The 230,686-nt window shown below is 55.3% G+C and carries 200 protein-coding genes, 7 pseudogenes and 1 riboswitch (2 of these 208 running past the window's edge); of the genes and pseudogenes, 110 read left to right on the forward strand and 97 right to left on the reverse strand.

The annotated features are described in order from the left end of the window. From ACPOL_RS02305 to mobF, 6 genes are all read left to right on the forward strand, one after another. Window positions 1-123, forward strand: partial view of a single-stranded DNA-binding protein gene (locus ACPOL_RS02305; RefSeq protein ID WP_114210564.1) — the end only. The gene continues 252 nt to the left of window position 1, outside the view; the window shows 123 of its 375 coding nt (coding positions 253-375); the start codon falls outside the window, past its left edge; the stop codon is at window positions 121-123. A 104-nt stretch (window positions 124-227) separates the two neighbouring features. Next, window positions 228-1,172, forward strand: a complete 945-nt coding sequence (locus tag ACPOL_RS02310; protein WP_114205627.1) for a DNA-primase RepB domain-containing protein — start codon at window positions 228-230, stop codon at window positions 1,170-1,172. Between the two features lie 24 nt (window positions 1,173-1,196). Further along, window positions 1,197-1,523 (forward strand): hypothetical protein, encoded by a 327-nt coding sequence (locus tag ACPOL_RS02315; RefSeq protein WP_114205628.1) that lies wholly within the window; start codon window positions 1,197-1,199, stop codon window positions 1,521-1,523. 197 nt (window positions 1,524-1,720) lie between these two features. Continuing rightward, the gene (locus ACPOL_RS02320; protein ID WP_058188595.1) at window positions 1,721-2,113 is read left to right on the forward strand and encodes a hypothetical protein; all 393 of its coding nucleotides are present in this window, start codon (window positions 1,721-1,723) and stop codon (window positions 2,111-2,113) included. Continuing rightward, window positions 2,110-4,158, forward strand: a complete 2,049-nt coding sequence (locus tag ACPOL_RS02325) for a type IV secretion system DNA-binding domain-containing protein (protein ID WP_114205629.1) — start codon at window positions 2,110-2,112, stop codon at window positions 4,156-4,158. Before ACPOL_RS02320 ends, ACPOL_RS02325 begins: the two co-directional genes overlap by 4 nt. A 6-nt stretch (window positions 4,159-4,164) precedes the next feature. Beyond that, window positions 4,165-7,719: a MobF family relaxase gene (gene mobF / locus ACPOL_RS02330; RefSeq protein ID WP_114205630.1), complete on the forward strand. Its 3,555-nt coding sequence runs from the start codon at window positions 4,165-4,167 to the stop codon at window positions 7,717-7,719. A 193-nt stretch (window positions 7,720-7,912) separates the two neighbouring features. On the opposite strand, the gene ltrA (ACPOL_RS02335) is transcribed toward mobF, so the two are convergent. Next, a complete protein-coding gene (gene ltrA / locus ACPOL_RS02335; RefSeq protein ID WP_236656923.1) occupies window positions 7,913-9,472 on the reverse strand; it encodes a group II intron reverse transcriptase/maturase in 1,560 nt (519 codons plus the stop codon). 671 nt (window positions 9,473-10,143) lie between these two features. Between ltrA (ACPOL_RS02335) and ACPOL_RS02340 the strand changes: the two genes are divergently transcribed. The 10 genes from ACPOL_RS02340 to ACPOL_RS02380 all read left to right on the forward strand — a co-directional run bounded on the left by ACPOL_RS02340 (window position 10,144) and on the right by ACPOL_RS02380 (window position 17,762). Further along, on the forward strand, window positions 10,144-12,024 hold the full coding sequence (locus tag ACPOL_RS02340) for an AAA family ATPase (RefSeq protein WP_161557143.1): 1,881 nt from the start codon (window positions 10,144-10,146) through the stop codon (window positions 12,022-12,024). Continuing rightward, complete coding sequence (locus ACPOL_RS02345) at window positions 12,014-13,129, forward strand: ATP-binding protein (protein WP_114205632.1); 1,116 nt, start codon at window positions 12,014-12,016, stop codon at window positions 13,127-13,129. The genes ACPOL_RS02340 and ACPOL_RS02345 overlap by 11 nt, the downstream gene beginning before the upstream one ends. After that, window positions 13,126-13,998 carry a response regulator gene (locus tag ACPOL_RS02350; protein ID WP_114205633.1) on the forward strand — a complete coding sequence of 291 codons (873 nt, stop codon included), beginning with the start codon at window positions 13,126-13,128 and terminating at the stop codon, window positions 13,996-13,998. The genes ACPOL_RS02345 and ACPOL_RS02350 overlap by 4 nt, the downstream gene beginning before the upstream one ends. Before the next feature lie 124 nt (window positions 13,999-14,122). Next, the gene (locus tag ACPOL_RS02355; protein ID WP_114205634.1) at window positions 14,123-14,338 is read left to right on the forward strand and encodes a hypothetical protein; all 216 of its coding nucleotides are present in this window, start codon (window positions 14,123-14,125) and stop codon (window positions 14,336-14,338) included. Window positions 14,339-14,378: 40 nt separating this feature from the next. Beyond that, a complete protein-coding gene (locus ACPOL_RS02360) occupies window positions 14,379-14,672 on the forward strand; it encodes a DUF3892 domain-containing protein (protein ID WP_114205635.1) in 294 nt (97 codons plus the stop codon). A gap of 65 nt (window positions 14,673-14,737) precedes the next feature. After that, window positions 14,738-15,166 (forward strand): hypothetical protein, encoded by a 429-nt coding sequence (locus tag ACPOL_RS02365; protein ID WP_114205636.1) that lies wholly within the window; start codon window positions 14,738-14,740, stop codon window positions 15,164-15,166. Next, entirely contained in the window at window positions 15,166-15,687 is a 522-nt protein-coding gene (locus tag ACPOL_RS02370; protein WP_114205637.1) for a hypothetical protein, read from the forward strand. The genes ACPOL_RS02365 and ACPOL_RS02370 overlap by 1 nt, the downstream gene beginning before the upstream one ends. Window positions 15,688-15,689: 2 nt before the next feature. Beyond that, window positions 15,690-16,217, forward strand: a complete 528-nt coding sequence (locus ACPOL_RS02375; RefSeq protein ID WP_161557144.1) for a Mov34/MPN/PAD-1 family protein — start codon at window positions 15,690-15,692, stop codon at window positions 16,215-16,217. After that, window positions 16,214-16,900 carry a hypothetical protein gene (locus ACPOL_RS33385; protein ID WP_161557145.1) on the forward strand — a complete coding sequence of 229 codons (687 nt, stop codon included), beginning with the start codon at window positions 16,214-16,216 and terminating at the stop codon, window positions 16,898-16,900. The genes ACPOL_RS02375 and ACPOL_RS33385 overlap by 4 nt, the downstream gene beginning before the upstream one ends. 4 nt (window positions 16,901-16,904) lie before the next feature. Then, a complete protein-coding gene (locus ACPOL_RS02380; RefSeq protein WP_161557146.1) occupies window positions 16,905-17,762 on the forward strand; it encodes a ThiF family adenylyltransferase in 858 nt (285 codons plus the stop codon). Window positions 17,763-17,982: 220 nt separating this feature from the next. Here ACPOL_RS02380 and ACPOL_RS02385 read toward each other — a convergent pair whose 3' ends face one another. Both ACPOL_RS02385 and ACPOL_RS02390 read right to left on the reverse strand, forming a co-directional pair. Further along, on the reverse strand, window positions 17,983-18,885 hold the full coding sequence (locus ACPOL_RS02385; protein ID WP_114205640.1) for an SDR family NAD(P)-dependent oxidoreductase: 903 nt from the start codon (window positions 18,883-18,885) through the stop codon (window positions 17,983-17,985). A gap of 61 nt (window positions 18,886-18,946) precedes the next feature. Beyond that, window positions 18,947-19,675 carry an SDR family oxidoreductase gene (locus ACPOL_RS02390; RefSeq protein WP_114205641.1) on the reverse strand — a complete coding sequence of 243 codons (729 nt, stop codon included), beginning with the start codon at window positions 19,673-19,675 and terminating at the stop codon, window positions 18,947-18,949. A gap of 102 nt (window positions 19,676-19,777) precedes the next feature. Between ACPOL_RS02390 and ACPOL_RS02395 the strand changes: the two genes are divergently transcribed. Next, window positions 19,778-20,692 carry a LysR family transcriptional regulator gene (locus ACPOL_RS02395; protein WP_114205642.1) on the forward strand — a complete coding sequence of 305 codons (915 nt, stop codon included), beginning with the start codon at window positions 19,778-19,780 and terminating at the stop codon, window positions 20,690-20,692. Window positions 20,693-21,104: 412 nt separating this feature from the next. Further along, a complete protein-coding gene (locus tag ACPOL_RS02400) occupies window positions 21,105-22,715 on the forward strand; it encodes a sensor domain-containing phosphodiesterase (protein WP_161557147.1) in 1,611 nt (536 codons plus the stop codon). Window positions 22,716-22,816: 101 nt separating this feature from the next. Here ACPOL_RS02400 and ACPOL_RS02405 read toward each other — a convergent pair whose 3' ends face one another. Further along, window positions 22,817-23,635, reverse strand: coding sequence for a TMEM175 family protein (locus ACPOL_RS02405; protein WP_114205644.1), 819 nt, complete (start codon window positions 23,633-23,635; stop codon window positions 22,817-22,819). Between the two features lie 235 nt (window positions 23,636-23,870). On the opposite strand from ACPOL_RS02405, the gene ACPOL_RS02410 reads away from it, so the two are divergent. Next, window positions 23,871-24,452: an ester cyclase gene (locus ACPOL_RS02410; RefSeq protein ID WP_236657180.1), complete on the forward strand. Its 582-nt coding sequence runs from the start codon at window positions 23,871-23,873 to the stop codon at window positions 24,450-24,452. A 386-nt stretch (window positions 24,453-24,838) separates the two neighbouring features. Here ACPOL_RS02410 and alkB read toward each other — a convergent pair whose 3' ends face one another. Genes alkB through ada form a run of 3 tightly spaced genes read right to left on the reverse strand, consistent with a single transcriptional unit; the run spans window position 24,839 to window position 27,349 of the window. Continuing rightward, on the reverse strand, window positions 24,839-25,492 hold the full coding sequence (alkB, locus tag ACPOL_RS02420; RefSeq protein ID WP_114205647.1) for a DNA oxidative demethylase AlkB: 654 nt from the start codon (window positions 25,490-25,492) through the stop codon (window positions 24,839-24,841). Between the two features lie 7 nt (window positions 25,493-25,499). Further along, a complete protein-coding gene (locus tag ACPOL_RS02425; RefSeq protein WP_114205648.1) occupies window positions 25,500-26,273 on the reverse strand; it encodes a 2OG-Fe(II) oxygenase in 774 nt (257 codons plus the stop codon). After that, window positions 26,270-27,349 carry a bifunctional DNA-binding transcriptional regulator/O6-methylguanine-DNA methyltransferase Ada gene (gene ada / locus ACPOL_RS02430; RefSeq protein WP_114205649.1) on the reverse strand — a complete coding sequence of 360 codons (1,080 nt, stop codon included), beginning with the start codon at window positions 27,347-27,349 and terminating at the stop codon, window positions 26,270-26,272. The genes ACPOL_RS02425 and ada overlap by 4 nt, the downstream gene beginning before the upstream one ends. Before the next feature lie 106 nt (window positions 27,350-27,455). On the opposite strand from ada, the gene ACPOL_RS02435 reads away from it, so the two are divergent. Continuing rightward, a complete protein-coding gene (locus tag ACPOL_RS02435; RefSeq protein WP_114205650.1) occupies window positions 27,456-28,130 on the forward strand; it encodes a DNA-3-methyladenine glycosylase family protein in 675 nt (224 codons plus the stop codon). Here the strand turns inward: ACPOL_RS02435 and ACPOL_RS02440 are convergent. Further along, window positions 28,117-28,626 carry a methylated-DNA--[protein]-cysteine S-methyltransferase gene (locus tag ACPOL_RS02440; protein ID WP_114205651.1) on the reverse strand — a complete coding sequence of 170 codons (510 nt, stop codon included), beginning with the start codon at window positions 28,624-28,626 and terminating at the stop codon, window positions 28,117-28,119. The genes ACPOL_RS02435 and ACPOL_RS02440 overlap by 14 nt on opposite strands. Then, the gene (locus tag ACPOL_RS02445) at window positions 28,613-29,131 is read right to left on the reverse strand and encodes a DNA mismatch endonuclease Vsr (RefSeq protein ID WP_114210565.1); all 519 of its coding nucleotides are present in this window, start codon (window positions 29,129-29,131) and stop codon (window positions 28,613-28,615) included. The genes ACPOL_RS02440 and ACPOL_RS02445 overlap by 14 nt, the downstream gene beginning before the upstream one ends. A gap of 229 nt (window positions 29,132-29,360) precedes the next feature. Between ACPOL_RS02445 and ACPOL_RS02450 the strand changes: the two genes are divergently transcribed. Together ACPOL_RS02450 and ACPOL_RS02455 are read left to right on the forward strand one after the other, a co-directional pair. Further along, window positions 29,361-29,810, forward strand: a complete 450-nt coding sequence (locus ACPOL_RS02450) for an ester cyclase (RefSeq protein WP_114205652.1) — start codon at window positions 29,361-29,363, stop codon at window positions 29,808-29,810. A 622-nt stretch (window positions 29,811-30,432) separates the two neighbouring features. Then, complete coding sequence (locus ACPOL_RS02455) at window positions 30,433-31,296, forward strand: hypothetical protein (protein ID WP_150132874.1); 864 nt, start codon at window positions 30,433-30,435, stop codon at window positions 31,294-31,296. 116 nt (window positions 31,297-31,412) lie between these two features. Here ACPOL_RS02455 and ACPOL_RS02460 read toward each other — a convergent pair whose 3' ends face one another. Further along, entirely contained in the window at window positions 31,413-33,155 is a 1,743-nt protein-coding gene (locus tag ACPOL_RS02460; RefSeq protein ID WP_114205653.1) for a hypothetical protein, read from the reverse strand. 174 nt (window positions 33,156-33,329) lie between these two features. On the opposite strand from ACPOL_RS02460, the gene ACPOL_RS02465 reads away from it, so the two are divergent. Next, entirely contained in the window at window positions 33,330-33,599 is a 270-nt protein-coding gene (locus ACPOL_RS02465) for a hypothetical protein (RefSeq protein ID WP_150132875.1), read from the forward strand. A 285-nt stretch (window positions 33,600-33,884) separates the two neighbouring features. Here ACPOL_RS02465 and ACPOL_RS02470 read toward each other — a convergent pair whose 3' ends face one another. Further along, window positions 33,885-35,630: a S8/S53 family peptidase gene (locus ACPOL_RS02470; protein WP_114205655.1), complete on the reverse strand. Its 1,746-nt coding sequence runs from the start codon at window positions 35,628-35,630 to the stop codon at window positions 33,885-33,887. Window positions 35,631-35,632: 2 nt separating this feature from the next. Continuing rightward, entirely contained in the window at window positions 35,633-36,256 is a 624-nt protein-coding gene (locus ACPOL_RS02475) for a hypothetical protein (RefSeq protein WP_058188610.1), read from the reverse strand. 275 nt (window positions 36,257-36,531) lie between these two features. Here ACPOL_RS02475 and ACPOL_RS02480 point away from each other — a divergent pair, with 275 nt between their 5' ends. The 4 genes from ACPOL_RS02480 (at window position 36,532) to ACPOL_RS02495 (ending at window position 40,928) form a co-directional block, all read left to right on the forward strand. Further along, window positions 36,532-37,485 (forward strand): hypothetical protein, encoded by a 954-nt coding sequence (locus ACPOL_RS02480; protein ID WP_058188611.1) that lies wholly within the window; start codon window positions 36,532-36,534, stop codon window positions 37,483-37,485. A 24-nt stretch (window positions 37,486-37,509) separates the two neighbouring features. Next, window positions 37,510-37,959 carry an AlbA family DNA-binding domain-containing protein gene (locus tag ACPOL_RS02485; RefSeq protein WP_114205656.1) on the forward strand — a complete coding sequence of 150 codons (450 nt, stop codon included), beginning with the start codon at window positions 37,510-37,512 and terminating at the stop codon, window positions 37,957-37,959. A 116-nt stretch (window positions 37,960-38,075) separates the two neighbouring features. Beyond that, on the forward strand, window positions 38,076-38,678 hold the full coding sequence (locus tag ACPOL_RS02490; RefSeq protein ID WP_150132877.1) for a hypothetical protein: 603 nt from the start codon (window positions 38,076-38,078) through the stop codon (window positions 38,676-38,678). A gap of 138 nt (window positions 38,679-38,816) precedes the next feature. Further along, a complete protein-coding gene (locus ACPOL_RS02495) occupies window positions 38,817-40,928 on the forward strand; it encodes an RNA-directed DNA polymerase (protein WP_114205658.1) in 2,112 nt (703 codons plus the stop codon). A 526-nt stretch (window positions 40,929-41,454) separates the two neighbouring features. Here ACPOL_RS02495 and ACPOL_RS02500 read toward each other — a convergent pair. The 3 genes from ACPOL_RS02500 to ACPOL_RS02515 form a co-directional block, all read right to left on the reverse strand. Then, entirely contained in the window at window positions 41,455-42,528 is a 1,074-nt protein-coding gene (locus tag ACPOL_RS02500) for a hypothetical protein (protein ID WP_114210566.1), read from the reverse strand. A gap of 996 nt (window positions 42,529-43,524) precedes the next feature. Beyond that, window positions 43,525-45,261, reverse strand: coding sequence for a DUF885 domain-containing protein (locus ACPOL_RS02510; RefSeq protein WP_114205660.1), 1,737 nt, complete (start codon window positions 45,259-45,261; stop codon window positions 43,525-43,527). A gap of 250 nt (window positions 45,262-45,511) precedes the next feature. After that, window positions 45,512-46,321: an SDR family NAD(P)-dependent oxidoreductase gene (locus ACPOL_RS02515; protein WP_114205661.1), complete on the reverse strand. Its 810-nt coding sequence runs from the start codon at window positions 46,319-46,321 to the stop codon at window positions 45,512-45,514. A 130-nt stretch (window positions 46,322-46,451) separates the two neighbouring features. On the opposite strand from ACPOL_RS02515, the gene ACPOL_RS02520 reads away from it, so the two are divergent. The 4 genes from ACPOL_RS02520 (at window position 46,452) to ACPOL_RS02535 (ending at window position 50,850) form a co-directional block, all read left to right on the forward strand. Then, window positions 46,452-47,105, forward strand: a complete 654-nt coding sequence (locus tag ACPOL_RS02520; RefSeq protein WP_114205662.1) for a TetR/AcrR family transcriptional regulator — start codon at window positions 46,452-46,454, stop codon at window positions 47,103-47,105. A gap of 352 nt (window positions 47,106-47,457) precedes the next feature. Then, the gene (locus ACPOL_RS02525; protein ID WP_114205663.1) at window positions 47,458-48,216 is read left to right on the forward strand and encodes an SDR family NAD(P)-dependent oxidoreductase; all 759 of its coding nucleotides are present in this window, start codon (window positions 47,458-47,460) and stop codon (window positions 48,214-48,216) included. Continuing rightward, window positions 48,213-49,397: a TCR/Tet family MFS transporter gene (locus ACPOL_RS02530; RefSeq protein WP_114205664.1), complete on the forward strand. Its 1,185-nt coding sequence runs from the start codon at window positions 48,213-48,215 to the stop codon at window positions 49,395-49,397. The genes ACPOL_RS02525 and ACPOL_RS02530 overlap by 4 nt, the downstream gene beginning before the upstream one ends. 481 nt (window positions 49,398-49,878) lie before the next feature. After that, entirely contained in the window at window positions 49,879-50,850 is a 972-nt protein-coding gene (locus ACPOL_RS02535; RefSeq protein ID WP_236657181.1) for an ArdC family protein, read from the forward strand. A 351-nt stretch (window positions 50,851-51,201) separates the two neighbouring features. Here ACPOL_RS02535 and ACPOL_RS02540 read toward each other — a convergent pair whose 3' ends face one another. Beyond that, window positions 51,202-51,390 carry a COG4705 family protein gene (locus tag ACPOL_RS02540; protein ID WP_114205665.1) on the reverse strand — a complete coding sequence of 63 codons (189 nt, stop codon included), beginning with the start codon at window positions 51,388-51,390 and terminating at the stop codon, window positions 51,202-51,204. 164 nt (window positions 51,391-51,554) lie between these two features. Here ACPOL_RS02540 and ACPOL_RS02545 point away from each other — a divergent pair, with 164 nt between their 5' ends. Further along, window positions 51,555-51,983: a GNAT family acetyltransferase gene (locus tag ACPOL_RS02545; protein WP_114205666.1), complete on the forward strand. Its 429-nt coding sequence runs from the start codon at window positions 51,555-51,557 to the stop codon at window positions 51,981-51,983. An 853-nt stretch (window positions 51,984-52,836) separates the two neighbouring features. Here the strand turns inward: ACPOL_RS02545 and ACPOL_RS02550 are convergent. Both ACPOL_RS02550 and ACPOL_RS02555 read right to left on the reverse strand, forming a co-directional pair. Continuing rightward, complete coding sequence (locus ACPOL_RS02550) at window positions 52,837-54,471, reverse strand: GMC family oxidoreductase (RefSeq protein ID WP_114205667.1); 1,635 nt, start codon at window positions 54,469-54,471, stop codon at window positions 52,837-52,839. Window positions 54,472-54,562: 91 nt separating this feature from the next. Continuing rightward, window positions 54,563-55,987 carry an aldehyde dehydrogenase family protein gene (locus ACPOL_RS02555; protein WP_114205668.1) on the reverse strand — a complete coding sequence of 475 codons (1,425 nt, stop codon included), beginning with the start codon at window positions 55,985-55,987 and terminating at the stop codon, window positions 54,563-54,565. Between the two features lie 760 nt (window positions 55,988-56,747). Here ACPOL_RS02555 and ACPOL_RS02560 point away from each other — a divergent pair. Both ACPOL_RS02560 and ACPOL_RS02565 read left to right on the forward strand, forming a co-directional pair. Then, the gene (locus tag ACPOL_RS02560) at window positions 56,748-57,653 is read left to right on the forward strand and encodes a LysR substrate-binding domain-containing protein (protein ID WP_114205669.1); all 906 of its coding nucleotides are present in this window, start codon (window positions 56,748-56,750) and stop codon (window positions 57,651-57,653) included. 656 nt (window positions 57,654-58,309) lie between these two features. After that, window positions 58,310-59,383, forward strand: coding sequence for an NAD(P)H-dependent flavin oxidoreductase (locus ACPOL_RS02565; protein WP_114205670.1), 1,074 nt, complete (start codon window positions 58,310-58,312; stop codon window positions 59,381-59,383). 620 nt (window positions 59,384-60,003) lie between these two features. On the opposite strand, the gene ACPOL_RS02575 is transcribed toward ACPOL_RS02565, so the two are convergent. Beyond that, window positions 60,004-61,191 (reverse strand): MFS transporter, encoded by a 1,188-nt coding sequence (locus tag ACPOL_RS02575; RefSeq protein WP_114205672.1) that lies wholly within the window; start codon window positions 61,189-61,191, stop codon window positions 60,004-60,006. A gap of 766 nt (window positions 61,192-61,957) precedes the next feature. Here ACPOL_RS02575 and ACPOL_RS02585 point away from each other — a divergent pair. The 8 genes and pseudogenes from ACPOL_RS02585 to ACPOL_RS02615 all read left to right on the forward strand — a co-directional run bounded on the left by ACPOL_RS02585 (window position 61,958) and on the right by ACPOL_RS02615 (window position 68,744). Next, window positions 61,958-62,530 carry a carboxymuconolactone decarboxylase family protein gene (locus ACPOL_RS02585; protein WP_114205674.1) on the forward strand — a complete coding sequence of 191 codons (573 nt, stop codon included), beginning with the start codon at window positions 61,958-61,960 and terminating at the stop codon, window positions 62,528-62,530. A gap of 38 nt (window positions 62,531-62,568) precedes the next feature. Further along, window positions 62,569-63,150 (forward strand): carboxymuconolactone decarboxylase family protein, encoded by a 582-nt coding sequence (locus ACPOL_RS02590; RefSeq protein ID WP_114205675.1) that lies wholly within the window; start codon window positions 62,569-62,571, stop codon window positions 63,148-63,150. A gap of 119 nt (window positions 63,151-63,269) precedes the next feature. After that, window positions 63,270-64,058: an alpha/beta fold hydrolase gene (locus tag ACPOL_RS02595; protein WP_161557148.1), complete on the forward strand. Its 789-nt coding sequence runs from the start codon at window positions 63,270-63,272 to the stop codon at window positions 64,056-64,058. Window positions 64,059-64,169: 111 nt separating this feature from the next. After that, window positions 64,170-65,162 (forward strand): hypothetical protein, encoded by a 993-nt coding sequence (locus ACPOL_RS02600; RefSeq protein WP_114205677.1) that lies wholly within the window; start codon window positions 64,170-64,172, stop codon window positions 65,160-65,162. A 140-nt stretch (window positions 65,163-65,302) separates the two neighbouring features. Further along, a pseudogene (locus tag ACPOL_RS02605) lies at window positions 65,303-65,881 on the forward strand (NmrA family NAD(P)-binding protein); the annotation flags it as partial. Between the two features lie 8 nt (window positions 65,882-65,889). Beyond that, entirely contained in the window at window positions 65,890-66,132 is a 243-nt protein-coding gene (locus tag ACPOL_RS33925) for a Rossmann-fold NAD(P)-binding domain-containing protein (protein ID WP_201759063.1), read from the forward strand. A 277-nt stretch (window positions 66,133-66,409) separates the two neighbouring features. Then, window positions 66,410-67,816, forward strand: a complete 1,407-nt coding sequence (locus ACPOL_RS02610; RefSeq protein WP_161557149.1) for a S10 family serine carboxypeptidase-like protein — start codon at window positions 66,410-66,412, stop codon at window positions 67,814-67,816. An 88-nt stretch (window positions 67,817-67,904) separates the two neighbouring features. Beyond that, a complete protein-coding gene (locus ACPOL_RS02615) occupies window positions 67,905-68,744 on the forward strand; it encodes a pepsin/retropepsin-like aspartic protease family protein (RefSeq protein WP_161557150.1) in 840 nt (279 codons plus the stop codon). A 66-nt stretch (window positions 68,745-68,810) separates the two neighbouring features. Here the strand turns inward: ACPOL_RS02615 and ACPOL_RS02620 are convergent, their stop codons facing one another. The 5 genes from ACPOL_RS02620 to ACPOL_RS02645 all read right to left on the reverse strand — a co-directional run bounded on the left by ACPOL_RS02620 (window position 68,811) and on the right by ACPOL_RS02645 (window position 75,489). Next, window positions 68,811-69,785 (reverse strand): YncE family protein, encoded by a 975-nt coding sequence (locus tag ACPOL_RS02620; RefSeq protein ID WP_114205680.1) that lies wholly within the window; start codon window positions 69,783-69,785, stop codon window positions 68,811-68,813. A 334-nt stretch (window positions 69,786-70,119) separates the two neighbouring features. After that, complete coding sequence (locus ACPOL_RS02625) at window positions 70,120-70,560, reverse strand: DsrE family protein (RefSeq protein WP_236657182.1); 441 nt, start codon at window positions 70,558-70,560, stop codon at window positions 70,120-70,122. 144 nt (window positions 70,561-70,704) lie between these two features. Next, window positions 70,705-71,466, reverse strand: a complete 762-nt coding sequence (locus ACPOL_RS02630) for a hypothetical protein (RefSeq protein WP_150132878.1) — start codon at window positions 71,464-71,466, stop codon at window positions 70,705-70,707. Between the two features lie 502 nt (window positions 71,467-71,968). Next, window positions 71,969-72,802 (reverse strand): class I SAM-dependent methyltransferase, encoded by an 834-nt coding sequence (locus tag ACPOL_RS02635; RefSeq protein WP_114205683.1) that lies wholly within the window; start codon window positions 72,800-72,802, stop codon window positions 71,969-71,971. 1,259 nt (window positions 72,803-74,061) lie between these two features. Continuing rightward, complete coding sequence (locus ACPOL_RS02645; RefSeq protein WP_236657183.1) at window positions 74,062-75,489, reverse strand: DUF418 domain-containing protein; 1,428 nt, start codon at window positions 75,487-75,489, stop codon at window positions 74,062-74,064. Between the two features lie 522 nt (window positions 75,490-76,011). Here ACPOL_RS02645 and ACPOL_RS02650 point away from each other — a divergent pair. After that, window positions 76,012-76,908, forward strand: coding sequence for a LysR family transcriptional regulator (locus tag ACPOL_RS02650; protein WP_114205686.1), 897 nt, complete (start codon window positions 76,012-76,014; stop codon window positions 76,906-76,908). A 294-nt stretch (window positions 76,909-77,202) separates the two neighbouring features. Beyond that, a complete protein-coding gene (locus ACPOL_RS02655; RefSeq protein ID WP_150132879.1) occupies window positions 77,203-78,285 on the forward strand; it encodes a hypothetical protein in 1,083 nt (360 codons plus the stop codon). Window positions 78,286-79,023: 738 nt separating this feature from the next. On the opposite strand, the gene ACPOL_RS02665 is transcribed toward ACPOL_RS02655, so the two are convergent. From ACPOL_RS02665 to ACPOL_RS02675, 3 genes are all read right to left on the reverse strand, one after another. Further along, window positions 79,024-79,512, reverse strand: a complete 489-nt coding sequence (locus ACPOL_RS02665) for a nuclear transport factor 2 family protein (RefSeq protein ID WP_114205689.1) — start codon at window positions 79,510-79,512, stop codon at window positions 79,024-79,026. Between the two features lie 421 nt (window positions 79,513-79,933). Beyond that, a complete protein-coding gene (locus tag ACPOL_RS02670) occupies window positions 79,934-80,410 on the reverse strand; it encodes an SDR family NAD(P)-dependent oxidoreductase (protein ID WP_114205690.1) in 477 nt (158 codons plus the stop codon). A 73-nt stretch (window positions 80,411-80,483) separates the two neighbouring features. After that, entirely contained in the window at window positions 80,484-81,194 is a 711-nt protein-coding gene (locus tag ACPOL_RS02675; protein ID WP_114205691.1) for an SDR family oxidoreductase, read from the reverse strand. 427 nt (window positions 81,195-81,621) lie between these two features. Here ACPOL_RS02675 and ACPOL_RS35955 point away from each other — a divergent pair, with 427 nt between their 5' ends. Further along, on the forward strand, window positions 81,622-81,990 hold the full coding sequence (locus ACPOL_RS35955) for a winged helix-turn-helix transcriptional regulator (RefSeq protein WP_114205692.1): 369 nt from the start codon (window positions 81,622-81,624) through the stop codon (window positions 81,988-81,990). Window positions 81,991-82,035: 45 nt separating this feature from the next. Here ACPOL_RS35955 and ACPOL_RS02685 read toward each other — a convergent pair whose 3' ends face one another. The 7 genes from ACPOL_RS02685 to ACPOL_RS02720 form a co-directional block, all read right to left on the reverse strand. After that, complete coding sequence (locus tag ACPOL_RS02685) at window positions 82,036-82,803, reverse strand: tetratricopeptide repeat protein (RefSeq protein WP_114205693.1); 768 nt, start codon at window positions 82,801-82,803, stop codon at window positions 82,036-82,038. A gap of 17 nt (window positions 82,804-82,820) precedes the next feature. Further along, complete coding sequence (locus tag ACPOL_RS02690; protein WP_114205694.1) at window positions 82,821-83,609, reverse strand: glycosyltransferase family 39 protein; 789 nt, start codon at window positions 83,607-83,609, stop codon at window positions 82,821-82,823. A 724-nt stretch (window positions 83,610-84,333) separates the two neighbouring features. Further along, window positions 84,334-84,438: an SDR family oxidoreductase gene (locus tag ACPOL_RS35960; protein WP_201759065.1), complete on the reverse strand. Its 105-nt coding sequence runs from the start codon at window positions 84,436-84,438 to the stop codon at window positions 84,334-84,336. A 486-nt stretch (window positions 84,439-84,924) separates the two neighbouring features. Beyond that, window positions 84,925-85,770 (reverse strand): AraC family transcriptional regulator, encoded by an 846-nt coding sequence (locus ACPOL_RS35965; RefSeq protein ID WP_114205695.1) that lies wholly within the window; start codon window positions 85,768-85,770, stop codon window positions 84,925-84,927. 342 nt (window positions 85,771-86,112) lie between these two features. Further along, complete coding sequence (locus ACPOL_RS02705; RefSeq protein WP_150132880.1) at window positions 86,113-88,128, reverse strand: immunoglobulin domain-containing protein; 2,016 nt, start codon at window positions 88,126-88,128, stop codon at window positions 86,113-86,115. A 41-nt stretch (window positions 88,129-88,169) separates the two neighbouring features. Next, entirely contained in the window at window positions 88,170-88,490 is a 321-nt protein-coding gene (locus ACPOL_RS02710) for a putative quinol monooxygenase (RefSeq protein WP_114205697.1), read from the reverse strand. 714 nt (window positions 88,491-89,204) lie between these two features. After that, entirely contained in the window at window positions 89,205-90,551 is a 1,347-nt protein-coding gene (locus tag ACPOL_RS02720) for a GDSL-type esterase/lipase family protein (protein ID WP_114205699.1), read from the reverse strand. 508 nt (window positions 90,552-91,059) lie between these two features. Here ACPOL_RS02720 and ACPOL_RS02725 point away from each other — a divergent pair. Both ACPOL_RS02725 and bla read left to right on the forward strand, forming a co-directional pair. Continuing rightward, the gene (locus ACPOL_RS02725; protein ID WP_150132881.1) at window positions 91,060-91,539 is read left to right on the forward strand and encodes a hypothetical protein; all 480 of its coding nucleotides are present in this window, start codon (window positions 91,060-91,062) and stop codon (window positions 91,537-91,539) included. 150 nt (window positions 91,540-91,689) lie between these two features. Then, window positions 91,690-92,508, forward strand: a complete 819-nt coding sequence (gene bla, locus ACPOL_RS02730; RefSeq protein WP_114205701.1) for a class A beta-lactamase — start codon at window positions 91,690-91,692, stop codon at window positions 92,506-92,508. 348 nt (window positions 92,509-92,856) lie between these two features. Here the strand turns inward: bla and ACPOL_RS35970 are convergent, their stop codons facing one another. Together ACPOL_RS35970 and ACPOL_RS02740 are read right to left on the reverse strand one after the other, a co-directional pair. Further along, window positions 92,857-93,681 (reverse strand): CPBP family intramembrane glutamic endopeptidase, encoded by an 825-nt coding sequence (locus ACPOL_RS35970; RefSeq protein ID WP_114205702.1) that lies wholly within the window; start codon window positions 93,679-93,681, stop codon window positions 92,857-92,859. Between the two features lie 228 nt (window positions 93,682-93,909). Then, window positions 93,910-94,773 carry an alpha/beta fold hydrolase gene (locus ACPOL_RS02740; protein ID WP_161557154.1) on the reverse strand — a complete coding sequence of 288 codons (864 nt, stop codon included), beginning with the start codon at window positions 94,771-94,773 and terminating at the stop codon, window positions 93,910-93,912. Window positions 94,774-95,349: 576 nt separating this feature from the next. Between ACPOL_RS02740 and ACPOL_RS02745 the strand changes: the two genes are divergently transcribed. The 4 genes from ACPOL_RS02745 to ACPOL_RS02760 all read left to right on the forward strand — a co-directional run bounded on the left by ACPOL_RS02745 (window position 95,350) and on the right by ACPOL_RS02760 (window position 101,185). After that, a complete protein-coding gene (locus ACPOL_RS02745; protein WP_161557155.1) occupies window positions 95,350-95,871 on the forward strand; it encodes a cupin domain-containing protein in 522 nt (173 codons plus the stop codon). 280 nt (window positions 95,872-96,151) lie between these two features. After that, window positions 96,152-96,288: riboswitch (cobalamin riboswitch) on the forward strand. Between the two features lie 142 nt (window positions 96,289-96,430). Next, complete coding sequence (gene metE / locus ACPOL_RS02750) at window positions 96,431-98,692, forward strand: 5-methyltetrahydropteroyltriglutamate--homocysteine S-methyltransferase (protein ID WP_114205705.1); 2,262 nt, start codon at window positions 96,431-96,433, stop codon at window positions 98,690-98,692. Window positions 98,693-99,016: 324 nt separating this feature from the next. Continuing rightward, a complete protein-coding gene (locus tag ACPOL_RS02755) occupies window positions 99,017-100,102 on the forward strand; it encodes an aldo/keto reductase (RefSeq protein ID WP_114205706.1) in 1,086 nt (361 codons plus the stop codon). Window positions 100,103-100,417: 315 nt separating this feature from the next. Further along, entirely contained in the window at window positions 100,418-101,185 is a 768-nt protein-coding gene (locus tag ACPOL_RS02760) for an SDR family NAD(P)-dependent oxidoreductase (protein ID WP_114205707.1), read from the forward strand. 439 nt (window positions 101,186-101,624) lie between these two features. Here the strand turns inward: ACPOL_RS02760 and ACPOL_RS02765 are convergent, their stop codons facing one another. Further along, window positions 101,625-102,722 carry a pepsin/retropepsin-like aspartic protease family protein gene (locus tag ACPOL_RS02765; protein WP_236657184.1) on the reverse strand — a complete coding sequence of 366 codons (1,098 nt, stop codon included), beginning with the start codon at window positions 102,720-102,722 and terminating at the stop codon, window positions 101,625-101,627. A 262-nt stretch (window positions 102,723-102,984) separates the two neighbouring features. After that, window positions 102,985-104,145, reverse strand: a complete 1,161-nt coding sequence (locus tag ACPOL_RS02770) for an epoxide hydrolase family protein (protein ID WP_114210567.1) — start codon at window positions 104,143-104,145, stop codon at window positions 102,985-102,987. A gap of 581 nt (window positions 104,146-104,726) precedes the next feature. Between ACPOL_RS02770 and ACPOL_RS02775 the strand changes: the two genes are divergently transcribed. From ACPOL_RS02775 to ACPOL_RS02810, 8 genes are all read left to right on the forward strand, one after another. Further along, window positions 104,727-106,499 carry a M20/M25/M40 family metallo-hydrolase gene (locus tag ACPOL_RS02775; RefSeq protein WP_236657185.1) on the forward strand — a complete coding sequence of 591 codons (1,773 nt, stop codon included), beginning with the start codon at window positions 104,727-104,729 and terminating at the stop codon, window positions 106,497-106,499. A 108-nt stretch (window positions 106,500-106,607) separates the two neighbouring features. After that, entirely contained in the window at window positions 106,608-107,804 is a 1,197-nt protein-coding gene (locus tag ACPOL_RS02780) for a serine hydrolase domain-containing protein (protein ID WP_114205709.1), read from the forward strand. Between the two features lie 158 nt (window positions 107,805-107,962). Next, window positions 107,963-108,799: a DUF6624 domain-containing protein gene (locus ACPOL_RS02785; protein ID WP_114205710.1), complete on the forward strand. Its 837-nt coding sequence runs from the start codon at window positions 107,963-107,965 to the stop codon at window positions 108,797-108,799. A 38-nt stretch (window positions 108,800-108,837) separates the two neighbouring features. Next, on the forward strand, window positions 108,838-109,380 hold the full coding sequence (locus ACPOL_RS02790; protein ID WP_114205711.1) for a Ku family protein: 543 nt from the start codon (window positions 108,838-108,840) through the stop codon (window positions 109,378-109,380). 330 nt (window positions 109,381-109,710) lie between these two features. After that, window positions 109,711-111,381 carry a M20/M25/M40 family metallo-hydrolase gene (locus ACPOL_RS02795; protein WP_236657186.1) on the forward strand — a complete coding sequence of 557 codons (1,671 nt, stop codon included), beginning with the start codon at window positions 109,711-109,713 and terminating at the stop codon, window positions 111,379-111,381. A 307-nt stretch (window positions 111,382-111,688) separates the two neighbouring features. Beyond that, window positions 111,689-112,594: an alpha/beta fold hydrolase gene (locus ACPOL_RS02800; protein ID WP_114205712.1), complete on the forward strand. Its 906-nt coding sequence runs from the start codon at window positions 111,689-111,691 to the stop codon at window positions 112,592-112,594. A 460-nt stretch (window positions 112,595-113,054) separates the two neighbouring features. Then, a complete protein-coding gene (locus tag ACPOL_RS02805; protein WP_114205713.1) occupies window positions 113,055-113,816 on the forward strand; it encodes an SDR family oxidoreductase in 762 nt (253 codons plus the stop codon). Between the two features lie 83 nt (window positions 113,817-113,899). After that, window positions 113,900-114,982, forward strand: a complete 1,083-nt coding sequence (locus ACPOL_RS02810) for an ABC transporter substrate-binding protein (protein WP_161557157.1) — start codon at window positions 113,900-113,902, stop codon at window positions 114,980-114,982. A gap of 14 nt (window positions 114,983-114,996) precedes the next feature. Here ACPOL_RS02810 and ACPOL_RS02815 read toward each other — a convergent pair whose 3' ends face one another. The 4 genes from ACPOL_RS02815 to ACPOL_RS02830 all read right to left on the reverse strand — a co-directional run bounded on the left by ACPOL_RS02815 (window position 114,997) and on the right by ACPOL_RS02830 (window position 118,861). After that, entirely contained in the window at window positions 114,997-115,758 is a 762-nt protein-coding gene (locus tag ACPOL_RS02815; RefSeq protein ID WP_114205715.1) for an SDR family NAD(P)-dependent oxidoreductase, read from the reverse strand. 48 nt (window positions 115,759-115,806) lie between these two features. Beyond that, on the reverse strand, window positions 115,807-116,454 hold the full coding sequence (locus ACPOL_RS02820; RefSeq protein WP_114205716.1) for an O-methyltransferase: 648 nt from the start codon (window positions 116,452-116,454) through the stop codon (window positions 115,807-115,809). A gap of 9 nt (window positions 116,455-116,463) precedes the next feature. After that, window positions 116,464-117,825 carry a hemolysin family protein gene (locus ACPOL_RS02825; protein ID WP_161557158.1) on the reverse strand — a complete coding sequence of 454 codons (1,362 nt, stop codon included), beginning with the start codon at window positions 117,823-117,825 and terminating at the stop codon, window positions 116,464-116,466. A gap of 139 nt (window positions 117,826-117,964) precedes the next feature. Next, on the reverse strand, window positions 117,965-118,861 hold the full coding sequence (locus ACPOL_RS02830) for an SDR family oxidoreductase (protein ID WP_114205718.1): 897 nt from the start codon (window positions 118,859-118,861) through the stop codon (window positions 117,965-117,967). Between the two features lie 960 nt (window positions 118,862-119,821). Here ACPOL_RS02830 and ACPOL_RS02835 point away from each other — a divergent pair. Next, a complete protein-coding gene (locus tag ACPOL_RS02835) occupies window positions 119,822-120,544 on the forward strand; it encodes a hypothetical protein (RefSeq protein ID WP_114205719.1) in 723 nt (240 codons plus the stop codon). 817 nt (window positions 120,545-121,361) lie between these two features. On the opposite strand, the gene ACPOL_RS02840 is transcribed toward ACPOL_RS02835, so the two are convergent. Then, entirely contained in the window at window positions 121,362-122,426 is a 1,065-nt protein-coding gene (locus tag ACPOL_RS02840) for a cellulase family glycosylhydrolase (protein ID WP_114205720.1), read from the reverse strand. A 205-nt stretch (window positions 122,427-122,631) separates the two neighbouring features. After that, entirely contained in the window at window positions 122,632-123,744 is a 1,113-nt protein-coding gene (locus tag ACPOL_RS02845) for a hypothetical protein (protein WP_114205721.1), read from the reverse strand. A gap of 1,062 nt (window positions 123,745-124,806) precedes the next feature. On the opposite strand from ACPOL_RS02845, the gene ACPOL_RS02850 reads away from it, so the two are divergent. The 5 genes from ACPOL_RS02850 to ACPOL_RS02870 all read left to right on the forward strand — a co-directional run bounded on the left by ACPOL_RS02850 (window position 124,807) and on the right by ACPOL_RS02870 (window position 129,820). Further along, window positions 124,807-126,003 (forward strand): sialidase family protein, encoded by a 1,197-nt coding sequence (locus tag ACPOL_RS02850; protein ID WP_236657187.1) that lies wholly within the window; start codon window positions 124,807-124,809, stop codon window positions 126,001-126,003. Window positions 126,004-126,474: 471 nt separating this feature from the next. Then, a complete protein-coding gene (locus ACPOL_RS02855) occupies window positions 126,475-127,377 on the forward strand; it encodes a helix-turn-helix domain-containing protein (protein WP_161557159.1) in 903 nt (300 codons plus the stop codon). A 308-nt stretch (window positions 127,378-127,685) separates the two neighbouring features. After that, a complete protein-coding gene (locus ACPOL_RS33395; RefSeq protein ID WP_161557160.1) occupies window positions 127,686-127,988 on the forward strand; it encodes a hypothetical protein in 303 nt (100 codons plus the stop codon). Continuing rightward, complete coding sequence (locus tag ACPOL_RS02865; RefSeq protein WP_161557161.1) at window positions 127,931-128,812, forward strand: DUF418 domain-containing protein; 882 nt, start codon at window positions 127,931-127,933, stop codon at window positions 128,810-128,812. Before ACPOL_RS33395 ends, ACPOL_RS02865 begins: the two co-directional genes overlap by 58 nt. A 42-nt stretch (window positions 128,813-128,854) precedes the next feature. Continuing rightward, on the forward strand, window positions 128,855-129,820 hold the full coding sequence (locus ACPOL_RS02870) for a LysR family transcriptional regulator (protein WP_161557162.1): 966 nt from the start codon (window positions 128,855-128,857) through the stop codon (window positions 129,818-129,820). Between the two features lie 627 nt (window positions 129,821-130,447). On the opposite strand, the gene ACPOL_RS02875 is transcribed toward ACPOL_RS02870, so the two are convergent. The 6 genes from ACPOL_RS02875 to ACPOL_RS02900 all read right to left on the reverse strand — a co-directional run bounded on the left by ACPOL_RS02875 (window position 130,448) and on the right by ACPOL_RS02900 (window position 136,682). Continuing rightward, window positions 130,448-131,551 carry an ATP-binding protein gene (locus ACPOL_RS02875; protein WP_201759067.1) on the reverse strand — a complete coding sequence of 368 codons (1,104 nt, stop codon included), beginning with the start codon at window positions 131,549-131,551 and terminating at the stop codon, window positions 130,448-130,450. 438 nt (window positions 131,552-131,989) lie between these two features. Further along, on the reverse strand, window positions 131,990-133,492 hold the full coding sequence (locus ACPOL_RS02880; protein WP_349700473.1) for an ATP-dependent DNA helicase: 1,503 nt from the start codon (window positions 133,490-133,492) through the stop codon (window positions 131,990-131,992). A gap of 257 nt (window positions 133,493-133,749) precedes the next feature. Continuing rightward, window positions 133,750-134,379, reverse strand: a complete 630-nt coding sequence (locus ACPOL_RS02885) for an RES family NAD+ phosphorylase (RefSeq protein ID WP_114205727.1) — start codon at window positions 134,377-134,379, stop codon at window positions 133,750-133,752. A gap of 11 nt (window positions 134,380-134,390) precedes the next feature. Beyond that, complete coding sequence (locus tag ACPOL_RS02890) at window positions 134,391-134,765, reverse strand: DUF2384 domain-containing protein (protein ID WP_114205728.1); 375 nt, start codon at window positions 134,763-134,765, stop codon at window positions 134,391-134,393. 337 nt (window positions 134,766-135,102) lie between these two features. Next, window positions 135,103-136,359 (reverse strand): tyrosine-type recombinase/integrase, encoded by a 1,257-nt coding sequence (locus ACPOL_RS02895; RefSeq protein WP_161557163.1) that lies wholly within the window; start codon window positions 136,357-136,359, stop codon window positions 135,103-135,105. 89 nt (window positions 136,360-136,448) lie between these two features. Further along, complete coding sequence (locus tag ACPOL_RS02900) at window positions 136,449-136,682, reverse strand: helix-turn-helix domain-containing protein (RefSeq protein ID WP_201759068.1); 234 nt, start codon at window positions 136,680-136,682, stop codon at window positions 136,449-136,451. 272 nt (window positions 136,683-136,954) lie between these two features. On the opposite strand from ACPOL_RS02900, the gene ACPOL_RS02905 reads away from it, so the two are divergent. Both ACPOL_RS02905 and ACPOL_RS02910 read left to right on the forward strand, forming a co-directional pair. Continuing rightward, window positions 136,955-137,593, forward strand: a complete 639-nt coding sequence (locus tag ACPOL_RS02905; RefSeq protein WP_114205730.1) for a LysR family transcriptional regulator — start codon at window positions 136,955-136,957, stop codon at window positions 137,591-137,593. 29 nt (window positions 137,594-137,622) lie between these two features. Next, window positions 137,623-137,922: a hypothetical protein gene (locus ACPOL_RS02910; RefSeq protein WP_114205731.1), complete on the forward strand. Its 300-nt coding sequence runs from the start codon at window positions 137,623-137,625 to the stop codon at window positions 137,920-137,922. Between the two features lie 9 nt (window positions 137,923-137,931). Here ACPOL_RS02910 and ACPOL_RS35975 read toward each other — a convergent pair whose 3' ends face one another. Further along, window positions 137,932-138,147, reverse strand: a complete 216-nt coding sequence (locus ACPOL_RS35975) for a helix-turn-helix domain-containing protein (RefSeq protein WP_114205732.1) — start codon at window positions 138,145-138,147, stop codon at window positions 137,932-137,934. Window positions 138,148-138,279: 132 nt separating this feature from the next. On the opposite strand from ACPOL_RS35975, the gene ACPOL_RS02920 reads away from it, so the two are divergent. Then, a complete protein-coding gene (locus tag ACPOL_RS02920; protein WP_114205733.1) occupies window positions 138,280-138,495 on the forward strand; it encodes a hypothetical protein in 216 nt (71 codons plus the stop codon). Window positions 138,496-138,633: 138 nt separating this feature from the next. Here the strand turns inward: ACPOL_RS02920 and ACPOL_RS02925 are convergent, their stop codons facing one another. Beyond that, window positions 138,634-139,062, reverse strand: a complete 429-nt coding sequence (locus ACPOL_RS02925; RefSeq protein ID WP_114205734.1) for a tautomerase family protein — start codon at window positions 139,060-139,062, stop codon at window positions 138,634-138,636. Window positions 139,063-139,483: 421 nt separating this feature from the next. Between ACPOL_RS02925 and ACPOL_RS02930 the strand changes: the two genes are divergently transcribed. Continuing rightward, entirely contained in the window at window positions 139,484-140,416 is a 933-nt protein-coding gene (locus ACPOL_RS02930) for a hypothetical protein (protein ID WP_114205735.1), read from the forward strand. 55 nt (window positions 140,417-140,471) lie between these two features. Here the strand turns inward: ACPOL_RS02930 and ACPOL_RS02935 are convergent, their stop codons facing one another. Beyond that, entirely contained in the window at window positions 140,472-141,080 is a 609-nt protein-coding gene (locus tag ACPOL_RS02935; RefSeq protein ID WP_161557165.1) for an AraC family transcriptional regulator, read from the reverse strand. Window positions 141,081-141,439: 359 nt separating this feature from the next. Here ACPOL_RS02935 and ACPOL_RS02940 point away from each other — a divergent pair, with 359 nt between their 5' ends. Next, entirely contained in the window at window positions 141,440-143,491 is a 2,052-nt protein-coding gene (locus ACPOL_RS02940; RefSeq protein ID WP_114205737.1) for a M13 family metallopeptidase, read from the forward strand. A gap of 144 nt (window positions 143,492-143,635) precedes the next feature. On the opposite strand, the gene ACPOL_RS02945 is transcribed toward ACPOL_RS02940, so the two are convergent. The 6 genes and pseudogenes from ACPOL_RS02945 to ACPOL_RS02965 all read right to left on the reverse strand — a co-directional run bounded on the left by ACPOL_RS02945 (window position 143,636) and on the right by ACPOL_RS02965 (window position 147,290). Further along, the gene (locus ACPOL_RS02945; protein WP_114205738.1) at window positions 143,636-144,037 is read right to left on the reverse strand and encodes a nuclear transport factor 2 family protein; all 402 of its coding nucleotides are present in this window, start codon (window positions 144,035-144,037) and stop codon (window positions 143,636-143,638) included. 47 nt (window positions 144,038-144,084) lie between these two features. Next, complete coding sequence (locus ACPOL_RS02950) at window positions 144,085-145,206, reverse strand: DUF5700 domain-containing putative Zn-dependent protease (protein WP_114205739.1); 1,122 nt, start codon at window positions 145,204-145,206, stop codon at window positions 144,085-144,087. A gap of 34 nt (window positions 145,207-145,240) precedes the next feature. Continuing rightward, window positions 145,241-145,639, reverse strand: coding sequence for a DUF427 domain-containing protein (locus ACPOL_RS02955; RefSeq protein WP_114205740.1), 399 nt, complete (start codon window positions 145,637-145,639; stop codon window positions 145,241-145,243). 21 nt (window positions 145,640-145,660) lie between these two features. Further along, window positions 145,661-146,284 (reverse strand): annotated as a pseudogene (locus tag ACPOL_RS02960) (SDR family NAD(P)-dependent oxidoreductase); the annotation flags it as partial. Further along, window positions 146,284-146,427: an SDR family NAD(P)-dependent oxidoreductase gene (locus tag ACPOL_RS35980; RefSeq protein ID WP_236657188.1), complete on the reverse strand. Its 144-nt coding sequence runs from the start codon at window positions 146,425-146,427 to the stop codon at window positions 146,284-146,286. The gene ACPOL_RS35980 and the pseudogene ACPOL_RS02960, both read right to left, overlap by 1 nt. A gap of 122 nt (window positions 146,428-146,549) precedes the next feature. After that, window positions 146,550-147,290 (reverse strand): SDR family NAD(P)-dependent oxidoreductase, encoded by a 741-nt coding sequence (locus ACPOL_RS02965; RefSeq protein WP_114205741.1) that lies wholly within the window; start codon window positions 147,288-147,290, stop codon window positions 146,550-146,552. A 257-nt stretch (window positions 147,291-147,547) separates the two neighbouring features. On the opposite strand from ACPOL_RS02965, the gene ACPOL_RS02970 reads away from it, so the two are divergent. After that, window positions 147,548-148,510 (forward strand): LysR family transcriptional regulator, encoded by a 963-nt coding sequence (locus tag ACPOL_RS02970; RefSeq protein WP_161557166.1) that lies wholly within the window; start codon window positions 147,548-147,550, stop codon window positions 148,508-148,510. On the opposite strand, the gene ACPOL_RS02975 is transcribed toward ACPOL_RS02970, so the two are convergent. Then, window positions 148,502-151,570: a sensor histidine kinase gene (locus ACPOL_RS02975; RefSeq protein ID WP_161557167.1), complete on the reverse strand. Its 3,069-nt coding sequence runs from the start codon at window positions 151,568-151,570 to the stop codon at window positions 148,502-148,504. The two genes, ACPOL_RS02970 and ACPOL_RS02975, sit on opposite strands and share 9 nt — an antisense overlap. A 244-nt stretch (window positions 151,571-151,814) precedes the next feature. On the opposite strand from ACPOL_RS02975, the gene ACPOL_RS02980 reads away from it, so the two are divergent. The 8 genes from ACPOL_RS02980 (at window position 151,815) to ACPOL_RS03015 (ending at window position 160,049) form a co-directional block, all read left to right on the forward strand. Continuing rightward, window positions 151,815-152,441, forward strand: coding sequence for a response regulator (locus ACPOL_RS02980; protein WP_114205744.1), 627 nt, complete (start codon window positions 151,815-151,817; stop codon window positions 152,439-152,441). A 195-nt stretch (window positions 152,442-152,636) separates the two neighbouring features. Then, on the forward strand, window positions 152,637-153,260 hold the full coding sequence (locus tag ACPOL_RS02985; RefSeq protein WP_161557168.1) for a response regulator: 624 nt from the start codon (window positions 152,637-152,639) through the stop codon (window positions 153,258-153,260). Window positions 153,261-153,832: 572 nt separating this feature from the next. Beyond that, window positions 153,833-154,711, forward strand: coding sequence for an SDR family oxidoreductase (locus tag ACPOL_RS02990; protein WP_114205746.1), 879 nt, complete (start codon window positions 153,833-153,835; stop codon window positions 154,709-154,711). A gap of 32 nt (window positions 154,712-154,743) precedes the next feature. Beyond that, window positions 154,744-155,829: an NAD(P)-dependent alcohol dehydrogenase gene (locus tag ACPOL_RS02995; RefSeq protein WP_114205747.1), complete on the forward strand. Its 1,086-nt coding sequence runs from the start codon at window positions 154,744-154,746 to the stop codon at window positions 155,827-155,829. A gap of 62 nt (window positions 155,830-155,891) precedes the next feature. After that, a complete protein-coding gene (locus ACPOL_RS03000; RefSeq protein ID WP_114205748.1) occupies window positions 155,892-157,028 on the forward strand; it encodes an alkene reductase in 1,137 nt (378 codons plus the stop codon). A gap of 144 nt (window positions 157,029-157,172) precedes the next feature. After that, window positions 157,173-158,141: a zinc-dependent alcohol dehydrogenase family protein gene (locus ACPOL_RS03005; RefSeq protein WP_236657189.1), complete on the forward strand. Its 969-nt coding sequence runs from the start codon at window positions 157,173-157,175 to the stop codon at window positions 158,139-158,141. A gap of 55 nt (window positions 158,142-158,196) precedes the next feature. Then, window positions 158,197-159,342: an alkene reductase gene (locus ACPOL_RS03010; protein WP_114205750.1), complete on the forward strand. Its 1,146-nt coding sequence runs from the start codon at window positions 158,197-158,199 to the stop codon at window positions 159,340-159,342. 146 nt (window positions 159,343-159,488) lie between these two features. After that, window positions 159,489-160,049: a TetR/AcrR family transcriptional regulator gene (locus tag ACPOL_RS03015; RefSeq protein ID WP_114205751.1), complete on the forward strand. Its 561-nt coding sequence runs from the start codon at window positions 159,489-159,491 to the stop codon at window positions 160,047-160,049. Window positions 160,050-160,121: 72 nt separating this feature from the next. On the opposite strand, the gene ACPOL_RS03020 is transcribed toward ACPOL_RS03015, so the two are convergent. Genes ACPOL_RS03020 through ACPOL_RS35675 form a run of 3 tightly spaced genes read right to left on the reverse strand, consistent with a single transcriptional unit; the run spans window position 160,122 to window position 161,052 of the window. Beyond that, complete coding sequence (locus ACPOL_RS03020) at window positions 160,122-160,763, reverse strand: LysR substrate-binding domain-containing protein (protein ID WP_236657190.1); 642 nt, start codon at window positions 160,761-160,763, stop codon at window positions 160,122-160,124. Beyond that, window positions 160,748-160,969 (reverse strand): LysR family transcriptional regulator, encoded by a 222-nt coding sequence (locus ACPOL_RS34475; RefSeq protein WP_338026742.1) that lies wholly within the window; start codon window positions 160,967-160,969, stop codon window positions 160,748-160,750. Before ACPOL_RS34475 ends, ACPOL_RS03020 begins: the two co-directional genes overlap by 16 nt. After that, window positions 160,945-161,052: a LysR family transcriptional regulator gene (locus tag ACPOL_RS35675; protein WP_338026743.1), complete on the reverse strand. Its 108-nt coding sequence runs from the start codon at window positions 161,050-161,052 to the stop codon at window positions 160,945-160,947. The genes ACPOL_RS34475 and ACPOL_RS35675 overlap by 25 nt, the downstream gene beginning before the upstream one ends. 214 nt (window positions 161,053-161,266) lie before the next feature. Here ACPOL_RS35675 and ACPOL_RS03025 point away from each other — a divergent pair, with 214 nt between their 5' ends. Continuing rightward, window positions 161,267-164,215 carry a sensor histidine kinase gene (locus ACPOL_RS03025; RefSeq protein ID WP_114205752.1) on the forward strand — a complete coding sequence of 983 codons (2,949 nt, stop codon included), beginning with the start codon at window positions 161,267-161,269 and terminating at the stop codon, window positions 164,213-164,215. Between the two features lie 47 nt (window positions 164,216-164,262). On the opposite strand, the gene ACPOL_RS03030 is transcribed toward ACPOL_RS03025, so the two are convergent. The 7 genes and pseudogenes from ACPOL_RS03030 to ACPOL_RS03055 all read right to left on the reverse strand — a co-directional run bounded on the left by ACPOL_RS03030 (window position 164,263) and on the right by ACPOL_RS03055 (window position 170,225). Then, window positions 164,263-164,556, reverse strand: a complete 294-nt coding sequence (locus tag ACPOL_RS03030; RefSeq protein ID WP_114210570.1) for a DUF1330 domain-containing protein — start codon at window positions 164,554-164,556, stop codon at window positions 164,263-164,265. A 322-nt stretch (window positions 164,557-164,878) separates the two neighbouring features. Beyond that, a complete protein-coding gene (locus tag ACPOL_RS03035) occupies window positions 164,879-165,532 on the reverse strand; it encodes a hypothetical protein (protein WP_150132884.1) in 654 nt (217 codons plus the stop codon). Between the two features lie 289 nt (window positions 165,533-165,821). Next, window positions 165,822-167,843 carry a tyrosine-type recombinase/integrase gene (locus ACPOL_RS03040; protein ID WP_161557169.1) on the reverse strand — a complete coding sequence of 674 codons (2,022 nt, stop codon included), beginning with the start codon at window positions 167,841-167,843 and terminating at the stop codon, window positions 165,822-165,824. After that, window positions 167,807-168,307: a hypothetical protein gene (locus ACPOL_RS33085; protein ID WP_150132885.1), complete on the reverse strand. Its 501-nt coding sequence runs from the start codon at window positions 168,305-168,307 to the stop codon at window positions 167,807-167,809. Before ACPOL_RS33085 ends, ACPOL_RS03040 begins: the two co-directional genes overlap by 37 nt. Beyond that, window positions 168,304-169,290, reverse strand: coding sequence for a tyrosine-type recombinase/integrase (locus ACPOL_RS03045; RefSeq protein WP_201759071.1), 987 nt, complete (start codon window positions 169,288-169,290; stop codon window positions 168,304-168,306). The genes ACPOL_RS33085 and ACPOL_RS03045 overlap by 4 nt, the downstream gene beginning before the upstream one ends. A gap of 52 nt (window positions 169,291-169,342) precedes the next feature. Continuing rightward, window positions 169,343-169,858 (reverse strand): annotated as a pseudogene (locus ACPOL_RS03050) (ParB/RepB/Spo0J family partition protein); the annotation flags it as partial. Between the two features lie 10 nt (window positions 169,859-169,868). Further along, window positions 169,869-170,225 carry a hypothetical protein gene (locus tag ACPOL_RS03055; RefSeq protein WP_114205755.1) on the reverse strand — a complete coding sequence of 119 codons (357 nt, stop codon included), beginning with the start codon at window positions 170,223-170,225 and terminating at the stop codon, window positions 169,869-169,871. Window positions 170,226-170,835: 610 nt separating this feature from the next. On the opposite strand from ACPOL_RS03055, the gene ACPOL_RS03060 reads away from it, so the two are divergent. Next, window positions 170,836-171,795 carry a quinone oxidoreductase family protein gene (locus ACPOL_RS03060; protein WP_114210572.1) on the forward strand — a complete coding sequence of 320 codons (960 nt, stop codon included), beginning with the start codon at window positions 170,836-170,838 and terminating at the stop codon, window positions 171,793-171,795. Window positions 171,796-172,072: 277 nt separating this feature from the next. Here the strand turns inward: ACPOL_RS03060 and ACPOL_RS03065 are convergent, their stop codons facing one another. Continuing rightward, entirely contained in the window at window positions 172,073-173,470 is a 1,398-nt protein-coding gene (locus ACPOL_RS03065) for an alpha/beta hydrolase family protein (protein WP_114205756.1), read from the reverse strand. Between the two features lie 170 nt (window positions 173,471-173,640). On the opposite strand from ACPOL_RS03065, the gene ACPOL_RS03070 reads away from it, so the two are divergent. Then, window positions 173,641-174,837: a serine hydrolase domain-containing protein gene (locus tag ACPOL_RS03070; RefSeq protein ID WP_161557170.1), complete on the forward strand. Its 1,197-nt coding sequence runs from the start codon at window positions 173,641-173,643 to the stop codon at window positions 174,835-174,837. 155 nt (window positions 174,838-174,992) lie between these two features. Here ACPOL_RS03070 and ACPOL_RS03075 read toward each other — a convergent pair whose 3' ends face one another. Both ACPOL_RS03075 and ltrA (ACPOL_RS03080) read right to left on the reverse strand, forming a co-directional pair. Continuing rightward, window positions 174,993-175,553 carry a hypothetical protein gene (locus ACPOL_RS03075; RefSeq protein WP_150132886.1) on the reverse strand — a complete coding sequence of 187 codons (561 nt, stop codon included), beginning with the start codon at window positions 175,551-175,553 and terminating at the stop codon, window positions 174,993-174,995. Window positions 175,554-175,905: 352 nt separating this feature from the next. Beyond that, window positions 175,906-177,207 (reverse strand): group II intron reverse transcriptase/maturase, encoded by a 1,302-nt coding sequence (ltrA, locus tag ACPOL_RS03080; RefSeq protein ID WP_236657192.1) that lies wholly within the window; start codon window positions 177,205-177,207, stop codon window positions 175,906-175,908. 1,210 nt (window positions 177,208-178,417) lie between these two features. On the opposite strand from ltrA (ACPOL_RS03080), the gene ACPOL_RS03085 reads away from it, so the two are divergent. Beyond that, window positions 178,418-179,425 (forward strand): ParB N-terminal domain-containing protein, encoded by a 1,008-nt coding sequence (locus tag ACPOL_RS03085; RefSeq protein ID WP_114205759.1) that lies wholly within the window; start codon window positions 178,418-178,420, stop codon window positions 179,423-179,425. 1 nt (window position 179,426) lies between these two features. Next, window positions 179,427-179,819 carry a hypothetical protein gene (locus tag ACPOL_RS03090; RefSeq protein WP_114205760.1) on the forward strand — a complete coding sequence of 131 codons (393 nt, stop codon included), beginning with the start codon at window positions 179,427-179,429 and terminating at the stop codon, window positions 179,817-179,819. A 40-nt stretch (window positions 179,820-179,859) separates the two neighbouring features. On the opposite strand, the gene ACPOL_RS03095 is transcribed toward ACPOL_RS03090, so the two are convergent. The 6 genes from ACPOL_RS03095 to ACPOL_RS03125 form a co-directional block, all read right to left on the reverse strand. Further along, window positions 179,860-180,543: a hypothetical protein gene (locus tag ACPOL_RS03095; protein WP_150132887.1), complete on the reverse strand. Its 684-nt coding sequence runs from the start codon at window positions 180,541-180,543 to the stop codon at window positions 179,860-179,862. Continuing rightward, the gene (locus ACPOL_RS03100) at window positions 180,521-181,282 is read right to left on the reverse strand and encodes an AbiJ-related protein (protein ID WP_114205762.1); all 762 of its coding nucleotides are present in this window, start codon (window positions 181,280-181,282) and stop codon (window positions 180,521-180,523) included. The genes ACPOL_RS03095 and ACPOL_RS03100 overlap by 23 nt, the downstream gene beginning before the upstream one ends. Before the next feature lie 69 nt (window positions 181,283-181,351). Further along, window positions 181,352-181,864, reverse strand: coding sequence for a hypothetical protein (locus ACPOL_RS03105; RefSeq protein WP_150132888.1), 513 nt, complete (start codon window positions 181,862-181,864; stop codon window positions 181,352-181,354). Between the two features lie 48 nt (window positions 181,865-181,912). Then, the gene (locus ACPOL_RS03110; RefSeq protein ID WP_114205764.1) at window positions 181,913-182,290 is read right to left on the reverse strand and encodes a hypothetical protein; all 378 of its coding nucleotides are present in this window, start codon (window positions 182,288-182,290) and stop codon (window positions 181,913-181,915) included. A gap of 699 nt (window positions 182,291-182,989) precedes the next feature. Continuing rightward, the gene (locus ACPOL_RS03115) at window positions 182,990-184,051 is read right to left on the reverse strand and encodes an IS110 family RNA-guided transposase (RefSeq protein ID WP_114205765.1); all 1,062 of its coding nucleotides are present in this window, start codon (window positions 184,049-184,051) and stop codon (window positions 182,990-182,992) included. A 309-nt stretch (window positions 184,052-184,360) separates the two neighbouring features. Then, the gene (locus tag ACPOL_RS03125) at window positions 184,361-185,587 is read right to left on the reverse strand and encodes an IS481 family transposase (protein WP_236657193.1); all 1,227 of its coding nucleotides are present in this window, start codon (window positions 185,585-185,587) and stop codon (window positions 184,361-184,363) included. Window positions 185,588-185,844: 257 nt separating this feature from the next. On the opposite strand from ACPOL_RS03125, the gene ACPOL_RS03130 reads away from it, so the two are divergent. From ACPOL_RS03130 to ACPOL_RS34480, 4 genes are all read left to right on the forward strand, one after another. After that, a complete protein-coding gene (locus tag ACPOL_RS03130; protein WP_114205767.1) occupies window positions 185,845-186,762 on the forward strand; it encodes an ArdC-like ssDNA-binding domain-containing protein in 918 nt (305 codons plus the stop codon). Further along, entirely contained in the window at window positions 186,762-187,175 is a 414-nt protein-coding gene (locus ACPOL_RS03135) for a DUF6908 domain-containing protein (RefSeq protein WP_114205768.1), read from the forward strand. The genes ACPOL_RS03130 and ACPOL_RS03135 overlap by 1 nt, the downstream gene beginning before the upstream one ends. Before the next feature lie 82 nt (window positions 187,176-187,257). Beyond that, the gene (locus ACPOL_RS03140; protein WP_236657194.1) at window positions 187,258-188,610 is read left to right on the forward strand and encodes a ParB/RepB/Spo0J family partition protein; all 1,353 of its coding nucleotides are present in this window, start codon (window positions 187,258-187,260) and stop codon (window positions 188,608-188,610) included. A gap of 44 nt (window positions 188,611-188,654) precedes the next feature. Continuing rightward, a complete protein-coding gene (locus tag ACPOL_RS34480; protein WP_236657195.1) occupies window positions 188,655-188,843 on the forward strand; it encodes a hypothetical protein in 189 nt (62 codons plus the stop codon). A 261-nt stretch (window positions 188,844-189,104) separates the two neighbouring features. On the opposite strand, the pseudogene ACPOL_RS03145 reads toward ACPOL_RS34480, so the two are convergent. Both ACPOL_RS03145 and ACPOL_RS03150 read right to left on the reverse strand, forming a co-directional pair. Then, window positions 189,105-189,506 (reverse strand): annotated as a pseudogene (locus ACPOL_RS03145) (DUF885 family protein); the annotation flags it as partial. A gap of 460 nt (window positions 189,507-189,966) precedes the next feature. Next, window positions 189,967-190,314, reverse strand: a complete 348-nt coding sequence (locus ACPOL_RS03150; RefSeq protein WP_114205770.1) for a winged helix-turn-helix transcriptional regulator — start codon at window positions 190,312-190,314, stop codon at window positions 189,967-189,969. Between the two features lie 162 nt (window positions 190,315-190,476). On the opposite strand from ACPOL_RS03150, the gene ACPOL_RS03155 reads away from it, so the two are divergent. Continuing rightward, window positions 190,477-190,980, forward strand: coding sequence for a nuclear transport factor 2 family protein (locus ACPOL_RS03155; protein ID WP_114205771.1), 504 nt, complete (start codon window positions 190,477-190,479; stop codon window positions 190,978-190,980). 202 nt (window positions 190,981-191,182) lie between these two features. Then, complete coding sequence (locus ACPOL_RS35985; protein WP_161557171.1) at window positions 191,183-191,539, forward strand: winged helix-turn-helix transcriptional regulator; 357 nt, start codon at window positions 191,183-191,185, stop codon at window positions 191,537-191,539. Window positions 191,540-191,987: 448 nt separating this feature from the next. Here ACPOL_RS35985 and ACPOL_RS03165 read toward each other — a convergent pair whose 3' ends face one another. From ACPOL_RS03165 to ACPOL_RS03220, 12 genes are all read right to left on the reverse strand, one after another. Then, on the reverse strand, window positions 191,988-192,854 hold the full coding sequence (locus ACPOL_RS03165) for a 2-dehydropantoate 2-reductase (RefSeq protein ID WP_114210574.1): 867 nt from the start codon (window positions 192,852-192,854) through the stop codon (window positions 191,988-191,990). A gap of 100 nt (window positions 192,855-192,954) precedes the next feature. Then, window positions 192,955-194,283: an MFS transporter gene (locus tag ACPOL_RS03170; RefSeq protein WP_114205773.1), complete on the reverse strand. Its 1,329-nt coding sequence runs from the start codon at window positions 194,281-194,283 to the stop codon at window positions 192,955-192,957. A gap of 248 nt (window positions 194,284-194,531) precedes the next feature. After that, window positions 194,532-195,419 carry an NAD(P)-dependent oxidoreductase gene (locus ACPOL_RS03175; RefSeq protein ID WP_114205774.1) on the reverse strand — a complete coding sequence of 296 codons (888 nt, stop codon included), beginning with the start codon at window positions 195,417-195,419 and terminating at the stop codon, window positions 194,532-194,534. Window positions 195,420-195,824: 405 nt separating this feature from the next. Then, window positions 195,825-196,703 carry an alpha/beta hydrolase gene (locus ACPOL_RS03180; protein WP_236657196.1) on the reverse strand — a complete coding sequence of 293 codons (879 nt, stop codon included), beginning with the start codon at window positions 196,701-196,703 and terminating at the stop codon, window positions 195,825-195,827. A 197-nt stretch (window positions 196,704-196,900) separates the two neighbouring features. Beyond that, window positions 196,901-197,302: a nuclear transport factor 2 family protein gene (locus ACPOL_RS03185; RefSeq protein WP_114205776.1), complete on the reverse strand. Its 402-nt coding sequence runs from the start codon at window positions 197,300-197,302 to the stop codon at window positions 196,901-196,903. A 90-nt stretch (window positions 197,303-197,392) separates the two neighbouring features. Continuing rightward, complete coding sequence (locus ACPOL_RS03190) at window positions 197,393-198,661, reverse strand: phthiocerol/phthiodiolone dimycocerosyl transferase family protein (RefSeq protein ID WP_161557172.1); 1,269 nt, start codon at window positions 198,659-198,661, stop codon at window positions 197,393-197,395. 52 nt (window positions 198,662-198,713) lie between these two features. Beyond that, window positions 198,714-199,463, reverse strand: coding sequence for a glucose 1-dehydrogenase (locus tag ACPOL_RS03195; protein ID WP_114205778.1), 750 nt, complete (start codon window positions 199,461-199,463; stop codon window positions 198,714-198,716). Window positions 199,464-199,629: 166 nt separating this feature from the next. Next, on the reverse strand, window positions 199,630-199,977 hold the full coding sequence (locus ACPOL_RS33400) for a helix-turn-helix domain-containing protein (protein WP_161557173.1): 348 nt from the start codon (window positions 199,975-199,977) through the stop codon (window positions 199,630-199,632). 456 nt (window positions 199,978-200,433) lie between these two features. Then, the gene (locus ACPOL_RS03205; protein WP_114205780.1) at window positions 200,434-203,445 is read right to left on the reverse strand and encodes a ligand-binding sensor domain-containing protein; all 3,012 of its coding nucleotides are present in this window, start codon (window positions 203,443-203,445) and stop codon (window positions 200,434-200,436) included. Between the two features lie 8 nt (window positions 203,446-203,453). Beyond that, window positions 203,454-204,104, reverse strand: a complete 651-nt coding sequence (locus tag ACPOL_RS03210) for a response regulator (RefSeq protein ID WP_338026744.1) — start codon at window positions 204,102-204,104, stop codon at window positions 203,454-203,456. A gap of 17 nt (window positions 204,105-204,121) precedes the next feature. After that, window positions 204,122-205,171 (reverse strand): lactate/malate family dehydrogenase, encoded by a 1,050-nt coding sequence (locus ACPOL_RS03215; protein WP_114205781.1) that lies wholly within the window; start codon window positions 205,169-205,171, stop codon window positions 204,122-204,124. A 141-nt stretch (window positions 205,172-205,312) separates the two neighbouring features. Next, the gene (locus ACPOL_RS03220) at window positions 205,313-206,224 is read right to left on the reverse strand and encodes an SDR family NAD(P)-dependent oxidoreductase (RefSeq protein ID WP_161557174.1); all 912 of its coding nucleotides are present in this window, start codon (window positions 206,222-206,224) and stop codon (window positions 205,313-205,315) included. Between the two features lie 501 nt (window positions 206,225-206,725). Here ACPOL_RS03220 and ACPOL_RS03225 point away from each other — a divergent pair. The 20 genes and pseudogenes from ACPOL_RS03225 to ACPOL_RS34485 form a co-directional block, all read left to right on the forward strand. Continuing rightward, the gene (locus ACPOL_RS03225) at window positions 206,726-207,040 is read left to right on the forward strand and encodes an antibiotic biosynthesis monooxygenase family protein (RefSeq protein WP_161557175.1); all 315 of its coding nucleotides are present in this window, start codon (window positions 206,726-206,728) and stop codon (window positions 207,038-207,040) included. Window positions 207,041-207,055: 15 nt separating this feature from the next. Then, on the forward strand, window positions 207,056-207,913 hold the full coding sequence (locus ACPOL_RS03230; RefSeq protein WP_114205784.1) for a sugar phosphate isomerase/epimerase family protein: 858 nt from the start codon (window positions 207,056-207,058) through the stop codon (window positions 207,911-207,913). Window positions 207,914-208,208: 295 nt separating this feature from the next. Beyond that, complete coding sequence (locus ACPOL_RS03240) at window positions 208,209-208,736, forward strand: cupin domain-containing protein (RefSeq protein WP_114205786.1); 528 nt, start codon at window positions 208,209-208,211, stop codon at window positions 208,734-208,736. Between the two features lie 3 nt (window positions 208,737-208,739). Next, on the forward strand, window positions 208,740-209,300 hold the full coding sequence (locus tag ACPOL_RS03245; RefSeq protein ID WP_114205787.1) for a cupin domain-containing protein: 561 nt from the start codon (window positions 208,740-208,742) through the stop codon (window positions 209,298-209,300). Window positions 209,301-209,329: 29 nt separating this feature from the next. Continuing rightward, on the forward strand, window positions 209,330-209,722 hold the full coding sequence (locus ACPOL_RS03250; protein ID WP_114205788.1) for a nuclear transport factor 2 family protein: 393 nt from the start codon (window positions 209,330-209,332) through the stop codon (window positions 209,720-209,722). Window positions 209,723-209,761: 39 nt separating this feature from the next. Next, window positions 209,762-210,811: an alkene reductase gene (locus ACPOL_RS03255; protein WP_114205789.1), complete on the forward strand. Its 1,050-nt coding sequence runs from the start codon at window positions 209,762-209,764 to the stop codon at window positions 210,809-210,811. A 120-nt stretch (window positions 210,812-210,931) separates the two neighbouring features. Beyond that, a complete protein-coding gene (locus ACPOL_RS03260; protein ID WP_236657502.1) occupies window positions 210,932-211,435 on the forward strand; it encodes a nuclear transport factor 2 family protein in 504 nt (167 codons plus the stop codon). 303 nt (window positions 211,436-211,738) lie between these two features. Next, the gene (locus ACPOL_RS03265) at window positions 211,739-212,305 is read left to right on the forward strand and encodes a cupin domain-containing protein (protein ID WP_114205791.1); all 567 of its coding nucleotides are present in this window, start codon (window positions 211,739-211,741) and stop codon (window positions 212,303-212,305) included. A gap of 86 nt (window positions 212,306-212,391) precedes the next feature. After that, the gene (locus tag ACPOL_RS03270; protein ID WP_114205792.1) at window positions 212,392-212,838 is read left to right on the forward strand and encodes a cupin domain-containing protein; all 447 of its coding nucleotides are present in this window, start codon (window positions 212,392-212,394) and stop codon (window positions 212,836-212,838) included. Window positions 212,839-212,882: 44 nt separating this feature from the next. Further along, window positions 212,883-213,965 carry an alpha/beta fold hydrolase gene (locus tag ACPOL_RS03275; protein WP_114205793.1) on the forward strand — a complete coding sequence of 361 codons (1,083 nt, stop codon included), beginning with the start codon at window positions 212,883-212,885 and terminating at the stop codon, window positions 213,963-213,965. Further along, a pseudogene (locus ACPOL_RS35990) lies at window positions 213,962-214,516 on the forward strand (DUF2490 domain-containing protein). The gene ACPOL_RS03275 and the pseudogene ACPOL_RS35990 overlap by 4 nt, the downstream one beginning before the upstream one ends. 24 nt (window positions 214,517-214,540) lie before the next feature. Then, entirely contained in the window at window positions 214,541-214,735 is a 195-nt protein-coding gene (locus ACPOL_RS03280; protein WP_114205794.1) for a hypothetical protein, read from the forward strand. A gap of 302 nt (window positions 214,736-215,037) precedes the next feature. Further along, the gene (locus ACPOL_RS03285) at window positions 215,038-216,414 is read left to right on the forward strand and encodes a DUF418 domain-containing protein (protein ID WP_236657197.1); all 1,377 of its coding nucleotides are present in this window, start codon (window positions 215,038-215,040) and stop codon (window positions 216,412-216,414) included. Between the two features lie 592 nt (window positions 216,415-217,006). Further along, the gene (locus tag ACPOL_RS03295; protein ID WP_161557177.1) at window positions 217,007-218,290 is read left to right on the forward strand and encodes a CoA transferase; all 1,284 of its coding nucleotides are present in this window, start codon (window positions 217,007-217,009) and stop codon (window positions 218,288-218,290) included. A gap of 625 nt (window positions 218,291-218,915) precedes the next feature. Beyond that, entirely contained in the window at window positions 218,916-219,665 is a 750-nt protein-coding gene (locus ACPOL_RS03305) for a YoaK family protein (RefSeq protein WP_150132890.1), read from the forward strand. A 156-nt stretch (window positions 219,666-219,821) separates the two neighbouring features. Further along, window positions 219,822-221,294 carry a class II fumarate hydratase gene (gene fumC, locus ACPOL_RS03310; protein WP_114205800.1) on the forward strand — a complete coding sequence of 491 codons (1,473 nt, stop codon included), beginning with the start codon at window positions 219,822-219,824 and terminating at the stop codon, window positions 221,292-221,294. A 42-nt stretch (window positions 221,295-221,336) separates the two neighbouring features. After that, window positions 221,337-222,656 carry a carbohydrate porin gene (locus ACPOL_RS03315; protein ID WP_114205801.1) on the forward strand — a complete coding sequence of 440 codons (1,320 nt, stop codon included), beginning with the start codon at window positions 221,337-221,339 and terminating at the stop codon, window positions 222,654-222,656. Window positions 222,657-222,675: 19 nt separating this feature from the next. Beyond that, entirely contained in the window at window positions 222,676-224,334 is a 1,659-nt protein-coding gene (locus ACPOL_RS03320) for an NAD-dependent malic enzyme (RefSeq protein WP_414633330.1), read from the forward strand. A gap of 42 nt (window positions 224,335-224,376) precedes the next feature. After that, window positions 224,377-224,520 (forward strand): annotated as a pseudogene (locus ACPOL_RS03325) (IS3-like element ISCARN116 family transposase); the annotation flags it as partial. A gap of 162 nt (window positions 224,521-224,682) precedes the next feature. Further along, window positions 224,683-224,949, forward strand: a pseudogene (locus ACPOL_RS34485) (integrase core domain-containing protein); the annotation flags it as partial. A 276-nt stretch (window positions 224,950-225,225) separates the two neighbouring features. Here the strand turns inward: ACPOL_RS34485 and ACPOL_RS03335 are convergent. The 4 genes from ACPOL_RS03335 to ACPOL_RS03350 form a co-directional block, all read right to left on the reverse strand. Beyond that, window positions 225,226-227,316: a S53 family peptidase gene (locus ACPOL_RS03335; RefSeq protein ID WP_161557178.1), complete on the reverse strand. Its 2,091-nt coding sequence runs from the start codon at window positions 227,314-227,316 to the stop codon at window positions 225,226-225,228. A 622-nt stretch (window positions 227,317-227,938) separates the two neighbouring features. Beyond that, the gene (locus ACPOL_RS03340; RefSeq protein WP_114205806.1) at window positions 227,939-229,060 is read right to left on the reverse strand and encodes a hypothetical protein; all 1,122 of its coding nucleotides are present in this window, start codon (window positions 229,058-229,060) and stop codon (window positions 227,939-227,941) included. Between the two features lie 8 nt (window positions 229,061-229,068). Continuing rightward, window positions 229,069-229,206 (reverse strand): hypothetical protein, encoded by a 138-nt coding sequence (locus ACPOL_RS34490; RefSeq protein ID WP_236657198.1) that lies wholly within the window; start codon window positions 229,204-229,206, stop codon window positions 229,069-229,071. A 600-nt stretch (window positions 229,207-229,806) separates the two neighbouring features. After that, window positions 229,807-230,686, reverse strand: partial view of an NAD(P)/FAD-dependent oxidoreductase gene (locus ACPOL_RS03350; protein WP_236657199.1) — the 3' portion only. The gene runs 473 nt beyond the window's last position; only the last 880 of its 1,353 coding nucleotides appear in the window; its start codon lies beyond the right edge, outside the window; it ends in the stop codon at window positions 229,807-229,809.

Raw genomic sequence — 230,686 nt, forward strand, 5'->3', positions numbered from 1 at the left:
AAGAAGACGAACTCGGAGCAGACCATCTGGGAGATCCGGGTGAACTCGATTCTCAAGCTGGACCGTGCCGCCAAAGCGGCGGCGGAAGACGAGGATGAATCCACCGAGGAAGAGGCCGCATAGGCCCTTCCTCCTTTCCGAAGAGTCCGGCATGCAGCCGGGCTTCTTCGGCTGCTAAAGGCCCGTGGCATCGCGCATGCAGTGCAGGTCGGATTGGAGGTATCGAGATGAATGGAACAGCCCAGGACTTTCTTACCCGTTGCTTCGCTCTGGGCGACACGATCGCTCTCTTGCTTCGCAACGAGAGGATAGCAAAGACACAGCAACGCATAGTCCCTCTGGAACGTGCGCTCGCACCCCGTTACCGTGGCTGGCTCGCTCATGAAAACCACTATGGAACGAATATCTATGTCGCTGCCAATCCGCTGCTCTCCGGCAGCCGGAAACGCACCAAGGATTGCATCGCTTCCATTCGCCACCTGTACATCGATATCGACGTGAATGGAGAGACCCGGCTCGCCGCGCTCCGCGCTTCCGAGCTTGTGCCGGAGCCGAATGTGATCGTCTCCACATCGGTAGGTAAGTACCAAGTGTTGTGGCGCGTGGAGGACTTCGACTTCTACACGCAGGAGATGACACTCAAGCTCCTCGCGATGGCCTTCCACGGCGACATCTCCTGCACGGACTGTAATCGGGTTCTTCGTATACCGGGATTTAAGAATTGCAAGTACGATCCCGCGCAGCTCGCCACCGTCGAGTACCTCTCCGATGCGACCTACCAGCCGGATGACTTTCATCTGTATGTCCTGCGCGAAGCCTGCATGATCCCACCTATCCCTCAACAGCCGATACGCCGCGATATGCAGACCAACTCCGAGCATGATTGGGCTTGGGTTTCGCGTGAGCTTGCCCACGGCAAAGATGCCGTGAAGCTCACGCAGGAGCTGGCTTCGCGCCGTTCCGACAAGCCCAATCCCACCTACTACGCCCAGCGCACAGTTGATATGGCTTCGGCCCGTCTCTGGCTGATGGAAGGCACATCCATTGCGGACTTAATCGCCATGCTTGAGAGCCGCAGACAGCCTGAGATTCCCGCTGCACTTTGCTCCGCTCGTGCGCGGGAGATTGCGGCCACGGCGCAACGCATGATTGCACGCAACAAGGTCGCCTGAATTCATCACTAAAGGAGAACAGCAATGCCACTACTCGAAGTCATCCAAACCCGTCAGGTCAGCGCCTCTATCCGGCTCACTGACTCAACCGCTACGCAGGTCGATCAGTACGCCGCCTTCATCCACGCATCAGCGGATGATGTCGTGGAACAGGCGCTTGCTTATGTGTTCCTGAAAGATCGCGACTTCCAGGACTTTCTGAAGACGCCACAAGCGAAGCAGGCTTCTTCGACGCTTCGCATCCGCAGAGCGCCAGCTAATGATGCAGCGGAGCCGCCCGCAAAGAAGCCGGTATCCGCTGCGTCATCGCCAGCACAACCAGCAGCATTCGTGGCGGGATCGAAGGCATGATCCCGCTGCTAATGCAGTGGCAGAGCCACTACGGTGCTGCGCACCGGAAGAAGATTGACACTCCATCCCTTCCAGGGTGTCGCGAAATGAGCAATAGGGAGCCTATAGGCGACCTCTCTGCAAACAAGCAAGTTACATAAATCTGGTTGCTTATAGGAGACCGCAAGGCTCCTATAAGCAACTTCGGAGTAGACGGCATGGAAGCGGAAACCCAAGGTTCCCATCTCAATTTAGAGACGCGGATTCGCCGGTCCAAAGGCAGGACCGGTCGGACGATCAGTGCCACAGCCAAGGTCACGCGCGACGAGCAGAACGAGATGGAAGCGGCGGCTATGCAAAGAGGTCAGAGCCTCAGCGAGTGGTGCCGTGAGGTGCTTCTAGCAGCGGCCAGAGGCGAGACCATCACGCCGATCTTTACTGAGATCGTGGCTATCCGTCAGCTCCTCAACTCAACTTTGCGGAATGTGGCTTGCGGCGAGGTGATGACACCGCAGGCGTTCCAGACCGAGTTGCAAGGCATTCGTTCCAGCAAGCACAAGGCCGCAGTTGAAGTCATGCAACAGTACGCCAGAACGGAGGTAGCACAATGAATAGCAATCAGCAGTGGGGTCGCAAAGAGACCATTGTTTGGCCGCCGCACGATCCCGTCTATACCTTCAGCGCGTTGGCGTTGGGTGTTTTCGCAACGCTGTTTTTCGTGTGGCAGTTTCTCCGCTTCACGGAGACGCCGTTGCGCCGGACATATACCCCGACCTATATACAGTCGCTCATCGGTGCGACGTTCAAGCAGCATGGCAAGTATCGACTGCTGTATGTCGGGGGCGGCAAAGCCGCTCCCCGACTGGCCCTGCCAGCCGACTTCGTTCCCGGCGAAACCAAGCTGCCCACCGGTGCTGTCTTTCCTGCTGAATTGTCCAAGGCGACACGGCAGCAGGGTTACACGGTTTTCTATCGAGGGCCGGAGAAGGACTACAACGACGCCGCGCTGAGCCGGTGGCTTCGCAGCGTGTATTTTGACGGGCAAGGGTTGCTCGATATCTACGCAACCTCGTTAGGAGAAGGGCTTCTTGTCCTGGTGATCGCTCTCGTGTTCGCCGGACGCGCGGACGTGAAACGGTTCCGCGAGTTGAAGTACGGACGCCACCTGAAGGGGCCGGTAATGGTTTCCCCGTCCAAGTTCAACAAGGCACTGAAGGCCGATGGCTTGGCCATTGAGACTTCTAAAAGGCCGTGGTATCTCCGCAAGCCTATACAGCTCCGCATCCCCAAAAGCGCGGAAGCGAAGCACATTCAGATCATGGGCGACACCGGGACCGGCAAGTCCACACTGATAAAACAGCTCCTCCAGCAGGTCGCCGACCGGGGTGAAATTGCCATCGTCTATGACCCGGCAGGCGAGTTCACGGAGAGCTTTTACAGGGAGAGCAGGAAGGACCTGATTCTGAATCCGCTGGACTCACGGGCGCCTTATTGGACGCCATCGAGCGAACTGCGGAACCCCGCCGAGGCGCGGACTATCGCGGCTTCCATGTACCAGCCGCGCGAGGACAAGCGGGGCGAGTTCTTTACGGATACGCCGCAGAAGATCTTCGCCCATCTCCTGAAGTACAAGCCTTCACCCGAAGAATTGGTTGCGTGGATGTCGGACGAGGATGAGATCGATCGACGTTTGGAAGGCACCGAGCTTGCGAACTTCGCACTGAAGGATGCGCCCCAGCAGCGGAGTGGTGTACTTGGCTCGCTCGGCCTTGTGGCCGACAGCTTGCGTCTTCTGCCTACCCGCGAAGAAGCCCAGGGTCTGGAGTGGTGCGCGACGGAATGGGCCGAAAAGCGTGAGGGCTGGATCTTCCTCACATCCACGGAAGCCGAGCAGGAGGCGCTTCGTCCGTTGCATTCGCTCTGGATTGATCTGCTTGTGTTGCGTCTTCTGACCAAGCCGAAGCCGGGGCAGAAAAAGGTATGGCTGGTGATCGACGAGCTGGCCAGCCTCCAGCGTCTTCCGCAGTTCCATACGGCGCTGACCAAGGGCCGCAAGAGCGATAACCCTATCGTCTTTGGCTACCAGGGCAAGGCACAGCTTGAAACCATCTACGGTCATCTTGCCGAGGTGATGCTTTCGCAACCGACTACTAAATTCATCCTCCGTACCGCCGAGCCGAACGCGGCCAAGTGGGCAGCGGAAATGATCGGCGAGGTCGAAATCGAGCGTGTGCGGGAGACGGTTGCGGACGGCAAGCGCCAGGGTAAGAGTTTCACCCTCGACAGGCAGATCGAGCCGCTGGTGATGAAGTCCGAGGTCGAAGGTCTACCCGACCTGCACACCTTTGTGAAGATCAACAACTACGTCTCACGCTTTTCATTCCCGCCCATGAGCCTCCCCAAGGTGGCAGAGGCACTAATCCCGCGCGTGATTCCTCCCCACAAGATGTGGTTCAACCCTCTCGCGCCGGTACCCGTGGCCGGTCCACCTGCCACGCCATCGACCACCGAGGCTGCCAGCGACCGCGAAAATGCCGGATCAAGCAAAGGTGCTCCGATCAAAGAAGCCGAGGTACTCGTTCCGAAACTGGAGCTTCCCAAGGCCGTGGTTCCGTCGGCGCAAGCCCGAACTTCCTCCATCTCGCACAACCTGTAGGCTGCCATGCTCACCATCTCGAAAGCCATTAGCTCCACCCAGGCGCAGACGTATCACAAGCTGGAGTACACCAGTGATGCGCAGAGCTATTACAAACAGGACGAGACGGTAAAAGGAGAGTGGCAGGGCAAATTTGCCGCTTCCCTTGGCCTGTCTGGAGAGGTGGCACCGTTGGAGTTCTCCCGTCTGACCGAGGGTATACACCCGCAGACCGAGGCGCAGATGGTGCGGCACCGGGAAGGGCAGGAATACACAAACGCGGATGGTTCGGTGACCAAACCCGTCGAGCACCGGGCCGGATGGGATGCCACTTTTTCCGCTCCCAAGTCTGTTTCACTCATTGCCCTCGTTGGCGGTGACGAGCGCGTGACAGAGGCACACCGAGCTGCCGTGACGACCGCCCTTGATGAGTTGGAGAAGTACACGCATGCGCGGATCGGCGGCAACAATCCCGCCGAGGTGACCGGGAAGTTCGTCGCTGCAAAGTTCGAACATGACACGGCGAGGCCTGTGAACGGCTACGCCGCGCCGCAGCTCCATACCCACGCCATCATCTTTAATGTCACGGAACGCGAAGATGGTTCCACCCGTGCCATCCAGGAACGGACATTCTTCGAGTCGCAAAACTATGCGACCGCCGTGTACCAATCGGTGCTGACGCATCAGCTACGCAAGCTGGGCTATGAGATCGAGCCGGGACAGAGCGGCGCACCCGAAATTCTGGGCTTCACACAGGCATACCTTGACGCCTCCAGCCCTCGTTCTCGGCAGATCAAAGAACAGATGGAGCGGACGGGTTTCCAGGGACCAGAGGCGGCGCAGATCGCCGCCCACGCGACCCGTGACCGGAAGCAAACCCTCACGGCGTCCGAAGTGTTGGCGGCGCACAAGGAGATGGCCAAAGACTTCGGTGACCAGCCGGAACGGGTGATCGCCGCTGCGCGCGAACGCGCCTTGATCCAGGCCCAGGAAATTAGCGTGCAGCCGGATTCCCGTGGGGCAGTTGCCTTCGCAAAGGAGAAAGTCTTCGAGCGCGAGGCTGTGGCCGATGAGCGGGTTATTATGCGCGAGGCCCTACGTCGTGGGATGGGTGAGGTCAGCTTTTCCGATGTGCAGAGTGAGTTCCAGCGGAGACAGGCGGAAGGCGAGTTCCGTTCCGTCCAAGGTCAAAAGTATGCTTCCGGTCGCAGCTTCACGACACCGGAGACGATTGCGGACGAGCGCGCAAACGTGCAGCATGTCCTTAACGGACAGGGCGCATCGGCTCCAATGCTGTCCACAGCCGCCGCAGAGCGGCAGGCCACGTCCCGCGAGTTTCTGAACGAGGCGCAGCAAACGGCCATCCGCGAGGTGCTGACCAGTACCGACCGCGTACACGGATTCCAGGGATTAGCCGGAACCGGGAAGACGAGCACGCTGGCCGCCATCCGTGAGGGTGCGGAGCAGGGCGGCTATAAGGTCGAAGGCTTCGCCCCGACCTCGAAAGCCGCAGGCCAGCTTCGCGAAGCAGGGATCGAGGCCAACACGCTTCAGAGCTTCCTTGCCCGGCAGAAGGACCCCGATTCCAGCAGACATCTCTATATGCTGGACGAATCCAGTCTCGCCAGCACCAAACAGATGCGGGCCTTTCTCGAAAAGATACACCCGCAGGATCGTGTTCTGGTCATCGGTGATACCCGCCAGCATCAGGGCGTCGATGCGGGCCGCCCCTTCCAGCAGATGCAGGAGGCGGGGATGCAAACCTCCAAGCTGGATACGATCATGCGGCAGAAAGACCCGGAGCTGCTACGTGCTGTCCAGTACCTCGCCACAAGCGAAACGGAGAAAGGTATAGCTCTGCTTTCCGAACAGGGCCGAGTCACCGAGCTTGCCAATGCGTCGGAGCGCATCGCCGCCATCGCCCAGGATTACGCCGCCAGGCCGGAGAACACACTTATCGTTTCGCCGGACAACCGTAGTCGCCAGCAGATCAATGAGGCCGTGCGCCGGGAGCTGCTGAAAGCTGGCACGCTGGCCGAGGACGGTCGGCAGTTCCTCACGCTATCCCATCGTTCCGATATGACCGGCCCCGACCGCACCTGGGCGGCGATGTACCGCCCCGGCGATGTCGTTCAGTACGAACGCGGCAGCAAAGCCGAGGGGATCGAGCGCGGCAGCTTCGGCGTGGTGCGATCGAGCGATGCGGCTACGAATCGTTTGACCGTGGAGTTCTCCCATGGCTCCAGTGTCGAGTACGACCCCAAGCGGGTCTATGGCGTGAACGTCTATCGCGAGACCAGCCGGGAATTCGCCACCGGCGACCGGCTCCAGTTCTCGGCTATTTATAAGGATCTGGGGATTTCGAACCGCGACATGGGAACTATTACTAGAATGGAGCCGGACCGACTCACCGTACTCATGGATGGGAAGGAACAGCGTTCTGTCAGCTTCAATCCCACTGAGTTTCGGCAGTTTGACCACGGCTACGCTGTCACATCCCACAGCTCTCAGGGACTAACCGCAGATCGCGTGATCGCCAATATCGATACCGAGTCCAGCCGCAGCCTCATCAACAACCGGCTCGCCTATGTCGCCATCTCTCGCGCCTCCGAAGACGCGAGGATTTATACGAACGACGCTGCAACGTTGGGCCAGCGGCTCGCTACCGATGTGACCAAGACTACGGCTCTGGACTTTACAGCCAAGCCCGAGCCGCCCGCAGCGCAGGAGGTTTCGAAGTCGCAGACCCTTGCGGTGCATGAGTACAGCAATCCGGATTCACGGCTCGCAGCCGTCGCTAGCGAGTACGCCAGCCGCCCGCAACATTCCGTCATCGTCGCGCCCGATCGCCGAGAGCGCGCCGAGCTGACACAGCTAATTCGGGCCGACCTCTACGCGCAAGGCAAACTCGGCCGCGACGCCCAGGCTGTAACAGTTCTCATCGAGAAAGAGACTGGGAGCAAGATGCGTGTTGAAAGCTACCAGCTCGGTGACAAAATCCAGTACAAGACCGGCAGCCCCGGCCTCGACGGTATCCCTCATGACAGCCAGGGCACGGTTGTTTCCACGACCTCGCGCGGCAATCTCCTCTCTGTTCGCTTCGACGCGACCCGCGAAGAAGTTACCTACGATCCCGCGCAGCTCCGAACTCAAACGCGCGAGAGCAGAGTCTTCCAGGAAGAGACTCGCGCAATCTCCCAGGGTGAGCGCGTACGCTTCGGCACCTACGATAAGGAGATGGGCGTGCGCTCCGGTGACCTCGGGACTGTCACCCGCATCGGCGAGGGCCACGCCATGACCGTGAAGATGGATTCCGGCAAGATCGCCGAAGTTCCTCCTGAGAAGGCACAGCACATCGACTACGGTTACGTCGTCGATTCTTTGAAGAACGTTCACGCAGAACGTGTGATCGCAACTGGCGATGGACTCACCCAACAGGCGTTCCAGGCAGCGTCCGCCAAAGCGGATCTCGCTCTATACACCAGCCCGCCGCAGCAAGAATTCGCTTCTTCCAAGGAAATCGCAGTAACAGAATTCGCCCAGCCCACCAAGCAGCAGAATGATTTCGGAATCGGCTTCTAGTCTAAGGATTTCTTTCCAAAGAGGGGCCCTTCCACCGGATGCACGCTCGGGGAAATTCTGCGGGTCCTGGTTGCATTCGAAAAGTAACAGGACTTCCTGATCCCAACCTCCTCAATGAGGTCGCGGTAGGGACGATCATTACTGATCGCCCCCCGCACAGATCCGCACGAGCGCTCCTTAGCGCATGCGGCTCCTATCTCGGATGAGTGGCGGCGAAGCGGTCAAGGGGCCAAGGATGCATCACGCGAGGTGTAGGAAGCCATTGTGCGGCCAGTTTGAGACGACGCGCCCAGGCGTACCGGTGTCTCTGACTACGGCGCTTCAGCGCTTGCCCCCAGTAGCGGAGCACGCGTTCCCGGAAAAGCCCGAGGCTATCGAGATTTCCGGGCACAGCGTAGTAGTGGAAGTACCCCTGTACAACTGACCTGAGCCACGCGCCGGTCTCAGGCACGGGATCATGCATGCGCATCCTGAGTTGCTGCTTGATCTCTTGCAGCTTCTTTCGCATGCGCTTGCGGATCGTCATGCGCCGCACGGCATAAGACCCGTTCCCATTCTTCCCGCTGATATGCGTGAAGCCAAGGAAGTCGAAGGTCTCCGGCTTGCCTTCTCCTCTTCGTTTCCGGTTCTGTTCGGCATACCGCCCGAATTCGATCCGGCGCGTCTTTTCCGGGTGCAGCTCCAGTCTGAACTTCCCCAGCCGTTCTTCCAAGCTCTTGCGGAAACGGTCTGCGTCCGTACCCCACTGGAAGCCGAGGACGATGTCGTCCGCATAGCGGAGAACGATCACCTCGCCTCGCGCACACTTCTTGCGCCAGACGTCCACCCAGAGATCGAACACATAGTGGAGATAGATGTTGGCAAGGAGCGGTGAGATCACCGACCCCTGCGGAGTACCTGTCTCCGTGTCCGACCATTTCCCGTCCTCCATCACCCCGGCCTTGAGCCATTTCTGGATCAGGCGCAGGATGCGTCGGTCGGCGACGCGATGCTCGACGAACTTGATCATCCACGCTTTGTCGAGGTTATCGAAGAAGCCCTGGATGTCGGCATCAAGTACGTAGTTCACCTTCCTCTTCACGAGCGCATAAAACAACGCATCCAGCGCCTTATGCTGGCTGCGTCCCGGACGAAAACCGTACGAGAAGCCGAGGAAGTCCTCCTCATAAATCTGGTTGAGGATGGTGACCACTGCGTGCTGGACGATCTTGTCCTCCACTGCCGCGATCCCGAGCGGACGTTTCCGTCCGTCGCCTTTCTCGATGTAAACCCTTCTCGATGGAAGCGCCCGATACGCGCCGCGATGCACCCGGCTGTGCAGATCGGCAAGCCGACCCTCCAGCCCAGCTTCATACTCCTGCCACGTCATCCCATCCACGCCGGGTGCAGCCTTGCGCTTCAGAGAACCGAAGCTGTCCCTTAGCAGATCGACTGTGACGTGGTGAAGCAGAGTGGTGAACTTCCTCTCCTTGTGTTCCCTTGCTGCTTTCCGCACACCCGCCAGCCCCTGTGACACGCGTGCCCCGCTCTGTGTCGGGCGCGTGCTGGACTGATGGATGTTCTCCTTGATCAGCGGCCTTCCCTCCTCACTCTCCGCCATCGACTGCTCGATTTTGTTCGAATGATTCATAGGTAATACGCCGCTGTCCGACTCCTCGGGGACGTTCATGCGGGCCTTACGGCCTGAGCCTTTACCCGCCGTCCTGCTACTGTTGCCAGCAGGAGCCTCCGAGGTCTCCCGGTTCTCGTGCATGAAGCTTCCAGGCGTGTCTGGGGTCTACGACTACGCAGGATCGGTCAGGAACTCGCGATATCGCTCCCTCCCGTGTTGCCTTCCGCCAATGCAAAAGCGTCAGCGTCCTGATTGCATCTTTTCGAAGCTCAATACCCAGCCCACCTGTACCCCTGTTTACGCTTCGCCGAGCACCTCGCGGTGCGCAACGCAAAACTCGGGGCCGAGCGGTTCGCTACTCCTTTCTCGTAGGACTCTTGCATTCCCTGCTTCATGCCGGTTTATCCCGGCGCACCGCATTGGCGATTTGTCACCAACTGGCATCCGGAGGTGCGCACACAAACTGCTTAGGACTGAGGCCCGATGACTCCGGGCCAAGCTTGGCAACCGAAGTTCTGCCGCACAAACGTGGCACCTCTATTCGGCCACGAGACTGATCTCGATGGCTTATACCGCGAAGGCGGGTGAACGGGCACTGGTCCGTTCGCTCCATGCCACGATGGTTGAACCAGATCCAGACTAAGGCCGTTACACATGACCTTTGTCCGTTTGAATGATGGACCGTTCCGAACGGGTAATGGCCCCCTTGCCCCACTTCGTCCGGGCGGTGACGGATCAGGGACAGTATGTATCAGCGATACCAATTGAACTGGCATGGCAGGAGTACAATTTCCTCGCTGATCAATTCTTCTATGACCAAAGCTCCTCATCATGTAATCCGTCGCCTCACCGTGACTGGCGGTTTCTTAGGCGGCGCGCAGCTCGAATTTGCGGACGGCTTGAACTGTCTCATCGGGGGTCGTGGTGCCGGCAAGACGACTGCTCTCGAATTCGTGCGTTTTGGCCTTGGACTCATGCCAGACCCCAAGGCCAGCGCGCTACGGCACCGTGGCATCGATACGCTGGTCAAGTCCAACCTCGGTGGCGGACGCCTCGATGTTGAGCTCTGCACCAAGAAGGATATGCGGTACACGGCAACCCGTGGTGCTCATGAAGCCGTACAGGTTTTGAATGAAGCTGGCACTCCCGTTGCCATCTCCCTGGACCGCGATCAGATCTTTTCTGCGGACGTCTTCAGTCAGAATGAGATTGAAGAGATTGCGTCCAGTCCGAAGGCCCAGTTAGAGCTACTCGACAGGTTTCAAGAGCAGGAGACGAAGGCGATCGATCGTGAGTTGGAACAACTCCAGCGCGACTTGATGCAGTCGACTGCGGACCTGCGCCAAGTAGATCAGGAAGCGGCAGAGGCCCATGCCAAAGCGTCGGAACTGGTGATGTTGAGGGAGAAGCTTAAGGGCCTAGTCGAAGTTGACGGGCCAGATGCGGCCCGCATCAACGCAGCCCACAGCACGAAAGGCCAGCGAACCCGTGAAGAGAAGATTCCAGGAGTTCTGAGGCTGGCAATTGAGAAGCTGTTGCGCGAGATGGTCACGGCCCAGGGATCGTTTCGCGCCGGTGTCGAAGCCCAGCTCGATGCGCCGTTGCTCACGAGTGCGAATGGTGCGCTCCTGAGCGCGATCCAGGCTGAGCTTGGCACATTCATTACAGAAGTGGCGAAAGACATCGAATCAGTTCAAACAAAGGCTCAGGGCCTTCAGGCGCGCATCCAGGTGCACGCGGCTACGCTAGCAGAGCGACATGCATTACAGGAAGCGGAGTACCGGAATATCGTCGCAGCCTCCGCTGAGCAGGGAGAACGTGCTGCAGAGCGACAGGACGTTCAAACCTCACTCAACAATGCTGAGTCTGCAGAAAAAGATGAACAAGGCAAGCAGAAGCAGCGGGCAGAGCTATTGAAGACTCGCAGCACGTTGCGGAAGCGTGCGTCCGAGTTGCGCGATCAGCGCTTCGCGCTGCGCAAAAAGATCGCGGAACGGCTGTCAGCCGAATTCCCAAGCATCCGCGTTGCGGTCGAGCAATCCGCAGACCTCGAAGGCTATCAGCAGTTCGTTGAGGAGACTCTGAAAGGTTCAGGAGTTAGACAGGGTATGGTCGCAGAGCGCCTGTGTGCGGTTTTTCTGCCCGAAGAACTGGCTGCTGTAGCTGCGAAAGATGATTTGGCCCTGTTCATGCGACAGACGAACTTCGAGGAAGACCGTTCTAGGAAGATCCTCTACGCGCTACGAAACGATGGCGCGTACTACGACATCGAGACCGTCGCCTTAGAAGATCAGCCCTCCATCGAACTCCTCGATGGAGCGACCTTCAAAGACTCGACACACCTGTCCACCGGCCAGAGGTGCACGACGATCCTACCCATTCTGCTAACCCAGAGCGAACGACCACTCCTGATCGATCAGCCTGAAGACAACCTCGATAATGCCTTTGTGTTCCAGACGGTTGTACGAGCCCTGAAGGCGATCAAGGGTGCCCGCCAGGTCATCTTCGTGACCCACAATCCAAACATACCCGTTCTCGGGGAGGCGGAGCGGGTCTTCGTTTTTTCGTCCGATGGGCAGCACTCGGTTCTCGAGCGCGTTGGTACTGTGGATGAGTGCCGCGTTCAGATCGAGAACATCCTCGAAGGCGGCCGTGAAGCCTTTCTCTTGAGAAAAGAACGTTATGGCCACTGAAGACGCGGACCTGCTTGCCGCGCTTGAATCACCAGACTGGACGGTAGCGTTAGAGGCGGTTGCACGCGCGGAGTCCGAGCTACGCAATTCCATCGTCGGCGATCCTTTGGCCGAGCTGGTCATCGGCATCCTGTCACGTCTCGCGAGCCATCCGAAATGGGAGGTGCGCAGAGCAGTTGCGAATGCTGCGACCCATGCGCCACACGCCACCTTCGAAGAGGCGCTGACAAAGCTCGCACGGGATGACAACCAAAGGGTGCGACAGGCGGCAGAACATGCCGCACTGCGCCGTCGTGACTCTCGCAACGCCAGCTCATTGGGAAAGCAGCACGAAGAGCGCATCAACGCGACACTCGATACCATTCAGTCTCGCTTCGGGATGGCCGGCAGAGAGGCCGTCAAACGCGCGGCGGAGCAGATGGCAAATACCCATGCTCGCGAACTGTACCACGAAGTGATCCGACTGTTGACGCCTCTGGCCGCATCGGCGGAACGGCTCCGTGATGCCTTGTTGGAGCAACCGAACCTTCCTGTGGCGCTTGCAGAGGAGGCAGATGGGATCGGAAGACGGGTCCATCGGATACGCACAACCCTAGATGCGATGCGTGTGTATAACCAACAACCGACACTTACGTTTCAATCGGAAAGTCTCAAGGAGATCGTTCAAGAGGCAGCCAATGTCGCGCAAGAGAGCGACAGAAACGAGTCGCGCGGTGTGTCCATTGCGATCCACATTCCATCGTCTGCTGTCGTCGAGGTATCGCGAACGCGTCTCGTGCAGGCACTGACGAACATCCTAGTCAATGCAGCAGAAGCCTATCCGGACGACGCCGCTGCACGGCCGATCGAGGTCACTGCCAGCGCTGAGGAGCGATTGATTCGCATGACCATCCGCGACTCAGGATGCGGCATGTCCGAGGAAAACCAACGCGACGCACTTACCCTGTTTTCTACCAGCAAAGCGACCGGCACCGGGTTTGGCTTACCGCTTGCCGTCAAGATCGTAGAATCCGAGCACGGCGGACGGCTACGCCTTGAGAGCGCGAAGGGACTTGGCACCAGCGTTAACATCTGGCTTCCGACATACCGCGAGGTACGGCGATGACCGCTCGTCACCGTGTCCTGGTCGTTGAAGATGATGTAGAGTTCTCACTCGACCTGCAGCAGATTCTCAAATCCTTGAAGTGCGAGAGCGTTCCGGTCACGAACGCCGAAGATGCCATCCGTGAGCTCAAGGCCAAACCGTTCTGCCTGGTGTTGCTTGACCTCCAGATCAAGAGCGAGCCGAATTCCAACAAAGCACATCTAGAGCATGGCAAGTCTCTTTTGAGAGATATCCGTCAGATGTACTCCGAGCACAATGGTGTGCGTTTCTGGCTACCGGTGCTCGTGGTCAGTGGATACGCTCGGGAACGGGATATCGTGCTGGAGGTGATGCGAGACAATGCCAGCAATATCATTGAGAAACCTGACACGAAGACCATCTCGGAGGCCATACGAAAGGCTTTTGCGGAGAGCGGCCGTGACGCACACGATCAGTGCGAAAACCATCGTAGCGGTTTGCGGGATAATTTCAGCGAAAAGGTCGTTGTTACTATCCCAGGAGATCGCGATAAGCAGCGCATCATTGTTCGTTTGGGTTCGCAGCCGGTGAAGCTGACTGTCAGTTCGCTACGCATCCTGCTCCACTTGATCCTTGGCTATCTTCAAAACAGACAGGTGCACAAGAACGAACTGGGCGCCAACAATGAGCAGGGTTTCAAGGGGATCTCAATCCTGCGAAATGAGCTGAAACAGGTGCTGGGCGAGATTGACATCGTCAAAAACCACTACCATGGCATCTATGCTCTTATTACTTCGGTAGAGATCGGCGAGATCACCTTCGACAAGCTCTTTGAACTCGGCGATCACCAGATATCCAGCCTAGTAGTGAAACTTCAGCAGGTATCCGCTCCCCCAGCCGAAAAAGTCTGAAGGAAACTCTTCCAAGCTTCTGCCACAACGCCGCCGTCGTTGAAACGCCGCTCCAGGTCTTAGCTTGACCTTAGTCGAGGGCGAGCCAGGTTAGCTCACACTTCCCCTCGCTAAAGGAGCGGAGATGAGCGACCACTGTAAGACTGGACTGGACGACCGTTGCCGGGATGCTGACGGCGAGATTCGCAGGAAGCGTGGAGACACCCTTGTCGGCACGCTCCGCGATGATTATGGGCCGAACTTCGCCCAGGGCGCCCGGTCGGATATGCGTCTCGACACTTTGCTGAACCGCACCGGCTCAGCCTCGTTGAGTGAATACCTGAAAAACCACAAGAAGTAGGGCCCTTACCTGCGCCAGGAGCCTGAGGAGGGCTGCCACCATGTCAATCCGGATTACCTGCATCAAGAAGTCGAATGGGCACCACGAGGATCCGCATCACGCAATCTCCGACCTCGGCTGGATCAATGAACAGACTAACGAGGCAAAGCGGTCGACCCGGTTGGAAATGTACGACTGGATCAAAAATCACGACGGCGTAGCATCCGTCCTCGATGCTCGCGGCAATAAGGCTCGCGTTGGTGTCCGCGAGCACGCGAACGGTACCAAATACGTTCAAACCTACGCCGACCGTGTGTGGACGGATAACCTGCTCGCTTTGCCTGAATGCCGATAGGACAAGGCGCAAGATTCATTCGGCTCAACACAGTTCATCGCTCACGGTGAGAAAGGAAATGGAACATGGAATTCGAAGGAAATCACACTGGCCCCCATTCGCTGGACGAAGCCGTCGAGCATTTGAAAGAAGCGGAGGTTCATCTGGAAATGGCGCGCGCGGAGGAGGCCAAGGCCGAACGTGACGTCAAGGAGGCAATTCACGAGATCGAGGAGGCGTCGCGGCACGACGAGGTCGAAGTGCATGTGGTCCAGGTGAATGAGTTGGAGAAGGCGACCTTCAAGGAGAAGGTCAAGACGACGCTTCAACAAGTGTGGGACATGTCCTATAAGGAACTGAGGCTTGAGCGCAAGCCGAAGGACGTCTTTCAGACGGCCGGGGCTCAGCCTCAGCCGTTGACCGGGCACCTGCAGCTCACGCTGGAGCAGGCACGAGAGCAGAAGGTCATTGGAAACTTCCACTTTGGGATCGCGTCTGAGACTGGCGGGGCTTGATGGCGCAGATCGTGCCACCCCTACCAGTTGTGGACGTTGCGCGGGGGATCGCCTCACTCGATGCGGACATCCCCCGCGTCCTCGCCTTTTTAGGCAAATCGACGATCGAAGAGCTGGGCTGGCGAAGGCCCAACAAGAGCTCGCTCATTATCCCTTTACAGGGGACATTCAACGGCGTCACCGAGCAGTATCTGCTCCGTCTTGGCTTTTCTGCCTACCGGGGGTGGCCACCCAGCGCTCAGTTTGTGAACCCCGAAACACTGGCCTACACCCATCCCATGGATCAACATCATCTGCCGATGCTCTCCAGTCCGGAATGCCATGTCCACCCGAGCTATGGCTCTGCGAATGGGAAAACGCTGCAACTTATCTGCTGTTCAGCAACGCAAGAGTTCTATGATGCCGCGCACCCAGTCGAATCCGACCTGATGTGGCGGGAGCAGAACACCTTCTACACCACGATCGCGGCGATTCAGAAGGCAATGGTCATGCACTATGGAGGGCGGTTCGCGAAGGTATGAACATGGAAGACGAATTGGAGCGTAGCGTCCCGCCGTTTCCCTACGAACCTGGAACCGCGCGACTGTTTTTGCCTCTAAAGGCGCTCGAGGCAACGCATCAGCTTCTCCAATCGGCTGGCCACCGAGAAAGCGGCGCGATGTGGTACGGCCCCAAAGACGCTGACGGCAACGGGACTGTTCGCTATGTTGGCGCGCCTCGACAGCAGATGCGCCGGAGAAACTATCACGTCAGCGCGGAGGCGTTGGCTGAGGTTGTTTATCGGCTGCCTGAGGACTACAAGCCTCTCGCCCAGGTACACAGTCATCCGGCAGAGTGGGTGGAACACTCCTCCTATGACGACACCATGGTGAGCAGCCAACGCATCCTTTCGCTGGTCTTCCCTTTCTACGGTCGAGAGATGAGCGAGTTTCCGCATGGCATTGGTGTGCACGAATGGCAGAACGGCTACTGGCACTGCCTTGATCTGGATTGTGCAACGCGGCGGATTTCACTGGTGGATGGTGAGGTTCGTGTGGAGGACATGCGGTGAGGATCGATCCTGAAATCGGCAGCAGGCACCTGTTGGGCACAGATGGGTTGGCGGAACAGCCGAACGCTGTGCAGCAGTTCATCCGAATCATTCTTTCCGAGGACTGGGCGCACTCTGCCGCAGGGCAGATCATCGCGGAGTGCCTCGTCAACTTATTGGTGCGGCAGGTGGGTCTCGTCGAACAGCTTGAGGTCGTTGCAGCATCGGACGTGCCCCTGCTCATCCGTCCCATCCTCAAAGGCGACTGGCAAACGCTTTCGGATTACCTAGCGGCTGTGGGCGAGTGGGCGGTTGGAATGGAGGTACACGTCGGGCCTGATCCTTCGCCTCGCGCAGCAGATCAAACAATCGTCATCGGCAGCGTAGCGACGCTGAACTCGAAAAAAGCGATCGCGTGCGTCGCGGATGGCTGGAGGGCGTGGTGCGGCGAACTGCAACACGTTCCCCACACTGGCCCTTCCCGTTCCCGCAACCCCATTGGACCTCTCTTCGCCGCAGCGTTGGTCGCGAGAGATCTTCAAGAGAACCTGGGGTCTTCGCCGCGGACGCCTCCTCGACAACCACGCATACTCTCTTTGGACAAATTCCATGAGTTCGGTGTGGGACGAGTTGGACGCCGCGCCATCATTGGACGGCCTCCGCTTACCGCCATTTGTTCTCGTCGGTGCTGGCGCAGTAGGTAACTCGTTGGCCTACGTACTGATGTGTCTCGAACATCCAGATGCATACCCGGTACTTGTGGACGACGACGTCTATGACACATCGAATTTGAATCGCTGCTGCCTTGCCAGCCATCGGGATTTAGAACAGGAAAAGACTGCTGTTCTCGCGTCCCGGTTGGCAGGCGCTGGTATCGCGAGCTTTCCGTTCAGCGGCGACCTGAAGCAGTTCGTGAATGACGCTCGAATTGGCCTACGCGCTGATGTGGCCGAGGAGTTCGGAGATGGACTCTATCGCATGGTCATCTCCTGTGTTGATCGGGGGGACGGCAGACAGGATATTCAGGGCCTACGCCCTCACTGGCTCGTGGGAGGCAGCACGCTTGATTTGCAGGCGAAGACCAATGTCTATGCCGGCGACGTCGATGCAGCATGCCTTGGGTGTCATAACCCTCGTGAAGTCAAAGGCGAGGCAATGCGTGTACTCGAGCGCCAGCTTCGCGCGATGAGCCAGCAGGAGCGCTTCAGCTTTCTCACAGAACACGGGCTCGACGCCACAAGCATTGAGGAGTACATCCAGGGCTCGCACTGTGGGCATCTTGGAAGGGCAGCTTTGTTGGATTTCGTGTGTACCCCGCCGCCACAATTTTCGGTAGGTTTCGTATCCTTGGGCTCCGGAGTTCTTTTGGCCGCAAGTATTTTCCGGCAACTGCTCTCGGGTATGGCGCTTCCTCAAAGAAGCGGGATGACAACCTTCAACTTTCTCAACGGGAATCTGGGAGAAAGCGCGTTGGCGCGCGACCCTCAGTGCCAGATCTGTTCAAACCTCACTGTGTCACCCGATCCCAGCCTTCAGACGGACACCGGGCTCACGCAGGTGGGTTGAAACTCAAGTTGTGTCGTTAGACGTATGGCAGCCATGGACGTGTATGACGAGAAGAGCGTTTCACAGGACTAGTGTCCAATGTCGGCTCAACCCCTTACTCCGTGAGTGCATCGGCTGTTCTCGTCAAATGAGTTGTGGAGGGGTCGATTGGCACTTCAGGCGAGACGACATATCGGTACGGAGAGAGTCTCGAGCGAGCCCCTCTCCACCGGACTCAAAATCAGAGCGAAAAGACAACAGGAGTCAGCAAATCCGATAGACCGATGTTGCGGTACATTTCGGCGCGAACACGATCCGCCACTCCATTGACGATCTCTGCACCGTCCTGCGCGGGATCGATGTGCACGCGGAACGGGCGTTTACCGAAGGGCATGTCCACCACGTTGACGATAGCTTTGGCGACATCGGCCGCATCGGCATCTGGGGGCGCCGTAGCAGCGAACCCCTTCATGATGTCTTCTCCAAGGTGCGCGTACGGGCCGTTGTCGTACTCGGCCTGACGTGCCTTGTCTGCCGGTGCGCCGGCATGCGCAAAGTGATTTGTTCCGGAGGTGAAGGCACCGGGGACGATGATGGACGTCTCGATGCCCCAGCGATTCAGTTCCGCCGCATAGCTGACAGCAACCGCATCCATAGCTGCCTTCGCCGCGAAATATGGTGATAGATACGGCGGGGTGCCACCGCGTGTGCTGGTGCTCCCGACCCAAAGGACTAAACCTTTTTTCTGTTTGCGTAGTTGTGGCAGCGCGGCGCGGTTGACCCGTTGTGTGCTGAGGACATTGGTGTCATATACCTGCAGGAGCTGTTCGGGAGTGAAAGCTTCAGCCGCCCCGAAGACCATGTGCCCCGCGTTATGGATGACAACGTCGAGACGGCCGTCTTTCTCAACAATGGCTTTAATCGCTTGGTCGGCCGATTCCTGAGAGGCCACATCCAATTCAATCGCGCGCAGGTCTACGTTGTTTTCTGCAGCAAACTGTTTCGCAGCCTCCACCTGTGCGGCGTTGCGTCCTGTAGTCTCGCGCATGCTGGCGTAAACGGTGTGTCCGGCGATGGCAAGAGCGCGTGCTGCGAGAGCGCCAAAGCCGCTCGAAGCTCCTGTGATGACGATGATGTTCTTCATGTCGATTCTCCTGTTCTTCGGGTTATATGAATGGAAAGGCTGACTGGGGACGATGCGCTTCTTATGCGAAGCCACCGTTTGCGCGAAGCACCTGCGCGTTGACCCATCCGCCATCGGGGCCGGCAAGGAAGGAGACGACGCCTGCGATATCGTCCGGCTGGCCGAGGCGTTCGAGTGGCGCCATGCTGCTTATCTGCTTGATCTGTTCTTCCGTCTTGCCATCCAGGAAAAGTTCCGTACCCACAGGGCCAGGTGCAATGGCGTTGACCGTAATCTTGTGTCCGCGAAGCTCGTTGGCGAGGACGTGGACGAGGCCTTCAACGCCTGCCTTGGAGGCGATGTAGGGGCCGTAGGAAGGGAAATTCTTGGCGAGCACGCTGCTTGAGAAGGCGATGATGCGGCCCCCTTCGGCTACGTGCTGGGCTGCTTGCGAGAAGACGAGGAAGGTTCCGCGAAGGTTGGTGGCGATGACTTTGTCGAACGTTTCTACGTCACCTTTGGCGATGGGCGAGAGTGGCATGATGCCCGCGTTGTTGACGACAACATCGATCTGGCCGAAGGCCTGGAGTGTCCTCTCGAAGAGTTGCTTGACGTCTTCGGGATTAGCAACGTCAGCCTGGACAGCGAGGGCACGTCCGCCCGAGCTGGTGATCTCATTGACGACCTCTTCTGCCTTGGCCGCATTGCCTGCGTAGTTGACCACGACGCCAAATCCATCGGCTGCCAGGCGAAGGGCAATGGTGCGTCCGATGCCGCGGGATGCGCCGGTTACGATAGCTGTCTTTCTCACAATGCTTCTCCTTTGACGGCTTCTTCCAACCTGAAGTCCGCCGCTAAAAAGAGATTGAACTCGCCATGCTTATACGTCCAATGCATAGTACTAATATTAATTATGCGTGTAACGCAGCTACGTCAGGCCGACCTGAATCTCCTTGTTGTCTTCTCTGTGCTTGCCGAGGAGCGGAATGTATCGCGCGCAGCCAAGCGACTGCTATTGAGCCAACCAGCCGTGAGCCGCGCCCTGCAACGGATGCGGGAGACGTTTCACGATGACTTGCTGGTGCGGACGGCAAAAGGTTATGAACCGACACCGCAAGGAGAACGCGTTCTCCGAGAACTTGAGATCATGTTGCCGAAGTTGGATCGGCTCATCTCGGGTTCGACATTCGACCCGGTGACAGAACATTGTTCCTTCCGGATTGCGGCAACGGACAATGCGACCTCGATCATCGCTCCCGTTCTCTGTCGCGGGGTTCTCCCGATGGCGCGACAGGTTCGCTTCACGTTCGCAAGTTGGAGAGGGGATGCCTTCGAGGACCTGACTCACGGTCGGCTCGATCTTGCCTTGATCGGGGATGAAGGCCATGTGCCATCGCCGCTGCTGACTGAAGTCATTTACGAGGAAGAACTTGTCTGCATTGTTGCGGCTGATGCTCCCTACCAGCGTCAACTTACTCTGAAGCAATATCTCGCGGCCGAGCATATTGGTGTGGATGTCTCGGAGGGCACACAACATATACCGGAGAAACGCTTGGCAGCATATGGTCACCGTCGTCGGACCGTGATTACCCTACCGTATTTCGGCGCGGCTACACGCTGTGTCCCAGGAACACCGCTGATTCTTACCGCACCCCGGCGATTCGCGAAAGCCGAAGCCGAAAATCGCAAAATCAAAGTTTTGAAGGCGCCCGCCGAACTAACAGGTTTCAAGTATCTGATGATCTGGCATCCCAGAGTGAATACCGATGCCGCACACGCGTGGCTCCGTGGCGAGATCAGGAAAATCGGTAAAGTCATCAGCTCGTGATCCGCTGGCCGAACATCGGAGTGCGCTACGAACTCGTTCGCAAGCTTTACCGAACCGGCCCAGAAGTGACCCTCCCCACAATCCTAAGGTTGCGGAATGCTTTAGATCCCGCATGGCGACTGCTGAAAGCTTGTTTGTAGTCTCGATTTGAACCAGTTGGTGCTCTGGTGCCCGTCCGCGAAGGATGCGCTCGCAGCATTAAGCTCCGCAACCATCTCCTGTCGGGACGAAGTGCACTCGAATCTTAGAAGTCGAAGAAGCTCATGCTGGAGGGTGCGAGTGACTTATCAGCGTCGATCTGCTTACAGCCGCGCGGTTGACTATACTTTGTCACCACCCAAGCGCGCTCGCCAAGAGCCGCGGGCAGGCAGATACTTTAACCCGCCGGCGTCAAGGAGGTTCTCCAATGAACATGAGTGGCGATCAGATTCGGGAAGGCTTGCGCAACGATGAGTTCATTCCGTTTTTTCAGCCGGTAGTCACGCTTCATACGGGCGAAGTTGCAGGAGTGGAGGTTCTTGCCCGATGGCAGCATGGAAGTCTTGGCATTGTGCCTCCCGGCGCATTTATTGCCATAGCAGAGCAGGAAGGCTTGATTGGTGAGTTGACGGCCATGTTGGTGTGGAAAGCCTTCACCGCCGCCCGGATGTTGCCCGATCCACAGTGGCTGGCCATCAATATCTCGCCGCACCTACTGCGTGACCTAACGCTTCCAAAACGCATTCGCGAAGCAGCCGAAGCAGCTGCTTTCCCTCTAAACCGGCTAGTGATCGAGATTACGGAAAGCGCCCTGGTGGAAAACCTTGAGCATGCGCAAACGATCTCGAGGGAGCTTAGGGCGCAGGGATGCCGCTTGGCGCTCGATGATTTCGGTACGGGCTATTCCAGCCTGCTTCATCTTCAGTCCCTGCCCTTTGATGAATTAAAGGTCGACCGCAGCTTCGTGGGCTCGATGACGGAACGGCGTGAGAGCCGAAAGATCGTCTCGGCAGTCGTCGGTCTGGGTCAGAGCTTGGGTCTGGAGACCATTGCTGAGGGAGTCGAGACCCAGGAACAGGCGGAGATGCTGCTGGCGCTTGGGTGCGAGATGGGACAGGGCTGGCTTTTCGGCAGACCCGTTCCCGCGGAACAGCTAAGCGACGTGACGATTGCGCGGCCGGCTGTTAAGTTGCGCCTCACCTCTAGCTTCTGGCGAGATATCTCCTATAACTCGCCGCCTGGCCAGCGGCTCTCCCACTTGCAGGCACTCTATGACGGTGCTCCGGTGGGCCTTGCCTTTTTGAGCCCGGACCTGCGGTACATAAGCATCAACCAACAACTTGCGGAGATGAATAATGTCCCGGTTCAAAAGCACCTGGGCCGCTTTGTCAGCGAGATCATTCCGGGCGTGTATCCGCAGCTTGAACCGCACCTGCGTCGTGCGCTGGCAGGAGAATCCGTCACCGCTGTGGAATTGACGCAGCCGGCGACCGAGAGTCGAGATGATGAGGCATTCTTGGTCTCGTATCTACCTGCGTTCGACGAAGCGGGCGAGGTGGTGGGCGTCTCTGTGACGGTGGTGGATATCACCGCCCGAAAGCGAACTGAAGCGGCACTGCGTGAAAGCGAAGATCACTATCGCCACATGGTGGAGTTGAATCCGCAGATCCCCTGGGTGCTCGACGATAAAGGAATGGCTACCATGATCGGTCCGCGATGGCGGCAGATTACGGGTATGAGCGAAGAGGATTACCGCGGACGAGGATTTATCAACGCACTTCACCCCGCCGACCAGAAGCGCGTGGTGGAAACAATCGAGCATTCACTCCGCACCGGGGAACCGATCGATGTGAGGTGCCGCGTCCGGACCTCAAGCGGAGAGTGGCGCTGGATCCATTCGCGCGGAGCTCCAAGGCGAGACGGGGCAGGAAGGATCATCCGATGGTACGGCAGTGCGGACGACATCGACGCCCAGAAGCAGCTTGAGGAAGAACTGCGGAGGCGAGTAGGCGAAGTGAACCTTCCATCCTCCGAAATCGCTTGAGCGTGGGTAATCCGTGTGACTCGAAGGCCGATGACCCAGAACAGCGGAAACGTTTTTCTCGTTATCTGGACGAACACTCATGAGAGGCCGACTCGTTTTCCTTATCTGGTTGTCCAGCGTATACCTTGGCTGGTGCAGGCATAGTACGCCACCATAAAAATGAAAATCGCCACTGCCGCTACTGGGTGCACGAACCAGCCGAGCACGCCAGCCAAGATGTAGAATAGGATGCCTATGGCCGGACGTATGAGCTGAGTTGCGAACAAGTCCGGCGGTACGCCGGGCTTTACGAGCTTCGAGTGGTAATGCAGATATGAAAATGCCGGTAACCACGCTGCCGACATGAGGCCAGCGATCAGCGCATAGAGAACTACGGCGGCCTTTTGATCCATGACATTGCCACCTACAAAAGCGCTTGCCAATACGCCCGTTGGAAACGGAATCAGTGCCGCTGTGCCAAGGATACCGAGGTTGATCCAATTCATAGCCAGATCTACCTTGCAAAGACGTTCGAAGAGATAGTGATGATTGCACCAAATGACTCCCACGTTGAGGAAAGCCACGGCGTAAGCAAGATAGGATGGCCATTCCTTTAGCAGCTCTCCCGCCAATCTCCCCGGTGAGACGCTCGGACGGTGGATCTCAATGACGAGCAGGGTGATGATGATGGCAAAAGCACCGTCGCTGAGTGCTTCCAGGCGCGCAGGGCCAGCAAAATTCGATTCTTCGTCTTTGGATACTTCAGCCTCACTTTCAAGAGCTGCAGAATTCGAGGACTGAAGATCGGGAGGAGAGTAGGCGACCTTCCTCCGAAGAAACGCTCGAAGCTGTCGTTGCACGGGTTGAGCGTCAGCCACCCTTACAGTCTTGTGATCAAGATCAGGAGTAGATGCGGCAGCGAGTCTAGTTGTCATGTTCATTCTGTCCTCATCGCGCGAAAGAATCGGCTCTGTGACAGACCGTATCGATGTCCACTCGGATGAGAACTCTGATTCTTGCTCTTGAATTCGGTTCTACACCCATCCGTGAATCGAGCCATGGAACAGTGTTCTCCAAGCCGTCTTGACCCTCAGGTGGCGCACAATTTGAAAGCAAGATTCGGAGTGCCGAGTCCATTTCAGCGGGTTACCTTTCGAACTGAGAAAGGACGCAAGGATGACACGAACATTGGACCGCAGAGGCGCTTTAAAGATGGGATTACTTACCGCTATGGGGTTCGGAGCCCTCTCTCGACATGCCGAGGCAAGTACAGACCTGCAATCGAAAAACAAGGTGGTCGTCGAGAGGTGGTTGACGGAGTTTTGGGGAAAGACCTACAACCCTGACGTCGTCGATGAGCTTGCTGCTCCCGAAATGGTCTTGCGGTATTCGTTGCATAGACCTCGGCGCGGTCGCGAAGACATCAAGATGTTCATGCGCGGTTTTCGCCAAGCATTCCCAGACCTGAACTTCTGGGGAACGGCACCTCTGTTAGCCGATGGAGACCGTGTGATTGGGCAATGGGAGGGTGGTGGCACGCATACAGGCCTGGCCTTCAGTGATTTCCTGGCGGGCTTCTTGCCGACAGCGTCCGGCAAGAAGATACATTTCACAGGCATCACCATCCTGCGACTTGATAGCGGCAGGATCGTCGAAGAAGTCGGACTCGACGATGGGGTAACCGCACTCCGACAACTCGGTCTCCTATCGAATGCTCAAGCAGAAGACGATGATGACATTTGTGCCCAATATTGCTAAGAGAGATTCGAAATGGTTCACGGTCCAGCGGTTGCGTGTGATCTCGTAACGGAGATCACGTAGCCGTTATATCCAGCTCCGACTATTGGAGTCTCATGACCTCATGTGGGCCAAGCCAATAGATCTCCCCAGACTTCAGATAGAGAATCTGCGAGTTTACGACGGCGAGGTCTTCAAGAATGCCGTACCCCGCCCGCACAAGTTCCGCGCACATGTCGAGCACGATGGATCGATCCGATGGAATAGGCGAGATCGATGACTCATGCCTGCTGGGAGTGTTCATAGCTTTCATGGAAGACGTCACTGCATTGTGCTTGTTGATACGACAGGGCGTGCGTAGGTCTCGTCCGGGTTTTCGATAGACAAGATCGACTGAAGATGCGGCCTCAGCTGGCATTTCGAAACGTGAGGTTGTAGCGAACTCGGCCGATTCGAGGATGTTCACCATCTTTCAACGGCGCAATGCCGTGATAGCGCAACCTTGCTGAACCTCCCCAGACAAGTACATCGCCATGTATGACCTGAATGCGTTGTGTTTTGTCCCCGCGCTCCAGCCCACCAAAGAGGAAGGTTGCGGGCAATCCCAGCGAGACAGAGACGATAGGCTGTGTGAAATCACGCTCGTTCTTGTCCTGATGCAACGACAATCTCGCACCGGGTTCATACCGATTGATCAGGCATGTATCCGGGATGAAGTTCGAGAAGCCCGCCTCTTCTGCGGCACTTATCGCTAGGTGCCGAAATGCCGTGGGCATAGCGGGCCACGGCCGATTCGCCTCGGGGTCGATCACGTCATATCGATAGCCGGTCCGGTCCGTGACCCATCCGAGCGATCCACAGTTGGACATGGCAACCGACATGCGGAATCCACTAGGTGTCACCATATTGCGAAGTGGCGACCGTTCGATGACATCCTTGAGTGAAGAAAGTAACTCCTCCTCAGCATCAAGCGCAAAGCCAGCAAGAACTGCTGTTCCGGTACCGAGAATATCTCTCGATGGCGGTGCCGCTGTCTCCATCTCAAAAAGCGATGTGTTCATAACTCCCCTAGTTGGCATCGTGAAAGATGATGCCCACGGTATGACGCTCTCCTGAGCGCAAGCGGCTGACGCCGTGACGAAGGTTGACGCGATAGGTGCCTCGCGTGCCCTGTACGGGCCGGTGGTGAACCGCGAACGCCACGGCGTCACCCTGGCGAAGCGGAACGACTTCCGGTCGCGATTGCATACGAGGGCGTTGCTCCGTGAGCACGAATTCACCTCCGGTGAAATCTCGCTGAGGCTCGGAGAGCAGGATCGCCACCTGAATCGGAAAGACATGTTCCCCATAGAGGTCCTGGTGAAGGCAGTTGTAGTCCCCGGGGCCGTACTGCAAGAGCAGCGGGGTGGGTCGCAGTTGCTCTGCGTCGTGGCATCGCTGGATGAAATCGGCGTGGCTTTCTGGATAGCGCACCTCGATTCCCATTGCCTCGTTCCAGCGATTCGCGACTGGAGCGAGTTGAGGATAGAGCGCCGTGCGGAGAGCATGAATGATAGGTACGAGCGGGTAGCTGAAGTATTTGTACTCGCCCCGTCCGAAGCCATGCCGTCCCATGACGACGCGGCTGCGAAAGATCGACTCCTCTGGATAAAGAGACGCAATCGCCTTGCACTCGTCTGCGGAGAGGACGCTCGGCAGCAGAACGCTTCCTTGCTCGTCAAGGTCTTCCCTAATCCGATCCCAATCGAGCGTGTTGACGCGTGTGACTGCTCCTTCGACCGGAATCGAGCCTGCGCTGGTGTCCCCGGCTACTTGAACTTCATCTGCGAATAGAGTGTTCATGCCTGTGCCTCTCGATCTAACAGTGCTCGTTTGCGCTCCACGCCCCAGCGATACCCGGAGAGCGTTCCATCATTTCTGACGACACGGTGGCATGGGATTGCCACGGCTAATGTATTTGCGCCGCAGGCCTGGGCGACCGCCCGTACGGCCTTCGGCATACCGATGGACTTCGCAATCTCCGCATAGCTGGCGGTCGTACCGACAGGGATTTGCTGCAATGCCTTCCAAACCCTTTGCTGAAAGGCCGTGCCGCGAATATCCAAAGGCAGGTCAAGTCCGACGCCCGGCCTTTCGATGAGGCCAATTGCCTTGGCGACCAGATCCTCGTAGCCGCTCTCGTCGCCGACGAGCTCTGCCTTGGGAAATTGGTCTTGCAGATCGCGTACCAGCAGGAGCGGATCATCGCCCATGAGAACAGCACAGACGCCGCGCTCACTCTTGGCCACCAGGATAGAGCCGAGGGAGCACTCCGCGATCGCGAAGTGAATCACGGTCTTTGCACCGCCGTCGCGGAAGCTGGTTGGCGTCATCCCGAGAACTTCGTTTGCACTCTCGTAGAAACGGCTGCTGGAGTTGAACCCAGCATCGTAGATTGCGTCCGTTACCGATTGATTCTTGCCAAGTGTCTTGCGGATGCGCTTCGTTCTGTGAGCAGCGCCGTAGCCGCTCGGCGTGAGTCCGGTGATCGCCTTGAACGTGCGATGTAGATGAAAGACACTCATCCCTGCATACTTGGCTAGTTTTTCAAGAGAAGGAGTCTCCTCGGAGCGCTCGATGAGTCGGCATACCTTCTCGATCTTGGCTGTGTTGGCCTCAGTCAGCGAGAGGCCAGCAGGCTTGCATCGTTTACAGGCTCGGAAGCCTGCTTTCTCCGCTGCCTCGGTCGTCGTATAGAAGCATACGTTTTCTGGACGGGCGAGGCGAGCAGCACACGAGGGACGGCAATACACTCCCGTGGTCTTCACCGAATAGAAGAACTTCCCATCCGATTCCTTGTCCCTCGCTACGAGCAGCAGCCAACGAGGATCGTTGGTTGTCTCTGTGGCAAGTTTCTCGATTTCCATCTGCCTGTTCATTGCAACTCCTTCAAATCTTACTTCTCGACCTTAGCGAGATGCCCAAGCGACTACACTCCGAATCTTGCTTTCAAATTCAAAGGCTAGGATCACGATTGGAGACTTCGTGACCAAGCCCCTTACACCCAATGAATGGAAGCTATCGACAGAGCAACGACCATTCCATGCGGCGACTCGTCATCTCGCTTCAATCGACGCGGACTGGACACTGCTCGTCAAACAGGTCGGACCGTGTACGCACCTACCTAAGCCGGCTCGGGAACCGTACGAAGCCTTGATACGCGCCATCGCATATCAGCAACTGCATGCCAAAGCGGGCGATGCCATCCTCACAAAATTCATGGCCCTGTTCGGAGGGTCTAACTTTCCATCCCCAAACCAGATTCTGGCGGCGGATCTCGACTCGCTTCGGACCTGCGGATTCTCAGGGAGGAAGATCGAGACGATTCGCGAGATTGCGTCGGGCTCCCTGAGTGGCTTGGTGCCGGACCGGAAAGACGCGGACAGGATGTCCGACGAGGACCTCATCTCAAGGCTAGTAACTCTCAAAGGAATTGGTCGGTGGACCGTTGAATTGTTCCTGATTTACACCCTGGAGCGGATGGATATCTTCCCCGCAGATGACTTTGGAGTGAGAGAGGGACATCGACGTTTGAAGTCGCTACCGAAGGCACTTTCGGCGAAAGAAATCGCGAGAGAAGCACAGCGATGGAGCCCCTATCGAACCATTGCCGCGTGGTACCTCTGGCACGTACCACGCGACAATTCTACGAAAGGCTGAGTTGCCTCTGGGATATTACGTTGGCTGCTTCTAATTCCAGCAGCCTACGTTTCTGTTCGAGGCCGCCAGCATAGCCCGTAAGACTTCCGTTGCTGCCGACAACGCGGTGGCACGGAATGATAACGCTGATCGGATTCCTTCCGTTCGCAAGCCCCACGGCACGGATGGCGAGGCGGTTGCCCAGCAAGTCTGCAAGCTCTCCATAAGAGCGTGTCTCTCCATACGGGATTGTTTGCAGTAGGTTCCACACTGATTGCTGGAAGGTCGTTCCGTATAGCGCGATGGACAAGTCGAAGTGAATGCGCTTGCGTTCGAAATACTCACTGAGTTGCGAACGGACAATGTCGAAGCCCGACGTTACCCTAGATCCGAGCGACTCTGCTCTTGGTCCCCTGAGGTGATCCGGCATGTATAGGCCGCTCAGAACTCCGTTCGTATTCACCAGCGTCAGAGTGCCCAATGGCGACTCCATCAGGAAATGCTCAATCATTGACATTGTGTCTTCCTTTCGGCGACGGGCTTACCCGCGCGAACGTTGTTGCAACGACCTTTGCGATCTGCGTTGCCACACTCAGCGGTTCTTCGTGTGACCAGAATCTCAGAACAGTCCAACCTTCCTGACGGAGTCGTTCTGTCGTGTCCTCATCCCGGCTCTTGTTGCCTCGGATCTTCGTTGCCCAGTAGCTCGCGTTTGTCCTGGGCGGTGCATGATGTTCTGGACATCCATGCCAGAAGCATCCATCAACGAAAACCGCGATCCTCGCATTTCGAAAGACCAAATCGGCAGTCCTCCTGAGGTCTCGTAGCGGCCGCGCCGAAACGCGATAGCGCATCCCCAGCGCATGTACGGCTGACCTCACAGCGATCTCAGGCTTTGTGTCCCTGGACTTGTTTCCCTGCATCACTCGACGTACAGCTGGCGTACTGGCCCACGAGCCCATAGGCACTTGGGCTGGGACGATGGCACCGTCGAGCGTCCTTAATGCGTTCCTCTTTAACATCGCCTCCTCCTGTTGCTTCTGTTGCAAGCGTTCTCAGAAGGTAGCAATTTCAATCTTTCATCTCACTCCGTTCCTTGCTCTCAAACTGCAATCTGCTCGGTTGAAACTCAGCCTCGGATTCCGAAGCAAGATACGGAGTGGCTCTTTCCTGACATCGGAATAACTTTCGAGATGCAGAGGCAAACGCCATGCTTGCCTTCGCCAACATCACTGCATATGGAGAAAATTTATGTCGAGAGAACAAGAGAACAAAGCCATCGTAGGTCGTTGGTTTACCAGCTTCTGGGGATCCACATGCGATCTCAGCATCGTTGACGAACTCGCCGCACCGGACATGCTCTTGCAGTATTCGTTGCACGAGCCCCGTCGCGGACACGCGGACATCAAGGCGTTCATGACTGATTTCCGCGTCGCGTTCCCAGACCTCAGCTTCGGCGGAGCGGCGGATCTCATCGCCGAAGGGGACTATGTCGTGGGTCGTTGGCTAGGTGGCGGCACGCACAGTGGTCCTGCATTCTCCGACTTCCTGGCAGGATCGTTGCCGGCAGCGACGGGTCGCAAGATGCATTTCACCGGAACGACGGTGCTCCGTCTGGAGAACGGCAAGATCGCCAAAGAGATTGGACTCGACGACGGTGTCACCGCTCTCACTCAGCTTGGCCTAATTCGCGCTGTCTAACAAATAGTGGTGGCCGTTGCCTAGACGGGCGCCGCTTGCACCATCGGGGGCGATCCATCGCGCTTCATTAGAAGCTCGCAAACCACGATCTTTTTCGATCATGTCAGTTATTGCGAAATCACCAATGCGCTCACCGACACGGTTAGTACCGATATGTCGGCATATCGGAAGTAAAGCGTCCGAGCCAGTCGTTCTCAAATGACGAGAACAGGCCAATGCACGTTTCCAGCCCCATCTGCCTCAACGAGTGACTCGACGATTTATCACACATTCGAAATAGGCACGGCAGCGTTAGGAGATTGCACCGACCTCTGTCGTGACAGCTACGCTAACTGGTTGTATCTAAATGATTTCATGGGCGTTGATGGCTAACGACAGCACCCTTGAGCACTCAAAAACACTGGGAAAACAGCAGTTTCAGAATTTCAGCACCCTCGCCAGCACCCTCATTCCGTTGCGCCTCAGAGATGCCTCACCTCTGCCCCTGGAGGGCAAAGGTCTGCAAGTCCACGACCTAGTGCCGCCCGAGCGCGATCTGGATCATAGAATGTTTGAACAGACTCCCGAGCCGCCTACCCGCGGCGCATTCAGAGGGGGATGCCATGGACGGTGACAAGACATCATGACCGTGTGTATCGGGGCGCTTTCCTTAACAGGCCCATCTATCGTTCTCGCGGCAGACACTCGGGTCACCCACGGGACATCACCCGTTGATCCCAATGATCAGGCGGGCAAACAGTACCCTCTGCCACCATACAACTGCGCCACAGCGATTGCTGGATCAGTCTCCGAATGCCATGAGTTCGTGGGTCGGCTCGTGCAACAGATGGAGCTGCTAGCAAAGACAGACAGGGATCCATACCGCGAAGAAGTGATGGAAGCGATCAACGAAGCTCGCTTCCAGGTCTTCCGACCAAAGATCGACTGGGAACTCCGGAGGAGCCTGGGAATCACGCTCAAAGAGTTCCATGATCGATTCCTTCCTCCCGCCGACTTCGACATCATGGCGGAAAAGTTTGGGATGCAGGCGATTCGCGGCACTCCTCTAAATATTTCTTGCATCGTCGGTGGATTTACCGCAGAAAACACGATGTTCTTTTGCGCAAAGGGGATTGAACACATCCAGTCCGAATCGAGTCCGGGTGTGCATGCGATTGGCAGTGGGTCGATCCTCGGAATGAGTCAGCTGAACAAACGTGGACAGAACCTGGCTTTCGGCCTCGCGCGGACCGTATTCCATATCCATGAGGCAATGCTCGAGGCGCAGAAAGAGAAGACCGTAGGCCCTCCAACGAATTACCTTGTGGTGATGAAATCGCAACCGATGATGTACGTGCCAAAGGAAAGCCCCTTACTGGCACGCTGGGTCGATTTCTATCACGACCGGGAGACGGGCGGGCTGGATAGTGAAGAATCGAACTTCGCCATACAGCGAGAGATGTTGCCTGCGCAGATGCCTCCATACGACAAAGAATTCCCAGGATGACAGGTCGCAAACCGCCGTCTCGAAGCGCCAGTTTCTTTGACCCGCCAACCGAGAGCGAAGTTCTCAGGAGTCTGCCTGGGTATTCGGAGCGGGTCTATGGCGCTTATCGCTACCTCTCAGAACGACCGACGGGGGCAGATCGTTGACGCGCGAACCTCTTGCTCCCTGACTGTGGCATCTCGATTCACATTCAGGAATTCGGCAAGCATGTCTCGTAACTCATCGTTCATCGCCCGTAGAAGCGTGGGTGGACGATCCGGCCCCTTCGACCGAAGTGCGCGATTTGGTTTCAAAAAGAAGGGCGTCAGAAGGAGCGGGTCCATCATGTAACGCTCCGCTAAGATCTCCGCAAGTCTCGTGTCGCAGAGATAAGGTGATAGCTTCTCAATCGTGTCTACCGACATTGAAAACAGCCTCGAACAATAGACAGGAGAAATCTCCGAGAAGAGATTCAGTTCGCGCTTGGCCTTGGTGAACTGTCCATCGAGGTAAGAGTTTATGAAGAAGCCGTCTCCGATGTCGTCGCGTGTGAGGAGGACGGGCATGACGGTTCGTATGTCGCTAAGATCGACGCCTTGGATCAACGGTCTTTGCGATTGCCGGAGGGCCTTGGTGATCGATCGCGCCACCTGATAAACGCCCTGGGGCTTTATATATTTCTTTCCGAGTTCCGCTCGGAGGGCAGACGGGTCGCCGCCGTACTTCGCCGACCCGAGCATGACCCCGCCTTTACATTCGATGAACAAAGCCGTCGTGCCGCAAATAATGATGAAATCGCAGACTTCTTCGTTGTCCTCTACGTACCGAGGAGAGGCATAAAAGCGGTTCAGCTTCTGGTCGACGGAGTTTGAAAAAAGCCAGGAAATGTAGTCTTCAAATATCTTTCCCCAAAAGCTTGAGAAGTTCTGGCGCTCTCGATTCGGTAACGACTTGTAAATGGTCCAGAAGACCGATGACTCAAACTTCTCCATGCAAAATAAGGTGTCGAGCGGGATAAGGACCTGCTCGGTTCTGAGAAAAGGGAATTCCTTCAGCGCGGTGAAATCGCTGAGCATCCCCGGCCTGCTCGTTAAACGTGTTCGGAGTTCCTCGGGGGTACTGCTCAAAAGTCGAAGGAATGCGTCTCGGTGTGCAGGTGACAATCTTGATTGCTCGTAAAAATCAACGTGAACGCCATAATGCGGAGATCTCATAGTGAGATCGGCCGCGCTTTGCATGATCCTCGGCAGCACTCCGATCATCAGGGCTTCGAAAAGCTTGAGCGGTAAACCCGAAGCTTTTTCAAAGAAGGCTCCTACATCGAAGTACGCCGGCTGAGTGACGCGAGCCGGAGCGAGGTAATTGACGATCTTATGCATTCGAGGGACGGATGCGAAGTCGAATCTCAGCTCGTTTGCCTCAGTGATCGGAATGAAGTCACAGATCATCTGTTCCAGCCACGCCTCGCTCCACGGCTCCAGGCTCGATGCCCGCGACGGGTTAGAGTCGTGTTCGTTGGACATGAGAGCCAATGTCCCGATTCTGTGCGATATCTCTCGCGTCATGACCATGTCGGGAACATCGGGACAGCATCGAGCGGCTTCGCGCAGGATAAAAAGACATTGGTGACGATGGAAGACCGTCAGGCCACTCTCTTCGAGCCGTTTGACGGTTGCGGAATCGAATAACTCCCGAATGATGCCGACCTGAGCCCTCTGATCTCGGGGAAGACCGCGTCTTGAACACAAGACATTTATAGCGGCGAAGGTGCGAAGAACTAGGCCAAGATCCAGTGAACGCAGCGCCGCTTCGAATTGTTCAAAGGTGGACGGCGTTCCAAAGACGTCCTGGTAGCGTAAATACGTCTCCACACGGGTCATAGGTCTCGTTCTCTACCGAATTAGATCAGATTCGAGGATGTAATCGCGCAGCAGTTGATTCAGTAGCGCCCTGTTTGCAAAGGCGGTCAGCAGCCCATCGAACTTACGTTGAACGTCGAGTGTGGTCGCGCGCAGATCGCATATGCGATCTGCCTGGCTGCGTAGAATAAATGAATGGTAGAACCTACAGAAATCACGATGTGGCAGGTATTGGAGAACGGAAAGTCTATAGGGTCGATGTCTTCACTCAGTGATGCGGCTGCGCTCTATCTCGAAAATGTCAATAGCCGCTTGCTTCATGAGATCAAGTGTGAAGGCAAAGGCACTTGGGGTTTTGTTCGGGCAATTCCGGAGGACGAAGCCAGGAAGATTGACGAGTATGCCAAAGAGCGGAAGCGCAAGCGCGACATCCGACTCGACGCGGTCCGCCAATCACCACGGTGATCGTGCATTCGACCAAATCGATCCGATCTCCCTCTCACCCGCTCTTGCCGCGCGAGTTTGCTTTCCGCGACTGAAAGCGACGTTTTTAGCGATTCAGGCCCCGGCGTTGTTGGGTCCGACCTTGCGCTCGACTACCTCGTAAATCTCTCCCACCAACTGAATATGACGCGGCCGTTTGAGTGGCGTACTGTGCCCTTCATGCCTATTCGGCGGGATATAGGAGCCTGGAGAAAGCATAGTGAGCCCGCATCGCGGTGGTCTCGGACGGGACGAACGATTGACTGCCTAAGCGATTACCTTGTGATACCCGCTTCTTCGGTTCCAAGTGAGCGCGCTGCGCGTGAGGTTGTAGGTCTCACAGATGAGGTCGGTAGCGTCTGAACAATTTTGGAGCTTCAGAGGGTCGGCTATGGTTTGGAGAAAATCCCCGCAGGCCCGAGGGCTAGCGAAGCTTGTACCGGCTTCGGCACCCCGGAAAGCCAGATGCGACATCAGAGGAGCAGGATCGACTTGGCTATTGCCGTATTCAGCGGAAGGGCCACGCGACGAATTGATCCACATGTTCCCGTTCGGATCATTTCCAGCGATGCTCACAACGTTGTTGGCGGTGGCGGGAACTCGGACAGTTCCATCGGCGTCACCTTGGATAAAAGCCGTTTCCGGGTCTTGCTCACATAAGACGATCCACGCATTGACGGTAGCGTCCGCGGTACTTTCCAGCGCGAACTCGACCTCTAAAGTCGGCAACTGCGTAGTCAAGCGGCTCAACGAGAATGCGACACAACTAAGGTCGTTGCGGCACTTCGAATGAAAAAGTGCCTGCGCCGTAAACATTGACGGGAAACCCAGGTGACCAGAACTCAAAGTCTGATGGGTCTTGCCCGAGCGGAGCCGCGTTGCCCCTACTTGGCGTCTCCCTCCCGTATTCCTTCGTTCAAAAAGATCGACCTCGATTACGAGGTTGGAATTTGCCGGTTCGTACCACCAGAACTCCACGAGCAGGTCAACGCACCGAGGGCCAGTGCGAAGTTTGAGGTATTCGCGCGATCCTCCCACCAGTTCTCGCTTTGCCGCGAGTCCAGTCCCGCCATCGTTTCCGGCCGAAACGACAACAAAGCGCTCTCCACGGCGTGCAAGTTTTGTTGAGATGTACTCCTCCAATGGCGAATCGCCATTGTGAGGACCGACATGCGTGCCTAGCGAAATGTTGATGGCAGCTGGCTTGTTGTCGGCGTTTAGTTGGGGCTCCAACGCCTTCACCGCATCTAGCAATTCCACAGTAGTTGCCTGGTCGAAGCAGCTTGTCCCGGATGTGATCGCCTGAGCGGGCGGGCGGACGAGTGCGCAACTGACGGTGGTATCAGATAGGAGTGGCCCGATTCGTTCGAGGAGGGTTACTAGAACCTTCTTGGCATGATCCGAAAGCTCAATGTTGCCCGTAACGGCGTGGCGCAGATTTCCGCTGTAGTCATTCGGATCGTGCTGTGTGCTCTCGCCCAAGTCGATGATCGCAGCCCCGCAGCGCGCCGAAGAAGCATCGGTCGCTTGCTTCAACAAGTCGTCGATGTCCGTATCTAATGTTCCTGTGCCCGTTCCAGCGTGGAGCGGTGTGCCCAGATCCAGGTAAATCTTCTCGGGCGGAATATTTGCAAAGTCTCCAAGACTATTGAGCAAAACAGGAATGGGAACGCGGCCCCAAAAGAATAGGGAGTTTTCGGTACTGTCGAATGTGATGTACTCCGTCAACCTTCCCAGTTCCGCGTTGGGAGCTGCCTGCCCGACGATCGGAAGCCGGAGATGATCGAAAAGCAGTCTTCCGAAGTCCGCCATGGAATTCAGTCTTTTATAAAACAGACGAAGCCATTCCAGGTCTCCTTCAAACGTCCATGGCCGAGAGAGCCGGTAATAGACCTCGAAGGGTTGATGCAGGAATGAGGCTCCTCCATATTTGTGAGCCTCGCTGATTTCGGAATGAAGAGCGCCTTGCAGAAGGCTTTGGTACATCGTCGCTGCTAGGCTCGGGCTGATCACGATTACCCTCCGGTTTCGGACTTCACACCGACTACGAAATTGATTGATTTAAACATCAGCTTGCCAGAGACAGGTTCGTCGAAGATGAAGCCCAAGTCCCGCAATTTTGCCAAGCTCAACACGAACCAATCTTCGTCGCCTATCGCCTCCTTCGCTTCGCTGAGGCGCCCTTTGCTCATGCCCAGGTGCCAAGCGTATTCGTGCGACTTCGGATCATTCAGGAAGTCCTTCACCTTTGCTTCCAAGGCGTTTGGCTTAATGCCTGCGGGTATGTGCTCGGAAAGCACAACCGCGGTGACGTACTGGATCGCGCTCATCCTTTGAACGAGAGACTCGAATACGGACATTAGAGCCGCACCAGCCTCAGCGCCACACTCCACCCAAGACCAAATTTCGAAGGGACTATGGAACGCCTTGCCGAACGAAACCACAGCCTTTGCCGTTTCGAGGGCAGCCTTCATGGCATGTCCAAGGTGAAACCGGAAGTTTACGCCTTCGAACAGCGCCTGTGGCGTGGTGTTGCTCACCGAAATGGTCTGATCTTGTGCCTCACGCCAAAGGGACGCCAGCCGTTCTTTTTGATCAGAGTTGATCGAGATGTCGTCGCCCATGTCGCCGGTTTGCATTGCGAATTCCTCAACGAATAAATTGGATTTAACGGATGGACGGGGGAAAACCACGCGCCAATTCTAAGATCCGTATTTTTCGCTATTTCGGCAGAAGAGATGCCTCCGCCGAACCTCGATACAGGTCGGCGTTCCTCCATAGGAGTCGCCAGACGTCGTCATTCCGATTAATGAGGGCGTTGACCAACACTAGCGGCCGTAAGAACAACTGGCGTCAGCGCCTGCTAAGCTGATCCCTGTCAGCATTCAGAACCAGGAGAGGTGAGGCTTCGCGAGTGTCGAGCGTCCGAAAAGCCTATCTACCCCTGTGGCTCCATCTTCAGCTGCCTGACATGAGGTTCCGAAACGGTGTCTCGATCCGATCGCTTTCGGAAGCTGAGAAACCGGATGTAGGCAGTTGGGGTCAGTTCATGAGCCCCAATGAGATAGCGAGAGTTTCTCAGTTCAGCCGATGGATGTGTTTGGACTTCGAGGTCGAGCACCCTCACCAAGGCGGCGGTACACCGATCGAGGCGAAGGCGAGCAGGACGCTGGCGAATACGATGCTGGCGCTGCAAGTAGTGGCACCTGTAGGCTGCTACATATTCGACATCTTCATCCAGTCCGGCGATACGTCGCTCAACCTCTACCAGATTGATCACAACCAGGTCCTGACATCGGCGGGCTGCGCCCGAATGAGCGGCGCAGGCGCGCTCAGCCCTGGGGAAATAGAGAAGGTCGTGGACGGTGTCCTTGCGCTTATAGAGACCGAACAGCCGCGCTTGAATACCCCGCTCGGGCTCCTCCTAAACGGTATGTCAGGCGGAGACATATACGTGAAAACATTGCTGTGGGTGGCCGCGATGGACTCTATCTTGATGGCGGAAAAAGCGAAGGTCTTCAAGCAACGGCTCTGCAAGATTCTCGGCCCAGAGACTGAAGTGTTCCCTGGGCTGGAAGCTCAAGGAGTACCTCCCTACAGCGTGGACGATTTAGCATCCGACATCTACATCCTTCGAAATCAGATCGCTCACGGCGGGGTCATTCTTTCAAGATTTCTTGAGCTGCCACCGGTCAGTTCCGCGCGCAATATTAATGCTTCCTGTCCCGGTCTATTGACTTACGCGAATGTTCTACATGAAGCATCCATCATGCTGCTATGTCGCCTGCTACGACACATCATCCTGCAGGACATGCTCCCAGTCTTCACCGATCTGAAACAATGGGAGCGCCTTCTGAAGGTCAAATAGGATGTCGGTAGAGAAGACAGGCCCATGATCCCGAAACCACTGAATACCGTCACCGAAGAAGACCTGGTCTCCCTGGTCACTAATGGCGTCGCCGAGGGGCGCACAATCGACTACAAGCGCGATCTGCCAGGCAACAGCGATGGCGATAAAAAGGAGCTTCTGGCCGACGTCTCCTCGTTCGCGAACACTGGCGGCGGCGACCTGGTGTTCGGTATGGACGAGGCCGGCGGCCTGCCGACACTGATCACGGGAACAGGCGCCGCGGACCTGGATCTCGAGGTGCGACGCCTCGACAGCATCATCGCTGCGGGCCTGAGCCCCAGAATCCGCCACTCCATAAGGTCGGTGACGACAGCGGCGGGGCCGAGCGTCTTGATCATCAGGGTTGAGCGCAGCTGGGCCGGCCCGCACCGGTCATCTATGGCAGCCATGACAAGTTCTATGGCCGGAACTCCGGCGGCAAATATCCGCTAGATGTTAACGAATTGCGCGCCGCTTTCACGCTTTCAAACACTGCTACCGAGAAGATACCCGCCTTCCGAACGGACCGAATCATAGCGCTAACGAACGCGGAGACGCCGATCCCGTTCATGGGTTCGCCGAAGGTCATCATCCATTTCATTCCATTGGAGGCGTTCGCGGGCGGCCCCACCTATGATGTGCGGCCGATCTATGACAACCCTCAACTGATTGCCCCCATGGGAACCACAGTGTGGGGCCATCGCCTCAACCTGGATGGCGTCGTCGCTTTCGGAAACCGACAGCCATGCGAGACCTATACGCAGCTATTTAGAAATGGTGTTCTGGAGGTCGTCCAGGGCAGGATATTGGCAAGCCAACATGAAGGGCGTCTCGTGATCCCGAGCGTGGCGTTCGAGGAATACATTGTGCGGTATCTACCGCAATGTTTCCGGCTATTGGAGACCATCGGAGCAGGGCTGCCCATCGTTGTAGCGATGACGCTGACCAACACGAAGGATCTCTGGATGGGTGTCGACACGTTCCTCCGAGACGAGGCTGGCTATCCGATCGACGCCGAAACAATCATCCTTCCCGAAACAATCGTGGAAACCTTTGCGACGCCTGCGCAACTAATCCTGAAGCCGATGTTCGATCTGATCTGGAACGCATGCGGCTTCCCAGCATCACAGAACTTCGATGCGGACGGTAACTGGGTCACGCGTCGGCGGTGACGGGCCGATCACAATTTCGATTCTTCGACTGCCCAGTTGAGCGGAGGAAGTCGGCACCTTAGCAGAATTTGGGTTGCTGTTCCATGAAGAAGCTTCGAGTGACGTAGAATCGTTTCGCTGCGCCGCAGGCAATCTTCTATGAATAAAGCCTCACTGATTTCCATCCGAAATCTCGATCTCGCCTGGGCGCGCATAACCACGGCGACGAATATGCAGCACAAGCGGATGTTCCGGCACCTGTACCAGGCTTACGAGCCGGGTCGGAAGCCGAACCTTGGGTTGTTACATGAGAAGTTGCATGGCGCATGGAAACCGACGAGTCCCATTCGGCTCTATATGCCGAAGGCTTCAAAGCTTCTCCGCCCGCTTTCCCTCCTCTCCCTGGACGACCAGATCGTCCTTCAAGCGATTGCCAATGAGGTCGCCGAGCAGATGGCAGCGCGGCGTGCCGCTGTCGAACGAAATGTCGTCTTCAGCAACTGCCTGAACCCTGATCCGAGGTCGATCTTCTTCCTTCAGGACTGGCGCCGCACCTATGGCGGGTTCTCGACGCGCCTCGGTCGTCACCTCATGGCCGGGAACCACTGGATCGCACATTTTGACTTGGCTGCGTTCTATGAGACTATCTCTCACCGTGCGCTGCAAAGCATCGTGGCTCCATCTGGTGGGAGCAGCGAAGTTTGGAAACTCATCCGGGACTGGCTGTGCGTTTGGACCTCTGGCGCCGGCGGCATCCCCGTGGACCATGGCATCCCGCAAGGGCCAGTGGCTTCGGACTTCCTCGCGGAGGTATTTCTTCTTCCACTCGACGAAGCGATGGTGAAGGCTGGAATCCCGTATATCCGCTACGTCGACGACATCCGCGTTCTAGCTCGCACCGAGGAGCAAGTTCGCAAGGCCGCAATCATTCTCGAGATGGAGTGCCGGCGCTGGAGCCTTATACCGCAGAGTTCGAAGTTTAGTGTGATGTACGCGGCGACGCTTGCAGACGCGCTAGGCACGCTTCCCAGCATCGCCGAATCAACGGGCAAGACGGACGACGAGGCCGAGCTTGACGATGATTCGGCGGTCGCAGTGTTCAACGACGCGGTTGGGGGCCGGCCGCTGCGAGTGAAGGACAAGAGCCGTCTTCGTTTCGTCCTCTACCGAGCGGGTGCATCACGGAAAATACTCGCCACGACCTTGAAACTTCTTCCTTCGCACCCAGAGCATATCGATGCCTTCGCGGCGTATTTCCAGAACTATTCCAGGTCGCGGCCGATCATGACCAAGGTTCAAGCGATGCTGACCCAAGGAGTTCTGTACGACTATGTCGAAGGCGAACTCTGGCTCTTGGCTGCTCGCTTGGGGAAGCCCAGCGATCTTACAGCGTTGCTGCCGATCGCCCGTCGGCGCGCCAGAACCGGACACCTCTCGTTTCCCATCCAGCGTGCACTTCTTGCTTTCTTCCTGACGTGCAGGAATGCTGGCGTCGTTCCCGCGACCCGCGTCCTCAACAAGCTCCGTACCAGTACCGCATATGTTCAGTCGCTCGTTATACCGCACCTCGCGGATGACGACTACGAGCGCGGCGGTGTGGTCGCTGACCTTATTGAACAGCACGCACCGGCTGCGGGGATGGTGCTGGCTGAAGAGTTAGTGCAGCGCGATATTTCTACGCAGAATTTGAGGTTACGAGTTAATCGGATCCCACCCGAGACCAAGAACGTCTTCAAGGGACTGGGTTTGATCGGCGCCACTCGCAATACGAGATTTGACCAGATTGGCGACGTGATCCGCACAAGATTCGGGCTGCGCTATTGGCGAGGCTGGAAGCCACTTCTCGATGCGAATTTTCAGCACGCGCTCAACCTGCTCCTGAACGCCGACAGCAAGTTCTATTCGGATAGGTCCGGCTGGCTCGCATCCCAGAACTCGTTCAACGATGCCGTCTTTCGCGCCTTCCAGAAGTATCTGGCGGACAACAACCTGGCTGGTGCCATGCCGTTGGTGGATGGGAGCGGGCAAAAACTCAGGACGTTCGGTCAGCTCCTGGACGCTAACGCCGCCTTCGCGCGCGAGTTTATCGCGATCGCGACGGCGCTCAGAGCTGCAAACGATCGCCGTAATCGTATTCCTGACAGCCATCCATTCGAAACCAAGGGTGGCAAGCAGACGAAGCACCTTCAATCGCGGGAGCGGGACGCATTGAAGGCACAGTTGGCAACTGCGTACAACGGCATCATGGATTTTCTCGATGCGCAGCCATAATGCGGCCCGAGGTTCGGTAGACCTCTGATTACGGCGTGACTTTGTGGATGCCGCTGTTGCAGCGTCCTCTGTCCGGCCGTTTCTCCAACTCATAATTGTTCTTGCTGTACTGCAATGGTTTCTGGAGAAGAGAGGCATACAGGTCTCCTTCATTCAACTGGGATAGGGCTGGGACGCGCTCCTATTAGTTGCACTGATCGTAATCTTCACGTTCTGCTTGGTTTCCCTATCTGGCATGGAGGATAGAGGGATCAAGGAAGCCCCGCTGGTCGTGATTGCCTTCTACTTCGGCTCCGCGAAAAAGAAGTGATCCACAATTCAGCACCCTTCTGCACCCATAGCGATTGAACTGCGAGTGCCTTGATCATTCGTTTCTGTGGGTTGCGAAATGGCCTGTTACAGACCTCTGCCGAACCCCGGCAGAGGTCGTAGACAGGCACTTCCTGCTCCGATTTCGATTGACGAGAACAGGCCAAGTCGCTCCTTGAGCAGTTTGAAGCAAACCCTAGGAATAGATCGTTATTGTTCACGTGACTCGGACTGCTTGGCCCATCCTTCCAAAGGCCTTTCTGGCCTCTTCGACGGCCTCGGGCTCCTCGTACATGAAGATTCGCCATTCCTCTTCATGTCTGGCAAAGACCAGTCCGCACTGGGCCATCATCTCGCAGATCAGATCGTAGATAGGCGCAAACACTTCGATGGAGTCCCAAGCAAATTCCCGTAGCCAGAGTTCATGCAGGATACGTTCAAGCCGGGTCATTAGGTCTTTGACGGACGGTTTCTTTCGGAAGATCTCCTCGAGGTGCGGCGTGCGATCCTTTAGACTCCGTTCTATTCCGTGGACGTGGCCGAGCAGGTAACCGGCGCAGATAAAAACATCACCGAAGATTTGCTGAAGTTCGCGAAACACATCGCCGGCGCCGCGCCCTTCGCGATGTGCCTTGATCTGTTCCAATGCCGCTGCAAAGCTGTCTTCGATCGCCCGGCAGAGAATCCCTTCAAACTCCTCTACCGCTTCCGGGCGAAACATCGCCGAGGACCGGCACGCAGCATATTCGCTCCAGACATCCATCGCCTTTAAGAAGGTCTGGCGCGAACGGTTGCCGCACTCCAGCGGCTTTCCATAGCTGTCGGGAAACATCCGGTAGAGATGGCTCTCGTGTTCCACATGCGCGGCTTCGTGGGCGATGCAGCCCAGCGCCAACCGCTGCATCTCCGGCTCCGGAGAGAGTGTCGATAACGCGAGACCGCGGCGCAACACGATATGGAAACGCAGGTCTCCCTCGCGGCGGACCGCAGCCGTCCGTGCCATCTCCATGACCTCCGGCTGTGGGTTCATCTCTAACGGAACCTGCCCTTGGGGAAGGTCTTGCAGGGCACACGCAGCCGCACGGCAGTCCGAGGTGACCGTCACGCCGTCCAACGCCTGCAACTCAATCCCGGAAAACGTGACGACGTAGAGTATTTCTTCGATGGCGACGGCCAGCGCGTCTTGTACTTCGGGTTCTTCAAAGCAGGAGAGATCAAGGCTGCATCGCTCCGGCAGCGGTAGACGTCCTCCACCTTTGGGCGCGAAGTTCAGTTCGCGAATAGCGCTCATCGCGGATACCCCGTCGCTCTCGCACATGGAATTGTCATGCGCACAAAGCCGTGCCTCCATCGCTTTTCTAAGGGCAACACAAATCCCGGGCCCTTGGAGACCGGCACGAAGCATTTCGGGGAAATATTATGCGGAACCAGCATAACTCCTCAATCAAAGGGGAGGGGAAAACGTCTGCGGTGCGCCCCCGCAAACAGCCCTATAACCCGATGTCGGGGAGTTCGAAAGCCGATAGACAGGCTCCTGCGGCCTTTAGCTTTAGGGGCCTGGACATACGCCACAGGCTCCCCGACGCCAAAAGGTCTAGGGAGTTGCTCAGAGCGCCCGGCGGCGCTCACTTGTCTATCGGGGTTTCGACACCCCAGAACGGTGCGTACCCGTTCCACCTCCATCATCGGTCATCTCCAATGCCTATGGCAATCGCCATCCAAGGGAGGGGTCTCCTCCCGCGCTGCGACTGCTCCGCATTCTTCGCTTCCCACCACAGCAGCCTGTTCCTGCCGCAAGGCGACCCTGACAATCAGGTGCGCTGCGCGCACGAATAGAAAACCAAACCTCGCTGAGGGCCGAATGTACCGGGATATGCGTTACCTTGTGGGCCTGAGACATCCGTTACAAGCCCCTTGCGGTGACGATGGATTGACTTGAAGGGCATGAAAAGACATACGTCCAGTCGTCGAGGCCGTGGGGATGTGGGGATGTGGGAATTCCGAAGGGATTCCAAAGGGGGTGGGAAGCCAGCTTCATGGCTTTCCATGCTTCCCACACGCTGTCACTTGCATGGGCTGTTTTTGTCAGATGACGTGGGAGCACTGGCTACACATCGAGCCGCAGCCGCAACGAACGCCTACTGTGATCGGTCGATGAGTGCCTTGGCGATTTCTCGCCAGCTGGACACGATAGCGGCTCACTTAGGATTGAAATATAGACGAAGACCTTATCGACGTAAGCAAGAAACATTGCTCGACGACTGGACCTCTGGCCCGCTTAGTCCAATCATTTCTGAGATAGTTCGTCGGCGATCCAGGCGGCCAGGTGAGAACGTAGTTCACCAAGAGGAACAACTCCCTCGTCCAGCACCGCACGGTTGAAGCGACGCAGGTCAAACCGAGCGCCTAGCCGCGCTTGCGCCTCGGCCCGCAGTGCTTTGATTTCCAGTCCGCCCGTGTCGTAGGAGGTAAGCTGTCCGGGCATCACGGCAATGCGGTCGATATAGTCGTTGGCCGCATCCGCCGAGAAGTGGCCGGAGGAAACCATGTAGTCCACCGCCTGCTGCCGCGTCCAATGGAGCGCGTGAAGGCCTGGATCGACGACCATGCCGCGCGCCGGCCACAGCCGGCGCATCACGGCAGCGTCCTCCGTATCGTAGATCTTGGCCTCTTCGCCCATAGTCTCCGCATACCGCGCCCACCCCTCTGCGTACGCGTCGTTATCGATCAGCTTAGACAACCGCGTTGCTGGTTGCAGTTGCCGTGCAAGGGCCTGCTGTAGATAGTGTCCGGGCACTGTTTCGTGAATCGTGACGATCTCCGCATCGGAGCGCGTTTCGGTACTCCAGTCACCCAGCTTAATCAGGAAGACAGCTGGTTTGCCGGGATCCGGCTGTCGTTGGAAACGAGACCCAACACCTGCATCCTCCTCAAAGGGTGATAGCGGCTGAATGACAACATCCTGCTCGGGCATCCCCGTAATGAGTTGCTCAGCCGTCACCTCCTTCGCCTGTTGAAGGAACTGCTGCGAGAAGTTAAGAAGGTCGTCCTTCGATCGGAAGTGTTCCACGGGGTTGCTTTTGATCTTTGCCACGATCTTCGGCAGGTCTGTACTGCCGTACTTCGCTTCTCCGATCTTTGCAATCTCCGCGACGTTCTCGCGCACCGTCTTCTCGCCAAGGTCGTAGATCTCCTCCGGTGTTCGCTCCAGCGTGGTACTTGAGCGAAGAAATGCTTGGTAGCAAGCAGCACCGTTAGGTAGATCGGAGATCGCGACGCCCTCCCTCGCCTTCGGCAGGTATTCCGTTTGAAGGAAGTCGCGGTACGACTTCAAGGCAGGATTGATCCGGTTTGCAACGATCTGGCGGAATGCGTTCTGAAAGGCAGCATTTCCACTTCGTTTCGCAGGCGAGTAGAAAACTGACTGCCGCGGGTCTACAACCACCAGAGTATTCATTTGCTGGATCACTCTGCGCACGACAGACTGCGGCACAGAGTAGTGGAGCGAGAGCCCAACTCGGAGATTGGCAATCTCCACATCCAGGTATTGGGGCATGCTCCGCCAACGTCGCAGGGCCTGCTTACGCTCCTCGGCTGAATCCACGGGCTGCCTTTCAGCTACCTCCGCAAACTCAGACTGCCAGCCATCAAAGTGGTTCACATTCCAAAGCTCCGTTTTGCATACTCGAAGCTGGAGATCGGATTCCAACCGCTCACGCAGATTTACATAGGTAGCGCGGTCTGATTGAGCCAAGCTTGCGACTGGTAAAGCGAGAAGCGCTGTGAGATCCTCGCGTTCCTCCTGGTCATGCACTGAAAGCGCCTGGGGGCTTCGGTCCGCAAAGTGGCTGTGGTCACGGGTGGGAAAGCCATAGGAATAGGCTAAGGTTGGATCGTACTGAAGTTGCTGATCTACAAAACGATCGGCAAGTTGGTTCAGCTTCGCAGCCGCCGTCTGTGAGTTACCACTCATGGGTATGAACAGCACGGCGAGCACGGCAGCTTTGACGGTCCAAGAGTCCATTGCATGAGCATACCAAGGCGTAAATCTCACTCCGTCCGGTGAAGGGGCACGGAAGGATTGCTCGGGCGAGGTCGCCGTAAGTCTATAGTCTTCTGCAGAGAGTTTGTTTGGTGAGCACAGGCCAATGCGCTCATCCTCATTCGTTCAATAAGTGATTCGGCGATTTATTGCCAGCCAAGACAAAAGATTTATGGAGCAGGATGTTCTGAGGACGACCGTACGTCCTCGGAAACCGCTCGGCGCGCGAAATTTAGCTGCGAGACGTGTAACGGGGCGCGGGCTGTGGCTGCTGCGATGCCGCGAGGAGTGTCTCAGACGCATCGACATACTTCTGCAGTAGGGTCTCGTCGTGCACGGAAGGTGCCGTGATGAATTCTCCATCATCCAACCCTTTCAAAGCGGCATCCACGCACGCTTCTGTATCCATGAGCGCGCCTTCACCAAGACTAGACATGGGGACACCCACGACGTCCCAGATCTCAGAAACCGTACCAGCGGGTGCGACGTACTGCAAGCGGATCTTCGTCTCGGCAAGCTGCAGCTTCAGGCCTTGCGTGAAATTCTGCACGTAGGCTTTGGTACCTCCATACGCCGGAACCCAGGCAAAGCCGGCGAAGCCGACCACTGACCCAATGTTGATGATGGTTCCCGTATTCCGGTGAATAAAATTAGCTAGGACCGCCTTCGTAAGAACGGTGAGTGCCGTCACGTTGAGTGCGATGAGATTGGTGATGGTTTCGACTGAGACCTGGGCAACGGGTTCGACACTGGAGGTGCCTGCGTTGTTCACGAGCATCGTGATCGCGGTATCGGCGCTGATACGCTCGGATGCTTTGGCCAATCCATCAGGGCCGGCGAGATCGACTGCAAGCACGTGAACCTGCACGGGGTAACGGGATTGCAATTCAGTGGCGATCGCCTCTAATCGGTCCTCTCGCCGCGCGACGAGAAGAAGATCGTAGCCGCGTGCGGCGAGGCGCTGCGCATACACCTTGCCAAGGCCTGATGATGCGCCCGTGACTACTGCTGTGCCGAGAGAACTTGGATTTGCCTGATTCAATTGAATGCTCCTGAAACATGGGTGCGGCGGAGCGCAGCCCGATCGGGTGCATTTTCCTACCGTACGGTAAAGGATGAACCCGGAGCCGCTTGGATTCACGAATTAAACCAAACGGTAGAAAATATCTCCGATGCCCTCTTTGCGGCGTCTAATTCTAACCATGGACCGCGAATCAAGACCGCAAAAGAAGACCGGGCCGGGGCGCCCGCGCAGCTTCGACCGCGAGATAGCCCTGCGTGCCGCCATGCTTCTTTTCTGGGAACAGGGCTTCGACGGAACGTCGTATACGGACCTCACAAGAGCCACCGGCATGAGCAAGCCAACGATCTATGCAACATTTGGGGACAAGATTGAGCTCTTCCGGAAAGCCATGACCTTCTATGCAGAGCAAGCGACGACGGTGTATCAGGAGGCTCTAGAACAGCCCACCGCGCGTGAAGCGGTCGAGGCATGTCTACGACTCGCGCGGGGACTGCACTACAAGACAGGGGAGCCCTTCGTCTGCTTCCTCGTGCAGGGAGCCCTCACAGGGAGTGCCGATACAAAGGAACTTCGCGCTGAGTTAGGCGCGCTACAGCGGCAGGCTACACAGCTTTTGCAGAAGCGTCTGGAACAAGGAAAGCGAAAGGGTGAACTCCCGTCAGGAGCAAACACCAAGGTCATGGCGGAGTACTTCACGTCGATTGTTACGGGGCTTTCTGTCCAAGCTTCTAATGGTGCATCTACTCGCGACCTGCATCAAGTTATCGAAATGGCAATGGCGACATGGCCAAGTAAGGCTTAAGAGATCAGACCGGCAGGTTTCGACCGGTGACTACAGGCCAATGCACATTTCCAGCGCGGCCTTTCTCAACGAGTGACTCGGGGATTTGACATCTATCCAAAACCTCATGTTTTGAAACGAGCGTGGTCGTTTGTCCTGTCACCCAGCCGTCGTGTCAGTGCTACACTAGTTGTGTCGGAAAAGGCAGACTTGGTTTGGTAAGCCCAAGTCCTTCTGGAAACGGAAGCTCTGATCATCTGCTTCGTGCAAATGATCCCCACGACGAACAAAGGACGCAAAACGTCCACTTTGTTCGTCCGTGTGGTTCTGCAACCGACGAACCGCTCAGGTCGAACACCCCGAGGAGCGGTTCATGCAAAACAATACTTCCATTTCATCTTCATCCACAGCAATGATCACCGGAGCGAGCCGTTGTGTAGGCCTGGGCTTCGCAGTCGCTCGCCAACTAGCCGAGCAGGATTTCCACGTCATACTGGCGGCGAGAGAACAGAATCAGGCGGAAGTGCTCGCCGACGAACTCAGAGCAGAGGGCCTGCAAGCAAGCGCGCTGCGTCTTGACCTGGCAGACTCGGCCAGCATCGCCGATGCCGCCGAACGCCTCGCCGGCATGATCGACCATCTCGACGTGCTGATAAACAATGCAAGCGCCATGCCGGATTTCGGTTCCCGCTCGGCACTCGAAATGGATTTCGATGCACTTCGCTCCATATTTGAAGTGACTTTGTTTGGTTGCTGTGCGCTTACTCAGGCGCTTCTACCGCTTCTGAAGCGCGCCTCTGCAGCCCGTATCGTCAACGTATCGAGCGCAGCTGCTAGGCACATTGCGGACCCACAGCCGGGGCCGCTATTCTCGCCAGCGTATTCCCTTGCCAAGTACACGCTGAATGCATGGACGGCCACAACCGCCGCGGCACTGTCCGATACGCGCATCCTGGTCAACGCAGTGGATCCCGGCTCCGTGGCCACTCATCCTGAACGGGGCGAGGACGAAAACGACCGATCTCCGGCAGAGGCCGCAAAAGGCGTCGTCTGGGCTGCCACACTCACTTCGGATGGTCCGACAGGTGGACTCTTCTACGACGGCGAACCCGTGGCCGGTGCTTCCCGATGAAGAAGCCGCTTGGTGTGATCTTTGCGGCTGTAGCCCTCGACGCGGTCGGAATAGGTCTCATCTTCCCGATCCTTCCACGCCTGATCGAAGACGTGACCCACACGCGCGATGTCGTCTCTTACATCGGGCTTCTGACGGCACTCTACGCCGCGATGCAATTCGTGTTCGCCCCTGTCGTAGGCGCACTCAGCGACCGTTTAGGCCGTCGGCCGGTATTACTCGCTTCCCTTGCCGGAGCTGCTATCGACTACCTCTTGATGGCCTACGCGCCTTCGCTTTGGCTGCTAGTTGTGGGACGCGCTATCTCTGGGCTTACAGGCGCGAATATGTCGGTTGCGACCGCCTACATCACTGACATCTCACCGGAGGACACGCGAGCGAAACGCTTCGGCGTGTTCAATGCCATGTCCGGTATCGGCTTCATACTCGGTCCCGTCCTGGGCGGCGTCCTCGGGGACCATTGGGTGAGGCTCCCTTTCGTCGTTGCTGCGGGGCTGAACGGAGCAAATTTCTTACTCGCGCTTTTTATCCTTCCGGAGTCGCATGTCCCGAGCGGTGAAAGGCTTCGGCTTGCATCACTGAATCCATTGGAGCCGCTGCGATGGGCTTTATCAATGAAGACTCTCTTGCCTGTCATTGCAAGCTTCTTCCTGTTGAGTGGAGCTGGCGAAGTATACGGAACGTGCTGGGCTTTGTGGGGCAATGATGTGTTCCGATGGAACGGCTACTGGATAGGCTTATCCCTTGGTGCATTCGGCATCTGTCAGACCATAGGCCAGGCCTTCCTGCCCGGCCCCGCCACTCGGTACCTTGGCGAGCGGCGAACTCTTCTTGGCGGCATTGCCGGAGCCTGCCTTGCACTTGTGGCGATGGCCTTCATGCGGCGGACCTGGATGGTATTTGCTGTCCTGCCGGTCATTGCTCTTGCTGGGGTCGGAACTCCCGCACTGCAATCACTCTCGACTCGCTTGGTCACCCAGAAGTTACAGGGGCAATTTCAAGGTGTCCTGGCTGCGGCGATGAGCATGGCGTCCATCGTCGGCCCACTCCTGTTCTCGACGTTCTACATGGTTGTCAGAGGTCGCTGGCCGGGAGCCATCTGGCTATTTGCAGCGATAGTGAATATAAGCGCAGTTCCGGTCGTACTCAGGCTCCGATTCCGGTCCACCAGCCTGGCATAGATCCCGAGTACACATTCATTCGACGTGATGGGTGAAAGACGCTTGGCTTTCGGACGAAAGGGTAGGCGCGGCGCAGGTCCGCTACTGACATTTCTCCCCTCTAATAACTCGGCAGAAACTGCAGGCGTTGATCCATGATCTGAGGCTCTTTCCAGTGCATACGACATGGTCGTATGTGCCCAAATGCCTAAAATTTGTAGCCGTCGCGCTCCGCTGTAAACCATGTCTTCGGTCTTGCGTGTAAACCATGTCCCCGGTACCTCCTGAGGGCGCCGCCCTGGCGCAGCGCAAGGGGTTTCCCAACAGTCTTCCTCGCTGCGCTTGTGCAGACCTTCGCTTCGCTCGTCCTCCGCTCTGCTCCGGATGGGAGATACCCCTCCCCTTGCGCTTTGCCGCCCCGCCTTCGCCAGGAGGCGTTCGGCATGTAGGTACATGCCACGCATGGCATGAAAAGCAAAAGCAACCGCAAAGGAGACACACCATGAGCAGCGTAGCCACCACCATCGACAGCAAGAAGCCCACCACCAAACAGGAACTCATCACCGCCAATATCAAGCTCTTGATTGAGCAACTAGAGACAGGACATTCCGAAGCCCTCACCAACTACCTCAGCGCCATGAGCCGCTTCCATAAGTACAGCTTTGGGAACGTGCTGGAGATCGCGCGGCAGATGCCCACCGCAACCCGCGTTGCAGGGTTCTGGACCTGGAAGAACCTCGGCCGTTTCGTTAATGCAGGTGCTAAGGGCATTCGCATTCTTGCTCCCATTGTTGGCGTTCGTCGCAGGAAGGACGAGGAAGCAGAAAAGGACATCACCAAGCAGAACACCCGCACTCTGCTTGGTTTCAGAAATACCTACGTCTTCGATATCTCGCAGACCAACGGCGTAGACCTGCCTGAGTTGCGCGAAGTTTCGGGCGACCCCGGCGAGAGCATTGACCGTCTCGCAGCCTTCCTCAGAGCGCAGGGCATCCAGATCGACTACAACCCGAAGATTGCCCCCGCCTTGGGGATGAGCTACGGCGGACGCATCGCTATTCTGCCCGGTCAGTCCAAGGCGGAAGAGTTTTCAACGCTCGTGCATGAAGCAGCCCATGAAATGCTGCACAAGGCGGAGCGACGCACGGCAACCACCAAGACGATACGAGAGCTGGAGGCTGAGTCCGTGGCCTTCGTTGTGGGTAATGCGGTTGGGTTGGTCAACGACAGCGCTTCCGCCGACTACATCCAGCTCTATCAGGGAAACGCTTCGTTGTTGGCCGAGAGCTTGGAAGTTATCCAGCAGACGGCCAGCGTGATTCTGTCAGCACTTGAGCCGACGATGGAAGCGAGATTGTCAGACCTCAATGACACCGAAATGCCTTATGGTGCTCTGGAAGAGGAGGATGGCGGCAAGAAGACCATCCTCCCCAGATTGCAAAAGGCCGGAGGTTGGAGAGACCACCGCGAATGACCTCTTCTGACGCCATGTAACCTTTCGGTCCGATCCGACTTGCTCGTGAATTAAGCGATTCGGTTCGCGACCGATGATCCAACATAGTTCGCGCTCGCCTCGGGACTCATCGACGAGATCTGCTAGCCTTATACGAAAGCCTCCGACATGCCCAGCCCGGTGAGCGCCGCTCAAATTCGAACAATGCAAGCATGGTTCTGGGCAGTCGTTATGATGCTGCGCGCTGCCGCGACTAACCTGGCGGATCTTGCCACATCAGGACGCTAACGAAGAGAGGCACCTTATGGACGTGCTCCAAGAAAGTCTCAAGTCAGAGACCGTTGCCTAGACCTTGGCCGTCTCGGAAAGAAGTCACTGGCCTGCCGTTGTTCCGGCCGCCCGTATGGCGACAATCGCGGACCAGTAGGCGAATTTGGATGTCCATCGAGTCCTTCTTCCCATGGCGAGCACAACCGCGAAGAGTGCGCCTAGTACGAGCGTGGCGCAACCGGTTCCAAGGTGAAGCTCTTCCGCCGACCAATCTCCGATGGTGGTGCCCAATCATTTTCTGGAAGCCAAACCAGCAGTCAATCATCAAGTAATAATTAGATAAGTGTCGTTCGTGAAAGGGTCACGATCTCCGCTTGTTTCCCAATGCCTAATCCACTCATCTTACGACCGGATCACCGAAAACTTAGGCTTGACTGACAGGAGAGCTAGATTCGATGCCGATAAGAACAGCCAAAGCAACAGACGAAGCCGCCGTAGTCCGTTTGTGGAGCTCGTGTGAATTGGTGGTCAGCTACAACGATCCTGGACTGGATTTTATGAACGCAGTTTCCTCTTCGTGCTCTGACGTATTGGTTTACGAGAGTGAAGACGATGAGATCTCAGGGGCGGTGATGGTCGGCTATGACGGACACCGTGGGTGGCTTTACTATGTCGCTATCGCGCCCCACATTCGAGGGAATGGTATCGGACGAAAGATGGTGGAAGCTGCAGAACATTGGCTGCGTGCTAGAGACGTGTCTAAAGCACAGCTCCTCGTACGGGATACGAATCCAAATGCCGTTAGTTTCTACGAGCACCTGGGATTTGAGTCGGCTCCGCGTGTGGTCATGGGCAAGTGGCTGAATAAGCTGAATCCGTCTTAGTCAATGGGCTGCTTGCTCCCACTCGAGAAACTATCATCTTATTCGAGATGGATTAGCAGGAATTCGCCGCTGTTCAGAGCCAGGCCACTGATCGTGTCCATTCACGGCGATACCTGACGCGGCAAGGGGAACCAGATCGTGTCTGGCCCCCTTGAAGATCCGAAGATTGGACAAGGTAAAGGAACCGTCAACGCCCTTCAACGCCACTGAAGCAGCGTAGGACGCTGAGGCAGATCAAACGTCACACATAACGTTGCGTCGTTACTGACACCTGAGCCCAATGATGTCTGAAACGACTACGGAATACGCAGTCAAGTCGTTGTATGTACAGAGAGCGTAGGACGCGTTCCCCTGGAATGCCTCGACCGGGAAGGTGTCAGGTTGACCATCAATAACCGTAGGTTCGCAGGCCCTGTCAAGATCGCAGCCGGTTAGGTCTTGTGCCCACAGCGGGTTGGGGCCTCTGTAGAGCATCCGATCAGCACGAGATGCGAAGCGGAACACCAAAAGGAATACCCCGAACGTATTTTCGTCATCTCGTTCGGCCGAAGTGTTCTATACGCAAAAAGCTCTGGAACGACTGTCAGTTTTTTCGGGGACCGTTGTGAAACCGCGGCGCACCGAATGATTCAAAAGCCCGTTCGATCCAGGACCACGGCAGGCCGTTAAGAGCTCTTTCGCTTTCTCCGCTACTATTGAACAGACAACAGTCGCTGAGGCTGCTCGTTGCTCCGATCTCGGCTTCGATTGCTGTATGCGATCCTCGTCGGGTGGTTCATCCTTCCGTTGGACCCCGCGAGGCCCAATGAAATTGGCCTCGATGATCACAGAAGACGACGTGTGGCTCTCCACCTTATAGTTGGTAAGCTTTTTTAATCATCTCTCCGGCGCGTTCCCCGATGACGACACAAGGCGCCATCGTGTTGCCCGTAGTGACCCGCGGGAGAATAGAGCCATCTGCGATCCTCAGGTTGTCGATCCCGTAAACTTGAAGTTGTGCGTTGACGACCGATTGGGCATCTCGGCCCATCTTTGCAGTGCAAGTCTGATGCCGATAGTTGGTGCAGTCATTACGGATAAAATCCTTCAGGTCATCTTCTCCAAGATCATCTGGCATTGCTTCTCTTGTTACGAAGGGTTTGAGAGCATCGGTCATGCCTATCTCTCTGCAAATCGCCATGATTGCCAAAGCCGCTTTCATGTCCTCTGCGTTGGATAGAAAGTTGGCCTCGATGCGCAGCGGATCGAGCGGATTTGCTCCTGTTAAGTGAACCTCTCCGCGGCTCTTTGGATGTAGCAGGATGCTGGAGAGTGTCCAGGAGTTTGGAGACGGATGAAACCTCTCCTGATTCTCTGGACTGGTGAAAGGAACGAGCAGGGGGAAGATCGCAAAGTCAGGCGTTGCCATGCCGGACTCGCTTTTCCCGAACACGACCGCCTCCCCCAGAAAAGTGGCGCCTGATAGCAGTGGTTCCGGGAGTTGAAAGACCCGTCCAAATGAGGGATGATCCTGGAGGTTTCTGCCCACACCTGGAAGATGCTCCACTATAGGAATGCCAAACTTCCCGAGTTCGTCGCTGTCACCAATGCCTGACTGCATCAGCAGTTTCGGTGTATTGAGGGCGCCTAGAGAGAGCACGACCTCTGAAGCGGCCATAATACGGCGAGTCTTGCCCTCGTAAGCGAACTCTACCCCCGTGGCCTTCTTGCCTGCAAAGAGAATGCTCGTGACGAGTGCCCCGGTAAGCACAGTTAGGTTTGGGCGGTCCATTACGGGGTATACGTAAGAGCGGAAGACAGACTGCCGTCGACCCTCCCGAATAATAAGGTCGGTGCTTGAGCATCCTTCAGCAGCTTCCATCATGCTGCCATTCGGGCTGTCGAAACGTGGTATGCCTACCGCCTGTCCCGCTTCGAGCACCGCCGCATTCAATGGGTGCAGGGTTGATGTGTTGCGAACATACATGGGCCCGGCTAAGCCACGGCGCGCGATGTCCGGCGCCCCTTCATAAGTTTCAATTCTTCGATAAATATCAAGAACCGATTCGTAGCTCCAGGCTGGATCTCCCGATTCTTCAGCAAAGAAGTCCCAATCATTCTTATGGCCGCGCGCCCAGACCATAACATTGATGCTGGAACCACCACCCAGTGTCTTCCCCATCGTAAGCGGAACGCGGCGGCCATTGACATATGAACTTGGCTCAGCTTGATACCCCCAATCCCGCTCGCTTCCAAGATTTGTTACCCACTGTTGGGGATCCATCACCTGGGGAATATCATCCGTGCCTCCAGCTTCGAGCAGGAGAACGCGTACATGTGGGTTTTCAGCCAGCCGTCTGACGACTACGGAACCAGAAGAGCCGGATCCGCAGATGATAAAGTCGTACCACGTCTGCAGCGCAGCAGCGAGTCGACTCTGATTGGCTCGGACGCGTTGAGCAAAAGCAAACGATGATTCTTCCGAGGCTATCGGCAAAGTATCTGGCATAGAAATTCCTTGACCTTGATATGCTGACTGGTTGGGGCAACGCGCTGGGAAAGGGGGAAAGCTCAAGATATTGATCGACGGCTTGGAGAGGTCAACCTTGCGGCGCTTCGTTGATAACGGTCACTTGGGTGAGTTCAGTCAGGCCTAATTGGCCCCATTCCACACCTATACCCGACTGCTTCGCGCCGCCAAAAGGGATATGTGGACCAAAGTTTACGTGCTGGTTGATCCAAACAGTGCCTGTTTGCATCTGCGATGCAAGTTTCCGCGCGCGACTCACATCCTTGGTCCAGATTGAGCCACATAGTCCATAATCGGACCGATTGGCTCGGACTAATCCGTCCTCGGCGCTTTTGATACGAACCACAGGAAGGATGGGCGAGAACTGTTCCTGATCGACTAACTCGCTTCCGTCTTCGATGTCACGGACCACTGTTGGCGCAACGAAATAGCCGGCACCGGCGCTAAATGTTCCTCCCGCGACAACCCTGCCATCGCGATGAGCGACATTCAGAAAGTGACGGGCCTTTTCAAACTGAGCGGTATTCTGAAGGGGGCCCATCTGTGTCCCCTCATCCAGCCCATTGCCAACAACGGCCTTGCGAGCAAGCTCCGCAAGACACTCACAAAGTTCATCGTAGATCTCACCTTCGGCATAGACGCGTTTGATCAACATGCATCCCTGGCCGGCGTTATAAAAGGCTGCGTTATAGATCTTCTGAGAAGCGTTAGGTACATCGACGTCCTTCAAAACGATTGCCGCATCATTTCCACCAAGCTCCAGGATGAGACGCTTCAACCGTGCCGCGCCATTCGCCATCACTTTGCGACCCGTCGCAGTGGACCCTGTGAAGGACACTACTGCTACGTCAGGGTGAGAGGTTAAAAACTCTCCGAGATCATTCGCATCCACAATGACGTTCACGACTCCAGCTGGAAAGATATGGAGCGCCAGTTCTCCCAGCATCAGTGCGCAGATGGGCGTCGTCGGGGCCGGTTTAAGTACGAATGTGTTTCCAGTCATGAGCGCGGCGGCCAGCTTGGCCGTTGGAGTCACTAGGGGAAAATTCCAGGGGCAAATTCCAACAACAACACCTAAGGCCTTCCGATAAACCTTGATGCTGCCTTCTCTGTCTTCCTTGATCGTTTCAATTGGAATGGTCAATCCTGCGAAATGCCGAATATACGCCTCGGTGTAGGCAACCTCGCCAATGGCTTCTTGCTTTGGCTTGCCCTGTTCGCGGACCATCACTTCTGCAAGTTCGTCCGCACGAGCCCGAAACGCATCCGCAAAAGCCAGAAGAAACTCTTTCCGTTTCTCCCAGCCCAGTGCCTCCCAGCCCGGCTGCGCTCTCTTGGCCGCCTGAATTGCGGCTTCAGCTTGGCCCTGCGAGGCTGCTCCAACATCGGCGATCGTCTCGCCTGTCGCAGGATCGCGCACTGGCATCGAGCGCTCTCCTTCCAACAGTTTGCCGTCTATCAGCATGCGAGTGGCGAAAGATGTTTTCTGGGACATAGTTTCCTCTTTGCTAAATAAATGTTTTCTTCCGCGTCTTTATACGGGGCTACGAAGCCTTCCTCAGGGGCGGCTGTCGGTTCGCATATGGAATCGGCACCCATTCGAAGTCCGTTCCGGCTCAACCAAAGTGCCCGACGTCCGAGAATGGAAGATGAGGCACAGCGAAAAGGCAACGGCGGTCCGCCAATATCGAGAGTGCCTGTTATCTCTCCGCTGCCGCCGTAGCCGGATCGACGTCATAGTGATGATCGTCTCTGGATCCGGGGCTTGTGCGGACGCCACATGGATGATCTCCCTGATGAAGACGACATTTTGCTCGAGGCTCTTTGACCTGTAGAAGACGCTTCCTGGTGTATGGCCCGGATGCCCTATTCTGCGGCTTAGACATGAATCCATCCTTTTCGAAAAGCTAAGGCATATCGCCCGCGGAGGTGCTAATAGTCCCGTCGCAACTAATCGACTCCTCGACTTCCTGAGTCCACGAGTCGTGGCGGTCGCGCTATACGCCATCCATCTAGCATTTCGATGCAAGAGAGATAGAGCTGATCCATACCTTCAATGTTCAGTTAGGTTCAGAAAGGGTATAGGTTGCATCTTGCTCTGCGCGCCTTGGACCGACTAAGAGCCTGATGCTCACCGGAAAGATCAGGGCCCTCGCCGCCGTCTGAGTGGTATAGCGAGATAAGGCCGCAGGCCGGCCCGCGGTTCTCCGCCGATCTGTCGGCGGCCACCGAACCGACGGCGTAAACTAGAAGTGATGGAAATCGCCAACATAGAGTTGCGGCACCTGCGGTATTTCGTCGCCGTCGCGGAACAAGAAAGCGTTAGTCGAGCGGCGAAGCGGCTGCATGTCTCGCAGCCTCCGCTGAGCCGCCAAATACGTGATCTTGAGGCCGAGTTGGGCGTAGCTCTCTTCGTAAGAGATTCAAGACGTCTGATCCTGACTGGACCAGGAGAGGTGTTCTTAAGCGAAGCTCGAGCCGTCTTGCAGCGATTTGATGATGCCTTGGTCCTCACAAGAGAGTTCGCCAAGCGTGACGGAATTCGGATCCGAGTGGGTCACTCGTCCGCTGCCTCGGTCGAGGCCCTACCGAGGATCCTGCGAGCATTCCAAAACTTGCATCCTGAAGCAAAGATCGAGCTTCGTACGATGACGACGAGTCAGATGATTAAGTTGACCAACCGCGGGGAACTCGACATCTGTCTGACCATAGGTGAAATTAATCCCGGTCTGAAGGACTTTGCTGTAGAGGAGATCGGTAGTTACGGAATGCTAGCCGGAGTTCCGCGCCAGCACCCATTAGCGCGGCTAGACAAAATTCCTTTGGGCGATTTAGCTCACGAACCGATCATTTCGGTCACGCTCTCCGACTTCCAGTGGTACAACGGCTATGTCTCTCGGCTGCTTACTCCGTACAACAACTCGTTCAAAGTGGCAGAGGAACACGACCGTGCCGAAGGCGTTATAGCATCCGTAGAAGCCGGACGGGGCGTCGCGCTCTTCTATGACGTTTTGGCCCGGACAATTGGGGAACGATTAGTCCTCCGGGAAGTGACGCCAACTCCGCCTCGCGCTCCCCTCGTGCTTTTCTTTCGGGATGATAGACGCACACCTCTCACTGCGAGTTTCGTCAAGGCGGCTCATGTCCTAAGAGCCATCTGAATCTATGCGAGACCGGTTAGGCATCGATATTGCTAGCTAGGTTCTTACTTCTTGATCACGTTATCCGTCACTGGTGGCGGCTGCAGAAGCTCCGGCCGCTGCAGCGATCGTCTCGGCTTGTTGCTCTTAGAATGAGACGCCGCTCCAGTCAGAAAAGCTTCCAAGAATCGGATTCCTCGGTAACCGAAATCTCGGAAACGACTCACATCTAGCTTACTGGCGCTAAATCAAAGCTGCGTTTAGCAGATCCTTGTCAATGCGGGACCTTTCACATGATCATCGTGATTCATGAGTTGCAGTGAGCTATCAGTTTGACCTCGTTCAAAGGCTAGACATCCCGGCACTAGCCCCTTAGGAACTCTTGAGAGCGTCGAAAGCTGGAGATGATGCATGGGCCGCAGCAGATTAGCAGCTCATCTGGAGTAACCTGCTATTCCCGAAAGGGGAAGTACTCAGCCCGAACCCTCTCTACAAACGAACGTTCGTGATGATCCTTCCGCCCTTCTTATCAATGAGCGTTTGCTAGGTCCGAATCGATTCTGAAGTGTTTACGGTTTCCTATAATCCGACTTCCAGCAAACAGCGCCAGCCGGGCGGAATGATCGGTGATCGATGAAACGTTTGTGAGGACTATTCCCGGCTGAGACAATACTTTTATGATCGAACGTACCCTTGATCGTGCGTGCAAATTCGCAGCCTCGCTCGATGCTGCAATACCAATCCTAATGGCACCGATGGCTGGTGCTTCGCCGGTATCTTTGGCAGCGGCAGTTTCCAACGCGGGTGGAATGGGGGCTTGCGGAGCGCTTTTGCTGTCTCCGGCATCGATAGCCTCCTGGGCTGAGGAGTTTCGAAGCGAGAGCGACGGGCCGTTTCAGATGAACCTCTGGGTGTCCGATCCGGCCCCGATCCGTGACGCAGCATCGGAACACCGTCAGCGCACCTTCCTCAGCACCTGGGGACCGGCTGTCCCTGCCGAATCAGCCGATGCCCAACTCGAGGATCCTCAGGCACAATTGCAGGCCCTTCTTCAGGCCAGGCCAAGGGTAATCTCTTCCATCATGGGCCTCTTCCCGCCCGCTTTTATATCAGAGATGAAGGCTCACGGTATTCTCTGGTTTGCGACCGCGACGACGGTCTCCGAGGCTCGCGCAGCCGCGGCCGCTGGAGCGGACGCGATTGTGGCTCAGGGGGCGGAAGCGGGCGGCCATCGTGGAACGTTTCATGCAGCCGAAGCTGAGGCTGAAAGTGTCGGACTGTTCGCTCTCCTGCCCCAGATTTGCGACGCTGTGTCTCTCCCAGTGATCGCTACCGGCGGCATAGCGGATGGCAGGGCCATTGCAGCAGCTCTTGTCTTGGGTGCAAGCGCGGTCCAGATCGGCACAGGCTTTCTGCGCTGTCCTGAAGCGAAGATCCATCAGGCGTACAGCGACCGACTGGCGAGAACGGAAGCGCATCACACCCGCCTGACAAGGGCATTTTCAGGCCGTACGGGCAGAGCTATTCGAAACCGCTATGTCGAAGCGGCTGCAGCCGACGATGCTCCGGTCCCCGCGCCTTATCCCGTCCAGCGTGCGCTCACGCGCGGAATGCGAGATGAGGCATTCTTCACGAACGACCCCGAACGCATGCAGATGTGGGCCGGTCAGGCCGCGCGATACGCGAAGGCTGAACCCGCGACGACGTTCGTACGCACGTTGTGGAACGATGCTATGGATCGCTTCCGCTAAGCTTCGTGAGATTGATATCTGCGTGTTCATGATCCTCCTTGTTAGACGCCACCACGATCTCGCTACAAAGCCTGAGCAATCCAGCGGCGGGCGATATCTTTACTCGGGTTCTTGCCACTTACCGCCCACTAAGCTACCTATCCAAATGTCGCGGTCGGAACGAATCCTTGGTCGTGTCGCTGCGAGTCGGGACGCAGCTAGTTGCGAGTGCTTCTGGCGGAATACAATCTCGATTGGTCTTACCGGGGTGCCATATGGCGTAATATGCCAGTATCATGCGTATTTCGGCGCGTTTCTCTCGCGACACCCGGAGTTGGCCAGCCAGGTGCCCAGCAACAAGGTTCAGTTGTCCCGTTTACGCGTTTGGCACTTCTTCAATGGGCGCCTTTGGACCGAGATGATACTTATGGAACTGGTCAATGTGATCGGTGAGTAGGCGCTTCAGGCTCCGCCCACCATTCAATTGATGTTCGAGCCCCTGACTAGACCGCCCTTCTCCACAATCAAAGTAGTGAAATTCCAGAGACACCTGGCCCCTCGATTGTGACTTAATCGTCCAGACTCAAAGCTACCCAATCTCCGGCGTAATGAAGATTACCATTCTCCATACAGCGATCTCATTAGCAAACGACCCCTGGTCGTTTGAGTCTGGGCGAGAGGATAAGCATCAGTGGCACAACCGCCAGCGCCGTGATAGCCGGCGCGACTTCCGCGCTGATCAAGCCAACCGCATCGCCCACACGACCGTAAAGCACTGGCGCTAAGGCACTCGATCCGAGAATGCCTGTGTAGAAAAGGGCAAAAGCTCGCTCAATCTTATGCGGTTCCACTAGCTCTGGAACCGTGCCGTAGAGTACGGATGACGTGCCATTGAGCATGACGCCGAGCAGGGGTAAAAGGATCAGGCTCGATCCGAGAGGCAAAACCAGCAGCGCCAAGATAGCTGCGGCTGTACCGACCTCGGTGGCGAGCACCGTTGCCAACAGTCCGAGACGCACGCCGAGCCAACCACAGACAGCCTTGCCAAAAGCTCCGCCGATGAAAACGAATGACAAGGCGAGCCCGACGGTCGTCAGGGGTGCACCCTTCGTTTTGAGAAGAAAAGGCAGGAACAATAAAAAGCCCATGCGGGCGGCGGTATCTAAGATACCTATGACAAAAAGCAGTTTGAAGCCACCCCTTCCAGGAGTCTCTAGATTAGGTGCTGCGACGATCTCCAATTCGGTTGGAGGGGCCGGAACTGGCGGCATCAGCCAAAGGATAGATGCGGCAACAAGCAGGCCTAGGCCGGCGGCCACCCATAATGTCGAGCGCCAGTGCATCACGGTCAGCAACAGAGAGAGGAGTGGCGGAAGCGTCGCTTTTCCCAGATCACCCGCGAAATTGTACGTGCCGAGTGGACCTCGCGCTTTAACGCCATAAGCGCGAGAAACTGCGGCCGAAGCAAGCGGATGCTGCGTGCTACCGCCAGCACCGGCCAGCGCGAGTGATGCACACAATCCCACGAGACCGCCCGAGAAACCGACCAGAGCATAGCCTGTAGCACAGAGAATTGTCCCGAGCGCTAAGACAGTCCGCGCGTTAAGGCGCTTAGCAAGATGGGCGGAGGGGATTTGGAAAGCCGCTAGGATGCCTACATAGAGTGCGCGCAGAACCGCAAGCGCGACATAATTTAGCGAGAACTCCGCCTGCCACACCGGTAGGAGGACGTAGATCATATCCGTGTAACCGTCGTGCAGTGCGTGGACAAGACTGGTGAGCGCAAGTGTGCGCCGCGGCCCCTGTGTCTCAGTGACGCTAGAAACCATGCCGCGTTCCTCTCGATCAGGATTGATCAAATCAGTAGTGGTCACCGCGTTGTGTGCGCGGCCAAGAAAATTATCAGATGGCTCTGCAGAGGCTATCTAGAACAATCTTGCGGTCGCTTAAGTAAGCTCGACCGCCGTGCATCTCTGTGTCATCCGGCAGCGCATACCTGAAACCCCTGCACTCAGGGACTTCGGCGGACGCCTTTTGAAGTCTTCCTGATACTCAACTGGGTCATCCAGTAAACCTTCCTGAAGTGCCTTCAAGAATGGCTTTGGTTGGACAAGCTCAGAGAGAGTGAAGTATCGGCGAGTGACCAACTTTCCGAAATCGGCCTTCTTGCTCGCATAAGACGAGCGTTGAATCGGTTTACACACAACGAGGAGGTAAGAACGAGTTGCTGTTTCGTCATTGCAGATGTCGGCAGGGTCTACCGCATGACGATACTTATTCTTTGCGACCATTTGAAGTGACTTCACCCATCGCTGAGTACAGCTCCCGTGCAACGGTGTAGAAGCGTCATTCTTTCTAGTGCCACAGTGTTGGGTAAGTGTCGGATCGGACGTCTCCGCGACCATCGATACCTTGTGGGTATACCCGTCCACTAAAACAGTATGCGTTCGTATTCTTTACGGTGCATCAGAAGTATGCGTGACAGATAGTTCGGTCCGCCCCGCATAGATATGGGCTGCAACCGACTTCGGAAGTCCTACGGCTGACCGAATCTGTCCGGGAACTCTTCAATCAACAGAAAGGATAGACAACGATATGGCCGACCCAACGTTTGGAAGATATTCCGAAATTCCGCTCGACAGCATGACCCCGGAACAGCGTACAGGCTATGACTCGATCATCAAGGATCGCGGGATATGCCCAGGCCCATACAAAATTTGGGTAGAGAGTCCGGCCCTCATGAAATTGATGATTCCCATGGGGGTTTACTACAGGAGCGGATCGGGGCTTAGCGAAGCGGAACGAGAGATTGCTGTTCTTGTGCTCTTGGGAAAATGGGGCGCTGCGTTCCCACTTAGTGAGCACGAATGGATTGCTGAGGGCACCAGCGGGTACTCGAAGGCCGGGATTCCAGCCGAACAGGTCGAGCGCGTTATTTCTGGTTTACCGGTGTCTTTCGAAGACAACCGACAACAGGTCGTCTATGAGATAGCTTCAACTTTGGTGAATTCCCGTTACGTTCCAAAAGGGCTGTATGATCGCGCGCTCAAGGAACTCGGAACGAACGCCATATCAGACCTCGCCGTCATCATGGGCTACTTCACGATGGTCGCGTTTACGCTCATGTTCCACGACGTTCCTTCGTTTGCAGAGGGACTGAAACGTTGACCGCCGTGCGACCTAGCTCAGTAAATAAAGAGGAATCTATGAGTGATACGCAAACACACGGAAACTCGACCATAAGGCATCCATTGCCTTTACCGAATGACTCCGCTATCCAACCTCTCCTAACCGGGGCGGCAGCCGGACTTCCACCGATTAATGTATTTCGCGCACTTGCGAACGCACCCTCGCTTGCTCCAGCCTACATGCAGTACTTCGGACATCTGTTCAAGCCTTTGGAGCTCAATGCCCGGATTGAACGACTAGTTGTGCTTCTGACAGGCAAGCTTTCCGGTTGCGAGTACATCTGGCGGCAGAATGTCGTTGTAGCGAAGAGTCTAGAAATTTCCGACGAGAAGATCACTGAACTCCACGAAGGCAATTTGCAGGCGGCATGTTTTAACGCAGATGAAGTGGCTGCGTTCAAATTCGCAACCGAGACCATTGAATTAATTGAGGTCAAGGATTCGACGTACTCAGAAGCAGAAAAGCACTTTTCACCCAGGGCCCTTACCGAGATGCTCTACGTGATCGGCTCTTACATGTTCCTCGCTAGGCTCATTCGTACCGGTGGCATTCCTCTCGACGAGCAAGCGGCAAAAGTTCCGGACGGCTTCTTCCACTAGTTGGAAGTTCTTCCAGGAGTGCACGCTGACTGATGGGCACCCGTACGGCATTCTACATAGACGAAAAGGCCAACGAATTATGCGGGCTTTCTGCAACAAAGAAACGGAGGAAGGTGATAGTGGCCGAGACAAGACACACTTACCGCATTTCCGGCAAGGACGTCGCCCTAGAAGTTTATGCAGATGGCGCTGGTCCTGCGCTCGTCGTCCTCCCATCCTATGGACGCGGCGCAGCGGAGGACTTCGATTTCTTTGCCAACACGTTGAGTGCGGCCGGGTTCAAAGTTCTGCGCCCACAACCGCGCGGCATCGCTGGATCGAAAGGAAAGATGGAGGGCCTTTCACTGCATGACCAAGCAGATGATGTTGCTCTCGTCATCCGCGAACTCAGCGATGGAAAGGCAGTAGTGCTTGGCCACGCCTTCGGTCACGGGGTGGCAAAGACGGTTGCTGCAGACTACCCCTCACTTGTGACGGGAGTCATCGTTGCCGCAGCACAGTGCAGTTCAGTATCGCCAGAGATTGAGCGGACACCGCATCAAGCTTGCGATCTCAAGGCGCCTGTGGAAGAGCGATTGGCCGCGCTCAGGAAAGGTTTTTTCGCCCCCAACCATGATGCCACTATCTGGCTGAATGGCTGGTACCCGGAAACCATGCAGATGCAGGTGAGCAGTGTCGGTCGGACGGCCGCGGATGAGTTTTCTCGCGCCGGAAACGCCCCACTGCTCGAAATTATTCCTGATTCAGACCCGTTCAAACCTCGTCCGTATTGGGGAGAGCTACGCCAGCAGCTGGGCGATCGAGTTACGACCGAGATCATTGCCGACGCCAGCCACGCGCTTTTTCCTGAGCAACCTCAACGTGTAGCCGCCATGACCATTGAGTGGTACCGGCGTTTGATTTCCTAACGCAGCATTGTGGTGAATCCTATTCAAACGCGATGAACCGCGGCCCGCAGCTATTGATCAACTTCGAGTCACAGTAAACAGCCCTACATGGCGCAAAAAGGAGACCAACAAATGTCCCACAATAAAGCTCCGCAAGCGACACTTACCACTGTTGCGGAATTCCCCAAACAATACTTTCTCGAGAATTTAGTTGTCCGGGCGGATAACTCTGTATTAGTCCAAGTAGCCAACAAGAAGGAGCTATGGTACGTTCCCCCCGCTGACGGATATGAAACAGTCAAACCAGTCCGTATTCATACCTATCAGGAGAATGCGTGTGGGATCGTTGAGATGGAGCCAGACGTTTTTGTAGTGCTAAGCGGAAACGTGTACACCACTCATGAGTCGTTCTTGCATCGGTTGGATCTTCGTAATTGGAAGGCGGGAACAGCCATCAGTCCGGAGACCATTTGCCAGTTCCCGGAGCGCGCTCGTGGCGTCAATGGAGCCTGTCTCCTTGCTCCGGGCGTGTTACTCGTCGCGGATTGCTTCGCAGGTCTGATATGGCGTGTCGACTTTCCTGCTGACGGAAAGACCCCCTCGTTTCGGGTTTGGTTGGAAGATCCGAGCATGGGCTACTTTCCAGGAAAGATGAAACCAGAGCAGCCGGGTGTCAACGGTGTTCGTTATGCAGCGAAGACAAATTTTCTCTACTACACTGCAACTGCCAAAAAGCTCTTTATGCGGGTCAAAGTCGATCCAAGCACGCTGGAGGCTGTCGGATCACCGGAGGTTGTTGTGGCCGGCAGAATGGGGGACGACTTCCTGATCGACGAAGATGCGGAGGTAATTTACCTGACAACGCACCGCCAAAACACGATCGATATCGTCTCGATGGATCCAGGCTTTAACAGTGGCTTCACCCAGAGTATTGCAGGCGACCCTTACAATGAAGAACTTATCGGACCATCCGCAGGAGCGTGGAGGAGAGGGCCGAGTGACCTGGGAAGAGTATCTTACTTCACGACCGACGGTGGGACTGCTTCTCCCCCTCCAGATGGTCCTAGGCCAGCAAAGCTGCTACGTGTAGAGTTGAAACCTTTGACTAATGGGTTTCCCCATTGATGGCCGATGGTCATACAAAGCAACAGCGACTCGATCTACCAGTGCTCTGATCAAAGGACGAAACCCACCAACGCTGTGAACTGATAGTTGTGAGGAGATGGAGGAACTACGTATGATTCTGATAACAGGGCGCAACGGGCAACAACGGTTTCGAGATTATCAAAGCTCTTTGCCACCAAGGAACTGCTGTTCGTGCAATGGTGCGCAAGAAGCCTGATAAGCCCGCATTTCCTAACAGTGTTGAGATTGCAATTGCTGACTTTGACGACGCCCCAAGTCTGAGGCGAGCACTCGAAGGTATTGACCGAGTCTTTCTCGTCACACCATCCTCAGAGAGAGTTGAAGAGCAGCAGCTGCGCTTTCTCGATCTAGCCGGCAGAGCCAATGTAAAACACATCGTGTATTTGTCGCAGTTACACGCCAAGGAAGACTCTCCAGTGCGATTCCTTCGCTATCACGCAGCCGTCGAGTCCGCCTTGAAACAGTCAGGCATCGCATTCACCAACCTACGTCCCAATCTGTACATGCAAGGCCTGCTGCTCTTCAGACAGATGATTGCCACGCAAAATCAGATTGCTGCTCCGATTGGAGATGCACGTGTGAGCATCGTTGATGTGCGCGATATCGCTGCCGTCGCAGTCTCCGCGCTCACAGAAGACGGACACGACGGAAAACCTACGACATCACCGGCCCCGAGGCACTCACCCACGCAGAGATAGCGAGCCATTTGTCGGATTCTATCGGACGGCAGATCCGCTTCGTCGATATCTCAGAGGCTGACATGCTTAACGCACTGCTTAGCTTTCACATGCCATCATGGCAGGCTGAAGGGCTCGTCGAAGATTATGCGCATTATCGTCGTGGCGAGGCTGCATCAATCTCGCAAGACGTAAAGGCAGTGACTGGTCAACTGCCGCGCAACATTCAAACGTTTGCACGCGAATACAAAAGCATTTTTACGAATCAGTGAGTCGATTCAGGATCTTTCTTTATGAGGGTGATGACCTCAAAAAGGTGGCCGTTCCATTGATACAAAACAATTACCTTCAACTGAAGAGAAGCAAGAAGCTTCGGAGACTAACGTCATCAATTTCATCGGTGTTCCCTTCGTGCGGCAGAGGAGCATGGCATTTCGCGCATGTGGCAAAATGGGTTCAAGTTTATTTCGCTTGTTATGCCTATCGATTCTCTTCATCTCGGTGCTCGCGCATGCTCAGGTTGACACGCTTCGGACGGTTTCTCGTCATATGACCCTTTCGAACGGCAAGACACTCGCCTATACCGTACAGATGGGACGCGTCCCAATCCGGGCGGGCGGTTCGGATGAGGTGCTGGCAAACATGTTCTTCGTCGCCTACTGTGTCTCTTCGACTGAGCCGCGGCCAATCACCTTCCTTTGGAACGGTGGACCTGGGTCTCCTTCCTCTACGCTGCATCTGGAGTCGATTGGACCCAAACTGATCGCCGCGAACGGCAAAACTGTCGACTTCAGAGATACGGCTTTGGCATCGACTGACCTGGTGTTTGTCGATGCTGTGGGAACAGGTTTCAGTCGGGTCACGCGGTCCGAGTTTTCGGACCAGTTTTACCAGATGCGCGGCGATGTGAGTGCCTTCACAGATTTTGTGCGCGCCTGGAGGCTGCTTTTCGGCGTGGAGGAATACCCAATCTATCTTGCGGGCGAGAGTTGGGGTGCTTTCCGAGCTGCGGCAGTCGCACTGCGGTTAGAAAAGCAAGGAATCCAGGTAGCAGGTATCATCGCCATCTCAGGCCGTCCAGCGCTTCCCAATGCAAGACTTGACATAGTCTTGCGCGCACTACGTACCGTTCAGCAAGCTTTGGCCGCCCAATATCACGGTAAATCCTCAACGGATCTTCCAAAAGATCCTGTCGCGTTGCAGCAGCTGGTCCATGAATGGGTGATGTCGACATATGTACCAGCGCTTGAGCATATTGATGACCTGGATCATGCGCAACGTGATGCTATCGCGAATCGACTCTCCGAGTTCACAGGCATACCTGAGCGTGAGATCAACCGATCCAATCTGATGATCTATCCACATCAGTTTCTTACGGAACTTCTCCATGACCAACGCAAGGTACTTGATACCTATGACATGAGACAAACAACCGACATGTCTCCCAGAGAAAACATTCAAGTGGAGGAGCGCTATCTTCGGCATGATCTCGGCTATATCACCGATCTGGCGTACATCGATGTGGATCATGTGCTCAACGGCTTTTCACCAGATGATGGCGGGATTCAAGGTCCGAATGCAATGTGGGACTACAAAAAGGGCTTTTTCAGCACCTACGTAAGTGGCGATCAACTCGAAAGAGAGGACGATGAGAACCTCGCCAACGGCGAATCCCCTCGTGGGCAGGAAACCCCCGACACCGCTGAGGCAATGGCCCTCGACTCTCATTTGAGATTGCTCATTGCAGACGGCCTCTACGATTCTCGATCAACTTGCGCGATCAGCTCGGAGATCGTAGCGAGACAAGGACCGAGTCTTCAGTCTCGTATCATCACTCGGTGCTACAAAGGGGGGCACATGTTCTACCTCGATCCGGAAGTGCGTCGGCAGTTCAGCGAAGATCTTCAGCAGTTCACCTCGGATGCAACTTTACCGAGATTGCCTCTGACACGATAGGCGGTTTAACCTCAAGTCCATCGTAAGAACACGAGATTTTCCAGCCCCTCTGTGGAACCCGTACCGCATGCGTTACGTATCTCGGACAATGAGACTTCTCCTTACAATCATCTCCTCTCTACTGCTCTTCGCCTCGCCTAACCTTCATGCACAGCATTCATCGTCAGAGATACCGTTACAACCGCTGAGCGGAGGATTTCTAACCGTCCGTGCTTCGATCGCCGGTCACGAAGGAACCTTTCTTTTCGACAGCGGAAGTGGTGTCAGCAACATCACCCCGCAGTTTGCCAGCAAGATCGGGTGCAAACCTTGGGGCTTGATTTCCGGTGCCCAGATGACCGGCCAGCGCCTCGATATGCAGCGCTGCGACAACTTAGTGGTGCGCCTAGGCGCCTTTCAATCAGAGCCGGGTACCGTCGGTGTCTTCGATCTAGCCAAAGTTCTACCACCTTCTATGAGTGGTATCGATGGTACGATCGCACTTGACGTGCTTGCATCTTGTACGGTCCGCTTCTCGTACGTCCATCACACCCTTCAGATCCTCGATCCGGGCTCCGTAGCAAAGAGTATTGAGCTGAGTCGCTCCATGCCAATCCATATGGTCCGTGATGCGGAAGGAATGGCCCTAACAGTCAATCTGCCCGTACATACCACCGATGGCATCGCTTGGTTTGAGCTTGACTCAGGCAACACAAGCCCATGGGTGCTCGTCGGGAGACATCTCGCCTCCAATTTCGAGCTCGATCCTACCGTTAAGACTCCTCAGCGCATCAGTTTGAGTCTTACCAACGGGTCTTCTTTTGTTGGTTCGGCGCGTCTTATGGACCTCATTCTCGATGGCAATCTCGGTACGAGCTTCCTTATGCAGTACGACGTCACCGTTGACCTAGTACATGCCCGGGCTTGGGTTCATCCCATCGCCCAATAGACTGTCGGTTCCTTGCGAAGCCGATAGACCGATCCGACGTCTCCGGCCCCGCAGTCACACCTCAACTCAATGAGTCGTCGCAATACCATTGGCATCCTCGGTATCCGTGATAACTGTGAAGCTAAAGTTGGAAAGGTTCAAGCGGACAAGTCCGCCGGGGCGTTCCGGCGCCCCCGGTGGAAGCATAGAAGTGGGGACTTTGACGTTTGAAATCCAGGCATACGCCCCGTCGAAGATCGCTTGGAGGGGGCTTCCCGTTGCCAAACGCTGACAGACCCTCCCTGTTCTCGCATCCAATACGAGTAGCACTCCGTCGAGCACCGCCGGCACGAAGAACGTATTGCCCTCGGGGCTAGAAGCGGGATAGAACGTTTGTCCCACAGGGAGACCTATGAAAGTACGTGTGACACTGAGATCTTGAGGGTCCAATAACAATATCTGGCCTTGGGATCCAACGAGAAGATGTGAATGATCGCTGGTCCAGGCCAATCCTCTCACATGTGGGACAGTTGCTCGCGAGAGTACCCGACCATCATTTGGGTCTAACCGAATGACGCTATCGACAGTAGTGAAAGCATAGCAGTCTGCACCATCCGCGCTGAAGATGAAGTTGTGAACTCCGTGGGGCAGGGGAAATGTACGAATGACGTGTCCTGTGCTCAGGTCAAAGACTGTCATCTCTTCTATACCTTCTTCCGTGTTTGTGAAGAGCTCGGTCGCATGCTGCGGTCGTATCTTGAGACCGTGAGGCGCCGTGGCTCCCGAAGGAAGTATGAAACGAGTACGCTCTCTCTTCTGCTCCACATCGAGAACAGAAATCGTCGTTCCTGGCGTTCCCACTTTGTGATTCGCTTCGAGTAGCCCGAAATTTGAGACGTAGGCTGTCTTTCCGTCGAGGGACGTCTCGATCTCATGCGGCTTCTCGCCAACCTGCACAATTGCACGTTCGCTTGGATTGTCCTTGGAAAAGATCAGAACTCGATTCAAACTCTCCTGCACGACCAGCACTTGACCGTGCGAAGAGCTTCCACGTTTATTCATATGAAAAGACTCCGCCTGAATAACAGCAGGGAGGGTACATAGGTACGTTATCGTCCAAACAAGGAATGTCCATCGAGAAGCGTTCCAGCGCATGAGTATCGAAAGCAATTGCACATCCCGTCGTTTATTTCGAGCAAAGTACGGACTACCAATTCATTCTTGGCTGTTTGCTGAGCATGCGGGGAGGTCATGCACTTGCGCGATGCTCATTCATTGCATTGCTGCTTACCATCGCACGCACACCCAATGTCTCCTCAGCGAACTGATTCTGAGGAAGATGGGCCTTCACAGGACCTCACATCGTTTGTTTGAAGAGGCGGCTGAATGATCTGAATTACTCCTCTATCCTTATGTATCCCTGCGTTTCAAGATTCATCAACGTTACTGTGGCTGAAAAGTTCAGCTGCACTTCGTGTTGGATTGTTTTCAGATCGATATGATGCTGAAGAGCAGATTGACCGCAAACAACGAGTTGTACTCCTGCAGCCGTGAGCTCTTTTATTAGAGTGATGTTCGGGTTAGCGTGTCCTGCGTGGCTCTTGCGGTAGGTTTCGTCGTTCATGACCAGGTCCACAGTGGGTCCATGGAAAATGGCTACGAAGTGACGATGGGCAGGCTCAACGCCGAAGTGCGCGAAGGTATTCACGAGCGCCGCGATCGTGGTCAACCCTGGATTTGCATCATCAACTTTGTCAGCTGTAGAGTTCAGGTCAAAGATGACCTTGTAGTCGAGCGCAGGAGTGGGTGTCTCGTGAGCTCCCGGAATATCGATCATCCTTCCGACCTCCGGTATAGGACTTGGCTGCTGCCCAAGAACTTGGAGGTGAATCGCTCCGAAGGATGCCAGAACGGCAACAAAAAGGAAACGTGAGAATGCTGTGTAGATCAAGTGTCCTCCTAGTTTCGGGTCGTGCTAGGTCTAGGACTGACTTGCACAGCCCGGTTGGGACGAGAGAAGCTGATCCACTTCGGTAAAACGCTCCCGCACCTTGGGAAACGTCAGAGGATGCCACTGCCTGATGGTCTTTCCCCCGGGGTCTTGCAGCTCGATCGTCAGATCGCCGCCGCCTTGCGTATAAATTTCGTGCCACGCTACTAGTTCCGCCAAATCTTCTTGTCGAGAGGCCGTGGCGTATAAACTCACGAATGGTGTTTGCGCTAGAGCGTCATACAGGCTTGTAGCCTTCGCCATCGGAAGGTGATCGGCGCCGCGGAAGTAAGTGGTAGGTGTAATAACTGCAAGCGACGGAGCCAGAGTTGAGTAATCCGTCCAGATGCTTTGAACAAATGGTCCGCCCGGAGTGGTCGTGATACCGCAACTAATATCTACGACATGCGTCGATTCATGCAATAAGACGTAGGTAAGCGCATTTGTACCTGTTCCCGCAACCGTGATGGTCATTCCTGAGGCGTCTTGCTTATAAACACGTCGCTCCTTGTTTGTCAGAAATGTTGTAAGTGATTCATCAATTACACTTGCTCGCAGCGTTATGTCAGATAGGCCTGTCTTCTTACTTGGAGATGTAAGGCCCGTGCCTTCTCCCGGGATGCCGTCAACGAAAGCCAGATTATGCAGGTGTCGCTCCAGAACACGCTTGTTGAGCGCCGGCAACGCGGCTAACGCGGCCTCGACCGCCTTACGCTCCTCCGACGTAAGAGTGTGTGGCTTAACGTCTTGCATCCCCGCCTTCTTGAAGGTCTCGACAACAGCTTGATCCGGTTTGCCGACTCGGTCCAGTAAAGCCCTAGCTGTGTCGTCCTCTTTCGGCTGTGAATCCCTTTGCTTCGGTACCTGCGCAACCGGGAGAAATTGCGGAAGTGCAGCAATGACTGCACACCGCGTCGCTATTGGAGCGACCAGAGAATAACAAACAGTTGCGAGTACTAGTGCGCCTCGGATTACCAATCTTGTCTGCCCCCAACCTTCTATGGATCTCGAGCCCTCATCATATCGAGCCACGCCATACCTTTCACGTAATCAAGCAGACCCAAAAGGTCTGCGCGCGCGGCACACGGAATGAATCTTGAACAAGGAGTACAGTTTCATAGGAGAAGTGATTGCCCGATCTCACGCAACGACTCTGCCGATTTCAATGGTCCCGGATCTCTGTCCTATTCGCTGCTGGCCGCTGGTACGGCGATTGCGTAAAGGGAGAATGTGATGGCACCAGAAACTTCGCGCGTCACGTTCTAAGCCATGCCCCGACTTGAAGAGGTCCCACCAACTCGCTGTGATTCACCACTGCTTCCTCTTCCATTCGTTGAGCGAGGGTCTCAATCTGAAGGTCATGAGCCGTGCCAAGGCCCAACGTCTCGATGACGGGGAGCAATGTTTTCACAGTTTCTGTTGCCCAGCCATAGATGTATGAGCCTGCTTCTCCGCCGACCGGAACATCCGCTTTGATGGTAGGCCGGGAGAAGCCCGCGTCCGCGAACGTCTTAGCGAGAAACAGGCCGAAGTCTGGGTTGATTCCCGACCTACGGATTACCTCTCCGATCAACTTGACGGTATCTCCAAATAGCGACGTCGCGGGATAACTGCTGGCGGGTGTTCCAAATGACAACTCGTGGAAGCAGAGGATGCCACCCCGCCTTAAGAAAGCAGCCGCGTGGCTGAGAACTCTCGAAGGGTCGGGTTGATAAAGCAATACGTACCTACCGATGATGGCGTCGAACTGCGATTTAGGGCGGAAGTTCAGTATTTCGGAGTGAAGGAAGGTTACCGGGGCACTGTGTCCCTGAGCTTGCACTCTCTCTTTTGCCTTCTGCAAAACAACTGGGTCGCGATCAATGCCTGTGACTGAACCTGATGGTCCTACGATCTCTGCCGCCAGGAGCGTCACATCCCCCATACCCGATCCGAGATCAAGCACGTTCATGCCTTTTTCAAGCCCGGCCGCCAAGAGATAGTTTTCGGTCCACGTTCCCACAATGCTCGCCTGAAGTTTGAGGCGCTGTTGTTCGTGGTCGGAGTTACCCAGGACGTATTTGGGGAATGTACCTTCAGGTCGTGGCATCAGCACCTCGGTGGATCTGTTACATGCTCAAGCCTGCGTCCAAACCGTCTCGCAGTAGGCAGTTAGCAAAATAGGGAAGAAGCATTTCATGAAGGTGAGAGTCAGTTGCTCCTCATTTGGCAGGTATCTTGATGGGTCACAAAGGATAGAATGCACCCGACAGCGGGTGCGTCCTATTTTTGAACCATTCCCGCGACGGCACAAAAGATCGGAGATCATGCCTGCGCCCGTCAAGTTGAATATCCAAGCCTTTTAGCGACTCGACAACCTAAGAAAGGGCGTGTAATTACGAATGCGTTCCTCACATAACAAGAGATGCATCAGAACTTGCTGAAGCGCAGCACCTGCTACACCTCTTCAGTATGAAGACATACCGACACGGTATGGGCCGTCTAATCGCAGGAAGATTGGTCGCCAGACACAGTGGGTTCATAGCTCGGGGCGCCCAGACTTTTCGACCGTCGCGAAGTCCTGGATGCCGATCATCTATGAGGGCATGTCCCTTCATGCGGGACTGATCTTTATCGATGTTCCAGCAGGCCTTCCCAAGGAACGACAGAGCTGGCGTTCGGGGTCATTCTTGCCGTCCTCGAAGAACATGGAGATCTGGCAAATCAGGTGTTACAGGTGACGCTCTTTTCCAATGGAACGGTGAAACTCAGCCACTATGCTATGCCCAAGCAACGTCAGCATGATGGTTAAGCGCGCTTCTTCGTTGATAGCGTAGAGCGCAACCTACTCTCCACGTAAAGCCGGATCATGGCACGAAATTCGTCTAAGGCGCCAGGCGGCAGATCCCGGTGTGTAGACGCTGCCTTGATGTTAAGCAAGATCACGAGTGCTATATCGACAGCGGTCTGTTTAGGCAGATTCGGACTGTGGATCATCAGGGTTTTGGCGATGTGGCGCAGCGACGAGATTGTTGCACCCGGAAATCGATACTGGCCGATGGGCCCCATCCACGTGTCGCCGTCGCTGACTCAGGCAAGCTTGCGCCGCCGGCCGCTCTCAGATAGGGCGGCAGCCTGATCCATCAAGCTTAATCCTCAAGCAACGCTTCCTGCCACTCTGTAGATAGAATTTTCGTGCCAGACACGAGCAATTCGAGAGCCTTGCAAAAGGAGACTTTGGAGATGGCGCACACATACTGAAAAAACTCCGACAAATCGGATAGCAACGCGCTCCCGGAATCTTATGAAGGCAAGCTGGAGAGGACACCACAGTAAGGAAAAAGCCGAAGTGTCCTTGAGTCACAGGCCTCATGCCCGGAGGTCGCGCAAGAGAAATGGTTGTTGCTTCCAATAGGTCAGCGAGCGCCAGAGCCATTCCAGCGGTCCAAAGGCGAAGCTGCGCAGCCACAGCGTGCTGATTACAAGGTTCAGAGTCCACACTGCACCAACAATCAGGAAACAGTTGTAGAACTCGAGTTGACCGTAGAGTTTCCACGGCCCCCACGAGAAGATAAACTTGCAGATCAGGCTGGTCAGAATATAGTTGCTGAACGCGGTGCGGCCCACCGCAGCGAGTGGCTTGATGGCCCACGGCAGCGACCCGCTTCGCATTAGAAGCAAGATTACAGATGTGTTTGCAAGTACAGCGCACGGTACGACGAGCGGAGCGGGAGTCGACATCCACACAGCAACCACAAGGGGACCAAGGCCGTCACGGAGCGTGTGCCAGAGCCCTGTTAGCACGAATGCAAATGTGACCGCGTATCCGCCGAGCGCCAGCAGTAGATATTCCTTTGCCGGCCGCCGATTGGTCAGAAAGCCCGCCTTGTATAGTCCCATGCCCAGAATCATGGCGCCCACGGTGTCGATGAACGCGAACGTGGCCAGGATGAATTGCTGAAACCCAAGCCAGTCGTCGAGGTTGTGTCTCAAACCACCGAGATATCCGAGCCGCTCAAGTCGCGTTACTTCGTTTGCTTTTGCCAATGCAGCTTCGCGGCGCTTCTCGCCAGTAGCGACCAGCACGCGCTTTTGTTCCGTCGTTGGATTCACCGCAGCCTTGGCGATGATCAAATCTGCATTACTCCGTAACTGTACCTCCACTCTTCTGACGCGAGTGAAGAGACCACAACCGATCCAAAGGATTAGCCCCACCGCGATCAGCTTGCGCGCGGAGAGCCGTCGCAGAGGATAGAGGAACATTAGACCATCAACGGAATATTCAAACAAAATATCGCCAGACCAGATCAGCATGCCATGGAAAAGACCAAAGACAAGAAGCCAGAGATTGCGCCTGTAAAAGATTGCTGCAGAACGCTTCCTACCGCCGCGCATCTCGATGCGTTCGGTCAAGAGAACCGCACCTGCACCGAAAAGCATAGCAAAGAGACCGCGCATCTTGCTTTGGACAAAAAGCCAATTGAACGTCACAATCCCCCAGTCTATAAACGCTTGCCAGCCACTCAAGCCGGGTCTAACCAGATCAGGCGGAAAGCCAGTGATTGTTTCATACCCAGCAAAGTCCTGAATGTTCAGTAGTAGGATTCCCAGCAGGGCAAAGCCGCGGAGCACATCGACCGTTTGCAGGCGTTCTCCTCGCTGCACGGGAGTATCGGCAGACCCGCCAAGTTTCTCCGCAGTCTCAGCAGACAGACCTCGCCAGTGCTGGGACCGACTGCTCCACTTCTCATACGGAGGCTCTTGCACGTCTGTTTCGTGATTCCGCACGTGTGCCACAACCTCTCGGTCTCAGGTTACTTAACATTGCTCTTGAGAGCAGCGTCGTGTTTGAGAAAGATAGTGTAAAGCTGAGATTCATCTCATGAGACAAGCTGCACCCACCTTATAAGTCGCTCCTCATACCCGCAAGGCACACACGGTTCTCATACTCTGAGGATAAGGGCTAGTTGTCAGATAGAGTCACCCACAGTCGCTACAAGCTGTCCATATGGCTCTGAACGGTTCGTCAGACCGGGAGGATGAATTGGGGACATCATAGTCTGGTTTGAGAAGAGAACCAACGATGGGATTGATCCTTCAATCCCATTCTTCCCGCTTGTAGCAAGATCGTTCTAGATCCTAATCGAAACGTCGTCCGATACTTGTTCTAGCCAAACGGCGATGGCCGACAAGCGAGCCGTTTAGCAATAACTATCGGGAGCGTTGTTATGACAGTGGCGTCAATCGCAAATGTTGCAGCCCGCCAGCGTCACAGGAAACTGCTCGGTGCGTATGGCAATTGTGTAGGGGTGGTTCGAGATGGATTTTGAATTGAGGCACTTGCGTTATTTCGTGGCAGTGGCGGAAATGGAGAATATAAGCCGGGCATCGAAGCGACTGCATATCTCGCAACCACCATTGAGTCGCCAGATCCGATACCTTGAGGATGCAGTCGGAATTCCGCTATTCGATCGCGGTCCCAAGATGCTAAGACTCACGAAAGCAGGAGGAGTATTCCTCCATGAGGCACGTGGCATCCTCGAGCGCGTCGAAGATGCGTCAGCGCTCGCGAAACGAGCCGGGCAACAAGACGACGCTCGGATCCGCATCGGGCATTCTGCAGCAGCTTCCATCGTTGCTCTCCCCAACATCCTCCGAGAGGCACACAGGTTGCACAGCAATGCCAAGATCGAGTTACGTACTATGACGACCGAGCGGATGATCCGAAGCCTTCGTCGGGGAGAACTCGATTTGTGTCTCTCCGTGTGCGATACGGTACAGCACCTCAATGAGTTCACAGTCACGCCGATTGATACCTATGGTCTCGTTGCCGCTGTCTCGAAGCATCATCCCTTTGTCGACCTCGCAAAGGTGTCCATGGAGGCGTTGGTTCAACAGCCCATCATCTCCCTGACTCAGACAAGGCACCCGTGGTTCAACGCTTACATAAAAGATGTCCTGTCAGTTCATGGCTCTTCATACGATGTTGTCGAGGAGCACGATAGCGACGACGGTGTGCTTGCCGCCGTCGAAGCCGGCAGGGGCGTAGCTCTTCTTTATGACGTAATGGCTCATGTAGTGGGAAGGAGACTCGTGCTAAGGCGGCTTGCGCCCACGCCGCGCCGGGCGCCGTTGGTTCTTTTTCATCGGCCCGGACAGAAAGGCTCGTTTGTACGAGATATCGCGCATGCAGCCCGGGCAATTGGGGTCGCATAATTGCTTGCCGCATCTGGCACATCCGGAAACAATTTTGGAGACGCTATCTGCGACCTAACGATCTTTGTAGGGGAGGTCGCTAACGTTCTGCCAAGTAAGAATTTGATCTTGAGAGATAAAGAGATTCGCAAAGATATGCCAAACCTAACCCAACCGCAAGAACGGAGTACTCACCTGCCGCGCTCCCGAGCGTTTGCTTCTTTCCTTCGCTTCGTTTGTTCGTGCCAACTCCTTTTTGTTCTTGCGCTCTTCGCTCCGCGGAAATGCCTCGCCGATACGACGATCCGTATTCCCATGAAAGCCGATCATTGGCTTTCTGATGGCAATGCCACATTCACGGCGGACGATAATGCTCCCGACGGCGTACTTGAAATCAGCAAGGGCCCCGTCGATGTAAAAGACTTGATTTTTGATAACGGCACTATCGAATTTGATATGTACATGCCAGATCACGGAATTCTCGGAATGAGACTTCGCGCACAAAATCGAGAAAACGCCGAGGCTCTCTACTTCCGCCCACAAAAGGATTGCAACGCTTCTTCGGATTGCATGCAGTATATGCCGCTTGAGCATGGAGCGTTCGAATGGGACTTATTCCCGGAATACCAGACTTCCGCACCGATTCGGACTCTAAGTTGGAATCACTTCAGAGTCGTGGTGCTGGGGAGGACGATGCTTGTCTATGTAGATCGCTCCAGCCAGCCGACACTCCGCGTGGATCACATGGAAGGCGGTGCGCTGTCGGGTGGACTCACTTTCGGAGGTCCGGCAAAGTATGCGAATCTTGTGATCACGCCCGGGAAACCATCTTCGGCCCGGGCCCAAGTCACGCCGGAACGGAGAGACGGTTTTCTCCGTCACTGGCAGATTTCAATGGCGTCCGTTCTCCCCTCCATTCATGACGCAAAGTTGGATGCTCCGATGGGAGTACAGCCGCCTTATGCGTCGATGCCCTCAGACGGTAAGGATTGGAAAACCGTAACGGCTGAGACGAAAGGCCTGGTCAACTTTTCGCATGAGGTTGGATCGGCAAGAGACGGTTCGGTGATCTCTTTGGCGTGGGCAAAAGCAACGCTTGACTCCGACAAACCACAATGGAAAACGGTCCAGATCGGCTGGGTACGCGAAATCTGGGTTTACGTGAACGGCACCCTTGTATTCGCTGGCAGGAACATTGATGGTCTTCCGGCGGCGAAGACCGCAGACGAACGAATCTCCTTGATGAACGGAACATTTCGCTTACCCCTCAAAAGGGGGAAGAATGAAATATCAATTGCGCTAGACGATAATCTCCCAGGCAACACGCAACACTATGGATGGGGGATGGAGTTGAAGCTAACAGATACAAGCGGACTGTCACTGCATCCCAAACCCTAGATGATCATTCATGCGCCGGCGGTCTACCTTGTAAGTGAGTGAGGTCGGAGAGACCCAGTTCCGAGGCTCTCGATGATGTGAATCCAGCGCCATAGATGAGCAGACGTGCACTATAGCGAGAGCCCGGCTGGGCCAGCCGCGGAAAAATAGGACAGATTCTCGTTATATACCCGGTATTAAGCCAATGCCGAAGGGGTTCGTTCTCTCAAAAGGCTCTTCGTGACCGAAAACTGCTGAGGTAATGCCGGCGACAGACCCCTCGGTAATAGCCCTTTGTGTTCCCGGCCATCCATCGTGGAGTTTCTAAGACCATAGTAGTGTCGAACATCTTAATGTCGCCGGGCTGCTGTGTCCGCCATTTGACGCAAATAGTATGACTCAAGTGCCAGCTTCTTACGAAGCTGAGTTCAGTCCTATTACGCTGCCGGGACGAAGAACTTAGAAGTAGAGCAATTCATCCACGCGATTTCTTGAAGTCTCTTCATTTTCTTGATCCTCTTCGGGTCGCACGAACAAGTGAATCTGTTGCAGCAGTCGAGGTCTCCGCAGCGAACGACAAGATGACTGCACAGGCTTCGAAGGAAGCCGGGACAGGAGCGAATGTACTTCTGAATGGCGCAGGCGGTTTGCAGGGGGACCAGAGGGTAGAGCAATCGATCAACCGAAGTCTTCGTTGGTTCAGCTTGCATCCGTCAAGCCTAGGCGTGTGAGCCATAATGTTTGGTGCTGGTAATTCAATTAATTGGAAGGGGGTGGATTTGCTGGAACGCGAGTACTATGCATAAACCCGATCTTCCAGATGCCGGCCGTGCGCTGAAGAAAGGCGGACTCAAGCCACATGACGGCTATAGTTCCCGACTGATCGGTGATGCTTCCTTGGTTTACATACGCGATCCAAGCCGTGTTACCGATCACGTGTACATCGGGTTCCGTAACATTCCACTCATACTTTTGTCCCTGAGCATGTGCTGACTTAATCAGACTCATGATCTTGTCTCCATCGAGTCGCTTCCCCGCATCGTAGAGGTAAAAACCAGGCGCAACCACCGCATGGAACTTGGTCAAATCATCCTCGGCAGCAGCTTGGTAAACGGCACTCACAGCACTGACAATCTGGGCCTGGTCTGCACTAAGACGCCTCTGCTGTGCGTCTGCGACATAAACATCAACGGAAAGCATGACTGACAACGCTGCCGCAGTGAGCGCGAAGCGGATTGGCCACTTCATAAAGGACCCTCCCAACAGTATTGATCAAGCGCGACGGCGAGACTTGCAATAACCACTGAAAGCCATTGCATATCTCAATAAAATCGAGGCAAGTGAACCGCGATCAGATGCGCCCTCTCTGAAACAACCATAACTCTCGCAAGCATACCCAACGAATATCTACTGAGACTGAAAAGGTTCAGGGGCCCGCCTGGCCTCCGGGCAGTTTCGGATCACCCACTCCGAGCTGCGAACGAGAAACGACGACGAAATGCTTGTTCGAGGAGGGCCCCGATCCAATGGATTGTTTCAGATGTAGATCCGTAGACCGCTACTCGATCGTGATCTGCAGGGGCGCGGGACGCTGCTTTCTCATTGATCGCGGTTCCGCTGTGACTCCCCGGTTCCACCAGAATTGAGTCGATGCCAAATTCGGAAGCTTCTAGCGAAGCACATCGGCTACTGCTTCCAAGGCAAACTTGCTCGCATGATATGGTGCGAGCCCTGGGGCGACGACTCTTCCACAAGCAGAGCTCACGTGAATCAGCAGACCATTTCGCTGACGTCGCATGGCTGGCAACACGGCGCGATTGACCCGCAACACCCCAAGCTGATTGACCTTAAATACCTGCTGGAATTGCTCGACAGTAAAGGCTTCGGTGATGCCTACCGTAGCAATGCCGGCATCGTTGACGACCACGTCTACACGCCCGGTTCGATCCAGTGCTTGTTGCATTGCATGATTCACGGGGGCCTCCCCGTGACATCCATGTCCTAACACATCCACATCCATATTCCAGCCAATGCATTCCGAAAGCGCTCGTAAATCGTCGGCCACGGACCGCTTTCGGACCGCGCACTCGCGCATAGTCGCAATCTCGCGATAGCCACGCTGCGCTAGCCCTCCGCCGCGGCTCATCTAAATCCTGTGCTGCGTCCGGTAATTTGCACAACTTTGTCGACCAATGTTTTTCTCTTGCTCATCTCGCACTTCAGACCAGCAATCCTCCTCCATCCACGGATAGGGTCTGGCCTGTGGCGTAGTTGTTGAGCATCAAGTAAAGATAGGCCTGGGCGGCTTCCTGTGGAGTCGCGGCGCGGGGAATGGGCAAGCTCGCCACCGCTGATTGCAACGCTGCTTCCGGGAGTCGCTTTAGTTGCTCTGTAAGGACGTACCCCGGATTCACAGCATTAACCCGCACGGGGTTGAGGTCCATAGCGAGGCCCGCGGTCAGGTGTTCTACCGCTCCGCCGACCGCGGCCATAATCGGCGCACCCTTCCTTGGCCGGTGACCAATCATGCCACTTGTTAGCGTGATCGAACCGTTCCGGGCGATCGTTTGGCAACAATGCTTCACCGCGCTAAGGGCACCCCAGAAACGTACTGACAGAAGTTCCTGCGCCTGTTTCAGGTCAAGGTCATGGACGGAAACGAACATTGGTCCGCCCCAGTCACCTGCTGTAATTGCAAGATGATCGAACTCAGCTACCTGCTTGAAGAAATCTCTAACGCTGCTTTCATCTCGAAGATCGACAGCGTAGCCCGTCGCATCCCGCAAACGCGAAGAAGCAGTTCGGACCTTCTCTTCATTGCTAGAACCAACAACAACAGATGCACCCTGATTGTGAGCGAGCTCTGCAATGGCAAAACCGATGCCGGTCGCACCACCCATCACAACAACCCGTTTTCCGTTAAGTGACATTCCTGTCCCATTTCACGTATGGTCTCGGTGTTGAACTTGGACCTAGGGTCGAACAAAACGATTGCTGTGGCACATGTGGGGGTGCTCCAGTGCCGGGCAGTCTGCTTGAGACCAAAACCGGAGCGGCACGGCAATACATTTGCGCGGTTTGAATATAGTTTAGATTCATAGCCCTTCGTTGCCGACGGCGGCCAAGCTCCTGGTGCAAACAGACTATGTCCTCACGCCATACCCGGCGCGCATCAGGTTAGACCCAAAAGGTCTCGACGATGGCCTTACAAAATGTATCTAAAGAAACGAGTGTTCTCATGAACGAGAGACTTGTTCACCAGCCTAGTACGGTCGCGGACAATTCGAGCAGAGTGCGGTGGCATCGGCTTCATAGCGCAATCAGCCGTATCGTGTATTGAGGTTAGGGGGAGGCATCATGGCAGTTGCTCTCGCTACAGACGCGGAGACGATTGTTAGGGTACTCGCAATTCTGCACCGGAAGTGGACAGTCCATATTCTCTGTAGAGTCATCGCAGATCCGGTGCGACTTGGCCAACTAAGGCGCGCAATCCCCACTGCTTCGAAGAAGGGACTCACCGCAAGTCTCCGTTTGCTGGAGGAGGCTGACATCATTAGTCGTCGAGATCTAAGTGATTCGCGCTTGCATGTGGAATACGAATTGAATGAAGCGATACGAAAACCGCTAACGGAGCTGTTGAACTGCCTTGTAGGTGCATCCGTTGTTCTAGCTTGCTCCGACGATCGGCGGCCGATTCAAAGGGGGCCTACATCTGGTGGTTTTTGATCTCGCTTGGGTTCGGTAGGCTCTGGTTTAGTCGGCCAGAACGACCTATCCCCCGCTTCTCGTCAAACGCAACTTGTTCAGGTAGAGCAACGTGTTCGGATCGTTGGGATTGAGCTGCAACACCTTTTTATAGAAGACGAGTGCGTCTTGGTCCTGTCCCAGCTCCTGGAACATCACACCCAAATTAAAGTAGGGGGTGGCATCATTGGGGTCAATTGCAATAGCTCGCTTATACATAGCGATCGCTTCCTCGAAGCGTCTTTCCTCGATGTAAAGACTTTCCAAATCAACGTAGGCCTGTGCATTCTTTGGAGCAAGCACGATCACGCGCCTGTATGCTTTCTCCGCTTCTGCCTGGCGACCTACCTGGTACAGCGCCACTCCATAGTTCAGATTCGTCAATGCACTGTTGGGAGTAGCCTCAAGCGAATGACCATAGAGCGCGAGTGGGCTCTGCCAGTCTTTTACTCTCGCCATCAATCTCCATGCTCCCCAGCCAATCCAAATGATAAGGCACGTAAAAACAATCTGTCGTGCAGCGGGGCGCAGGATAGCGACTGTCCCTGTGAGGCCAACTGCAAAGCCAATCGAGGCGAAATAAACGTATCGTTCCGCCATGCCTTGGTAGATATAGATAAATCCGTAATAGGGTAAAAGCGTAACGAAAACCACGGCAACCCCTGCGGTGAGCGCGGGAATCCGCTGCCGCAAATGGATCGCGCCGGTAATCAGAAAGATCAGAACCGCCCATGCGATGATAGCTCCGCTCGTCAAAGCTGTTCCAGGAACACTCGTGGAGCGTTCGATACTCATGTGTATGGGCAATACGATCAATTGGAAATACCGCCAAAATACTTCAGCAACATTCCAAAAGTGATGCGGACCTTTACCAGCACGGGTACCCACTGCCCAACACAGGCAAAATATGATATAGCCGCCAACAGCCCAGCCCCTGCAAGCGAGACCCAGCGATGCCACGGTCGTTTCTCGTCCAGCAGAACATATCCCCAAGCAACGAGCACCACTAGCAGAAGGCCCTCTTCATGAGAGCAATCCGCCAATAAAGCTGCAATCGTAAAAGCCAGCAGCCATCCCCATCCGCCAGATCGCACAAACCTGAGTCCCAGCACAAGAGCAGAGAGAAGAAACACCATGCACAGCGGATAGGGCTGGCCGCTCACCCAGGCCACCGCTTCACTGTTAATGGGCAGTCCAAGCCAAATCAAACTCGCCACTGCAGCAAAAAGCGAGCGCATCCCCAGTCGGCGCAGCAGCACAAAAAGCAGCACACCGTTTATCCCATGAAGCAAGATACCAGTAAGGTGGAACCCTCCCGGCTGGTCCCCAAACACGTGTCTTTCAATGGCCAGCAGGATCCATACCATTGGGCGATACGTTGCTTCTCCCTTAATCGACAGTCCCATACCGAGCGGTAACGGGGTCAGCAGACGCTTCAGCCAAACCTCATGCCATGACTGAAGAATGGAGTTGTTCGCGATCAGGCTTATGTCGTCGTCCTGGAACGGTGCATTTATAACGCCTGAGTAAAGAAAGCCCACCCACACTGATGCGGCAATACAAAAGGTTACAAGCGGTTGTTTCGTCACCCACTTATGCATGAATCTACCTCACTCCTTTCACGAGTTCCTTAAGCTTGCCTTTCTCTTCTTCTCTTTTTGTGGAACTGCGAAGAACACCCAGCGCATAATGGGGCAGTGGGTACCCCCGATGCATTCTCTGCGGGCTCTCGACTGGTACACAAAATGGAGGTCGCTCTAAGCGCTTGTGGGTGAAATAATTCAGATTCGTAGAACGATATGCAGATATTGATCGTTCCAGTCACTGGCCAGCTCCAGCAGTCCGCGCTCGCTATGCACAGACAAGAGCGAGGACGCGTAGTTTGGGCAAACGTTGTTTGAGTCGGAGGCCGCGTTTGGTAGCTCGACCGGAGCGGGCGCGCTGGTCTACTCTCGGGAACCGACTTGCGAGGAATTTCGGAAGTGACCTCTCCACCCTGTGCCGATACGGAGCCGTTTGCTTCATTCAAGACCTTGCCAACAACCACTTGCTCACGCGCCTTTACTAAGCCGAAGTATCTGCATGCCCGCGACGCTCTTTCTTGACAACAAAATGTTTCTCCTTGAAAGATCTTCCAGCACAGTCTGGTCTTTTAGACTCACACTCCGACACGGCGTAGTTGACCTTGTAAGTTTCGGGTTATACCCGTGAGGTATGGTGGCAGTGGGTATCGTGTACTGAAACGCTCACTGCCGCAGCGGCAATCGGATGTTTTCTCCGTAAACTATAGGAGAAACGAAAGCTGCTCACTCCGGCGGTCAGCTGTCACCCAGTGACATCAAGGAATGCGCCGTTAATGAAGGAGGCTTCGGCGCTTGCCAGCCACAGGATTGCGCGTGCAACTTCTTCTGGCTGCCCGCCTTTGCCCATCGAAAGCGCTTTTCAGAATAAAAGGCAGGAACAACAAGGAGTTCATGCGGGTGGTGGTGTCCAGAAGGCCGATGGCGAAATCAGGGCGAACCCGACGCTTTGAGTTTGCCGGTCAGTTGCAGCGCTGCTCTCAACTCCGCTTGAGGCGCGGGGACCAGGCGCATCTGCCAATAGATATCGCGACGAGTAAACCCGGGTGGCAGCTATCTATAGGTTCGATCGCCCCTGTAGCACTGTGAGCAACAATGAGTGAGCCATGCTGCCAAGAGCGAGTGCGCGCCGGGAGCCAGATGTTCGTCGTAGGGACAGATTATGCCGCGTTTCACTTGAGCGTTGTAGGGCCTGTCTTGCTATTTTCCTCCGCATGCATAATTCTCAGACGGAGTTACAAAGGCGATCTAGAATGGCCTCGCGATCACGCTAGCAGAACTCTTCGGCAATGCGCTCACGAATATCGCGGCGGCGGGTTGCGTGCAAACGATCAGTCTAGGACCTAGGAACTACACCCGTCGCGATTCTATGCTGATACTGGCCGGGAGTCATTCCGTAAACCCTTCTGAACTGTCTTCCAAAATGGCTTTGGTCGGAAAATCTCAGATGCAAAGAGGTATCGGCAAGCGACCACCCTTCCGAAATCAACTTTCTTGATTGGATGAGACGAGCACGAGTGTGAAATGCCAGAGGCGATAAACCGATGTGCCTCGTAAACGCATGGACGAAGTAGTACGGACTTACACCTGCCAGAGAGGATAGAGCATCGAGGGATGGGACTTTCGCAAGTGAGTGTGAAAGATAGGACTGCATCCGCGACACGAACGCTGGGGGTGCAGGACTCACCAGTGCGTTTCTCGCACCGCTCTCGCCTAGGATGGTCTCCAGTCGAGGGAGAACATCAACCTGCGGTTCGCAGTTCACGCCAGACTTGAGTGACTCAAAAAAAGTAATGAATTGACCCAGGACTTTCGCGGTGGACCAGGAGATCGGTGCGGCAGGACGATCCACACTCAAAGAAACAGCCGGCAGTGTTGCGATCTTGAAACTGGTCTTACCTCTATAAAGACATTGAGCTCTGTGCACAAGCCGTGGTGGCACGAGCACCAATCGGCCGGGCCTTGCCACGATAGAGCTTGATTTGAACTGATAATGACGCTCACCCTTCGTGACTGCAACCAACTGCCAACCTTCATGAAAATGCCAATCAGTGGCGAACGTCTCCACATTCTCGCCATCATACAGTTCAGTGCCAGAAATTGCTTCACTCCACGATAGCCTCAACGGTTCACGGTCGGTCTTTAGCTCCGCCATGGCAAGATGGCTCCTCATGACAACCATTCTAGATCAAGGAACCGCGGTGTGATCCAACCAGACCTCGAGGACAGGCCGGAGTCATGGAGATCCACTGACCACAGGTTACGGAGATAGCCGCACGAGCTTATTTAGCTCGGCGTTTCCGGCTATAGTTGCGGTTCATAGATCAGCTTTACGCTTCCACACTGCATATAGGTGTACCGCTTGCACAGTGTTCGTCGGAACAATTGCCCCATAGTCCCCATCAGCGCGCGGAGGGCAGCTTGCGCAAAGGCCTTCGAACATAGCAAGGCGGACCCATAGTCACGGTCCACTTCGACTTCAGGTGCGAATAGGACAGTCCCGGTTGGCGTTAGTCAACCTTCCTCATTGAAGGCTGACCAACAGGAACTCGTTAGCTCCAATGGGGAGGTCGTAGATGGTATTAGCATCTACAGTGACGTTGGGATCGTGGAGGGGGGAAAGGTTGCTTCCGCTGCCACGTAGGATATTTAGATTTGCGTTCGTGAAAGAGCCACCGAGACTTTCTAAAGCGATCGAAGCCTTATAAGACGTTGATGTGGAGGAAACGTTCCAGATGGCTAAGTAGGCTTTAGGGGTTGGCGCTTTTTGTACGAGCGCGAAAGCTTGCAGATCGCTTGTAGTAGACGTGAGTGGTCGCAGCGGGGCCGGGGCAGTCTGAAGCCAAGCCATCACTTGAGGCAGCAATGGTGTGACCATTTGTGTGCTCTGTAGTCCGGTAGTCTCCACCGCATAGCCGTGCAGCATGTCGGCAAAAGGCATCAGGTCAACTTCGGCTTGAAGGAAGCTGATCACACCAGCGGCGGTTCCGTATTTATTACCCGTCAGAGAGATCCCGTAGCGATCAATGATGACCTTCACGCCGAGATAGCCGGGATCCTGCTGGAAGAGTTGATATGCGCCATAGAGGGCCTGATCCACCGTGGAAGAAGGTGCGTAATCTTGGATCGTAAAGTAGTCGAGTGGCATCTGAGCGGAGATGATCTCCGCTGCAGTAGGGGAATAGAACTTACTATTGCCTGAGTTCAATTGAATACCTCCACTCAGGATGTGGTTGGTGTGCAGATGCCGTGCAATCGGTGTCCAATAGTTGATGTACCGCTGGATGTTATTGGAAATCGCTGCATCCACTTGCGCCGCTGGGACATCTGCACAACCGGATCCCTTATCGAAGGACGTCGAATATCCGAGCGTGTGCGAAGGTTCTTGCGTGCCAATCCAAATCGTTCCGGGCGCAGACGAATCGAGATCGTCGATCCAGCTTTCCACGGCGTCCTGTACCATCTGCATCGACGCTCCCGGCTCAGGGAGCGGATAGTAGTTCCCAACGGCTCCACATGTGATCTCGTATCCCGGGTCCAGATTGTTTACAGGAAGCACAGAAGGCGTGCCGCTGAATTGCAGCGCACTCGATGTGGCCTCGGATGGGAGGACCGTTCTGAGCATCTGCAGGGTTTGCGAGAGAGGAGCGTTGCCTGTGGCACTTGGCGTAAGCGTTTGCGCTTGATAATCGAACAGGCCTGCGTCCGTTGACTGATTCATCTGGTCGAGCGTGGCGTTGAGGAGGTTTACTCTCGAAGATTGAACGTCTGAAGCGACATTGCTGACGATTGCCGCTGGTGCGTTGCTAAGATCGACGCTCTCGACGACCCCGCGCCGGTACGTCACTTGATGGGCGACGGTGGCATCGTCTTCGCTGCAGTCTACATGGATGGCAGGAGCGACCGCGCCCACGGTCAGGGTGGCGGGAATGGTGGTTGCGACCTGACCAGCGCCATTCGTTACCGTCACTGTATAGCGATCGAGATTGTTCTCCGCCGTAGCTGCCCCAGTCGTATAAGACGGAGCCGTGGCGCCCGGGATAACATTGCCATTCCAGTTCCACTGGTACTTGAGGGGGATGGTGCCTGCTGCGGCGACGGTGAAGGTAGCCAAGGAGCCTGGGACGACTGTGCGACTAAGAGGAGCTTCTGTAATGATCGGCGCCCTCGGAATGATCGTGAGCAACGCAGCTCGACTTGCCACCTGAGATCCGTTGCTGTCGGATACAACGACGCTGTACGCAACACCAGTGTTGTAAGTGAAGATGGTCTTCGGGATCGAGAACATGGGTGCATTAGCGCCTTCTATCGGATTGCCGGCCTGTCTCCACTGATAGCTCAACGGTCCGATGCCCGTGGCTACGACTGAAAAGGAGGCGGGCAGACCGTCGTCAACCTGGAGGTTAAGCGGTTGCGCCACAATAGCCGAATTTGTGGATAGACCTCCCGGCAACGCTAGCGGGATGGCATTGCCACACCCAATTGCAAACCACGCGAGCATACTTAGAGCCGGGGTGACGCTCCAACGTAACTGCCTCATATCTCTCCTGTCCATCCCCCGTAGTCGACACGGAGGGTTGTCTAGCAAGGCGGCCGCACCTTCGCAAGAAAATGTAATCCAGAGCTGAACTCTCCATCAGCTAGGTCACTAAACGCGGCCATCGCCCGTTGCACCAATTCCGTGGCATGATGAGCATCCAATGCCTCGTCCGAAATCCAAATCGAATGAACCGCAAACATCCCAGGACGGTTCGTGATCTCATAGGTTTCATACGCGATGTTACCGGGCTCATAGCGTGAAGCTGTAACTAAAGAGAGCAAAAGATCCCTCGTCTCTATTTCCTTTTCTCGCTTCGCCTGAACCAGGTAAAGCAGGGTCGTTGCTTCCTTCGATTTGTTCATGATGCCTCACATCAATGCAGATGGTTTCTGAACTTCTGTTCGTACTTGTAGGATTCGCAGATCGTGGTTCCGGTGCCCGTGGCTGCTTACTTTATGAGCATGGATAGGTGCCGACAAGGTATGGTCTCTTAGCTCGATTCGATCTTTCCGCTACAGTCGCAATAAACTCTGCACGAGCAGTACTGATTACTGGATTGATCTTCGTGCATCGTCCACCAGCAACCCTCGTCCAACAGAAACGACCGCAAGGCCCGTTACGACTAGCCTGTGGATGCCAACCTGAATTGGGTGCGCACCGGTGTAGAACATGCAGAGACTGTTGTGCTAATTCGCAGTAGGCACGATCTCACCTATTGGGACCGACAGAACGCCTTTCACTTCAGACTTCGGGGAGCTCTGGTTGGAGAGAGTGGGGGAACAAGAGTACTCGCAAGCCCGAAGGTTCAAACTGTCGGAATGATTACAACCAACGAACAAATATTGTTGACGTTGACGGGTCGACATCCTCGGCGGCTTCTGCTTGAGACCGTCACAACCATCTTGGCGGAAGAAGCACGTCAGTAAACTGCACCCCTAGTCCGGGCCGAGTAAAGATAGTCAGCCAGCGCGCGGACGGAATTGAATCATCCGGATGATGCGTTAAAGCTCGCTCAATCGAATGACTTCTCCTTCGTCGCCTTCCCCACCACCGAAAACTGCAAGCTTCACCAGATTCTAGAACTGAGAAAGTGGGATTGCTCTGACCATCTCACCATAGCCAATGGCGTTCGGGTGAATATCATCCCCTGAGTCGAGCATTGGGATCATGTAGCTCAGATTTGTCTTATCGGCCAACACCGAATTGAAATCGATGACGCCATCCGACTGAGGTGGTTGAACGGTGGTGCCGTTCACAACGCTGGGCACTGTCGAAGTCTGCCAAGTATTGAGCAGGAAACGTTGCGCGTCTTCGCCCGAGCCTTGGGCAAAGCGTGTTCCAAATCCATTTGGACTCTGCGTTCCGCAGAATGTGGATGGAGCCGTGACGCCCTCATAGATCTTCAGCCCGGCGGCATGAGCCATGACGATCACGCTCTGCTTGCCCAGAATCAGTGCGTCTGCGGGGACGCAGTCATTCCGCAGATCATTGGCTCCTAGATAGTCGATGACGGTGGACACACCGGGGAGACTAACCACATCGCGCGTGAAACGGTTCAATCCCGCGATTGGGGAGATGCCAAGGACCGTGGTTCCGTATATGCCGACATTAGCAACGGCTATATCATCATGCCCCGCCGCGTGTAGGGCGTCTGCAAGTTGTTCCGGATAGGTCTTGTGCTTATCTAAACCGGATTGATAGCCGTCGGTAGTCGAGCTTCCGAAGGCTGGGATTGTCTCCTTATAGTTGCCGTATACGTCAACCCGGTTGAGAAGATAAGTATTCAGCGTCGTCTGCGTGAAGGACACTCCGGCGAGATCCTGAGTCTTGTCCCCTGCCACATCCACAGTTTGATAATTGGTGACCACGTTGACACCCTGCGCGTGGGACGTGAGGTTCGCCCAAGAGCCCCTTACGTATTCCGTCACGCTGAGCAGCTGACCGTAGGAGTAGCCTAGTGCGACGTTATCCGAGAGGGTACTACCGCCGGGGGGGATCGTGATCGAGGGGGCACCGTTGAAGGTCACGGGAGTGTCATCAGAGACACTCGCCCCAGTCGTCTGAATGCCAACATGCACAGCCCCAAGTGTCACTTCTGAAGCACCGAAATAGTTGGAGAAACTAAGCCGCATGACTCCACGTCCGCCGACCGACGGTTTAACAATCTCGCGGAACGTCCGTTCAGAACCCGAACCGCCCGCTGAAGTGCTAGGAGCATCCGCCCAGGACGCCACCCAAACGGAATCTGGAACAGGCGCAGGTGGTGTGACCGGTCCCGTCGCAGCAGAGGTAGCGCCCCCGCAGCCGGCTAAAACCGCGAGCAGAGATGTAGTGAGGACAGCGGCATAGCAAAGGCTTCTTCCATATTTTGATAAGAGATGTTTTTCGATTGAATACTTCGGGAGGCGTGATGAAAACGTCATGATGCCTTTTCCGTATTACGGTTGTTAGATCACCAAGGTATTGTGGATGCTCCCAGGGTGCCTAGCTTTCCCTGTCGCGATGGATTCTCGCTTCTCCTCGACGGCGCTAAAGGCGCTTCGTTAGGCACGATTCGTCCCTGTCTTGCTCATTCTTCTCTATTGTGACTTCAATTCCGCAAAACTGTGCAGACTTTCTTGGTTGCCGTTCATGCGCCTGAGGTATAGCGCTGCCTTATATGCTGCGCATTGAATGATTCCTTCACCTATGTTGCGGGTTGGGCACGGAAGGTACAGCTATGCTTGCGTAAATAACGCCGCTTTGCTCACGCGTTGAGCTGAAGCTCAGAATGCTGGTTGATTATCCAGGAGCATCAGCAATATATGAGGCCGTGCGCGCCGGAAATATCTCACGGGCCAATGCGTTCGAGTTTCGCCGGAAAGCCAATACTTGTTGGCGCTACAGAGCACGACATACCAATTGATGCGGGTCAGGCCGCAGGAGTTTGCATTGACCGACCCACTAGTTGCGATCTCATTGAGAACGATAGGTCTTGCGGCCATCGCCTTCCTGGTTCCCGTCATACTTTCTTTCAGGTTCGCGCCTGGAGCGACTTCGGCCGAGTATATGGGGCTGGGCTATCACCTAATGATGTACGCTCTCGTCGCGAAACTGCCAGCGGCGGAGTGGGCAAAAGCCGCGGGTTATGGATGGTTAACGCTCGATATCATGGCGGGAGTTCTTGTGATCAACCGTGTTCCGCGCACGATTGCTGATCCTGTTCGCCTAGCGGGCCACGTCTTTGCCGGGCTTTGGTTCATCACGGTTTCCTTGGACGGATCGGCACCCTTGAGAATTCTCGGGGCGCTCGCTGGAATCTTGCTCTTCGGCTATACCTTAGCTTCGCCTTACCTGTCGCCCGTGTGGCTCGCGCCTGCGTCGATCCTCATTCTTACGTGGCTATCCGTTCTTGCGTGGCGAAACGGATAACAACGTATGAAAGGAAGTCTCATGCAATTGACGCGTCGATTCAGTCGGTAGGAGGCAACACTAGGCCGATAGTTTTTCCGACAGAGTAAACCTTAGATCGCGAATCCATTGTGCCTATTAGCAGCGCTTACACGAGGAGAAGAGAAATTTATGGTGTCAAGGCCAGATCGTCGCATGTTCATCGCAGGCTCATTAGCCGCTTTCGCCAGCTGTGGAGTCAAGCCGCTCCGAGCTGAACCCAAGACGAATGGGACACCAGACGACCTATCTGGCGAGTTGTCTAGGATCGAACGTACGTCAGGGGGGCGTCTCGGCGTCTGCTTCATGGACGGACAGAGCGGTTTAGCTTTCGGCCATCGCATCAACGATCTGTTCCCGATGTGCAGCACGTTTAAGGTGTTGGCGGTTGCTGCAGCTCTGGCTCAAGTGGATTCCAAGCGACTCGATCTCCGGCAAACGCTGTCCATAAATCCAGAGGATCTTCTGAAATACGCTCCCGTGACCTCCCAGCACCTTGGCTTGCCAGGAATGACCCTCGGCGATTTGTGCGAAGCCGCTCTCACCTTGAGCGACAACACAGCTGCCAACCTGATCCTCCGTAGCATTGGAGGGCCGGTCCAAGTCACTCGCTTCGCTCGATTACTAGACGATTCGATTACGAGGTTGGATCGTGCCGAACCAACTCTGAATGAAGCGACACCGGGGGATCGACGCGATACAACCACTCCACTGGCTATGGCAAAGGATCTCAGAAAGCTCTTCTGCGGTTCAGTGCTTTCTGGCGCCTCCCGTTCGCTGCTGAAGGAGTGGATGATTGCTTGTAAGACAGGGGACAAGAAGATCCGAAGCGGTTTTTCGAAATCCTTCGTTATTGCGGACAAGACAGGATCGGGAGATCACAACACATCAAACGATGTCGCAGTCATTTGGCCAGCGTCAAACCAGTCCCCGCTCATTCTAACGGTCTAACTCACCCAGGTGATGTCTGATTCAGCCGACACACAGGCTGAACTTATCCACAGCGTGTCTCGCCTGTGTTTCCAGCAACTTTCCGCGTTGCGCACACTGGTGCCTTGAATGTTGCTTCAAATCGCGACCTGCAATCCGGGATGCTTGCAACAGCATTTACAGATGCGACCACCAGCCCCATCGCGAACCAGCCTATGCCGACTGTCGAGCACTGTTCAACTGACAGCTCTATGATGCTAGCTTGCGGGTTTTTCTCGTTCAGAGTTGTTCTGAATGAAGTAGCCGACCCTCAAGAGCTGCGCGGGAAAGGTCTTCGTGCGAGGATGGCAAATCCGGTAATCACCAAAGCTATCGCCAGACCGCCCCAAATTCTGATGTTATGTACTTAGCCCAACCTGTTGGAGCTGTCAGCGGATCAAAAAAGCCCTGAATGAAGGTGTTGTGAGAAGCATGAAGCAGCACGCTTGGCCAGATACTGCCCGACTGTACCCGCAAGTAACCCGAAACAAAAGCCATGGCAATGACCATCACAGTGAAACACGCTAGCGCATACCGGACGTCAGTACCCGCGTTATAGTCCGCCCACAGCAAACCGGGATAGTGCCAAAGGGCCCAAACAGTGCCGGAAATTAAACAAGCCCCCCTGAAGCCCATCCGGTCGAGCAGCAGCGGAAGCATCAGACCGCGCCACCCGAGCTCCTCTCCAAGTGCCCAAGTCATAGTGCTCACTACATTGATCGTAAACATCAGAGGGAGGGCCACACCCATAGTTCCCGATATTGGCCACCTCGCCAAGCCGTATTGCCCAGCCACCGCTAGGCAAAATGCTCTCGGCGCAAACGACCCGGTAACCGTGGCCCAAGTCAATAAGTAAACAGGTGCGGCGTAGATCAACGGCAGCAAGTAACCCATGTAGGTGTACTGCCAAGCGGGCCATTGCCACCCCAATCTCCGTAGCGGGATTTGACGTAGTAGACAAGTCGCCAGAGCTGCGCCGCCTGGGCACCACATAAGGAAGCGGCTAAGGGGCGCGGTTTCGTGATGGATCTGCAGAACGAGGGCATAGGCTGCAGAGCTGAAAAGAGACAGAAGTGCGAAGAATAGCAACAGAGTAAAGATTGAGTCGCTTCCTCCGTCCATCCCGTCTTGTAATCGCCTTTTGAAGAGAATCATCTGTCCGACCTATAGTGTATGCAATCCATCAACCGCCGCGATCCTGTCAAGGCAATTGCTATGCTATTCATCCTTTTAGCCGCAAGGCACAGTAAGTTTGGACAAACACAGACTAGATACAAGACTGATGCGGGCGCTACTGCGCGTCGATGGCCAAGAATTAGCGGGGAGAGCGCCGGTGTCCAGACGGACTGTTAAAGGCTAGGCGACAATCCGAGGTGTTCACATTCAACGGCACGGAGCAGATGTTGTGGTGCCATGCAACGAGGATTTCTTCTCGTAAGCGGTCAGTGCGACGCGAATCTGGTCGGAGGTGAAATTTGGACAACTCAACTGGAGGAAATGATCACTATTGACGGCTTTGATCCGATAGCTTTCAGCTGAGAGCTTCAAGAGGTTGTTCTGAAGCATGTCCCAAGTGCTGATCGCGTCTGCTGTTTGGAGAATGGGGCTCTTGTCTTCCGACAAGACCAGGACCGGTACCTTCACCGGTGCGTCGGTAACTTCTCGTTCATCAGCAGGGAGCGCGGCGGCTTCTTCTCTCTGTTCCCTATCCTGCGAGGCGATGCATTGATCTGCTTGGTAGAGCGCAGAGATTGAAGAGAGGGATGATGGAAAGCCGGAGCACTGATGCATCAATCGATCGTAACCTGACACCTCTGCGGCCCAGCCAATTAACGGAAATTCAGTCAATTGGCTGATTGTGGCTTGGCCGAGGCCAAGCGCATCAGCGGCTCTACCTTGGTAGGTAGCCGGTGTTGTGGCATCGAGGAAGATGAGCGCGGCGACTTGATCAGGGTACAGTTGCGCGTATTCCTTAATGTAAAGACCGCCTAGCGAATGCGCTAGCAGTACGACCGGGCCTTTTTCGTGAGCGGTCTTTAGTAGTTCGTGTAATTGGCTGGCGATAGCCTCTGAATCCCGAGGGCCGGGCCGAGGCTCACTCCACCCAGTTCCCGCTCGATCGTAAGAGCAGAATCGATAACTGCTAGACAACGAGTTCTGAAGAAGTGTCCATGTGAGCGAATCCTCGCCACTCCCAGCCTCGGCAACAATCGTAGGCCGCCCCGTTCCAGAACAGTTTAAATGCATTGATTTTCCATCCACCAGGTAGAACCTCCCAGGTGGGGGATTGAGTGCCAATAAGCGCTTCTGAACGATGAGGTTCCAGCTCGCTCCGGCCATGAACAGCGCTACTAGGAGTATCGTACAAGCACCAAGTGCGCCTAGGGACTGGCTGGCCCATCTTCGAGGATACTTGGATGTCACGATTCTCATACGCCTGTATTTTAAGGAGATCTTAGATTCCTTGTGGGTATCAAATGATACTTAGTAGGTAGGGCTTTGGCTGCCGCCACCGGGCGCCGGACTGCGGACGGGCGTTGAAGAGTTACCGTCTCTCGGATCAAGATGATGTGGCGCATATGAGAGTCCTTCTATGCTCCCGGAGCATAGAAGGATTGCTGCAAAGTATAGGTCAATTCTGGACCACTTGCGTCAAAACATGAGGTTGAAGATGCGAACAACTCGCGCCGGCGTTCTCCAGTTCTAGCGATACGACAACATAAAACAGCAGAGAAGACCGAAGTTGGCGTGAGCGTCTTTAGCTATAAGTCCCTGCCACTCTAGCCTCGAAAAGGCTTACGTCGCATTGAAGGAGTCCTGAAATTGCTACAACCGACCACCCCTACTGAAGAAGTCATCAATCATAACGTTGTGAAAACGGAAGCAAAGCAAGGTCCGATCCTTAAGATCGGCGAATGGCAACTGAATTGGAAAGCCCAGGGCGCGAACACAGGCTATTCATTCTCTATCTATGAGACGACACTTGGAGCCGGCAACGGGCTGCCGTTACATAAGCATCCATACCCGGAGTTCTTTTATCTACTTGAGGGGAGCCTTGCATTTTGCCGCTGGAATAATGCTGGGGCTGCCGAGTGGATTCAGTGTGAGACGGGCGATAGCATCCTGGCACCCCCAAATGCACCGCACACGTTTTTTAACAAAAGTGCTCTACCTGCGCGGTTTCTGAGTGTTTCTACCTATCATCATGAACGCATGCTCAAAGATGCGATCAACCCTGGTGGTGATCTGAACTACCTTCCTTCGCAACTTTCGACTGCAGATTTCGAGCAGCTCTTCAAGTCAATGGAGAAGGACCAGGTCTACGTCGTCGCAGACCACGCCTAAAAGGATGGTCAGCAGAGAAGGACGACTGCCATTGTTGCGCTGAGGACAGTAGAGCCAATAATAAGCCTGAGCTGATGAGAGATCGCTCTCAACAACTGAGGAAGCCGGGATTCCGCTCGGCTTCCTCTCGCACCTTCCACTCAAAGCCATGGACGCAAGTCGTCACTTCTTGGTGGCCTTACGTGCGGTCTAGAAGCGGCTCCAGTCTTATTTCACCGTCGCGGTTGAACGTACAGTACGACCATCAAACACCTTTATAGAGATTGACAGATTTCCGATAGACTACTTGTTGAGCAGGTCAGATCACTCTTGGGTGGTTTGTGAATGGGGAAGCCGGTGTAAATCCGGCGCTGTCCCGCAACGGTGACGGAGTGTTCACTCCGAAGTCCGACTACCAGCCTGCCGCCACCACCATGGAAGCGTTTGTCGCTGACCATGGGTGCGTTTGAGCCTGCCGCTCTCGTGGACTAGAACGGTAGACACTGCAACAACGCGTGCCAGCAGGCATGTCGTTGCGGCCTGCGCATGGGTGGTTTTCCAGCTCTAAGGAGAACCGCGTATGACTAGCAATACCCCTCTAAGAACTTCTTCTCTCGGATTCCCGCGCATGGGCGGCAAGCGCGAACTGAAGTTCGCCCTTGAGTCTTTCTGGAAAGGCAAGACGACGGAAGCTGAACTTCTTGCTATGGGGAAGAAGCTTCGCCAAGATCATTGGCTCCTCCAGAAGGAAGCGGGCATCAGCGTTATCCCTTCCAATGATTTTTCCTTCTACGACCAGGTGCTCGACACCCTGGTAATGATTGGCGGCACGCCGGAACGCTTTGGTGCCCCGCCCAATTCGCTTGTGCAGTATTTCGCTATGGCGCGCAACAGTGAAGAGCAGACCGCGATGGAGATGACAAAGTGGTTTGATACGAATTACCACTATCTCGTCCCTGAGTGGACCTCTGGCCTAACCTTCCGGGCGAACACGAGCAAGCTGCTGAGTGAAGTTCGCGAAGCCCGCGCTCTTGGCATTGAAACGCGCCCGGTGCTGATTGGTCCCGTAACGCTTCTGCTGCTTGGCAAGGCGGCGCCAGGTGTAGACATCACGCTGCTTCTTCCAAAGCTGACTGAGGTCTACAGGCAGATCATCGCAGAACTTCACGCAGAGGGTGTGACCGACATCCAGATGGATGAGCCGATGCTCGTGACCGATCTCGGCCCATCTGAAAATCAGGCCTTCCGCAGCGTTTACAACCAGCTCAATGAACTTCCAGTGAAGCTCATGCTCACATCCTTTTTCGGTGGCCTGGGTGACAACCTCTCGCTCGCCGTCGACCTTTGCACAGCAGGGCTGCACATCGATGCCGTCCGCGCACCGGAAGAAGTCTCGGCTGTGATTGACTCTCTCGGCACCGACCAGACTCTTAGTCTTGGGGTAGTGAGTGGGCGCAATATCTGGCTGACGAACTTCGCTTCAACTCAACCCTTGATCCGCCTGGCGGTAGAGGCGTTGGGCCCCGGCCGCGTCATTGTTTCGACGTCATGCTCGCTGCTGCATACGCCACACGATCTGCAAACGGAGAAGAAGCTTGATCCACGCATCAAGAGCTGGCTCCGCTTCTCGGGCGAAAAACTTTTTGAGCTTGTCGCGCTTGCCTCAAGCGATGAGGAAGCTACGAAAGCAAATGCTGCTGCCGTAGCCGACCGCGAAGTTGCGGAGAGCAGCAGGAACACCGCCGTTCGCAAGCGCTTGGCAGCGCTCGCCGCGGGAGACTTCACTCGTGTAAGGCCATATGGACAACGAGCTGAACTGCAGAACGCAAGGCTGAAGCTTCCACTGCTGCCGACGACGACCATCGGTTCCTTCCCACAAACGACCGACATCCGACAGCAACGCGCGGCGTTCAAACACGGCCACATCGGCCGCCAGCAGTATGAGGATTTCCTGCGCAAAGCGACGGAACATTGCATCCGCGAGCAGGAGCGCATCGGCCTAGATGTGCTAGTGCACGGTGAGTTTGAGCGCAACGACATGGTCGAATACTTCGCGGAGTACCTCGATGGCTTTGCGTTTACAGAGAACGGTTGGGTGCAGAGTTACGGTTCAAGGTGCGTGAAACCACCCGTGATCTATGGTGACGTCTCGCGTCCGAAGCCGATCACTGTGGAGTGGTCGAGCTACGCGCAATCTCTCACGAAGCGGCCGATGAAGGGGATGTTGACCGGGCCGATCACGATCCTGCAATGGTCGTTCGTTCGTGACGACATTCCTCGTAAAGATACTGCGTGGCAGATCGCGATTGCGCTTCGTGACGAGGTTGGTGATCTTGAAGTTGCGGGCCTCCCGATTATTCAGGTGGATGAACCTGCGTTGCGCGAGGGTCTTCCACTACGCCGTTCTGAATGGGCACTCTACCTGGAGTGGGCCGTCGAGGCGTTCAAGCTGACCACCAGTGGGGTTACGGACGCCATGCAAATCCATACGCATATGTGCTATTGCGAGTTCGAGGACATCTTGCCATCTATCGCTGCGTTGGACGCGGACGTGATCTCGATGGAATCCGCTCGTTCCCGCATGGAACTGCTCCAGGCCTTTCGCGCGCACAGCTATCCCAACGGGATTGGCCCGGGAGTCTTCGACATCCACACTCCACGCGTGCCTTCTTCTGAGCAAATGCGCGAACTGTTAGGTCTCGCCTTAGAGGTGCTGAGACCTGAACAGATCTGGGTCAATCCGGATTGCGGTTTGAAGACGCGAGACTGGACCGAGACCACAGCGGCACTGGAACACATGTGCAGCGCAGCAGCCGAGGCACGATCTGCATTTAACGTATGAGAACCTGTGGCGCGACAGACAGACCTGTCGTGCAACAACAAACATGGCCCCCGTTGGGGTCAGCGACGGTGAGTCGCATTGTCGTCAGCAATCCTCTTATGCTGCTAACGGCGTTTGTCCTCACCTATGCGTTTGCGAGATGCGGATACCCTGCCGACTATGCATCTGTCTGTTCGCAACAGTGGAAAGTCATATCTCAAGAACCACCGAAACTTAAACGGATCAACATACTGTGCAGGTATAAGGAAAGCCTTCAAAGGTATGACGCCATTCATAACTGCCTGTCATCTACTGAAATAGAAGCGACACAGAGAGGAGTTTGTTATGCCTTTGAATCATTACCTGACCCTTGGCCGCTCGGGTTTACGTGTGAGCCCCTTCTGCTTGGGTGCCATGACCTTTGGTAACGATCTGGGCTGGGGTTCCGACGTGGTCGAGTCAGAAGCCGTGTTAACGCGCTACCTGGAGGCGGGTGGTAACTTCATCGACACAGCGAACAGCTACACCCGCGGCCACTCCGAGAAAATCATTGGTGATTACTTCGCAGAGAAGAAGGGTAAACGCGACCGCGTGGTCCTCGCGACCAAGTTCTTCTTCAACCTCTTCGCCGGAGATCCGAACGGCGGTGGCGCTGGCCGTAAGGGGATCGTCGCGCAATGCGAAGAATCTCTCCGCCGTCTGCAGACCGACTACATCGATCTGTACTACCTGCACAACTGGGACAGATCTACTCCCGTAGAGGAGACCATGCGTGCCCTTGACGACCTCGTTACATCTGGCAAGGTCCGCTATCTGGGCTTCTCGGACGCTCCAGCATGGAAAGTCGCGCAAGCACAGACCATCGGGCATTTTCGTGGCTGGGCGCCGCTCATCGGCCTGCAGGTTGAGTACTCCCTTATGGAGCGTACGGTGGAAGGTGAACTGGTGCCAATGGCGGAAGAACTCGGACTCGGAATTCTGCCCTGGAGTCCGCTGAAGATGGGCGCGCTGTCCGGAAAATACACGCGGGCAAACGGGCAAAAAATGCAGGGGTATCGTGGAACGTTTGTGGGCGAACTTAACGAAAAGCAGCTCGACATCATCGATGTTGCCCAAAAGGTTGCCGCGGAACTGGGTAGCGATGTACCCACAGTCGCATTAGCATGGGTGCAAAACCAGGCCGGCGCAGCGTCCACGGTACTTGGCGCGAGAACGGTCGATCATCTGGCTGCGAATCTGAAGGCACTGGATTTGCAACTGACACCCGAACACATCGTCGCGCTCAATGCAGTGTCCAAGCCCTCACTTAACTTCCCGGCGGACTTTAATGCGAACCTGTCTCCACACTTTGCCCATGCCGGTGCAACGGTGAATGGCGTGCCGAGCAGGTTGGTGGGCAACGTTCCGCGGAGCGATGCCGAACGCTGGTAGCCAAAAACCAGACAGGTGGGTCTCCTACCTAACCGCCCCTGAAGGACATTGGCTTCACGGTCCTCTGACCGGCAGGTTACCGCTTTGCTGGCTTTGCAATCTCGCCAACTTCGGAGAAGACATGAGGGTTATATCGAAACGAATTTCACTATTGGTCTTGTCTTCGACAATCCTCTTCACAGCCGCTAACGCTAACCCTTGGAGCCCGAATGGCAGTCGGTAGACACGACAACAGGTGGACGTCATCTACGAGTTGTGGGGCGTTAGAAGTAGTCCCACATGTGTAATGAACAGCTAATTGGAGGAGTTAACGTTATGTCAAAGCAGTTTGAAAATAAGGTCGCGCTCGTCACTGGGTCATCACGTGGTATTGGAGCCGCCATCGCAATTCGTCTAGCAGCCGACGGTGCGCACGTGGTCGTCAACTACGCTGCAAGTCCTGCTCGCGCGGAACAAGTCGTTGCCGAGATCACCAGGGCCGGTGGTCATGCCGAGGCCGTCCACGCTGATTTAAGTACCTTAGAAGGGACCAAAACTCTGGTTGAGTCCGTGAGCACGGTCTTTGGCGGCAAGTTCGGCGGCTGTGTCGACATTCTCGTCAACAATGCTGGAACTGCCGAGTACGGACCTTTCCTGGAGTCTTCGGAAGATTCCTACGACAAGCACTACGATCTCAACGTGCGCTCTATGATCTCACTCACCAAAGCCCTTGCTCCGCGCATGATCGAAGCGAAATGGGGGCGCATTATCAACATCGGCTCGCGTCTGGGCGAGGGAGCGCCTGTCGCTGGTTTAGCAATCTACGTTTCCACGAAGTTCGCCGTGCATGGTTTCACCCGCGCACTCTCGCGGGAGCTCGGAGCGACAGGTGTCACGGTCAACAGTGTCCAGCCGGGGGCTATCGATACGGAAATGAGCCCCGATGATGGCGGCCCCGCAGCCCAGATGATGAAGAAGTTGATGAGCGTCGGCCGCTTCGGTCGGCCGGAGGAGATCGCCTCGGCGGTAGCCTTCATTGCCAGTCCAGACTCAGCTTTCATTAACGGCGAGAACCTTACTGTGGATGGAGGTTGGAACGCATAATGCACCGTGCGGCACGCTTCGGCGTGCCGCATAGTGCACGTTCGCTATCCTGCAAACGTTCAGTTCTCGACGCATGATGCAAGTTAACGAAAGAGGAAGACGTCTTTCTCTTTCCAGCATCGCAGACTATCGCGGAAGGTTGGCGCAACGGAGTCTCTAAAGCACTTTGAGGGCCGGGTGAGCGCCGCGCGCAGATGGACGTACGAAGAGCACCGCAACAAGGGCGGCCATCAGCAAGAGAATCTTTCAGGCTGCGCAGCCTCTTGCAAGAGAAATAGGCGATCACCGCTTTAGCTCCGAGGTCTACGTCATCGCAGGGTTGCCAGTGTGATCGGTCGAGCAGTAACCGATGGAAGATGAGAAACTACGTGGAGCATCGTCCCATACCTTACTGGTGTCGTTATCAACTCACAAAGAACTACGTTTTCTCGCTTGGCGCCTAGAAATATCGCGCTGTCGTCAACTGGATTACCTTTCCATCGGCCAACAGGATGCGAAAACTGGTGTTAAGCGGGGCGTTCGTCCAGTTCGACGATAAAGCAATGTTTTCTCCAGAGGCCGCACTCCTAACAGAGGTGATTACATCGCCAGCCTTCAAATGAGCGGCTCCGCCAGGCGAACCTGGAGCGACGTAGACTACTTCCACACCTCGAGCATTTTGTCTCAAAGACAATCCAGTATGATTCGCGCTGAATGGCGTTACAACATCAACCGACGACACAAGGATCAGACGGTTGTGCGGAAAATCGACAATCAAGTGGAAACGCGACCATACCGGCAGGCCTATGTTGCCATCAATATCGTTTAATCCGCCAGTGGCTGAATCCCGGAGAATCGCGGGCAGATTTTCGAAAGTTGCCGACCCGATCTTTAAGCTCCTAAGCATGGTGATTTTTTGCGATGACGCTCCCGTCCATCCACCCGAGAAGGCCGAAGAAAGCTGCCGTCCTGCGAGGAAGGCTGGTCGATCCCAAAAGCGCGGATGCAGATAGACTGCCCCGCCGTTCCCTAAATCGAACAACATGTGTGCGGCGCGACCTTCAACAGTAGCACTCACCGCGCGTACGTCACCAGCTGCGTAAAGAGGGAGCACCTGCGCGTGCGCAGGGAGCTTAAATCCGTCGGGATTCAGGATTTCTAAGCGGTTGTGCCGAAAATCGATATCTACTATGGCTTTTTGAAAGATCTCACCACCTAGGGCAATGTCCTGAGAATGCCCAATACGTTTATCAGTCTCGGACTCGTCCACAATGACTACTTGTTGCGCATATACGTTTAATCGCCCCACCGTAATTCGAACATCATGTGAAACGCGAGACGTGCCAATCCCTCCAACTCCTATCCCCGTGGATGTGTCTTCTGGGAGGACGCCCAGACCGGCCGCCGCCGACTCATTCACGACCACTAAGGATGCGCCGCTGTCGAGGAGAGCCGTGACATGATGCCCATTCACGATGGCTGAAAAGTATAAGTGTTTGCCTTGATAAACCTCGAAAGGTATCCACCCGCTGCTTTCCGACCCTTCCATATATTGCATCGTCGCTGGCTCCGTCTTGTCCGATGCGAATGCTTCAGAAGCGTTAAGGCCCAGGGTAACGAGTATCAATAATTCCGCGGCTCGGATCATCCGGTGAAGGCGTCGCCTCTCTTTCGCCATTCGTCGTGACATCCTGAAAAGACGAACTCCAGTATGTCGACACCTCAAGCAACTCAGGCTAATATGCGTTCTGAGATTACGGTGATCTGCTGTGGAGCAGCCTTCGCCAGGTAACATTTCAGTCGCCTCCTCGCTCATGTTCCTAGTTGCCGCGTGCATGACGGAATGCGCTTCTGAGTTCGTCGATAAGAAGATCCGGCTGTTCCCAGCCTGGATAGTGTCCACCGCGACTCATCTCGTTCCATGAGATGAGGTTATGAAAACGACGCTCAGCCCACCGACGGGAGATCGGGTACGGTTCTGCGGGAAAAAGCGTGCAAGCGGTGGGTACGGTCACCGACTGAGCGTTCTGCTCCTCCACGCTCCTCGGTACCCATCGCCTCGCTTCCCAGTACCAGCGAGCTGTTGAGGCCCCGGTGCGGGTGAACCAGTACAGGGCGATGTTATCAAGCTGCTGCGCAAGGCTGACTCCACCGCCGGCTTCGGGTCGGCTGTCGGCGAACGCGTTCAGCTTTTCTCCGAGCCATGCGGCAAGTCCGGCGGGTGAGTCAAGCAGAGAGTAGCCGAGGGTCTGCGGACGAGTGCTCTGGATCATCGCGAAACCATAGCCGTCCGTGTGGAACTGGGAACGCTTTTCGACCATCCGCCTCTCCGCATCGTCGGCCGAGGCGTCGTCTTCCGGCAAGGGCGACGCGAACGGCATCGTTAGGTGCAGGCCGAAGACCCGGTCTGGAACTAGACGACTCAGTTCCATGCTAATGAAGGCGCCCCAATCACCGCCGTGCGCGCCGAAACGGTCGTAGCCCAATTCAGACATCAGTTCGGCCCAAGCTCGCGCCGTGCGGCCGGGATTCCAACCGCGCTCATGTGGACGGTCGCTGAAGCCGAAACCGGGTAGCGCAGGGACAACCACGTGAAAGGCGTCCTCTGCCGAACCTCCATGCGCGACTGGATCAGTGAGCGGTCCCAAGAGTCTCTCAAATTCGAGTACGGAACCTGGCCAACCATGCGTGAGTAGCACCGGGATTGCGGCGGGCTCGGGTGAGCGGAGGTGCCAGAACGCGATGTTCAAGCCGTCGAGTCGCGTGCGGTAATGGGGAATCGCGTTCCACCGCTTCTCCAGTCCACGCCAATCGTGTTGTTGCCAACCATCCAGAAGGACTTTCAAGCGGTCCAGTTCAATGCCCTGCGTGGCGTCGAGCACTGTCTCGGGCTCAGGAAGACGGGTGAGCTTAAGCCGCGAACGCAGGTCCGTCAGATCGCACTCTTGAATGCTTATAGGAAAAGGAATGATCTCGGCCATGGCACCAAGAATACGGCGGATAGCTATACCTTGGCGGTATAAGGAGCGATCCAAGAGGTCAGATTCGGCTTGTTCAAGACTGACCTCAAACCGTCGAACTTGTGGCGACATTGAACAAGGTCAAAGTGCACCTCACGATCGAGAGGGTTCTGCTTCCTGTTGCACGGCAGATCACGCTTAGACGGTGGTATGGAATTCGATATTCAACGATCCTGAGGGGTACTCGGACGATATCAAGACACAAAGGCCCGACCGCGATTAGTCTCAACCAGCAGGGTAAATTACGACGGATCACCATACCTTGCAGGAATGAAGAGAAACTAAAAGGATTCACTCCGCTTCATCATCGAGATGAATCTAACCGTTGGACCTTGGTTATCGAAGCCGCATGCCGAGCCACATTGCAACATTTCCTCAACTCTCTTGGCAGACTACTTTTTCACTTGCTCCCGAACGCCAATCGCCGACTGGACAACGATCTGACGAGTTACCAAGACCTACAGAGTCGGAGAGGGCGCAATTGGATAGCAATTGGCTGATTATTCCTGGGAATGCTGCGATATCAGCAAGGAGTCGAATCGATGAATCGGTTGCGAGAGCTCTTTCACAATAATGCGTTTCGGTTGATTCTCGCGCTGCTTATGCATGGTGTCATGTATCCACAGAGTAAAATCGCCGCGGCATCCGCTGCACGCGTGTCGAAGGAAGCTACACAGCCGGGCGGCTACTACAGACCGCAGCCAACTTTAGAGGCACTTGACCTCTATATGTACGAACGTATTCGAACAGAAGGCATGACGCATGGTAAAGCGATGGCCTTCGCTAGTGCGCTTGCGGACGGAATTGGGCCGCGCCTGACCGGCTCGCCCAACATGAAGAAGGCGAACGATTGGACACGGGACACGCTAGCGAAGATCGGGTTGGAGAACGCGCACCTGGAAGACTGGGGCGAGTTCGGCATGGGCTGGTATCAGATCAACGCATGGGGACGCATTGTAACGCCCGACCCGGAGCCCATCTGGATGCAGGCGGCTGTTTGGTCCGCTGCAACTAAGGGACCCGTGACCGGCGAAATCCTTTACCTTCCGCTCCGCGACAACACTGAACTTGACGCCGCAAAGGGGACATTCAAAGGGAAGATCGTTCTGCTTGGCGAGGCACCTTCACTTACTGAACTCGACCAGCCACTTTCCTTCCGCTACAAGGATGAAGAACTAAGGGTTTTGGAGGGTCCAGGCACCCCGCGTCGGCTCACCGGCCCTCCGCCTGTTGACGCGGCATCGAGAATCGAGCGACGGCGCGTAGCTGTACTTCGACAACGTGCCGTCGAGATGATGCGAGACGAAGGCGCTGTGGCAGTCCTGCTGCCTTCGCATGAGGAAGGCAGGAACGTCCGCACGGGTCTACTTCTCGACGACAACGGCGTTGAGCTCTCGCGTGAGGCTCAACTTCGTCGAAATGCCGTGCCAATTCCCTATGCAGTCGTGATGACCGAGCATTACAACCGTCTGGCTCGGCTTGCGCAGGCGCATGTTCCCTTGAGGGTAGAACTCAACATTCAGACGGCCTTCACGGGGGACCACGAGCATGGCTTCAACACGATCGCGGAAATCCCCGGAGCCGACCCCAAACTCAAAAACGAAGTCGTCATGGTCGGCGGACACCTTGATAGCTGGCCGGCAGGTACCGGAGCGACGGATAACGGTGCGGGTGCCGTGATCGCAATGGAGGCAGTTCGCATCCTCAGAGCTTTGAACGTCAAACCTAAGCGCACCATCCGAATCGCTCTATGGAGCGGTGAAGAACAGGGCGAATTCGGATCTAAGGGATATGTCGCCGAACACTTCGGCGGATTTGCTCCGTCATCTCCGCCAGGCGCATCTGGCTCTTTGATTACGAAAAAAGAGTGGGATCAATTAGATGCCTACTACAATTTCGATGAAGGCGGCGGCAAGATTCGTGGTATCTACACGCAGGGTAACTATCAAGTCGAAGGCATCTTCTCGCAGTGGATCGCCCCGCTAGCCGATTTAGGGGTAACTTCTGTTACCAACCGCAACGACCCGGGATCCGACCACGAAAGCTTCGACGACATTGGACTGCCAGGCTTCAACTTTCTCCAAGACGAAATGGACTACGAGACCCGCACCCACCACTCCAACCTGGACACCGTCGACCACTTACGTGCGGCTGATCTCGAGCAGGCGGCGGTTGTCGAAGCCATCTTCCTTTGGAACACCAGTGAGCGTGAAGCGATCATGCCGCGCAAGCCCTTTCCGCATCCCGAAGATGATCAGAGGATGAAGGCGCCGATCCCAGGTCTATTTCCAAATGCGACGCCTGGAGGCCACTAACCCCGCCGCAACCTGATTTCCTCATCTTTCAACTCCGCCTCAATTACTTGGCGCTTCCGCTAGACAAAGAGCCACAGACAGCACCACCATCCAATTGGAGAGATTGCTATGGCAGAGCATTCAAAATGCAAGACAGCCCTTCTATGTCGGCTCGTTTTGGGTGCAATCACCATGTTGGTGGTCGGGCGTAGTGAAGCCAAGACACCACAGATGGTTACTGATACCGCAGGTAGCAGCGAAGAGCGGAACACGAACGTTGACCAAATGGTGCAGCCATTCTTCCAGAATGGTTGCCACGTCGGTTTGTCGATTGCCATAGTGCGCGGGAAAGATTCGAGGTTCTATAGCTTTGGGTCCACCTCGCGCGAGAAGCACATCATGCCCGGGCCTGACAATATCTATGAAATTGCTTCTGTGACCAAGACATTCACGGGCGCCCTGGCAGCGGAAGCGCTGCAGCAAAGTCGCATGCAACTGGACGCTGACTTTAGACAATATCTTCCCCAGCAATATCCGAACCTTGCTTGGCAAGGTAAGCCGATTACACTAAGAAATCTTGCCGGGCACACATCCGGTCTTCCGCGCGATCTACCTAATACCGATGATCTTTTTGCGCATCGAAACCCCGAGACCCTGCCGTACAAGCTGATTGCACGCGACTCACATTACGGCCGCGATCGTTATCTTCGCGAGCTTCACAGCATAAAACTTCATAATGAGCCGGGAACGAGTGAAAACTACTCTAACTTGGGCTTCAAGGTGATTGGGTGGGGACTCGAAAGCGCCTATGGGGCGCCTTTCGAGCAGTTGATGCAACAGATGATCCTAACCCCATTGAGGATGAAGTCGACCTCGTTTGCATTAAGCGCGCATGACAGTAAACGGTTGGTGATCGGCTACAGCCCGGCCGGACATCGGATGCCTTATCATCTGCGGAATGCCGGCGCGGCGTATGGTTTATACTCCACTCCCCGGGACATGGCGGCATATGTCAAATGGCAGCTAGATGAGAAAGATCCTGTAATCGCGCTTGCTCATGCACCGATTCAGGGGGATGCGATCAACGGCAAAGCGCTCGTCTGGAACCTAGATACCGTGAATGGCTCTCGCGAGTTGTCGCACGGTGGGGGAACGTTTGGTATGTCTAGCCAGGTGGTGTTGTTTCCGGACAGCCAGCAAGGATATGTGTTACTTGCGAATGATGCTTGCAAGGGTACTGAGGACGCCCTAAGAAACCTGGCGATCTCCTTATACCAGGCGTCTCGAGTAAATAAGAGGCCTGATGCAGGCATGTCCACGCATTAGTTCTGAGCAGACCTGTCGGAGGTGGTCCCTTTAGAACAATTTCGACGAGCCGGCATTTTTGGGGAGTCCTGTATCTAGCCTCAACAATGTCGAATGACTCTTCGCAGCATGACGGAACACTCGAAGCAGGTGATCGTACTCGAGGGAAGGATATATAGATGGCCAACATCATCTCGAACGGAACTGTGGCCTTTTTGCTCTTTGCGGCAATGGTGCTCCTCTCAGCCAACGCAATCGGGTTGCCCAGTGCCGAGCAGGTAACATCGACAGCTCAGCCTCTGCCGAGGACGGATCAGAGTGAGAAGCTCTCCCATGAGATCATTCAGCTGTTTAACGATGACCAGGCGCTTATCGCTGAGATGAGTAAAGCCTTACAGGACCCTGCATTCAGGCAAGCTCGCGAGCCGTTCGTGAAACGTGCCGAACTGGAGGATCACAATCCAAATTTCTACGATGCGGCTGTCTATGAATATTGGGCCCAGACACCGGGCGCGCCTGAGTCGGTTCAACGCTACGCCGCAATCCGAAGGGCTACGGATGCGCACATCGAGTCGATCGTCACTGCCCATGGCTGGCCGCAGAGAGATACCGTAGGAGACGACGCTGCAGCGGATTTTTTCTTTCTGTTTGGACATGCTGACGACGACAACGCCTGGAGATTAGCTCAACTCGATACCCTTACCAGAGTGTTCCGAGAGGACCATGTCAATCCTCGACTGTACGCTCATCTTTGCGATCGACTTGCGAATGTCGCAGGTAAACCTCAGAAATATGGCACCGTGATGGGACCGGGCCCAAGCCCGGGTACCGCAAAGCTTTACTGGCCACTGATTGACGATGTGGCTGCCGCGGACAAGAGGCGACTTCAAATCGGGCTGCCTTCTATTGAAAATGACCTGGAGCGCTTTCGCAAGGGTGCCGACATCGGTCCTTATATGACGCCCCTGACACAAGGTGAAAATTGGAGTATGGCGGACGTTTACAAGAAACCGTAGGAGAGGATAAAGGTGGCGAGACGGTCTAGGCGAGATTTTTGGGCGCTTTGATAGGTAATTACAACATGACTTGCATTCAGACTTATCGATATGTAAGTGCCGGCGTAGCGACCTTGTCATCTGAAGCCTTGACGGCCAGAGATCAAAGGCCCACGATTCAGGAAATGGGAATCGATTTGCCGCGAGCCTCTAGCTTTGGCTGTTTCCAGGCCCTACAAGCCAATTATCTAGCGCGGACGATAGTCGAAAGTTGGCTTTACACCCTCCGCTATTGGAACAAGCTGCGCGTTCAGCGTGACTATTTTTGCGAAATTGAGGATGCGGAAATCAGCGAGCGTTCGCCTGAATTAGCTGCAGCACTCATCGCTGAGCGGTCAATCTCCTTCGAAGTCGGCAAGTTTCGAGACGGCATTAGGTCACCGTTATCGCCTTTGAACGCCTGGCGTAGTCATCTGCCGTCACCGAAGAAAGTCCACGGCAATACAGATGATCGTCGATTGCGAAAACTTTTTCTATCTGTCTCAACTAAGGTGTCCAAAGTTGAGGCTGCGGCCTCGGGAGTGCATGGCACCTTCGGTTGAAATCGGCAATCAAGGGCAGAGGACTAGCCGGATCACGCACTATTCACTCTTCTAGAACCGAAATAAGCCTTCACGGCATACTCAACGCGTATGCACCTTGACTGAAAAGGTCTGGCTATCAAGACGACCGTTCGCTCATTCTGGAAGAGAATAATATTGCGGCGACTGAGGACTGGCATTTATCAACTACTCAACCATATCGATCAACCAATTGGTCGTGATGCTGTTCGCGTCAAGGAACTGGACGGCATTCATTTAAACCTGCGCAGTCCCAGTCGGATATCAATCTGCTCTTCAAAAGCCTATCTCGGGAGTGAAAACGCCACAATTATGTCTCTTGTTCTCAAGAACACTCGTTACCTTTTAGCCACGAGCCTCCTTGCCCTATCGAGTTCGGTTTTGGTCGCACAGCAAAATGAAACCGAAAAACCCGACAACAGCGTATTGGCAATGATTCAACATTTTTCAGAAGATGCACCGGGAGCTTGGTCGGCGCAGCAATTGATTACGATGGGGAGTATCCGTGATGCTGCTCTTAAGGATCCTTACGCGTATGACGAGCTTGCCCATCTAACGAATAACATTGGACCTCGTTTAGTCGGCTCTCCCCAAGCTCAAGGGTCTGTCGATTGGGTGGTAGGAGAATTGCGCGCGCTTGGGGCGAAAGTCTCCCTCGAAAAGACGATGGTTCCCCATTGGGTACGAGGCGAAGAAAGCGCTTCACTTACGTCATGGCCCGGTGGGATTCCAGGCACTCAACAGAGGCTCGTAGTAACCGCGCTTGGAGGCAGCCCTCCTACGCCGAAAGAAGGCCTCTTAGGTGAGGTCGTAGTCCTAAGTAGTTTTGCTGAGCTTCGCGCTCTCCGTCCGGACTCGTTGAAAGGCAAGATCCTTGTCTTCGATCATCCCTTCGACAAAGAGCTTGCGGCGGCGGGACAAGGAATCGCTGCCTACGAGCAGAGTGTTCTGTACCGAGCCCTAGGTCCAGCCGCGGGCGGGGCTGCGGGTGCTACCGCAGTCTTGGTTCGCTCAGCAGGCAGTGCAGATTTCAGGTTGCCACACACCGGCCTGACCCTGTATGCGAAGAATGTGGTTCACGTCCCATCGGCAGCCCTAGCTGCTGAGGATGCTGACCTGATTGCAGCTCTGGCAAAACAAGGACCATTGACACTGCACTTGACGCTGACGCCTCAAGTATTTGCGGATGCACAGAGCTATAACGTTATTGCCGATTGGCCGGGAACCGAACAGCCGGATCAGATAGTGATGGTCTCGGGTCATTTGGACTCTTGGGACCTGGGCACCGGAGCTATCGACGACGGAACGGGAATAGTCATGGCAATGCAGACGATTCAACTGATGGCAAAACTTGGAATTCATCCACGCCGAACAGTGCGTTTCGTTGCTTGGATGGGAGAGGAATCGGGCATACAAGGAGCACTGACTTATGCTCACGATCATGAATCGGAGATCAAATCGCACGTGGCAGTCCTTGAAGAGGATTTCGGAGCAGATCATCCGATCGGTTTGACGTTCAGTGGTGCAGTCGCGCTGCGCCAGTATTTAGCGCCCGTCGCAAAGGTCCTAGAGCCCATAGGCGCAAGCTTGATCACCCCGGGTGACGAGATTGGAGAGGATGTCGCACCGCTTATGAGCAAGGGTGTACCGGGATTCACGGCAGCCCGGGATCCACGTTTCTATTTCAAATATCACCACACGGCTGCGGACACTCTAGATAAGGTCAACCCTAGGAGCCTTGCTGAAAGCGCAGCTCTGATGGCTGTAACAGCTTATGCTCTAGCGGATGCAGCAACCCGGCGCCGCGATAATGCTCACAAGAGTTCGTCCGATGGCAAGACTCTGTTGTCTCATTCGAGACTGATCCACAGGACCTCATCGCTGTTTAGGATCATCGTGTCTCTTTGCACGGTACTACCTAACGGGCAAGGAGAACAAGATCGCGTCCGGGCCCCTCGAGGATGCACAGATTGGACGAGGTGAAGGAACAGTCAAGGCCGTTCAAGACCACTGACCCAGTGTGCAAGGCTGAGCTAGATGAAACGTTTCAGACTGCTACGTAAGCGTGCGGAGCCGTTCCGTCCTGAACAAGCGCCAAAACCTGCAAGTCACTCGTAGTGGATGCGTGGAAGAAGTGGCGACGAGCCTTCTGGAAGCCGCCCAAGAACGCCGGCCGTTGCAGATAATTCATCGGGATTGCGTTCGATACGCAGGAATGTAGTCGGTTTTTGCGAATCTTAGGTCGTATGGGCTCACCACTGAAACAGCCGTCACACCGCAGGAGAGTGTTATGACGCATCCTCATCGACTCACCTTAACAACTGCATCCCTTGAAATTGCCTACGAGGAGAGTGGTCCGGCCACGGGTGTCCCCGTCGTGCTGCTTCACGGATTTCCCTATGATGTGCGACAGTATGATGCTGTCCGCGACAAGCTAGCGTCCTCAGGGCATCGGGTTCTCGTACCGTACCTACGTGGTTTCGGGCCCACGCGATATCGTAATGAGCGCATATTCCGAAGCGGTCAACAGGCCGCGCTTGGCAAGGACGTTATTGATTTCCTGGACGGGCTTCGCATAGGGCAAGCCGTTCTTGTAGGTTATGACTGGGGTGGTCGAGCAGCCTGTGTCGCTGCCGCGCTTTGGCCCGAAAGGACTCTAGGCATAGTCTGTTGTAGCGGTTACACCATTCAGGACATCGCCAAAAACGCGTATAGGCCCGCGTCTCCCGCGGAGGTTTATAGGCGCTGGTATGCACTGTACTTCAACACTGACTTGGGTCCGGCGGGGCTTGCGCAAAATCGCAACGAGTTCTGTAAGTTACTTTGGCAACTCTGGTCGCCAACCTGGCACTTCAGCGAAGCTGAGTATCAGACGACGGCGCTGTCTTTTGATAACCCTGACTTTGTAGTGACTGCCATTCATCAGTATCGTCATCGCTATGGAAATGCGCCAGATGATCCGAACTATCAGGAACTGGAAGCTAGGCTGGCCAAACAGCCTCCGATAGCCGTGCCGACTTTCGTCCTGAGTGGTGGCATGGATGGAGTTGAGCCGCCGCCACCCAATGATCCCCACAGAGACCGTTTTACAGGAATTTACCATCGGCGCATTTTGCCCGAGGTAGGCCACTGCGTTCCTGCCGAGGCTCCAGAGGAGGTTGTGGCGGGTGTAGCGGCTCTATTGGCCCGGGGGTGACATGTCTATCTTCCGATTTGCCCATGTTTGATTGCAGAGGCGTCATGGAACACACTCGCTGCAAGCCTGATCGGTCGTCCGTGCAGGATAGAGCGGTCAGTTTCCCGCGGGGTCTGCACGCGCTGTGCGGGCGGTTGAGCGCAAGATCGTTCTATACTCCGCCTTCGTGGCACGGAATACTTAGATGTTCGCAGCTTGCGGTCAGCGAAGCTGACTATTACACGACGGCAGTGCGACCGCTTACTTCGAACCCTCATGCGAAAGCCTGGGTGATGGCGGCCGCGCCTGCCTGTTGCCTCCCGGACATTCTGAGCTATCCTCAGCCTGCCCGCTGCCGACACACTGAGGGCACAACGGTCGAGCACGAGAGACAAGTGGTGAGAATGATTGTCCTGCAATCGTAAACGCAGGACGGAAGACCCAGTCAAGCGCGGGAAGCGCATCAATGGAGGTTGGCTAAATGGATCCAGTCTTGCAGGCACCACTGATCCTGATAACGGGTGGTAGTCGTGGCATTGGTGCAGCCACCGCTCGGCTTGCGGCCGCACAGGGTTACGACGTAGCAATAAGCTTCATCTCCGATGAATCGTCTGCCCTCGCAGTCGCGGCAGATGTTGAAGCTGTTGGGCGCCAGGCTTTACCCGTGCGCGCGGATAGCGCAGATCCTGCGCAGGTCGCTCGGTTATTCGCCGCAATCGACCGAAAGTTTGGCCGGATAGACGTTCTGGTGAACAACGCCGCGATCATTGCGCAGCATTCACGGGTTGCGGATCTCGAGTTCCAGCGAATGCAGCATATCTTCGCCGTCAATGCTATCGGTCCTATCCTCTGTGCCCAGCAGGCGGAGAAGCGGATGTCTTTTCGTCACAACGGACGGGGTGGCGCCGTCATCAACATTTCATCGGCCTCTGCCCGGCTCGGCAGTCCAAACGAATATGTCGACTACGCTGCGTCGAAGGGCGCCATTGAGACATTCACTACGGGCTTTGCTAAGGAAGTCGCTCGGGATGGTATGCGCGTGAACTGCGTCCGCCCTGGACACATCTACACGGACATGCATGCCAGCGGCGGAGAACCGGACCGGGTGGATCGCACGAAGGACTCAGTCCCCATGGGAAGGGGCGGTCAACCTGAGGAGGTTGCGCGAGCGATTCTATGGCTCGCGAGCTCCGAGGCTTCCTACATCACTGGCGCGTTCCTGGATGTCACCGGCGGCAGGTGAACAGCAAGAGTGCGGCGTCGATGTTTTCTTTCGACCTGCGTAGAGGTCTTTCCCACGGCACCAAGGTTATAGAAGGAGGCGAAATGTACTTCAGAAGAACAATTTGGGTCATGGTTGCCGCGGCTTCATTTGCGCCTAGCATCGGATTTGCTCAACGAAGCGATAGTTCTGGAACCGGCCCCGTGACAGCAGGAAAGGCGCCAACGTCTGACACGCAACATGGGCTCGTCCTGGTGATTGGCGCGTCGACGGGGCTCGGCCTCTCGTATCTGCCGCTGACGATCATGGAAAAAAACAAGCTGCTGGAGAAGCATGCTGCCGCGCTCGGATTCAACGCCACTCTGCAGGTTAAACACTATCCCACCGCTGCGCCCATGTACGACGACCTCTTGTCCGGCAAGATCGGCTTTGCAGGGGGTGGCGTAACCCAGTTGCTGACGAGCTGGGATAAGACGCACGCGGATCCAATTCTCGAGGTCAAAGGCATCGCCACACTGAACGCAATGCCGCTCTATCTTGTCACCTCGAACACCAAAGTAAAAACGGTCGCCGACTTCACTTCAAAGGACAAGATTGCGGTGGTTGCTGTGCGTACGTCGATCGAAGCTGTCATGCTTTCAATGGCGGCGGAGAAAGCGTTTGGGAGCGGGCAGACCAACAAGCTCGACCCACTGACCGTGGCTATGGGGCATCCGGAAGCGATGAAAGACCTCCTCAACGGGGAATCGAACATCGATGCTCACATCGCCTCATCGCCGTACATGTATGAGGAGTTGGCAAAGCCCGGAATTCACAAGGTCCTCGATAGCTACGAGGTGCTCGGTGGGCCCCATACGCACAATCTCGTATGGACAACCACCAAGTTTCACGACACAAACCCGAAGCTGGTCGAAGCTTTTGTCGCCGCGCTTCAAGAGGCTCTAGATCTGATCAAGTCTGATCCAGCCAGGGCGGCCGCCATCGACCTGAAAACCGGTAATGACAAGAGTCTGTCGGCCGCCCAGATCGAAGAAATCATCCGCAAGCCGGAAAATCATTGGACGGAGATTCCCCTAAGAATCAGGGACTTCGCGACGTTCATGTACCGAACTGGCCTCATTTCGACGATGCCCCTCGACTCGCACGAGCTCTTCTTCAACGACGTCAAGAATCTGCCCGGCAACTGAGGGACGACGTCAGTTCAGGCGCCACTGCGAGTCCTTCCGCCGTCCACGTGGAGAATCTGACCGGTGATGAAATCGGCATCCTCTGAGACGAGGAACGCGAGGGCATTGGCGACATCCTTCGGTGTGCACGCGCGTTTGATGGTCTGCTGCGACACGATACGTTGCATCATGTCTTCGGCTGAAGGTCCGCCAGCCGGCGTGCGTGCAACGAATCCTTCGGTTTTTACGACAGTAGGCGCAATCGCATTGACGGTAATACCGAGGTCGCCTAGTTCATTCGCAAGCGCTCGGGTGAGTGCGTGAATGCTGCCTTTACTGGTCATGTAGGCAATGTCGCGTGTCTGGGGATGCAGCGTTACTGATGAGCCCGTGCTAACGATTCGGCCCCAACCAGCTTCCGCCATGGCAGGCACGAAGGCCTGTGCGAACAATACAAGAGGTTCGACATTAACCGCCTGGACACGCTGCCACAGTTCGGAAGTCACAGTCTTGAGTTCACTGACAGGAAGGATTGCAGCATTGTTGACGAAAATGTCACAACGTCCTAAGCGAGCCAAAACCTGCTTGGCGGCAGCAGCAATCTGTTCAGGCGCGCCTACATCGCACGTGATCGCGAGGTGCTCTCCGCCTTTCGCAAGGGTCGCAATCATCGCCGACGTATCTTCCACATCAAGGGCAACGACATTCGCTCCATCCGCAGCGAGCCGCTCACAGTAGGCCCTGCCAATACCACGACCCCCTCCAGTGACTACCGCCGTTTTCCCAATTAACTGCATAGTGATCTACCTTTCCTTGTCATTGTCGTTATCCCCAGAAAGCTTCCCTCATGCCGTTAGCATCGAGATTTCAAGGTCTTCGTTCATTGGTATCGACACGTACCGTGCGTCAGATCGGAGATACCTTACGTATTCAGGGCAGTAGTCAGCGTCGTCCGCAAGCACAAGTGTTCCCGGGCGGAAATGACGTTCTACGAGTCGGAGAATGTCTGTGTACAGCGCCTTGGCTCCATCCAGCAAAACCAGGTCGAAGGCTCCGGGTAGATCGCTCGCCAAAGTCTCAAGCGCATCACCCTCACGCACTTCTACCAAATCAGCCAGACCTGCTTCGGCCAGATGTTGCCGCGCGCGTTCAACCTTGGAAGGCTCGAACTCAGTCGTAATGATCTGCCCTCCACCGTTGTCACGCAGGGCAGCGGCCAGATAGATCGTCGAAACACCGAATGAGGTACCGAACTCGAGGACGTTCGTCGCGCGGGTTGCTCGGGTGAGCATGTAAAGGAGCTCTCCCGTCTCTCTCGAGACTGGCAAAGGCATGTTCTTCATCATGCCGTAGAACTTGCGGTATCCGCTTTTGCTAGTGACGAGAGATGAGTCCGCCGGCTGCTCTGGAGTGCGGCGCTGTTCGCTCGCATTCGCTTCTGCAAAGAGACGATCAAGGAGTTTGACAATATGTGGAGACCTAGTGGTGTTCATTGGAGGTGCTCAATTCCTTTCTGAGACAGTCACCGCAATCGATTGCGGTGACTGTTGCTTCGCCGGTAAGACTTCTACTTGCCTCGGCAGGAGTCGCAAGGTGTGAATCCTGCCGCGCCCTACGCTGATGACATCAACGCGAAGAGTGGATATTTCAACGGTCTCTCCTTGGGCGGGCAACCGGTGTAATTGATCGATAACGAGACCGGCAACGGTTTTGTAGCTCTGCTGCTTTGGCTTGGGTAGCAGCGAGGCCTCGACGAGGTCGTCAATGGGATAACCACCGGGGATGAGGTAGCTCCCATCGCTTTCCTGCCGGAGCGGTCTCTCTTCCTCCTCGGTCACTTCCTTCTCGTCCGTGGTGACGTCGCCGGCAATCGCCTCTAGAACATCCGCCAACGTCACAAGGCCGAGCGGTGACCCGAACTCATCCACCACAAGGAGCATATGGGTAGCGGTACTTTTCAATCTTTCGAAGACACGAAGCGCACTCATATTTTCCGCAACATACGAGAGTGGCGATGCCATTCCAACTAGATCCACAGCCCCGCCTTCAGTAAGTGCAGCCAGCACGTCCGCACGTGAAACGACCCCAATCACCTGGTCGAGGCCATCGCTCTCTGTCACCAGCAGTCGTGACTCAGTAGCTCTAATTGCGGATGCCCGAAGAATGGCCATAGGCAAGCCAGCCTGAAGAAATTGAATGTCAGGTCGACCTGTCATGACCGTCTTTACGGAACGGCGGTCCAGGTCCAGCACCTTTTCCATCATGGAACGTTCGAAGGACATCAGCACGCCAGAACTGAGTCCGCTTGCGAGCGTGCTGCGAATCTCCTCCTCCGTAACGCAGCTTTCGCTTTGTGTCTTCACTCCGAGCAGACGCAACACCAAGCTGTTTGAACGCTCCAAGAGGGTAAAGAACGGTCTAGCGATAACGATCATGAGTCGCAATGGTCTTGCAACTAAAGCTGCCGAGTTTTCGGGTGCACCCAACGCGATGCTCTTCGGCGCTAAATCGCCGAACACCAGGATGAGATACGAGACGACGGAAAAGGCGGCGATACTGCCGACCCCTGCCGCAACAGGCTCTCCTGCTCGCCAGTGCTGTAACGCCGAACGGACGTACCCCTCCAACCATGTAACGACGAAAGCCCCCATCAGCAAATCCGTAAATAAATCGCCGGCCCGTATGGCGGCGAGGAACAGGCCTGGGCGTTTTTTGAGCTGAAGTGCTGTTGTTGCGCCTTCTGATGGAAGATTGCTCTCCAGCTTTGCAACGCGGGACGCAACAAGCGCCATCTCAGCAAGGTTGAAGAAGGCCGTCAAGGCCAGCAATATCAGAAAGAGCAAGATCATGAATGCATGGTGCATCCCGAGATCTCCAATCTCCGCCGACGGTGATGAAGGTTTTTCCTTCATCACCGCATTACGGAACAAGGTTGTCGGCTACTGAAGAACGCGCGAGACCATGACGTCGTTGGTCACGCACTCGCGCTCCAGTTCGCCAAGCTTACAGGTTGTACATTTTGCAGAGATCCGCGATCAGGCCAGCTCCGGCCGGCTGCCAAGCAAGTTGCTTCTGCGTGGTTTTGCTGGAGACGACGTTGGCGCGGCCTACGAACGGCGCAAACCAGGAGAAGTGCGCGTTCGCTTCCTCCGGAGTCAAAGAGTTCACCGGAAGATTGAGACCCTTACCGATCGTCTCCGCAATCTCGCGGAATGCGACACCTTCTTCTGCGACCGCATGATAAACGCCGCCGGCCTCCCCCTTCTCCAACGCGAGTCGGTAGAGCAGCGCCGTATCGGAGAGATGCACTGCAGACCAGCGGTTACCGCCATCACCGACGTATGCCGAGCTGCCCTTCTTCCGAGCGATGTCGATCGCAAAGGAGACAAGACCCTGCTTGCGCGTATCGTGCACCTGAGAGTTACGCACGACGCGTACTGACACACCCAGCTTCGCGACGGCGGCAGCCGCTTCTTCGGAAGCTGCGCGTGCTACTACGGATGAGTCCAGGGCCGGGCTTTGTTCTGTTGCTACCTCACCCGGAGCCACCTTGGCTACCGAAGTTCCCGATGTGACTACGAACGGCCTGTTCGAGCCCACCAGAACCGCTCCGAGCGCCTCGATGACCTTGCGGTCAGCCTCGCAATTCTGCTTGTATTTGGAAAAGTCGTGATCGAATGCTGTGTGAATGACGGCATCTGCAGTCTCAGCACCTTTTCGCAAGGCATCGAGATCGTTTACATCCCCTAAGAGAGTTTCAGCTCCCGCAGCTCGGAGAGACTGACTGCCTTCTTCGGATCGCGTAAGGCCACGAACCTGATAACCGTTGTTGATGAGTTCGGAAACAATTGCCGTACCGATGAAACCGGTGGCTCCCGTCAGAAATACTGTCTTTGCCATATGCGCACCTATTCGCAGCCGGTCGAGCCGGCGTGCAGTTTGAATTGGTGCGTTGGCTAACGGGAACGCTTACGGCAGCGAGCAAGGACGCTCTCTACAAGATTCATGTTCTCGTGTGGCTTCAGATGTGTCAACCTTCCGGAGACCTACACAATGAGCTTCTGGTACTTTCGTCCACGATCCCGTTTTGCAAATTCTGCGTTTGCTTTTGTTTAGCAGATTGTCCATGAAGGACGGCGTGGTTCGAACCCTAGGATTAACGCCGGTGCTTGCAAGCAGATCGTCAGCCTTGAGTGACGATGTGACCAAGCCCGCAGGTCTCTTCCAACCGCGTCTAAGTGCTGATACAACGAGAGCGCGCTGCAGTCCTGTGGCTTCAATTGCCTTCGCAGCCGGGCGAGTGAAATCTACATAGGCAGCGTCCACAATCGTTGCCTTGGGATCGGGCGGCACACTCGGCGCTAGCTGCTTTAACACCATCTTTTTTCCATACGCGGCAGGTATGAGGCAATGCCCTCAAAGTCTGCTCCTTTGCCTGCTTCGAGCCCATTGCACGCATCTATTCGCTTGAGATGGATCGTCGTTTTTCAGCATTTCAGGGTGACGCCGTGGGATGACTCGATAGGGCGAGCAGGACCCTGATCGACCGGTTCCACCAGGCACTCACTCTGTGTGCGCGGAAGGCAAAAAGCAATCGCAGTGTCTGTGACGAAGACATTGAAGTACTTCTCGCAGAACCGTAGGTTTGATCGGCGTATCAACGCGGCCACGGATGGCGAAACTTGTTTAACGAGTCAAGGGCGATTGAATCGAGGAGGAGCCCGGCAATGAAGTCTTGTTTGTTTGGTTAATAGGGTGCGGCAATTGCCACGCTTAGCACAGCCAGCTTTCTTGTCACCGCTTCATTCAACTCCGCCTGACGGAATAAAGCTTCGTCCGATCTATCCCTGAGGAGGCCTGATGCCCAGAATTGGTGTCGCGAACAAACGTGAGTACGAACCCTTGGTCTTTGGAGCACTGGTACTGCTTATCACCCTGGCGGGCTTCTGGCCTACGTTCTATGGCGCTCCCGCGAGCCAAGGAAACGATCTACTACACATGCTCCATGGCGTTTCCGCCACTGCGTGGATCGTGCTCTTCTTGGCTCAATCATGGTTTACGGGCTATACAAACCGGAGACTGCATCAGTGGCTCGGATGGTCCTCCGTAGCTGTGGCGGTCATCCTGATTCCAAGTAGCTTCGACATGGTTCATGTGATGTTCGCCCAAGCATTGTCTCCGCTGTTTCTGGTACTAGGCTTCATTGATCTCACCACGCTCCCACTCTTTCTAGGTCTGTATATAGCGGCGTTGGTTTACAGACGGCGGCCTCAGGTGCATTGGAGACTGATGGCGTCTACACTGGTGGTCGGCGTCTTACCAGCGGCAGCGCGCTTTTTTCTTCACTTCATGCCGCACAGCTTTCACAGCCTAGGCGACGCTCTGCTCCCGAGCTATGTGCTCGTATATGCCATTCTTTTGCTCATGATTTTGTTGGATTGGCGTAAGGGGCGCTTGCTATGGCCGTTCCCGTTCACGTTGATCTACTATGCAGTTATTCAACTCACGATGGTCGCAGGGGGACACAGCATCTGGTTCTTACACCTTGCCAGAGGCCTTGTCCTTCTACAAGCACCTGATTAGTATTTCGCTCCATGATAAGTTCCCGGAACGCCACTCGGAAGACCCTTCTCCTCTGCGCTGCGCTCGAGAGAAGAAGGCGACTTCACAGGATCGGCAGCAGCCATGACGTGCATTTGCTTGATGACTCTGCGCACCACCGACCGGGAATTCCCTTATGCAAGCCCAAGCTGCAGGTTCACGATCTCCACCTGCCCGCACAGGGGCACCCTGACCCATCGCTGCCGTACCTGTCTTCTATCGTCCGATGACCAGATAGGATGTCTCTCGCCACTTCCGCGAAGCGCGATTGCACCCATAGAAATGATTTACTTTTCATAGTTCAGTCTTGCAAGCGCGCTACTTTGAATCCGCTTCCAACTGCCCCGCGGATTTGCATGAGTTGCAAGCGGACTTGCAGATAACTTGTAGACATCCATCCCATGAAGACCGCGCAGATTTTCCCGCTCTTGCGTATCGAAGGCGGCAAGAGCGGGAGGAATGCGATTTGCAAACCGGACTGTTGTCTGTTGTTAGAAGGCCGGTCGAGTAAGACAATGCCTATGTGAGCTGCTGACCCACGAATCTATCCGACAGGTGTCCGAGTTTAGCATCTGCGATTTGAGCGCCCACTTGATCAGGGGCCACCCGCACACCAGAACGACCATTGAGACCCTCAGTAAGTTATCGATCGTCGGGAAAGCAAGTCATAGATAAGTCCATTCCAGCCACATTTGTTGTATCTCACGCCCGCACTTCCGCGGCGCAAAGCACGATTCAGAAAAGCCCCTCGGAAATGTCTTAGCGTGTTACTCCGCTCTCGCAGATCAGCGTCAAGTTGCTACAACCCATCTGCCACGGTAAGTTCTCGCGAATAATCGGCGGCGAAGTCGTTATAAACCAATCTGCCGGAACTCTTCATCGGGGTCGCAGGGTCGTAGTCCGTCAGGGTCCAGGGGTTAAGATTCTGCACGACAAACTTCGGTACATCGAATGCCCCCGTGCATAGCGGTATTGAATGCGCGTTCAGGTAGTTCAACAGGTCCACGGCTACTTGGGTGTCGGTCATCGATCCGAGCCCAAGCGACATCCCTTCCGGAGCCGACCATTCGTCCGCCCACACCGGCACGCTCTGGCTGGGTATACCAAACTCGGCATCCCATTGCGACTCCACAGTAAGTCCATGCTGATACGGATGCACGGCATACACCAGCCGATTGAGCGGATCGGTAGGCGCCTGCATACCGTCAAGGGTCGCCGCAGCTTCTTTAACCGTCATGCCTGTTACTGGATCTGTCACATTGTCCGCCAGCGCATCGAGCACAAACACGTTCTGCGCGCCGTTATTGCGTAGGTGACTGATAAGCGGCTGCATGCCAATGGCCGTGTAAGTTTGGCCCCCTGCGGCAACCGTACCGCCGTTCAGCCATAGTTGCCAGTTCGTTGCTGAACCGAGCAGAGTCGGCTCGTTGTAAAGCTCAAAGACCACTCCGCGGTCCGAGCCAAACACCGGCGTGAACAAATCCCAGTCGCCCTGCGTTTCGGCCGTAGGTAACGGATCTTCACTCGTGTCGCCGGTGATCGGTTCATCCTGCATCATGATCATCACGATAAAACCTTCCTGCCGCGCGGTCTTAATAGCAGACACCACGTCATTAAAATAATCCGGATCGTACATCGTGGTATTGCTCGGATTGAGCGCCGGTTGACTTATCTGAAACCGGATCGTGTCGGCGCCATACGCCCGGATGGCCGCGCGTTCGGCTGGAGTGTAATTGTTGCGCGCCTTGAGGAGCGTCACTGCGGTCGGATCTGATGAAGCCTCAATCTTCAATGTTGCCAACGGCCGCACGTAGCCCTGCAGCACCACGCCGCGAGACAGCCAGGGGCGGTCATTCAGGGTCATGTGTATCCCGGACACCCCAACCGCCTGCTGACTAACCGTGGGAGAAGTACCGTTTGTTGAGGTTTGACTCCCACACCCGCTGAGAATAAGCGATATGAGAAATAGGGGAGCGAAGTAAGAATGACGGAACACGGCATCTCTCCTTTGTGAGGTAAGCGGTTAAGTAAGATGAAGAGGTTGAGGAACGATCGCTGAGCCTAGAGTTCTAGCGTTGTTGGTGCTGGTACTCCATGTAATCCGCAAAGAATCCGTAGTTCTCGGGGAGACGAATTGCTCCGGGTACATCAGCCATTCCAGGAACGAGCAGTTGATTCAGAAACCAGGGAACAGTACCGACGGAGACCACAGCCCGGCCAGCAGCTTGATCGGGGTGAGGATTCCACGTGAGCGCGTACGTGGCAATCCTCGCGCCATTTGTCTGGAGCATCGGGATGAGGTCAGCAAGGTAGTGGGGCTCAAACCACTGCTGGGACGCAAGGAACTGCTGCCATTCCTCCTCAGGTACCGGGCGCTGAAAACAGTTGTTTAGAAATTCCGCGACGAGTGTGCCCGGCAGGATGGAATGCTGCTGGACGAACGCCCGCCCAGCTTCGCTATTATCAATTCGGTCTCCAAGATGCTGTTTCCACTTAAAAACGAGCGACATCTCTGTGACCATCAGAGGTTTTTTCGGAATGGCGCGATGCATGAACTGCAACGCGGTTTCTGTACTTCGCATATCCGGCTGATGCATATGAAAGTCCGCGCCTGCGATCTTGGGGTCTTCATTGACCCATCGGATCATTAATCGCGTGGGAAGAGACTGCTGTGTCTTCGGTAGGTCAAGCCGCGTCATTCCACCCGCATAAAGAGGCAGTTGAGTACCATCGGCCGCATTGCGATGCACTGCGTCGATGTGCGCGGCGAGACGACGGAGAAACGCAATCACGGGAAGCCGCCCATCCGCATCGGGCATTAGGTCCTCCGGAAGCGTATCAATCGTTAGTTCGTTGACCAGCACAAGAGCCGACAGTCGCCCCTTAGTTGCATCGAGCAAGTGATCCACAAAGGCGAAAGCTTCTTGTTCCTTTGGTGATCCTTCTTCCGGCATCCGGCCAAACCCGCCTTTGCCTGTGGAATCCCATTTGATGGATAGTACGATCTTGCGTCCTGATGCCGCGGCACGATTGAGTGCTTGAAGGCCGGGGTCGGTTTCGTATGAACGTCGGCCGCTCATGAACTCTGAGGCCGGAACAAAACCGCGAAGCCACGTTGTGTGCGTCTGATCCAGGACTTCCGGCGTTGCCCATTGGAAGCGCTCGTTGATATTGCCACCCAATGCCAGACTCCCTGCTGGAACCTGGGCTACACATGACCAAGAGCAAAGGCAAATAGCCGTTAGATACAAGCCGTAATTTCCAAACTCGGTGACTTTGGAACTAAGACGAGAATGCAATGCTTTTCGAGACACTATGCTGAAACTCCTTCATGAATCAGTTGCCGGCGAAGCCCCCTGCCCGACGTAAAACCGAGTCAAGGGTTGTAACATCGAACGCGTTACGCTTTCGGGACAGGTGGCCCATTTCATACCCGAAGATCTGAATCTCCGATTTTTGGCCTTCCGTTCGGTCTCTACTTTGATTGGTTGCCCGCGAAGCAGATTCCAGCGGCATTAGCGATCGCGGTCCATTGCTGCTCGACAGAGTCTGAGCAAATCCCGCAACTAAGCTGCGAGCCCACAGCCGACGGAAAGGAGTTCAGATCATGAGCCATTGAGCGATGTGTCGTCGTGTCGGGGAAGGCCTCATGGCGTTCACTCGCCTCCCGACGGCCTCCGATCTCCGTTGATCGATGTTAGGAAAAGCGACACTAAAGTTTCCGTACAAACCAGGCTGCACACCCAAAGGAAAGCGGTAGTGAGAACGCGATTACTGCAATAAGATCCTGCCATACTCAACGGCACATAACAGGTCGTATGTGAGATGCGTGGAGGTCTGGTTGGTAAGAGGATCCGAGAATGCTTTATGAGTGGATATCTATACCTCACAGGTATGGCACGTGCGACGCGGCGAGGCACACAGTTCTCATTATTCCCTTCTAGGGTTTAATGCCGCTTCACTTATAGCTGTGGCGGCAGGCGCACACCGATAGCGATGGTTCTAACGTCACAATCGTAGGCGGTATCAATTACTCGGATGGTCTTCCTTAGCTATACCTAGCAGGTATTTAGCTCTGCCCACAAGGTCTCACCCTTAGTAGGCAAAGAAGAATCCAATAGAAATAGTCGCGGCTAATGCTTCAAGCGCACTAGTAGGTAGGCCGCTGTCGAGCACTGAACCAGAGAAGACAGAGGAAAGACGCTATCATGCTCTATCACTACAACAAATACGGAGTACTTCCTGTGACAACCAATTCCCTCGCCAAACCATTTCTTGTGGTGCTTCTTTGCTGTCTAATTATCAGGAGCGCAGCGCTTGCGCAGGGCCCAATTCAGGCCGTTCCTGGCGCGTCAGGAAATTCGTTGGACCCTAACCCAAATCAACGGGCACCGTACCCTCGGCTGGTTCGTATACTCCACGGCGAGCAGCGCGATGGGATCGTGGCGAGTGTGTCTCCAGGGGTTTTCTATGAGAGCAGGGATGACGGTAGAACGTTCCAGGAGATTGGCGCGATCCCGTCGGTTGAAGGCATTACCCCAAAATGCTGCGGAACACTTTTCGAGGCCCCCCGCCAGGTGGGTTCCTTGAGCGAAGGGACGCTTCTCTATGCCGGATCCTACTGCGGAGGGAGCGACGGGAAGACCGCATCGATCGAGATCTTCGCTAGCATCGATGACGGGAGGACATGGACGCATCACTCCACTCCCGTTCAGCGTGGAAGCTGTGTCTCCGCTGAGAACGATGGGCTGTGGGAGCCTGAGTTTGAAGTGGACGAAGAAGGCGCATTGGTGATGTTCTGGTCTGACGAAACCGATCCTTGCTGCAGCCAAAAGCTTGCACAGATGCGAAGTCTTGATGGAACAACATGGGGAGACGAACAGAATACCGTTGCGAGCAAAGTTCGGACTGACCGGCCCGGTATGGCGACGGTCTCCCGTCTACCAAGCGGGATCTACTTCATGTCTTATGAACTGTGTGGCCCCGCCGCCTGCACTGTGTTTTACAGGACCTCTTACGATGGTTGGACCTTCGGGGTGCCTTCAGATACTGGGCAGAAAATACAGACCTTGAGTGGCGAGTTCTTTGAACATGCGCCAACCAATCGCTGGGATGCAGGCTTCCACCAAGGCGAGGGCGCGCTTCTGCTGGTTGGACAGTATCTCATGACCAGCGGAGGAGCTAACGCGCCGAACACGGGCAGAGTGCTCTTTGTCAATACGTCCAGGGATGCCTCGGGGGAATGGAAGGCAATCCCCGCTCCCGTACACGTTGACATGACTCCCTATCTCGGCAAGGCCAACTATAACAACTGCGCAAATTATTCCTCGGCGCTGCTGCCTGTTGAGCGCGGCTCGGCTCTCCTGGAGTTAGCAACTGCTCCAAGCTCACTCTCTACTTGCGGTGCTTACTATGACAAGGAACTCCTTGGCGAAAGATAGGTAAAGGCTGTCCTAAGCTCACCAGACCGTGTACTCTCACGCAGCACACGGTCTGGTTCGGGTGTCGATTGGAAACCCGAGTGCCTTCGGATGGTCCCCGCAAGGCGCCACGCCTGGATCATAATTACGTATGGAGCCGCCAAGCATAATGTTCCTCTTGGAATTGCCTGCGCGAGTGGGCAGAGTAGTCGTGCGGCCCTGCCGATCAATTGTTCAGCACTACCTTTTCCTGAGTTGTCTCACGTTTGTGCACAAAGCGGAAACAATGCGGTGAAGCATTCGAAGGCCTTTAATTTGAGGCTAAGTACTGGTAGTTCAACAGAGCTTGAATCAGGTTCGGGTTTTCAGGAAGGAACGTGCGGACGTATTGCATGGCGTTGCAATTCCGCCAGCGCCTTTCTATGCTCTGCGGCCATCGTCAGAAACCTCCTATAATATTAGTCGGTGATGGAGTGGCAAGGGACAAAGGCGTTGCCGACGTGTCGAAAGACACAAGCCGTGCGCGAGTTCATGCGCGTGGAGTCCGAGGTCCTCTTCTCCAGCCGCGGTCTGGGCTGGTCAGGCCTTCTGATGGAGCAACATAGGTTTCGTGCTGGCGAGTGGCCGGCCTCCACACTGAGTGGCCCGATCCTTTGTCTCTGGAATAATCTCGAGACGCTCCGCTGCGACCATCCGGATGCAAACGGGCATTTTGTCCCGAAGCTCGTCCATCCCGGTACGCTCTCTTTTTACACTGCAGGTGACCTTCCTCCTGCACATCCCCGGTCGCAAATCGATGGGTTAATCTGTGCCTTTGACTCGGACTTCCTGCTCGGAGTCCCTCAGGAAATTATGAGTGAGAGTAATACGCGCAGTGTGGCAGATGGCGTCATCTCACAGGACAAACGTTGTTTCATGGACGCGCCTGTACAACACATCCTCGAGAGGTTGAGCGAGGCAGCAAGAATCCGAACCTTGGGCTCTTGCTACGCCAATCATCTCATCAGTCTTCTGAATGCACGGTTGCTTCATATTCTTGGTATGGACGCCAATCGTATATGGCTACGAAACAAAATAGATGTCATGACGTTGCGTCGGCTGACCGACCGCGTGGACGCCACACCGAACCTGGATCTGGATCTTGATACGCTTGCGGTCGAAAGGGGCTGCAGTAAGCGACATCTCCTACGTTCGTTTCGAGCAAGCACCGGTCGCTCGCCGCATCAGTACATTCTGGACCTTCGGATTGAGAAGGCTCGGCGGCTCATGCTAAAGCCGGCTCTCAGCCTCATTGACATCGCCTTTGAGTGTGGCTTTGCGAGTCAAGCCCACTTCACCTATGCCTTTCGTCAAAGGCAAGGCGCCACCCCGAGCGATTACCGTCGCAGACTGTGATGGCGTTTTTACGAAAGTAAAGGTTTGCACATCCGGCTAGTCTGACGATAGATGGCAGACAAGAGCTACATCGTTGGTTCATCCGATATGCTAGCGCCTGGCACACCGGAGGAAGAAGCCGGACCGGCCGAGGCGCCTATACGCCGAACGGAGCGGCTTCCAACCTGGACGTCCTGCGGCGCGTCGCTCTGCTCGGCATCCTCCTCCTCAATATCGAGGATTTTGCCGGACCTGAGGCCCTCTGGGATATTCCGGTTGGTCTTCCTCGGCCAGCTTTCTGCGGCTGGCACGCTGGACTCGACTACGCCATGGTCACGCTCAAGTGGATGTTTGCCGAAGGCAAGATGCGCAGCATGTTCTCTTTACTTTTCGGCGCAGGGGTGGTGCTCCTCACCGAACGGCTGGAGAGGCAGTCCGGTAAAAAGCGCGCGCGGACCATCTACTATCGCCGCAATCTATGGCTCTTAGTCTTTGGGCTATGCCACGGCTTCATCCTATGGTTTGGCGATATCTTGATCGACTACTCCACCATGGCGCTGATTTCCTTTATCCCTTGCGCCGCCTCAGCGCTCGTATCCTCCTCGCCCTCGGGCTCACCATCTGGCTCGTAGGCGGCACCCTCGGCAGCACGCGCGCATTTGGAGTAACTGACACTTTACGTTCCGATGCTCAGTTCGCGGCAGCCAGAGCGGCGGGTGCCTCCGCGACGGCTGCACAGCGAGTGCTCTTGCAGAACGCGGCGATCTATCAGCAGACGAGCGCAGCTACCGTTGAAGGAACGATTCAGACCCGCCGCTTGGGCTTCATCGCAGGATGGCCCAGCAGAGTGGACACTGAACTGACTATTCTCAAGCTGAAGTTTCCAAGTTTTTGGTTCCTCGAGTGGCTCGGCGCCATGATCACAGGGATGGGTCTTTACAAGTCTGGATACCTGACCAACACTCGGCCAACTTGGGCTTATGTCTCTGTGGCGATCATTGGCTATTCAATTGATTTACCGCTCGTTCTTGCCGGGCTTTGGCACGTCCACAAAGCCGGCTTCGCCGCCTCGGCCTTCGCCCTCTGGCTCGCCATTCCTTACACCACAGAGGTGTTATCGGGCACTCTCGCCAACACCAGCGTTCTGCTTCTCCTTGTCAGAAGCGAGCATTCGCGACAATTCCTCGGCCCAGTAGCGTCTGTAGGGCGCACGGCTTTCAGCAACTACATTCTCACTACCCTCCTCTGCCAATTCCTGTTCGCCTGGGGACCGTGGAAGCTCTACGGCAAGCTGGAGTATTACGAGTGCTATCTCGTAGTGGGGGCGATTTGGATAGTGAATCTAGTTGCGAGTTCTCTTTGGTTGCGAGTTTTCGCTTTCGGACCACTCGAGTGGCTTTGGCGCTCGCTCACGTATTGGAAACGCCAACGCATGCTCCGCGCAATCATCGGTTAGAAACATAGGCCGCACAAGCGCTAAGCGCAAAGGATGGTCAAGATGGCACCCCCCAACATAGACCTGAGGCATCTGCGGTACTTTGTCGCGGTCGCGGAACACGGAAGTATCAGCCGCGCAGCCAAGCGGTTGCATATCTCGCAGCCACCACTCAGCCGCCAGATGCGCGATCTGGAAGCCGAGGTCGCTGTCTCTCTCTTTGGGAGAGACTCGAGACGTCTGATGTTGACTTCTGCAGGAGAAGTTTTCTTACGCGAAGCCAAAGCGCTACTAGAACGGTTTGATGACACTGTGGCGTTGACCAGACAGACAGCAAAAAATCACGGCCGCAGCATCCGGGTTGGGCATTCCTCAGTCTCCTCCTTGGAAGCCTTGCCACGCATCCTGCGCTGCTTCCAGGAACTGAGTCCCAATGCCAGAGTGGAACTCAGGAGACTCAGCACGTCCGACATGATCAGAGGCTTGCGGCGGGGCGAGCTCGATATATGCCTTACGGTCTGTGGGTCTTCAACCGAACTCGCGGATTTCAGCGTGGAGCAGCTTTCCACATACGGGATCCTTGGGGCTTTTGCGCGACAGCACCCGCTGACGCGCATGGAAGAGGTGCCTCTGGCAGAGATCGCACAGCAGCCGGTCATCACTCTCAAACGCTCAGAATTCACTTGGTACAACACCTACATCACAGATTTGTTGGTCGCTCATAATTCCCGCTTTCAGGTGACCGAAGAACATGATGCAATCGAATGCGTGATCGCAGCCGTTGAAGCCGGACGCGGCGTTGCTCTCATCTACGATGTCATGGCTCACAGCCTCAGCAAACGTATTGCTCTCCGGCCTCTGACTCCGCTTCCACCTAAAGCTCCGCTTGTAGTGTTCTACCCGACCGAACGTCGGTCTTCTTTGACAAATAGCTTCCTCAAGGCCTCTCAGGTTCTTAAGCGATATCCGGCCTTGGATGGCGGTGTTGGGGAGTTATCCCAAGAGCAGGATGTAAGCCGGTCAGAGTGATAATCTCAGCCTCACTTCGTAGGGCGCGGTGCAGGAGTTAAAGCGTCAGCAAGCGCGTGAACTACCCCGAGATCGGCTGATTTCACTGAGACGGTTTCAACAAGAACTCCCGTCAGCAAAGTTCTCAACAACGACTTGACAGGGGTCTTCTGCCGGTAGACCGTCATCCGACCAAGCCTGCAGCCGCTTCGCGTCTTCCGTACGAAAGCCTAAGCGAGCCTGTTCCTGCCCGCAACGCCGACCGCGTAAAGTCCTGTGCGCTGACGCGCACGAATAAGGAACCCAAACATCCGTGAAGACTGCGTCCTGCGCCAGCCTCCCGGGATAGAGGTCGGCAAACGAAACGCAGAGTTAGGAGCAGGCGGTTTAGTCGTGATGATCTTTGTGCGTCCATGACGCACATATCTATACATCCATAAACGTATTCCTTCTTGTGGCAATCCGTTCCCCATTTCTTTGAACCGTCAAGAGAGTACCGTAGGTCGGATCAGCGCCACAGCGATAACTTAGCGTTTGATCATATCTTGGCATGGAGGAGTCAAGCCCAAAGGCAAGACATAGGAGCGGCGAATAGGCGGTCCCCGAAAGGGACGACCTTCGTTCCGTCATATATTACGATTCCAAGTTTCAGGTCATCACCACAAATGTCCAACAGCTTCCTGATCCTTTGAAGTCGCTCGCGTGGACGGTTGCGCTTGCTTTGACCTCAACACCGACTAGTGCGCCGTGTTCATCCTCTACGACGATGTCAATCTCATCCTGATCCTTATCCCGATAGTGATGGAGCGTGTAGCCTTCGTCGGACCATGTGATCAGCTTCATGACTTCGGCAAATACAAATGTTTCCAGCAACGCACCAAACGTTGAGCGGTCCTTTGCTATCTGCTCAGCAGTCAATGCCAGCAAGGTGGCGAGCAACCCCGAGTCGACGAAATGTAGTTTTGGGGTCTTGATCAGTCGCTTCAGTTCATTGCGGAACCACGGGGAGACCCGCTGCACGAGAAACAGCTGTTCAAGGATGCCGGTGTATTTTCTCGTCGTCTTGTCGTCCATCCCGATCTGTCCGCCGATTTGAGTGAAGTTGGTAAGCTGCCCGGACTGGTGGGCAAGTACCTGGAGCAGGCGCGGCAACTGGTCCAGCTTCTCTACTTCCGCAATATCCCGCACATCCCTCTGTACGATCGCCTTCACATAGTCGCGAGCCCAAGCCTGACGTCGCCGAAAGTCTTCTCTTCGCAGCATCTCCGGGTAGCCGCCTACTAGCACCGCATGGACAAGCTGATCGCCTTCGATATCCGGCCCTGGCTTCACCAACTTGCCATTGAATGCCATCTTCAGGAAGCTGGGCTCTTTGGCGAGTGTTTCGGCTCTGGAAATCGGCATCAGGTTTACGATTTCCATGCGGCCTGCAAGGCTCTCGGACACTTGAGGAAGAGTGAGAATGTTGGCAGATCCCGTCAGCAGGAAACGGCCTGCTCTGCGGTCGTTATCAACGGATCTCTTGATGGCTCTCAGAAGTTCCGGGGCTCTTTGCACTTCGTCGATGGTGACCAGATCGAATCCACGGACAAAGCCAGTGGGATCGTTGCGAGCGGCTTCAAGCACTGTGTCGTCATCCAAGGTCACATACTCGCGGTCCTTATCGCCGAACTGTTGGACAAGCGTCGTCTTGCCGCACTGTCGTGGTCCTATCAGCATAACCACGGGAGTGTCATTGAGAGCAGTGGCCACACGTCGTGCTGCGAATCTCTGAACGAATTGGAAATTGGCGTCGACCATCTCGGATTATTATAGCGTCTAATCCGGATTAGCAGTCCGTCCGATTCGGATTATGAGCCCGGCCAAATCGGAGAGGTTGAATGCCTATTGCCCCAGCCCCGGCAACCAATCACCACCGAAATCCAAGGGGGATTCGCCTTGGCCCAGAACTACAAAACGCCTCCTAAACACTGGGTCGACGTACAAATAGCGTACACAAAGGAAGCGAAATGAGCCCAAATGGTCCCATCCAGGCCCAAAACAATTTCCCGTAACACCCATAGCATCAACAACTTCCATTGATCCTAAACCGCTTAGCATACTTGGAAGGCGGCCCTAATGTTGCTGAGATTGCTACTAAGCTAGGGCTGATCGTGGTGGGACGTTAACCATAACGGCAAGCGAGACCCTCTACAGTTGCAATGACGCACTTTGGTCCGCAGCAAATTGTTGTCCGGTTTGGAGTGCGGATGATTTCACTACATCGTGAGACAGTTTCTCGACAAGAGACGCCGCATTATCTGTATAGATATGGGCATCATGCGATCCCCGCGACACGGCCACGTATGCAAAACGCTTGTTGATGAGGTCTACATGAACGTGGCTATCGAGGTTCACCATGACACGTTCTGCCGTGAGTCTCTGGGAACTATGACTTGTGACCGCGTAGCCGTGATCGAAGTGGCGCATTTGGTTGGCATTGAAGCTGACCGCTTTGCCGTTGTCCATCTTTACGGAGAGTTGGCCGTCTTTGTCGATGCGTTGCACGGTGCCAAGGTCACGGTTGGCAACGCCTAGCTCTTTGGAGGGAGCGGTAAAGCTCAAACGATCGCCTACAGCAAATTCCCGTTCCAACTCACGGTAGACGGTCACGCCATATAACCGCGCAGGGTTGTAAGTGACGGTTGTTCCATCCTCTTTCTGAACGGTAAGCAGGTTGTCTTTGGATTGGGTAGCAACCACCTTCGTATAGCTCTGCTTTTCAATGCCGATGTCCTGACTGCCGCGCGCATAGTGGAGTACGTCATTCACGGCATAGCGAGCGGCCCAGGTACGATCGGCTCCGGTCATATCGGAACGCGGCGCGAGCACGCGCATCGCATGATCTTCTGCGGCGACTGTGCCGAGGGCTTGCAATTCGGAACGCACGGCCTGATTGATCAGGCGGCGCGAGGCGTTGTCGGGCGAGACGACGATGGTGTTATCCGGGTTAGCAGCGTAGCTTCGTGCAATCGCCGCGATACGCTGTTGGGCATCGGGAATCTCCGTGACGCGCCCCTGTTGTTCCAACAGGGCGACGCCCTCCGCGACTTCGCCGCGCGACAGATGCTCGACTGCTTTGAGCAGTTCCGGGACTGCTCGTTGACGCACGATCTGGTCAAGCTGGGTGGTCTTCATCCCGGCGTTGACCAACTGCTCGAAAGGCTTGCCCGCTTCGACGCCCTGATGCTGGCGGGTGTCTCCGATGAGCAACACTCGGTCGCTGGATTCGAGTTTAGCAAGGAAGTCACGGACCTGTTTCGTGCTGGCGAGACTGGATTCATCGAGCAAGTAGAGATGACGGTCGGGGTTCGTCTGGCCGGGACGGACGAGGAAACCCTGTAGGGTGTCGGCAGAGATACCGGCGTCGCGGAGCTGGTTGGCGGCGCGGGATGTCGGGGCGAAGCCTTCGACGACATAGCCGCGTTTTTCGGCTGCTTCCCGAACCGATTTCAAAAGGGTCGTTTTGAAGGTTCCCATCAAGGTTTGCGCCCCGGAGAAATCCATCGTTCCCTGGGCATGAGCAACGCCGGCGAATGTAAGGGCGACCAGAGTCGGCCCCATCACGCGCGCGGCACGGAGTAGCGTCTGTTTTGAGAAGAGTCTTGCCCACCTCTGGATGGGCCGGGAATCGATCCTGACTTTGATCTGCATTGGCACCTCAATCAACCGTGGATTCGGTTGCGATATGGGCAACGTAGAATCACTCGGTTCACGGAGTCCAATAAATGCGAGAGGGTCGCTTATTCATCAGGAGAATAAGCGTCAGCTTTCAGGCACTCCGTCCGAAGTACCCCCTGCGTCGCGCTAGGGCCTCGTGCCCTTTGGGGAGGTCAGCACGATTTGGCGTTACGCACTTCTGCGTGACACAAAAATGCTTGATGTATTAAGGATTTGAATTCGGTTGCGGCTTATGAGGAGCGAGTTCGCGCGATCACCGGGATAGGAATCAGGCCGTCAATTTGGGCGTTGATTCTGCCGCTCTCGTCCATGATGTGGACTCGCTCACCTACGAGTAACGAGTCTGGGAAGATGTCGAGACAGTAGCCGCTGCTATGCGCTGCACTGGGAACCTTCAAGGCAGAGATGCGGCCACTGAAAGAGCATGCTGCACCCAGGACTTGTGTCGGCGTTTCCCTCCCCTGTGCGTTCAAAATGAACCGCGACGGCGACAGGCTCACGAGTTCGTGACGAGTCGTTCCGAGTTCGCGGTGAAAGCGCTCGTCGGTCAAGTCAAGGACACGAGCCAAATTGCAACGCATTGAAAGAACCAAATCGGGATCTCGTGGGGCTCCCTTCAACTGTCCATCAGCAGTGGCGAAGAGGGCTTCGACTTCGAGCAGGGCGGTCATCTGGCTATCAGCGCAGTAAAGAACAGGAAAGCTATTCGGGGCATTGTAGCGGCCACCGGATCGGACAGACCCAATGGCTGATAGAGGTGAATCCCGGTGCCGCTCGGCGATGATCCGATACACAAATCCCGTAAACGGCTGAACCGGGGCGGTTTCTAAGGCTCGCAAAAGTCGATCGGGAGAATGCACGGTCGCCCTCGCTAGGCTGGCTGCCTAGTGGTCATGGCCTCGACGAGAGCCTCTAGGGGTTTGAGGTCGCCGCCTTCGATGAACTCGACGGGGGCCTGATTTTCGAGATGCTTGTTTGGTGCGTTCAGAAATATTCGGGCGCTCTTCTTGTTCCCGGCATAAAGTTCCACGATTGCCACCCAGATGCGGTAAACGCGGCGGAGCTCTGGCTGCAGGCTGCTTGCGTCGGGATGCTTGCGAACGCTCGGGGCCTTCTTGCCGATGGCCTCGGCGATTGTTGAGACGGGCAGTTGAATTTCACTCGCGATGCGCGACGCATCAAGTCGTCCTGACTGTGGATTGAAGAGAGCTGGATCGGCACTCGCGAACGTAGAAGTCGCCAACATTTTAGGTCACCTCTACATGCAGTATAGAGTCCTGTGTAGGTATCGTCAAAGTATCGCTCTGGTGTCGAGAAGCGGGGTTGAAAACTAGAGGTGGTTCGGCATTCAACCCCAAACCAACCCCAAGTAGAAAAGTGCTATGCTTATTTTCAACAACTTAGGGCTCTGTAAAGCTCCCGATCAGGCCTCGTAAGTCGTTGAAACTACGTTTCTATCGCCGCTCATATACCCAAAGGTCGTAGGTTCAAATCCTACCCCCGCAACCAATCAAATCAATAACTTCCGGGAGTCGACAAAATCGAATCGGCTCCCAATATCTCCCAATAAGAAAAATCGCAGTTCAGGCGCTCGCTTTCAACGGCTTGAGCACCATCTCTACAACCTTCCCATTCGCTTCCCGCTTCGATGACGACATCGCCTGTCCATAGACGTTCATCGTTGTCTGGATAGAAGCGTGTCGCATCAATTCCTGCTGCACCTTCATCGGAGCTCCGGTCTCGTCCAGCCACGAACGATACGTATGGCGGAACGTGTGCCAGCCGATGGCCCCATACTTGCCGGAGTTCTTCACGCGCGTCTCATGCAAAAGCATGCGGACGCCGTTGCCGGTTTTCTGATCCTGGTTACACCAGACACCAGGTGCCGCTCCGCACGTCGGACATTCCACCACACAGCAACCCGAGGGGCGAAGATGCCGCTTCTGGATCTCAGTGGGATAGTAAGGCCGGTTCGTTCTCGGATTGGCAAAGACCCAGCCTTCTTCCGTAGGCACAGCTTGCGTGCTCCACTTCAGAACGATCTCGGTCAAGGACGGGTGCAGAGGAACATAGTCCTGGGAGTATTCGGTCTTGACGTCGTCCACCCTGCCGTTCACGAAGCTGCGCTGAACGAGAAGCTGGTTCTTGTCAAAATCGAAGTCGTCCCACTGAAGCGCCGCGATTTCGCTTACGCGAAGACCGAGGCATTGGGCGATCTGTACCATCAAGCGCCACGGCTCTTGCAGAGTCGCAACGATGAGTTCGAACTCCTCCACAGTCAGCGTGGTCGGACGTTGCCGGCGCTTACTGCCGCCTTTCACGCGAACCAACGCTATGGGGTTTCTCTGCTCGTTGAAGACTTCCCAGCGTGCGGCACACTGATACATCAGGTGCATCACGCTCTTCAAATGCGCCTTGGACTTCGAGGCCATAGGGAGATTCTTCAACCAATCCTCGACCGCCATCGGTCGAATCTTTTCGAGCAGATACTCGCCCCAACGTGGCTTCAGGTGATTCACGATGTTGGACCGGTACGACTTCGCAGTGGAGTACCGTTCCGGCATCTCTTCCTGCATGTAACGGTCACAAATAGCACCGAAGGTCACCGCGGCCATGCGCTGCTGCGGAGTTTCAGAGTTAAGGGTTAGAAGAAGGGCTTCCACTGCCTTCTGCGCGTGAGCTTTGGTTGGCAACTTTTCGACTGTGCCGACGATGCAGGACTTGCGTCTCCTGCCCCCCAGCTCGGTCGGTTCGTAGTACCGAAACTCCCATGTATCAGGCCCCTTCTCCCGCTTCTTTCGGGTGAGGCTTCCGAATTGGTAACATGCGCGTGGTATCAAGATTCCTCCTTGATTCACGGCACGAATGGCTGACTTAAGCGTAGCCGAGTACGTACCATTTTGCCATGCGGAAATCGTGGTTGTGGGTCTTATCCGACCAGCTGTCGCTCGATCCATTGGTCAATCGCGGAAGGCCTGAATCGCCACAATTTGCCCACGTGCACCCCTGCGATTTCGCCTCTCAAAACCATCCGCTGCAGCGTTCGGGGATGAACACCGAGCAAGGCGGCTGCGGCGTGACTATCGAGTAGTGGCTCAACGCCGACTCTCCCGAGGATGGGAAGTAGGCGTTCTGATGCCGGGGGCTTCTTCTGGTCCATCATCGGAACCTCCAAAATACGTGCCTTGAAGGTGCCGTTTTCTGAAGTCCAATGAGTTTCAGGGCAAGGCTTATGCGTCAAGCGCATAAGGACTGAGCTTTGATCGAGACAAGTTTGTCGCCGCCGTACTCTCGTGTCCAGAAACAGTGGAAAGGAATCAGGATTGACATCCCCTCCCTTCTCTGTGGATAATCTGGTACCGGCGGTGGAGAACGTCGCCTTTACCTGCCTGCTGGCGTAGTGATCCCTACTTATGTGGAGATTGGGGACGGGCCATGCAGAACAACATCAAGATGCGGCACTTCGAAGCCGTAATTGCCTTAGCAGAAGAGATGCACTTCGGTCGGGCGGCTGAGAGGGTTGGGCTTTCACAATCTGGGCTGAGCCGGTGCATTCAGAGCGCAGAGCGCGAAACCAGGGCTACACTTTTCGAGCGTGATCGAAAAAAGATGGAGTTGACTGACGCGGGGAGAACCTACGTCGAACATGCCCGAGTTGCGCTCGCTTACGGCGAGCGAGCCATGGAGTCTGCGAAGGCCAGTCGCGACGGGGCCGACACGCTTCTGCAGGTCGGAAAGTCCCCTGACGTTGACCCCATTCTGATCGAGATTCTCTACTCGATTCGCCTTCCCTTGTACCCACATTTGGAAATCAGTGTTCATAGTGAGCCATCTTCAGATTTAGCTCACGATCTCCTCAGTTCTCATCTCGATGTGGCGCTCATCACCGACCCTGCCACGAACCCGAAGTTGACCATGAACAAACTGGTCAAGACACCACTTCATATCGTTCTGCCGCGCGAACATCCGCTCTCGTCAAGAACGTCTGTGAAACTCACCGATTTGCGGAATGACCGTTGGATCGTATTCCAGAAGCAGCTGCACCCGATTCTTTATGACAGGATTATGAACTGACTCACGAGGCCGGATTTGAGCCGAGGCGTTTGGATCACATCCTCTACGCGGACGAAGCGGAACATATGCTGACAGCGGCTCCTGGCGTTGCATTTCTCACGATGGCGAACGCGATGAGGCTCAACGGAGGTCGGTTGGTTGCGAGGCCCCTTGATGAGGAAACGCTCTGCCTCGATGAATGGCTCGCGGCCCGCGCGGACGACAGCTCGAAGGTTGTGAGCGAGTTTGTCCGAGCGTTCGTCACCAAATCAAAGACCGTTCTACAGCCTCCACAGATGACCCTCCCGATCGGTGCAAGAGCGGCGCTGACCCAATGCGCACGCAACTAGCCGAACACTTTAGGATTCGTCCGGCGTGAAGAAACTCATAGGCTTACCATAGAGCTTTCCGATAGCCCAAAGCTCGGCCACGTCGATAGCTCGCTCGCCCGATTCGCACTTATTCATGAAGGAGTGCGCCATCCCTAGGCGAATAGAAACCTCGCGCTGGGTGAGGCCAGCCTCTTGCCGCGCAGAAATTAGTTTAGACAAGACTCCGGCGTAGTAATCTCTCATCGCGGGACTGCGCCCCTTCCGAGATTTCCGAGCCTCCGGTTTCGCTTTTCCTGCCACATCTGAAGTGTGGTGAACGGTTGACCCGATCCCCTAATAAGGGACACCATGAGTCGATCGAAGCGAGGCGCGAGGATGTCAGAATCGAAGCTGGAATTCCCCGAAGTTGTAGGCAAGTCGGTTGCCGAGGTGTCTGTTCTGGACGACCCTGAGTTTGGCAAAGAGGTCCTGATTAGATTTTCAGATGGGACGCAACTGTCGATTGCAGTCGGCGTCCGGCAGACTATTGACGCGCGGTATTGTAAGGAAGACAAGCCAGACATGCCGATTTCGCACAAACAAGTTACTTGAGTCGACGCTATTTGCACTTCCCTGCGTGCTCTCATCATGCTAAGAATTGCGAGGTCGCGGCAAGCTTAACGGCCGGCTAGTGAGCAGGATGAGCCGAACTCCCTCACCATCCACGCAGATAGCAAAGTATGGCGGAGGTTATGAGTGGGTCCTCGCAGACGCCTTATTTTCCTGCTTCCAACGCTTCTCATCCGCCGATTCAGCTCCAGGTGGAACAAGACCTTGCACACGCCAGAGATCAAATGGCAACTCTTGAACGTTCAGCTCCCAGTCGTATCCTCGTTGTTCCACATAAGGTGCAATGACTTCGTTGACATGTCCGAGAAATTTCACTTTGCTCTCGTGATCCACCATTGTTCGTGCGATGTGCTCGATCGAGATGCGAACAAAATTGCTTCGCTGCTCTCCGCCCACTAGAAATGACTCGGGCGCCACATCATGAAACAGCACGTTCACGTAGAACCTTGGAAGGAAGGCGTCATAGATGCCGGTTATGTCCAGCGCGAACTTTTGTTTCTCGCTGGCTGAATAACCGTTTGCGGGTGCGTAAATTCGCCATAGGGGCATAGGAATCTTCCTCTGCGGTTATCCTCGTACTTCAAAACCCGAAGGCCAAGACTAAACAGAGCCAGTTTTGGATAGCCCTAAAGCATCTGTTAGGGGAATCCTCGATTGCTGCTCCTGTGAAATCGACATATATCAAGGCTCTAGAAATTCCGTGAATCCAATGTTTGGATTATTGGCTTGAAGGTTGCGTGAGCGCCGCGATAAGCCACTCCTTTACATAAACGCCACCGATCGGCCGCTAGAAAGGGCTACAGGGAAAAGGCCCTTTCTGGTCTGTACCACCACCGAGAAGAGGCTTAGCTTGGGCACACACCGCAGCCCGTCGTGCTCAGGAGATCAAATGCCAGAAAGACTCTTCCTCCGAAATCATTCGATTATTTCCCAATTTGAGGACCACAGGGAGCAAAGGAGGTGGGTCAGAATGACCGCGGCTTTCGTCATCCTGTCCTTTTCTGGAGTTGCGGCGGCGAATGCTCAACAGAATCGTCCCATAGCGGACCCATCGCGGAATTCTGTCAACGCAAGATACATCGTTGGCTTCGACAACGTTCGCAAAGGCACAGATGGCGATCTCAGATACCGTGGTGACGAAATCGTCTTCGCCGGCGGGTCGACGGTGGAGAAGATAGGTCGCGACCAACTGGTGAATGTAGCTTTGGGAACGGAACGTGCGGAAAAAGGAGGTACCGCCGGTCAGGTCGCGCGCTTTGCGATTCCCTATGGAGGGGGTGCCGTTCTAGGAGCAGTGTCGGAGAAAGAAGTAGGAATCCTCACGCTCGACTTTCGGGATTCTAGGGGTGGCTTGCACAGCGCGGTCTTCTTGATGGCAAAGTCCGACGCATTCGAGGCGTCACAAACTCTACAGAGTAACAGTGTTGCGGTAGACGCTGTACAGCGCCCTACCGGTGACTGCCAGTCTCAGGCCGCAGTCGGAGCCATGGGAGTAACTGATATTCAGGCAGCGCCAGGCATCACGATGCCTGCAGAGTACCGAGCCATTATGTACGAACATCTGCTAAGCCTTCCAGAGGACAAGACACACACGTCCACACTGTTTCGGATCGGCGATGCTTCTGGTAGATGTGCCCCACTCTCCCTATCACTGCAAATAGTTGGCCTTTCCAAGGGAAACGCTGCCGTGCGGGCTTCTTCAGGACCTATCGGCCTTTTTGCGGGCGTGACATCGATTCGCGTCAGGGTGACGGTCACCGAGCAGAGCGGACGAGTTGTCTTTACTTCTGTTGAGAAAGGCACGCGGCGAGGAGACAAAGAGAGCCTGAATGCCGCCGTTTCGGTAGCGGACAAGATCGGCAAAGACCTCCGTAAAGCACAGGAGGTTTATGCCAGCCGGTGAGAGACGGACAGAGAGACCTCACTGCACGGCTTGGCTGGATACCGATTCGTACCGGTTATTGAGAGGTAAAGGATCTCCGATATTCGAGTGGAGTGGACCCGGTGTAGCGTTTGAACGTCCTTGAAAAATGCGCTTGGTCGCTAAAGCCGCTTTGCAGCGAGATTTGCGATAGTGGCCAACGCGTCTTCGTCAGATGTAGCTTTGCCTGCTGAATACGGATCTGCCTGCCATATTCGCCGGGGGTGCAACCAAACTGTCTCCGAAATTCTCGGGAGAGATGCGCAGGGTGGACACCTGCGGAATGGGCAATCTCCTCGATGCTTGGCGGCGCTCCAGCGAAGTCCTGCAGTAGTTCTTTCGCTCGCGAGAGCCACGCGGGTGGTTTCCCGTGATGACGATGGCTGAGACTGCGTCCAGCCTGCGCTCCCGTCGTCATGAGCATTCCTTCTAATACGAGCGGAGAGAAATCGTCAGGTCGTGAGAGTTCTGTCCGAAGTTGTGATCTTAGAGCCAGAGATTGCGAAGCGGGAACGAGGATGGCTTCATTAGACTGCGGGCCGACATCTTGAAGAAGCGTCAGGAACTGGTCGCTCAACTCGGCTGCAAGGAACGTAGTGGCCTCAGGAAAGGAGTCTTTCTGAAGCCATCGCGGAGGAAGGAACATTCCCCCCTCTCGCGACAATTCCACGACGTGAGGCCCCATCTGCTTTACGCACAAGCCCTCCTCTACGAACATGACTGATGCACGCTCATTTCCGTGTAGGTCGGAGCTACTGCCACCGCCGTACCGTATGCGGCTTACAGTAAGTCGATTAGAGCTCCAGCTTTGGAGCGTTGCGCCATAATGCTGGCCTGCGGGCAGTATCTTTTCCATTCTCACAGTCTTTCGCGCAAGTTGTCAGAAAACTACAAAAACGCTGCTTCTGTTCAATCCGCACTGTGATTGGATGAGTCACCCTTACAAAAGACGCACTGCAGCCACCGGCGCGGCGCCCTTCCCGGGACGCACTCAGGAGACATCACATGAACAAACTCGCCGTTATTGCTCTAGGTATGACCTTGTCCCCCACAATATCGTCGCTCTCGCAGACAACGGGTGGTGATGCTAACAGAGTCCGGTCTGAGACCGGAGGCCGCTCGTGGGGTTTCGATATGAGTGCGATCGACAAGAGCATTCGTCCTGGTGACAACTTCTTCCTCTATGCAAACGGGAATTACATTCGAAATCTCACGATTCCTGCCGATAAAACATCGACCGGTTTGCTGGGCATAATGGACGACCAGAGCGAAGCAAAGTTGCACCAACTAATGGAAGCTGAGCTGCTTCACCCCTCTGGGACACCGGACGAAGATAAAGTCTTGAATTTCTACAAAGCGTTCATGAACCAAGAGCGGATAGAAGCACTGGGGACGGGACCCCTCAAGAGCGATTTCGACCGTGTTCGCGCAATCCGATCGAAAGCAGAGATGAGTCAGTTTATGGGGACGACCACGAAGACATTTGGTGCCTCCATCATTAGAACGGAGGTCGTCCCGGACAGTCGCGACACGACACATGAGGTACTCGAACTGTCGCAGAGCGGTTTAGGTTTACCAGGTCGAGAGTTCTATTTGAAGCCGGAGCTCGCTGCCAAAAAGGATAAATACCAGGATTACATCGCTTCAATTCTGCGATTAGCGAACTGGCCGGAAGCAGAGCGGCAGGCTGTCTCGATCGTCGAATTTGAAACTCGACTCGCTGAAGCTAGCTGGGGGGACGAGCAAGAGCGGGATCTGGTCAAGACTTACAACCCAATGAGCCTGGAGGAAGTGACTAAAGCAGTCCCGGGCTTCGATATTCGAGGATTCCTGAAGGCCGCCGATTACGGAAGCGAAAGACGTTTCACGATCAGAGAGAAATCCGCACTGCCCGTCTTGGCATCGGTCTTCTCCGCTACGTCATTAGATACGCTGAAGGCTTGGGAAGCGTTTCATATCGCCGATCAGTCCTCTGGGTTTCTTCCTCAACGCTTTGTGGATGCCGCATTCGAATTTCGGAACCACTCGCTCTACGGCCAACCTCAGATCGCGCCCCGCTGGCAACGCGCGATAAGCCAAGAAAATTACAGAATTGGCGATGCCTTGGGTAGGTTGTATGTCGCCCACTATTTCACTCCAAAGGCCAAGGACCAGATGGAGCAGCTCGTTGCGAATCTTAAGGCCGCATTCCATGATCGGCTGGAGCGAGCGGCTTGGATGTCGGAGGCAACACGAGCGGAGGCAATCAAAAAACTGGATACCATGAGTGTCGGAATCGGCTATCCCACAAAATGGAAGCGTTATGATTTTGATGTCAGTCCGACGGATTTATACGGAGATGCAGAGCGGTCGATCGCCTGGAAACATCGCGAAGCCATCGAGCGATTGCATCACCCTGTCGACAGAGAGGCTTGGAATGATCTTGTTCCGCAATCGAGCGCATCTGAGTACGAAAGTTCCATCAACCGGATTACATTTCCCGCTGCCAACTTCCAGTTCCCGTTCTTCGATCCGAACGCTGACCCGGCCGTTAATTACGGTGCCATCGGCGTCGTAATTGGACACGAAATTACACATGGGTTCGACGATGAAGGGCGTCACACGGATAGCGCGGGGCTTTTGCGCGACTGGTGGACAGCCGAGGACGAGCAAAAATTCAAGGTTCAGGCCGAGCGCCTCTCGCAACAATACTCCGCATTCGAGCCGTTGCCTGGTGTTCACGTTAATGGGGCACTGACGCTTGGCGAAGACTTGGCGGATACGGGGGGCATGGCGTTATCCCTTGATGCGTACCACCGGTCACTCGGCGGTGCAGCCGCACCCATCCTCGACGGCACGACTGGGGATCAACGCTTCTTTCTGAGCTGCGCCCAGATTTGGGCGGGCAAGACGCGCGAAGAATCCATCCGCCGGCAACTGACCAACAATCCGCATCCCCCGGGTGAGCAACGTGTAAATGGGGAGGTTCGCAACCTAGACGAGTGGTACGCAGCCTTCGACGTGAAGCCCGGAGATAAGCTCTATATCGCACCGGAGGATCGTGTCCGAATCTGGTGAACCAGGCGCCTCTAAAGACTTCTTAAATGGAGAGGCGTTTTTCTGTGCTAAGGCCCAGCCATGCTGCCTGCGGGGTGTGCTGAATCTGGTAAACCTTCATATCTCTGGTTTAGGACTGTCTTCCGCAAAGACGTCATCTGAAGTCTATGCGGGGAAGCTCTCTCCGAACATAGGTGCTCCGCTCTTGGAGTCTGTTCTACTCGCTTCATCTTGGATGACGTCCCAATGCTCCGCGAGCACTCCATCCTCAATCCGGAGGATGTCCGCTGCGATCCAACTTACCGGACCGCCGAACCCGGAAAAGCGGCCGTGAACGATAACGTAGTCCCTCTCAGCGAGAATCAATCCGGCCTCATACTTTAGCGTAGCGGGAATGCCTCTGATCAGGTCAAACAAACCTTCCCGGCCAGGCGCAATGTGTGCGCTGTGCTGAACGTAATCTGCCGACCAGAAGCGTTCAGCCGCGACGTAATCGCGTTTGTTGAAGAGCGTATCGAACGCCTCGAGTACAAGCGCCTTGTTCTGTTCAGGCGTAGTATTTGTCATATCTGCTCCTATCAATTTTTCTCGGAATGAACTTCTTTCTTCGATCTCTATTTGCAGCCCGCAGCGAGCCGACGCGCTGCTGCGACCGTGTTTGATCCGAGCTTCGGATACGCATCGTCAATTCCATATTTAGCCAACTCGGCGTAGCGAAGGATGAACATGTATGACGGCTCCTTAAGTAGATCGACAATAGCCTGCCTTCCGCCGCTGTCTGCAATGTCACGTGCCATCACATAGCCGACTCCGTAGAGCACTCCATGCCCAAGAAAGCCAACCTCGTAAACGTCTTCGAAGGATAGCGAAGTGGATTCTCCAAGGGCGTTGATCGACATATCCAGCAAGGTAATGCCGTTATGTACATGTCGAGCGCCATCATTGAAATCGGCGAGTATTTCGAAGGCTGCCTCCGACTTCGACTGAGAGAGGAGCGCCGTATCTTCCACAAACCTCGCCGTACCCTCTTCATATAAGCTCGCAAAGAGCCGCTCTTGATTTGCGCAGGCGATTTGAACTGGTCCTTGGGTATTGTCAATTTTGATAGCGCGATCTGCCGCGTAAGCACCCTGCACGGAATGGTAGAGCTCGTGGATGGTGGTGCTCTTCGCGACTAAAAGACCATCAGCGATCCCAACATTTAGGAAGAAGTCGGTCCCGCCGAACGCGTACCCTCCGCCGTCTCCAGCCGCAACGACATAGCCCTCCAGGTGTATGTCGGCATGTTCAGGGGTAATCAACCTAATACGATCTTCGATGGCTCGCTGGAAGGTCTTCGGATTCGCCTCGATCTCTCCCAAAAGCGACAGGAGCTCTTGTGACTTCGGCTTGACACGGTCAAACCCGATCGCGATCTCCGGAATACCAGTCACGCGAGCGCCGTGAGCATTTTCGTATAAGGCGTTCGCAAAGCTTTCCGATGTCGAGGCAATTCGGAACTCCTGAAGTTTGCGGATCACCCCTTGGTTGCCGGGCATCCGGGCAATCAATAGAGCCTCGTCGAGCGTGAGGTTCCGGTTCTGAAGCGCCACGAGAGTCGCACGCGCATCCTCAGTGTGAATCTTTACGGAAGGCTGCGAAACCACTGAACTCTGAATTTCTGAGCGAACAAAGATGTTGAAACAGAGTACGTCACAAGGAGCGCTGTGATTGACGGCCTGATGCTCGGTTTCCATCGGGTCCGAAGTGAGCCAACGACTCTCTTGATAATCATTGCTCGTCCCGAACGGTGATTTCGTCAACTCGGGAAGGATAAAAGGCTAGATGATTCTTGATCTCGGCAACCGCGTCGTAGGGCTCCTCGTAGGTCCAGACAGCATATTCGGAGCGTGGGCCGCCAATGGGGATGCTGAAGTAGCTGCAGTCTCCTTTGTAAGGGCAGTACGTGTAGTGCGTAGTTGGCACGAGCAGGGACATGTCCGTATCTTCTCGCGGGATGTAATAGACGCTCGGGTAGCCGGCTTCGTCTAGCTGAAGCGCGCGTTTTGTGTCCGCCACGGTCCTCCCCGAGACTGTGACTTGAACGGTACCGCTGAATGGAACAACAACAAGAGTGTGGTCGGGACCAGGCACTTTGATCTCTTTTGCCTTCGGCTTGTGATTCTGCATCGCCTATCTCCTCAATTTTCGTCAGAGCTTAGATCCGCCATCCACGGGGATACTTGCGCCGGTGATCCACCGAGCATTATCGGATGCAATGAAGGCGACAACATCAGCAACATCCTCCGGCTTGCCTAGCCGCTTCAAGGCCTGCATCCCAAGAGCTACCTCACGACCGGCATCAGTCTTGGTGAAGTTCGACATATCGGTCTCGATCACGCCGGGAGCTACAGCGTTGACACGAATACCTTGTGGCCCGAGGATTGCCGCCCAATTCCTGACCAGGGTTTCAAGGGCTCCCTTTGTTGAGGCATAGGCGAGAATCGAAGGATTCTCAAGCCCGGGAACGCCGACAACAAATCGTGCACCGATTGAGGAGACAACTACGATGTTTGATCCCTCGCTCATTATAGGAAGCAATTGTTGCACGAGGAAAAATGTGCCTCTTACGTTGGTGGCATAGAGATTATCAAAATCTTCGACGGTATACCCCGCAATGCGTGCGGCCTTGCCGACGCCTGCGTTAGCTACTAGAACGTCTAGATGATCGCCGATGGCTGATCTGGTTCGACTAGCAAGCAGTGCTGCGCCGTCCGGAGTAGACAAATCGGCTTGAATTGCCTCCGCTTGTCCTCCTTTGCTCCGAATCTCGCTTACAGCTGTCTCGGCGCCTCTTTCGCGGACCGACCGTAGTGAACAAGTACATGTGCACCCTCGCGGGCAAAGGCTAACGCAGTCGCCCGACCAATCCCTCTCGATGCGCCCGTAATCAGCGCCCACTTGTTTTCGAGTGTCATTGCTCAATCCTTTCTCGAGCTCCTCATCGGTTCCGCTTGTACAGCATCAGATGGGGAGAGGCGAACGCACAGTCCGTACTCTCCCCATTGCGACTAATTGTGGGTAGCCGTCCTGGCCCCCGTCAGGCGTTCGTACCCCCATCGACCGTAAGATTGGCGCCGGTGATATATGAAGAGTCAGGTCCTGCAACGAACGCAACAAGGGCGGCCACCTCGTCAACGTGACCGTACCGACCCAGCGCTGTTGCCGCCTTTTGAGACACAGCCCAGTCGCCATCAGCCGGATTCAGATCCGTATCGATCGGCCCCGGCTGGACATTGTTGACGGTGATCCCAGTGCTGCCGATCTCTCTTGCCAACCCCTGGGCGAACATCTTCACCGCGCCCTTCGTGGAAGAATAGGAGACCAGACCTGGAGCGATGACGCGTTCGCCTACGCACGATCCAATCATGATGATGCGACTTCCGCTCTTCATGTGCTTCAGGGCGGTCTGCGTGGCAACCATCACGCCACGGACGTTAAGGTTGAGCACATGATCGATGTCCTCAATCGTTGTTTCCGCGAATGGCTTTGGAATAGCCGTGCCGGCGTTGTTCACGAGGATGTCCAGTTGACCAAACGTCTTGACTGTCTCCTCTACTGCTGCCTTTACCGCCACAGGATCTCCGCCGTCGGCCTTGATCGCAATCGCTTTCGCGCCGGTTGCTTCGATTGCTTTGACGACTGCCGTCGCCGAGGTTGCATCCTTCGCGTAGGTGATTGCTACGCTGGCTCCATCCGCAGACAAGCGCTTGGCAATGGCTGCCCCGATACCCCTAGAACCGCCGGTGACAAGTGCTACTTTGTTCTTGAGCTTAGACATAAATTCTCCTTTTGAGTTTGGAACGGCTCCCGTGATCTTTCGAATCTGAACACTCCTATCCGATGTCACACGTTCCCAGCGGATTTAGAACAACGAGGAATACGATCTATTCCTTATGGGAATACAGTCCTTGCATTCGAGCCAGACTCTAGAGAGCCCACGGTGACGCCCTCAATAGGGCCATAGGGATGGTTCTTATGGGTTTTGAGTCCAAAATAGACAAGAAGGAATCTGTTCCAAGGGGGATAGGAGGAAGTATGGACAAATTCGGCGCAATGCAAGCGTTCGTGAGGGTCGCGGAAAAGGGAAGCTTCTCTGCGGCCGCCAAGGAGCGCGGCATCGGCCAACCCGCGGTGAGCAAGCTTATCTCAGCTCTTGAAGATGAATTGGGAGTGGAGCTCATACACCGCAGTTCACGGTCGATTTCCCTCACAGATGCAGGTAGGGACTTCTATGGCTCCGCTGTACGCATCTTGGATGACTACGAGAACGTTAGTTCACGGATCGGCCGCGCACATGCGGCTCCTAAAGGGCTGGTCCGCTTAAGCGTGCAACCCACGTTTGCGCGTCTTCACGTCGTGTCGAAGCTATCTGCGTTCTTTGAGAGATATCCTGATTTGGCGGTCGAGCTTGGCTCCTCAACGGAGCGACATCCTTCGAGAATCATCGATGACGGCTTCGATATAGCGATCCACTCGGGAGATCTTCCCGACTCTGACCTCGTAGTGCGTAGGATTGGGCAGACCATGGAGATTCTCGTGGCAACGCCGCAATATGTCGCGCGTTATGGTGCACCAAACGCCGCCTCGGAACTTCGTAACTTTCCATCTATCGCCTATATGCAGAACGGGGCTGTACTTCCGTGGAGCTTTGGCGATACGGCAAATATCATCCAAATTGTCCCGCGCGGAGCCCTTCGGACAGGCGACCTCGAACAGTTGAGGATGGGCGTTTTGGAGCATCTCGGCATTGCGCAGGCGCCCGCGTGGCTTTTTGCAGCGGAATTGCGAGAAGGAACGGTTGTACGCCTCCTCAGTCCGCTTGAGAGAACCATACCGATCATGGCCGTTAGGCCGGCTAGTCGTAGAGTGCCGACCAAGGTCCGCATACTCATCGACCATCTTGAAGCATGTTTTGCACTTTGTTTCCAGTTCAATCCTCATGTCAGCGATCAGCAACCCAAGCCTATGCCTCTAAGGGGTTCGAAGGCCTCACACTGACGTCCCGCGACTACCAGATCTTTTGAAGGCCCTCATAAAACTCCGAACGGGGCCAGATACAGAGTGCGAATATGCGACTTGGGAAGGCAACTCTACTTGTATGATCGTCCCCGATCCACGGCCGCTTACAACTCTAAAGGTCGCTCCAATGCTGGAAGCTCGTTCTTTCATACCTGGCAATCCCCAGTGATTATCAACAGCGCCCTCAGCCACAATCTCTTCGTCGATCCCCATGCCATCGTCGCTGACCGATAGACGTAATACATCTAAGCGATACTCAATTCTGGCTTCGACGTGGTCGGCTTGGGCGTGTCGGTATGCGTTACATAATGCTTCTCGGCTCAATTTGCAGAGCTCCTCGCACACATGGGTGTAGAGAGCTTTCGGTTCGCCGAGCACAATCAGAGAGAACTCCGATGGGTAATAACGGGCGAACTCCTTCGCCGATGCTTCCAGTTGACTTCCCAGGTCCTGCGCGTCTCGAGACCGAACCCTTAGGTTGAAGACCAATTCCCTCCCCTGAGACATCACGCTATCCGATTGAGCTAAGGTCTCTTCTAACGCTGTTTTATTCTCATCCCCTTCGGGAAGGCGCCGGACCGCAGATTGAACGCTTAGCAGAAGGCCTTGAATCCCCTGAAAAAAGGTGTCGTGCAAATCGCGGGCAATTCTCTCTCTTTCGGAGAAGCGCTCGTAGAGCCGTTCCTGAACCTTCGACGTTTCCTGCTTGAGACGACGCAAGTAGAGAAACCAAAAGGTGGCAGCCACCGCTATCGCGACAACGCCTTTGAAATACCAACTCTGAAAAAAGGTGGGTGGAAGATAGAAAGTAAGCGAGGCGCCTGCGTTGTTCCACACTCCGTCGTTATTACAGGCGATCACGTGAAAGGTATAGTGTCCCGGCGGAAGATGAGAATACAGCGCCTGTCGCCTGATGCCCGCGTCCTGCCATTGTTTGTCGTAGCCGTCTAGTCGATAGCGAAACAACACCCTTTGAGGAACCGACAGGCTGAGCGCCGTGTAGTCGATTTGAACGTTTTGTGAGCCTTTGCGCAGCAAGGCGGCTCTGTCGACATTCAATGCCCTCCCGTCCACTACGAGATCTTCGATCGAGACCGGTGGGGGTAGCGGATTCCTGTGAAGGTTCGACGTATCGACGGACGCAACACCGTTGGTAGTCGCGAACCAAAGAATATGCCCGATTCCACGGACGACTGATGGGAACCCTCGGATCTGCGGAGCCTGACCCGAAATGCCATCAAGATAGTTGAAGAGTTCGTATTGCATCGGATGGGATGGATCCTTCGCAGACTGCTTGATTTCTTCCGCAGAAATCCGAAGCACGCCAGGAAGCGCATTGATCCACATGCTGCCGTCTTCCATCTGGATGATGCCCGAGACGCCATCAATTGACGTAGGTCCGGCGAACTTCACCGCCACGGGATGATCCGACCTCATGACCTCTAGACCATGTTCTCCTCCCATCCACATTGTGTCGCCCGAGGCATACAGGGCGGTGACATTGCCAATGGTGACGCCGCTCTCTTTGTTGAAGGTCCTCCTCTTGCCATCTTTGAATATTGTGACGATACCGCCCTCATAACCCGCCCACACGCGGCCTGAGTTGTCCGTCGACATGACCATAGCGGGTCCAAAGCCGTCCGGATTGGGAAGCTCGCTCCACTGCCCTTCATGCAAACGGAGTATTTCAAGCCTCGCATCGGCCTGCATCAAGAGGTCCCCGCCGGGGGCCGATGTCATCGACTGCGTATCCCGTCCAAGCGATTTCAATTTTGCTGGGATTGGAACAGCCACAAACTGATCTCCCTTGAGATAGCCCAGGTCACCCGTTCCACCAAGCCAAAGCTTTCCGTCAGAAGCAGGGTAGAGGCATGCGATGTCCTTCAGTGTCACGGCTTTGACCTTCGAGACCTTTCCTCCCCGGAACACCTGGAGACCGTCGCTTTCTGTGCCAATGAGAAGCGACCCGTCGTGCGGTGCAGCAATCATGTACTGTCCGAAGCTCGCAGGTAGCGGAGCAGGATCGAAGGCCATCACTCGGAATCGATCGAGACCATCGGATGTGGCAATCCAGATATTTCCTTCACGGTCCTTGAAAGACGCCAAGCCGCGTTCTGAGCTGAGTCCATCCTTCAGGCTGAAGTGCTCAAGGTCACCTTGAAGGCCGGCTGGGGACGGCTTGATAGCATCGTTCGGTTGCCGAATACGAGTTATGCCAGTCTTTGCACCGAGTGCCCAAAGTGCTCCGGTGTTATCGAAGCGAAGGTCCGTCGCTGTGTCTTTGTAAGGAATGATGTGGCGAGAAGAGCGGTTTGGGCTCTTCTGATCCGTAACGCCGTATAAGCCTTTGCGGTCAGCGATCCAGACGGCTCCGTCTGGACCGTCGGTAAAGACAGCGTCAGGCCCGCCGTTAATCCCGGTATTCACTAAGTGCTTGGAACCGCGATCAAGGCGGTATACAAAGTCATTCGTCGCCAGCCATAGCGTTCCTGAGCGGTCTTTGTAGAGGAAGTAGCACGTCTTGATATCCAACCCTGCAGCTTCATCCGCGTCGTGCCATTCTCCTGCGAAAAAATGCATGAGCCCTTCGTAGGTTGCGCTCCAAAGGCTCCCATCCGGGTCGGTAATAATCGAGAAGACAGTACCGCCTCCATGAGCGTGTCTAGTTAGCCGCTGGTTTTGGAGGATACCGTCCTTCAAGAAACTCGTTTTTCCCATAATGTACCCGATCCAGAGCCCTCCATCGTCCGTCGCCAGGAGCGATCGGACGCCGGTATGGGCGAGCTGCTGACCACCGGATGGCTTGTACGGTTCAAATCTGATCCCGTTGAAACGAAAGAGACCGTTAACGGTGCCTAGCCAGATGTAGCCATCCTTCGTTTGCGCGAGTGCGTCGATTTGAGAGGGAGCCCCGTCCTGGAGGGTCCAGGCGGTATGTTGAAAATGCGAAAGAGGAAGGCTTTGTGCGACCAATGAGGTCGGAAGCATAACGACAATCAGCAGGATGATCTTCGAGAATACGATCGGACGCTCAGGCATGTTTGCCGCCGGCTTCTTGGAAGAGATTCGAGGGAAAGGCAAAGAACGCTGGTGCGTCATGATGCTTCGACTGTTCTGCGGTGTGGAGAAATCAGATTATGGCTCGCCAAGCGGTTCGACAATACTCGATTGACACAGGGGAACCTGGCCCTTTTGGGCTACTTCTTCCTTCGGTTTTAGAGCTACGATGAACATACGCAGCCATTCTGGTTGGCACAAAGCCTCCAGGTGAGGGAGGAACGTTATGGGTGAACGGCAGATCCGGGTTATGACCGTCGACGATCACCCCCTCATGACGGCCGGCATTACTTCAGAGATCAACTCTCAGTCCGATATGACGGTTGTGGCGCAGGCCTCCGATGGAAAAGCGGCGATCGAACTGTTCCGAACTCATCGGCCAGATGTGACCCTAATGGATCTTCGTATGCCCCATGTCGGAGGCTTGGAAGCTATTACGGCCATCCGTTCTGAGTTTTCCCGAGCACGGATCGTCGTGTTGACGACTTGGGCAGGCGATATCAAGGTCTTGAGCGCATTCAAAGCTGGTGCCGTTGGATACCTACTCAAGGACACACTCCGTACGGAGTTGATCGACACAATTCGTGGCGTCCATATGGGAGAGCGTCGGATACCGCCAGAGATCGCATTGCAGCTCGCACAACACGCAGCGGACGATGCTCTAACGCCCCGAGAACTCGACGTACTCCGCGGTCTTGCGCAAGGAAGCCCAAATAAACTGATCGCGTGCGATTTGTCCATTGCGGAACATACTGTTAAGAATCACATCAAGAACATCCTCTCAAAACTTGACGCGAACGATCGCACAGGGGCCGTCATCATTGCGGCCCGGCGCGGCTACATCGATCTCTAATTGGTAGAGTAGCGAGTCGATCAGGAATATGGCCACCGCCAAGAGCCCAGAAGAGCTATCGCAAATTGCCCCTAATTGGTCTGTCTGCCGTCGTTGGAGAGGGATAGATTCGTGTCTCGGCCACAGTCCATCTCACGGATAGCTGTTAGCGTCCGGCCAAGGGACCGATGTGCCCGTTGAGGTCTCCTCATGCACATGGCCGTCGTCTTAGCTCAGCATTCCCAAAGATCCGGAGTGCTCACCGCCTCCGAAGCTCATTTGAGTTGGTTCGAAGCAAAGAGCTCCGAGAATAATACGCGTTTAGAGTTATTCATCACCACCCATCCGAACCGCTCGCCACAGGCCGACTGCCATGTTTTGAGGCGAGACGGTGCTATCCCATTCGAGCGCCCGCTGATTGCTGTGGTCGACGACGAGCCGGTTATTGCAATTACCCTTGCTGAAATCCTCATGAAACACGGCTTCGACGCGGTGTGGTTTTCCTGCCCGAATGAAGCACTCGATTTCTTTATGGCTTGCCGACCCGACCTTTTGCTAAGTGATATATCAATGCCGAAGATGGACGGCATCGCAGTAGCGGCGAAGATACTCGACTTGACTTCGGAATGCGCCATCTTTCTTCTTTCGGCTCGAAGCCATGAAACTGAGGTGCGCCGGCAAGTTCGATCGCTCAAAGCGGCCGTACACGTCGAGGCGAAGCCGCTCAACGTTGTTTCACTCGTCACAACTATCCACCGCATACTCGGCATCCCTCAAAATCGGCCTTTCTCTCACGAAGGCCAAAGCGGAGCGATCTTGACTAAATACCCGGCTAGATAGAGCATGACCGGTTTGGCCCTATTGAGTCTTCTCAATGCGCCAGGGCAGAGAGATCATCATCTTCACAGTACACGGGACACATTCATAAATCTGATTGAAGAGAGTCATATGCTCGACGTCCATCCACCTTCGACCGTTGGACATACATGGAGAAACTTCTTTATTCATATCCACACGATTGTGGTCGGATTGCTCATCGCGCTCAGCCTGATTCGCACCGCACGATATCCACCGTGACCATCCACAATTGACTCTGTTCTCGCGGGTCAAGAACTTGCAACGCTAGAGTCTGCCGACCGGAGCGATGAACCAAACACCAGGTTCGCAGTTCCCCTTCCCGACTGCAGGTCGACGTAGAGAAACTCAGACCGTACTGAACGAGGCGATGGATGAAAAGCCTTGAGATCGATGCGATAGGACAACTTTGGAGTACCACAGCACCCGTCGATCATCGATGCACGCGAGACGGCCCAATTTATTTTGAACCCATTGGTTCATTATGCGAATCAAAGACTGCGATGGGAAAGAATAACGGGTTTTCAGAACAACGCTTGCAAGGCAGGAGATCAACTATGAGTGCAGCAAAGAAGAGGATTCTTGTAACGGGAGCCACAGGACAAGTAGGGGGACTGCTCCTTCCCTACCTGCTGAAGGACAAGTCAGTTGAAGTCGTTGCAGGCGCGCGCTCTCCAGAGAAGGCTACAGCGTTAGGGATACCCTCCGTGTACCTCGATCTGGACAACGCAGAGTCCATGATGCCTGCGTTTACAGGTGTGGACAGAATCTTCCTCATGACCGGCTATACCGTCGACATGCTGCGACAGAGCAAAGACGTAGTTGACGTCGCCAAGAAAGCTGGCGTTGAACAGATTGTTCACCTAGGTGCTTGCGGAGACGATGACACGCACGTTGGACACTACGGATGGCATCAGTTCATCGAACGATACATTTCTTCCTCTGGGATCCCTTTCTACACGCACCTTCGTCCCGAGATGTTTATGCAAAATCTTCTTGGGTATGGAGGGGAGAGCTTCGTCAAACAAGGCGTAATTCACCAATATATCGGTGACGCGCGTCTGAGCTGGGTAGATTGTGATGACGTTGCCGCCGCAGCCGCCGCGGCCCTGCTCGATCCAAAGAAACACCACGGACAGACATACCGAATGGGCTATGAGGCCAAGAGCTATCACGAAATCGCCGAGCTCATGACGAAGCTCCTGGGTAAATCGTTTCGATACCAGTCGCATCCGGCTACAGAGTTTTTCGAGAATGTTTTGGCAGCTGGTGGCGAGCCTGCCTACATGAAGTGCGTATACGAATGCTACCGGGACTTCGCCACAGGCAAATTGATCGGCGACGAGGTGCAGAGCAACTTCCAATCGATCGTCGGCAGACAGCCTCGGACTCTCGCTGAATTCATCGAGAAAAACTCAAGCGTTTTCAGCTATTGAGTGACGCTGGTTCAAAGGAAAAGGTGAAGATTATGTACGAAGCCCGCGGTTATGCTGCTCAATCAAGTTCCAGTCCGCTCGAGCCATTCACGTTTGCGCGGAGAGAACTAAGAGACAACGATCTATTGATCGAAGTCCTCTACTGTGGTGTGTGCCACTCGGATCTGCACACTGCGCGCGGTGAGTGGGACGGCACCGTATACGAGAACGGTACTTTGTTTCCAGCGGTTCCTGGCCATGAGATTGTCGGACGCGTAAAGGCCGTCGGGACGGACGTGAGCACAATGAAAGTCGGCGATCTTGTGGCCGTCGGGACGATGGTTGACAGTTGCAGAACGTGCGCGCACTGCCAGATGGGACTCGAACAATTCTGCGAGAAGGGCGCAACTTGGACTTACAACGCCCCTGATCGCATTAGTGGAGAGAACACTTTTGGTGGCTATTCGAATCTGATCGTTGTTCGGCAGGAATTTGCGCTGCGTGTTAGCCATCCGGAGGCCCAATTGGCAGCCGTGGCGCCTCTCTTGTGCGCTGGTATCACCATGTGGTCACCTCTTCGCTACTGGAATGCCGGCCCCGGTAAGCGTGTCGGAATCGTAGGAATCGGCGGCCTCGGGCATATGGGAATCAAATTGGCTCACGCTTTGGGAGCTCAGGTTGTTGCCTTTACAACATCTGAGGAAAAGCGCCAGGACGCCTTCGCTCTGGGAGCTGACGAAGTAGTGCTTTCCAAGAGCGCGGATGAAATGAAAAGGCAGGCGGCCAGCCTCGATTTGATCGTCAACTCAGTGGCAGTAGCGCATGATCTTGACCCGTATCTGAGTCTTCTGAGCTTGAATGGCACGATGGCACTGGTCGGGGTTCCGGCTCAGTCGCACCCTTCTCCATCAGCTACGAATTTGATCTTTGGCCGGCGAAGTCTGGCCGGTTCTCTCGTAGGCGGTATTCCTGAGACCCAGGAGTTACTTGACTTCAGCGCAAAGCACGGCATCCTGGCGGATATTGAGACGATCCCGATCGATCAAATTGAAGCTGCCTTTACCCGCATGCAGCGCAGTGACGTCAAGTACAGATTTGTGATCGATATGCAATCGCTTCGATCGCCAGACAAAGCGTAGTGCTCTGAGAGGAATATCAGCAGACCTAAACCGAAAGTCAAAAGCAACTCACGAGGTAAGAAATGAAAACGTCAAAGGAACAAGCTCTCTTCACACCGCTACAGATTGGAGCGGTCTCGCTGAAACATCGGGTCGTGATGGCCCCTCTCACCCGTTCGCGATCAATCCAGCCGAATTCAATTCCTGGTGATCTGATGGCCGATTACTATAAGCAACGGGCGTCGGATGGCGGGCTGATTATCGGCGAAGCCACCAACATCTCCCTAACGAGTCGCGGCTGGCTTGGGTCGCCGGGTCTCTATTTGGCTGAACATGTTGAAGGCTGGAAGAAGGTACTTAAGGGTGTCCACGCCAAAGGCGGCATTATGTTTGCCCAGCTCTGGCACACGGGGCGCGCATCGCATGTCACGATGACAGGCGGGGCCACGCCCGTAACCGCCTCCGTAAATCCCACGTACTGGGAGAATCCCGCTCAGGTAGTATCTACGCCGGATGGATGGATTCAGCCCTCACCCCACCGCGCACTTGAGGTCAAAGAGATCGCTGCAATCGTCGAGGACTATCGCAAAGCCGCGCAGCGCGCAAAAGACGCTGGCTTCGATGGGGTCGAACTCCATGCTGCAAACGGTTACTTGATTGATCAGTTCCTACAAGACGGCAGCAACCAGCGCACGGATGAATATGGTGGTTCATACGAGAACCGATCTCGTCTGCTTCTCGAGGCGGTGGCTGCCCTGGTTTCAGTATGGGGTGGCGATCGGGTCGCAGTCCGCATCGGTCCTGGTGGCACATTCAATGCGATGCACGACAGCAATCCGGAGCCGTTATTTGCCTACGTGGCTGAGCAGTTGAATCAGTTCAACCTTGCTTATCTCCATATCATCGAACCGCGAGTCAAGGGCAATATCGTAATCCACGAAAATCAAGGACCCGTTGCGTCCGAGCGTCTCCGTAAGATTTTCAAGGGCAAGATCATCGCAGCTGGTGGCTTCGAGCCTGACACGGCTGAGGAGTCGGTCGTAAAAGGTGTGTTGGATGCTGTGGCGTTCGGTCGTCATTTCATCTCGAATCCTGATCTTCCAAAGCGAATTGAGGATGGGCTCCCACTCGCTGAGTACGATCGGAGTACCTTCTACACATTTGATCCCAAAGGCTACAACGACTATCCGGCTTACTCCACGCAGTACGCGTCCAAATAGTCCCAACTCGAGCGAAGCCGCGTCCTGTGACGGACTTTGGTCCGTCACAGGTGCCTCGCTTGGATGGAATGCGTTTGTGCCCCCCTTTATTACCGCCGCTTCGGAAGTTCCAAGAATATGACAATGTCGAGAACCGTTCGCTTCATGGAAACAGGAGGACCCGAAGTCCTTAGGATCGACGACATTGACATCCCAGCACCGGGACCAAATGAAGTCAGGATCCGCGCAAGGGCTCTGGGACTCAATCGCGCCGAATCGATGTGGCGATCTGGGAAGTACATTGAAGAGCCGATACTCCCTGCAAGGCTCGGTTATGAGGCTGCTGGCATCATCGAAGCAATCGGAGAAGGCGAGACCGGCTTCACAATTGGCGAAGCGGTGAGTGTGGTTCCCGCGTTTTCTCAAAACCAGTACGGTATGTACGGAGAATTGGTCTTGGCACCAACGTTCGCCGTAGTCAAAAACCCGCCGTCCCTGTCATTCGAGGAAGCCGCGTCGATATGGATGATGTTCATTACCGCCTACGGGGCATTGGTGGACCAAGCCGGCCTCTTGGCTGGAGAGACCGTGGTGATTCCGGCGGCTTCTAGCAGCGTGGGAATTGCAGCGATTCAGGTAGCCAACATGGTTGGGGCGACCTCGATTGCGTTAACCCGCACGAGTGCGAAGCGAGCGCCGCTTCTAGACGCTGGTGCGCGGCACGTCATCGCCACAGAGGAGCAAGACCTTGTCTTGGAGATTCTCAAGATCACGAACGGCAAAGGTGCGCGCGTTGTGTTCGATCCTATAGGGGGCCCGTCCTTTACGAAGCTTCTCGCCGCGTCCAGCCCGGGAGCGACCCTAATCTTATACGGTGCGTTGAGCGAGGAACCCACTGCTCTCCCCATTCTGGAAATGCTTGCGAAGCATGTCACCATACACGCGAACACAATTTGGACGACCTCCGGCGATCCGGTGCGACTCGCAAAGGCCAAATCCTTCGTTCTTAAAGGTTTAGAGGAGGGCCGCTTGAAGCCGGTCATCGCCAAATCGTTCCCCTTCGAAGACATCATCGAGGCTCACACGTACCTTGAGTCGAACCAACAGTTTGGAAAGTTAGTCGTCACGCTCTAGCAATCATGGGAGCGATGAGTGGCGATAGACGACCGCATTAGCAAGGAGATCACAAATGAGAAACACATCAACCCAAGACTTATTTTCACCGCTGACACTTGGCCCATACTCTCTATCGCATCGCGTCGTGATGCCGCCGTTGACTCGACTTCGCGCGCAGACGGATGGGAGCGCGAGCGACATGATGGTCACGCATTATGAGCAACGTACTTCGAAGGGCGGCTTGATCATTATCGAGGCGGCTGCTGTCTCCGACAAAGGATCTGGGTATCAGGGGATGCCTGGCATCTATGACGATCGACATATTCTCGGATTCAAGAGAATTGCGGACGCGATCCACGCCAAGGGTGGAATTGTCTTTGCCCAGATCATCCACACAGGTCGCACAAACCACATTGACTTGCAACCCAATGGCGAGTCGCCCTTGGCACCCTCGGTCGTTCCGTATCATGGTCACGCCTTCCTCAATGGGGAGTTCGTTCCCGTTTCTCCCTCGCGCGAAATGACGATCGCTGACATCCAAGATGTAGTGGAGCAGTTTCGAAGTGCTGCTGCGCGTGCTTTGGCTGCTGGCGTAGATGGTATTGAGATTCACAGCGCCAATGGCTACCTGTTGGATCAATTCCTCCAGGATGGCTCTAACAAGCGTACGGACGCCTATGGAGGCTCCGTAGAGAACCGTGCTCGATTCCTACTAGAAGTCACTAAAGCCGCGGTGTCTGTCTGGGGACCAGGAAGAGTTGGAGTTCGTATCGGTCCCAGCGGTACTTTTAACGAGATGAGCGACAGTAATCCTCTCGCTCTTTTCGGTTACGTTGCTGAGCAGATGAACGCGTTCGACTTGGCCTATCTGCACGTCATCGAGCCCCGCGTCGCTGGTGATGTCACCAAGCAAAATGCGGAGAACGACGAAGTCGTTGCCTCGAAGTACCTTCGGACAATCTATCGCGGCACGCTTCTCGCAGCCGGCGGCTTTGATCGCGAATCTGCCAACGAAATCATATCCAAAGGCGACGCGGACTTGGTAGCTTTTGGACGTTATTTCACCTCCAACCCGGACCTACCGGAACGGCTGAAGCAGGGCTACCCGCTCACCGCTTATGAACGTTCCGCCTTTTGGGGTGGGACTGAGCGCTTTTACACAGATTTCCAGGCTTATGCAACTCAAAGTGTTCCTGATTCCATGCTCACCACCGCATGAGCCTGGTTTGCTGACTGCAACGTTGATTTTGCAGTCAAGTGCGGCAAGCCTCCATCAGCGACAGGGGCTTGCGGACTCGCATTGGGGCCGGTCAATTTGGCTGCCGATTTTTTGAGCTTGGAATAGACTGAGCTCATCTAAGATTTATGGGCAGACCGAAACTCTTTACTCGCGAAGATGTTCTGATGAAGGCGATTGTCCTTTTCTGGGAGAAAGGGCTGTCGGACACGACACTGCAGGATCTGGAGAGGGCGACCGGCGTCAACAAGTCCGGCCTTTATGCCGAATTCAAAGACAAGGAAGATATTTTTCTTGAGAGCCTTCGGCACTATCTGAATACTCGCGGTGGCGTTGAGATTCTGTCTTCAGAACCGAAGAGTTGGAACAACGTTCGCAGATTCCTGGAGATCGGTCATACATGCTACTCAGGACGCCGAGGATGCTTTTCGGTCAACTCCCTTCGCGATGCCTCCAGACTGCCCCCGGAGGCACGCAGAATCATCGACGAGAACAATGCAAAACTTAGGCGTCTGCTCACAGCCAATGTAAAGGCCGCCGACCCAACCAAGTCAAATCCTGGACTGCTAAGCGATATGATTTTTACGTTTTTCTCTGGCCTTTGTCTCGAAGAGAATTCATCCGTGGTGCCGGCGCCGACCAAGAAGAAGATCGATCAGTTTATGGAATTCCTTGCTGAGTCCAAGTGATCGCTTACCTGAGAAGAGCTTTCCCGTAACTAGAATCTCGAAGCCGATTGAAACTGCCCTCCGAGTAATTCATCAACGCGTTCCCGAGGAGGCCCGCGAGATAAGTTCATCTAGACGGGATAATAGGTGTTTCAGGAGAGGTGATTCATTAGTTTTCTTGAAGCCGAGGCAGAGATCGCTTGTTGGGGTCTCCCCAACAAGGGGTCGACTAGTGACTGGACCGGACAGCAGATTCTTGGCATATATCGGTAGCAGCGCAACACCGTGGGTCGAATCGATAAGAGACATCGCTCCCGCGAGATTGTCTACCTCGTGGCTCGGCTTGATATGTAAGCCGCAATCAATCAGATACCGATCAATCGCCACCCTGAGCGCGGGAGCTGTTCCTTTGCCGCTAAGCGCTTTCCCCGACACACTGATGAATGTTTCGCCGATCAGCTCCTTGGGGTCTATCTCACTCATCGCTGCAAGGCGGCGGTCATTTCGCATAAAAACCTCCAGCGGTTCCTTCGCAAGAAGACGAAACTCGAGATCGGATGCACCTTCTTCCCTTCTAAGGAATGCTGCGTCCATACGCCCGCCTGAGATCGCAACCGCCAAGTGCGGGGACACTTGGCTCGATACGACTACGTGGGCTCCAGGCAGTTCATCCCTTAGCAATTGCAGCGCCGCTGGAAGCCAGGTGGACTCATGTCCTGTCAGAAAACCAAACACAAATAAGGCTTGGCGGGGTCTGCGACCCGGCGCGCGGCTTCCACGCCGACTTCTACCTGGGAAAGAACTACCTTGGCGTGATCCAGGAAGACCTGTCCGGCTGACGTAAGTTCAATCCCTCGGGAGGTTCTTGCCACCAACCGAGCACCGATCTCATCCTCCAAAGCACGAATCTGCCTGCTCAAAGATGGCTGGGTCGTATGCAACTATGCAACTTCTTCTGCGCAGCAAGCTTGAAACTGCCTGCCTCCGCGACGGCGACGAAGTACCGCAGATGCCTCAACTCCATACATCCCCCAAATACGTTCGCTATGCTTTGCAAGCATACCTTTCAGCCTATAAAGTATCGCTAATTCATGCAACAGGGGCTAAATTCTAACTATCGTCATGTGTCTTTCGAGTGAGAAGGGGTGTCCGTTTTGTGCACGACAAAGCGAAGAGCGAAGTCCACACGATGCTTCTCGCGTGCTGCTGTCTTCGCGTTCGTTCTCTTGAGCTTCCCATTGGGTTATGCCCAACGCCAAACGGCGAGTATCGCGCGCTTCCACCATACTTCATGGACTTCCGACGACGGGTTGGGCGCGGTGTCCAACATCCAGCAGTCCCCTGACGGATTCCTGTGGCTGACCACTTCGAGAGGCGTTCTGCGCTTTGACGGATTGCGTTTTGAGTCAGTACAGCAGGTCACTTTCAATGCGGTTCAGGACAGTGATATTCTCTCGGTCTTCATTTCGGCTTCAGGGAACGTCTGGCTCACGACGCGAAGTGCCGGCATGCTGCGCTGGAAGGACGGAGTCGTTACGGCCATCTCGGACCGGAGATGCACCCCAGCTGGACTCGGCGGAGGGATGATCGCCGAGGAAAACGACGGCTCTCTCTGGTTCGCCTCGACGACCGGGCTTACTCACCTTCAAGGATCAAGTTGTGAAGTCTTAGGCCCCGGGCGCGGCTATCCAGGGCGTCTTCCAAAGGCCTTGTTTGTAGATCGAGAACGCACGGTCTGGGTAGTGTCCCCTTCCAATGATCTGCTGTACAAACCTGAGGGTCAGGGCACGTTCAAGCCCTACAACGCGACGATCCACTCAACGGGAACCGCGGTGGCAATTCGCCAGAGCGGCACCGGTGGAATCTGGATAGCAGACGACAGCGGAATCAAACGCCTCGACACCCTCAGCCAAGCTGGTTCCATCAAAGTCGCGCACAATAACTCACCGTCGTCTCGCGACTTCACGTTCAGCGCCGACGGCTCTTTGTGGACAGTGACCGACGATGGCGTAAGCCACTATTCGCGGGAAGCGGTTGCTGCTGCCAGCCCTTACCTCACGGCTGCGCCAGTGGAAACTTTTACCGTACAGCAAGGTCTCACTTCCGACGGGGTCTCGAAGCTCATGCTCGATCAAGAAGGAAACGTGTGGGTCGGCACGAGTGCTGGAATGGATAGCCTTCACAGGTCCTTGCTTCAGGCCGTAACCCTCCCACATTCCCAGGAACATGAAATTGGTCTAGTTGGGGGAGACAAGGATGATCTATGGATCGGAAGCCGCAGTATGCCCCTAACACACGTCGCACCTGGCGGGGCTCTCAATGGCTTTCCAGAGATAGCAAAGCTTACTTGCATACGGCGTGACCACAACGGAAACATTTGGGTCGGCGGCGGAGGCAACTCATCCCTGTGGCGATCCGAAGGAGAAAAGTTCGTCAGCGTCCCTGGTCCGCTCGGTGACAATCAGCCCGTTGTTGCTTTGGAAGTTGACCGGAATAACGTACCGTGGATTTACACAATCAACGGTCTCTCCTACCGGCTGCTAAATGGTTCTTGGGTCAACGTCAATCAAGAGCTGGGAAAGAAAGCTGCCGTTCTCGGATCGATGACCTCGGATGAAAGCGGAAACATCTGGTTCGCGTTCTCCGAGAAGTTAGTCGAGTGGAATGGGAGTACTTTTCAGAGATACTCATATCCACAAACACTTAAAAACATTTCCCCTGCAACCATGTCGGCGCGAAACGGCCATGTTTGGCTCGCTGGCAGAGGAGGGGTTGATGTCTTTTTCAATGGCCAATTTCACCAGATGCGCTGGAAAGACCGAGACCCCATTGGACGCGTCTCAGGTGTTGTGGAGTCATACAACCACGGACTCTGGATAAACGGCTTCTCTGGAATTACTCATATCTCTAGGGCTGCACTTGCGGACTGGCTACAAAATACGAACTCAGAGGCGGTGACCGAGCATCTCGATGCTTCCGATGGTCTGCCCGGTTTCTCGGGAGATAGGCTCCCCGAGCCCTCTCTGATAGAGGGATCAGATGGAAAAATTTGGTTTGCTACCACCAAGGGAATCGCGTTTCTGGATCCAAATTCCATGGCGGCCCAACGAAACAAACTTCCGCCTTCAGTGAAAATCACATCCATCTTGGCCCGCGGGAAGGAATTCCCAACTTGGAAAGATGTTGTTCTTCCCATCCATACGACAGCCTTAGAGGCTGATTTCACTGCCTTGAGTCTTTCTCTGCCTCAGCGAGTGCTATTTCGATACAAACTTGAAAACTACGATAAAAGTTGGCAGGATGCTGGTACACGACGGCAGGCGTTCTATACGGGTCTGCCGCCTGGCCACTACACCCTCCACGTTATCGCATGCAACAATGACGGACTTTGGAACGACACAGGCACATTCGTTAATCTCACTCTTCTGCCGGCTTTCTACCAAACTACTTGGTTCCTGTGCCTATGCGCGGTCGCAACAATGGTCATCGTTTGGCAAGGATATCGTTATAGGCTCGAGAGAATGGCCGCCGCTATGCGTACGCGATTTGGTGAGCGCCTGGACGAGCGAGCACGCGTTGCACGCGACCTGCACGACACGCTCCTGCAAACCATTAGCGTGAGCAAGTTGGCTACTGACCAAGCGCTCGAGCGGCCCGCGGATATCGCAGGACTGAAAGCCGTCCTCCAGCAACTTTCAGAATTGTTAGGACAAGCGGCGGCCGAAGGCCGAGCCGCTCTCAGCGCACTCCATGTCTCAAACAAAGCCTCCAACAACCTTGCTAACGCGATTCGAACTGCAATTGACGAAAGCCTCATAGACGATCGGATGCAAGCGGAACTCTCTGTAGATGGGTTAGTACGAGACATTCATCCGATTGTGTGCGATGAGGTTTACAGGATTGCCTATGAGGGCATACGCAATGCCTTCACGCATTCGGAGGCTACTCTTTTGCGGGTCAACCTGGCTTATGGTCAAGATTTGACCTTAAGAATTTCGGATAACGGGCGAGGTATTGACGCAGACATTCTTCACGAAGGCAAGGCGGGCCATTATGGCTTGTCTTGCATACGCGACAGAGCAACTCGTATCGGAGCCTCTCTGGACTTCAAGATTTCACGGCCAGGGGGTACCGAAATCATCTTGATCGTTCCAGGTAAGGCGATCTTTCTCACCAAAGGAAGTTAATGCATCAAGAGTCTGGGCGTCGCACGTATGACAGCTGGCGAAACTGCTCAAACGTTCTTGCCTTCCAAAATGAAAACTCTGAAGCTAGATGCTGCTTTACGATGCTCCGCTGCCGCCTGATATTCAGAGCTTTCATACCATGTCTTTGCTTCCCCAACGGAGGGGAATTCAAGAATCACCGCGCCCTCAAATTCTGGCCCTTCTAGGACCTCGAGTGTGCCATAAAACGCCAGCGGTTTCGCCGGTCGTCCGGCGAGGGTGGGCAACGCGAGCTTGCCGTAGATTTCCATCTCAGCTTCGTTGGACGTTTTCTCACGGATGAATACAACGAAGGCAGGCATGGGATCCTTTCTAATGATGCGGCGGTTTGGCGGAAGCGGGATATGCATCGCGCTTCCGCACGGGCGGACGTGACAGTCGTCGCCAGCACAATACTCGTGCACCCTCAAGGTATAGCTCTTCGGTTGAGCTAAGAAGCCTAATTGGGCCTAAAGCTTTGTAGCCCTTTTGAGTTCAGTCCAGTGTCACTATTGCCCCGCAGCGGACTAGGGAAGTTGCAGAAGAATGATCCGGGAGAAACCGAAGGGGTGTCTCCCAGCTCGATTTCGGGGCGGTCGACACACAAAGCGGCCCCGGACGAATCCGGGGCCAGAATGAAAGGGTCTAAGCTGCTTTCTTTCTCGTAGTCTCTTTCTTTGAGGTAACTTTCGCGGCTGTTGGCTTCGGCTTGTTGGAACAATCGGTCTTGGCTTTGACGACCTTGGGATTCTTCGGCGCGAACGCTTGCTCGGCCTCAGCGAGGAAGTCCGGTTCGCTCTCGTGAGGGATGCCGACGTGGTCAGAGAGGACTAGGCGCAATGCGAGGCCGGTTAGCTTCTCGTCTGCGGTGCCGTCCAGTGCGGCCAACACAATTTCATCGTCCGACTGTTGGGAGTTCTCGTCTCCGTTGGCAAAGTGGTTGGCTATCTCCTCAAGGAAGCTGTAGTCCAGGCGGATGAGCAAGCGAAGGAAGACGCGCAACTGTGCGGGGCTGAACGACGCGGGAGCCTGTTCGACGATGCGCTCGAGGGTGGCGACTCTTGCCTTGCGCTGTTTGTCGCGGCGGGCTTGCTCGGCCTCGTACTCCTTCTGCTGTCGCTCGAACTCGGCTTTGCGCTCCTCCTCTTTGCGTTCCTGTTCAGCCTTGTACTCGGCCATGCGTTGTTCGTGCTCGGCCTCGCGTTGCGCTGCCTCCTCTTCTGTTTCGACTTCTGGCGCGGGTGACATGATCGGGACGGGATGGGCTGCTGCTTCGGCTGCGGCTTGGGGGTCATGCACTGGACAGTGTTTGTCGGTGCAAACCGTCAGCTTGCGGCCTAGTTGCTTCCCTTAGACCACGATTGCGGTCTTGGCTGCGGCGCATGGCAGTACCGGCTCGGCGTCGGGGTTGTCGGTCGCGGCCGGAATCTCGCGAACGTGGCCGCGTTGTACGGCTCCCGGTCGCTGCTCCTTGGGGTTGCGCCAGCCGTTCTCGATCTGGACAATGCCGGGATGGGCCGCGATCTCCCGGCCAAGGAATGTCTCAACCTTGCTGTGGTAGCAGTTGGAATCGAGGCATTATGTGGAATCAGGGCAACTGGCAAGTATTTTCCGCTGGCTCGCCACTGCCGCGCGTCCCGCGTGGATGTGCGGGCACCATCTCTTGCGGGATATGGTCTCCGACAATGGGTCTAACCAAGGTGATCTGCACGAGGCCGGAACCGAGCTGTCGTTGGGTTGGGCCTGCCGGAGTCGGCACATCGGCGAGCTTCAGTAGAAGACTTTCATAGGCCGCGACACCATCTTCGACGGCTGCTTGTTCAACGTCCCCGAGAGGAATCTCCTGAAGCAGACGAAGCAGGTTTTGCTTACCTTCGAGGAGCAGAGCGGCAGTGGAGAGCTTAGGCATGTAGAAGTCACACTTGGCACAGGCCATACGGTGCGGGCACTGCTCGAAGAAGTCATAGGTGCAGTAGCCGTGTCCAAGGTCGTAGAACTTCCATGGTTCGGACGATGATATCCCGGCACGGACGGCATCCCGGTCGATCAGCACCTCGATGGCGCGAAGGTTGCGGGCGAAGTAACCTGCGTCGGCGTAGGACTTGGCTATCTTGAGCGGGGTGATCTTCGCATAGTGCTGGGTTGCGGAGGGTGATGAGTGACCGAGCCATGCTTGTAGCTCGAAGAGGGTCATAGGCTCTTTTGCGTTGAAGAGCTGCGATGCAATCGTGGAGCGTGCGCGGTGCGATGTGATGTTGCCACGCACATCAGCGAGCGGAACGCCGGCCTTGGCGCAGAGGGTCGGAATCAGGCCCTTGTTGATATAGGTCACGCCCACTGGCCTCAGTCGGATCAAGAAGAGGAAGTCTACTACATCGCCGGTCTTCCAATCGGACTGCTTGGCACCCTGCGGACGAACCTTCTCCCATGCGGAGATGGCTTCTCCGACGATGCGATCCACTGGCTTCGTGAAGGCGGTGCCGGTCTTGTTGATGGGAACGTCGAGCAGACAGACTGCATCTGCGGGCAGCACCTCTCCCGTGCCTGGGACAGTGGCATCGTCTCTCTGCCAGCGGATACAGCCGAGACGCAGGCGAACAATCTCGTTGCTGCGGAGGCCGGCGAAGAGCCAGGTCAGGGCGAGAGCCCTGCACAACTCAATGGGGTAGCTGGTCGGTCGCTCGCTGCTGCGTACGGAAGGGCCACGCCTCGGGAGATCCTCGGCTGTCAGGTTCAGTCCGGCCCAGACTAGCTTGGCCCAAACGTCGTCGGCGATGACGCGCGGGTTGGGGCCGATCAAAGCGAGCAAACTCCTCGGCGTGGTGAGATGCCGCATGGGATCGAACCTGCGCGGTATCAGTTCCCACTCCTGCAGGTCGCGAATGAAGATGCGGAGCGTCGAGATACGGGACGCCCTCGTACTTGGTGCCAGAATCTTGCCTCTACTCTTCACATGCGCTGGATCGACGCTGCACCAGTCGCCGCCGTGCCACTGGCAGATGATGGATAAAAGCTCTGCGGCAAGGTCGCGCGTCCAGTCTGCTGGCGACAGGATCGTGGGATGAACCTGACTGAGCCATCGTCCGATGTTGAGCAGGAAGTAGTAGCTCTTGGTCCTGGAACGCACGGCATAAGTGGAACGATCAAACCAGACGCGGCAGAGGCGAGCCCACTCAGAGGGCACCCCCTGAGTGAGTGCCGGGGAAGCCTTCTTGTCTACAACAGGACGCTTAATCTCAAGGGCTTCGGGGACGGTTCCCATGCTCGCCAAGATGCGCGAGAATGCAACGATGGAGTAGGTTCCTGTGCGCTGCGGCTTGCGAGCGATCACAGCCTGAAGATCGTCCAGCGTGAGTTGGTCGAGGTGAGGAGAACGGATAAACAGGAGTGCCTCAAAGACGGTTCGCGTGACCCGGTTGCTGACTCCAGGCTTGGTGTAACCCCAGCTCAACAGCAACGCCTGCACTCGTTCAGAGACGATCTTCATATACTCCCGGCCAAACACCTTGCGGGCGAGACAGCTATAGACGACGTGGTCGCACTTGAGCCGATGCAGTTCTGAAAACCCACACATCAGGTACGCGATCGCCACGATATGCTGCCGCTCCATGCGCCTTCGTTCAATGGAATCGATCCACTCGTCCGCAGTCCATCCCCAGAAAGACCGCTTCCGTTCCGCCATCTCGCGCAGAAAGAAGAGCAGTACATCTTACGGTGGCCGGTCTTGATGCCGGTATAGTCCAGCGCATCGTTCAAGGGCTGTACCAGTCTGTTGAGCGATGGACCAAAGTCCATCGTTCGCCCGTACCGATAGAAGCGATACGCCTCTGCATAGCGAGTCAGCATGTCTTCTTCAACAATGGTGAGCGGGCTGGCACGGTCATATCGATCCAGCTCCAGCGGCCATGCCCACGGGCCGTCGCCTGCCTTCTTCGGTGATGTCTTCTCCGGCCCCCACTGTGCGCGTGGGCCACTCTTGAAGTGCTCGGTACGCTGCTCTGCCGTCAACGTCGAGGCCCAACGCCCGACGTTGGGCCATGGCTGGCCGTTCTTCCTTATCCTCTTCTGCTTCACTGGGACACCTCCGCCAGCATCTGGGCGCGACGGGCATGGATATGAGCCATGCCCGTCGCAAGCTTCCGAGAGAGGTCGCGGCCACTGAGATGTATATAGAGCAGCGTCGTCTGGACGCTGCGATGGCCGGCGAAGGTGGCGATCTCATGAATGTCCCAACCGGCGCGCGCAAGATCGGTCAAACAGAGATGTCGCAATGTGTGCGTCGAAAACCCTCCAATGCCAGCCCTGCGTGCAAGCTGGAGTATGATCTTCGACCAACTCCATATCGAGATCGGCGCTGCATAGTTGCGCCGGGACTCAGAGAGAAAGAGCGGCCCACGCTTGCGGCCCAGCGTCCTGCGGTGGTCGAGATACTGATGGAGCAGTTCCCCACTTGAAGACGAGTACGGAAGAACACGCTCACGTCGTCCCTTCGTGGTCTCCGCACGAATCCTGAGCATCCGACGGGAGGGGTCAATATCGTCGCTCTGCAAGCTACAAAGTTCCTCACGGCGCAGACCAGCGTCATAGGCAAAGGCCAGCATGGTCCTGTTGCGAATCGACTCGTGGCGAGCTGACGCCAGAATCGAATGCCAGTCCTCCTCGTTCGGAATCCAAGGCAGCTTGTGATGTCGTGCGACCATCGCGCGACCGCTGCCGTTCTGGGCCGCTGGGTTGGCCGGACGTACTCCTTCTTCCATCAGGTACGCATGGAACAAACGGACTACGGTTAGCTGGAGCTGGATCGTCGCGTTCGACATCCCGGCTGAGAGACTGGCAACATACAGCCCTATATCGCCGCGTGTCGCAACGACGGAGCAAACGTGGTGCGCTATCAAGAATCCAAGATAGCGTTCCAGTCCCCGCGAATATGCGTCGAGGGTGTTGGCCGCCAATCCACGATGAGACTGGAGCGTGAGCCATGAGCAGGCATGAAGGTCGGCGGCCACCAACGGACACCGATCCCAACGGATAGGATGAACAGCAAACTCAAATGACAAATGAACCTCCTGGTGGAGGTCCAAGGAGAACAGACCGAGTGATCCCGTCGCCTCACGCGGGACGCGCGGCAGTGACGAGCCAGCGGAAAATACTTGCGGTTGCCATGATTCCACATAACTTACACTGGTCACCCCGCACGTCGGCAAACAGACTGGTATCAAAACCGCTGCGCCGTGGGCAGGTGACGCAGGCTCCCGCAGTTGGGTTCAGGGTTGGGTCTTCGCGGTCGAAGGGAGCGTCGGCAAGGTTCAAATAAAAATTGGTCTGAATCCATGCGCTGAGGTGCTTGGCCGGAAGCAGGTGAGCTTCCTTGTCCTGCCAGTCCTTGCGCCAGCAGTTATCGAACGCATCGGCCTGATGCTCCTGCGGTAGACGCGCAATCAACGCTGCATGGCTGGCGGTGATGCGCTCTTGCTGGAATGCCTCTGCTACTGCGGGGATAAGCTGTAACAGACTCAGCCTCGCATAGATGTGGCTGACACTCTTGCCTGACTTCTCGACCAACGCTGCAACGTCGTAGCCCGGAAGGTCAAGCAAGCTCTGAAAGCCTTGGGCTTCTTCGTAGGGGTGTACGTCTTCACGGTGCGAGTCCTATCCAACCGGCACCCCAGCCGAGCACTCCGGCACCGAATAGCGCGCCAAAGAGGCCTGGTATAGCATCTTGAAAACGACCACTCATCATGCGGATTCCCGCGAAAATGAGCCCGCCGAAGCAGATAAAGGCACCTGCGTAAATCGCAAAAGTTTTGAAGGTGCCCATCAAGGTTTGCGCCCCGGAGAAATCCATCGTTCCCTGGGCATGGGCAACGCCGGCGAATGTAAGGGCGACCAGAGTCGGCCCCATCACGCGCGCGGCACGGAGTAGCGTCTGTTTTGAGAAGAGTCTTGCCCACCTCTGGATGGGCCGGGAATCGAGCCTGACTTTGATCTGCATTGGCACCTCGATCAACCGTGGATTCGGTTGCGATATGGGCAACGTAGAATCACTCGGTTCACCGAGTCCAATAAATGCGAGAGGGTCGCTTATTCATCAGAGGAATAAGCGCTGGTCTTGATGCACCGTTTGGGCGATTAGTGCGCGTTAGCGGTTCTCGTGTTTATGAACGCCCGGTTTGCGTCGAGCGGTCCAACAACGCACGAGCCGGAAGTTAGTGGGAAATCCACCTCCGTCTCCAGCCTCTCTCTTGATCGTGGATTTGCGGTTATAGCTGGCTGAGCTTCCGAGAAGCGCGCTTCTTGATGGGAACAGTCCGCTCCTCCTTCGGAGGACCTGCTCATCCCATTTATTAGGACTAATAAACTACGCATTTTGGATTGCTAGCGCAGCAAAGCTTCATGAACACCTGTAGGCACGATAACTAGACCTTGCAATTGTGATGGACCGAAAATGTGTTATCTTGAGCGTGTCGAAAATGGTGGACCGGACATGGGTAAGCCCCGGTCGATAACGCAGGGTCTGTTCGACCGCGATATTCAATCCAGCCAATAGGCCGCGGACCCCGATGAAGGACGAAGTGGTATTCGTCTTCCAATCGGAGGTGAAAATGAAGGCTGCAGTCGTCTGGGAAGCTGGAAAATCCCCCGTCTATAGCGATTTTGAGGAGCCCATCCCGCATGAGGGTGAGGTTCGTGTCCATGTCACCGCCTCGGCGCTTACCAACTTCACAAAGATTCGAGCCACAGGTAAGCACTTCAGCTTTTCAGCTCGTCCCCCCTTTGTCGTTGGCATAGACGGAGTGGGCAAGCTTGAAGATGGCAGACGGGTCTATTTTCTCTTTCCGCGAGCCCCCTTCGGCGGGATCGCGGAACGAACCGTCGTGAGTTCCTTGCACTGCATCGATGTTCCTGACAGCGTAGACGACATTACCTTGGCTGCTATAGCAGATCCAGGTATGGCGGCGTGGGCTGCACTCGAAACGCGCGCCAAAATGATAGCTGGAGAGACTGTCTTAATCAACGGAGCGACGGGATCGGCGGGCAGAATGGCCGTCCAGATCGCAAAGTTCCTCGGGGCAAAGAAAGTTGTTGCTACCGGGCGGAACCGAGAAGTCTTGAACAGCTTGCTGGCCATCGGGGCTGACGAGGTGATTTCGCAAGATCACGACGGCAAATCGTCGGACGATGAATTGAGAGAGCAATTCGCCCAAAGAATTGATGTCGTACTCGACTATCTCTGGGGAGCAAGCGCCGTGCAAATACTCGCGGCGGCAACTGCCGCCAAGGGTACGACGCCCATTCGCTTCGTTCAAATTGGAACGACAAGCGCTCCCGAGATCACACTTCCTGGAGCCGTCCTCAGATCTTCCGCCATCCAGATGATGGGTAGCGGAATTGGAAGTGTTGCACTAGAAGAGATCATTCTGATCCTTTCCAAGCTGATGCACGCCTCATCCGAGGTTGGCCTTCATGTAGCAACGAGAGAGCTTGAGATAAGCCGCATCGGAGAGGCGTGGTCGGCAGAGAGCGCAACTCCTCGGATCGTTTTGAGCATGAACGCGCCATAGCGCGGAAACTGCTGTGGGAGGTTCCGTGAGCCCAACAGAATCAGTCCTTAAAGTCGGCTTGTCTTTACCGATCCGGGTCTCGATTGGCGATATCAGGCCAATGCGCGTTTCCAGCACTAACTTTCTTCAAATCACGCATTGGCGATTTGGCATAAACCGAGAAAATGGACTGTAGGCTCCGGATCGCCGACCATGCGGGAGCAACCGACAATAGACACACTTCGGTGTTTGCTTTGTTAGCTGTTTTTCCTAATCAGCGTGGTGCGGACTTGTTTCATCAGTTGGCCTTCACGTGCGAGCGCGTCTGTAGGCTCACCCAATCGCAAATGATCTTGAGGGCAGTCGGCGACATAGTTTCTTCGATGTCGTTGTACTCATTTGGCGAACCAGTTTTGGCGTCCTGCAAGAGGTGATTCATCCCCGACAACTCGATCACAGTGCTGTTGGTATTGTTCTTCAAGGCTTCGCGAGCGGCAGCAAGATCTTCCCGCGCGGGAACTTGTACATCGAGTGACCCGTTTAGAGCAAGCACTGGAACTTTCAGAGATGCAAGCGTTGGAGCGGGGTCATAGGCAAGGAAATAACGTTCCCATGGCCGAGCATCATCCTGCGGGAGAGTGTCCGCTTCATTTGGGTCGATCACTTTGGCGGCTACTCCCCTTGCGACAATGGCCCTGGCACGATCAAGTGCTATTGCATCGGAAGGTGCGGCGACGATGGCGTCATAGAGCTCCTGGTCAAAAACCCTGCGCTTGGCGATATAGCCATCTGGCGCGCCGTAGGTCTTTGCCGTCGCCGCCGATTGCAGGACGAACAATTTATCGCCACGAATGGCGGGACCGGCAATCATCACGACAAAGGCGACACTCCTGTCTCCGACAGCCACAGCAGGCGCGATGATGCCACCTTCGGAGTGTCCGAGCACGCCGACATGATGCGGGTCGATCTCAGGTTGCGTTTTGAGCCAGGTTGCGGCGGCTTCGGCGTCAGAGGTAAAGTCCACTGTTGTGGCTGCATCGTAATCGCCGGTAGAGCCGCCGACGCCACGCTTATCGTAGCGAAGAACAGCGATGCCCTTGCGATTGAGAGCGTCGGCGAGAACCAGAAATATTTTGTGTCCCCAAACGTCCTCGTCGCGCGTGTTGTGGCCCGTGCCGGAGATCAGCACGACCGCCGGAAACGGTCCCTTACCGTTCGGCACACTCAACGTCCCGGCAAGCTGATTATGACCGGCAGGATTGTCAAACCGAATATCTTGCTCGCGATAGGGACGGGGCTGGGCTGCGATCGCAGCTTCCTGTGGCCGTTTGTGCTGAACGGGCGCAAGGTCCGCTGCCGCAGCACGTTTCAACATCAGCGGATATACCTGCTCAAACGTGAGATCACCGCTCCATGCCTGTTGCTTCGCGTCCCAAATGCTGTCGTAGCTGAGGTTGAGCTTGTTGACTGCAAAACGCAGGTGCTTGCCATCGAACGTCACCTGATCAAATTCTGTTTCATTTCCGCTGGGGTTGGTTAGATGGCCGCTATAGCCAGTCGCAGTTTTTTCAAGGTATACGCGAACTGTGAACCCGGTGTTCAGTTGGCCGGTCCAATCGCCGGCTACTTCTTGAGCAAGAGCCGTAGCTGTGATAACCAACATGGATAGGACGACCAGAATGGCAGGCTTTCGCATGAATTACCCTCGCGGATCAATCGATGTATCGGATCTCAGTCGTCCGTACGAATAATGGTGCTGTGGAGTTCCAACTCATTCTGTCATTGCAGAATGGAGATATGGTTTGCCGACCGCCATCCTCGATCAGGAGGAACTTCGCCCAATCGGACAACGTACCATGCAAGAACATGCAAAGATTCTACCGACTGCCCGCTTTCGGACTTCTAATAGTCGTGATCGCCAGCGCTTGCGTCGATCCGATTTCCGCGCAAACACACCCGCCGTCCGCGAAGCAGGAACATCCGAGACCGTGGCTCGACTCGGTGCAGGAATCGGCAATCGATCGGCTCTTTTCTCAGCCACCAAACTCTCCGGGATACGCGGTTGCCCTGATGAAAGATGGCGAGTTCACTTTAGCTAAGGGGTACGGTCTCGCGAACCTCGATGACAATATTCCCATAACGCCGGAGACGTCCTTTCATCTTGCCTCTGTATCCAAGCAGTTCACCGCTGCGGCTGTGGCCCTCCTAATTCTCGACCACAAAATCGCACTCTCCGATCCAGTCTCCAACTACCTGCCAGAGGTCGCGAAGTATGGAAACGGATTGCGCATCGAACACCTGGTTTACATGACCAGCGGCCTTCACGAGTACACAGACGAGCCGAGAAAAAATGGGACGCCGTGGACGACCTTTTATTACTTCACTCGCGATGAAGCCATCGCTGCGGCGCTACAGCCCGATCAACTTCAATTCACTCCCGGAACACAGTGGGCCTACCGAAACGTCAACTACATGCTTTTGACGAAGATCGTGGAGGTCGTCAGTCATGAGTCCTTCGCGACATTCATGCACGATCGAGTCTTCGTCCCTCTCGGCATGTCTCATAGCGAGATTAATGACGACAGCACAGAGGTCATTCCCCATCGAGCAACAGGCTATGCCTTGCGCTCCGATCCGCGCGTTCTCAACGAACTCGCACAGGTGGGGGTGGTCATCAAGCCCGGTGATGGATGGGCACGGCTGGTCCGCGTCGCTCCACACTTTGGCGGCAGTGGCGTTTTTACGACACTCAATGATCTCTTGCTGTGGGACAGAAATTGGTATGCAGGAACCCTGGCTGGACCGCAGTTCAACGAGCTGATGAACAAACGAATGAAGTTCGAGCATGACAAAGACAACGACGCTCTGGGACTGGTGTGGCGCTCAAGTTATGGTCATCCCTTGCTCGATTATTCGGGTGGGGACACAGACACTTCTACTTACATGGCCCGCTTTCCGGAGCAGCACTTCACGATCATCTGTCTTTCAAACATGCCGCTTGGAGATGCGGAGGGGAAGGCACACGAGGTACTGGATCTTCTCCATAGTTGGGGCAAACTGTAGAGATCTTTCTCAAACCGCGACGATCCGGAACGCGAGCCTCAGTTGGCGATAACAGGCCGATGCGCTCATCGAGCGTGCCGGTGGTTGCTGGATCACCTCCGCAAAGAGCGTTTGCCCTTACTTATGAGCGCTATAGCTGCGTCCTGTCCTCTTTCCTACTTCACAGACTTGCAAAGATGTTCTGACTTCCAGGTATCTACCAAGGTGGTCGGCGGCTTCGATGCATCATGGAGAATGAGGATCAGTCCGCGTCGAGCCTCTATTCCAACAGCCGTCAGTTCCATGGGCACGCCCTCGGGAACGACAATGTTCGATCCTTTCCCTCCGATCTGGATTCCGCGCGGAGTCTCCAAACAGGTCTCGCCGCTCTCGGTATAAAAAGCCTCAACTCCTGAATGGAGGTGGGTCTTGCTTACCATCCCGGGCTGTAGACTTGCCTCCATATATTGCGCGGTATAGCTTCGTTCCTTCACGACGGCGAGAGGTCCTATTTGTGTTACGCGCGTTCCCGAGGTACGAAGTTCCGGCTTCTCCCCGATTGTGAGGAGCCAGACCTTGCCCAACGATTCGACGACTGTTCCATGCGCTCCTTTCGCCTGCTCTGCAAGCTCCTTTGTCGGGAACACATCAATCGTCCAGTAGACGGGGCTTTCAGGAACACCGAGAGGCTGAGTCGCAAGAATCCAGCACCCGTTCTCGACCGTCTTCTGGCTCATAGGCTTACAACTCACGAGCTCGCGTGGCTGTTGAGCGAAGGCTGCACTCCCGATGCAAAGAAGAGAAAGGCAAACGGCAGCCTTATGGATCAGTGGCATGACAGAGATTTCGCGGATCACAGGCATTCACCTCGGAGGGTTCGAACTACATTCGAAGAATGCCATAGCCGCAGCCCCGGACCAAACATAAATCTCACTCGAATAAATTGCACCGCGACTGGTCTACGCATCGACGGTCCGTATAGTCTTCTCGGAAGTGATCCGGTTGTCTCAACGAGGTCGCGGTAGGGACGATCATTACTGATCGCCCCCCGCACAGATCCGCACGAGCGCTCCTTAGCGCATGCGGCTCCTATCTCGGATGAGTGGCGGCGAAGCGGTCAAGGGGCCAGGGATGCATCACGCGAGGTGTAGGAAGCCATTGTGCAGCCAGCTTGAGACGACGGACCCAGGCGTATCGGTGTCTTTGACTACGTCGCTTCAGCGCTTGCCCCCAGTAACGAAGCACGCGTTCCCGGAACAGCCCGAGGCTATCCAGATTTCCGGGCACAGCGTAGTAGTTGAAGTACCCCTGTACAACTGACCTGAGCCACGCGCCAGTCTGAGGCACGGGATCATGCATGCGCATCCTGAGTTGCTGCTTGATCTCCTGCAGCTTCTTTTGCATGCGCTTGCCGATCGTCATGCGCCGCACAGCATAAGACCCGTTCCCGTTCTTCCCGCTGATGTGCGTGAAGCCAAGGAAGTCGAAGGTCTCAGGCTTGCCTTCCCCTCTTCGTTTCCGGTTCTGTTCGGCATACCGCCCGAACTCGATCCGGCGCGTCTTTTCCGGGTGCAGTTCCAGTCCGAACTTTTCCAGCCGTTCTTCTAAGCTCTTGCGAAAACGGTCTGCGTCCGTATCCCACTGGAAGCCAAGGACGATGTCGTCCGCATAGCGGAGGACGATCACCTCGCCTCGCGCACACTTCTTACGCCAGACGTCCACCCAGAGATCGAACACATAGTGGAGATAGATGTTGGCAAGGAGCGGTGAGATCACCGACCCCTGCGGAGTACCTGTCTCCGTGTCCGACCATTGCCCTTCCTCCATCACCCCAGCCTTGAGCCATTTCTGGATCAGGCGCAGGATACGTTGGTCGGCAACGCGATGCTCGACGAACTTGATCATCCACGCTTTGTCGAGGTTATCGAAGAAGCCTTGGATGTCAGCATCAAGTACGTAGTTCACCTTCCTTTTCACGAGTGCGTAGGACAACGCATCCAGCGCCTTATGCTGGCTGCGCCCAGGACGAAAACCATACGAGAAGCCGAGGAAGTCCTCCTCATAGATGTTGTTGAGGATGGTGACCACTGCGTGCTGGATGATCTTGTCCTCCAGTGCGGCGATCCCGAGCGGACGCTTCCGTCCGTCGCCTTTCTCGATGTAGACCCTTCTCGATGGAAGCGCCCGATACGAACCGCGATGCACCCGGCTGTGCAGATCGGCAAGCCGATCCTCCAGCCCGGATTCATACGCCTGCCACGTCATCCCATCCACGCCGGGAGCCGCCTTGCGTTTCAGAGAACCGAAGCTGCTTCTTAGCAGATCGATCGTGACATGTTGGAGCAGAGCGGTGAACTTCCTCTCCTTGTTTTCCCTTGCAGCTTTCCGCACACCCGCCAGCCCCCTGTGACACGCGTGCCCCGCTCTGTGTCGGGCGCGTGCTGGACTGATGGATGTTCCCCTTGATCAGCGGCCTTCCCTCCTCACTCTCCGCCATCGACTGCTCGATTTTGTTCGAATGATTCATCGGTACTATACCGCTGTCCGACTCCTCGGCGACGTTCATGCGGGCATTACGGCCTAAGCCTTCGCCCGCCGTCCTGCTGCTGGCTGGCAGCAGGCGTCTCCGAGGTCTCCCGGTTCTCGTGCATGAAGCTTCCAGGCGTGTCTGGGGTCTACGACTACGCAGGACCGGACGGGAACTCGCGATATCGCCCCCGCCCGTGTAGCCTTCCGCCAATGCAAAAGCGTCAGGGTCCTGATTGCATCTTTTCGAAGCTCAATACCCAGCCCACCTGTACCCCTGTTTACGCTTCGCTGAACACCTCGCGGTGTGCAGCGCAAAACTCGGGGCCGAGCGGTTCGCTACTCCTTTCTCGTAGGAGGCTTGCATTCCCTGCTTCATGCCGGTTTATCCCGGCGCACTGCATCGGCGATTTGTCACACATTCGAAATAGGCACGGCAGCGTTAGGAAGTTGCACCGACCTCTGCCGTGACAGTTACGCTAACTGGTTGTATCTAAATGATTTCATGGGCGTTGATGGCTATCGACAGCACCCTTAGGCATTCAAAAACATTGAGAAAAACGCGAATTTCAAATTTCAGCACCCTCGCCGGCACCCTCGCGATTTTGGACTCTTATGCGCCTTGACCTCTGCCTTTGTTCAGCAAAGGTCAGCATCAAGCGCTGATTCCTACAAGTCAACGTTTCCGTTGCTAATCTGCCGCTCGATCAGTGTATTGGCGATAATGCACCATTCGATAGCTGTTCCGGTCCCCCAGCGCGTTTGCCGTTACGTATCAAATCGCGCCCCGATCTCTGCAGTGATAGGTCAGCGAGTAGTCGCAACCCGAACAAACCAATGACGTCGTTGACTACGATTGTCACTGGAAAGCACTGAAGACAGCCCGAAATCCTGCTCTCGAAACCCTCGCCAGAACCCTCCGACAGTTGCCTGACTCGGACCATGGAAAGCTCAATGCTGGATTAGAGATACAGGTGCGCCTACCCGAAAAATGCACCACAAAGTATGCATGGAGCATTTACTCTTAGTTGACGTAAAAAGCACCGGCCAGTAATCGCCGACTAGAAGCGGAGCTATGGCGACAAAAAACCTTAAGATTGACCAACTCGAACTCGATCTGTGGAATCCGCGCATTAACAAGGCGGAAGGCCAGTACGAGGTCATGCAGCGCATCATCGAGGACCAGGATATCAAGCTTGCTATCCTCGCCGAGAGCATCGCCGAAGACGGCCTGAACCCGATGGATCGCTTGCTGGTGATGAAGTCGGAGCGCAAGGGCAAATTCGTCGTCCTTGAGGGAAACCGCCGCACCCTGGCTCTGAAAATCCTGCACAGCCCTGCGGTTCTTACCGGTCTCGATGTTCGGCCCGGCCTGCGCAAGCGCTTGGAAAAGGCAGCCGAGAACTTCGATGTAACCACAATTGAGCCGATCGACGGCTTCGAAGTCGCCGATCGCACCGAAGCGGCGCCCTGGCTGCTTCTGCGCCATAGCGGCGAAAACGAAGGCAAAGGCATCGTTGATTGGTCGGGCGTGGCCGGCAAGCGTTTCCGTGGTGCCGATCCGGCCTTACAGGCCCTCGATTTTGTGCGGCAGCATGCGTCGCTGTCCGAGGAACAGAAGGAACTGCTCGACGATCGCTTTCCGATCACGACGACGCTGGACCGCCTGTTGTCCACCCCCGCCGTCCGCAAGCAAATCGGGGTCGAAATCAAGGTGCGGCCCCTGGAAGGGATCACCGAGCGCGATTTTCCTGTCCCTGCCCCCAGGGCAGCTGCGAAGCGTGCGCAGCGGACCGTGCCTCGGAATAACATCGTGCCGCGGCACTGCCGCCTGACCGTGACGAATTCGAAGACTGAAGAAATCTACAACGAGCTGAAGAAAATGCGGCTCGATACGTTTCCCAACGCGATCGCGGTTATGCTGCGCGTGTTCATGGAAAATTCTGTCGACCACTACCTGACCAAGGTCGCCAGCCCTCCGATCTCGCTCAAATTCACGGTTGCCGGCCAGGGCGACAAGGACAAGTCACTGAAAAGCAAAATCGAAGACGCCTCCAATCCTTCGCGAAGATATCTCTTCTGAGATGAAAATCCTCACGACCGACGAAGACTATCCGCAGCTCAACGGTTTCGGTACCTTTCTGGGACTATCGGATCGCCTGATGCAGACCGAATCGCCGTTTTTCAGGGCTGCCCACACGACCCGCGTCATTTGGGCAGGACACCGAGTGATCTACATCTTTACCAACAGCACGGGTGAACTCAGCTTGTACTATGACATCGAATTGCGCGACCCCTTGGAGCAAAAGAGTGCTGGAGGTGGCAGCTTCGCCACAACGACGTTAATTACTAAGAAAAGAATCTTCATCCCTGTCCCCTCGGAACTTGCGGACGAATTCCGCGTAGAAACGGGATCGCGAGAGTTTTTCGTACGCTTCGACTTGCTCAGCAATGACCTCAGCTTCCCGGCCACATAAGAGTGAGTGCTCTCCGGCTGAACAATAGAACTCATTGCGGTCAAATCACCTCATACTTCTTTAGGAGCTTTTCGAAGAAATTGGAAACTTTGGCTCCGGATTCTGGTCCGATCGTACGCGCCGCCAGATCTGTATCGCTAAATTCTCCTCCGCCAAAACGGTAGACTTCGTAGCCGAGGAGCCGCAACCTCCGATCTTCGAGACATGTCTTTGCATACAGTTCCGAACTCGCGATAAATTGGCCCGACCGGATATCTTCGACTGCGTAATGGTGGCGTCCATCGATCTCAATGACGATGCGGACGCGATTTTCCAACATCAGCAGAAAGTCCATTCTCTGTCTTGCGAGAAATTCTTCGTCGCCCCGTTCGCGTTTCGTGTAGGGGTCATAGTGCAGGTATACCTGCGGGATCAGTGCAGGCAGCTTGTCACCCAGTCGCTTGCCAAAGAGCTCATAGTATTTTCGAAAAAGTGCAAATTCTCCCGGCGAACTTGCAGCGTATACAGATCGTGCCAAGCGTTGATAAAGACCCTTACTCGCTGCTTTTTCGTCTTCGAGTCCCTCTCGAAGCTGCCACCAAGTCACCAAGTCTCGCCACAAGAGCTGACCGGACGGTGGCAGGGGCCGGTCGAAGATCAAAATCTTGTCTTCGTTCTTGACGATCTTCACATCGTTGTTAATGGCGTCGATGAAGACGAGCTCAGGCTTCCCCAATCGAAGCAAAGATTAGGTTCTTCATCGCGCCAGGAACATTGGGTTGCAGTCGAACGATTCCGTAGACCGGATAACCAGACACTGAGTCCACCGCGCACATCTCAAAGCCATCGCGGCGTAACGCAGCATTGATCTGCTTTGCGGCCTCTTCTTGTTCATCACCGCGGCGAGACATCGGATGGAGAAGCTCAGTCAACAGCTTGAAAAAAGTCGTTTGACTGCAAATGAGCGCACCGCACTCGATTAGTAGCTGCTCGTTGTCCCAGTCTGGATTGTCAATATAGTGTTTCGTGATCTCCTGTTCGAGGGTCCTACTCTGCAAGAGCACATTGAACGCACTGCCTTCAATGGCTTCTTTGCCGAACACAGTCGAAAGCAGCGCAAATAGCCCCTTTTCTCCCGAAAGGTGGCCTACGGCGTTCAGCGCTTTCACAACGTCCTTGCGTGTGACCTGGCTTACGCGATGTTCTGCATGGGTCGTCATCTCGCTCACAGTGTTCTCAAGAGCAGGAGAAGCGAATTCTGTGAGAACTTTAACCGCGATCTCGAGAAGAGCGGGCTTATCTCGCTTCAACAAATGTCTCTTTACATACGCGCGCTTACTTCGATACGCGTCGGATGCGTCGCCTTCCTGCACCCCATCCTGAATGCCAACCGACTGACAGACTGTAGGTACGTTGTGCGCTGACACATTCGCTCCGATCGTGTCGGCTATCTGGTCGCGAAGTTTATCGAGGGGAATCGTCATTGGTTCGGCAGCGAGGCGACACTATCTGATCTTGAGTTCGAAACGTAGCTCCAGTATCTGCTGTTTCACTCACCATTTCCTAGAACGGTGAAACGTTGGATTGGCGCTCTCGAAGTCTTTCAAGACGGCCTCACGAAGTTGCTGCAACTCATCTGCTGCGGAGGGGGACAACTGATACGTCGGACATTCGGGCAGATTGCAACCGCAAGGCCGAATGTCGCCCGACTTCACCATCTCCTCGAACGCGGCACGGAGACGGGCAAGACCCATCTCGACCGACTGCAACTTGCGGCTGGTTCCAGGGTCTTTCAGTTCGTGACGCGATGCGATGCGACCGATCACATGTCCGTCTCGGGCCTTCCAAATGCCCGTACCCAAAGCCTGAATCGTATCTGAGACCGCCTGCTTAAAGTCAGGCAGATTGCTCTCCTGGTGGATTGGGGTATAGAAGGCTGGCCTGTCGAACAGTTTAGCCATTGCAGCAAGGATGTCCCCGTCGCTTAGTGTCCTGTCCTCCAAAGCAAACTTCGTGAGTTGATTTTCGGCATCAGGAAAGATTTCGCCGCCGACAAACCGTTTCACCAAAGGTTCCGTCTGTGCGCGAAGGAGCTCTTCGAACTCCAAACCAGACTAAAGATCGCAATGCTTCACTCCGGCTGCTTGCACATGGGCCTTGATTTTGTCACGCATGCCCGCTGAGATCGTTCCACGCTCGACCACGCGAAACCGGTCTGGAATTCCATGAGGCGCGCTTAGGACTTTCGCAAGATCTTCCTTAATTTTTGCGAATGTCAATTTGTGTCGATTGACGCACTGAATGCAAACGCTCTCGTCGTCTTCTCGGATGCCCCAGATATCACGGCCGAGGTCGCCGCCAACCTGACCGTACCATTCAAGGGTCTGCCACCGTTCCGCCCGCACATGGTAGGCGAATACCAGCCGCTCGAATTGAAATCCATCGAAATCTTCAAAGTGAATCGGGTGCACGTAGCTGGAAGGATTCGGCATTGCGGAGACTCTCCTCGTACGCAGCGGCGCAGAGGGCGCAATCGTCGCACCGTTCACATTCAACCTCTATCGCTGTCGCCTTCAGTTTATCTCTGCGAAGGAGTGAGTCCGCAGTTCCACAAGTTTCTCTCCCACGCTTCCATTCTTGGACAACAGGCTACCGGGAGGAGGTCTCCTCCCGCGCTTCAGCCGCTTCGCGTCTTTGCTCCTTCCTCTGGCGGGCCCGTTCCTGCCGGCAACGCCGTCCCTGACAAATCTTGTGCGCTGACGCGCACGCATAAGGAAACCAAACCTTGCTGAGGGCTGAGGGTACCGGAACATCGTTTACATTTTGAACCGGAGACATGCTTTACAAGCCCCTTGCGGTGAAAGTGGCTCTGGTTGAGTGTTTGCGGCTGGCTTGGCCGGTCTTAAAGAGAATACCCGTAGTCGTCGAAGCGGTGGGAATGTGGGAATCCCGAAGGGATTTCCAAGGGCTGTGGGAAGATTCTCTCTTGTAGTGCAAGCATTTTCGGTGGGGATGGAATGGATTTTCAAGGCATGGTGGGTCTTTCCCTCCGATGCCTGTCTGGGCCGAGCGAGGATATCCCCGCTCGGCTGTTGGTTCATCGTCGGGATGAGCCCACCAAGTTATCCCTCGGCATGGTTGCTTCCCAGCAGAGCCCGCTTCCGTTTCACTTGATGAGGCGATTGTAGCGTTTATATGGTCAGCAGATGCGGGAAGAGCTTGCTTCCGTCGTAGGGAGTTTGGCTGCCGAAGATGCCGTAGATGGCGTGAAGCAGTTTGCGAGCGACCGCGATCAGTGCCTGCAGTTTGCGTTTGTGCCGCGCAAGCAAGGCTTCATAGAACGCCTTTAGATGTGGGTCCCAACGCACTGCGGCCAGAGCCGGCATATAAAGCGCCCGGCGCAGGTGGCGACTGCCAGCGCGACTGATGCGCGATGGTTTATGCACCGAAGTGCCAGAGTCTTGGTGTACCGGATCGAGCCCGCTGCGCGCGACCCATTGACGCACCTTCATGTCTGGGGCCAGCAGGACCAGTTCGCCCAGGATCTGCAACGCGCTGACGGCCGCGATGCCCGGAACGCTTGTTAACAGCCTGAAACGCTGGCTCAAGTGGGCATCAGCGGCGATCAACGTCAGGGCCTCACGGCGCAGCTTCACGATGCGCCGGTCAACTCCGGCCAGCGAACGCTTCAGGTCCGCGATCACACAGCGCGGCGTGGCTAACGATCTTTCGGCGGCGTGCAGGCGATTACCTTCCCGCCTTTGCTGGACCACCAACGCCTCCAGATGCCGGCTGATGGCGCGCAGAGCGAGGGCGCTTTGACTGGGCTTTTGCCAGGCTGCAAAGGGCATGCGCAGACTGAACTCTGCCAGCACCTGAGCATCTGCTGAGTCCGTTTTGGACCGGCGAAGTGTCCGCGCAAAGTCGTGAACCCTTTTTGGGTTCAGCACCGCTACCTCCACAAACTCGGTCGCATCCAGGGCCAAGGCCAGGTCCATCGAATAAATGCCGGTGGCCTCCAGCGATACCCGCACCGGCGCCTTCATCTTTCCCAGCCAGTTGAGCAGCGCCTTGTGTCCCGCAACGGTGTTGGCAAACTCGCGTTGCACCCACGGATGGTCCACCTCCATCACTGCAATCGCCAGAGTTTCCGCGCCTATATCAATACCGCAAAACAACTTCTTCACTTGGCGATCTGGGTATTTCTCGGTTGAAACTGCGGGCTTACCAAGAGCAACGATCTGCTTGCTCATAGACCTCCTTCGGCACTAGGATGGGCTTCAGCAGCCGTCCCTGTCCGCGTCCACGGGCTTCCTCTTTCTGCTGACCTTGAACATGCAGGCTCCAAAGGCCTCCGATTCTCCACAGCATAAAAAGAGAGGGACGGCGGCCGATCTTCGCATCAGGCTCAGCAAGGCTGGCCTCGGGTGGGAACGGCCTCTCCGCCGAAACGTAACCTATCGTCACGCCTCTGAACGCAACATACAAGGGTGGGAAGCCGGCTCCATGGCTTTCCATGCTTTCCATAGCCTGGCATTTCCACGGCTTGTTGTTCGCGCGAGCTAGGCGCGCAGCACTGGACGGAAGCGCATCTCCGAGCTGTTGAACTCGCCGAGTTCCATGTTGTGGAACGTGACGCGATAAAGGTCTTCCTCCATCTGTTCGAAGCCGAGGTCTTCGTTGCGGAATACTTCGCTGATAAAGACTCGGCCCTTGTGCCAACTTACATCGCCGCTGCAGTTCACACGCCGCGTCTCGATGGACTTTGGATAAACAAACGGTACGGCACGACTCGGCAGCATCCGGGTGCTTGGGACGTAGATGCTGCCCGGGGTCTCGTTCGCGAGGGCTTCGTGCGGACGTTCATGGTTGAACGTCGCCCGGAAGTTGTCGAACTTCTTCTGCTGCGCGGTGAGCGTCCGCGCTGGCGGGTTGGTTGTATCTTCCTTCAACGTGCGGTGCATCCGTTCATGGCGGCCGTTCTGCTGCGGCTTGCCCGGCTGAATGCGTTCATGCACAATACCGAGCTTGATCCATGCGAGCGAGAGCCTCGAAAGACCCAACAGTCCGGTTCCGGCGAACGGCGTTCCGTTGTCAGTGCGGATACGCTCCGGCACGCCAAACTCGCGCATCGCCGCCTCGCATACGGCGCTCACCTGGGCAAGGTCCATGCGTGTCACCGCCTGACAGCGGATCAGGAACCGGCTGTGAGCATCAGTGATGGTGAACGGATCGCAGCGAAGCCCGTCGCCCGTCATGAAGTATCCCTTGAAGTCCATGCACCAGAGCTGGTTCGGCGCCGTCACCATCGAGAACGGCTGGGAATAAGGAGTCGTGCGCCGCTTCTTGCGCTTCGGGTTGGTCAGCCCGGCGCGTCTCAATATCTGGCCCACCGTACTCGCCGCAGGCCACGGCACGTTCGGGTTCATCCGCTCCAGGGGCGCCTTCAGCTTCCGTGCTCCCCAGGATGGAAATCGCTTCCGCAGAGCGAGGATCTCATTTTCGATCTGAGCCGGTGTCGCATGGGAGCAACCATGAGGCTTGCGCGTCAGATCCAGTAGGCCTTCCGGCCCAACTTCGTCGTAACGCTTGATCCATTTGTAAGCCGTTGGGCGGGAGATGCCGTACTCGTGACAGAGATCGGTCACGGACATCTCTTCCTTTTGATAACTCGATAAAAACTGCAGACGCTGATCCACGGTACGTATCTCTTTCCAAGGCATGAACGCATCATCGTGCGTAAAGGCCAAAGCGACGAAACCGCCGATCTCCGACAAGGTGTAAACCATGTCTCCGGTCTGATCTGTAAACCAAGTGCTCAGTACGCTCCGGGCTCTGCCCTGGCGCAGCGCAAGGGGTTTCCCAACAGTCTTCCGCGCTGCGCTTGTGCAGACCTTCGCTTCGCTCGTCCTCCGCTTTGCTCCGGATGGGAGATACCCCTCCCCTTGCGCTTTGCCGCCCCGCCTTCGCCAGGAGGCGTTCGGCATGTAGGTACATGCCACGCATGGCATGAAAAGCAAAAGCAACCGTAAAGGAGAGACACACCATGAGCAGCGTAGCCACCACCCCCACCGTCACCCCGTCCACGCAAAACCCCAAACAGCCGCAGCCACGGCAAACAGCGAAAGAGATGATCGCCGCCAATGTCCAGAGCCTCATCGAGCAACTGGAGGCCGGACACTCGGACGCACTCACCGCCTACCTGAACGCGATGAGCCGCTTTCATTCGTATTCCTTTGGCAATGTCCTGGAGATCGCGAGACAGCGCCCGACAGCCACGAAAGTCGCGGGCATGTATGCGTGGAACCAGTTAGGACGCCGCGTGAAGAAGGGCGAGAAGGGCATCCGCATTCTGGCTCCCATCATCGGCATCAAGCGCAAGCGCGATGAAGAGGCCGAGAAGGACATCACCAAGCAAAATACCCGCGTCCTTGTTGGCTTTCGGAATGCCTATGTCTTCGATGTGGAGCAGACCGAAGGCGTCGAGCTTCCCGCGATGCGCGAGGTGTACGGAGACGTGGGAGAGAACCACGACCGTCTCGTTTCGTTCATCGAACGTCAGGGCATCGAGCTTGTCTATACCGAGAACATCGCTCCCGCGCTTGGCATGAGTTACGGGGGACGCATCGCCATCCTGCCGGGACAATCGAAGGCCGAAACCTTCGCGACTTTGCTCCATGAGCTGGCGCATGAAATGTTGCACAAGGCCGAGCGGCGAACCACCACAACCAAGGTAGTGCGCGAAACAGAGGCCGAGGCCATTGCGTTTGTTGTCGGCAAAGCCGTAGGACTGGAAGCCGGAACCGCGAGTGCCGATTACATCAGTCTCTATCATGGCAACGCCTCGTTGCTGATTGAGTCGCTGGAGGTCATTCAGCAGACCTCCGCTGTCATCCTTGCCGCATTGGAATCGTCCGCAGCCGCAGAAACGATGCCCGATGCAGAACTGGCGAAGGTGGCGTAATGCAAACCATCCTTCAAATCCTCAAGATGGCCGGAGGGTGGCACCCCGGCCTGTATCTCAAGATCGACAACGTCCCGTACATGGAGCTTGTCATCGAAGCGATGGACGAGTCCGGCCCGATGGGACTCCCCGCTCTGTCCGTCGCGCACTACGGCGAACAGAACGGCGACCTCATGCGCGACCCGGAGATGTGCTTCGAGCTTGGCATGGCGGCAGGCCCGCACCTGTCCGCATTCTATTTTCGCAACGACTATCTCGGCGTGGAGCAGTGGAGCCGCAACATCGTGCGCGGCAACTATGTCCACCTGATCGCTTTGCATGAGCAGCACCAGCAATTCGCAAAGACGTGGGATAACAACCTGCGTTTGCAGAGATTCGCAGACGCTTTCACGGTCAAGTGCATTCGTGGCTAGTCCGCTCCCTTGGAGCGGAACAGCCAGTGTGGGTCCGCTCCGCGACCTTTCACCTTCAACCGCTCGAAAGGAGCACACCATCATGGAAACGCAGATCGTCAATGCCACCGAATACCGCAACGTAACCCTCGCTTTGCTGAGTGAGTCCAAGACCAATCCCCGCCGCACCTTCGAAGAAGTTGCCTTGAAAGAACTTGCATCGTCCATCCGTACCCAGGGCGTACTCTCGCCCTTGTTGGTTCGTCCTCTCACTGATAATGGCTTCGAGATCATCGCTGGAGCACGGCGTTACCGCGCCGCGCAGATGGCCGAAGTCCCGACCGTGCCCGTCCGCATCGTTCATCTCTCCGATGCAGCCGCGTTAGAAGCTCAATTGGTGGAGAACCTTGTCAGGTCGGAAATCCACCCGATGGAAGAAGCGCAGGGGTTCCGCGCATTGCTGGACTTAGAAGACCCGAAGTACAGCATCGAGCAAATTGCGGCGAAGGTGGGAAAATCTCCTGTCTTCGTGGCTTCGAGGTTGAAATTGTCCGACCTTGTACCGGCAGCAGTCGATGCGTTCTATGCCGATGAAATCGGTGTAGGCCATGCTCTGCTGTTGGCGAAGCTGCCCGCCGACCAGCAGGAAGCCGCGCTCCAAGTCTGTTTCAAAGAGGTCTATAACGGCGGATCGAATCCCGCCCGTATCCTGCTGCCCGTCCGCAACCTGCAATTCTGGATTGACAGCAATATCCTGTTAGTCCTGAAAGATGCGCCGTTCAACAAGCGGGACGCGCAGCTTATCCCGACCGCTGGCAGTTGTGCCGATTGCCCCAAGCGGACAGGCCATAACAAGCTGCTGTTTGGCGATGACCTTGGAAGGCAGGGTGACCGCTGTACCGATCCAAATTGCTACGCTGCCAAAGTCTCAGCGCACGTCGCGCAGACCGTCGCCGCGAAACCGGAACTGGTGCAGATCAGCACAGCCTATGGTGGCCAGAAAGAAGGCAGCCCCGTATTGCCCCGCAACAAGTACACCGCCATTCGGGACGACAAGCCGAAATCGAAAGACGACGCCAAGCGGCCCGAGTTCAAAGTGTGCAAGTTCACCACCGAGGCCATCATCACCGAAGGTGCGGACGTTGGCACCATCCACAAAGTGTGTGCCAATCCCACTTGCCCCGTCCATCATCCGAAGCAGCCAACCAACCGCAGCGATGAGAAGTGGAAGGCCGAGCAGGACAAGCAGCGCAAGGAGCAAGCCATTGCGAACTCGACCGGACTCCGTGTTCTTGCCGCTGTGAGCGCCACCGTTCCCGTTCGCCTCTTGAAGCGTGACCTGCTCTTCATCCTCGAAAGGCTGGTAAGCGTCATGGACGAGAACCGCGTCGAGATGTTGGCGCGTCAGCACGGCATCCGCCAGAAGCGCGACGATGGAGGCGTCAGCAAAACGTAACTGCGTTTATTCGCCGTGCGGATGAAGGTACACTCTCCCGGCTGATGGTGGAAGCAAGCATCCTGCTGGCGTCCTCGCGAGGCAATCCCACAACGGTACTCAAAGAGGCTGCTACCGCCTACAAGGTGGACACTGAAGCCATCGCTGCAAAGGTGAAGCAGGAGTTCGCAATGAAGGATAAGGCGAAGAAGGCAGCGCAACCAGCGGCCAAGGTCGCGAAGGAAGCTGCTTAGTTGCGACAGGCAGACGGGCGGCGAACCCGCCGCCCTTTGCTTGCGTTGTATACGCCACAAAACGGCGGCAGGGAGACACCTCGGCGGTTTCTCCCTGCACCCACTTCCATCTTCCTTCCGGCCGCCGGCTGCGCGGCAGAAGACGTTCCCCCTTCTGCACTTTCCCCTTTCGGCTTGCGACGCCGACCCCATATTAGAGAGAGCAACCAACCTATTACAGGAGCATTGATGCACCCTGCATATCTATCCAGCTCGATCCCGTCACTTGTGAGACAACTCCTCGGTCATCCAAATCTCGAGGTGAGCACGCAGCTCCCGAAGCGGAACAACTCCCTCCTCGAGTACCGCCTGATTAAAGCGACGCAGATCGAAGCGAGCTCTTAATCTTCTCTGTGCCTCGACTCGAAGAGCCCTGATCTCCAATCCGCCAGTATCGTAGGAAGTAAGTTGACCGGGCATTACAGCCGTACGGTCTACGTAATCGTTGGCTACGTCCGCCGAGAAGTGGCCCGAAGACACCATGTAGTCCACCGCCTGCTGTCGCGTCCAGTGGAACGCGTGAAGGCCCGGGTCCACGACCATGCCGCGTGCCGGCCACAATCTTCGCATCACCTTAGCGTCTTCCGAACCGTAGACCTTAGCCTCTTCGGCCATTGCTTCCGCGTAGCGCGCCCACCTTCTGCGTACGCGTCGTTATCGATCAGCTTCGATAAGCATGTTGGTGGTTGCAGTTCGCGTGCCAAGCCCTTTTGTAGATAATGCCCAGGCACTCCTTCGTGTACTGTATTGATTTCAGCATCGGACCGCGTCTCACTACGCCAATCACCGAGCCTGATCAGAAAAAACCGCAGGTTTGTTGGGATCGGGTTGTCCTTGGAAGCGAGACCCGACACCCGCACTCTCTTCAAAGGGATATAACGGCTCGGCAACTCATCACCCGGATGCCACAACAGGGCATTGTCATTCAGCCGCCGTCAACCTGTTCCGGGGGCGTCCCGAGCCGAAGAGATCTGTGTAGAACGAAGGAAGGATTTTCGGTTCGCTCAGTCAGGCGAAACATTTGAGCGAAGTTCAAAGGCCTTCAGGGTGCGCGCTAAGGAGCGCGCCAAGGTCACAATGTCCTTTAGGAACTCCTTGATTGAGCCCACGTCTGTAGCGCCTGGAGCACTGGGCGAAGTGCGAGACCGTCCTTAGTCAATCCGTACTCCACCTTGGGGGGCACGACAGGATAGACCTTCCGAGAGATCACCCCGTTCTCTTCTAAATCTCGCAATTGCTGAATCAGCATTTTCTGTGAAATTCCCTCAACGGCCCGGCGAAGATCGGAGAACCTCAGAACGGGCGCCGTGAAGAGGTGGTAGATGATCAGTGTTTTCCAGCGGCCTTCGAGAACTCGAAGAGCATCTTCGAGTTCTTGGGCGGAGCAGGTATGAGAGAGGAGCACTGGGCCTTTACGTTTTACGGTAACCATTTGGTTAGTATTACACTTTTTAGTACGTTCTTGTATTAGGTATACCAATGACCTAACCTAATACGTAACAGGTGACCCGCTCTGCTGTCGATCTGTCGGCTCGGCGCATTATTCTTTGGAATGGGTCGTTAGCAAAAACCTGATTACAGGAAGGAAGCAAGAATGACAAACAACACCTCGAACACAGAATTACTCGTGCGGCAACTTCTGGATCGGCAAGACATTCAAGACACCATCTCGCGGTACTCGCAGGGACAGGATAGCCACCAGGGAGCGGACTCCAACATCCTTGAGCAGTGGGACAACACGTTCGCGAAGAACGGAACGGTCGATTACAGCGTTGCAGGCGGAACCAAGGGCTCGTATCGGGATCTCGCCAAGTGGATGCGGGGAGAGGGCGCTACGTCGGGTAGCATGAGCGGCTTCTCCAACTGGCAACACATGCTGAGCCTGCCAGTCGTCTCTCTCACTGGCGACACCGCGAAAGCACGGACCGACTTCTTCGCAACCCACCGTGGCAAGAAAGAAAACGAGTTCAACGTTCACTACAACGCTGCAGGTGCCTTCCACGACGAACTCGTACGCACGACTGATGGCTGGCGTATCAAATTTCGTCGCCTTGAGGTGTACTTTGGCGATCCGTTACAGATCGCAAAAATCGGCTAAGACTAACTGTAAGGGTGCGCTTCGGCCTCTTGGAAGGGCCGAAGCTTTTCTTTAGCCATCGTGTTCGAGCAATGACGGGCTGCGAATGCGCGTTTCACGTCGCAGACATGCGCCGTTCGTTCAGCGTGTGACGCTTCAACACAATCAATGCACGCTACACGGTCATGTCGTATGGACCTCGCGTATAGGAGCAATACGGGCCATGGATCAAGATTGTGTATTGTATGCAAGAGGAATTACCCCGGTTCTAGAGCTTCTCAGTGGTAAATGGACGCTGCAAATACTGTGTGCGTTGCGATTTGGCCCCGTACGCCTGAGCCAGCTCACGCGGCTCACGCCAACGGCTTCCAAGAAAGCATTGCGGGCCGCACTGAGAGCTCTTGAAGCTTCTGGATTTGTCATTCGCCATGATCTAAGCAAGACGGTTCTCCACGTTGAGTATGATCTCAGCGAAAACGATAGACCGGTCATCAGTGGCCTGCTGGATCACTTAGCGGTGTGGGGTCATGTACTGGAAAAGCGAGAGTCGGCGCGAATGGCCCCTTTGTCGCCCACCTAAGAACGCCTATTCAGTATAGATGACATGAATACGTGTCTCGTCTTTACTAAGGTTTCTTTTATCGCAGCTGAGCTACGACTCCGGCGATTCGTAAATCAATTTTGCCGTTATCCGTTTTGTAGTTGTAGTTATGGGCGCGGCAACTTCCATAGGGAAGGCACTCGACCTTCGGCTGCATTCCTGCCAATGGAGGTAGCCCTCGTTCGTAAGGTTAAAGATCTCATTCGGAGCAGAAGGCGTTCGCCTGCCACTCTTTAGCTTTGGCAAGAATGTCAGCGGATGTCACTGGCTACACGGCACGATGAAAGACCTCTGATCCAGAAAACGAAGTGAAAGCGCCATCTCCTTCGAGAGGGCGGCATTGAATCCAATCATCATGGTCAGGTTTATAGAATTTTCAACGGAGTATCGGCATCAGCTCTTTGAACTCGTGAATTCAGTGCTTCTGCTATATGGCTTCAAGAAGAGAAAGCAATAGGCTATTTCGCGGTGTCGGTATGTTGTGCTGTCGTCCGTGGCGGACTATGGCACCGATGCGAGCGTCCGTCTCCATCGAGCGGCCAGCAAGGCGGTCGGCTAAAAGCGAGTTCACCAAGTCAACGGGGTAGTTGCGGTATTGCGCGAGCACTTTCTGTGGGAGGTCCTCATCGAGGATTGCTCCTACCGCCCGGCCGACGTCTACGCACTCACGGACTACCTCGAGCGTTGCGTCTCCGATCGCCACATCCCAGAAGACACCAGCCGGTTTGCCCAAAAGCGCCGAGATCGAGCCGGCAGAGTTGACACAAAGCTTGCGCCATGCGGCAGAGACAAAGTCAGCAGTCAGGGTTATCTGTGCGGCTGAGCCCTGAAGCAGGGCTGCGAAAGAACGGCCCAGTACATCTGACTGTATGAAAAGCTCAACTGGCCCACGTTGGTGGACGCTCTCGGGTGCACGGCGCTCGGCTGGGCAATCGATGATGACAGGGACGATCAGCTCCGCTGGTGAATAGGGGGCAAAGCGTTCACGATGCTCCACTCCATTCTGAATCACTGCAACGGGAACACCTTGTTTGCAGAGATGTTTGACCCACGCCCCGGCACCGCGAGCATCATAAGTCTTGGTGGCCACGATGACCCAATCCACAGGCTCCACCTGTGACGGGTCGGTATGGTTCGCGTAAGAAATGTTGTTTCTACCTTCAGGAGTCTCGACATTGAGGTATGCGAGAGGCCGACGCGTGCAGAGTACAAGATCGTGCCGTTCGATGGATTCCAGTAAAGCCGCGATCACAGATCCGATTGCGCCCACTCCCACGATTGCGATCCGCGCCATAGCACCATTATGCCAGGAAAAACGCTCGGTTTGATAGGACGCAAGCAAGCATCGACTGAGATTTCTCTCTCCAAATCCGAAGAGGTATTACGTCGCTCCATCATCGATTTTGATTGCCTTGATCCTCGAGCCGCTCTGATGAAATGAGGTCATAGTCTCTGGTCTCTCGAATTGAGAGCAGCCCGAAGAAGGTAACCACTGCCGCGGCGGAAAGATAGTAGCCAACGTACTGGAGCCCGTACGACCTAGCCAACCAAGTGGCAATGTAAGGCGCTAGCGAGGCTCCCACAATACCGGCAACACTAAAAGCCAGAGAACTTCCGGTATAGCGGATCGAAGTTGGAAACAGTTCAGAGATCACCGTTCCGAGTGGACCCCATGTGAGACCCATCAGCGATAGCCCTAAACCCATCATCAGAACCGCGCCGGTCGTACCGGCTGTAAACATCGGAGCCATTACTAAACCGAAGATGCCGATTAGCAGAGTGACCCACAACATCACTCGGCGCCGTCCATGTTCTGCCAACAGAGCTGAAATCGGGATCGTTGCCGCGAAGAACGAGACATCAAACAATTGCATCAGCAGAAACTTGCCTCGGCTATAGCCAAGCATTGTCGTACCCCAGGACAGAGCAAAGATCGTCATGAGATAGAAGAGAACAAATGTCGCAAGACACACGGTGATTCCGGCGATGAGCGACTTAGCATGCTGGCGAAACAGTGACAGCATCGGCAACTTAACCTGTCTGTTCTGCTCAAGAGCCTTCTGGAAGACAAATGTTTCTGTGATGGTGAGCCGCACATAGAGACCGAGAAACACCAAAACAGCACTTGCCAAGAACGGAAGTCGCCAGCCAAAGCTAAAGAATTGGCGATTGGTAAGGCATCTGGAGAGCAACAGGAAGACCCCGCCTGAGAGAAGAAATCCTATAGGCGCACCAAGCTGTGGGAACATGCCGTACCACGCACGCTTATTAGGTGGCGCATTTTCAATAGCCAACAGCACCGCCCCACCCCACTCTCCACCGAGGCCGAGACCTTGTCCGAAGCGGCATAGAGCCAGAAGTAATGACGCTACAAAACCGATAGTGTGGTAGGTGGGTAAGGTACCAATGGCGACGGTCGACAGCCCCATTGTGGAAAGCGCGACGACCAGGGTCTTCTTACGGCCAAAGCGATCACCAAAGTGACCGAACATCGCTGAGCCGAGAGGTCGTGCCAAGAATGCAATCGCGAAAGTGGCAAGCGAGGCCAGCATAGAGGACGCTGGATCGGAAGCCGGAAAGAACAGCTTGGGGAAGACGAGCACGGATGCCGTTCCATAGATATAGAAATCGAAAAACTCGATCGTGCTGCCGATCAGGCTGGCAAATAGAATCTGGTGCGGAGAATTAGTCAACTTACGCGATGAAGCAACAGCATTGAACATGAGATTCAGATGCAGACACACTCAGCTTGGATGAGCCTTGGCACGTCCCCGGACACAAGAAGCCCAAAGATCGGGCCCATCACCGAAATTCTGTATCCTTCTCGCATCGCCATGGACTGTCTGGCGAGATAAAGAGTGCCTCACATCTGTGTTTACAAGCCGTTTGCGTAGATCGCGAGGTACGAAGCCAAAGCCATCATCTGAACGAGTCTGCTGGACCTTCGTTGATGACCCTGTTGACCACCGCTCTAGATAGCAACGGGAGGTGGTCGCAATGTCTTTGCGCTCATGGCATACCATGCGCTGGCCCAGTCTTCGTCCTTGCGGCCCTCTGCCAGCCCCGCGTCAAAATATTCATTCAGCAGATCGGCTAGTGGCGTGTCATTGCCCCCGATAACCGCTGCCTGGCGGAATAGACGCACGTCCTTCGCTCCCAGGGAGAAGGTTGCTGCAGGCTGTGGTGGTGCCTTCAGAAGCAGTTTCGCATACGCCTCGTAGAACGGCGATTGGAACAGTGCAGCATTGATCGTCGAAAGAAAGAGCTCGGGGGCAATCTGGTGCGCGGAGGCGGTGTGGGCGGCCTCTGAGAGTGAGGCGATGACCGATGCGATCAAGAAATTACCGCCAAGTTTGAATGCGAGCGCCGCTGGAGCTCGCTCGCCGACTATTTGAATGCCACGGCTGAAAACTTCTAATACAGGGCGCGCCTTTTCGATGCTGTCGGCGTCACCTGCCGGAATGAGGAAGAGCTTGCCTTGTTCTGCAAGGTTCGGTCCTCCGAACACCGGACATGCAACATACCGCAATGTTCGGCTTTCCGTCTCTTTCAGCATCTGCTCCGAAAAGGCGACGGAGAACGTAGAAAGCGTTATCAGAACAGCATCCTTGTGCATTGCGTCGAGTGCGCCCTTTTCCAACAACACATCCTCATGCGCCGCATCATCGACGAGCATAGTGAAGACAATGTCAGCCTCGCGGACGGCCTCTGCTGAATTGGTGGCAGCTATGGCTCCTTGTTCCACCAGTTCTTTGGTTGCTCGTTCGGACCGGTTCCAGACCGTGACCGTGTTCTGTGTCAACAGGCGAGCCGCGATTGCGGTTCCCATCTTTCCCAAACCAAGAAAGGCTATCTTCATCGATTTTCTCTTTTCTTAGACGATGTAGAACATGATCCCTGCTTGGTTCTCTAAGCGATCAATATCGACATACCGCAGTTGGCCCTTTCGCGCCTACCTTGGATGGTAGATCACCCTCCTGCTGTGGCATGTGGCCCGTGTTCATTGCGGCTTGATTACCAAACATACGCTTGCGGGCAGGAGGCCGCGAAATTGCTTTGCCTGCAGCTCGAGCACATTGGCCATTCCTGCCAATGTTGCAACTTCGGCGTACCCCGTACGGCCGACATTGCTACAAACAACCGCGATCTACGAAGAGAGGAACCGCATGCGGGCCCCGAAATCTTACAGGGTTCATATCGCGCGCCGCTCTGCCCTCAAGCCGAAGAGACAGAAAGTCGTGACGAAGCAACACAGATTTAACTCTTACCGCTCAAGAAAACCCTGGGCGTCCAGCCAGCGGTGGTACATCTCTGGCCAGTCTTCTTCACCAGGAATTCCTTGCGCAAGACCGGCACCATGTTCACCATGAGGGAAGAGGTGAGCATCCACCGGAACATTTTTCTGGCGGAGCGCTGAGACGAACAGAACGCTGTTCTGCGGGCTGATGCGTGCGTCATCCATGCTCTCGAAAAGGAAAACCGGTGGGGTGCGGTCGGTGACATTTTTTTCGCCTGAAAGGTAAATCTGCAGATGGCGCAGCTCACCGCCATCGAAGTCTCGCAGCAGATTGTTATAGGAACCAGAGGGCGGAACATCCGCCGGGTCCATCGATATGACCGGGTAGCCCAGGCCAAGCAAGTCAGGGCGGCCTCGCTGCTCGTCGACGGTGTCATGAATTGGAAGATCAAAGTCGCTGGCCGAGTGAAGCGCAAGGGTACTGGCTAGATGTCCTCCGGCGGAGAAGCCGAAAACTGCGACATGAGAAGGATCGATACCCAATTGGGCAGCTCGGGCTCGGATAAGCTTTACCGCGCGTTGCCCATCCCACATCGGTGCCGGATACCGATAAGTCCCGTCAGACTGAACTAGACGGTAGTACAGTACGAAGGCCTCCACGCCTATCGTCTGCGAGAAGTACTCCGCGACAGGAGCCTGCTCTTTCGTGTCGGTCAAGCGGTCATACCCGCCACCACCGATCACAATAATTGCAGCTTTTGGCTTTTGCGAGCCGGACCACGTACGAAAGACCTTCAGATAGGGAACATCTCTGCAGGGATCGTCGCCCCTAGCGCCGGGGGCCGGACCGTCCCAGAGGCGAATGTCCCTGGGGTCGTTTGGTTTAAAACAATTTGTGGAACTCACGCTTGCTGGTCGTAGAGGTTTGCTTTCATGCCGGCGGCCTTGCGCGGAGAGACCGAGAGTGGCTATAAGAAGTGATGCAATTACTGAAATAGGGTGACTATTCCTGGGCATACTCAAGGCCTCTGTACTTTCTTCAGAAAAGGTAGATTCACGGCCTTCTCAAACGCTCTCCGGATTGACGAACGTGTACAGCGCGGTCAACTTACCGCCTTCCACCACACCGACATCGATCCCTGAAATCTGTTGTGGCTTACCGGTCGGGCCGTAGCCCATGGGAGATAACCTATGCCATGCTGGGATTTAACAGGCCCAGAAACCGAGAAGGAGAAGCCTGGAAAGGAATCAAAAAGCCTTTCGACGGCTTGGTCGATCTTTTCCCGGCCTTGATGGGCTCCTTCCGGATCAATAAAGACCGCGTTCTCCGACCACAGCTCGCTCAACAGCTTGCGACGAGTGATGCCATTCCTCTCGTTGAAAAGCTCCAGTAAGTTCCGGATTAGAAGATCCCCTTCGAAACCATTAGTTGCGGTCATAATCTCTCTTCTCCCTTGCTTCCTGTGATGAGCCATACCTGCAACATTGAGAATCACTCCCTTCATGAAATTTAGATCAACCGCGTAGCAACTTCCGTTTGAAATGAGGCTGAGCTTCAGCCTTTCTGGGTTGGCCGCAGCACTTCAAAACCGCAACTAATGCTCCTGGACGGACGCGGTATTAGACAAGAAAACGTGTGTGAGTTGCTTCTCGAGATTGGGAAGCAAGTCTGGGAACGGGTTTGGGCTCACCAATACAATCGACATGACGTCCGAAGTTGTCGCAACCATCACCGTTTGAGTATTTGCGTCGCCGCTGTCCACGATGGGTGTGACTGCTCTCAGACGGATAGAACCGAACTCCGTGGGGCCAGGAAAGTTGCCGAAGTTGGAGATCATCAGATCGTGTGAGTGAGCACTCGCAAGCGAGACGGCTTCCGCAACGGAGCGCTCCGCGGCGAGGAAGTCGTGTAGTGGCGTCAGGTTTGCCACAAGACCTTTGACTGTGCGGATTTCTTTGACTCCTTCACTACAAGCACGGGCGATATCCCAAAAATCATTCGGTTGCCGTAAGTCAAAGACGAATCGCTTCTGTCCAAAGATGATTCCTTCCGCTTGCTCTTGGCGAAACAGAGACCGAACATTGACCGGCACAACGCATGTTACATCTTTCTTTCGCCACCGTTCGCTCACAGCACGTCCAATGTCCAAGACAGACGCCATCAATATCCCGTTGGCGGTGGTCCCCTGGAGTCGGCCGCATTCCACAATGGCCTTCGTCAACTCCCGTGAAAGCTGAATCCTGGATACTTCGGGCGGAACAGACAAACCATGGGATGTATCTTTCTCGGCGGACTTCGAGACTAGGTCTTCGTCGGCGTCACGCCTAGAGATATAGTCTTCGGGAACGGGAATCCCTACAAGCGCATCGATAGACGGAGCTGGTGCCAGCGGCGAAGGTTCTGATTGCTCCGCAAAAGAAGAAAGCATTTCCCGAATGAGGTTCATCAATCCGATGCCGTCAAAGAAAGCGTGATGAGCGGAGAGGATAACCACCGCTCTTCTCTTTCCAAGAAGAAGAGTGACCCGCAGGGGGGGGCCGCTTCCATCCTGGAAACTATGCTCCATATCGTGCCGGCATTCTTCCAAGACATCCGTCTCGTCTGTAAGCGGTAGATGTCGAAGCGGAATTCCCTCATCGAAGGATTTGAAAAAGAACGGCCGTTCTCTGTGATCCTTGCCAACGCGTAATGAAATGTTGGCATACTTCCTCTGAAGAAAGTGGAGAGCCGTCTCCCACTGCGAGAGGGTGGTCACCCCATCGATTTCTATACAGGTGAGAGCCATGCGAGTCGAATGCTGCTCTAGTAGCCATACATACTCCTCCATACATCCGAGCGTTCGGACCGGAACATTGGTTTCCATGGCTCCCTCCTTTTTAGGCAAGTTGTTTGGGCCCAATACGTTGGGCTTAGAACTAGACAAGCGAGAAGCCGCCATCCACAACAAGATTCTCAGCATTGACAAAGCTGCTTTCATCCGAGGCGAGGAATAAGACAGCCTTCGCTATCTCCTCCGGTTCGCCAGTCCTTCCAGACGGTGTCTTCGCGGCTGACGCGGCGGCATATTCCTTGATCTGGTCGTCGTTCATGCCAATCGCACTATAGCCAGGGGTGATGACAACGCCTGGACTGACCGCATTTACCCGAATCCGTCTAGGCTTGAGGTCGGCTGCCCAGCCTCGGGCGAAATTGCGCACAGCAGCCTTCGCACCCGAATACATACTGAATGAGTCCATACCTTTGCTTTCAGTGATCGAAGAGTTGAGGATGATGGACCCGCCGTCCTTCATCAATGGAAGAAGTTTCTGGACCGTGAAGACGACGCCTTTGACGTTGGTGTCAAAAATCTTGTGATAATGTTCTTCGCTGACATCTGCAATGGGCGCAAAAGTCCCGGAGCCCGCGTTTGCGAAGATGATATCCAACACCACTCCCTTTGCCGTCAGTCCTTCCGCGAGTCGTGCGAGATCTCCAAGATTGGAGACGTCCCCTTGGATGCCCGTAGCGGCGTGTCCAATTTCCTTAACAGCAGCGTTTAGCGCCTCCTGTCGGCGTCCTGTGATAAAGACCTGCGCTCCCTCTTGAGCAAAGAGCTTCGCTGTTGCTAAACCAATACCGCTATTGCCGCCCGTAACCACTGCTGTCTTTCCGGTGAGTTTGCCCATTGTTTGTTCCTTTCGTAAAACCGAACTCCGCAAAGTGATCTCAATTCCTGTTCTATGTCTTCGCGTTTTGAAGCCGTCTTATTTAGCCTCGTTATGGGATGAAGAAGAACATCCATCGACGTGTCCAAAACTCTGGTGTTTGTAACCGGCGCGCTTTTTTATCGAGCTAGAAGCCCAACTCGTGATTCGCCGCGAGGCTTGCGTAGGTGGAAGCGAGTGTCAAACGCTGCCGCTCTCGCCTGTACTCCGTCGGCGTCTTGGTTGTCAACCGGCCAAAGATCCGGGCAAAGTGCTGCTGCGTCTGAAACCCGCATTCGGCGGCGATGTCGATGACCGGAGCCTCGGACTCGTCCAGGAGTGTCTTCGCCTTGCAAACCCGAAGTCGAAGCAAGTATTGGTGCGGCGAAGTGCCGGTGGATGACTTGAACCGCTGAGAGAAGTACGCCGCGCTCAAGCCTGCCTCGCGTGCCAACTCGGCGAGAGTCAGAGTGCTCGAGAGACGTTCGCTGATCATAGAGAGCACTCGACGAAACTGGGACGGGGATAGGCCGTCATCCGCGGCACTCATGGGTGGAAGACAACTCACGTTCGAGACTAGAGAATCCGACTTCACTCCATTAGAGCTGGTAGCGGATTCAGACTCTAATAGACTTATGCGTACGCGTTGTCCGTCCTGCTCGACCCAGGCGAGGCCCGGGACAAGCTTGAGCGATGCGCTCTCATCAGCCGTTGCGAACTGCATCTGGATTCGCGCAGCATCATGCACCAAGAACGGCTTTCTTGGTGAAATCAATTCCGATAGGGGAGAAACCCGGCGACGTCTGTGCTCAGTCATGCCTGCCTCACTTTTCGGTTCACCGTCCCCATTGGGGCTCGATGGCTTTAGTGACGGTAGAACAGCAAGCCTGCGTCGGAAACCCCACAAACTTGAGGTTTCACCTCTGGATTTCTATAGGCACCTTCGGGGAATCTAGCCGCCGCGCACAAATCTCTGCAGGCGCGACCACTTGGACGGCCGCGCATTCTCCATGAGTACGGAATTGGGCACCGTTAAACTGACCTCAGTGCCGATGCCCTGTGAAGAAGTGAAGGCTAGCTCTGCATTAAGGAAGCGAGCTCGTTCGCGCATCCCAGCAAGACCAAAATGACCGGAACGTCCCTCCTTAAGGGTCTTTGTATCGACACCGTTACCGTCATCCGAGATGCGAAGCTGGAAGTCTTCCGCATAAACGATTTGCACTTTCAGGTTTGTTCCCCCCGAATGCAAGCATCCGTTGTTGATTGCTTCGAAGCCGATACGGTAAATTTCTTCGCGGACACATACCGACATCGCGATCGGCTCGCCGATAAGCTCGAAACTTGTCTCCATTGTGCCGGAAAGCGCGCAATCGTCGACAGCATCTTGCAAGAGAGATTCAATTGTTTGTTGCTCAATCACCGGAGCGCGAAGCGATCGGAGAGCGGCCCGCCCCTCCTCCATCGCATTTCCTAACCACGTTGAGAGCATCTGAAGCCGCGGTTTAACCTCGTCCTGTTCGTTCAATTGAGCGAGAGCGGTATCGGCAAGCATCTTACTTCCCTGTATGGTCTGCAGCAATGTGTCGTGCATGTCCCGTGCGATTCTAGTCCGTTCCGCGAGACGCTCGTCGTAGCGAGCTTGCGCGTCTCGTCGGACCGTGCGAATCCTGAGCCGGTAAGCCATAACGATCGCAAGCGAGCATGCTGCGATACAGCCGAGGATGAAAGACTTCGTCTGGTACCAGGCCGGAAGGATCGTGAACGAGAGTGTAGCTTCCTTAGTGCTCCACACTCCATCGGCATTGCTCGCTACAACGCGAAACATGTAGTGGCCTGGCCCTAGATCGGTATAGAAGGCATCTCTCAGCTTGGTGATGTCTTGCCACTCCTTGTCATGCCCATCTAGGCGATAGCGAAATTGGAGTCGCTCCGGGACGCTCAGCGAAGGTGCTGTGTAACGAAGGTCTACATCCTCTGTAAGCGGGGCAAGAGCTATTCCTTGCACTGCTTTGTGCTCGACGTGGCGGGCCACGATCGCTTCTATTTGCACCGGCGGTGGAGGAATTTCCGTTCTGGAATGCGTCGGATCTACAACCTGTACCTCTGCGCCATTCGCAAACCAGAGATCGCCGTCTGTCGATATCGCTACAAGCGAAGAGAAATCTGCGATATTCGGCAGAGCGCCATCGAGGACATCGAAAAGACGAGATGTTACAGAATACTTCGGGTCCGCCTTGAACCTCGATAGCTCTGCACTGGCAACAAATACCAGCCCACATGAGGCGTAGGCCCAAAGGTTCTCGTTATGATCGAGGATGATGGAGTGAATGTGAGCGCACGGAAGGCCATTCGTCGTATCGAGGAACCAGGAATCCCGCTGGTTGAAATACTCAATGCCGCGAGCGGTGGAGGCCCACTTCGATCCATCTCTGGAGAAGGCGAAATTGTTCCGCCTGATGATAGTGTGAGGACTCCACGGTTCAATCCGACCTTGGTCGTCGAGAATTAGGGCATTACGGGAGTTTCCCAGATCCAGGAAGAGTCCACCATCCGGATTCGCGGCCATAAAATTAGGGTCAGAGTGCAGACTCACAGATTCGAGAGATTTTGAGGCGGAATCGAAGCGCAAGAGTCTGTAAGGCCGACCACTCACGAGTACGAAAATATTCTGCTGCGTATCCTCCACGATTCCAACCACCACTCCACTGGACCTCTTATGATGGTCGAGGATTCGGGTAAAGCGGCCTTGTGAAAAGACATAGAGATCAGTATCGACCCCGACCCAAAGCCGTCCGGTGTGATCCTCCATGAGGGAAGTCACGCGCTGGCCTGGAAGGCCGTCCTTTTTTAGGTAATTGGTTACCTGCCCATTCTTCAGGAAGCTGAGGCTGCCGCGGTTTCCGATCCAAACTCCACCATTCTTCGACGACGCAACGGAATCGACGTAGTCGCCAGCGAGTCCCTCGCTGGTGGAGAATGTCCTGACGAAGAGGTTTCGAAAACGGTCCAATCCTCTCTTCGTACCAACCCAGACATCGCCCTCGCGGTCTTCGTAGAGGCTAGACACAGAGTTTCCCGATAGTCCCTCTGTCTCCCCAAAGTGATCAATCCCGTCCGGTCGGATTCGAAAGATTCCTTGATCGGCTGTACCGACCCAGACCGTACCGTCACGATCAATCAGTGTAGCCGTAACACTCCACAAGCTATTAGATGAAGTCGAGGTATAGGCATCACGCCAAATATTGTCGCTAAGGCTTTGTAAGCCAAGACCGGGCCCCGTTCTTGCGATACCGACGAGAAGGGAGCCATCGGGGCGCGGCGTGAGGGATTCGATCCCAGTGGACGCCTCCGCGGAATCGAGTTCTGGGTGGGGGTAGGTTCGGAAAGCCCCAGGTCGACCGTGCAGAAGATGCGTTGAGTCTGCGACCCAGATGTCTCCATTCTTGTCGACGGCGAGGGCCTCGGCATACGGTAATGGGATACCGTCTACTGCCGTGAAACAATGCATTGCCCTTCCGAGGACTTCGCAGAGGGCACCTTCACCTGGAGAAATCCGGGATCTCGTGAACCAGACTGTGCCTTGGTTATCCAGTCGGATCGCATTAACGTGCGAGTGCGGCCCCTCGATGCGTTCCGACTGACCATGCTTCATGTGGCGGATAGATTGCGAAGTCCCAACCCATAGGCTTCCGTCAGGAGAAGCCTCCAGTGTAGTGATCATCCCGTCGCCGGCTGGAAGGAACCGCACACCGTCATATCTGAGCAGCCCGTTATCGGTTCCAATCCAAAGGTATCCGTCTGCTGTCTGACTCACAGCGTTCACTGCCCCGCTGAAGGCACCGTCGCGGATACGCCAAGCGGTGTGGCCCAATTGAGATACACGCGAGTCCGGTTCAAGGGCGCAACAAGGACCGCTTGCCGTTAGCAGAAGACCAAGCGCGACGAGTTGAACGACACCTCTCATAGATGCGGTCAAATCTCCAATAGACCGCGGCGGAGCGCGATCATGACGGCATGTGTTCGATCATTTGCTTGCAGCTTTTGCGAAAGGTTCTTAATATGAAAATTTACCGTGGCTTCTGCTATGTTCAAGTCGGACGCGATTTGTTTGTTTCGTCTTCCATCCCGGATAAGTCTCAAAACACTCAGTTCTCGCTCTGTAAGCTTCTCGTCCGCCATTCGTTCCGCGACGCGGGTCGCGAATCTGTGTGGAACATGCTTGCTACCCCCATGCACCGACTGGATAATGGCAACGAGATCTTGCATCGGTAGGCTCTTAAGCACGTAGGCCGAGGCACCTCCGCGCATGGCACGGCGTATATCCGCGTCGTCCTCGGATGTTGTTAGAATGACCACGCGGGCATCTGAATTCATCTTTCTGATTTCTGCCAGAGCGGCGAACCCGTCGGTTCCAGGCAGACGCAAATCCAGAAGCGTGACATCTGGAGCATGACGGCGATATTGCTCCAGCGCTTCCAAGGAGTTTGACGCCGTGGCAATAAGTTCCATGTCAGGCCGGAGGCTGAGCACTGCTCGCAAGCCCTCGCGAAAGACCGGATGATCTTCTACGCTGAGGATACGAATTGTCGGTACTTTGCTCATTGTGAACAAACCAAGTCGCATAGGTCGCTGTTGTCAGTTTATCGCTGCCATTCCTTCGTTGCTGCGTCGATTGCCCCAGCGGACGCCCGAAGTTCTGCGATCTCCGCGGATGTGGGTTGACTTTGTGAGCTTACCAGCCACCCGTTGAGTCGGACTTCGAGAGGAATACCGCAAACTCCGTGAATATCGTGGAACTGGCCGCTCAATTGAACTTGCCCATGCACCCTTCGTCCGTCCGCGACCACCGCGGCGGAAAGGATCTCTAGCGTTGCGTTGGCCGTGGCATTGGGCGTCGAGTGAATCTGCGATTGTGTGATGAACGGTTCGACCATGATTCTTGTGCTGGGGGCAATCTCTTCCATGAGTTCGTACGCCTCCGCAAGCTGATGAGTTGAGATGAGTTCCTCAAGCCTTTTGCGTGTCATGGCAGCCTCTTCCTTGATATTGGTACGCTCATACCGCGCCTTGAGTGCATCCAGGCGAGAGGTGCTCTCAGGATCGTCGACGGTTAGATGAACGGAGCTCCACATAGGAACCATTGCCTCCCCGTGTTCTCCGAGCACGCTTGCCCGGACGAGCGAGCGATGAACGCCAAGTTGCGAGGCGATTGCACGGGCAAAACGAAGCGAATCCTGTTGCGCACCGATGCCAATGACCTTCTCTGGGCCTAAATGGGCTGCAAAGATCGCGACGGCAAGTTCCACGGGATTGCTGACGACGAGAAAGAGGGGGCAGCCCGCTGACTTACGGAATCGCTCTGCCAGTCTTTCGAAAAGAGGGAGATTGGCGTGGGCAAGATCGCGGCGAGTTCGTCGATTCTTTGAAATTGTTTGGCCCGCCGCAATCACGACAATGTCAGTGCAAAGATGTTCGATCGATGCACAAATTGTGAGGCGGACCGCAGCTTCGTCAAAGGCATCCAGTAGGTCCATACGTGTTGCGTAGAGCCGACCGTTACTTTCAGGGGTACCTCGACCAAGAAGGATGATTTCGTCACCTGGATTGAGCACAGAGCTTTTCAGCATGTGCATGAGAAGCGTCGAGCCTACGGCGCCTCCTGCTCCGACAATTGCTACCCGCAGTGCCACTCGCTCTTCTCCTTTTGTAGCTTCCAGGACATTTCAATCGCCCTTCACATCAAATATTGACGATCTGTTTGCAGCCAGCACAAAAGCTCGCCTGCGTGTCTTTTCTCACACTCATTTTGGAGAGTACTGATAGCCGCCGCCTTAACCTCCAACATTCAGCTTCCGCACAAGTAGTTCTTCCGATGTGCGCCATAGCCGTTCCGCCATGACGAGATCGGTAAGATACTTACTGCCTCCAGTAATTTGGCAGTCGGCCCAATACTGTCCTGAGACCCCTTCCACCAGTGGGCTGGCCGCAAGCAGGCATTGTGTCGCGGCCCCCTGTGACGCGGTTTTGAAAAACAGCTCAGCAATGGAAAGAACAAGAGAAACGGGAAACTGGATGCTGCGATTGAGATCTGTTCCTCTAACCGCTCCGGGATGAAGGGAGTTCACCACAATTCCACGGGGTGCCAGGCGGCGTGATAGCTCGCCTGCGAATATCGAAAGAGCAAGCTTTGACTGGCCGTAAAATTTCGACGCACTATAGTCACGGTGGCCATCAAGATCATCAAACCGGATGCCTTCTTTTGGAGCTTGATTCTTGCTGGCACTGCTACTGACTATCACTACCCTACCCTTCTTATCTGGAAGCTTAGGAAGCAGCTTATTTACTAAGAGAAAGTGTGACAGGTAATTCACGAGGAACTGCATCTCGATTCCATCGCGCGTTGTTGCTTGCTTCGATCCCGTGATGCCTGCATTGGCGACGATCACATCAATCTTCTCGAAGCGTTCGGATATAAAGTCTGCAGCATGTATCACCGATTGGAGGTCCGACTGGTCGCACCCCACGGCCGTTGCTTGAGTGTCCGTCCGCAAGCATGCGTTTTGAGCCTTATTAAGTGAGCGAGCAATACCGATGACCCGTGCGCCCTTCGCACTCAGAGCGCGCATCGTCTCGAATCCTATGCCGCCACTGCAACCTGTAACCACGACCGTTCTATCTGAAAGGTCGAGACCGGCCAGCACTTCATCCGCAGTCGATTTGGACCCAAATGGCGTCTTGATCATGAGTTTTCTCCAAAAAACGTCCCGATTTTGGAAGATACGGGATCGTCTATTCATTTGATTACCTGCCACTTCGTCCCATGTGCTCAATCCTAAGGTTTTCGAGTCCGATCTTGCTGTGGAGACGTGAGGAGTGCGGCTCGCGGCTGGACGCCGCCGAGCCCCATCCGTGCACAGACCAATGATCCTGTGTCTATTCCTTCGCTGAATGCATCGCCATGAGCGCTTATGGGCGTTGTGACTGTCCATTCCCAAAAATGCGTGCTAGCGTAGCCAACATGACAGGCTTGCGCCGTGCGTCGAAAGGGCACGTCTGTGCAACAGGTTCGGAGACTTGCTGCACAGCCTGAAGTTTGGGCCTTGGAGAAAACTCATGTGTTTCTTGATATATCGAGGCAACGTCCGTCCATTGCTGATTCGAGTGGCCAGTTCCCGAGCCGACGCGAGATGATCTTCGGCGCCCTAGCAACAGTCGGAGTTGGTTATATAAAACAGGAGAAATCGATGGCAAACAAACTAACCCTTGTTGTACGATTCCGCATTCCCGAACCGCAGAAGCAGATGTTTCTGGCCAAGCTCCGCGACGTGTTCACGCATATCGTGAAGGAGGAAAACTTCGTTGAGGCATCTCTCGTAGAGGACATGCGAGATCCTGAGAGCATCCTGAATTATGAGGTCTGGGATGAAACTCCTGATTCCTTTATGAAGAGCCAAATGACTAGACCTTATCGGGCTGACTTCGAACAGATGATTGCTGCCCTGAAAATCGAGCGGACTCCGGCCTGGTATTCAACGATCGAGGACTGGAAGAGGGCTTAGCGGGAGGGCATCAAGGTGAGCAACGGGACTAGAATCATGTGGAACGGCACCGTCCGGGCTCTTCCATTTCCTGAGCAGCTGAAGGCCGCAAGTATTGCCGGCTGTACTTCCATCGCTATCACTCCGTCGGACTACAACAAGTGGCTCGGCGCAAGTACGCCAACTTCGGATCTCAAGTCTATGGCGAGGGATGAAGGTGTGGAGATTACTCATCTCGATCCGTTCGTTCGCTGGACAAACGATTGGAAGCCAAACCTGCGCGGCCTGAACTTTCCTATCGACACTGTGGGTTTCGACGCCGACGACTTTTTCCGTATGGCAAGCGCTCTCCAGGTCAACTCCTTCACTGCGTGGAGTGGGTTCGCTTCTGGGCGCTATTCTCTAGCCGAGATTGAGGACGCATTCGGCCAGCTTTGTGCACGCGCAGCTCAGGAAGGGCTTCGTTGCGACCTTGAGTTCATCCCTGTTTTCGGTGTTCATTCATTGAAAATGGCATGGGATATCCTACGACATGTCAATGCCGAAAACAGCGGCATTGTCTTTGACTTCTGGCACTATATGCGAAGCGGACCCGATGAGGCATTATTGCGCAGCATTCCTGGCGAGAAGATCACAGCGGTCCAGCTATGCGACGCGACCGCCTACGTTCCTGAAGGGATGTCGCTCGCCTATGACGGTTTGAATAACCGTCTAGCTCCAGGCGATGGAGCATTCCCAATTGTCAGCCTCGTCAAGACGCTCCGAGAAATGGGTGCCCTTAACGATGTCGGAGTCGAGGTGTTCTCGCCACGTTTTGATCGCTTGGATGCACAAACAATCGGGAATCTCACGCGCGGAGTGTTTGATCGCTTTCTTGCATCAGATTGGTCCTAGATTCCCGATACGGTTTACAGCAGTTTAGTCTCCGTTTGCTCACGCTACCTGACTCCAGCCTTTGAGCTGGAGTTTGTGCATGTGCACTTAGGAAACACGTGATGTTGCCGCTGTCTCGAAGCCTTGAGCGAGTGCATCGATCCAAAGCCGAGCTTCTGGACACATGGGTACGAGTCATACCCAGTACAACAAAAGAGAGCGGGCCAAGGGCCTTAGACGTCCGAATTGCAGAACCCGCGGGCAGCGTCCAGTTATTTGCGCGGCCCACCCATATGAAAGCGAGTGACGACAAGCTATGAAGGACATTCTCAACCTTATTCCGGCGCAGGAAGGTGTTCGCGAGATCAAGCCAAACGAAGGAAAGCCTTTTGATCTGGGCCCAGTACACTTTCGCTGGAAGGTTCGCAGCGAAGATAGCGCACATACCTACACGATGTTCGAGCTGCATTTGGCGCCGGGCGGCGGAGTCGACCTTCACAGCCACGCCTCTCCCGAGACTTTCTACGTACTCGAAGGCGAAGCGACCTTCTTCCGTATCACAAAGGGCGTGCAGGAAGCAGTCCTCTGCGGTCCCGGAACGACTATCGTCATCCCGCCCAATGCTCTTCACGCGCTCTTCAACAAGAGCGACAAGGATTGCCGGTTACTCGATGTTTCCACAGGTTCTCATCAAGACTTCTTTGATTCGGTGCAGAAAGCCGACCGGGCCGAAAACTTTGCTGCTATGAAGCCGAAAGTCGCAGCACATCGCCTGTCCGAGATCGCCCGCGAGAACGAGATGTACCTGGCCGCCTACGACGTGAATACGGAGAGAGAGGTGTAGTCCATGACCAAGCCTGAACATACGACAACAGCTTTTAACCGCACCGCGACTCTCGATTCAACGGTTGCCTATATGGGAAGCCTGATGACATTTCTTGCGAAAGCGTCGGAAACCGATGGGCGCTTCGCCCTGATGGAGTATTACACCAAGCCCGGGAACGAACCACCACCACACATTCATGATCGTGAGCACGAGATGTATTTCGTGCTTGATGGCTCAATGCGCTTTTACTGTGAAGACAAAACGATGGATATCCACGCGGGTGACGTTGTTTTTCTTCCTCAAGGGAAGGCGCATGCCTTCAACTGCACTTCGGCTCAAGTACGCACATTGATTCTTGTAGCGGCATCGGGCGAAGGTTCCGTAGGGCTTGACAACTACTTTCAGACGATGGGGGAGGCCACGCGAAGCATGTCTCTTCCGGAGCATGCCACAACGTACGTGGAGGACACTCCTGAGCGAGCCATCAAGGCGTGCCATGACAATGGCATTTATGTGATGTCCAAAGAGGAGACAAGGATCGCATTACCACAGTATCCGGGCTTCGGCGTGCCTGTTCGCTGACATCGAAAACTCAGAATAGGAGGTCAAGTATGACATCAGTTGGTGACGTAACAGAAATTGAACGCTTCGAAGATATGCGTTACACGGCAATGCTTCACAAGGATCTCACCACCCTGAACCGGCTTCTGCACGACAACATGATTCATGTTCACTCCACAGGAAATCAGCACACGAAAGCTGACTATCTCAAAGGACTCGAAGAAGGCCAATTCGTGTACCGGCAGATTGATCGTTCTCACCAGGAGGTCCTATTGCAGGGGCCAGTAGCCTTGGTTTTCAACCATTTGTTCTTGCGCCTGACTCTAATGGGGAAAGACATCGAACTGCACAACCGAGCTCTCACCGTCTGGGTTCTTGAGAAGGGATCTTGGCAAATGCTCGCTATGCAGTCGACTCTAGAACCTTCAGCCGCCCAAAAATAGCTCTCGACAAGACGAAAGACCAAGAGGAAATCTAGACCTATGCCGACCATCCTCGATCCGATACAAATCGGTGAACTTACATTGCCGAACCGAGTACTGATGGCGCCGATGACTCGTCTCCGCGCGACGGTCGACAACGTTCCGACGCCGATGATGACGGAGTACTACACGCAGAGAGCTTCCGCAGGGCTCATCATTGCCGAAGCCACGCCGATCTCGCCCGGGGCTCTCGGGTACGCGCAGGTGCCTGGCATATGGTCAGGGGCACAAGTTCAAGCCTGGAGGAGCATTACAACTTCGGTGCACTCGCATGACGGCCGGATCTATTTGCAACTATGGCATGTCGGCCGTATCTCCGATCCGATTTTTCTGAATGGCGAGCTTCCAGTCGCGCCGTCTGCCATCGCCGCTGCCGGGCACGTCTCGCTTGTTCGACCTCAGAAGGCATTCGTCACTCCCCGCGCGCTGGAAACCCATGAGGTGCACGAAGTTATCGAGGAGTTTCGGCTAGCAGCTCAGAATGCGGAGCGTGCCGGCTTCGATGGCGTAGAGATTCATGGTGCAACCGGTTATCTGCTCGACCAATTTCTTGAATCAGGAACGAATGTCCGCACGGATGAATTCGGCGGTTCAGTTGAGAATCGTGCCCGCCTGCTGCTCGAAGTAGCTGACGCATGTGTTTCCGTATTTGGCGCCGGGCGCGTTGCGATGCGCATCTCTCCCCGCGCCGATAGACATGATATGTCCGATGCGAGTCCTGCCGAGACCTTTAGTTACGTAGCGCGCGAGGCTGGCAAACGAAACTTAGCTTACCTCCACGCTCGCGAATATAGGGCGGACGATTCGCTTGGCCCCCGCCTAAAGCAAGAGTTTGGCGGTATCTATGTCGCTAATGAAAGCTTCACCTTCGCGAGTGCGAACGAGAGTTTGGCCAAGGGGGAGGCCGACGCCGTTTCATTTGGCCGACTCTTCATCGCGAATCCCGAGCTTCCACGGAGTTTCGCGGAAGGTATCGATCTAGACCAACCTGACCCAACGACCTTCTATGCTCATGGCCCTGAGGGATATGTTGACAAAGTCGTTCGCTGAAGAGCCACTACTGCATGCGTTTCATTGGAATCGAAAGCTCGATGATGACGATGAAATGAAGTCGGTGTTGGCATCAAAAAACGCATGTTCTGTCGTAAACCAAAAGGAAAACTTGTGAAAATGATGAAGTGTGACATTCGAGCCGAACGTGAAAGCGCCATCCAAGGCGGCGCTACATGGACTATTCCCGCTGCGAAGCTTTTGCTGTGGGGATTCATTGCTGTAGCGACAACGAGCCAGGCACAGTCTCGCAGTAATGAACAGAAGGCCCTATTCCAAAAAGCAACTGCAGTGTGGACGGCCTTCCAAAACAAAGATATGAAAACGATGCAGACCCTCATGTCACCCAATTTCGTCTTCATCGGGAAAGAGGGGATTCTGTCGGGAGCGGAAGTGGGGGCGCAAAATTGCACGCTTCACTCCTTCGCTTTGAAATCTGATCAAATGCGCCCTTTAGGGTCGCGTGCCGCTGTCCTGACGTACCGAGCAGAGCAGGATTACGAATGTAACGGCCAAACGGAGTCCAAAGAACTACTCGTGAGCGATAGCTTCTCCTTCATCGACGGCAAGTGGCTACTCGTTGCTCATGCAGAGGTGGCCCCTGTAGGCCCCGCAATGCCCTAATCAATGCCCGCGCCACCTCATCGAATGAATGGAGGCGAGATCTGCCAGTCTCCACAAACCCTCCGGTGCTTCCATCCCGTGCGACATAGTCGCCGTGCGCGTCTAGCGGCAGTTTTCCGAAGAGAATGAACCAATTTTCGGACTTTTGGACACACGTCGCTGGCCCGCTCCACCTAAAACAGAATAGGCGCGCCGCAGAAAAGCTTTCAATGTCGAGAGTTTCTGAATAGCGGCCTGCATACCCTGCTATATGCGATGACTTGGTTAGGGCCACCGACAGCAGCGAAGAGTGAGGCAAATTGAATGACAAGTACTGATAAACAAGTAACACCGAGCGCTTATTCCCGTGAAGTTAATGTGGCCTCAACAATCAAGTACATGGGGCAAGTGATTACTCTGCTTGCGAAGGGGTCCGAAACCAACGGACGGTTAGCCTTTATGGAAGTCAAGGTTCGTCCAGGGCTAGAGCCGCCCGTTCATATCCACGAGCGGGAACACGAGCTCTTTTTCGTGCTTGAAGGTTCTGTTCGCTTCTACACTCCAGATAAAACCTTCGATGCGCACGCCGGTGGTGTGGGCTTTCTGCCTCAGGGGAAGGCTCACACGTTCGCGTGTCTCACGGATGAGGTGCGAGCTCTTATCCTGGTAGGCGCCACCGGACCGGAGACCGTGGGCATGGATGGCTACCTGCTCCAGATGGGCGAAGCGGCACGCGACCTTTCAGTCCCGGACCCCTCCACTATCGCACCGATTGAGGATCCAACAGAGACGATTCAGGTCGGAGCCTCTTGGGGTATTCGTTTCCTTTCGCCGGAAGACACGAAGAAAGCCCTACCCGAATATCCGGGTTTCGGCGTACGCGTATCCTAGTTCGTCCGAGGATTACAGACGGGTCAGATCACTCATAGCGGGCTTCGACCGTCTGTAGTTTCACTATATAGAAGGAGGTTTTATCCATGGCTCGTAAACCTGAATTCATCCTTGCCGGTGTGCTCATGAAGCAGCAGCTATCGGGTAAAGACACGAGCGGCACGTTTTCGCTATTTGAGAACCGGAGCGGTGGACAATCAAAGACCCCGATTCATGTGCATGCAAACGACGACGAGACGCTCTTCATCATGGAGGGCGAGATGAAAGCCCTGATCGCCGGGGAGGAGCAGACCATCAAGGCGGGAGAGTCGGTCTTTCTGCCTCGAGGCATCCCACATCAGCTTATGAATACAAGCGGTCTGCCAGCGCATTACATGCTGCTTTGCACGCCAAGCGGTTTTGAAGGTTTTCTTGCAGAGGGTGGCCGTCTAAGGGTTGAAAACGAAGAAGTTGGTCCACCCTGGCCGGAGGACATCGATAGATTGAAGGCCGCAGCTCCGAAGTTCGGAATTACGTTGCTTTCCGGCTGGTAGACGCTTGCTGAACGAAGTCTCACTAACTCTGCAGGGAGGTTGTGATGAATCGACGTGCGTTTACTTCCCACGGGGTCGGGGCAGCATTAGCCGCTCTGATCCCGTCTTCAGCAAGTGCGCAGTCAAGACCTGCCCCTAGCCCATCCGATCTAGCCCAGGAACTGCCGAGTGCCCTCCCGGTGCCCGCAGCTTGTGCCGCTTTGCGCGAGCTTCCTGACCCGCCGTCAGAAGCTGTGTCGCAGAAGCTCTTGCCTGGCTTCAAATCCCATCGTATCCAAACGTCGGGTGCGGAGATCAATGTTCTCACCAAGGGTAGTGGGCGTCCACTGCTCCTAATCCACGGACCTCCGGAGACCCATCTGACTTGGCACAAGATAGCACCAGCCTTGGCCGAAGAATACACCGTCGTCATTCCGGATCTTCGAGGCTATGGTGATTCCAGCAAACCAGGGTATAGCCCTGATCACATCAATTACTCGTTCCGCGCCATGGCTCTGGATCAAGTGGAGGTTATGAAGCAATTGGGGCATCAGCGCTTCATGGTGGCGGGACATGATCGCGGCGGCCGTGTTGCCCATCGGCTTTGCCTGGACCATTCTGAGGTAGTCGACAAGGTGGCAGTTCTTGACGTAGCACCGACTCTAACCATGTATCAACAGACGAGCAAGGAATTTGCCACGAAGTACGTATGGTGGTTTTTACAGATTCAGCCTTCGCCTATGCCCGAACACTTGATTGGTCTCGATTCCGTCTTCTACCTTCGGGATCATCTTGCGATGCAAGGCAAGACGCCGGGAGCGATCTCTCCCGAGGTCATGGCGGAATACATCCGCTGCTACTGCTGCGTCGGCACAATACGCGCCGTCTGCGAAGACTATCGTGCTGCCGCCGGCATCGACCTCGAGCATGATCGCGACGATGACAGCCGAAACAATTACATTCAAGCTCCTCTGCTTGCCCTCTGGGGCGCCAAGGGAACTGTGGGTCACTTGTGGGATGTTCTTGCCACATGGAGAGCCAAGAGCAACAACGTAGTGTCTGGGAAACCACTTCCGTGCGGTCATTTGTTGCCGGAAGAAGATGCCGACGGCGTGTTAGCGGAGTTTCGGGCATTCTTCCGTGCATGAGGCGACTCATAAGGTATTTGCTAGCCATCTGCGTAGATTCTTCGGCTGCTCACGCCGCAGCACAGCGGACGGCCTCTCCCAATGGCGGGACAAGCCCTAGCGCCTGGTTCAGCTACTTCGGAGATCAACCGGTTTCAGACCACTGGGCGGTGCATTTGGAGGGTTCCTATCGCAGGACTCTGGATTTATCCCAATTCGAACAGGTTGAATTACGTCCTGGCCTTTCTCTTAGCGAAAGCGACGCGAATTAAAGCTTCCTGGCGTATACATTTATCGATTCCCACACCACGAGCGGCGGGACCTTCGCTACCGCTCCTGCTGTTGTCCGGCAGATTGAGAACCGACTGTTCGAACAGCACCAAATCACAATGAAGCTCTCGCACCGCAGTGGATCGGTTCCTGCGATAGTCCAGCGTTTTCGCTTGGAGCAGCGATGGAAAGAGACAGCGCAAGCTGTGCAGAGATACGGCCCCATCGAATTCAGTGAGCGCGCGCGTTATCGTCTCACAACAAAGCTACCGCTTAGCAATTCGACAACCTCCACGCATTAGAACGAGGTTTACACCGACGCCAGCGTGAAGAAGACTCACTTCAATGCTGACGTCACCTATGGCGCTCTAGGTTCGCGACTGAGCGACTATTGGGCAATCGAAGTCGGTTATCAGTTCCGCTACGCGTCTACGCCTGTCGGCGTGACAGGTCCCGAAGATCACTCCTTGCAGATTTATCTTCTTTCCACCGCCCCGTTCCTCCGCGCTCACAGGAAGTAGCTTTTCTCGCTCACCGTGGAGCGGAAACACCTTGACGAAACGTACGGACACGTCCCAGAGGCTTTAGGCACGCGTGAGAAATCGTGCCAAGTTCAAATAGCTGACACAGATTCACTTGCTGGTCGCAGGAGACACCATTCGTCGTCCAGCTGCTCATAGGAAGAGTTCCACTAGGTGTGCGGACTGAAACGGTGTGAGCGTGAGGTTCACAGGCCACCCGATGATCATCGACCTAACGTCCAAAGCAACCCGGTCTCAGGGTTCACGGGCTATTGAAATTACTAACAAAAGAAGGAAACACATTGATTACGAGCCAACTTGCTCCAGAAATAGAACTGGCCGGGCCAGAGCCAGTGATCGCTCCGGTCACTTTGTCTAATCGCATATCGAGTGTCGACATTCTGCGCGGGTGCGCACTGCTGGGAATTCTAGTTTTGAATATTCAGGACTTCGGCGATGTATCGATGGCGCATGATGTGCCACTAGGCAGCAGCATCAGCATCTTTTCCGGCAGACATCCGCATCTCGACTTCGTTGCCTTACTAATCAGCTGGCTCTTCTTCGAAGGCAAGATGCGAGCTCTGTTCTCAATGCTCTTTGGAGCGGGTGTCATCCTTCTCACAAGACGCGCGGAGCAGCGGGATAAGGAAGCTGCAGATATTTATACCCGAAGGAACATGTGGCTTATGTTGATCGGGCTTCTCCATGGTTGCCTCATTTGGTCCGGTGACATTCTCTTTGATTATGGATTCGAAGGGCTACTTTTCCTGTATCCCTTACGCCGATTGAATGCGAAGACGCTCCTATGGTCAGGATCCTTGCTCTCACTCTTCATTGCGCCTATCGGCATAACAATCTTCATCGGTACCGCTCCTGAATACTTGCTTCATCACCAAGTTGCTCAAGTCATGCATCGACAGCAGGACGGCAAGCCGCTTGATAGCGCGCAACGCGAAACACTCACACAATGGAGTGCCTTGCTGAAGAGCAAGACTCCGGATCCGATCGCCATCAAAAAGGAAGTCGAGGAGCATCGAAACCAAACCTATCTAGCCGGAGTGGCAGAGCGTTCTCAGATCGAACTTTGGTCTGAGTTCGCAAGGATTCGACTTGGTTCAGTTTTGGATTGCGTGCCCGCTATGCTCCTTGGCATGGGATTAATGAAGATCGGCTTTTTCTCGCTCGAACTTGAAACCACGGCGTATATTTGGACTGCGCTAATTGGGTTCGCAATCTCCTTGCCCCTATACACCGCCGGCATTCTCAGGGTGTATGCCAGCAGGCTGTACTTCTATAACATTGATGCGTGGCTCTTCGGCCCTTACTACATTACTCGTGAGGCGGGATCATTGGCAATTGCAGCAACAGTGCTTTTGCTTATCAGGGCGGAATTCTTTAAGCCTGCACAACGTGCACTCGCCGCAGTGGGCCGAACGGCATTCAGTAATTACCTGCTCACTAGCATTATTTGCCAATTCATCTTTGTTTGGGGACCATATCCGCTCTTTGGCAGGCTCGAATACTTTCAGCTCTTCTTCGTGACGTTTTCAGTGTGGGTGTTTAACCTCGTGTTCAGCTCAGTCTGGCTTCGATCTTTTGCTTATGGCCCCTTCGAGTGGCTATGGCGCTCGCTGACATATTGGAGGCCTCAGGCGATGAGGCTGCCGCCTGCAAGCTGAACGGGTTCGCGTCGTTCACAACGGTGTCACGTGTCCGGCTCACGCCAACGTTTGGATTCGGCGGAATTATCGGCACAGTTCCAAACTTCCGAGCACACGCCCGATAGAGGATCACGATCAACTTGATGAGTTGACCGCCGCTTACCCGCGATGCGGAGATAGGTTCGTACTCATTTTCAAGAAGGAGTATTTGACAAAATGACGCGACAAGAGAGACTCAGTTGTTTTCTCAGGAAGTTCATCGGATGGGATGAGCTCTGCATTGAGTCAGAACCGTTCGATACAGAGTACGAGGCCGTGGCGTGCAGGAGAGTTTCCGTCATGCTCTTCGGATGCGCCGCTCCAGATCACTTGCGTTGCTCACAGTTCTTGACCGGGATCATAGGCATCGCTCGCTGCTGAGCCAGAATGCGTTCAGGCCCGGCACTGCTAGCGCCGTAGACAATCCGTTTCCCAATACCTGCATGCGAGGAGTTTTATGTCACATTGTGGAAATCAAAGCAAACGTTCGTTAAGTGAGGGAGGTCTAATCGCCCTATCGTCTCTCTTGGATCAGCTCAAACTTGCTCCCTACTTTAAAGGCGAAGCGACCATGCGGGGACTTGATCCCATCATTCGCTCCCCGCATAAGCTCGGCGAAGCGTCGGCTACAGCGCAACTCCTAATTGGCGCCGCGGCGGCGGCAATTTGGGAGACAAGAACGGGTGAGCGAAGCAATCTGTCGATCGACATTGTTGATGCTCTTCACTTCTTGCACCCTACCCACTACGTGAGTCAAGCCGGACACTCAATCAACGTCGGTGCCGAATTCGTGGAGACAAACGGTATTTTCCAATGCGAAGATGGCCAGTACGTGATGATCGAGGCCGGGCCGCCTTATCCGAAACTTCTCAAAGGTTACCTGGACTTCTTTGATTGCGGAAACAACAAGAAGTCCATCGCTCGAGAGATCGCAAAATGGAATGCTAAAGAATTAGAAGACGCTCTTGCCGCAGCAGGACTACCGTGCTGTCGAGCTTTCAGCCGCGAGAAATGGCTGGAAACCGAGCAGGGATCGCTCTTGGATAAGGTGCCGGTCATTGAGATCGAGAAGATTGCTGATAGCGCACCTGTACCATTCCCCGGAACCTTCTCACCGTTAGACGGCATCCGAGTCTTGGACTTCACGCATGTGCTCGCAGGCCCTAGAAGTACGCGCTCGCTGGCGGAGTACGGAGCCGAGGTACTGCACGTCAGCGCACCGGCCTACCCCGATACGCTCGCGCAACATCTTGGTGTCGATGTGGGGAAGCGTTGCACCTACTTGGATCTCAGAAATCCAGATGAACTGGCGACGATGCATCGACTAGCGTCTCAAGCGGATGTATTCGCATCAACTTATCGTAATGGCGTGAACCGAAAGTTTCATCTCACACCTGCAGAACTGGCATCACGCAGCGAACGTGGCATCGTGTGCATGACAGCGAATGCCTATGGGCACCAAGGACCATGGAGCGACCGTCCAGGCTTCGATCAGAATGGTCAGGTGGTCTCCGGATTTGCGGTGCGGGAAGGGGGTGAGGGACCTCCGAAGTTCTCTCCGGTCTTTTATCTAGCAGACCTGATGACTGGCTACTTCGCCGCCGCAGGAATGATGGCGGCACTACTTCGCCGGTCCATTGAGGGTGGCTCGTACGACGTGAAGCTCTCGCTTGCGAGAAGCGCCATGTGGGTAGAAGAGCTCGGCCTCTTGCCTCTGAACGAGCAAGTCGACGTCCCCAGCGATGATATATATCCGGCCAAGCTCAACACAATCGACACCGTATATGGTCCCCTCTCGTTTCTGGCCGCCCCCCTGCGCTTTTCTGGACTGGAACTGCCATCGACTAAGGAATAGACACAGGATCATTGGTCTGTGCACGGATGGGGCTCGGCGGCGTCCAGCCGCGAGCCGCACTCCTCACGTCTCCACAGCAAGATCGGACTCGAAAACCTTAGGATTGAGCACATGGGACGAAGTGGCAGGTAATCAAATGAATAGACGATCCCGTATCTTCCAAAATCGGGACGTTTTTGGAAAACTCAAAATCTTAAAAGGAGATGAGCCGGAGCGCTGTTCGCATGAGAGAACCGTAGAGATCTGTTCATGGGCGCCACAAAGAAGTTGCTGATCGACAGTCTGTGTGCCTTGAACAAGACGGCGTCATCGAGCGAAAAGAGCCGGAGGCGCTGTTCGTCATGTCGAGTATGCAATCGTGGACGTGCTCAAAACTCCCACGATCAACCCCATCCAGTGCTTGGCAAACTGGTCTCCGCCATTGAGCGGCGTTACCTCTCAATCGAAATGGTCGAGGCTCCGCATGAGACGCAGGGAAATGGTCTGTGAAGCCCGGAAGGTCTCGAACATCGACGGCATGCAGAGAAGGAGTCCTCGACTCTCCAACCGAGGGACCTCTCCGTATCTGAGACCGCTCTTTCAACGGAATGGTGAACAGTCCTACTTTCCCATGGGAGCGTGACTCGTGTCCTCAGAATCACTAGGTTTTCGTCCGACGCCAACTTCCACCGCAAATGTCGCACGCCGAGATGTGGCTGCTTCCCACCCAGTCTTGTGGCCTCTCCTGGTTGCCGAAGGTCTCTTCGCTTTGGTGGGAGGCTTTATGGATGCTTATGCCTTTGTTGGGCATGGCGGTGTCTTTGCGAACGCGCAGACGGGTAACATTGTCATGCTCGCTGCCTATGCGACCATCGGCAACTGGAATCGGGCGATGCGACATTTCCCTCCTATCGTTACCTTCATTGTGGGCGTCGCTTTCGCCAAGTTTGTGATCTCCCGTAAAAGTAGAAACCAATTCATGCCGAGGCTCTGCTGCCAGGTCTTAGAACTCTCAGCGCTCGTGACCCTGACAGCTTTCGCTTCCCACTTACCAAACGTTGTCGTCGTGCCATTCATCTCCTGTGTGGCTGGCCTTCAGGTTGGCACCTTCGACTCCGTGACGGGGTGGAAATTCAATAGTGCGATGATCACGGGGAATATCAAGAGCATGACGACAGGGTTCGTGCGCTGGTTCCAGGGTGAGGATGTGGACCGAAGCAAGGGACAAGCCTTGGTTTCTGCATGTGCATGTGCCTCCTTCTTCGTAGGAGCGCTTTTCGGAGCCTACTGCACGAGAAGGTTCAGGACCTACGCCTTAGTACCCTGTGTCCTGATGGTCTTGATGGGATCACTGCTGACTTGGACACAGCACTCCACGATTGGCGACGACGCCTAGTCCACCTTTCCGATGGAACGTGCAAGGAGTCGGGCATTTAGACAAGACGACTCCCTGTTGATCATGCAAAGTGAATTATCACACCTTGTCTTCAGCGCGCTCTGAAGACGTTACTCAGTGGCCTAGAGTGCTAAGAAGGAAGAGGAGTTCAGCGACATGGCAGACGTTGAAGATACACAGCTTAAAAATGGTACCTTCAAGCCCGGAACGCTTTTGGAGGACGGACGCTGGCGGATCGAGTTCGACTCCATGGGGCAGGTGAAGGTTCCGGCGGACCGCCTGTGGGGAGCACAGACGCAACGCTCCTTAATCCACTTTTCCATCGGAAATGACCACATGCCGGTCGAGGTGTATCACGCCTATGGCTATGTCAAGAAAGCTGCAGCCATTGTGAACGAGCGACTTGGCAGGCTCCCGAAGGAAAAAGCCGACCTCATCGTCAAGAGCGCTAGCGAAGTAATCGCCGGCAAGCTCGACGAAAACTTCCCGCTCTTCGTTTGGCAGACCGGCAGCGGCACTCAAAGCAACATGAACGTGAACGAGGTCATTTCCAATCGCTCCATTCAGATGGTGAACGGGACTCTCGGGGCTCAGGAACCCGTGCACCCAAACGACCATGTGAATATGTCGCAAAGTTCCAACGACACGTTTCCGACAGCCATGCACATCGCGGCGGTTAAGGAGATCAAGGACACACTCCTGCCCAAAGCAACCGCGCTGTTGACGGCTATTGAGAACAAGGCGAATCAATGGCAGCACATCGTAAAGATTGGGCGGACACATTTGGAGGATGCGACTCCTCTGACGGTGGGGCAGGAATGGTCAGGATACGCTGTCCAAATCCGATACGCTCTCCGTCGCGTCGAAGCTTCGCTGGCGGGACTCTACCAACTTGCGGCCGGTGGGACCGCTGTGGGCACCGGTATCAATGCGCCGGAACGCTTCGGCGAAGAGATCGCAAAAGAGATTTCAGAATTGACAGGGCATCCGTTCATCACCGCGCCCAATAAGTTCGAAGCGCAAGGCTCGCTCGACGGCATCGTAGCCGCCCATGCTGCCCTTCGCGGTCTTGCCGTCTCGCTGATGAAGATAGCAAATGATATTCGCTGGCTGGCTTCAGGGCCTCGCTGTGGCATTGCGGAGTTGAACCTGCCGGCGAATGAGCCAGGTTCGTCGATCATGCCCGGTAAAGTAAACCCCACCCAGTGTGAAGCCATCGTGATGATTTGCATTCAGGTCATCGGAGACGATACCGCAGTTGCTTTTGCCGGCTCACAAGGGAACTTCGAGCTGAACGCAATGCGCCCCATTATCATCAACAACTTTCTGCATTCTGCAAGGATTCTTGCGGACGGATGCGAGAAGTTTCGGATCTTCTCCATCGAGGGAACCGAAGTGAACGAAAAGAGGGTTGCTGGGTATGTACAGAGCTCGCTCATGCTGGTGACCGCTCTTAGTCCGGTGATCGGATATGACAATGCCTCCAAGATCGCGCACACGGCCCAAGATGATGGCTCTACCTTGCGAGAGGCCGCAACCAAGACTGGGCTGATCGACGCCAAAAAGTTCGATGAGGTCGTGAATCCCCAAAACATGGTCGGAGACACGACCCTGAATTTTGACTCTTAAACGGGGTAACGATAGCAAAACTCACGGAAAGAGCATACCGGGTTGAAAACCAACCAAGTAAAGTCCGCCGAACGCCGCTCGACACTGATCGTCGTCTTCGTCTTGCTCTCTTTTAGCTGTGTGTGTCGCAGCCAGACGCAGAACGACGGCTTGAGTGGAGCAGGCGCACATGAAGATGCCGGTTCCTCCCACGAACATCTATTCGGAGATTGGCGAGGAAAGCGGACGGAACTGGAGAACAAAGGAGTGAGTTGTGATTTGCAATATATTGCGGATCACCTCTGGAACGTACGATCCGCTCAGAAGACACGCCTCGCCGATTGGAACCGTGTGCGAGGCACGGTCAACATCGACCTCGGAACTCTCGCCGGTGCGCGCGGCCTCTACTTCCACATTACCGGACTCTGGCAGGGCGGAGGCATTCTTGGTGCTTACCTCGATGCGATCGCAAGTCCGAGCGGAATGTCGAGCGCCAACACGTTTCGACTTGACTCGTATTGGCTTGAGCAACGGTTTCTCCATGAGTCGCTGGTGGTGCGACTAGGCCAATTCGCTGGACAGGACTTCTATGGGGCCCAACATGATGCGACCAGCTTCATTGTCGAGCCGCTCGATTATGCCATGGGCAATCTCAGTGTGAACTACGAGAGCTTTGATCCACCCTCGACACCTGCTGCTGAAGTTCGTGTAATTCCGCGTGAGCACTTCTATGTGAAGTCAATGGTCTTTGCAGCGGATCGAGTGCCGTATGCGCACAACCCAACCGGGTTTGTGCCTCAATTCCGTGGTGCGGCGATGACAGCTTCCGAGATCGGATGGACGCCGGGCCAGTCTGCACGTGATGTTCGGGCTTTCGATACGGTTCAATCGCGAACCGGCTACTCTGGGCTGTATCAGTTCGGCGGCACGTACAACCCTGGGAAATTTACCTCAACGTCAAGTTCCACGCCTGTAAGCGCGAATTACCTGATCTACGGGATGGCGAGCCAGGCTCTTTGGCGGACAGCGGAGCGCTCTAGCACCGGCGTGGACATCACCGCGTCAGTGAACTGGTCCCCAGCAGATCGGAGCCGCCGTAATCAGGAGACTACCGCGGGACTCCGCTACAACGAGCTTTTGCCCATCCATTGGCACAACACCTTGAGTTTGGCTTACGTGCGGAGCGGTGTGAAGTATCTCGGCAATGCTAGCAACATAGCGATTATCCAAAGGCGCGACGCAGAGCATGTCCTCGAACTGAACGTGTTATTCAAGCCCACCGGTTGGTTGTTGCTCCAGCCGGTGGTGCAGCATTTCTTCAACGTCGGCGGGAAGACGGGGGACGCTACCGTTGTCGGCTTCCGCTCGAAGGTGGAGTTCTGATGATCAGAGCCCCCAGACAATGACAACGTTCTCAACGATTCGTGAGGAGACAGATATGGAAACGAACCTGACCGGCTTTGCTTTGTTGGAAGATCCCAAACATAACCGTGGTACCGCATTCAGTCGAGAAAAGCGGCAGGAGAAGCATCTTATTGGACTCCTCCCACCCGCCGTGGAAACACTTGAGAATCAGGTCAAGCGTTGCCTCTTCCAGCTCAGCAAGAAGAACAATGATCTAGAGCAATACATCTACCTCGCACAACTGGCAGACGATAATCAAACGCTCTTCTACGCTGTGCTCGCGACTGATCCGGAACGCTTTTTGAAGATCGTCTACGATCCAACCGTCGGAACCGCTTGCCTCGAGTTTGGTCACATTTACCGCAAGCCGAAAGGAATGTATGTCTCCATGGAGCAGAAGGGGAAGCTCAGAGAGGTTTTGAAGAATTGGCCGGTCGAGGATGTGAGGGTGATCTGTGTGTCGACAGGCGGCCGCATCCTCGGCCTGGGCGACCTGGGAACCAACGGCATGGGCATCCCCATAGGAAAGCTGCAACTGTACACTGCATGCGCTGCAGTGCAGCCGGATGTGCTACTGCCGGTTCTTCTCGATTGTGGGACCGACAACGAGAAGTTGCTAGGCGACCCGCTATATCTGGGCCTGAAGCAAAAGCGCCCGAGCACGGACGAATTGGACGCATTCGTGCAAGAGTTCGTCGATGCCGTGCAAGAGCGCTTTCCGAAATGCTGTATCCACTTCGAAGATTGGAAAGGCACGGACGCGATCCGCTTGCTTGCGCGTTACGTCAACCAGATTAGCTGCTACAACGACGACATCCAAGGTACTGGCAGTGTGACCGTGGCGGGCCTATATAACGCCTTGAAAATCTCCAAGAGCAGTCTCAAAGACCAGCGCGTGTTGTTCTTGGGAGCCGGCTCCGCGGGGATCGGCATCGCGAACATGATCGCGTCCGCGATGAAGCTGGAGGGACTGAGTGAGAAGGATGCAAGGGCACGAATCTCGCTCTTCGACGTGAACGGTCTCTTGGAGCCATCCCGGAAGGACCTTTCTCCCGATCAACAACCTTACGCTCACACGGCCAAACCCGCCAAGGACTTGGTCGCTGCCATCAATGAACTCAAGCCTACGATCCTGATTGGGGTCAGCACCGTCGGTGGCACGTTTACCAAACAGGTGATCGAAGCTATGTCGAAGCTCAACGACCGTCCTGTGATCTTCGCACTCTCCAACCCCACGGAGCACGCGGAGTGCACAGCTGAAGAGGCGTACAAGTTCTCAAAGGGCAACGCGATCTTCGCGGCAGGGGTGCAGTTCGATCGTGTCACGATCGACGGCAAAAGTTACGAGCCTAGCCAGGCGAACAACTTCTACATCTTCCCAGCGGTGGGCATGGCGATTGTCGCCACCGAGGCAAAGCACGTTCCCGATGAGATCTTCATCACTGCCGCCCGGGCGACCGCTGATCAGGTCACCGACGAACAACTCGCAAAAGGAATGCTCTTTCCACCGCAGACGGATGTGCAGAAGGCTTCGCATGTCACCGCGGTGAAATCCGCCGAACGCATCTTCGAACTTAACCTTGCGCGAGTAGAAAAGCCGAAATCGATTGATAAGTTGATCACATCGCTGGAATACAAACCAATCTACGAAGGCTAATAGAACAAAGGGAGCCGGACCGGCTCCCCCTGGAAGGCGAAGTACGGGGGCATGGAGGTGAGCGAGGCCGAAGAGGTCAAGCATCTGCGCGATGAGAACTCCCGCTTGAAGAGGCTGGTTGCCGATCTCAGCCTGGACAAGGACATGCTGCAGTCGGTGATCCGAAAAAACTCCCTGGGCTCGTAGAACGAAGGACAGAAGTGAGGCGCTTGCTGGCCGAGTTTCGGTCCAGCGAGCGCCACGTCTGCGAGCTGATGGCGGTGCCGAGATCGAGTGGCCGGTATCGAAGCCGGAGAGACGACAGGCAGGTTCAAGAACGGCTGCGCGAACTGGCGCGCGAGCATCCGCGACAACGGGCCCGAACTAACCTCTCGCCACTACCTGGCCTGGGCCATCGAATGGAAGATCGATCTGTTGCACATCCAGCCGGGCAAGCCGACACAGAACGGAGGCATGGAGAGCTTCAACGGAAAGCTGCGCGATGAGTGCCTGAACACAAGCTGGTTCTGGAACCTGTTCGACGCCAGGAGGAAGATATCGGCTTGGAGGACGGAATATAACTCGCGCCGCCCGCACAGCTCGCTTGCCTACAGAACGCCGGACGAGTTCGCGCGGCAGTGGCAGGCTGCTTCTCTTTCAGAAGCAAAGAGTATGGCCGTGGATCAGCCGTATCAAGGCGACCCTGACGAGCTCCGCTTCGCTCCGGCCTTGACACGGCTGCCCCACGGCCAAGAGATCTCTACCTAAGAAAGAAAAGCAGAAAAATTGAGTTATGATTTCATACACCGAACTGGACGAAGAATGGGGTCAGGCCAAGCGCATAAGGTCGTTGCATCTGAAGCAACGCAGCGCGCCGAGATCCCGGCGCACTGCGTTGGTCCTACAGTCTCACTATTTGTCTAAGGGCGCACCCGCTGTTTTACCGGTAACACCCTGGATAAACGGCAGGCCGTTCGGCTCGCCGTAGCCAGTCACATTGTCCCAGCCCGGACCGACTGTTAGCGACGTATCCGTACCGAAAGTGATCGCATAAGCTGTATCGTCTGCCGGTGCGCTGAACAACGCACTCAGGAACTCAGGTTGTATCGCGGCTGAGTTCGCATTCTCAAACAACCCATCGGCCGAGTAGTACGTTGCACCCTGCGCGTCATACACGGTGCCGGTAACATCCGAAATTTCGATCGGATTGGTCGCCAAAACATCCGTGATGTCACTCGGTTTAAGTTTGGCAACCAGCGGCGCGGCAAAACCAAGCGGCTTGCCGTTGTACTGGTCAGCAATCGCCCAGGTTGCTGTGAAAATTGGGCTGGCGAGGCTCGTCCCACCATACACTGCAGCGAACTGTCCAAGCGATTCGCCGAAGGGGCTATCGAAGGCTGTGTAAATAATCGGGAAGCCGGTACTCGGATCAGCCAGGGCCGAAACGTCAGGTAGCTCGCGACCGCTTCCGGGCAAGTCTTTCTGCCAAGACGGCTTCGCGAAAAAGACGCTCTCGCCGCCCCCTGCGCCGCCGCCAGGGAAGACAGTCGAATTCGGAGGGTCGACGGCCCCATAGTCGTTTACATAGGTATAAAGGTTACCCCAGCCCGCCACGACATCAGCCCCGCCATTCGGATTGTTCAGGACACTGGTGCCGCCAACTGCCGTTGCGTATGGAGCATCTGCAGGAATGGCCACATCGCCAACCGGGCTTCCTAGACCATTGTCACCACTATCGCCTGTGGAGAACTGGAACGAGATGCCCACCGCCGCACCGTGCTGAAGTACGGTGTTGAAGGCCTGCGCTTCTGGGGGACCGCCAAGAAATTCTTCATCCACTCCCCAACTGCTCGACACAGTGTGGGCAAGCTTGTGGTTGATTATGTAGTTCAGCGCATAGATGAAGTCCTCATCATCCTGCCCGTCTGCGGCAACTTCGATGATCTTCGCTCCCGGGGCGATTGCGTGGGCCGACTGTATGTCGAGTGCTATCTCGATGTTCCAACCTTCGGTGATTCCTATATTTTCGATAGGAGGCACGCCGTCCGGATAGATTTCTTCGAAGTTAGCGGACGTCAGCGGTGGGAGTCCAAAGGTCTTCGCAGCAAGATTCGCATCAGACTCAGCCTGTGCATAACCAAAGCCTTCCACTAATGCTATGGTCTGACCGGTGCCGTCGTATCCCTGCTTGATCATCGACGTCAACCCATAGTGCGCCTGCAGCTGCTTCGGTGTATAAGCAACTGCTTGTGAATCTTTCTTTGAATATGCTGCGTCGTAGTTCAATCCGTAGTACACACCTATTGGCAGTGCTGATCCCTGTGTGCCGTATACGCTCACCGTGGGCGCTGTCAGTGCCACGTTCGTGATACTGCTCGCGAGAGTTTGTCCAATCGTCGACGCTGTTACACGCTTGAGAAATAGCGGCTTACCTGTCTTCGGATTCTTCGCGTACATCAACTGCGGTACCGCCTTGTGCCGGTCAAGACCCGCGACGGTATCCACCAGAGCTCCGGCATCTCCTATCAGTCGCGCGTCCGTCACATGCGCCTGGAAGGTTGTGTTCTTGTAAGTAAAAGTGTGCAGTTGGGTCTGGAATGCCTCTTCGATCTTTTCCGCCGCGCCATGCACGCGGATCGAGAGGTTCTGCGGATCGACCGAAAGCACGGTCAGCCCATGCTTCGACAATTCATCTTTTACTGTCTTTAGCTCAGCAGCCGTTGGCGCGTACTTTGTAAAGTCCGCATCCGTAAACCATTTGTGATACGTCGGCGATGCAGGATCATAGAGCGCTTCGACTGCCTTGTCATACTCCTCCTGATTGTGCATCTTCAAGAAAACCGTGAGCTTCTCATCCTTGCCGCGCTCGACCTGCCCTTGATCCTGGGCTATTTGAACACCCTTAGGGACATTGTGAACATCGAGCGCACGGGCGCTCAAAGGTCCAAGCGGTGATAGTGCAAGCAGTACTGCGGCACGGACGGATATATTCTGCAGGTTCATCAATTCTCCTTTTAGTTGATAGTGCTTGTGCGGCTCGCGCGAGTGAGTGGATACATGGCTGTCTCCGTCGACTGACTCGCACCAATAAGAAGTTGCCTCCCCATTTTGCATTTCGAGACACTGCTCAGGTAAGCCTCGAAGGAGGGTAGTCAATACCCCTCTTTAGCAGGTAGTCGATGCAATAAACAATCGCCCGCGGCGGGTCTAATCGCCGATCCGTTGAACTAGTGGACTGTAACGACCGCCGCGGGTGCTACCGTCTATTTTCGTACCGAAGCAGTGGAGTCTTGTGCTGAATCGCGCGCTTCTGTGTCTGTTCGTTCGGTTTCTCCAGCAGGCAGCAAAAGCTACGAGCCTAAGTCCGCTCGACAGTCTCTGCTACATCGGTAAGAATCGGAAAGCGAGCAACTTGATCTCTCGTGCAGCAGCGACGCCTCATTCAGTGAGGCATTGCTCGATGATCCATGAACCTATTGCATGACGTTCAGATCCCTTGCAATGTCCTCTTGCGGCGCGAGTACTCTGCGCACTGCGGGAAGAGGTGCTAAGCAAAGCGTGTGCGCATCTGGCCTTTTGGCGATTCACCAGAGTTGGACAACACGTACGACACGTAGAATTGGGTTCAGTGACACGGGTTGTAGTTGGCCGGGGGCAGCGTCGACCCTTCAAGGGTGACCGCAATCCATGCCACATTTTGCAGGTCTACTGCAACTTCTGGCGCAATGCCTAGGAGTGCCGCAGCCTGTTCAGCGCCGCCCAAAGTCCGTACGTCGGTGTCGGAAATTCGCTGAAACAGCACGAGCGCGTTCAGATAGGCTCCATAGATGCTGGGGTGGTGAAAGCCCGCATCGGTCGGCGTGTTGCGCGTGGATGGTGAACTCCCGCTCTGATAGTTGAAGGTGAGCGAGACTCCTGAAGCATTGCCGCCATAGGGATCAGGATTAGCGACACCGAGCGACCAAGCTAACGACCACGCGTCGCCTGTTGGCGCTATCCCTGCGATTCTCTGATTCTGTGATGCAGCGCTGACGTAGGCGTCGTGGTACGCGGAGGTTAGGGTTCCCAGGGAAAGAAGATAAGCAGAGTCGGAAAACGGCGCCGCTGCAGTGCTCAGACGATAAGCGGTATCGGCAGGGGCTCCGGTTTCATACAAAAAGATCCTTGCATTGGGTGCGGTCGTGTGCACGGCTGCTTCTATGGCGTTGACTGCTGTGCAGAATGATGCAGGATTGCTTTTACTGTCTAGCGAAATGCTCGACGGGATCGGTTGGAATGTAGCCTCCTGTAATACTACGGTGTCCCAATTGGGTCGCGTGATGACGTCGCTCGCTGCTGAGTAGTTCTGCGCGAGTGATGTTGCCGATATCGCCTCGATATGAACATCGTAGGGTAGCCCTGTCTCGTTTGCGAACTCGGCAAAGATCCCAGGAATGCCGCCCCATGGGCCCGTCTCTCCAGCGCCCGTCTCTTGTCGAGCGGCGATTGTCGTGTTGAAGTTCTCATCCACAACTTCCGCGGAGGCGACGGTCGAACCAATGCCGCCCGTTCCGGGTGTGTTGTTGTACGTGCGTACCGGCAGGTAACGGCCGTGAGTAAAACTGTCGCCCACAAAGAGGACATGCCGAAGAGCGGGCGGCCTCGTCGTTTGATTTGGAGGAGTTGTGGTGGACGTCGAGCAGCCGATTAGACCAGACAGCAAAGCTGCAGAAGAGATGTATCGCGTAATGTTCACTACCTTCATCATCGTGTCCTTCAACCCAGATCATGGGCCGTATTGCGATCGTTCACCAAGGCAAAGATGCTCCGGCTCACCGAAACTCGCGGCGTGCGAGCATAACCTGCCTCTTTCCGCGCATCGAGGAACGCGCGGATCTGACCTGCCTGCTGCACGTGAAACGGCCCTCCCGCGTTTTATCGAACTTCTGTGTCGAGCTTTGCAAGTTCATTCCGAGTTGTGCGGCCCATGATTCTGGCATTCTGATTTGGCCCACTCTGGCGGTTTAAGTTGGCCCACCCTTTGGGCAGAGCGGACCCTACCCGGACCGTGCGGCCTGGTTCAAACAGCGCCGCGGCAAGCGGCAGAGCGTCAAGTATGGTCTTGTATTGCCGATTCAGATGGCTCGATTGCGCAGTTCGTTCCCGCACTTGACCCACAAGCCGACCTCGCGATTCCGCCAACGACAGCTCGACTCGCCGACGCATGCGGCTGAATTGGCGGATTAGAAGCGCTAAAACAAAGAAGAGTAAATAGACGGGGAAATCATAGCTCGAAAAATGCAGCCAGCCGTTCGGCGAATGCAGAAATGTGGTAAACCCCAGGGTCCCTAAGGCAAGCCCTAGATTGCCTGGACCCGATACGTGACCGCAATGAGGTGGGAGTCCAAAGCGATTGAGAAAATCCTCCAAATCCCTAACATGCCACTGTGCCACGAAAGAAAATCCATTGTCGCGCAGAAGTCACGTGCGTATGCTGCATCGACTATCATCACGTCAGGAGTCGATCAGGTTGTACCAAGCCAAGCCGGCTCGAACTGCGAACCAGCGGATAGGTTCGTTTGGAATGTAGTCCAGATTCGCATTAACGAACGGATATTCCTTCCATCGGTCGCCACGTCCGGCATCGAGATCAGCGATGATTCTTCCAAATACCGAAGCGAGATTCACCCCATGGCCGCTGTAGCCAAGCCCATGAAAGATATTTCGATATTTGCCGGAACATCCTACGGAAGGAGACTCATTCAGAGACCAATCGACGACACCATCCCAAGTTGCTTCGAATCCGATACCGGAGAGCTTGGGATAGATACGAACCAGTTCACGCTGAAGTCGCGCCGAGTGGGAGCCAACAGCAGCAGGATCCAAATGCCCATTGTTGAAAGAATATCCGGGGCTTCCGCCGCCGATATGAATGCGATTGTCTTGCGTTACCCCGAGGTAGAACACCTCCGTCCTGCTGTCGTTGAACGGAACGCGCAGTCTCCATCCAATATCAATCAATTCCTGATCCGTGAAGCGCCTCGTCATGGCCACGTATTCACGGATTGGCGCAACGGCATTTCGAAAGAAACCCAACCTTGAAGTGAAGGCGTTGGTCGCGAGCACCAGCGCCTTTGCTCTAACTGTGTGTCCGGCAGTTGTATAAATCAGATGTTCTGACCCCTCTTCAATCTTTCCCACCATCGTGTTCTCAAAGATCTTTGCGCCGGCCGACTCCGCTGCAACCTTAAAGACATGGACTAACTTCATAGGATTGACTTGACCACCGCCTGGATCGAAAAATCCACCTTCATAAACATCAGTACCAAGGGCATCGACGATCTTCTGTTTGTCCCACAATTCAACTGGCATTCCCAGTGATTGTGCTCGTTGC

The sequence above is a fragment of the Acidisarcina polymorpha genome, assembly GCF_003330725.1.
Lineage (GTDB): Bacteria > Acidobacteriota > Terriglobia > Terriglobales > Acidobacteriaceae > Acidisarcina > Acidisarcina polymorpha.

Excerpts from the sequence above, each read along its gene's own strand:
- ACPOL_RS02310 (WP_114205627.1), top strand. The coding sequence starts at position 228 with ATGAATGGAACAGCCCAGGACTTTCTTACCCGTTGCTTCGCTCTGGGC.
- ACPOL_RS02315 (WP_114205628.1), top strand. The coding sequence starts at position 1,197 with ATGCCACTACTCGAAGTCATCCAAACCCGTCAGGTCAGCGCCTCTATC.
- ACPOL_RS02320 (WP_058188595.1), top strand. The coding sequence starts at position 1,721 with ATGGAAGCGGAAACCCAAGGTTCCCATCTCAATTTAGAGACGCGGATT.
- ACPOL_RS02325 (WP_114205629.1), top strand. The coding sequence starts at position 2,110 with ATGAATAGCAATCAGCAGTGGGGTCGCAAAGAGACCATTGTTTGGCCG.
- mobF (WP_114205630.1), top strand. The coding sequence starts at position 4,165 with ATGCTCACCATCTCGAAAGCCATTAGCTCCACCCAGGCGCAGACGTAT.
- ltrA (WP_236656923.1), bottom strand. The coding sequence starts at position 9,472 with ATGCACGAGAACCGGGAGACCTCGGAGGCTCCTGCTGGCAACAGTAGC.
- ACPOL_RS02340 (WP_161557143.1), top strand. The coding sequence starts at position 10,144 with ATGACCAAAGCTCCTCATCATGTAATCCGTCGCCTCACCGTGACTGGC.
- ACPOL_RS02345 (WP_114205632.1), top strand. The coding sequence starts at position 12,014 with ATGGCCACTGAAGACGCGGACCTGCTTGCCGCGCTTGAATCACCAGAC.
- ACPOL_RS02350 (WP_114205633.1), top strand. The coding sequence starts at position 13,126 with ATGACCGCTCGTCACCGTGTCCTGGTCGTTGAAGATGATGTAGAGTTC.
- ACPOL_RS02355 (WP_114205634.1), top strand. The coding sequence starts at position 14,123 with ATGAGCGACCACTGTAAGACTGGACTGGACGACCGTTGCCGGGATGCT.
- ACPOL_RS02360 (WP_114205635.1), top strand. The coding sequence starts at position 14,379 with ATGTCAATCCGGATTACCTGCATCAAGAAGTCGAATGGGCACCACGAG.
- ACPOL_RS02365 (WP_114205636.1), top strand. The coding sequence starts at position 14,738 with ATGGAATTCGAAGGAAATCACACTGGCCCCCATTCGCTGGACGAAGCC.
- ACPOL_RS02370 (WP_114205637.1), top strand. The coding sequence starts at position 15,166 with ATGGCGCAGATCGTGCCACCCCTACCAGTTGTGGACGTTGCGCGGGGG.
- ACPOL_RS02375 (WP_161557144.1), top strand. The coding sequence starts at position 15,690 with ATGGAAGACGAATTGGAGCGTAGCGTCCCGCCGTTTCCCTACGAACCT.
- ACPOL_RS02385 (WP_114205640.1), bottom strand. The coding sequence starts at position 18,885 with ATGAAGAACATCATCGTCATCACAGGAGCTTCGAGCGGCTTTGGCGCT.
- ACPOL_RS02395 (WP_114205642.1), top strand. The coding sequence starts at position 19,778 with ATGCGTGTAACGCAGCTACGTCAGGCCGACCTGAATCTCCTTGTTGTC.
- ACPOL_RS02400 (WP_161557147.1), top strand. The coding sequence starts at position 21,105 with ATGAGTGGCGATCAGATTCGGGAAGGCTTGCGCAACGATGAGTTCATT.
- ACPOL_RS02405 (WP_114205644.1), bottom strand. The coding sequence starts at position 23,635 with ATGAACATGACAACTAGACTCGCTGCCGCATCTACTCCTGATCTTGAT.
- ACPOL_RS02410 (WP_236657180.1), top strand. The coding sequence starts at position 23,871 with ATGACACGAACATTGGACCGCAGAGGCGCTTTAAAGATGGGATTACTT.
- alkB (WP_114205647.1), bottom strand. The coding sequence starts at position 25,492 with ATGAACACATCGCTTTTTGAGATGGAGACAGCGGCACCGCCATCGAGA.
- ACPOL_RS02425 (WP_114205648.1), bottom strand. The coding sequence starts at position 26,273 with ATGAACACTCTATTCGCAGATGAAGTTCAAGTAGCCGGGGACACCAGC.
- ada (WP_114205649.1), bottom strand. The coding sequence starts at position 27,349 with ATGAACAGGCAGATGGAAATCGAGAAACTTGCCACAGAGACAACCAAC.
- ACPOL_RS02440 (WP_114205651.1), bottom strand. The coding sequence starts at position 28,626 with ATGTCAATGATTGAGCATTTCCTGATGGAGTCGCCATTGGGCACTCTG.
- ACPOL_RS02445 (WP_114210565.1), bottom strand. The coding sequence starts at position 29,131 with ATGTTAAAGAGGAACGCATTAAGGACGCTCGACGGTGCCATCGTCCCA.
- ACPOL_RS02450 (WP_114205652.1), top strand. The coding sequence starts at position 29,361 with ATGTCGAGAGAACAAGAGAACAAAGCCATCGTAGGTCGTTGGTTTACC.
- ACPOL_RS02455 (WP_150132874.1), top strand. The coding sequence starts at position 30,433 with ATGACCGTGTGTATCGGGGCGCTTTCCTTAACAGGCCCATCTATCGTT.
- ACPOL_RS02460 (WP_114205653.1), bottom strand. The coding sequence starts at position 33,155 with ATGACCCGTGTGGAGACGTATTTACGCTACCAGGACGTCTTTGGAACG.
- ACPOL_RS02465 (WP_150132875.1), top strand. The coding sequence starts at position 33,330 with ATGGTAGAACCTACAGAAATCACGATGTGGCAGGTATTGGAGAACGGA.
- ACPOL_RS02475 (WP_058188610.1), bottom strand. The coding sequence starts at position 36,256 with ATGCAAACCGGCGACATGGGCGACGACATCTCGATCAACTCTGATCAA.
- ACPOL_RS02485 (WP_114205656.1), top strand. The coding sequence starts at position 37,510 with ATGATCCCGAAACCACTGAATACCGTCACCGAAGAAGACCTGGTCTCC.
- ACPOL_RS02490 (WP_150132877.1), top strand. The coding sequence starts at position 38,076 with ATGGGTTCGCCGAAGGTCATCATCCATTTCATTCCATTGGAGGCGTTC.
- ACPOL_RS02495 (WP_114205658.1), top strand. The coding sequence starts at position 38,817 with ATGAATAAAGCCTCACTGATTTCCATCCGAAATCTCGATCTCGCCTGG.
- ACPOL_RS02500 (WP_114210566.1), bottom strand. The coding sequence starts at position 42,528 with ATGAGCGCTATTCGCGAACTGAACTTCGCGCCCAAAGGTGGAGGACGT.
- ACPOL_RS02510 (WP_114205660.1), bottom strand. The coding sequence starts at position 45,261 with ATGGACTCTTGGACCGTCAAAGCTGCCGTGCTCGCCGTGCTGTTCATA.
- ACPOL_RS02520 (WP_114205662.1), top strand. The coding sequence starts at position 46,452 with ATGCCCTCTTTGCGGCGTCTAATTCTAACCATGGACCGCGAATCAAGA.
- ACPOL_RS02525 (WP_114205663.1), top strand. The coding sequence starts at position 47,458 with ATGCAAAACAATACTTCCATTTCATCTTCATCCACAGCAATGATCACC.
- ACPOL_RS02530 (WP_114205664.1), top strand. The coding sequence starts at position 48,213 with ATGAAGAAGCCGCTTGGTGTGATCTTTGCGGCTGTAGCCCTCGACGCG.
- ACPOL_RS02535 (WP_236657181.1), top strand. The coding sequence starts at position 49,879 with ATGAGCAGCGTAGCCACCACCATCGACAGCAAGAAGCCCACCACCAAA.
- ACPOL_RS02545 (WP_114205666.1), top strand. The coding sequence starts at position 51,555 with ATGCCGATAAGAACAGCCAAAGCAACAGACGAAGCCGCCGTAGTCCGT.
- ACPOL_RS02550 (WP_114205667.1), bottom strand. The coding sequence starts at position 54,471 with ATGCCAGATACTTTGCCGATAGCCTCGGAAGAATCATCGTTTGCTTTT.
- ACPOL_RS02555 (WP_114205668.1), bottom strand. The coding sequence starts at position 55,987 with ATGTCCCAGAAAACATCTTTCGCCACTCGCATGCTGATAGACGGCAAA.
- ACPOL_RS02560 (WP_114205669.1), top strand. The coding sequence starts at position 56,748 with ATGGAAATCGCCAACATAGAGTTGCGGCACCTGCGGTATTTCGTCGCC.
- ACPOL_RS02565 (WP_114205670.1), top strand. The coding sequence starts at position 58,310 with ATGATCGAACGTACCCTTGATCGTGCGTGCAAATTCGCAGCCTCGCTC.
- ACPOL_RS02575 (WP_114205672.1), bottom strand. The coding sequence starts at position 61,191 with ATGGTTTCTAGCGTCACTGAGACACAGGGGCCGCGGCGCACACTTGCG.
- ACPOL_RS02585 (WP_114205674.1), top strand. The coding sequence starts at position 61,958 with ATGGCCGACCCAACGTTTGGAAGATATTCCGAAATTCCGCTCGACAGC.
- ACPOL_RS02590 (WP_114205675.1), top strand. The coding sequence starts at position 62,569 with ATGAGTGATACGCAAACACACGGAAACTCGACCATAAGGCATCCATTG.
- ACPOL_RS02600 (WP_114205677.1), top strand. The coding sequence starts at position 64,170 with ATGTCCCACAATAAAGCTCCGCAAGCGACACTTACCACTGTTGCGGAA.
- ACPOL_RS02610 (WP_161557149.1), top strand. The coding sequence starts at position 66,410 with ATGACCCTTTCGAACGGCAAGACACTCGCCTATACCGTACAGATGGGA.
- ACPOL_RS02615 (WP_161557150.1), top strand. The coding sequence starts at position 67,905 with ATGAGACTTCTCCTTACAATCATCTCCTCTCTACTGCTCTTCGCCTCG.
- ACPOL_RS02620 (WP_114205680.1), bottom strand. The coding sequence starts at position 69,785 with ATGAATAAACGTGGAAGCTCTTCGCACGGTCAAGTGCTGGTCGTGCAG.
- ACPOL_RS02625 (WP_236657182.1), bottom strand. The coding sequence starts at position 70,560 with ATGATCGATATTCCGGGAGCTCACGAGACACCCACTCCTGCGCTCGAC.
- ACPOL_RS02630 (WP_150132878.1), bottom strand. The coding sequence starts at position 71,466 with ATGCAAGACGTTAAGCCACACACTCTTACGTCGGAGGAGCGTAAGGCG.
- ACPOL_RS02635 (WP_114205683.1), bottom strand. The coding sequence starts at position 72,802 with ATGCCACGACCTGAAGGTACATTCCCCAAATACGTCCTGGGTAACTCC.
- ACPOL_RS02650 (WP_114205686.1), top strand. The coding sequence starts at position 76,012 with ATGGATTTTGAATTGAGGCACTTGCGTTATTTCGTGGCAGTGGCGGAA.
- ACPOL_RS02655 (WP_150132879.1), top strand. The coding sequence starts at position 77,203 with ATGAAAGCCGATCATTGGCTTTCTGATGGCAATGCCACATTCACGGCG.
- ACPOL_RS02665 (WP_114205689.1), bottom strand. The coding sequence starts at position 79,512 with ATGAAGTGGCCAATCCGCTTCGCGCTCACTGCGGCAGCGTTGTCAGTC.
- ACPOL_RS02670 (WP_114205690.1), bottom strand. The coding sequence starts at position 80,410 with ATGAGCCGCGGCGGAGGGCTAGCGCAGCGTGGCTATCGCGAGATTGCG.
- ACPOL_RS02675 (WP_114205691.1), bottom strand. The coding sequence starts at position 81,194 with ATGTCACTTAACGGAAAACGGGTTGTTGTGATGGGTGGTGCGACCGGC.
- ACPOL_RS35955 (WP_114205692.1), top strand. The coding sequence starts at position 81,622 with ATGGCAGTTGCTCTCGCTACAGACGCGGAGACGATTGTTAGGGTACTC.
- ACPOL_RS02685 (WP_114205693.1), bottom strand. The coding sequence starts at position 82,803 with ATGAGTATCGAACGCTCCACGAGTGTTCCTGGAACAGCTTTGACGAGC.
- ACPOL_RS02690 (WP_114205694.1), bottom strand. The coding sequence starts at position 83,609 with ATGCATAAGTGGGTGACGAAACAACCGCTTGTAACCTTTTGTATTGCC.
- ACPOL_RS35960 (WP_201759065.1), bottom strand. The coding sequence starts at position 84,438 with ATGGGCAAAGGCGGGCAGCCAGAAGAAGTTGCACGCGCAATCCTGTGG.
- ACPOL_RS35965 (WP_114205695.1), bottom strand. The coding sequence starts at position 85,770 with ATGGTTGTCATGAGGAGCCATCTTGCCATGGCGGAGCTAAAGACCGAC.
- ACPOL_RS02705 (WP_150132880.1), bottom strand. The coding sequence starts at position 88,128 with ATGAGGCAGTTACGTTGGAGCGTCACCCCGGCTCTAAGTATGCTCGCG.
- ACPOL_RS02710 (WP_114205697.1), bottom strand. The coding sequence starts at position 88,490 with ATGAACAAATCGAAGGAAGCAACGACCCTGCTTTACCTGGTTCAGGCG.
- ACPOL_RS02720 (WP_114205699.1), bottom strand. The coding sequence starts at position 90,551 with ATGACGTTTTCATCACGCCTCCCGAAGTATTCAATCGAAAAACATCTC.
- bla (WP_114205701.1), top strand. The coding sequence starts at position 91,690 with ATGGTGTCAAGGCCAGATCGTCGCATGTTCATCGCAGGCTCATTAGCC.
- ACPOL_RS35970 (WP_114205702.1), bottom strand. The coding sequence starts at position 93,681 with ATGATTCTCTTCAAAAGGCGATTACAAGACGGGATGGACGGAGGAAGC.
- ACPOL_RS02740 (WP_161557154.1), bottom strand. The coding sequence starts at position 94,773 with ATGCATTTAAACTGTTCTGGAACGGGGCGGCCTACGATTGTTGCCGAG.
- metE (WP_114205705.1), top strand. The coding sequence starts at position 96,431 with ATGACTAGCAATACCCCTCTAAGAACTTCTTCTCTCGGATTCCCGCGC.
- ACPOL_RS02755 (WP_114205706.1), top strand. The coding sequence starts at position 99,017 with ATGCCTTTGAATCATTACCTGACCCTTGGCCGCTCGGGTTTACGTGTG.
- ACPOL_RS02760 (WP_114205707.1), top strand. The coding sequence starts at position 100,418 with ATGTCAAAGCAGTTTGAAAATAAGGTCGCGCTCGTCACTGGGTCATCA.
- ACPOL_RS02765 (WP_236657184.1), bottom strand. The coding sequence starts at position 102,722 with ATGCAATATATGGAAGGGTCGGAAAGCAGCGGGTGGATACCTTTCGAG.
- ACPOL_RS02770 (WP_114210567.1), bottom strand. The coding sequence starts at position 104,145 with ATGGCCGAGATCATTCCTTTTCCTATAAGCATTCAAGAGTGCGATCTG.
- ACPOL_RS02775 (WP_236657185.1), top strand. The coding sequence starts at position 104,727 with ATGAATCGGTTGCGAGAGCTCTTTCACAATAATGCGTTTCGGTTGATT.
- ACPOL_RS02780 (WP_114205709.1), top strand. The coding sequence starts at position 106,608 with ATGGCAGAGCATTCAAAATGCAAGACAGCCCTTCTATGTCGGCTCGTT.
- ACPOL_RS02785 (WP_114205710.1), top strand. The coding sequence starts at position 107,963 with ATGGCCAACATCATCTCGAACGGAACTGTGGCCTTTTTGCTCTTTGCG.
- ACPOL_RS02795 (WP_236657186.1), top strand. The coding sequence starts at position 109,711 with ATGTCTCTTGTTCTCAAGAACACTCGTTACCTTTTAGCCACGAGCCTC.
- ACPOL_RS02800 (WP_114205712.1), top strand. The coding sequence starts at position 111,689 with ATGACGCATCCTCATCGACTCACCTTAACAACTGCATCCCTTGAAATT.
- ACPOL_RS02805 (WP_114205713.1), top strand. The coding sequence starts at position 113,055 with ATGGATCCAGTCTTGCAGGCACCACTGATCCTGATAACGGGTGGTAGT.
- ACPOL_RS02810 (WP_161557157.1), top strand. The coding sequence starts at position 113,900 with ATGTACTTCAGAAGAACAATTTGGGTCATGGTTGCCGCGGCTTCATTT.
- ACPOL_RS02815 (WP_114205715.1), bottom strand. The coding sequence starts at position 115,758 with ATGCAGTTAATTGGGAAAACGGCGGTAGTCACTGGAGGGGGTCGTGGT.
- ACPOL_RS02820 (WP_114205716.1), bottom strand. The coding sequence starts at position 116,454 with ATGAACACCACTAGGTCTCCACATATTGTCAAACTCCTTGATCGTCTC.
- ACPOL_RS02825 (WP_161557158.1), bottom strand. The coding sequence starts at position 117,825 with ATGCACCATGCATTCATGATCTTGCTCTTTCTGATATTGCTGGCCTTG.
- ACPOL_RS02830 (WP_114205718.1), bottom strand. The coding sequence starts at position 118,861 with ATGGCAAAGACAGTATTTCTGACGGGAGCCACCGGTTTCATCGGTACG.
- ACPOL_RS02835 (WP_114205719.1), top strand. The coding sequence starts at position 119,822 with ATGCCCAGAATTGGTGTCGCGAACAAACGTGAGTACGAACCCTTGGTC.
- ACPOL_RS02840 (WP_114205720.1), bottom strand. The coding sequence starts at position 122,426 with ATGACCCTGAATGACCGCCCCTGGCTGTCTCGCGGCGTGGTGCTGCAG.
- ACPOL_RS33395 (WP_161557160.1), top strand. The coding sequence starts at position 127,686 with ATGGTCACGCTCAAGTGGATGTTTGCCGAAGGCAAGATGCGCAGCATG.
- ACPOL_RS02870 (WP_161557162.1), top strand. The coding sequence starts at position 128,855 with ATGGCACCCCCCAACATAGACCTGAGGCATCTGCGGTACTTTGTCGCG.
- ACPOL_RS02880 (WP_349700473.1), bottom strand. The coding sequence starts at position 133,492 with ATGCAGATCAAAGTCAGGATCGATTCCCGGCCCATCCAGAGGTGGGCA.
- ACPOL_RS02890 (WP_114205728.1), bottom strand. The coding sequence starts at position 134,765 with ATGTTGGCGACTTCTACGTTCGCGAGTGCCGATCCAGCTCTCTTCAAT.
- ACPOL_RS02900 (WP_201759068.1), bottom strand. The coding sequence starts at position 136,682 with ATGATGGACCAGAAGAAGCCCCCGGCATCAGAACGCCTACTTCCCATC.
- ACPOL_RS02905 (WP_114205730.1), top strand. The coding sequence starts at position 136,955 with ATGCAGAACAACATCAAGATGCGGCACTTCGAAGCCGTAATTGCCTTA.
- ACPOL_RS35975 (WP_114205732.1), bottom strand. The coding sequence starts at position 138,147 with ATGAGAGATTACTACGCCGGAGTCTTGTCTAAACTAATTTCTGCGCGG.
- ACPOL_RS02920 (WP_114205733.1), top strand. The coding sequence starts at position 138,280 with ATGTCAGAATCGAAGCTGGAATTCCCCGAAGTTGTAGGCAAGTCGGTT.
- ACPOL_RS02925 (WP_114205734.1), bottom strand. The coding sequence starts at position 139,062 with ATGCCCCTATGGCGAATTTACGCACCCGCAAACGGTTATTCAGCCAGC.
- ACPOL_RS02930 (WP_114205735.1), top strand. The coding sequence starts at position 139,484 with ATGACCGCGGCTTTCGTCATCCTGTCCTTTTCTGGAGTTGCGGCGGCG.
- ACPOL_RS02935 (WP_161557165.1), bottom strand. The coding sequence starts at position 141,080 with ATGTTCCTTCCTCCGCGATGGCTTCAGAAAGACTCCTTTCCTGAGGCC.
- ACPOL_RS02940 (WP_114205737.1), top strand. The coding sequence starts at position 141,440 with ATGAACAAACTCGCCGTTATTGCTCTAGGTATGACCTTGTCCCCCACA.
- ACPOL_RS02945 (WP_114205738.1), bottom strand. The coding sequence starts at position 144,037 with ATGACAAATACTACGCCTGAACAGAACAAGGCGCTTGTACTCGAGGCG.
- ACPOL_RS02950 (WP_114205739.1), bottom strand. The coding sequence starts at position 145,206 with ATGGAAACCGAGCATCAGGCCGTCAATCACAGCGCTCCTTGTGACGTA.
- ACPOL_RS02955 (WP_114205740.1), bottom strand. The coding sequence starts at position 145,639 with ATGCAGAATCACAAGCCGAAGGCAAAAGAGATCAAAGTGCCTGGTCCC.
- ACPOL_RS35980 (WP_236657188.1), bottom strand. The coding sequence starts at position 146,427 with ATGACACTCGAAAACAAGTGGGCGCTGATTACGGGCGCATCGAGAGGG.
- ACPOL_RS02965 (WP_114205741.1), bottom strand. The coding sequence starts at position 147,290 with ATGTCTAAGCTCAAGAACAAAGTAGCACTTGTCACCGGCGGTTCTAGG.
- ACPOL_RS02970 (WP_161557166.1), top strand. The coding sequence starts at position 147,548 with ATGGACAAATTCGGCGCAATGCAAGCGTTCGTGAGGGTCGCGGAAAAG.
- ACPOL_RS02975 (WP_161557167.1), bottom strand. The coding sequence starts at position 151,570 with ATGCCTGAGCGTCCGATCGTATTCTCGAAGATCATCCTGCTGATTGTC.
- ACPOL_RS02980 (WP_114205744.1), top strand. The coding sequence starts at position 151,815 with ATGGGTGAACGGCAGATCCGGGTTATGACCGTCGACGATCACCCCCTC.
- ACPOL_RS02985 (WP_161557168.1), top strand. The coding sequence starts at position 152,637 with ATGGCCGTCGTCTTAGCTCAGCATTCCCAAAGATCCGGAGTGCTCACC.
- ACPOL_RS02990 (WP_114205746.1), top strand. The coding sequence starts at position 153,833 with ATGAGTGCAGCAAAGAAGAGGATTCTTGTAACGGGAGCCACAGGACAA.
- ACPOL_RS02995 (WP_114205747.1), top strand. The coding sequence starts at position 154,744 with ATGTACGAAGCCCGCGGTTATGCTGCTCAATCAAGTTCCAGTCCGCTC.
- ACPOL_RS03000 (WP_114205748.1), top strand. The coding sequence starts at position 155,892 with ATGAAAACGTCAAAGGAACAAGCTCTCTTCACACCGCTACAGATTGGA.
- ACPOL_RS03005 (WP_236657189.1), top strand. The coding sequence starts at position 157,173 with ATGGAAACAGGAGGACCCGAAGTCCTTAGGATCGACGACATTGACATC.
- ACPOL_RS03010 (WP_114205750.1), top strand. The coding sequence starts at position 158,197 with ATGAGAAACACATCAACCCAAGACTTATTTTCACCGCTGACACTTGGC.
- ACPOL_RS03015 (WP_114205751.1), top strand. The coding sequence starts at position 159,489 with ATGGGCAGACCGAAACTCTTTACTCGCGAAGATGTTCTGATGAAGGCG.
- ACPOL_RS35675 (WP_338026743.1), bottom strand. The coding sequence starts at position 161,052 with ATGGAGTTGAGGCATCTGCGGTACTTCGTCGCCGTCGCGGAGGCAGGC.
- ACPOL_RS03030 (WP_114210570.1), bottom strand. The coding sequence starts at position 164,556 with ATGCCTGCCTTCGTTGTATTCATCCGTGAGAAAACGTCCAACGAAGCT.
- ACPOL_RS03040 (WP_161557169.1), bottom strand. The coding sequence starts at position 167,843 with ATGGAGCGGCAGCATATCGTGGCGATCGCGTACCTGATGTGTGGGTTT.
- ACPOL_RS03055 (WP_114205755.1), bottom strand. The coding sequence starts at position 170,225 with ATGCAGATCAAAGTCAGGCTCGATTCCCGGCCCATCCAGAGGTGGGCA.
- ACPOL_RS03060 (WP_114210572.1), top strand. The coding sequence starts at position 170,836 with ATGAAGGCTGCAGTCGTCTGGGAAGCTGGAAAATCCCCCGTCTATAGC.
- ACPOL_RS03065 (WP_114205756.1), bottom strand. The coding sequence starts at position 173,470 with ATGCGAAAGCCTGCCATTCTGGTCGTCCTATCCATGTTGGTTATCACA.
- ACPOL_RS03070 (WP_161557170.1), top strand. The coding sequence starts at position 173,641 with ATGCAAAGATTCTACCGACTGCCCGCTTTCGGACTTCTAATAGTCGTG.
- ACPOL_RS03075 (WP_150132886.1), bottom strand. The coding sequence starts at position 175,553 with ATGAGCCAGAAGACGGTCGAGAACGGGTGCTGGATTCTTGCGACTCAG.
- ACPOL_RS03085 (WP_114205759.1), top strand. The coding sequence starts at position 178,418 with ATGGCGACAAAAAACCTTAAGATTGACCAACTCGAACTCGATCTGTGG.
- ACPOL_RS03090 (WP_114205760.1), top strand. The coding sequence starts at position 179,427 with ATGAAAATCCTCACGACCGACGAAGACTATCCGCAGCTCAACGGTTTC.
- ACPOL_RS03100 (WP_114205762.1), bottom strand. The coding sequence starts at position 181,282 with ATGACGATTCCCCTCGATAAACTTCGCGACCAGATAGCCGACACGATC.
- ACPOL_RS03110 (WP_114205764.1), bottom strand. The coding sequence starts at position 182,290 with ATGCCGAATCCTTCCAGCTACGTGCACCCGATTCACTTTGAAGATTTC.
- ACPOL_RS03115 (WP_114205765.1), bottom strand. The coding sequence starts at position 184,051 with ATGAGCAAGCAGATCGTTGCTCTTGGTAAGCCCGCAGTTTCAACCGAG.
- ACPOL_RS03125 (WP_236657193.1), bottom strand. The coding sequence starts at position 185,587 with ATGGTTTACACCTTGTCGGAGATCGGCGGTTTCGTCGCTTTGGCCTTT.
- ACPOL_RS03130 (WP_114205767.1), top strand. The coding sequence starts at position 185,845 with ATGAGCAGCGTAGCCACCACCCCCACCGTCACCCCGTCCACGCAAAAC.
- ACPOL_RS03135 (WP_114205768.1), top strand. The coding sequence starts at position 186,762 with ATGCAAACCATCCTTCAAATCCTCAAGATGGCCGGAGGGTGGCACCCC.
- ACPOL_RS03140 (WP_236657194.1), top strand. The coding sequence starts at position 187,258 with ATGGAAACGCAGATCGTCAATGCCACCGAATACCGCAACGTAACCCTC.
- ACPOL_RS34480 (WP_236657195.1), top strand. The coding sequence starts at position 188,655 with ATGGTGGAAGCAAGCATCCTGCTGGCGTCCTCGCGAGGCAATCCCACA.
- ACPOL_RS03150 (WP_114205770.1), bottom strand. The coding sequence starts at position 190,314 with ATGGTTACCGTAAAACGTAAAGGCCCAGTGCTCCTCTCTCATACCTGC.
- ACPOL_RS03155 (WP_114205771.1), top strand. The coding sequence starts at position 190,477 with ATGACAAACAACACCTCGAACACAGAATTACTCGTGCGGCAACTTCTG.
- ACPOL_RS35985 (WP_161557171.1), top strand. The coding sequence starts at position 191,183 with ATGGATCAAGATTGTGTATTGTATGCAAGAGGAATTACCCCGGTTCTA.
- ACPOL_RS03165 (WP_114210574.1), bottom strand. The coding sequence starts at position 192,854 with ATGGCGCGGATCGCAATCGTGGGAGTGGGCGCAATCGGATCTGTGATC.
- ACPOL_RS03170 (WP_114205773.1), bottom strand. The coding sequence starts at position 194,283 with ATGTTCAATGCTGTTGCTTCATCGCGTAAGTTGACTAATTCTCCGCAC.
- ACPOL_RS03175 (WP_114205774.1), bottom strand. The coding sequence starts at position 195,419 with ATGAAGATAGCCTTTCTTGGTTTGGGAAAGATGGGAACCGCAATCGCG.
- ACPOL_RS03185 (WP_114205776.1), bottom strand. The coding sequence starts at position 197,302 with ATGAAGGGAGTGATTCTCAATGTTGCAGGTATGGCTCATCACAGGAAG.
- ACPOL_RS03190 (WP_161557172.1), bottom strand. The coding sequence starts at position 198,661 with ATGGAAACCAATGTTCCGGTCCGAACGCTCGGATGTATGGAGGAGTAT.
- ACPOL_RS03195 (WP_114205778.1), bottom strand. The coding sequence starts at position 199,463 with ATGGGCAAACTCACCGGAAAGACAGCAGTGGTTACGGGCGGCAATAGC.
- ACPOL_RS33400 (WP_161557173.1), bottom strand. The coding sequence starts at position 199,977 with ATGATCAGCGAACGTCTCTCGAGCACTCTGACTCTCGCCGAGTTGGCA.
- ACPOL_RS03205 (WP_114205780.1), bottom strand. The coding sequence starts at position 203,445 with ATGAGAGGTGTCGTTCAACTCGTCGCGCTTGGTCTTCTGCTAACGGCA.
- ACPOL_RS03210 (WP_338026744.1), bottom strand. The coding sequence starts at position 204,104 with ATGCGACTTGGTTTGTTCACAATGAGCAAAGTACCGACAATTCGTATC.
- ACPOL_RS03220 (WP_161557174.1), bottom strand. The coding sequence starts at position 206,224 with ATGATCAAGACGCCATTTGGGTCCAAATCGACTGCGGATGAAGTGCTG.
- ACPOL_RS03225 (WP_161557175.1), top strand. The coding sequence starts at position 206,726 with ATGGCAAACAAACTAACCCTTGTTGTACGATTCCGCATTCCCGAACCG.
- ACPOL_RS03240 (WP_114205786.1), top strand. The coding sequence starts at position 208,209 with ATGAAGGACATTCTCAACCTTATTCCGGCGCAGGAAGGTGTTCGCGAG.
- ACPOL_RS03245 (WP_114205787.1), top strand. The coding sequence starts at position 208,740 with ATGACCAAGCCTGAACATACGACAACAGCTTTTAACCGCACCGCGACT.
- ACPOL_RS03250 (WP_114205788.1), top strand. The coding sequence starts at position 209,330 with ATGACATCAGTTGGTGACGTAACAGAAATTGAACGCTTCGAAGATATG.
- ACPOL_RS03255 (WP_114205789.1), top strand. The coding sequence starts at position 209,762 with ATGCCGACCATCCTCGATCCGATACAAATCGGTGAACTTACATTGCCG.
- ACPOL_RS03260 (WP_236657502.1), top strand. The coding sequence starts at position 210,932 with ATGATGAAGTGTGACATTCGAGCCGAACGTGAAAGCGCCATCCAAGGC.
- ACPOL_RS03265 (WP_114205791.1), top strand. The coding sequence starts at position 211,739 with ATGACAAGTACTGATAAACAAGTAACACCGAGCGCTTATTCCCGTGAA.
- ACPOL_RS03270 (WP_114205792.1), top strand. The coding sequence starts at position 212,392 with ATGGCTCGTAAACCTGAATTCATCCTTGCCGGTGTGCTCATGAAGCAG.
- ACPOL_RS03275 (WP_114205793.1), top strand. The coding sequence starts at position 212,883 with ATGAATCGACGTGCGTTTACTTCCCACGGGGTCGGGGCAGCATTAGCC.
- ACPOL_RS03295 (WP_161557177.1), top strand. The coding sequence starts at position 217,007 with ATGCGGGGACTTGATCCCATCATTCGCTCCCCGCATAAGCTCGGCGAA.
- fumC (WP_114205800.1), top strand. The coding sequence starts at position 219,822 with ATGGCAGACGTTGAAGATACACAGCTTAAAAATGGTACCTTCAAGCCC.
- ACPOL_RS03320 (WP_414633330.1), top strand. The coding sequence starts at position 222,676 with ATGACAACGTTCTCAACGATTCGTGAGGAGACAGATATGGAAACGAAC.
- ACPOL_RS03335 (WP_161557178.1), bottom strand. The coding sequence starts at position 227,316 with ATGAACCTGCAGAATATATCCGTCCGTGCCGCAGTACTGCTTGCACTA.
- ACPOL_RS03340 (WP_114205806.1), bottom strand. The coding sequence starts at position 229,060 with ATGATGAAGGTAGTGAACATTACGCGATACATCTCTTCTGCAGCTTTG.